At 67.9% G+C, this 228,243-nt stretch carries 197 protein-coding genes and 2 tRNA genes (2 of these 199 running past the window's edge); 90 read left to right on the forward strand and 109 right to left on the reverse strand.

The window, feature by feature from the left end; all coding sequences use genetic code 11:
- The 9 genes from AAN986_RS22880 to ssuD form a co-directional block, all read left to right on the forward strand.
- Positions 1-121, forward strand: partial view of an SfnB family sulfur acquisition oxidoreductase gene (locus AAN986_RS22880; RefSeq protein WP_047217975.1) — the 3' portion only. Its footprint begins 1,172 nt before the window's first position; only the last 121 of its 1,293 coding nucleotides appear in the window; its start codon lies beyond the left edge, outside the window; the stop codon is at positions 119-121.
- Between the two features lie 5 nt (positions 122-126).
- Entirely contained in the window at positions 127-1,404 is a 1,278-nt protein-coding gene (locus tag AAN986_RS22885; RefSeq protein ID WP_349335491.1) for an SfnB family sulfur acquisition oxidoreductase, read from the forward strand.
- Positions 1,405-1,429: 25 nt separating this feature from the next.
- On the forward strand, positions 1,430-2,254 hold the full coding sequence (locus AAN986_RS22890) for a MetQ/NlpA family ABC transporter substrate-binding protein (protein WP_349335492.1): 825 nt from the start codon (positions 1,430-1,432) through the stop codon (positions 2,252-2,254).
- Between the two features lie 25 nt (positions 2,255-2,279).
- Positions 2,280-3,644: an LLM class flavin-dependent oxidoreductase gene (locus AAN986_RS22895; RefSeq protein ID WP_047217977.1), complete on the forward strand. Its 1,365-nt coding sequence runs from the start codon at positions 2,280-2,282 to the stop codon at positions 3,642-3,644.
- Positions 3,645-3,732: 88 nt separating this feature from the next.
- Positions 3,733-5,043: an acyl-CoA dehydrogenase family protein gene (locus tag AAN986_RS22900; protein WP_047217978.1), complete on the forward strand. Its 1,311-nt coding sequence runs from the start codon at positions 3,733-3,735 to the stop codon at positions 5,041-5,043.
- 271 nt (positions 5,044-5,314) lie between these two features.
- Positions 5,315-5,944 (forward strand): FMN reductase, encoded by a 630-nt coding sequence (gene msuE / locus AAN986_RS22905; RefSeq protein ID WP_016453782.1) that lies wholly within the window; start codon positions 5,315-5,317, stop codon positions 5,942-5,944.
- Complete coding sequence (locus AAN986_RS22910) at positions 5,941-7,122, forward strand: acyl-CoA dehydrogenase family protein (protein WP_047217979.1); 1,182 nt, start codon at positions 5,941-5,943, stop codon at positions 7,120-7,122. Before msuE ends, AAN986_RS22910 begins: the two co-directional genes overlap by 4 nt.
- Before the next feature lie 9 nt (positions 7,123-7,131).
- Entirely contained in the window at positions 7,132-8,292 is a 1,161-nt protein-coding gene (locus tag AAN986_RS22915) for a sigma-54 dependent transcriptional regulator (protein ID WP_047217980.1), read from the forward strand.
- A complete protein-coding gene (ssuD, locus tag AAN986_RS22920) occupies positions 8,289-9,443 on the forward strand; it encodes an FMNH2-dependent alkanesulfonate monooxygenase (protein WP_046988041.1) in 1,155 nt (384 codons plus the stop codon). Before AAN986_RS22915 ends, ssuD begins: the two co-directional genes overlap by 4 nt.
- Positions 9,444-9,466: 23 nt before the next feature.
- Here the strand turns inward: ssuD and AAN986_RS22925 are convergent, their stop codons facing one another.
- From AAN986_RS22925 to AAN986_RS22940, 4 genes are all read right to left on the reverse strand, one after another.
- Positions 9,467-10,804: an MmgE/PrpD family protein gene (locus AAN986_RS22925; protein ID WP_349335493.1), complete on the reverse strand. Its 1,338-nt coding sequence runs from the start codon at positions 10,802-10,804 to the stop codon at positions 9,467-9,469.
- Between the two features lie 71 nt (positions 10,805-10,875).
- Positions 10,876-12,978 carry an acetate--CoA ligase family protein gene (locus AAN986_RS22930; RefSeq protein WP_047217983.1) on the reverse strand — a complete coding sequence of 701 codons (2,103 nt, stop codon included), beginning with the start codon at positions 12,976-12,978 and terminating at the stop codon, positions 10,876-10,878.
- 4 nt (positions 12,979-12,982) lie between these two features.
- The gene (locus AAN986_RS22935) at positions 12,983-13,774 is read right to left on the reverse strand and encodes an enoyl-CoA hydratase/isomerase family protein (protein ID WP_043824655.1); all 792 of its coding nucleotides are present in this window, start codon (positions 13,772-13,774) and stop codon (positions 12,983-12,985) included.
- A 33-nt stretch (positions 13,775-13,807) separates the two neighbouring features.
- Positions 13,808-14,785, reverse strand: a complete 978-nt coding sequence (locus AAN986_RS22940) for a tripartite tricarboxylate transporter substrate binding protein (RefSeq protein ID WP_016453777.1) — start codon at positions 14,783-14,785, stop codon at positions 13,808-13,810.
- A 274-nt stretch (positions 14,786-15,059) separates the two neighbouring features.
- Here AAN986_RS22940 and AAN986_RS22945 point away from each other — a divergent pair, with 274 nt between their 5' ends.
- The 3 genes from AAN986_RS22945 (at position 15,060) to AAN986_RS22955 (ending at position 17,872) form a co-directional block, all read left to right on the forward strand.
- Complete coding sequence (locus tag AAN986_RS22945) at positions 15,060-15,848, forward strand: IclR family transcriptional regulator (protein WP_016453776.1); 789 nt, start codon at positions 15,060-15,062, stop codon at positions 15,846-15,848.
- A gap of 115 nt (positions 15,849-15,963) precedes the next feature.
- Complete coding sequence (locus AAN986_RS22950; protein ID WP_189354077.1) at positions 15,964-16,806, forward strand: alpha/beta fold hydrolase; 843 nt, start codon at positions 15,964-15,966, stop codon at positions 16,804-16,806.
- A 73-nt stretch (positions 16,807-16,879) separates the two neighbouring features.
- On the forward strand, positions 16,880-17,872 hold the full coding sequence (locus tag AAN986_RS22955) for a tripartite tricarboxylate transporter substrate binding protein (RefSeq protein ID WP_047217984.1): 993 nt from the start codon (positions 16,880-16,882) through the stop codon (positions 17,870-17,872).
- Positions 17,873-17,901: 29 nt separating this feature from the next.
- Here AAN986_RS22955 and AAN986_RS22960 read toward each other — a convergent pair whose 3' ends face one another.
- On the reverse strand, positions 17,902-18,801 hold the full coding sequence (locus AAN986_RS22960) for a LysR substrate-binding domain-containing protein (protein WP_016450162.1): 900 nt from the start codon (positions 18,799-18,801) through the stop codon (positions 17,902-17,904).
- Between the two features lie 118 nt (positions 18,802-18,919).
- Between AAN986_RS22960 and AAN986_RS22965 the strand changes: the two genes are divergently transcribed.
- On the forward strand, positions 18,920-19,717 hold the full coding sequence (locus tag AAN986_RS22965; protein ID WP_016453773.1) for an SDR family NAD(P)-dependent oxidoreductase: 798 nt from the start codon (positions 18,920-18,922) through the stop codon (positions 19,715-19,717).
- 95 nt (positions 19,718-19,812) lie between these two features.
- Here the strand turns inward: AAN986_RS22965 and AAN986_RS22970 are convergent, their stop codons facing one another.
- Positions 19,813-21,771: a sigma-54-dependent Fis family transcriptional regulator gene (locus AAN986_RS22970; protein ID WP_047217985.1), complete on the reverse strand. Its 1,959-nt coding sequence runs from the start codon at positions 21,769-21,771 to the stop codon at positions 19,813-19,815.
- A 320-nt stretch (positions 21,772-22,091) separates the two neighbouring features.
- On the opposite strand from AAN986_RS22970, the gene AAN986_RS22975 reads away from it, so the two are divergent.
- The 9 genes from AAN986_RS22975 (at position 22,092) to AAN986_RS23015 (ending at position 32,879) form a co-directional block, all read left to right on the forward strand.
- Positions 22,092-23,894 carry an NAD(P)/FAD-dependent oxidoreductase gene (locus tag AAN986_RS22975; RefSeq protein WP_047217986.1) on the forward strand — a complete coding sequence of 601 codons (1,803 nt, stop codon included), beginning with the start codon at positions 22,092-22,094 and terminating at the stop codon, positions 23,892-23,894.
- A 69-nt stretch (positions 23,895-23,963) separates the two neighbouring features.
- Positions 23,964-25,031, forward strand: a complete 1,068-nt coding sequence (locus tag AAN986_RS22980) for a 2,3-butanediol dehydrogenase (RefSeq protein ID WP_047217987.1) — start codon at positions 23,964-23,966, stop codon at positions 25,029-25,031.
- A gap of 264 nt (positions 25,032-25,295) precedes the next feature.
- Entirely contained in the window at positions 25,296-26,240 is a 945-nt protein-coding gene (gene rpoH, locus AAN986_RS22985) for an RNA polymerase sigma factor RpoH (RefSeq protein WP_016450157.1), read from the forward strand.
- 96 nt (positions 26,241-26,336) lie between these two features.
- Entirely contained in the window at positions 26,337-27,329 is a 993-nt protein-coding gene (locus AAN986_RS22990) for a tripartite tricarboxylate transporter substrate binding protein (RefSeq protein ID WP_047219394.1), read from the forward strand.
- A 33-nt stretch (positions 27,330-27,362) separates the two neighbouring features.
- Complete coding sequence (locus tag AAN986_RS22995) at positions 27,363-28,109, forward strand: sterol desaturase family protein (protein WP_016453752.1); 747 nt, start codon at positions 27,363-27,365, stop codon at positions 28,107-28,109.
- The gene (locus AAN986_RS23000; RefSeq protein ID WP_047219393.1) at positions 28,106-29,041 is read left to right on the forward strand and encodes a fatty acid desaturase; all 936 of its coding nucleotides are present in this window, start codon (positions 28,106-28,108) and stop codon (positions 29,039-29,041) included. The genes AAN986_RS22995 and AAN986_RS23000 overlap by 4 nt, the downstream gene beginning before the upstream one ends.
- A gap of 15 nt (positions 29,042-29,056) precedes the next feature.
- Positions 29,057-31,009, forward strand: coding sequence for a StlD/DarB family beta-ketosynthase (locus AAN986_RS23005; protein ID WP_047219392.1), 1,953 nt, complete (start codon positions 29,057-29,059; stop codon positions 31,007-31,009).
- Complete coding sequence (locus AAN986_RS23010; RefSeq protein ID WP_016450152.1) at positions 31,009-31,986, forward strand: hypothetical protein; 978 nt, start codon at positions 31,009-31,011, stop codon at positions 31,984-31,986. Before AAN986_RS23005 ends, AAN986_RS23010 begins: the two co-directional genes overlap by 1 nt.
- 227 nt (positions 31,987-32,213) lie before the next feature.
- A complete protein-coding gene (locus AAN986_RS23015) occupies positions 32,214-32,879 on the forward strand; it encodes a Crp/Fnr family transcriptional regulator (protein ID WP_047219391.1) in 666 nt (221 codons plus the stop codon).
- Between the two features lie 83 nt (positions 32,880-32,962).
- Here AAN986_RS23015 and AAN986_RS23020 read toward each other — a convergent pair whose 3' ends face one another.
- The 5 genes from AAN986_RS23020 to AAN986_RS23040 all read right to left on the reverse strand — a co-directional run bounded on the left by AAN986_RS23020 (position 32,963) and on the right by AAN986_RS23040 (position 38,853).
- Positions 32,963-34,828, reverse strand: a complete 1,866-nt coding sequence (locus AAN986_RS23020) for a GGDEF domain-containing phosphodiesterase (protein ID WP_047219390.1) — start codon at positions 34,826-34,828, stop codon at positions 32,963-32,965.
- Positions 34,825-36,420, reverse strand: a complete 1,596-nt coding sequence (locus AAN986_RS23025; protein WP_047219389.1) for a methyl-accepting chemotaxis protein — start codon at positions 36,418-36,420, stop codon at positions 34,825-34,827. The genes AAN986_RS23020 and AAN986_RS23025 overlap by 4 nt, the downstream gene beginning before the upstream one ends.
- Positions 36,421-36,580: 160 nt before the next feature.
- Complete coding sequence (locus AAN986_RS23030) at positions 36,581-37,195, reverse strand: SCO family protein (protein ID WP_047219388.1); 615 nt, start codon at positions 37,193-37,195, stop codon at positions 36,581-36,583.
- A gap of 208 nt (positions 37,196-37,403) precedes the next feature.
- Complete coding sequence (locus AAN986_RS23035) at positions 37,404-38,093, reverse strand: hypothetical protein (RefSeq protein ID WP_016450147.1); 690 nt, start codon at positions 38,091-38,093, stop codon at positions 37,404-37,406.
- Positions 38,080-38,853 carry an SURF1 family protein gene (locus AAN986_RS23040; protein ID WP_047219387.1) on the reverse strand — a complete coding sequence of 258 codons (774 nt, stop codon included), beginning with the start codon at positions 38,851-38,853 and terminating at the stop codon, positions 38,080-38,082. Before AAN986_RS23040 ends, AAN986_RS23035 begins: the two co-directional genes overlap by 14 nt.
- A 29-nt stretch (positions 38,854-38,882) precedes the next feature.
- On the opposite strand from AAN986_RS23040, the gene AAN986_RS23045 reads away from it, so the two are divergent.
- Positions 38,883-39,125 carry a twin transmembrane helix small protein gene (locus AAN986_RS23045; protein ID WP_016450145.1) on the forward strand — a complete coding sequence of 81 codons (243 nt, stop codon included), beginning with the start codon at positions 38,883-38,885 and terminating at the stop codon, positions 39,123-39,125.
- 70 nt (positions 39,126-39,195) lie between these two features.
- Here the strand turns inward: AAN986_RS23045 and AAN986_RS23050 are convergent, their stop codons facing one another.
- The 7 genes from AAN986_RS23050 to AAN986_RS23080 all read right to left on the reverse strand — a co-directional run bounded on the left by AAN986_RS23050 (position 39,196) and on the right by AAN986_RS23080 (position 45,679).
- Positions 39,196-40,077 carry a cytochrome c oxidase subunit 3 gene (locus tag AAN986_RS23050; RefSeq protein ID WP_016450144.1) on the reverse strand — a complete coding sequence of 294 codons (882 nt, stop codon included), beginning with the start codon at positions 40,075-40,077 and terminating at the stop codon, positions 39,196-39,198.
- Positions 40,078-40,147: 70 nt separating this feature from the next.
- A complete protein-coding gene (locus AAN986_RS23055; protein WP_047219386.1) occupies positions 40,148-40,360 on the reverse strand; it encodes a DUF2970 domain-containing protein in 213 nt (70 codons plus the stop codon).
- Positions 40,357-40,977 (reverse strand): cytochrome c oxidase assembly protein, encoded by a 621-nt coding sequence (locus AAN986_RS23060; protein ID WP_016453742.1) that lies wholly within the window; start codon positions 40,975-40,977, stop codon positions 40,357-40,359. Before AAN986_RS23060 ends, AAN986_RS23055 begins: the two co-directional genes overlap by 4 nt.
- 28 nt (positions 40,978-41,005) lie before the next feature.
- On the reverse strand, positions 41,006-41,113 hold the full coding sequence (locus AAN986_RS23065) for a cytochrome oxidase small assembly protein (RefSeq protein WP_016450141.1): 108 nt from the start codon (positions 41,111-41,113) through the stop codon (positions 41,006-41,008).
- A 105-nt stretch (positions 41,114-41,218) separates the two neighbouring features.
- Positions 41,219-42,889 carry a cytochrome c oxidase subunit I gene (ctaD, locus tag AAN986_RS23070; RefSeq protein ID WP_016450140.1) on the reverse strand — a complete coding sequence of 557 codons (1,671 nt, stop codon included), beginning with the start codon at positions 42,887-42,889 and terminating at the stop codon, positions 41,219-41,221.
- Between the two features lie 35 nt (positions 42,890-42,924).
- Positions 42,925-44,106, reverse strand: coding sequence for a cytochrome c oxidase subunit II (coxB, locus tag AAN986_RS23075; RefSeq protein ID WP_016450139.1), 1,182 nt, complete (start codon positions 44,104-44,106; stop codon positions 42,925-42,927).
- A gap of 670 nt (positions 44,107-44,776) precedes the next feature.
- Positions 44,777-45,679, reverse strand: coding sequence for a hypothetical protein (locus AAN986_RS23080; RefSeq protein ID WP_047219385.1), 903 nt, complete (start codon positions 45,677-45,679; stop codon positions 44,777-44,779).
- Between the two features lie 89 nt (positions 45,680-45,768).
- On the opposite strand from AAN986_RS23080, the gene AAN986_RS23085 reads away from it, so the two are divergent.
- From AAN986_RS23085 to AAN986_RS23095, 3 genes are all read left to right on the forward strand, one after another.
- Positions 45,769-46,503 (forward strand): phosphoribosyltransferase family protein, encoded by a 735-nt coding sequence (locus tag AAN986_RS23085; protein ID WP_013803988.1) that lies wholly within the window; start codon positions 45,769-45,771, stop codon positions 46,501-46,503.
- Between the two features lie 52 nt (positions 46,504-46,555).
- Positions 46,556-47,053: a tRNA (uridine(34)/cytosine(34)/5-carboxymethylaminomethyluridine(34)-2'-O)-methyltransferase TrmL gene (gene trmL / locus AAN986_RS23090; RefSeq protein ID WP_047219384.1), complete on the forward strand. Its 498-nt coding sequence runs from the start codon at positions 46,556-46,558 to the stop codon at positions 47,051-47,053.
- A gap of 183 nt (positions 47,054-47,236) precedes the next feature.
- A complete protein-coding gene (locus AAN986_RS23095) occupies positions 47,237-47,542 on the forward strand; it encodes a DUF4148 domain-containing protein (protein ID WP_016453737.1) in 306 nt (101 codons plus the stop codon).
- Positions 47,543-47,673: 131 nt separating this feature from the next.
- On the opposite strand, the gene AAN986_RS23100 is transcribed toward AAN986_RS23095, so the two are convergent.
- The gene (locus AAN986_RS23100; protein WP_017406698.1) at positions 47,674-48,138 is read right to left on the reverse strand and encodes a MaoC family dehydratase; all 465 of its coding nucleotides are present in this window, start codon (positions 48,136-48,138) and stop codon (positions 47,674-47,676) included.
- Between the two features lie 341 nt (positions 48,139-48,479).
- Positions 48,480-49,109 carry a LysE family transporter gene (locus AAN986_RS23105; protein WP_012203595.1) on the reverse strand — a complete coding sequence of 210 codons (630 nt, stop codon included), beginning with the start codon at positions 49,107-49,109 and terminating at the stop codon, positions 48,480-48,482.
- A 297-nt stretch (positions 49,110-49,406) separates the two neighbouring features.
- On the opposite strand from AAN986_RS23105, the gene kefC reads away from it, so the two are divergent.
- Positions 49,407-51,290, forward strand: coding sequence for a glutathione-regulated potassium-efflux system protein KefC (kefC, locus tag AAN986_RS23110; RefSeq protein WP_047217502.1), 1,884 nt, complete (start codon positions 49,407-49,409; stop codon positions 51,288-51,290).
- A gap of 10 nt (positions 51,291-51,300) precedes the next feature.
- Here the strand turns inward: kefC and AAN986_RS23115 are convergent, their stop codons facing one another.
- On the reverse strand, positions 51,301-52,191 hold the full coding sequence (locus AAN986_RS23115; protein WP_016453734.1) for a LysR family transcriptional regulator: 891 nt from the start codon (positions 52,189-52,191) through the stop codon (positions 51,301-51,303).
- Between the two features lie 106 nt (positions 52,192-52,297).
- On the opposite strand from AAN986_RS23115, the gene AAN986_RS23120 reads away from it, so the two are divergent.
- Together AAN986_RS23120 and AAN986_RS23125 are read left to right on the forward strand one after the other, a co-directional pair.
- Positions 52,298-52,897, forward strand: a complete 600-nt coding sequence (locus AAN986_RS23120; RefSeq protein WP_034347952.1) for a short chain dehydrogenase — start codon at positions 52,298-52,300, stop codon at positions 52,895-52,897.
- A 79-nt stretch (positions 52,898-52,976) separates the two neighbouring features.
- Positions 52,977-53,435 carry a DUF1841 family protein gene (locus tag AAN986_RS23125; protein ID WP_016453732.1) on the forward strand — a complete coding sequence of 153 codons (459 nt, stop codon included), beginning with the start codon at positions 52,977-52,979 and terminating at the stop codon, positions 53,433-53,435.
- A 75-nt stretch (positions 53,436-53,510) separates the two neighbouring features.
- Here AAN986_RS23125 and AAN986_RS23130 read toward each other — a convergent pair whose 3' ends face one another.
- A complete protein-coding gene (locus tag AAN986_RS23130; protein WP_016450129.1) occupies positions 53,511-54,185 on the reverse strand; it encodes a c-type cytochrome in 675 nt (224 codons plus the stop codon).
- A gap of 116 nt (positions 54,186-54,301) precedes the next feature.
- Here AAN986_RS23130 and AAN986_RS23135 point away from each other — a divergent pair, with 116 nt between their 5' ends.
- The 9 genes from AAN986_RS23135 (at position 54,302) to AAN986_RS23175 (ending at position 68,762) form a co-directional block, all read left to right on the forward strand.
- Positions 54,302-55,156, forward strand: coding sequence for a MoxR family ATPase (locus AAN986_RS23135; protein ID WP_016453731.1), 855 nt, complete (start codon positions 54,302-54,304; stop codon positions 55,154-55,156).
- 11 nt (positions 55,157-55,167) lie between these two features.
- Positions 55,168-55,878, forward strand: a complete 711-nt coding sequence (locus AAN986_RS23140; protein ID WP_016450127.1) for a GNAT family protein — start codon at positions 55,168-55,170, stop codon at positions 55,876-55,878.
- A 31-nt stretch (positions 55,879-55,909) separates the two neighbouring features.
- Positions 55,910-57,097, forward strand: a complete 1,188-nt coding sequence (locus tag AAN986_RS23145; protein ID WP_046987465.1) for a VWA domain-containing protein — start codon at positions 55,910-55,912, stop codon at positions 57,095-57,097.
- Between the two features lie 4 nt (positions 57,098-57,101).
- Positions 57,102-59,024, forward strand: coding sequence for a BamA/TamA family outer membrane protein (locus AAN986_RS23150; protein WP_206424516.1), 1,923 nt, complete (start codon positions 57,102-57,104; stop codon positions 59,022-59,024).
- A gap of 2 nt (positions 59,025-59,026) precedes the next feature.
- Positions 59,027-63,346 (forward strand): translocation/assembly module TamB domain-containing protein, encoded by a 4,320-nt coding sequence (locus tag AAN986_RS23155; RefSeq protein WP_047217500.1) that lies wholly within the window; start codon positions 59,027-59,029, stop codon positions 63,344-63,346.
- A 77-nt stretch (positions 63,347-63,423) separates the two neighbouring features.
- Positions 63,424-63,498, forward strand: a tRNA-Arg gene (locus tag AAN986_RS23160).
- 600 nt (positions 63,499-64,098) lie between these two features.
- Positions 64,099-66,168, forward strand: coding sequence for an IPTL-CTERM sorting domain-containing protein (locus AAN986_RS23165; RefSeq protein ID WP_241150324.1), 2,070 nt, complete (start codon positions 64,099-64,101; stop codon positions 66,166-66,168).
- Between the two features lie 329 nt (positions 66,169-66,497).
- The gene (locus AAN986_RS23170; protein ID WP_227468446.1) at positions 66,498-67,994 is read left to right on the forward strand and encodes a tyrosinase family protein; all 1,497 of its coding nucleotides are present in this window, start codon (positions 66,498-66,500) and stop codon (positions 67,992-67,994) included.
- A 9-nt stretch (positions 67,995-68,003) separates the two neighbouring features.
- Positions 68,004-68,762, forward strand: coding sequence for a DUF2182 domain-containing protein (locus AAN986_RS23175; RefSeq protein ID WP_047217499.1), 759 nt, complete (start codon positions 68,004-68,006; stop codon positions 68,760-68,762).
- A gap of 19 nt (positions 68,763-68,781) precedes the next feature.
- Here the strand turns inward: AAN986_RS23175 and AAN986_RS23180 are convergent, their stop codons facing one another.
- The gene (locus tag AAN986_RS23180) at positions 68,782-69,354 is read right to left on the reverse strand and encodes a helix-turn-helix transcriptional regulator (protein WP_225971056.1); all 573 of its coding nucleotides are present in this window, start codon (positions 69,352-69,354) and stop codon (positions 68,782-68,784) included.
- A 106-nt stretch (positions 69,355-69,460) separates the two neighbouring features.
- Here AAN986_RS23180 and AAN986_RS23185 point away from each other — a divergent pair, with 106 nt between their 5' ends.
- Complete coding sequence (locus AAN986_RS23185) at positions 69,461-70,120, forward strand: hypothetical protein (protein WP_047217498.1); 660 nt, start codon at positions 69,461-69,463, stop codon at positions 70,118-70,120.
- Between the two features lie 407 nt (positions 70,121-70,527).
- Here AAN986_RS23185 and AAN986_RS23190 read toward each other — a convergent pair whose 3' ends face one another.
- Complete coding sequence (locus AAN986_RS23190) at positions 70,528-71,166, reverse strand: hypothetical protein (protein WP_016453214.1); 639 nt, start codon at positions 71,164-71,166, stop codon at positions 70,528-70,530.
- 707 nt (positions 71,167-71,873) lie between these two features.
- On the opposite strand from AAN986_RS23190, the gene yfcF reads away from it, so the two are divergent.
- Both yfcF and AAN986_RS23200 read left to right on the forward strand, forming a co-directional pair.
- Complete coding sequence (gene yfcF, locus AAN986_RS23195; protein ID WP_047217497.1) at positions 71,874-72,497, forward strand: glutathione transferase; 624 nt, start codon at positions 71,874-71,876, stop codon at positions 72,495-72,497.
- 23 nt (positions 72,498-72,520) lie between these two features.
- The gene (locus AAN986_RS23200; RefSeq protein WP_026062392.1) at positions 72,521-72,745 is read left to right on the forward strand and encodes a hypothetical protein; all 225 of its coding nucleotides are present in this window, start codon (positions 72,521-72,523) and stop codon (positions 72,743-72,745) included.
- 32 nt (positions 72,746-72,777) lie between these two features.
- On the opposite strand, the gene AAN986_RS23205 is transcribed toward AAN986_RS23200, so the two are convergent.
- Positions 72,778-73,311, reverse strand: a complete 534-nt coding sequence (locus tag AAN986_RS23205; protein ID WP_047217496.1) for a DUF2939 domain-containing protein — start codon at positions 73,309-73,311, stop codon at positions 72,778-72,780.
- A gap of 442 nt (positions 73,312-73,753) precedes the next feature.
- On the opposite strand from AAN986_RS23205, the gene AAN986_RS23210 reads away from it, so the two are divergent.
- Positions 73,754-75,361 (forward strand): methyl-accepting chemotaxis protein, encoded by a 1,608-nt coding sequence (locus AAN986_RS23210; RefSeq protein WP_047217495.1) that lies wholly within the window; start codon positions 73,754-73,756, stop codon positions 75,359-75,361.
- A gap of 103 nt (positions 75,362-75,464) precedes the next feature.
- Here AAN986_RS23210 and AAN986_RS23215 read toward each other — a convergent pair whose 3' ends face one another.
- The 11 genes from AAN986_RS23215 to AAN986_RS23265 all read right to left on the reverse strand — a co-directional run bounded on the left by AAN986_RS23215 (position 75,465) and on the right by AAN986_RS23265 (position 88,925).
- Positions 75,465-76,496 carry a sensor domain-containing diguanylate cyclase gene (locus tag AAN986_RS23215; protein WP_016453209.1) on the reverse strand — a complete coding sequence of 344 codons (1,032 nt, stop codon included), beginning with the start codon at positions 76,494-76,496 and terminating at the stop codon, positions 75,465-75,467.
- Positions 76,497-76,664: 168 nt separating this feature from the next.
- Positions 76,665-78,125, reverse strand: a complete 1,461-nt coding sequence (locus tag AAN986_RS23220; RefSeq protein ID WP_047217494.1) for an ATP-binding protein — start codon at positions 78,123-78,125, stop codon at positions 76,665-76,667.
- A complete protein-coding gene (locus AAN986_RS23225) occupies positions 78,122-78,796 on the reverse strand; it encodes a response regulator transcription factor (RefSeq protein ID WP_017405435.1) in 675 nt (224 codons plus the stop codon). Before AAN986_RS23225 ends, AAN986_RS23220 begins: the two co-directional genes overlap by 4 nt.
- 197 nt (positions 78,797-78,993) lie before the next feature.
- On the reverse strand, positions 78,994-79,398 hold the full coding sequence (locus tag AAN986_RS23230) for a hypothetical protein (protein WP_012203525.1): 405 nt from the start codon (positions 79,396-79,398) through the stop codon (positions 78,994-78,996).
- A 35-nt stretch (positions 79,399-79,433) separates the two neighbouring features.
- Entirely contained in the window at positions 79,434-80,957 is a 1,524-nt protein-coding gene (locus AAN986_RS23235; protein WP_349335494.1) for an ATP-binding cassette domain-containing protein, read from the reverse strand.
- A 287-nt stretch (positions 80,958-81,244) separates the two neighbouring features.
- Positions 81,245-82,798: a Do family serine endopeptidase gene (locus tag AAN986_RS23240; protein ID WP_016447917.1), complete on the reverse strand. Its 1,554-nt coding sequence runs from the start codon at positions 82,796-82,798 to the stop codon at positions 81,245-81,247.
- A 95-nt stretch (positions 82,799-82,893) separates the two neighbouring features.
- A complete protein-coding gene (gene arsC / locus AAN986_RS23245) occupies positions 82,894-83,262 on the reverse strand; it encodes an arsenate reductase (glutaredoxin) (RefSeq protein WP_047217492.1) in 369 nt (122 codons plus the stop codon).
- 31 nt (positions 83,263-83,293) lie between these two features.
- A complete protein-coding gene (locus AAN986_RS23250; protein WP_047217491.1) occupies positions 83,294-84,610 on the reverse strand; it encodes a nucleobase:cation symporter-2 family protein in 1,317 nt (438 codons plus the stop codon).
- Between the two features lie 206 nt (positions 84,611-84,816).
- A complete protein-coding gene (locus AAN986_RS23255; RefSeq protein ID WP_013804017.1) occupies positions 84,817-86,202 on the reverse strand; it encodes an 8-oxoguanine deaminase in 1,386 nt (461 codons plus the stop codon).
- A 112-nt stretch (positions 86,203-86,314) separates the two neighbouring features.
- Positions 86,315-87,223: a LysR family transcriptional regulator gene (locus AAN986_RS23260; RefSeq protein ID WP_016447921.1), complete on the reverse strand. Its 909-nt coding sequence runs from the start codon at positions 87,221-87,223 to the stop codon at positions 86,315-86,317.
- A 55-nt stretch (positions 87,224-87,278) separates the two neighbouring features.
- Positions 87,279-88,925: an iron ABC transporter permease gene (locus tag AAN986_RS23265; protein WP_047217489.1), complete on the reverse strand. Its 1,647-nt coding sequence runs from the start codon at positions 88,923-88,925 to the stop codon at positions 87,279-87,281.
- 212 nt (positions 88,926-89,137) lie between these two features.
- Here AAN986_RS23265 and AAN986_RS23270 point away from each other — a divergent pair, with 212 nt between their 5' ends.
- The 4 genes from AAN986_RS23270 (at position 89,138) to AAN986_RS23285 (ending at position 92,763) form a co-directional block, all read left to right on the forward strand.
- Positions 89,138-90,235 carry an ABC transporter ATP-binding protein gene (locus tag AAN986_RS23270; RefSeq protein WP_034364323.1) on the forward strand — a complete coding sequence of 366 codons (1,098 nt, stop codon included), beginning with the start codon at positions 89,138-89,140 and terminating at the stop codon, positions 90,233-90,235.
- Positions 90,236-90,332: 97 nt separating this feature from the next.
- On the forward strand, positions 90,333-91,712 hold the full coding sequence (locus tag AAN986_RS23275; protein ID WP_047217488.1) for a SpoIIE family protein phosphatase: 1,380 nt from the start codon (positions 90,333-90,335) through the stop codon (positions 91,710-91,712).
- Positions 91,709-92,341 carry a DUF6272 family protein gene (locus AAN986_RS23280; protein WP_016453196.1) on the forward strand — a complete coding sequence of 211 codons (633 nt, stop codon included), beginning with the start codon at positions 91,709-91,711 and terminating at the stop codon, positions 92,339-92,341. Before AAN986_RS23275 ends, AAN986_RS23280 begins: the two co-directional genes overlap by 4 nt.
- Before the next feature lie 35 nt (positions 92,342-92,376).
- Positions 92,377-92,763 (forward strand): DUF1987 domain-containing protein, encoded by a 387-nt coding sequence (locus AAN986_RS23285; protein WP_016447926.1) that lies wholly within the window; start codon positions 92,377-92,379, stop codon positions 92,761-92,763.
- Positions 92,764-92,788: 25 nt separating this feature from the next.
- Here the strand turns inward: AAN986_RS23285 and AAN986_RS23290 are convergent, their stop codons facing one another.
- The 7 genes from AAN986_RS23290 to AAN986_RS23320 form a co-directional block, all read right to left on the reverse strand.
- Positions 92,789-93,265, reverse strand: a complete 477-nt coding sequence (locus AAN986_RS23290; protein ID WP_016447927.1) for a GNAT family N-acetyltransferase — start codon at positions 93,263-93,265, stop codon at positions 92,789-92,791.
- Positions 93,266-93,279: 14 nt separating this feature from the next.
- On the reverse strand, positions 93,280-94,029 hold the full coding sequence (locus AAN986_RS23295; RefSeq protein WP_016453195.1) for a lysophospholipid acyltransferase family protein: 750 nt from the start codon (positions 94,027-94,029) through the stop codon (positions 93,280-93,282).
- A 2-nt stretch (positions 94,030-94,031) separates the two neighbouring features.
- Positions 94,032-95,327, reverse strand: a complete 1,296-nt coding sequence (locus AAN986_RS23300) for a dihydroorotase (protein WP_047217487.1) — start codon at positions 95,325-95,327, stop codon at positions 94,032-94,034.
- Positions 95,328-95,405: 78 nt separating this feature from the next.
- Positions 95,406-96,368: an aspartate carbamoyltransferase catalytic subunit gene (locus tag AAN986_RS23305; protein ID WP_012203510.1), complete on the reverse strand. Its 963-nt coding sequence runs from the start codon at positions 96,366-96,368 to the stop codon at positions 95,406-95,408.
- A 2-nt stretch (positions 96,369-96,370) separates the two neighbouring features.
- Entirely contained in the window at positions 96,371-96,889 is a 519-nt protein-coding gene (gene pyrR, locus AAN986_RS23310) for a bifunctional pyr operon transcriptional regulator/uracil phosphoribosyltransferase PyrR (RefSeq protein ID WP_013804027.1), read from the reverse strand.
- Positions 96,886-97,344 carry a Holliday junction resolvase RuvX gene (gene ruvX / locus AAN986_RS23315; RefSeq protein ID WP_016447930.1) on the reverse strand — a complete coding sequence of 153 codons (459 nt, stop codon included), beginning with the start codon at positions 97,342-97,344 and terminating at the stop codon, positions 96,886-96,888. The genes pyrR and ruvX overlap by 4 nt, the downstream gene beginning before the upstream one ends.
- The gene (locus AAN986_RS23320; protein WP_012203507.1) at positions 97,341-97,940 is read right to left on the reverse strand and encodes a YqgE/AlgH family protein; all 600 of its coding nucleotides are present in this window, start codon (positions 97,938-97,940) and stop codon (positions 97,341-97,343) included. Before AAN986_RS23320 ends, ruvX begins: the two co-directional genes overlap by 4 nt.
- Before the next feature lie 24 nt (positions 97,941-97,964).
- On the opposite strand from AAN986_RS23320, the gene AAN986_RS23325 reads away from it, so the two are divergent.
- Positions 97,965-99,446 (forward strand): deoxyribodipyrimidine photo-lyase, encoded by a 1,482-nt coding sequence (locus AAN986_RS23325; RefSeq protein ID WP_047217486.1) that lies wholly within the window; start codon positions 97,965-97,967, stop codon positions 99,444-99,446.
- Between the two features lie 89 nt (positions 99,447-99,535).
- Here the strand turns inward: AAN986_RS23325 and AAN986_RS23330 are convergent, their stop codons facing one another.
- Genes AAN986_RS23330 through AAN986_RS23355 form a run of 6 tightly spaced genes read right to left on the reverse strand, consistent with a single transcriptional unit; the run spans position 99,536 to position 109,708 of the window.
- Complete coding sequence (locus AAN986_RS23330) at positions 99,536-105,880, reverse strand: Hpt domain-containing protein (RefSeq protein WP_047217485.1); 6,345 nt, start codon at positions 105,878-105,880, stop codon at positions 99,536-99,538.
- 50 nt (positions 105,881-105,930) lie between these two features.
- Positions 105,931-108,183, reverse strand: a complete 2,253-nt coding sequence (locus AAN986_RS23335) for a methyl-accepting chemotaxis protein (protein ID WP_016447934.1) — start codon at positions 108,181-108,183, stop codon at positions 105,931-105,933.
- Between the two features lie 18 nt (positions 108,184-108,201).
- Positions 108,202-108,729, reverse strand: a complete 528-nt coding sequence (locus AAN986_RS23340; RefSeq protein WP_016447935.1) for a chemotaxis protein CheW — start codon at positions 108,727-108,729, stop codon at positions 108,202-108,204.
- A 15-nt stretch (positions 108,730-108,744) separates the two neighbouring features.
- Positions 108,745-109,110, reverse strand: coding sequence for a response regulator (locus tag AAN986_RS23345; RefSeq protein WP_016447936.1), 366 nt, complete (start codon positions 109,108-109,110; stop codon positions 108,745-108,747).
- Complete coding sequence (locus tag AAN986_RS23350; protein WP_016447937.1) at positions 109,110-109,508, reverse strand: response regulator; 399 nt, start codon at positions 109,506-109,508, stop codon at positions 109,110-109,112. Before AAN986_RS23350 ends, AAN986_RS23345 begins: the two co-directional genes overlap by 1 nt.
- Before the next feature lie 47 nt (positions 109,509-109,555).
- Positions 109,556-109,708 carry a rubredoxin gene (locus tag AAN986_RS23355; RefSeq protein WP_017406135.1) on the reverse strand — a complete coding sequence of 51 codons (153 nt, stop codon included), beginning with the start codon at positions 109,706-109,708 and terminating at the stop codon, positions 109,556-109,558.
- A gap of 115 nt (positions 109,709-109,823) precedes the next feature.
- Here AAN986_RS23355 and AAN986_RS23360 point away from each other — a divergent pair, with 115 nt between their 5' ends.
- Together AAN986_RS23360 and hemL are read left to right on the forward strand one after the other, a co-directional pair.
- Positions 109,824-110,783: a bifunctional hydroxymethylpyrimidine kinase/phosphomethylpyrimidine kinase gene (locus AAN986_RS23360; protein ID WP_016453190.1), complete on the forward strand. Its 960-nt coding sequence runs from the start codon at positions 109,824-109,826 to the stop codon at positions 110,781-110,783.
- Between the two features lie 92 nt (positions 110,784-110,875).
- Complete coding sequence (gene hemL / locus AAN986_RS23365) at positions 110,876-112,174, forward strand: glutamate-1-semialdehyde 2,1-aminomutase (RefSeq protein ID WP_016453189.1); 1,299 nt, start codon at positions 110,876-110,878, stop codon at positions 112,172-112,174.
- 50 nt (positions 112,175-112,224) lie between these two features.
- Here the strand turns inward: hemL and AAN986_RS23370 are convergent, their stop codons facing one another.
- The 6 genes from AAN986_RS23370 to AAN986_RS23395 all read right to left on the reverse strand — a co-directional run bounded on the left by AAN986_RS23370 (position 112,225) and on the right by AAN986_RS23395 (position 116,977).
- A complete protein-coding gene (locus AAN986_RS23370; RefSeq protein WP_046987385.1) occupies positions 112,225-112,824 on the reverse strand; it encodes a DNA-3-methyladenine glycosylase I in 600 nt (199 codons plus the stop codon).
- 2 nt (positions 112,825-112,826) lie between these two features.
- Complete coding sequence (locus AAN986_RS23375) at positions 112,827-113,303, reverse strand: c-type cytochrome (protein WP_047217484.1); 477 nt, start codon at positions 113,301-113,303, stop codon at positions 112,827-112,829.
- Positions 113,303-114,901 carry a bifunctional phosphoribosylaminoimidazolecarboxamide formyltransferase/IMP cyclohydrolase gene (purH, locus tag AAN986_RS23380; RefSeq protein ID WP_017406138.1) on the reverse strand — a complete coding sequence of 533 codons (1,599 nt, stop codon included), beginning with the start codon at positions 114,899-114,901 and terminating at the stop codon, positions 113,303-113,305. Before purH ends, AAN986_RS23375 begins: the two co-directional genes overlap by 1 nt.
- 44 nt (positions 114,902-114,945) lie before the next feature.
- Positions 114,946-115,179 (reverse strand): Fis family transcriptional regulator, encoded by a 234-nt coding sequence (locus tag AAN986_RS23385; RefSeq protein ID WP_016447943.1) that lies wholly within the window; start codon positions 115,177-115,179, stop codon positions 114,946-114,948.
- A complete protein-coding gene (gene dusB / locus AAN986_RS23390) occupies positions 115,176-116,246 on the reverse strand; it encodes a tRNA dihydrouridine synthase DusB (protein ID WP_017406139.1) in 1,071 nt (356 codons plus the stop codon). The genes AAN986_RS23385 and dusB overlap by 4 nt, the downstream gene beginning before the upstream one ends.
- Before the next feature lie 143 nt (positions 116,247-116,389).
- Positions 116,390-116,977, reverse strand: a complete 588-nt coding sequence (locus AAN986_RS23395; RefSeq protein WP_047217483.1) for a hypothetical protein — start codon at positions 116,975-116,977, stop codon at positions 116,390-116,392.
- Positions 116,978-117,084: 107 nt separating this feature from the next.
- Between AAN986_RS23395 and AAN986_RS23400 the strand changes: the two genes are divergently transcribed.
- On the forward strand, positions 117,085-117,606 hold the full coding sequence (locus tag AAN986_RS23400; protein WP_047217482.1) for a YqaA family protein: 522 nt from the start codon (positions 117,085-117,087) through the stop codon (positions 117,604-117,606).
- A gap of 38 nt (positions 117,607-117,644) precedes the next feature.
- On the opposite strand, the gene AAN986_RS23405 is transcribed toward AAN986_RS23400, so the two are convergent.
- Positions 117,645-118,568, reverse strand: coding sequence for a LysR family transcriptional regulator (locus tag AAN986_RS23405; RefSeq protein ID WP_016447947.1), 924 nt, complete (start codon positions 118,566-118,568; stop codon positions 117,645-117,647).
- Between the two features lie 102 nt (positions 118,569-118,670).
- Between AAN986_RS23405 and AAN986_RS23410 the strand changes: the two genes are divergently transcribed.
- The 5 genes from AAN986_RS23410 to AAN986_RS23430 all read left to right on the forward strand — a co-directional run bounded on the left by AAN986_RS23410 (position 118,671) and on the right by AAN986_RS23430 (position 124,196).
- Positions 118,671-119,375 (forward strand): pirin family protein, encoded by a 705-nt coding sequence (locus AAN986_RS23410; RefSeq protein ID WP_016447948.1) that lies wholly within the window; start codon positions 118,671-118,673, stop codon positions 119,373-119,375.
- 108 nt (positions 119,376-119,483) lie between these two features.
- Positions 119,484-120,182 (forward strand): hydrolase, encoded by a 699-nt coding sequence (locus tag AAN986_RS23415; protein WP_016447949.1) that lies wholly within the window; start codon positions 119,484-119,486, stop codon positions 120,180-120,182.
- 39 nt (positions 120,183-120,221) lie between these two features.
- A complete protein-coding gene (locus tag AAN986_RS23420) occupies positions 120,222-120,488 on the forward strand; it encodes a XapX domain-containing protein (protein WP_016447950.1) in 267 nt (88 codons plus the stop codon).
- A gap of 124 nt (positions 120,489-120,612) precedes the next feature.
- The gene (locus AAN986_RS23425) at positions 120,613-122,511 is read left to right on the forward strand and encodes an amidohydrolase (RefSeq protein ID WP_047217481.1); all 1,899 of its coding nucleotides are present in this window, start codon (positions 120,613-120,615) and stop codon (positions 122,509-122,511) included.
- A gap of 11 nt (positions 122,512-122,522) precedes the next feature.
- Positions 122,523-124,196 (forward strand): MFS transporter, encoded by a 1,674-nt coding sequence (locus tag AAN986_RS23430; RefSeq protein WP_047217480.1) that lies wholly within the window; start codon positions 122,523-122,525, stop codon positions 124,194-124,196.
- Positions 124,197-124,246: 50 nt separating this feature from the next.
- Here the strand turns inward: AAN986_RS23430 and AAN986_RS23435 are convergent, their stop codons facing one another.
- The 9 genes from AAN986_RS23435 to mdlC all read right to left on the reverse strand — a co-directional run bounded on the left by AAN986_RS23435 (position 124,247) and on the right by mdlC (position 136,805).
- Entirely contained in the window at positions 124,247-124,885 is a 639-nt protein-coding gene (locus AAN986_RS23435) for a response regulator (RefSeq protein WP_046241015.1), read from the reverse strand.
- The gene (locus AAN986_RS23440) at positions 124,878-125,978 is read right to left on the reverse strand and encodes an ATP-binding protein (RefSeq protein WP_047217479.1); all 1,101 of its coding nucleotides are present in this window, start codon (positions 125,976-125,978) and stop codon (positions 124,878-124,880) included. The genes AAN986_RS23435 and AAN986_RS23440 overlap by 8 nt, the downstream gene beginning before the upstream one ends.
- Positions 125,979-126,040: 62 nt before the next feature.
- Positions 126,041-127,360, reverse strand: coding sequence for a TolC family protein (locus AAN986_RS23445; protein ID WP_047217478.1), 1,320 nt, complete (start codon positions 127,358-127,360; stop codon positions 126,041-126,043).
- Between the two features lie 11 nt (positions 127,361-127,371).
- Positions 127,372-130,545, reverse strand: a complete 3,174-nt coding sequence (locus AAN986_RS23450) for a CusA/CzcA family heavy metal efflux RND transporter (RefSeq protein WP_047217477.1) — start codon at positions 130,543-130,545, stop codon at positions 127,372-127,374.
- Entirely contained in the window at positions 130,542-131,741 is a 1,200-nt protein-coding gene (locus AAN986_RS23455) for an efflux RND transporter periplasmic adaptor subunit (protein WP_047217476.1), read from the reverse strand. Before AAN986_RS23455 ends, AAN986_RS23450 begins: the two co-directional genes overlap by 4 nt.
- Positions 131,742-132,185: 444 nt before the next feature.
- On the reverse strand, positions 132,186-133,184 hold the full coding sequence (locus tag AAN986_RS23460) for a tripartite tricarboxylate transporter substrate binding protein (protein WP_016447958.1): 999 nt from the start codon (positions 133,182-133,184) through the stop codon (positions 132,186-132,188).
- A gap of 68 nt (positions 133,185-133,252) precedes the next feature.
- Positions 133,253-134,227, reverse strand: a complete 975-nt coding sequence (locus AAN986_RS23465) for a tripartite tricarboxylate transporter substrate binding protein (protein ID WP_047217475.1) — start codon at positions 134,225-134,227, stop codon at positions 133,253-133,255.
- A 42-nt stretch (positions 134,228-134,269) separates the two neighbouring features.
- Positions 134,270-135,208 carry a 2-dehydropantoate 2-reductase gene (locus AAN986_RS23470; RefSeq protein ID WP_047217474.1) on the reverse strand — a complete coding sequence of 313 codons (939 nt, stop codon included), beginning with the start codon at positions 135,206-135,208 and terminating at the stop codon, positions 134,270-134,272.
- A gap of 28 nt (positions 135,209-135,236) precedes the next feature.
- Positions 135,237-136,805: a benzoylformate decarboxylase gene (gene mdlC, locus AAN986_RS23475; protein ID WP_206424517.1), complete on the reverse strand. Its 1,569-nt coding sequence runs from the start codon at positions 136,803-136,805 to the stop codon at positions 135,237-135,239.
- Positions 136,806-137,013: 208 nt separating this feature from the next.
- On the opposite strand from mdlC, the gene AAN986_RS23480 reads away from it, so the two are divergent.
- Together AAN986_RS23480 and AAN986_RS23485 are read left to right on the forward strand one after the other, a co-directional pair.
- Positions 137,014-137,943 (forward strand): LysR family transcriptional regulator, encoded by a 930-nt coding sequence (locus tag AAN986_RS23480; protein WP_013804055.1) that lies wholly within the window; start codon positions 137,014-137,016, stop codon positions 137,941-137,943.
- A 179-nt stretch (positions 137,944-138,122) separates the two neighbouring features.
- Entirely contained in the window at positions 138,123-138,905 is a 783-nt protein-coding gene (locus AAN986_RS23485) for a 3-hydroxybutyrate dehydrogenase (protein WP_016453173.1), read from the forward strand.
- 48 nt (positions 138,906-138,953) lie between these two features.
- Here AAN986_RS23485 and AAN986_RS23490 read toward each other — a convergent pair whose 3' ends face one another.
- From AAN986_RS23490 to AAN986_RS23525, 8 genes are all read right to left on the reverse strand, one after another.
- A complete protein-coding gene (locus tag AAN986_RS23490) occupies positions 138,954-139,958 on the reverse strand; it encodes a tripartite tricarboxylate transporter substrate-binding protein (protein ID WP_047217473.1) in 1,005 nt (334 codons plus the stop codon).
- 194 nt (positions 139,959-140,152) lie between these two features.
- Positions 140,153-141,034 carry a carboxylating nicotinate-nucleotide diphosphorylase gene (nadC, locus tag AAN986_RS23495; protein ID WP_016447964.1) on the reverse strand — a complete coding sequence of 294 codons (882 nt, stop codon included), beginning with the start codon at positions 141,032-141,034 and terminating at the stop codon, positions 140,153-140,155.
- A gap of 124 nt (positions 141,035-141,158) precedes the next feature.
- Entirely contained in the window at positions 141,159-142,109 is a 951-nt protein-coding gene (locus AAN986_RS23500; protein WP_013804059.1) for a membrane protein, read from the reverse strand.
- Positions 142,110-142,307: 198 nt separating this feature from the next.
- A complete protein-coding gene (locus AAN986_RS23505; RefSeq protein WP_047217472.1) occupies positions 142,308-143,456 on the reverse strand; it encodes a PDDEXK nuclease domain-containing protein in 1,149 nt (382 codons plus the stop codon).
- A 431-nt stretch (positions 143,457-143,887) separates the two neighbouring features.
- A complete protein-coding gene (locus tag AAN986_RS23510; protein ID WP_156179769.1) occupies positions 143,888-144,775 on the reverse strand; it encodes an SMI1/KNR4 family protein in 888 nt (295 codons plus the stop codon).
- Entirely contained in the window at positions 144,772-145,314 is a 543-nt protein-coding gene (locus AAN986_RS23515; RefSeq protein ID WP_047217471.1) for a CbrC family protein, read from the reverse strand. Before AAN986_RS23515 ends, AAN986_RS23510 begins: the two co-directional genes overlap by 4 nt.
- Positions 145,315-145,472: 158 nt before the next feature.
- Complete coding sequence (ychF, locus tag AAN986_RS23520; RefSeq protein WP_047217470.1) at positions 145,473-146,567, reverse strand: redox-regulated ATPase YchF; 1,095 nt, start codon at positions 146,565-146,567, stop codon at positions 145,473-145,475.
- A 69-nt stretch (positions 146,568-146,636) separates the two neighbouring features.
- Positions 146,637-147,503 (reverse strand): MOSC N-terminal beta barrel domain-containing protein, encoded by an 867-nt coding sequence (locus AAN986_RS23525; RefSeq protein WP_034399449.1) that lies wholly within the window; start codon positions 147,501-147,503, stop codon positions 146,637-146,639.
- 175 nt (positions 147,504-147,678) lie between these two features.
- Here AAN986_RS23525 and AAN986_RS23530 point away from each other — a divergent pair, with 175 nt between their 5' ends.
- The 5 genes from AAN986_RS23530 (at position 147,679) to AAN986_RS23550 (ending at position 152,809) form a co-directional block, all read left to right on the forward strand.
- Positions 147,679-148,824 carry an FAD-dependent monooxygenase gene (locus AAN986_RS23530; RefSeq protein ID WP_026062153.1) on the forward strand — a complete coding sequence of 382 codons (1,146 nt, stop codon included), beginning with the start codon at positions 147,679-147,681 and terminating at the stop codon, positions 148,822-148,824.
- Positions 148,825-148,967: 143 nt separating this feature from the next.
- Positions 148,968-149,684 carry a DsbC family protein gene (locus tag AAN986_RS23535; RefSeq protein WP_016447970.1) on the forward strand — a complete coding sequence of 239 codons (717 nt, stop codon included), beginning with the start codon at positions 148,968-148,970 and terminating at the stop codon, positions 149,682-149,684.
- A gap of 121 nt (positions 149,685-149,805) precedes the next feature.
- Positions 149,806-151,728 carry a M61 family metallopeptidase gene (locus AAN986_RS23540; protein ID WP_047217469.1) on the forward strand — a complete coding sequence of 641 codons (1,923 nt, stop codon included), beginning with the start codon at positions 149,806-149,808 and terminating at the stop codon, positions 151,726-151,728.
- Positions 151,729-151,823: 95 nt separating this feature from the next.
- A complete protein-coding gene (locus AAN986_RS23545) occupies positions 151,824-152,603 on the forward strand; it encodes an enoyl-CoA hydratase (protein ID WP_016447972.1) in 780 nt (259 codons plus the stop codon).
- Positions 152,604-152,732: 129 nt separating this feature from the next.
- Positions 152,733-152,809, forward strand: a tRNA-Met gene (locus tag AAN986_RS23550).
- A 106-nt stretch (positions 152,810-152,915) separates the two neighbouring features.
- On the opposite strand, the gene AAN986_RS23555 is transcribed toward AAN986_RS23550, so the two are convergent.
- From AAN986_RS23555 to AAN986_RS23575, 5 genes are all read right to left on the reverse strand, one after another.
- The gene (locus AAN986_RS23555; protein ID WP_047217468.1) at positions 152,916-154,118 is read right to left on the reverse strand and encodes a DUF1513 domain-containing protein; all 1,203 of its coding nucleotides are present in this window, start codon (positions 154,116-154,118) and stop codon (positions 152,916-152,918) included.
- On the reverse strand, positions 154,102-155,196 hold the full coding sequence (locus AAN986_RS23560; RefSeq protein WP_047217467.1) for an imelysin family protein: 1,095 nt from the start codon (positions 155,194-155,196) through the stop codon (positions 154,102-154,104). Before AAN986_RS23560 ends, AAN986_RS23555 begins: the two co-directional genes overlap by 17 nt.
- Positions 155,196-156,707 carry a di-heme oxidoredictase family protein gene (locus tag AAN986_RS23565; RefSeq protein WP_047217466.1) on the reverse strand — a complete coding sequence of 504 codons (1,512 nt, stop codon included), beginning with the start codon at positions 156,705-156,707 and terminating at the stop codon, positions 155,196-155,198. The genes AAN986_RS23560 and AAN986_RS23565 overlap by 1 nt, the downstream gene beginning before the upstream one ends.
- A gap of 105 nt (positions 156,708-156,812) precedes the next feature.
- Positions 156,813-158,009: an imelysin family protein gene (locus tag AAN986_RS23570; RefSeq protein WP_016447976.1), complete on the reverse strand. Its 1,197-nt coding sequence runs from the start codon at positions 158,007-158,009 to the stop codon at positions 156,813-156,815.
- 247 nt (positions 158,010-158,256) lie between these two features.
- Positions 158,257-160,425: a TonB-dependent siderophore receptor gene (locus tag AAN986_RS23575; protein WP_349335495.1), complete on the reverse strand. Its 2,169-nt coding sequence runs from the start codon at positions 160,423-160,425 to the stop codon at positions 158,257-158,259.
- A 709-nt stretch (positions 160,426-161,134) separates the two neighbouring features.
- Here AAN986_RS23575 and AAN986_RS23580 point away from each other — a divergent pair.
- On the forward strand, positions 161,135-162,319 hold the full coding sequence (locus AAN986_RS23580; protein WP_174538908.1) for an MFS transporter: 1,185 nt from the start codon (positions 161,135-161,137) through the stop codon (positions 162,317-162,319).
- A 94-nt stretch (positions 162,320-162,413) separates the two neighbouring features.
- Here the strand turns inward: AAN986_RS23580 and AAN986_RS23585 are convergent, their stop codons facing one another.
- From AAN986_RS23585 to AAN986_RS23595, 3 genes are all read right to left on the reverse strand, one after another.
- On the reverse strand, positions 162,414-162,824 hold the full coding sequence (locus AAN986_RS23585) for a hypothetical protein (RefSeq protein ID WP_047217464.1): 411 nt from the start codon (positions 162,822-162,824) through the stop codon (positions 162,414-162,416).
- Positions 162,825-162,917: 93 nt separating this feature from the next.
- Positions 162,918-163,196 (reverse strand): hypothetical protein, encoded by a 279-nt coding sequence (locus AAN986_RS23590; protein ID WP_016447980.1) that lies wholly within the window; start codon positions 163,194-163,196, stop codon positions 162,918-162,920.
- 216 nt (positions 163,197-163,412) lie between these two features.
- Positions 163,413-164,240 (reverse strand): TOBE domain-containing protein, encoded by an 828-nt coding sequence (locus AAN986_RS23595; protein ID WP_016447981.1) that lies wholly within the window; start codon positions 164,238-164,240, stop codon positions 163,413-163,415.
- Between the two features lie 103 nt (positions 164,241-164,343).
- On the opposite strand from AAN986_RS23595, the gene modA reads away from it, so the two are divergent.
- The 9 genes from modA to AAN986_RS23640 all read left to right on the forward strand — a co-directional run bounded on the left by modA (position 164,344) and on the right by AAN986_RS23640 (position 174,320).
- Positions 164,344-165,105 carry a molybdate ABC transporter substrate-binding protein gene (modA, locus tag AAN986_RS23600; protein ID WP_046237955.1) on the forward strand — a complete coding sequence of 254 codons (762 nt, stop codon included), beginning with the start codon at positions 164,344-164,346 and terminating at the stop codon, positions 165,103-165,105.
- A 90-nt stretch (positions 165,106-165,195) separates the two neighbouring features.
- Positions 165,196-165,876, forward strand: a complete 681-nt coding sequence (modB, locus tag AAN986_RS23605) for a molybdate ABC transporter permease subunit (RefSeq protein ID WP_016453156.1) — start codon at positions 165,196-165,198, stop codon at positions 165,874-165,876.
- Positions 165,873-167,003 carry a molybdenum ABC transporter ATP-binding protein gene (modC, locus tag AAN986_RS23610; protein ID WP_047217463.1) on the forward strand — a complete coding sequence of 377 codons (1,131 nt, stop codon included), beginning with the start codon at positions 165,873-165,875 and terminating at the stop codon, positions 167,001-167,003. Before modB ends, modC begins: the two co-directional genes overlap by 4 nt.
- Before the next feature lie 52 nt (positions 167,004-167,055).
- Entirely contained in the window at positions 167,056-167,976 is a 921-nt protein-coding gene (fdhD, locus tag AAN986_RS23615) for a formate dehydrogenase accessory sulfurtransferase FdhD (protein WP_047217462.1), read from the forward strand.
- 73 nt (positions 167,977-168,049) lie between these two features.
- Positions 168,050-168,451, forward strand: coding sequence for a hypothetical protein (locus tag AAN986_RS23620; RefSeq protein ID WP_016447986.1), 402 nt, complete (start codon positions 168,050-168,052; stop codon positions 168,449-168,451).
- A gap of 156 nt (positions 168,452-168,607) precedes the next feature.
- The gene (miaB, locus tag AAN986_RS23625; protein WP_016447987.1) at positions 168,608-169,936 is read left to right on the forward strand and encodes a tRNA (N6-isopentenyl adenosine(37)-C2)-methylthiotransferase MiaB; all 1,329 of its coding nucleotides are present in this window, start codon (positions 168,608-168,610) and stop codon (positions 169,934-169,936) included.
- A gap of 210 nt (positions 169,937-170,146) precedes the next feature.
- Positions 170,147-172,435, forward strand: coding sequence for a hypothetical protein (locus tag AAN986_RS23630; RefSeq protein WP_349335496.1), 2,289 nt, complete (start codon positions 170,147-170,149; stop codon positions 172,433-172,435).
- Complete coding sequence (locus AAN986_RS23635) at positions 172,432-173,649, forward strand: hypothetical protein (RefSeq protein ID WP_016447989.1); 1,218 nt, start codon at positions 172,432-172,434, stop codon at positions 173,647-173,649. Before AAN986_RS23630 ends, AAN986_RS23635 begins: the two co-directional genes overlap by 4 nt.
- The gene (locus tag AAN986_RS23640) at positions 173,646-174,320 is read left to right on the forward strand and encodes a DUF1266 domain-containing protein (protein ID WP_047217459.1); all 675 of its coding nucleotides are present in this window, start codon (positions 173,646-173,648) and stop codon (positions 174,318-174,320) included. The genes AAN986_RS23635 and AAN986_RS23640 overlap by 4 nt, the downstream gene beginning before the upstream one ends.
- 22 nt (positions 174,321-174,342) lie before the next feature.
- On the opposite strand, the gene AAN986_RS23645 is transcribed toward AAN986_RS23640, so the two are convergent.
- From AAN986_RS23645 to ffh, 3 genes are all read right to left on the reverse strand, one after another.
- Positions 174,343-174,738 (reverse strand): helix-turn-helix domain-containing protein, encoded by a 396-nt coding sequence (locus AAN986_RS23645; RefSeq protein WP_016447991.1) that lies wholly within the window; start codon positions 174,736-174,738, stop codon positions 174,343-174,345.
- A gap of 86 nt (positions 174,739-174,824) precedes the next feature.
- On the reverse strand, positions 174,825-175,379 hold the full coding sequence (locus AAN986_RS23650; RefSeq protein WP_016447992.1) for a C40 family peptidase: 555 nt from the start codon (positions 175,377-175,379) through the stop codon (positions 174,825-174,827).
- A 93-nt stretch (positions 175,380-175,472) separates the two neighbouring features.
- Positions 175,473-176,867 carry a signal recognition particle protein gene (ffh, locus tag AAN986_RS23655; RefSeq protein ID WP_016447993.1) on the reverse strand — a complete coding sequence of 465 codons (1,395 nt, stop codon included), beginning with the start codon at positions 176,865-176,867 and terminating at the stop codon, positions 175,473-175,475.
- Positions 176,868-177,134: 267 nt separating this feature from the next.
- On the opposite strand from ffh, the gene AAN986_RS23660 reads away from it, so the two are divergent.
- The 10 genes from AAN986_RS23660 to AAN986_RS23705 all read left to right on the forward strand — a co-directional run bounded on the left by AAN986_RS23660 (position 177,135) and on the right by AAN986_RS23705 (position 192,903).
- Positions 177,135-181,034, forward strand: a complete 3,900-nt coding sequence (locus AAN986_RS23660) for a response regulator (protein ID WP_047217458.1) — start codon at positions 177,135-177,137, stop codon at positions 181,032-181,034.
- Positions 181,027-181,953, forward strand: a complete 927-nt coding sequence (locus AAN986_RS23665; protein ID WP_016447995.1) for a diguanylate cyclase — start codon at positions 181,027-181,029, stop codon at positions 181,951-181,953. Before AAN986_RS23660 ends, AAN986_RS23665 begins: the two co-directional genes overlap by 8 nt.
- A gap of 86 nt (positions 181,954-182,039) precedes the next feature.
- Positions 182,040-182,855: a cytochrome c biogenesis protein CcsA gene (gene ccsA, locus AAN986_RS23670; protein WP_017407444.1), complete on the forward strand. Its 816-nt coding sequence runs from the start codon at positions 182,040-182,042 to the stop codon at positions 182,853-182,855.
- Positions 182,852-183,112 (forward strand): PP0621 family protein, encoded by a 261-nt coding sequence (locus AAN986_RS23675; protein ID WP_016453148.1) that lies wholly within the window; start codon positions 182,852-182,854, stop codon positions 183,110-183,112. Before ccsA ends, AAN986_RS23675 begins: the two co-directional genes overlap by 4 nt.
- Before the next feature lie 2 nt (positions 183,113-183,114).
- The gene (locus tag AAN986_RS23680; protein ID WP_047217457.1) at positions 183,115-184,878 is read left to right on the forward strand and encodes an ATP-binding protein; all 1,764 of its coding nucleotides are present in this window, start codon (positions 183,115-183,117) and stop codon (positions 184,876-184,878) included.
- Positions 184,878-186,392, forward strand: coding sequence for a sigma-54 dependent transcriptional regulator (locus tag AAN986_RS23685; RefSeq protein WP_047217456.1), 1,515 nt, complete (start codon positions 184,878-184,880; stop codon positions 186,390-186,392). Before AAN986_RS23680 ends, AAN986_RS23685 begins: the two co-directional genes overlap by 1 nt.
- Positions 186,379-187,020: a 1,6-anhydro-N-acetylmuramyl-L-alanine amidase AmpD gene (gene ampD, locus AAN986_RS23690; protein ID WP_016448000.1), complete on the forward strand. Its 642-nt coding sequence runs from the start codon at positions 186,379-186,381 to the stop codon at positions 187,018-187,020. Before AAN986_RS23685 ends, ampD begins: the two co-directional genes overlap by 14 nt.
- 529 nt (positions 187,021-187,549) lie before the next feature.
- Positions 187,550-190,468, forward strand: coding sequence for a ribonucleoside-diphosphate reductase subunit alpha (locus AAN986_RS23695; protein ID WP_047217455.1), 2,919 nt, complete (start codon positions 187,550-187,552; stop codon positions 190,466-190,468).
- Between the two features lie 206 nt (positions 190,469-190,674).
- Positions 190,675-191,769, forward strand: a complete 1,095-nt coding sequence (locus AAN986_RS23700; RefSeq protein WP_016448002.1) for a ribonucleotide-diphosphate reductase subunit beta — start codon at positions 190,675-190,677, stop codon at positions 191,767-191,769.
- 177 nt (positions 191,770-191,946) lie between these two features.
- A complete protein-coding gene (locus tag AAN986_RS23705; RefSeq protein WP_349335497.1) occupies positions 191,947-192,903 on the forward strand; it encodes a hypothetical protein in 957 nt (318 codons plus the stop codon).
- Between the two features lie 97 nt (positions 192,904-193,000).
- Here the strand turns inward: AAN986_RS23705 and AAN986_RS23710 are convergent, their stop codons facing one another.
- The 7 genes from AAN986_RS23710 to AAN986_RS23740 all read right to left on the reverse strand — a co-directional run bounded on the left by AAN986_RS23710 (position 193,001) and on the right by AAN986_RS23740 (position 199,592).
- Positions 193,001-193,903, reverse strand: coding sequence for a carbohydrate kinase family protein (locus AAN986_RS23710; protein ID WP_017404630.1), 903 nt, complete (start codon positions 193,901-193,903; stop codon positions 193,001-193,003).
- 34 nt (positions 193,904-193,937) lie between these two features.
- Positions 193,938-195,278, reverse strand: coding sequence for a zinc-ribbon and DUF3426 domain-containing protein (locus tag AAN986_RS23715; protein ID WP_047217453.1), 1,341 nt, complete (start codon positions 195,276-195,278; stop codon positions 193,938-193,940).
- A gap of 75 nt (positions 195,279-195,353) precedes the next feature.
- Positions 195,354-196,244 carry a 50S ribosomal protein L11 methyltransferase gene (prmA, locus tag AAN986_RS23720; protein WP_047217452.1) on the reverse strand — a complete coding sequence of 297 codons (891 nt, stop codon included), beginning with the start codon at positions 196,242-196,244 and terminating at the stop codon, positions 195,354-195,356.
- 85 nt (positions 196,245-196,329) lie between these two features.
- Positions 196,330-197,694 carry an acetyl-CoA carboxylase biotin carboxylase subunit gene (gene accC / locus AAN986_RS23725; RefSeq protein WP_016448007.1) on the reverse strand — a complete coding sequence of 455 codons (1,365 nt, stop codon included), beginning with the start codon at positions 197,692-197,694 and terminating at the stop codon, positions 196,330-196,332.
- A gap of 132 nt (positions 197,695-197,826) precedes the next feature.
- Positions 197,827-198,291 (reverse strand): acetyl-CoA carboxylase biotin carboxyl carrier protein, encoded by a 465-nt coding sequence (accB, locus tag AAN986_RS23730; protein WP_016448008.1) that lies wholly within the window; start codon positions 198,289-198,291, stop codon positions 197,827-197,829.
- Positions 198,292-198,436: 145 nt separating this feature from the next.
- A complete protein-coding gene (locus AAN986_RS23735; protein ID WP_016448009.1) occupies positions 198,437-198,937 on the reverse strand; it encodes a TlpA disulfide reductase family protein in 501 nt (166 codons plus the stop codon).
- Positions 198,938-198,983: 46 nt separating this feature from the next.
- Entirely contained in the window at positions 198,984-199,592 is a 609-nt protein-coding gene (locus AAN986_RS23740) for a hypothetical protein (protein WP_016448010.1), read from the reverse strand.
- A 244-nt stretch (positions 199,593-199,836) separates the two neighbouring features.
- Between AAN986_RS23740 and mpl the strand changes: the two genes are divergently transcribed.
- On the forward strand, positions 199,837-201,276 hold the full coding sequence (gene mpl, locus AAN986_RS23745; RefSeq protein WP_349335498.1) for a UDP-N-acetylmuramate:L-alanyl-gamma-D-glutamyl-meso-diaminopimelate ligase: 1,440 nt from the start codon (positions 199,837-199,839) through the stop codon (positions 201,274-201,276).
- An 83-nt stretch (positions 201,277-201,359) separates the two neighbouring features.
- Here the strand turns inward: mpl and AAN986_RS23750 are convergent, their stop codons facing one another.
- Positions 201,360-201,677, reverse strand: a complete 318-nt coding sequence (locus AAN986_RS23750) for a hypothetical protein (RefSeq protein ID WP_016448012.1) — start codon at positions 201,675-201,677, stop codon at positions 201,360-201,362.
- Between the two features lie 247 nt (positions 201,678-201,924).
- Here AAN986_RS23750 and AAN986_RS23755 point away from each other — a divergent pair, with 247 nt between their 5' ends.
- Positions 201,925-202,293, forward strand: a complete 369-nt coding sequence (locus tag AAN986_RS23755) for a YqcC family protein (protein ID WP_047217450.1) — start codon at positions 201,925-201,927, stop codon at positions 202,291-202,293.
- A gap of 57 nt (positions 202,294-202,350) precedes the next feature.
- Here the strand turns inward: AAN986_RS23755 and AAN986_RS23760 are convergent, their stop codons facing one another.
- The 4 genes from AAN986_RS23760 to rodA all read right to left on the reverse strand — a co-directional run bounded on the left by AAN986_RS23760 (position 202,351) and on the right by rodA (position 207,650).
- Positions 202,351-203,508, reverse strand: coding sequence for a 3-deoxy-7-phosphoheptulonate synthase (locus AAN986_RS23760; protein ID WP_016453139.1), 1,158 nt, complete (start codon positions 203,506-203,508; stop codon positions 202,351-202,353).
- Positions 203,509-203,949: 441 nt separating this feature from the next.
- Positions 203,950-204,570, reverse strand: a complete 621-nt coding sequence (locus AAN986_RS23765) for a hypothetical protein (protein WP_047217449.1) — start codon at positions 204,568-204,570, stop codon at positions 203,950-203,952.
- A 97-nt stretch (positions 204,571-204,667) separates the two neighbouring features.
- Positions 204,668-206,128, reverse strand: a complete 1,461-nt coding sequence (tldD, locus tag AAN986_RS23770) for a metalloprotease TldD (RefSeq protein ID WP_017404622.1) — start codon at positions 206,126-206,128, stop codon at positions 204,668-204,670.
- 352 nt (positions 206,129-206,480) lie between these two features.
- The gene (gene rodA / locus AAN986_RS23775) at positions 206,481-207,650 is read right to left on the reverse strand and encodes a rod shape-determining protein RodA (RefSeq protein ID WP_016448017.1); all 1,170 of its coding nucleotides are present in this window, start codon (positions 207,648-207,650) and stop codon (positions 206,481-206,483) included.
- A 212-nt stretch (positions 207,651-207,862) separates the two neighbouring features.
- Here rodA and AAN986_RS23780 point away from each other — a divergent pair, with 212 nt between their 5' ends.
- The 6 genes from AAN986_RS23780 to ruvC are packed head-to-tail and all read left to right on the forward strand — an operon-like array spanning position 207,863 to position 213,673.
- The gene (locus AAN986_RS23780) at positions 207,863-208,447 is read left to right on the forward strand and encodes a YqiA/YcfP family alpha/beta fold hydrolase (RefSeq protein WP_047217448.1); all 585 of its coding nucleotides are present in this window, start codon (positions 207,863-207,865) and stop codon (positions 208,445-208,447) included.
- A gap of 55 nt (positions 208,448-208,502) precedes the next feature.
- Positions 208,503-210,569, forward strand: coding sequence for an RNB domain-containing ribonuclease (locus tag AAN986_RS23785; RefSeq protein WP_047217447.1), 2,067 nt, complete (start codon positions 208,503-208,505; stop codon positions 210,567-210,569).
- Positions 210,570-210,617: 48 nt separating this feature from the next.
- On the forward strand, positions 210,618-211,481 hold the full coding sequence (locus AAN986_RS23790) for a TonB family protein (protein WP_016448020.1): 864 nt from the start codon (positions 210,618-210,620) through the stop codon (positions 211,479-211,481).
- Between the two features lie 41 nt (positions 211,482-211,522).
- On the forward strand, positions 211,523-212,383 hold the full coding sequence (gene aroE / locus AAN986_RS23795; RefSeq protein ID WP_047217446.1) for a shikimate dehydrogenase: 861 nt from the start codon (positions 211,523-211,525) through the stop codon (positions 212,381-212,383).
- A gap of 7 nt (positions 212,384-212,390) precedes the next feature.
- Entirely contained in the window at positions 212,391-213,107 is a 717-nt protein-coding gene (gene mtgA / locus AAN986_RS23800) for a monofunctional biosynthetic peptidoglycan transglycosylase (protein ID WP_016448022.1), read from the forward strand.
- Positions 213,108-213,124: 17 nt separating this feature from the next.
- On the forward strand, positions 213,125-213,673 hold the full coding sequence (gene ruvC, locus AAN986_RS23805) for a crossover junction endodeoxyribonuclease RuvC (protein ID WP_016448023.1): 549 nt from the start codon (positions 213,125-213,127) through the stop codon (positions 213,671-213,673).
- Here the strand turns inward: ruvC and AAN986_RS23810 are convergent.
- The 13 genes from AAN986_RS23810 to murF form a co-directional block, all read right to left on the reverse strand.
- On the reverse strand, positions 213,670-214,536 hold the full coding sequence (locus AAN986_RS23810) for an alpha/beta fold hydrolase (RefSeq protein ID WP_047217445.1): 867 nt from the start codon (positions 214,534-214,536) through the stop codon (positions 213,670-213,672). The genes ruvC and AAN986_RS23810 overlap by 4 nt on opposite strands.
- Before the next feature lie 49 nt (positions 214,537-214,585).
- On the reverse strand, positions 214,586-214,762 hold the full coding sequence (locus AAN986_RS23815) for a hypothetical protein (RefSeq protein ID WP_016448025.1): 177 nt from the start codon (positions 214,760-214,762) through the stop codon (positions 214,586-214,588).
- A 13-nt stretch (positions 214,763-214,775) separates the two neighbouring features.
- On the reverse strand, positions 214,776-215,699 hold the full coding sequence (gene lpxC, locus AAN986_RS23820) for a UDP-3-O-acyl-N-acetylglucosamine deacetylase (protein ID WP_016448026.1): 924 nt from the start codon (positions 215,697-215,699) through the stop codon (positions 214,776-214,778).
- Positions 215,700-215,792: 93 nt separating this feature from the next.
- Positions 215,793-217,031, reverse strand: coding sequence for a cell division protein FtsZ (ftsZ, locus tag AAN986_RS23825; protein ID WP_016448027.1), 1,239 nt, complete (start codon positions 217,029-217,031; stop codon positions 215,793-215,795).
- A 119-nt stretch (positions 217,032-217,150) separates the two neighbouring features.
- Complete coding sequence (gene ftsA / locus AAN986_RS23830; RefSeq protein WP_012203404.1) at positions 217,151-218,380, reverse strand: cell division protein FtsA; 1,230 nt, start codon at positions 218,378-218,380, stop codon at positions 217,151-217,153.
- Between the two features lie 84 nt (positions 218,381-218,464).
- Positions 218,465-219,265, reverse strand: coding sequence for a cell division protein FtsQ/DivIB (locus AAN986_RS23835; protein ID WP_016448028.1), 801 nt, complete (start codon positions 219,263-219,265; stop codon positions 218,465-218,467).
- Positions 219,262-220,239, reverse strand: coding sequence for a D-alanine--D-alanine ligase (locus AAN986_RS23840; protein WP_017404614.1), 978 nt, complete (start codon positions 220,237-220,239; stop codon positions 219,262-219,264). Before AAN986_RS23840 ends, AAN986_RS23835 begins: the two co-directional genes overlap by 4 nt.
- Complete coding sequence (murC, locus tag AAN986_RS23845; protein WP_016453132.1) at positions 220,236-221,669, reverse strand: UDP-N-acetylmuramate--L-alanine ligase; 1,434 nt, start codon at positions 221,667-221,669, stop codon at positions 220,236-220,238. The genes AAN986_RS23840 and murC overlap by 4 nt, the downstream gene beginning before the upstream one ends.
- Positions 221,666-222,757, reverse strand: coding sequence for an undecaprenyldiphospho-muramoylpentapeptide beta-N-acetylglucosaminyltransferase (gene murG / locus AAN986_RS23850; RefSeq protein WP_047217444.1), 1,092 nt, complete (start codon positions 222,755-222,757; stop codon positions 221,666-221,668). Before murG ends, murC begins: the two co-directional genes overlap by 4 nt.
- Complete coding sequence (ftsW, locus tag AAN986_RS23855) at positions 222,754-224,028, reverse strand: putative lipid II flippase FtsW (RefSeq protein WP_016448032.1); 1,275 nt, start codon at positions 224,026-224,028, stop codon at positions 222,754-222,756. The genes murG and ftsW overlap by 4 nt, the downstream gene beginning before the upstream one ends.
- Complete coding sequence (murD, locus tag AAN986_RS23860) at positions 224,025-225,986, reverse strand: UDP-N-acetylmuramoyl-L-alanine--D-glutamate ligase (RefSeq protein WP_047217443.1); 1,962 nt, start codon at positions 225,984-225,986, stop codon at positions 224,025-224,027. Before murD ends, ftsW begins: the two co-directional genes overlap by 4 nt.
- 4 nt (positions 225,987-225,990) lie before the next feature.
- Positions 225,991-227,169, reverse strand: a complete 1,179-nt coding sequence (gene mraY, locus AAN986_RS23865) for a phospho-N-acetylmuramoyl-pentapeptide-transferase (RefSeq protein ID WP_016448034.1) — start codon at positions 227,167-227,169, stop codon at positions 225,991-225,993.
- A protein-coding gene (gene murF, locus AAN986_RS23870; protein WP_047217442.1) for a UDP-N-acetylmuramoyl-tripeptide--D-alanyl-D-alanine ligase crosses the window boundary here: on the reverse strand, positions 227,160-228,243 show its 3' portion. The gene runs 332 nt beyond the window's last position; the window shows 1,084 of its 1,416 coding nt (coding positions 333-1,416); its start codon lies off the right edge, out of view; the stop codon is at positions 227,160-227,162. The genes mraY and murF overlap by 10 nt, the downstream gene beginning before the upstream one ends.

The following is a 228,243-nucleotide window of genomic DNA, read 5'->3' on the forward strand; positions in this document are numbered from 1 at the left end:
GGACCGCCACTGGCGCAACGCCCGCGTGCACACGCTGCACGACCCCGTGCGCTGGAAATACCACCTGCTGGGCAACTACCTGCTCAACGGCGCCCTGCCGCGCCGCCACCAGTGGAACTGACCGCCATGACACAGACATCGACCCAAGAGCTGCAGGCCCTGGCCTCCACGCCGGGCAGCCAGCCCGCTCCCGCAGCGCCTCCGGCCCGGCCCGCCCACATCATCGGCAGCGAGGCCGAGGCGCTGGAAGCGGCCCGCAGTTTTGCCGCCCTCATCGCCCCCGGCGCGCTGGCGCGCGACCGCGACCGCCTGCTGCCCTGGCAGGAGGTGGAGCAGTTCAGCCAGAGCGGCCTGTGGGGCATCACCATTCCCCGGGAGTACGGCGGCGCAGGCGTGTCCACGGCCACGCTGACGCGGGCCATTGCCCTGATTGCGGCGGCCGATGGCAACTTCGGCCACATTCCGCAGAACCACTACTACTCGCTGGAAGTGCTGCGCGTGGGCGGATCACCCGCGCAAAAGGCCTTCTTCTATGACCGTGTGCTGCGCGGCGAGCGCCTGGGCAATGCGCTGGCCGAGATCGGCCACCGCGACTTCCAGCGCCGCACCCGGCTGCTGCGCGACAGCGGCGGCTGGTTCGTGCAGGGGCGCAAGTTCTATTGCACGGGCGCCCTGTTCGCGCACTGGATTCCCACCCTGGTCAGCGCGCAGGAAGAGGCGCCGGGGCACGGCGAGCGCATGTATCTGGTCTTCATCCCGCGCGATGCGGCCGGCGTCACCGTCACCGACGACTGGGATGGCTTCGGCCAGCGCGTGACGGGCAGCGGCTCGGTGCAGTTCGACCGCGTGCGCGTGGAGCCCGAATGGGTGGTGCCCTTCACCAGTTCCTTCGAGCGGCCCACCACCATCGGCCCCTTTGCCCAGATCATCCATGCCGCCCTGGACGCGGGCATTGGCCACGGCGCGCTGCAGGCCGCCCTGCCCTTCATCCGCGAGCATGCGCGGCCCTGGGTGGACGCGGGCGTGGCCAGCGCCACGCAGGACCCGCTGCTGCTGCAGCAACTGGGCAATGTCCACGTGCGCCTGCGCGCCGCCGATGCCCTGGTGGCCCGCGCGGCTCTGGCCGTGGACGCCGCCCAGCGTGCGCCCACGGACGACAGCGTGGCCGCCGCCTCGGTGGCCGTGGCCCAGGCCAAGGCGCTGAGCACCAGCGCCAGCCTGCTGGCCGGCAGCAAGCTGTTCGAGCTGGCGGGCACTGCCTCCACCCTGGCGGGCCAGGGCCTGGACCGCTTCTGGCGCAACGCGCGCACCCACACCCTGCACGACCCCGTGCGCTGGAAATACCACGCCGTGGGCAACTACGTGCTCAACGACATACGCCCGCCGCGCCATGGCGCGCTCTGACCTTTATCAACGACACAGGAATGCAATGATGACAACGACCTCCCCCACACTCTGGCCCCGGCTGGCCGCCTTCCTGGGCGCTGCCCTGCTCGCGGGCAGCGCCCTGGCCGCGCCCCTGAAGATCGGCGTGGTGCCGGGCATCTTCGCGGACTCGGTGGAAGCCGCCGCCAAGGAGGCCAAGAAGCAGGGCCTGGACGTGCAGGTGGTGGAATTCACCGACTGGGCCACGCCCAACGTGGCGCTGGACGCGGGTGATATCGACCTCAACTACTACCAGAACAGCAACTACCTGGCTAATGCAGCGCGCAGCAAGGGCTTCAAGTTCACCAGCGTGCAGGCGGGCATCCTGTCCTATCTGGGCCTGTACTCCACGCGCCACAAATCCCTGGCCGACCTGCCCACGGGCGCCAAGGTGGCCCTTGCCAGCGACCCCGTCAACGTGGGCCGCGGCCTGCGCCTGCTGCAGCACGCGGGCCTGATCACGCTGCGCCCCGACACCGGGCTGCTGGGCACCCAGGCGGACATCGTCTCCAACCCCAGGAAGCTGCAGTTCGTGGAGATCGAGGGCCCGCAGCTGGCCCGCACCACGCCCGACGTGGACCTGGCCCAGGGCTTTCCGTATTTCATCATCGCCTCCAAGGCCTTCGATGCCAGCAAGGGCCTGGCCTACACCAGCTACGAGGACGACTCCTGGGCCATCCAGTTCGTGGCCCGCAGCGACCGCGCGGCCGACCCGCGCATCGCCCGCTTCCTGGACATCTACAAAAACTCCGACGTGGTGCGCAAGACCATCCACGCCTTCTACCTGAACGACCAGAAGCTCTACCGCCTGGCCTGGTTGAAGAACTGACGCAACGGACTGCAGGACCCGCCCCATGACGCAAGCCAAGCGCCACATCCACGTCAACGCCTTCAACATGAACTGCGTGGGCCACATACACCACGGGCTGTGGACCCATCCGCGCGACCGCTCCACCGAGTACGGCACGCTGGCCTACTGGACCCACATCGCCAGGGTGCTGGAGGAAGGCCTGTTCGACGGCATCTTCATCGCCGACGTGGTCGGCTACTACGACGTCTACCAGGGCGGCGTGGACCTGACCCTGCGCGAAGGCATACAGTTGCCCGTCAACAACCCCTGGCTGCTGGTCTCGGCCATGGCGGCGGTGACGCGGCACATCGGTTTCGGCCTCACGGCCACCGTGGGCGCGCACCAGCCCTATACCTTCGCGCGCGACGTGACCACGCTGGACCAGCTGACCAATGGCCGCATCGGCTGGAACATCGTCACCGGCTATGTGGACAGCGGCGCGCGCGGACTGGGCCAGAACGGCCTGGCCGAGCACGACAGCCGCTACGACCGCGCCGACGACTTCCTGGAGCTTTCCTACAAGCTCTGGGAAGGCAGCTGGGAAGAGGGTGCCGTGATCGCCGACAAGGCGCGGCGCATCCACGCCCTGCCCTGCAAGGTGCACCCGGTGGTGCACGAGGGGCCGTTCTACCGTGCCAACGCCATCCACATGAGCGCGCCCTCGCCCCAGCGCACGCCCGTGCTGTTCCAGGCCGGCACCTCGCCGCGCGGGCTGCGCTTTGCAGGCCGGCATGCCGAGGGCATCTTCATCGGCGCGCGCACGCCCGAGGCCGCGCGCGAGGCCTCGCGCCAGCTGCGCCAGGCCGCCGTGGACGCTGGCCGGCGCCCCGAGGACATCAAGATCTACGCCGGCGTGGCCGTGGTGCCCGGCCGTACCGAGGCCGAGGCGCGCGAGAAATACGCCGACTACCTGGCCCACGCCAGCGCGGAAAGCGGGCTGGCCCACTTTGCCGCCAGCACCGGCGTGGACTTTGCGCAGTACGGGCTGGACGACCCCATCTCCTTCGGCAACACCAATGCCATCCAGTCGGCGGCCCAGGCCGCGCAGAAGCAGGGCTGGACCACGCGGCGCAAGCTGCTGGAGCAGTTCACGCTGGGCAGCCGCTACGCCACCATCGTGGGCGACCCGTCCCAGGTGGCCGACGAGCTGGAGCGCTGGATCGACGTGGGCGAGATCGACGGCTTCAACCTGACGCGCATCGTCGCGCCCGAGACCTGGGAAGACTTCGCCCGCCTGGTCGTGCCCGAGCTGCAGAACCGGGGCCGCTACCGCACCAGCTACGGCGACGACGCCACGCTGCGCCAGCGCCTGTTCGGCCAGGGCGACCGCCTGCCCGCCAGCCACGCCGCCGCGCGCTGGCGGCGTTGAAGTCCTTAGCCACCCTCCCCCACCGGCCCGTGGCCCGGCCCTGCCTTGCAGGCAGGCCGGGTTGGCGGGCCTTTGAATTTGCAAAGCCATGACCACCACCCTCCCCTGCGCCACCGAGCCTGCGGCCTACGCGGCGCCCGGCCCAACCACAGACGGCCCGGCCGATCCCGACGCGCCCTCGCTGCCATCCCTGCAGGCACGCTTTCGCCCTGTGTTCGACCGCATCGCCCAGGGTGCGGCCGAGCGCGAACGCACGCGCAGCCTGGCCCATGAACCCATCGCCTGGCTGCGTGACAGCGGCTTCACCGCGCTGCGCGTGCCGCGCCGCCTTGGCGGGGCCGGCGCCAGCGTGGAGCAGCTGTTTGCGCTGTGGACCGAGCTGGCCGAGGCCGACTCCAACGTCGCCCAGATCCTGCGCCCGCACTTCGGCTTTCTGGACCGCGTGCTCATCGACCGCGATGCCGCCACCCAGGCCCGCTGGCTGCCGCTGGCCGCGCGCGGCGCCGTGTTCGGCAATGCCACCACCGAGGTCGGCGCAGGCACCCTGGGCACGCTGCAGACCACCCTGGTGCCCGATGCGCAGCCCGGCTGGTGGCGGCTGGACGGGCGCAAGTTCTACAGCACGGGCACGCTGTATGCCGACTGGGTGACCGTGGTGGCGCGCGCGGTGGAGCCGGGCAAGGAAGACCAGACCGTGCACGCCGTCGTGCCCACCTCGGAGTCCGGCGTGCAGCGCTTCGATGACTGGCGCGGCTTTGGCCAGCGCCTGACCGGCTCGGGCACCACCGTGCTCAGCCAGGTGCGCGTGCCCGACGACGCCGTGATCCGCTTCCCGCGCGCCCAGCCCACGCCCCTGGTGGCCTATTTCCAGCTGGCCCACCTGGCCACCCTGGCCGGCATTGCCCGGGCCTTGCAGCGCGATGCCATCGCCTATGTGCAGGCGCGCCGCCGCGTGTTCAGCCACGGCAGCGCCACCCTGCCCAAGGACGATCCGCTGGTGCAGCACATCGTCGGCCAGCTGGCCGGCACGGCCTACATCGCGGGACTGGCCGTGGCCGACGTGGCCGCCGAGCTGGGCCGCATCGCGCGCGAGCGCGAGGCCGGGCGCCAGGTGCCGCTGCAGCAGCTGCATGCCCTGGAGCTGCGCACAGCCCAGGCCCAGGTGGCCGTGGTCGATACCGTGCTGCAGGCGGCCGCGCGGCTGTTCGAGGTGGGCGGCTCCAGCGCCCTGTCCGAAGACCTGGCACTGGACCGCCACTGGCGCAATGCGCGCACCCTGGCCTCGCACAACCCCGTGCTGTACAAGGCCCGCTCGGCGGGCGACATCCTGCTCAACGGCGCCGACCCCATCTATTACTGGCACGTGGGCGTGGCGGGAGTGGCGGGCGTGGCGGGCTGAAGGCCCTTGCGCGGCCGCGCTGCGCAGGGACGGGCGCAGCGGCCGTGCGCATATCGCCAGAACGCATTAGCACATGCCATGCGCCACAAAATTCCTTTCAGAAACAAGCACTTGCCAAGGCACCCAAACCGATAAGCAAATGCGTTAAGTTTCTTTCGCCATACCGGCGTTCGGCCCTGTAATGAAGGCATCCATCCCACCTCATCCGGGCTGGCAGTCTTCGCAAACCGCATGCCGCGCTGCCTCCTGGAACCCACGCCAAGGAGTTTCCATGAGCCGATCGCTGAAGACTGTCATCGTCAATGGCAGCCTGAGCCGCCCCTCCCGCACCCGTGTCCTGCTGGACGCCCTGCATGCCCGCCTGGGCCAGGAGCTGCCGCTGCAGGCACAGGTCATCGACCTGCTGGACCTGCAGCCCCACCTGGGCGCGGCCCTGTCCAAGAACGACCTGCCGCCGGCCACGCTGCAGGCCATCGAAGCCATCGAGCAGGCCGACTTCCTCATCGTCGGCGCCCCGGTCTTCCGCGCCAGCCTGCCGGGCCTGCTCAAGCACCTGTTCGACCTCATCGACCTGGACGCGCTGCAGGGCACGCCCGTGCTGCTGGCCGCCACCGGCGGCAGCCCGCGCCACGCCCTCATCCTGGACCACCAGCTGCGCCCGCTGTTCGGCTTTTTCTCGGCCCTCACCCTGCCCATTGGCGTGTACTCCACGCCCGAGGACATCCAGGACGGCCAGGTCCACAGCGAATCGCTGCGCCAGCGCATCGAGCTGACCGTGCAGCTGTCGGCCCCGGTGCTGCGCGGTGCGCTGCAGCAGCTGGTGCAGGCCCAAATCCAGGCCGAGGCACAGCCGCCTGTTCCCGAAGCCGCCGACCTGGCCCTGGCCGGGCAGCCCGCGTGAGCCAGGCACAGGCCGTCCCTGCGGACCCGATAGCCACTGCGCAGGATCTGGCGCAGCGCCTCGCCGCCACGGCGGCCCTGCGCGATGCCGCAGGCGGCACGCCCAAGGCCGAGCGCGATGCGCTGCGCGCCAGCGGCCTGCTGGCACTGAGCATTCCGCACGAGCTGGGCGGCCTGGGCGCGGACTGGGTGCAGACGCTGGAGACGGTGCGCATCCTCGCCACGGCAGACGGCTCGCTGGCCCATGTCTACGGCTTCCAGCACCTGCACCTGGCCACCGTGCAACTGTTCGGCCAGCCCGCCCAGTGGCGGCCCTGGCTGCTGCAGACGGCACGCCACCGCTGGTTCTGGGGCAATACGCTGAACCCTCTGGACCGTCGCACCACGGCCACGCGCCAGCCCGGCCACTGGGAGTTTTCGGGCAAGAAGAGCTTCACCTCGGGCGCGCTGGACTCGCAGATGCTGGTGGCCTCGGCCATCGATGCCGACAGCGGCCAGCTGCTGATCGGCGTGGTGCCCACGGAGCGCACGGGCATCACCTTGCTGCGCGACTGGGACAACATGGGGCAGCGCCAGACCGACAGCGGCTCGGCCCTGTTCGAGCGCGTGCGCGTGGAGGCGGCAGAGCTGCTGCTCGACCCCGGCCCGCTGTCCACGCCGCATGCCGCGCTGCGCCCGCTGCTGGCCCAGCTCATCCTGGCCCATCTGTTCCTGGGCATTGCCCAGGGTGCGCTGGAGCAGGCGCGCGGCTACACGCTGAACGAGGCGCGGCCCTGGTTCAAGTCCCCTGCCGATGCGGCCGGCGCAGACCCCCACATCCAGGCGCTGTATGGCGAGCTATGGGCCGCGCTGGAAGGCGCGCGCCTGCTGACCCTGCAGGCCGCGCAGCGCTTTGACGCCGCCTGGCGCCGGGGCCCGGCGCTGACCGCCCACGAGCGCGGCGAAGTCGCCGTGGCCGTGACGGCCGCCAAGATTGCCACCACGCGCTCGGGGCTGGACCTGTCCAGCCGCATCTTCGAGGCCACGGGCGCGCGCGCCACGCACGCGGCGCTGCGCTTTGACCGCTTCTGGCGCAACCTGCGCACGCAGACGCTGCACGACCCGCTGCACTACAAGCTGCAGGAGCTGGGCGACTGGGTGCTCAACGGAACCCATCCGCAGCCCAGCTTCTATTCGTGACGCCGCGCCATGAACACCCGTCTGCCCACCTGGCCGCCCGGCAAGTCCTCGGCAACACCTGCGCCCGTACCTGCGCCCGCGCCCGCAGCCTCTGCCGCGCACGATGACGGCGCCGCGCCCGCGCCGTGGATACTGCAAGACCCGGCCTCGCAGGCCCTGCTCAAGACCATGGGACAGGTGGCCGCCAGCGAGGCCGGAGTCCTCATCCTGGGCGACAGCGGCGCCGACAAGGAAATGGTGGCCCGCCACATCCACCGCCTGAGCCCGCGCCGCCACGGCCCCTTTGTCGCCGTCAACTGCGGCGCGCTGTCCGAGGCCCTGATCAACGCCGAGCTCTTCGGCCACGAAAGCGGTGCGCTGACGGGTGCCTTCGGCAACCTGCCCGGCCGCTTCGAGGACGCCCACGGCGGCACCCTGCTGCTGGACGAGATCGACGACCTGCCCCTGCACATCCAGAGCAAGCTGGTGCGCGTGCTGCAGGACAAGGCGGTCACCCGCATCGGCGCCAGCCAGCGCACGCCAGCCGATGTGCGTGTGCTCGCGGCCAGCAGCGTGCCGCTGCATACCAAGGTGGCAGCGCGGCGCTTTCGCGAAGACCTGTACTACCTGCTCGATGTCGTCACCCTCACCGTGCTGCCGCTGCGCCAGCGCCCGGCCGACATCCTGCCGCTGGCGCGCCACTTCATCGCGAGCTACTGCCAGCGCATGCGCTACGCGCCCATGGCACTGAGCCAGGACGCGCAGCGCAAGCTGCTGGAGCACGACTGGCCCGGCAACAGCCGCGAGCTGGAGAACGTCATCCACCGCAGCCTGCTGCTGACCCAGGGCATGCACATCGGCGCGGGCGACCTGCACATCGCCAGCAGCCAGGGCGAGCCCGATCCCGTCCCCACACGCGAGGCCGAACACGGCGCCCAGGCCGCCGCCGCCGAACTGGCCCTGGGCGAAGCGCTGGACAGCCTGTGCGACGTGCATGCCGAAGGCCTGGAGCAGCACGTGCTGGGCGCTCTGCTGCTCAAGGCCTGGCAGCGCAACCGCGGCAACCAGGTGCAGACCGCGCGCCAGCTGGGCATCAGCCGCAGCGTGGTGCGCGCGCGGCTGCAGCGCCTGGGCCAGGTGCCGGGCGAGGCCGCGCCACCGTCTTTTCCATCGTCCCCGGAGATCCCATGAGCCAAGACCCCCACGCATCGCCAGACATCTTCTGGTTCCTGCCCACCTCGGGCGACACGCGCTACCTCGGCACCTCCGACTTCGGCCGCGCCCCCACCAACGCCTACATGCGCCAGATCGCCGTCACGGCCGAGGAGCTGGGCTACGACGGCCTGCTGATCCCCACCGGCAGCTCCTGCCTGGACCCCTGGGTGGTCGCCTCCAGCCTGGTGCCCGTCACGCAGCGCATCAAGCTGCTGGTGGCCCTGCGCACCTCGCTGGGCGCGCCCGTCTCCAGCGCGCGCCAGGCCGCCACGCTGGACCAGGCCCTGGGCGGGCGCCTGCTGCTCAACGTGGTGCCCGGGGGCGATGCCACCGAGCTGGAGGCCGACGGCATCTTCCTGGCCCACGACGAACGCTATGCCTACGCCGATGAATTCCTGACCATCTGGCGCCGCCTGCTCGCCGGCGAGGCTGTGGACTTCGACGGCAAATACTTCAAGGTCAAGCAGGGCCGCAACTTCTTTCCCCCGGTGCAAAAGCCGCATCCGCCGCTGTACTTCGGCGGCTCCTCGGACGCCGCCCACGACCTGGCCTCGCGCCAGGTGGACGCCTACCTCACCTGGGGCGAGCCCCCCGCCGCCGTGGCCGAAAAGTTCGCCGACATCCGCCGCCGCGCCGCGCAGCAGGGCCGCCAGGTCCGCCTGGGCGTGCGGCTGCACGTCATCGTGCGCGAGACCAACGAGGAGGCCTGGGCCGATGCCGAGCGCCTGATCAGCAAGCTCACCGACGAGGACATCGCCCGCGCCCAGGCCGGCTATGCGCGCATGGACTCCGTGGGCCAGTCGCGCATGGCCGCGCTGCACGGCGGGCGGCGCGACCGGCTGGAGGTGGCGCCCAACCTCTGGGCCGGCGTGGGCCTGGTGCGCGGCGGCGCGGGCACGGCCCTGGTCGGCGACGCGGCCACCGTGGCCGAGCGCCTGCGCGAGTACGCCGCGCTGGGTGCGGACAGCTTCGTGCTCTCGGGCTACCCGCACCTGGAGGAGTCCATCCGCTTTGCCGAGCTGGTCTTCCCCCTGCTCGGCAAGCGGGCCGTCACCACCAGCGACCAGGCCCAGACCGGCGGCGCCTTCGACATCCGCAGCATCCAGCGCCGGCAGTCTGCATCGTGAGCCGCCCCCGGGCTTGCGCCTTGTCAGACCGCAAGACCCCGCAGGCAGCTCGCCCGCTCAAGCCCCCAGATGTTTGACAGCAGCTGCCGGGCACGTCCCGCGCCGGCGACGGGAGCGGCAAGCTCCATGAACTTGTCCTCCAGCTCCCCATCCGACAACGGCAGTTCGGGATCGCCCTTGCGATCGGGCTGCAACCAGACATGGCGGCGTCCATCCCTGGCAACGATTTCCAGGCGCGCCGATCTCTTTCCCGGGAAGGCCCTATCGATTTGCGGGTCCACCGAGACCTGGACGCGCTCGAGCATCGCGCGCACGGCGGGATCGGCCAGGCGCTCGGGGGTGTAAGCGGACATTCGCACGCTGCCATGGACCAAGGCCGTCGCCACCACGAACCGGAGACTGAAGCGCGCTTCGTTTTCGGTCACGGGATCGGTGTAGCAGGCGATATCCAGGGCCGGGCCATAGGTGGCCACGGCCACGCTGCAGATGTCGTCCGCCCGCAGGGCATGCTGGCTGCGCAGAGCCAGCGCGGCGTCGATGGCCGCAAAGGTATGGCCGCAGCCGACATGGTTCTTGAAGGTGAGCCGGGTGATGTGGAAGTCCCTGCCCAGCGTGTCCCCGATGCCTGACCAGTCCGGTCCGTCGCTGACAGCGCGGCCCAGGCCCGACTCCCCCTCCAGCACATCCAGCGATCCCGTCACCCCCCTGTGCGCGAGTTGCGCAGCCAGCAGGCCGGCCTCCGCTGCGCGCCCGGCATGCAGGGGCTTGGACATCGAATCCATGCGGAATGCCTGCTGCAGACCCGCAGAGAAGGTGGCCGCCGTGGCCAGTGCATGGGCGAATGGCCCTGCATCCAGCCGCAGCGCATACCCTGCGGCCGCCGCTGCCCCGAAGACGCCCACGGTGCCGGTGTTGTGCCAGAAGCGGTAGTGGGCCCGGCCCAGGGTCACGCCGATGCGGGTGGAGACCTCATAGCCCAGCACCACGGCACGCAGGAATTCCAGGCCACTGGCCCCTGCCTGCTGGCTTGCCGCCAGCGCCGCCGCAATGGTTGCGGCCCCGGGGTGGTACATGGCATCGCGGAAGCTGTCGTCCACCTCGGCGGCATGGGCCGCCGAACCGTTGAACAGTGCCGCCGCCCGCGCCGTGGCCATGCGGCCGTTTCCAAGCCGGCAGGACCCGCGGTCCAGGTCCTCGGCAAGCACCTGCTCCAACTGTGCAAGAGGGGCCGCGCCAAGCCCCGGGAACAAAGCGGCATACCAGTCGATCACGGCACGCTTGGCATGGTGGATGACGGTTTCGGGAAGCTCGGTACGGTGGTATTGAGCGGCAAACTGCCCGAACACTTCGGTCGCATGCATGCGTGGTCTCCTTGGATTGGCCCTCAATGAGGCCGTCTTTTTTTGGAAGAAATGTGCAGTACCTGGCGCTCTCAGGCCAGAACCAGCACACCATCCGCAGCGCACACGCCCTGGCCCTGCGGCAGCACGAACACCGGGTTGATCTCCGCCTCGATCACGCGGTCGCCCAGTTGGGCGGCCATCGCAGAGAACGCGACGATGGCATCGGCCAGGGCATCGACATCCGCCTTGGGGCGGCCGCGAAAGCCGTCCAGCAGCGGCCAGGTCTTGAGCTCCCTGGCCATGTCCAGCGCTTCTGAGCGGCTCAGCACACCCAGTTGTGTCCCATCGTCGGGCAGCAGGCGCAGCGTGGTGTCCTGGAACAATTCGGCCGCAACGCCCCCCATGCCCAGCATCACGGCGGTGCCCAGCGCATCCTTGTGCAGGCCCAGGATCAGCTCGGTGCCACCGGCCACCATCTGCTGCACCAGGAACCGGTCCGGGCGCACGCCCGCCCTGGCCTGCACGTCGGCCACCATCGCACCCAACCGGGCACCTATGGTCTGCGTCGTCAGGCCGACGGCGACACCGCCCACATCGCTCTTGTGCGTGATCCGGGACGAAAGGATCTTGAGCACCACCCGGCCGCCCAGTTCTCGCGCGGCGGCTTCGGCCTCTTCGGCGGTATGCACCACGCGCTCGGCCGCGCATGGCACGCCGAAACGGCGGAAAACGGCCTTGGCCTGCGCTTCATCGAGGCAGCCGACGGGCAGGTCCAGTTCCTGCAGGGTGTGCTTGCCGACGACCAGCTCGGAAGGCGCACCCTGGAAGCCGTTGACTCGCAGCATGCCCGCCAGCGCGGCCGTGCAGCTTTCCGCCGCAGCGAAGGCCGGCACGCCGCGTTGCGTGAGCAGCGCGCCGATTTCCGGCGCATGCGGGCTGACGTAGGCCAGCACCGGCTTGTCGGAGTGGGGCAGGCAGTCCTGGATGGCGCCGGCCAGCAGCTCGGGCATGGCCAGGCTGGAGGAGCCGACGATGATGACCAGCGCGTCGTAGCTGGGGCTTGCCAGCAGGGCATTGATGGCGCCGCGCAGCAGGTCGGGACGCAGGCCCGCCAGGGTCACGTCGATGGGGTTGCGGTCCAGCACGGCCTCGCTGCCGGTCTGCAGCGCGCGCAGTGCATCGGCCGTCGCCTCGTCCGGCGCAGGCGTGTCGAATCCGGCCACGCCCAGATCGTCCGACACCAGGGTGCCCGCACCGCCGGTGGAAGTCAGGATGGCGATGCGCCTGCCGCGCAGCCTGCGGCCCGTGGCCAGCGCAGCGGGCACGTCCAGCAGGTCGGCAAAACTTTGCGCACGGATCACGCCGACCTGCCGGAACAGCGCGTCGTACATGCGATCCGCACCGGCCATGGCGCCCGTGTGCGATACGGCGGCCTTGGCGCCGGCCTCGGAGCGGCCGATCTTGAAGGCCACCACGGGCTTGCCGGCACGCGCGGCCTTCAGGCAGGCTGCACGGAACCTGGCGGGATGGCGCACCGTCTCCACATACAGCGCGATCACCTTGGTGGCCGGGTCATCGGCCAGGTGATCGATGAAGTCGGCCAGTTCCAGATCCACTTCGTTGCTGGTGGAGATGAGCTTGGACAGGCCGATGCCACGCGCGGCGGCACGCGACAGCAGCGAGCCCAGGATGCCGCCGCTTTGCGAGACGACGCCGATGCCTCCGACGGGGAACTCGTCCATCTCCAGCGCGCCCGAGGGCGACAGCACGATCCGGTCGGTCAGGTTGACCAGGCCGATGGTGTTGGGCCCCAGCAGGCGCATGCCGCCGGCCGCCTCGATCAGCTGCCGCTGGCGGTGCGCCCCGTCCTCGCCCGTTTCCGTATAGCCGCTGGCCAGCACGATGGCTGCCGCGCAGCCCAGCGCCGACAGTTCCCTGACGGCCTGGTGCGCACGCTCGGCGCCCAGCAGCACCACGGCCACATCGGGCACTTCAGGCAACGAGGCCACATCGGGATAGCAAGGCAAATCGCCGATGCGCTCCACGCGCGGATTGACGGGAAGAATGCGGCCGGCAAACCCGTGCTTTTGCAGGTAGGCCACCGGGCGGCCCGTGGTCTTTTTCAGGTCGGCGGAGGCGCCTATGACGGCGACACTGCGCGGCGACAGCAGCTTGGCAATGGCTTCGCTCATGGCATCACTCCTTGCCGGCCGTCTTGGCCAGGAAGGCCTCCACCGATGCGCGGTGTTCACTGCTGGTGTAGCAGATGCCCTGGGCCTGGCTTCCCTGTGCGAAGACATCGTGCGAAGACAGCTCGAAGCTCTGGTTCAGGATGGTCTTGGTCAAGGCCAGCGCGGTGGAAGAAGCCGAGGACAGCTCGCGCGCCCAGGCCTGGGCGTCTGCCACCAAGGTCTCGGCGCTGGCCTGGCGGTCCACGATGCCCAGCGCCAGGGCTTCCGGCAGCTTGACCTGGCGGCCCGTGAAGATCAGCTCCTTGGCCTTGGCCAGGCCCACGCGGCGCGGCAGGAAGTACATGCCGCCGCCGTCGGGGATGATGCCGCGCAGCACATAGCTCCAGGCGAAGCTGGCCCACTCGCTGGCGATGACGAAATCACAGGCCAGCGCCGTGTCCGCGCCCAGGCCCGACGCTGCGCCGTTGACGGCGGCGATCACGGGCTTGGGCATGGTGTGCAACAGGGCCTGGACGTGGTGCACGCGCTGCTGGCGCTGCCAGCCGTTGAAGCCCACCTCGCCCGCAGGCGCATTCATGCGCCTTTGCATTCCGGCAATGTCCCCGCCGGCGCAAAAGCCCTTGCCCGCGCCTGTCAGCACCAGGGCCTTGATGGCCTTGTCTGCCGCCACGCGCTCCAGGGCATCGATGAACTCGGTGCGCATGTCGTCACTCATGGCGTTGCGCTTGTCAGGGCGGTTCAGGGTCACGGTCGCCACCGCATCGGCGACATTCAGTTGGATCAGTTCGTAGTTCATGGCGTGCTCTCAAGGCGATCGCGGGCAATGCGATCAATCGGGATGGATGTTGTTTTGCCTGACGATCTGGGCCCAGCGCTTTTCCTCGGCCTGCACATAGGTGTCCAGTTCCGCCGCCGGCCCGGCATTGACCACCAGGCCTTCGTGTTCCAGCTTGCGAACAAAGTCCGGCGAACGGGCCGCCTTGCGGGCCGCAGTGTTCAGGCGCTCGATCACGGCAGCGGGCGTGGCGGCCGGCACGTACAGGCCGTACCAGCTCTCGACGCGGTAGCCCGGGACGGTGACGGCGATGGGCGGCGCATCCTTGAAGGCCGCAGACGGCTCGGCCGTGGTCACACCCAGCACGCGCAGCTTGCCGTTGTCGATGAAGGTGGAGACCGCCGCCGCGGTGGCAAACATCATGTCCACCTGCCCGCCCATCAGATCGGTGAGTGCCGGGCCTGCGCCACGGTAGGGCACATGGGTGATCCTGACCTTGGCCAGGTTGGCAAACAGCTCACCCGCCAGATGCGCCGACGTTCCTGCGCCCTGCGAGGCATAGGTCAGCTTGTCGGGACTGGCCTTGGCGGCGGCCATCACGTCCGCCACCGTCTTGTACGGGCTGGCGGCGGGCACCACCAGCACGTTGGGGCCGCGGCCGATCAGGATCACCGGCGCGAAGGCCTTGTTGCTCCCGTACGGCAGCTTGGCCTGCAGCGCCGGATTGACGGCGTGCGCGAAGGAAGCCACGACCACGGAGTAGCCGTCCGGCGCGCTCTTGGCAACGTTGTCGGTGCCGATGATCGTGCCGGCACCGGGCTTGTTGTCCACGATGACGGGCTGGCCCAGGTCCTTGGCCATCTCGGCCCCCAGCGTGCGTGCGATCAGGTCGGTTCCGCCACCGGGCGCGAAGGGCACGACGAGGCGCACGGGCTTTTCGGGGAAGGCTGCAAAGACTGCGTTGCAGGCAGTCGCGAGCACGGCAATGAGCGCAATGGCCCTGGCGCAACGGCGGGCGGCGAAACGAAGCATGGTGTGTCTCCTGGTTCTATGGGCAGAGGTCCGTTCCATGCGCAAGCGTTGCGATGACGCTGGCGACGGATTGGTGAAAGCTTAGGGAAACGCACCGCAGTTGTGATCCCCCATGTTCCAACCAGTGAAACCGCACAGCGAGCGCGCCAGGACTTGCGTTTTCATCTGCCATCCTTTCGGTGGAATACTCCACGCCATCAGGCGCCCGCGCCTGTGCAGCAAGAACCAGGCTTTCAACCGAGGATGAACCGGTCCTCCCACAGGCGGCAGCAACATGACCCACAGGCGATCCCCCATACTCCATGACAAGCCCGGTCAGTCCCCGAGCAACCGCTCCTTGGAAAGAGGCATCGAAATACTCCGTGCGTTCAGGCCCGGGTCGGAACTGCTGGGCAACGGCGACCTGGTGGAACGCACCGGACTGTCCAAGGCCACCGTGAGCCGGCTGACGCAGACCCTGGTGGGCTGCGGCATGCTGCAGGCCGATCACCAAAGCCGCGCCTTTCGCCTGGCTCCCGCTGTCCTGAGCCTGGCGCACGCCATGCGTACCGGATCGACGGTGCTGTCGATGGCGGCCCCCCTGATGCGCACCCTCGCCGAGACACGCAGGATCAACGTGGGCCTGGCCTGTCCCGACAGGGACGAGATGGTCTATCTGGAATCGATCCGCTACAACCGCCGGATTGTGCTCAGGCATGTGGTGTCGGGTCAGCGTGTGCCCATGGAGCTGACGTCGCTGGGCCGTGCCTACCTTGCCGTGGCGCCGCCTGCCAGGCGCAAGGCACTGTTCGACAGCTTCAGGCTCAAGAGAGGCGCCCAATGGCGCGACCTGGAAAAACAGATCCAGGCGGCCATCAGGTCCGTGAAAAGCCAAGGCTTCTGCGCTGCATCGTGGCAGCCGGAAGTGGTTGCACTGGCCACGCCGCTGGTGACACCCGATGCCATCTATGTCCTGAACTGCAGCGTGTCCACGACGGAGCCTGTGCCAGCCATCGTGCAGGAGCTGCACCCGGCGTTGCTGCAGCTGGGCCGCCAGATTCAGAGCCTGCTGGAGAAACGGTGAGGTTTGCCCGCCGTTCCACGCACCTGCGGGCGGCCCGCTTTGCATAGGGAAAAAACATAGCTGATATAGGCTGCATTGCCTTATCGCAATGGCGCCCGCAACCCAGACTGGCGGCATGACAAACACCCATCTGGAGACAACCGGCGTCACTCGCCGGCTCGTGCGCTACCGCCCACAGGCTGCGAAGGACGAGATTCAAATCGAGTATGCGGACCAGGGCGCAGGGCCGGTCGTCTGCATGCTGCCATCGCTGGCCCGTTCCGGCCGGGACTACGACGTCGTTGCCCGCCATCTGCAGGCGCAAGGGCTGCGGGTACTGCGCCCCGAGCCTCGGGGCATAGGCCAAAGCCGTGGCCCCATGCAGGGGCTGACGCTGCATGACTTCGCAGCCGACGTCGCGGCCGTCATCGACCACGAAGCCACCGGCCCTGTCGTGGTCGTGGGTCATGCCTGGGGCAGCCAGCCGGCGCGCATGCTGGCGGCCGACAGGCCGGACCTGGTGCGCGGCGTCGTCATGGCCGCCGCCTCGGCAGGCAAGCTGCCGCCGGGATCGGACGAAATGCCGTATGGCCGCCTGCGGGACGCAATCGACGGCGCGGGCGATGCACGGCTGTCCAGGGAGCAGCGCCTGGACTGCCTGCGCCGCGCCTTCTTTGCCCCGGGACATGACCCCAGCGCCTGGCTGGACGGGTGGAACGCCCAGGCCCATGAAGCGCAAGGCCATGCACGGCGCGTCACGCCCGTCGATGACTACTTCAGCGCAGGAACGACCGTTCCCATACTGGACCTTCGGGCCGAGCATGACGCGGTCGTGATCCCCCATGTGATGAAGTCCTGCCTGGGCGAGCGGGTGACGGAACAGGTGATTGCCGACGCGGGCCACGCCCTGGCGCCCGAGCAGCCCCTTGCCATGGCAGACGCCATTGCGGCATTCACGCGCCGCGTGTACGCCGCCTAGGCCAGCCCTTGCCCGCAAGACACCCGGCCCCTTCGGGGATGCGCCGGACAGAAACAGTGCTCAGGAGACAACGATGACCATCCACACGCCCGCAGCCGCCATCAGGAAAGCCTGGAAGATCGCCATGACCTGTGCTGCCTGGGCCACCTGCACCCTGGTGTGCGCGCAAGACTATCCGGGCAAGCCGATCCGCATGGTGATTCCGTACACGCCGGGTGGCTCGATCGACACCGTGGGCCGCCTGGTGGCCGACCAACTGCAAAGGCAGCTGGGCCAGGCCATCGTGATCGAGAACGTTCCGGGGGCTTCCGGCCTGTTGGGAACCCTGCAGGTCAAGAAGGCCAAGCCTGACGGATACACGCTCATCTTCAATGCCTCCAGCCATGCCTACCTGCCGCTGGTCAGTTCCAAGAAAACCTATGACGCCGAGCGTGACTTCACGCCCGTGGGGCAAATCGGGTACGTGCCGCTGATCGTGGCGGTCACCAACGAGTTGCCCGTCAGGACCGTGGCAGAGTTCGTGCAACTGGCCAGGGCCCATCCAGGCAAGTACACCTGGGCGACTTCCGGCCTGGGTACCACCAGCCACCTGAGCGAAGAGATGCTGAACCGGGCCCTTGGCCTGCAGATGGACATCGTCGCCTACAAGGGCGCCGTTCCCCAATTGACGGACGTGATCGGCGGCCATGTCTCCGCGGCCATCTCGCCCATGCCGGGTGTCATGCCCTTCGTGCAGGCCGGCCGTCTGCGGCCCCTTGCCGTCACCAGCAAGACCCGCGTCCCGTCGCTGCCCGATGTGCCGACGCTGGCGGAGGGCACCATTGCCGGGTTCGAGCTCCTGTCCTGGTACGGAATCTGGGGCCCGGCCGGCCTGCCCGCAGACATCACCCACAGGTTGAACACCGAAATTTCAAAGGCCGTGGAGGCGCCGTCGCTGAAATCCAGGTTCGCCGAACTGTCCTTTGTCCCCGCGAAGTCCAGTCCTGCGCAGTTCCGGAAATTGATCGCTGACGACCTGAACAAGATCGGCAAGGCCGTCAGGGAAGCGGGCATCCGCATCGACTGACCTGCCGCTTCCGATCCGGGAGGCATGCCCTACACGGCGCGGGCGCCCTTGCGAAAGTCAAGCTCGCGCAGCAACTTGGCGGTTTCCGCGATCAGCCGGTTCGCGGGACGCGCCCTGGGCATGGCCAGCACGAGCTGGTTGCGTATGGCCGGCGGGCCGATGGGCGCAGACTGTATGCCAGTGCGGGCACCGGCCAGATTCAACGCACTGTCCGGAAGAATGGAGCAAGCCAGTCCCTCCTCCACCACGGACAGCGCCGTGTGCACGGCCCCCACCTCGGCCACCACGTTCAGCCGGATCTTGCGCGGCAGCAGGACGGCGTCCACGAGGCTGCGTATCGGGTTATGGGTGCCCGGCAGCACCAGCGGAAAGTCCGCCAGGGCCGAAAGGCCGATGCGCGACGGCAACCGGTAGCCCTTGGGAGCCACCAGCAGCATGGACTCGCGCATCAGGGGTTCGTAGGACAGCAGGGGCGTCGGAGCAGGGTCGAACATCAGACCCAGGTCGATGCGGCCCGCAATCATTCCCTCACGCAAGGACAGGCTCAGCCCCTCCACCACCGAAAGCAGTGCATGCGGCAGCCGGCGCCGGAACTCCCGTATCAGCGGCACGGCCAGGCTTGCCGCCACCCGGTGGGGCAGGCCCACGACCACGCTGCCGACGGGCTCGGCATGCATTTCCTTGAGATCGGACAGCGCCTGGCTGGCCGAGTTGAGCATCGTGCGTGCATGCGACAGCAGTGTCTCCCCGGCCGCGGTTGCTGCCACGCCGCGCCCTGTCCTGTCCAGCAGCCGCTGCCCCAGCTCCTCTTCCAGCAGTGCGATCTGGCGGCTCACGCTCGGCTGCGCCAAATTCAGCGCCACGGCCGCGCGGCTGATGCTGCCGTGCTCCACCACGGCGACGAAGTACTCCAGTTGGCGCAGATCCATAGGTATTCAACATAGCTGGTATAGGCGCCATCCAGTTTAACTTTGCCGGCATCGATCGCAAACTGGCCTGCATCGCCGCTTGCCACAGCGGCTCCACCGTGTCACATGAGGAAAGCCAATGAGCAGGTTCAAGTCCAAGATAGCCATCGTTACGGGGGCCGGATGCGTGGCAGCAGGCTGGGGCAACGGCAGGGCCATGGCCGTGCGCCTGGCGGAGGAAGGCGCGAAGGTGCTGGCGGTGGACCGTGACCAGGCGCGGCTTGACGAAACGCTGTCCCTGGCCGGCGAGGCGGCAGCGTCCATCACGACCTGCATCTGCGATGTCACCGACTCGTCCAGCGTCAAGGCCATGGTCCAGGCCTGCCTGCAGGCCTGGGGCGTCCCGGACATCCTGATCAACAACGTGGGCGGCTCCGCAGCCGGCGGCCCCATTCAGCTGAGCGAGCAGGACTGGGACAGCCAGATCGACATCAACCTCAAGAGCGTCTTTCTGACCTGCAAGCATGTGCTCCCGCACATGGTCGAACGCGGCAGCGGCGCCATCGTCAACGTGGCGTCCACCTCGGGCCTGCGCTGGACCGGCAGCGCGCAGGTCGCCTATGCGGCCAGCAAGGCCGGCGTGATCCACCTGTCCCGCGTGGTGGCCGTGCAGCATGCGCCTGACGGCATTCGCGTGAACACGGTGGTGCCGGGCCAGCTGCACACCCCCATGGTGGAAGCGCGGCTGGCCAGGCAGCGCACAGGCGGCGATGTGGAGACGCTGCTGGCCTCGCGGGTCAGGCGCATCCCGCTGGGCTTCATGGGCGATGGCCGCGATACCGCCAGTGCCGCCCTGTACCTGGCCAGCGACGAGGCCCGCTTCGTGACGGGAACCGAGCTTGTCGTGGACGGCGGCATGACCGCCCGCTGCGACTGAAATTGCACTGCGACTGACATGGCGCTGCGACCGACGGGCCGATCGCCGCGGCCAGCCGCCATGGACATCGCATGGGCCCTGGGGCGAAGGCCGTGCTATGTCCCGCGCCAATGGGCATGCCGCACGCCCAGCTGCAGCTGCTGGATTCGCCGGTGGATGGTGGAGCGGCTGACGCCGAGCTGGCGCGCCGCCTCGGAGACATTGCCCTGGCATTGCGCAAGCAGCTGTTCCAGCGCCTGTGCGGCGGGCTCGCCGGCATTGCCAGCCAAGGCGGTGCGCGCTGGTGCGCGGTGCAGCACATCGTGCAGGTGGTCAGGCAGGTGGTCGGGCTCGATGGTGCCGTCGCCATCGTGGCCGCACAGGGCTGCGGCGTAGCGCAGCGCGTTGTGCAGCTCGCGCAGGTTGCCGGGCCAGGCGTGCGCGGCCAGCACGGCGCGGGCTGCGTCGCCCAGGTGCAGGTGGCTGCCCAGGGTGGCCAGCATCTGGTCGGCAATGGTCTGCAGGTCGCTGCGCTGGCGCAGCGCAGGCAGGCGAAGCTCGGCCGCGTTGAGGCGGTACAGCAGGTCTTCCCGGAAGCTGCCACGCCGCACCAGCTCGGCCAGCGGTTGGTGCGAGGCCGAGATGAAGCGCACCGCCACCGCCCGTGGCGCGCGCGCCCCCAAGGGAGTGATTTCGGATTCGGACAGCACCCGCAGCAGCTTGGCCTGCAGGGCCAGGGGCATATCGCCGATCTCGTCAAGGAACAGCGTGCCCTCGTGTGCCGCAGCAATCAGCCCTTCGCGGCCCTTGCTGGCGCCGCCGGTCCAGGTGCCGGGCAGGTAGCCGAACAGCTCGCTCTCCAACAGTGCCTCGGGAATGGCTGCGCAGTTGATGGCAATGAAGGCGCCGCTGCGGCCGCTGGATGCATGCAGCCCGCGGGCCAGGTATTCCTTGCCCGCGCCGGTCTCTCCCTGCACCAGCACGGGCAGCTCTTGCGGTGCGAGCCGCGCGGCCTTGCGCAGCAGCGTCTGCAGTGCGGCATCACCCGTGTCCAGCGCCTGCAGCGCAGCAGGCAGCGGGGGCTGCGCCGGCCTTGCCTGCGCTTGCAGGCGGCGTGTCCGGCGCTGCGGCTCCATGGCATGGGCGAAGAGGATGCTGCCGTCGCGGGCGCGGATGATGCGCTCCTGCGCCGGGCGATTGCGGCGCAGCTCGGACAGGTGGCGCAGGTCCACGTCGAAGAAGCGCTCCAGCGGCTGGCCGATGAGGCTCTTGCGCTGGCGCCAGTCCAGTTGCGCGGCCGCTGCCAACAGCCGCGCGCCCGCGTGGGTCATGGCGCGGATGCGGCCACGTGCATCGACGCTGATGGAGGCGTCGGGATCGACGTCGAGGAAATCGGGCGACTGGGCCAGGCGCACCACCCAGTCCTGGCCGGACTGCGCCATCAGGTTGGCCTGCTCCACGCGCCGCGCCGCGGCCATGACGAGGTTGAGCGCCAGGTTCTGGCTGGCCCGCTCGGCAGGTGAGCGCAGCAGCGACAGGTCCAGCACCGCCGCGAGTTCGCCGCGCATGTCGTAGATGGGCGCGGCCGTGCAGGACAGGCCGGTGTGGGTGAAGTCGAAATGGTCGCTCTGGTGCACCGTCAGCGCCTCGCCCGTCTCAAGGCAGGCACCCACGGCCGAGGTGCCCGAGTGGTCCTCGCGCCATTGCGCGCCCAGATACAGGCCCGCGCGGCGCAGGTCGCCCTTGTCGGCCTCATGCCCCAGAAAGTCCACGGCCACGCCATGCCGGTCCGCCAGCAGCAGCACGTAGTCCAGTCCCTTGAGCTGCTGGTACAGCCGCTCCAGCGCATGGCGGGCGATGTGGATCAGCGGCTCGGACTCCTCGCGGTGCGCGCGCAGCTGGCCTTCGGTGACGATGTGGGCTTCGTTGGTATGCGCCGGGTCGAGCCGGTGGGAGTCGATGCAGCGGCGCCAGCTGCGCAGCACGGCGCGGTCGCGCTCCTGCCCGCGGTGGGAGTAGCCCAGGCCGAAGGCTTCGATTTCCTGGATGTGCGAGGCGTAGGACTGCAGGGGCATGGCGTGGAGTCGATGCGGGCTTTGAACGTGCCGCAGACGATTCTGTGCCCTGTGCGGCGCAGCGCCAATCAAGACTTACCCACTGCCCCTGCTGCGCTGCAGCACGCCTGGTGCGACAGGTGTCGCAGGGCTGCCCCACCTGTCGCGGGCGGCAACGCCGGGCAGCGGGGTGCAAGGCGCAGGGTTTGTACCGGAGGCGCGCAGGCAACCCCTTGATTTGCCTGGCGCATCCTGCCGCCGGGCCTGTCTGGCATGGTGATTGCGTAAGAGGGCCTGCCCGAAGAAAAACCAGCGGGCATGACCGCATCAAGGAGACAACCATGACCGATACGACGCCCAACGCCCGCGCCAAGGCGCTGCTAGACCAACTCAACCATGCCCTGGGAGACCGCGACTTCGCGGCCGCCAGCCGCCTGTTCGCCGATGAATGCTACTGGCGCGACCTGGTGCTGCTGACCTGGAACATCAAGACCATGGAAGGGCGCAGCCAGATCGCCGACATGCTGGCTGCGCAGCTGGACGCCGCGGCGCCCGTGCGCTTTTCGCTGGACGAGCGCGAGGCGGTGGAGGAGGCCGATGGCGTGGTGTCCGCCTGGATCGTGATCGATACGCGCCATGCGCGCGGGGGCGGCCATGTCCGCATCAGGGACGGGCTCATCTGGACGCTGCTGACGGCCGCCCAGGAGCTCAAGGGCCATGAGGAACCCATGGGCACGCGCCGCCCCATGGGGGCCGAGCACGGCATCCGGCGTGGCCGCCAGACCTGGCTGGAGCGCCGCCAGCAGGAGGCCCAGGAACTGGGCCGTGACAAGCAGCCTTTCGTGCTCGTCATCGGCGGCGGCCAGGGCGGCATTGCGCTGGGCGCGCGGCTGCGCCAGCTGGGGGTATCGCACATCGTCATCGACCGCCAGGCGCGCCCTGGCGACCAGTGGCGCAACCGCTATAAATCGCTGTGCCTGCACGACCCGGTCTGGTACGACCACCTGCCGTACATGCCGTTCCCGGACAACTGGCCCGTGTTCGCGCCCAAGGACAAGATCGGCGACTGGCTGGAGATGTACACCAAGGTGATGGAGGTCAACTACTGGCCCTCCACCGATTGCCTGAACGCCCGCTTCGATGAGGACAGGCAGGAATGGGAAGTGACCGTGGAGCGCAACGGCGAGACGCAGGTGCTGCGCCCCAGGCATGTGGTGTTCGCCACCGGCATGTCGGGCAAGGCGAATGTGCCCAAGATCAAGGGCCAGGACGTCTTCAAGGGCGAGCAGCAGCACTCGTCCCAGCACCATGGCCCGGATGCCTATGCGGGCAAGAAGGTGGTGGTGATCGGCGCCAACAATTCAGCGCACGACATCTGCGCGGCCCTGTGGGAGCACGGCGCCGATGTGACCATGGTGCAGCGCTCGTCCACGCACATCGTGCGCTCCGATTCGCTGATGGACATCGGCCTGGGCGACCTGTATTCGGAGCGCGCCGTGGCCAGCGGCGTGACGACCAGGAAGGCGGACCTGATCTTCGCCTCGCTGCCCTACCGCATCATGGCCGACTTCCAGGTGCCGGTGTACAACCGCATCCGCGAGCGCGACGCGGACTTCTACCGCAAGCTAGAGGCGACCGGCTTCATGCTGGACTTCGGTGATGACGACTCCGGCCTTTTCATGAAGTACCTGCGCCGCGCCTCGGGCTACTACATCGACGTGGGGGCCTGCGATCTGGTGATCGACGGCAGCATCAAGCTGCAGGCGGGCAAGCAGATCAGCCACCTGTCGGAAAACGCGGTGGTGCTGGCCGATGGCACCGAGCTGCCGGCCGACCTGGTGGTCTACGCGACCGGCTATGGCTCCATGAACGGCTGGGTGGCCGACCTGATCAGCCAGGAGGTGGCGGACAAGGTGGGCAAGGTCTGGGGCCTGGGCTCGGACACCACCAAGGACCCGGGACCGTGGGAGGGCGAGCAGCGCAACATGTGGAAGCCCACGCAGCAAGAGGCGCTGTGGTTCCACGGCGGCAACCTGCACCAGTCGCGCCACTATTCGCTGTACCTGGCGCTGCAGCTCAAGGCGCGGCAGGAAGGCCTGCCAGTGCGTGTCTATGACCTGCAGCAAGTTCATCACCTGCGGTAAGGCCGAATAATCGCCATGGGGCGGCTGTGCCGCCCGCCAACCCAGCCTTGCAAAACAGAAAGTTCAATCATGAAAGCAGCACGTTTCTACGACCGGGGCGACATCCGCATCGAAGACATCCCCGAACCCGTGGTGGAGCCCGGCACCGTGGGCATCGAGGTGGCCTGGTGCGGCATCTGCGGCACGGATTTGCATGAGTTCATGGAAGGGCCGATCTTCATTCCGCCCTGCGGCCATCCGCACCCCATCTCGGGCGAGTCCGCACCCATCACCATGGGGCACGAGTTCTCCGGCGTGGTGTACGCCGTGGGCGCGGGCGTCGACGATATCAAGGTCGGTCAGCACGTCGTGGTGGAGCCCTACATCGTGGCCGACGACGTGCCCACGGGGCCGGGCGACCACTACCACCTGTCCAAGGACATGAATTTCATCGGCCTGGGCGGGCGCGGCGGCGGGCTGTCCGAGCGGATTGCGGTCAAGCGCCGCTGGGTGCACCCGATCTCCAATGCCATTCCACTGGATCAGGCCGCGCTGATCGAGCCGCTGTCCGTGGGCCACCATGCCTATACCCGCAGCGGAGCGAAGGCGGGTGATGTGGCGCTGGTCGGCGGCGCAGGCCCCATCGGCCTGCTGCTGTCCGCCATCCTGAAGGCCAAGGGCCTGACGGTGGTCATCACCGAACTGAGCGCCAAGCGCAAGCAGAAGGCGCGTGAATCGGGCGTGGCCGATCACATCCTGGACCCCTCCGAAGTGGACGTGGTGGCCGAGGTGATGAAGCTCACCGGTGGCAAGGGCGTGGATGTGTCGTTCGAGTGCTCCAGCGTGAACAAGGTGCTGGACACGCTGGTGGCCGCGACGAAGGCCACGGGCGTGGTGGTGATCGTATCCATCTGGAGCCATCCGGCCACCATCAACGTGCACAGCGTGGTCATGAAGGAGCTGGACGTGCGCGGCACCATCGCCTACTGCAACGACCACCAGGAAACCATCAAGCTGGTCGAGGAGGGCAAGATCAACCTCGAGCCCTTCATCACCCAGCGCATCCAGCTCGATGACCTGGTGGCCCAGGGCTTTGACACGCTGATCCACAACAACGAGTCGGCGGTGAAGATCATCGTGCAGCCACGGTTCAAATAGCCGCTGGGCACCGCGACTGCACGAACCTGCATCTTTCGTGCCGGTCGCCGGCGGAGCCGGGCGCAAAGGGGTCAAAACCCGGCGGGGGCCGACACATGCCTCCCGCCGGCAAGCAGGGTTTCCAAAAATCGCTCAGACTAGCCAGAAGCGACTTTTGCAGTGCCGAAGATTTCTGCAACCGACTGAAAAACCCGCGGAACTTCGGCTTTAGCACTCAATCCTAACGAGTGCTAATATGAAGGAATGGAAGAAAGGAACTCTGCAATGACAAACGCCTCCGGCTCCATTGCGACCACCTTGGCGCCCGCTAACCCCTGGGCCCTGGTGCCGCCTCTGGGCAATCTGGATGCCTACATTTCCGCGGTCAACCGCCTGCCCATGCTCACCCTCGAGGAAGAGCAGGACTACGCCCGCAAGCTCAAGGAACACAGTGACCTGGACGCCGCAGGGCGTCTGGTGATGTCCCACCTGCGCCTGGTGGTGTCCATCTCGCGCCAGTACCTGGGCTACGGCCTGCCCCACGGCGACCTGATCCAGGAAGGCAATGTCGGCCTGATGAAGGCCGTCAAGCGCTTCGATCCCGATCAGAACGTGCGCCTGGTGAGCTACGCCATGCACTGGATCAAGGCCGAGATCCACGAGTACATCCTCAAGAACTGGCGCATGGTCAAGGTCGCCACGACCAAGGCCCAGCGCAAGCTGTTCTTCAACCTGCGCTCCATGAAGCAGGGCCTGAAGTCCGACGCCGCCATGGCCGAGGACGGCGCCATGCTGCGCGACACGCTGACCTCCGGCGAGATCGACGCCATGGCCGAGAAGCTCAACGTCAAGCGCGAAGAAGTCATGGAGATGGAAACGCGCCTGGCCGGTGGCGACGTGCTGCTGGACCCCTCGCCCAGCGATGATGGCGAGCAGGCCTTCGGTCCCATCGCCTATCTGGCCGACGGCGCACATGAGCCCACGGCCATGATCGAGTCGCGCCAGCGTGACCATCTGGCCACCGACGGCATTGCCATGGCGCTGGATTCGCTGGACGACCGCAGCCGCCGCATCGTCGAGGAGCGCTGGCTCAAGGTCAACGATGACGGCTCGGGCGGCATGACGCTGCATGAGCTGGCCGCCGTGTATGGCGTGAGCGCCGAGCGCATTCGCCAGATCGAGGTGGCTGCCATGAAGAAGATGAAGAAGGCCCTGGCCGAGTTCGCCTGATGGCCTGACGGCCTGGGCTGACAGGCTGCTTCAAGACAAACCCGGATAATCTCCGGGTTTTTTATTGCCCGCAGCCTTTGCGGCCCCCACGCACCCATGCCCGCCAGCGCCATCTCGCCACTACGCCGCCTCTTCGCCAATGCCTTGGCCACCGCCCTGGCTTCGGCCCTGCTGCCTTGCGCCGCCGTGGCGGGCGACCAGTGGCCCAGCAGGCCCCTGCATCTGATCGTGGGCTTTCCCGCGGGCTCCTCGCCCGACCTCACGGCGCGCGCCCTGGCCGAGCCGCTGGAAAAGCGCCTGGGCCAGCCCGTCATCGTCGAGAACAAGGTGGGCGCAGGCGGCAACATTGCAGGCGAGCAGGTGGCCCGTGCGCGCGATGGCCATACCTTCAGCGTGATGATCAACGGCAACCTGACGATTGCCCGCCTGCTCAACCCCGCCGTGCGCTACGACCCCGTCAAGGACCTGCAGCCCGTCAGCCTGATCGGCGTGGCGCCCCTGGTGCTGGTGGCGCCGGCCGGCGCGCCCGAGGGTCGGGCCTTCCTGGAGGCCGCTGCCCAGGCCGGCAGCCGCTGGAGCTACGGCTCGCCCGGCGTGGGCACCGTGGGCCACCTGGGCATGGAGCTGCTCAAGAGCCGCTCCGCGCTCAGGCCCGAGCACATTCCCTATCCCGGCTACCCGCAGGTGTTCAACGCCATCCAGGGCGGCGACCTGCAGCTGTCCATGCTGCCGCCCGCGCTGGCCATGGCCCAGGTCCAGGCCGGCAAGCTGCGCGGCGTGGCCGTGACCTCGGCCGCGCGCAGCCCGCTGGCGCCGGGCCTGCCCAGCCTCAAGGAGCTGGGCGTGGGCGATTTCGACCTGGAGATCTGGAACGCCGTGGCCGCGCCCAAGGCCATGCCCGCCGCCCATGTGCACAAGCTGGCCGAGGCCGTGAGCGAGATCGTGCGCTCGCCCGAGATGCGCGCGCGCCTGGCCGCCCAGGGCTGGCAGGCCGTGGGCAGCTCGCCCGAAGGCCTGGCCCTGCGCATGCGCCAGGACGTGGCGACGCTGGGCCGCATCATCCGCGAACAGGGCATACGCGCACAATGATGCGCCCAGTGACGTGCCCTCTTTGACACCCCCATGACCGCAGCCCAAGCCTTCACCGAACTCAATGCCTGGCAGGTCATGGCCTGGGGCCTGGCCTTCTTTGGCGTGCTCTACCTGGCCGGCGGCTGGGGCATGTCGGCGCTCACGCGCTGGCTGCAGCGGCGCGGCGTGGGCCGCGTGCTGGACACGCGCCCGCTCAAGCCCGACCAGTTGCAGCGCGAATGGCGCCAGTCGCTGCATTCGGTGCTGATCTTCGGCATCGGCATGATCGTGCCCTGGGGCCTTCTGCAATTGGGGTGGGCGCGGCTGGAGCCCGATGCAGGCCCCTGGCGCATTGCCATCGAAGTCGTGGTGCTGCTGATCTGGAACGATGTGCATTTCTGGATCAACCACCGCCTGCTGCACACGCGGCTGCTGGGGCGCTTTCATGGCGACCACCACCGCTCCATCGTCACCACGCCGTGGTCCACCTACAGCTTCCATCCCATCGAGGCGCTGATGCTGGGCAACGTCATCCTGCTGCCCATGGTGGTGCACGACTTCAGTTTCTGGTCGCTGGCCTCGGTGCCGGTGCTCAGCCTGCTGCTGAACGTCATAGGCCACTCCAACTATGACTTCTTTCCCGGGGTGTCCGACACGCATGCGCTGGCCGCCAGCCGGCGCCACCATCTGCACCATGCCCGGCCCAACGGCAACTATGGCTTTGCGCTGGCCTTCATGGACCGGCTGATGCGCACGCGCGTGGCCCTGCCCGCCACGGCCCGGCCCAGGACGGAATGAGCCGACCGCCTGCTCGCCACGTCCAGCCCCGGCTGCCCCGGCTGCGCCACTGGCGCGACCTGCAGTCGCTGGCCTATCTGGTGGCGCTGCCGCTGATCGTGTGGTGGCAGTGGCAGCACGGCTGGAACCTGTGGCTCTACGGGATCGAGCTGTTCCTCACGCTGGGCGTGGGCGTCATCCACCACAACCACACGCATTTGCGCATGTGGCGCGGGCGCTGGGCCAACCGCTTCACCGACTACTGGCTGACCCTGCTGCAAGGCCACCCGACCTTCGTGTTCTGGCCCGCCCATGTGGCCAACCACCACCGCTTCCGCCACGGCCCGCGCGACATGGCACGCACCTACCGCTTCGGCGGCGACCACAACCATCTGCTGGGCTACCTGCTCCACCCGCTGCAGGCCGGCTGGGTGCTGTACCCGCTGTTCCTGCGCTGGCTGGGCCAGCTGCGGCGGCATTGGCCCGGCGCCTTTCGCTACTGCATGGGCCAGTACCTGCTGTGGCTGGGCAGCTGGGCACTGCTGCTGTCGCTGGATTGGCAAAAGGCCTTGCTGCTGGTGATCGTTCCCCAGCTGCATGGCCTGCACTGGCTGCTGGCCACCAACTACCTGCAGCACGCCCATGCCGATGGCCGGCCACTGACGCGCGGCCAGCGGCTGGACAGCGCCACGCCACTGAACTACGCGCGCAATTTCGAGGGCTGGGTCAATCCGCTGCTGTTCAACATCGGCCTGCACACGGCCCACCACGAGCGGCCCCAGGCCCACTGGTCCGAGCTCACGCGCCTGCACAGCGAGCACTACCGCCAGCGCGTGGCCCCTGCGCTCAACGAAGGCGGACTGCTACCCTACATGGCCCGCGTCTTCGTGCTGGGCACGATCTGGCCGCCGGCCCGCACGCGTGCGCACATGCCTCCCGGAACATACGACTGATACGTCCCAGAACCCATGCCCGTCGCCTATTCCAACGTCTATCTGCATGCCGCAGGCATGTTCCTGCCCGGTGAACCCGTGGACAACGCAGGCATGGATGCCTACGTGGCGCCGCTCAACCGCCTGTCCGAGCGCCTCAAGCGCCGCATCCTGGCCGAGAACGGCATTGTCCAGCGCCACTACGCCATCGACGCCGAAGGCCGCACCGTGCACAGCAACACGGCCATGGCCGCCCAGGCCATCCAGGACTGCCTGGCGCAGGCCGGGCGCGCGCTGGGCGATGTGGGCTTCCTGGCCAGCGGTTCCTCGGGCGGCGATGCGCTCATGCCCGGCTTTGCCAGCATGATCCAGGGCGAGATGGCCGCGCCGCCCATGGAGACCCTGTCCGTGCACGGCGTCTGCGCCGCCAGCGTGGGCGCGCTGCAGGCAGCGGCCCAGGCCGTGGACCGCGCGCCCGACTCGCTGGCCCTGGCCGTGGCCAGCGAAATGCCCTCGCGCCTGTTCAAGCGCTCGCGCTTCGCGGCCCAGGGATACAACACGGACTTCGACGCCCACTTCCTGCGCTGGATGCTGTCCGATGGCGCGGGCGCCGTGCTGCTGGGCGGCCCGCAGGCCCTGCCCGACGCGCCCGGCCTGCGCCTGAAGCTGCGCTGGACGCACCTGCGCAGCTTTGCGGGCGACTACCCGGTCTGCATGCAGCTGGGCCTGACGCCCGACCGCGCCACCAGCCACCTGGATTTTGCCGCCTGGGGCGATGCCGAGGCCGCAGGCGCGCTGTCGCTGCGCCAGGACATCCGTCTGCTGCCGCACCTGTTCGATGTCTGCATCCACGAATACGCCCACCTGGCGCACACGGGCTGGGTGCCCGGGCGCGGCATAGACCACTTCCTGTGCCACTACTCGTCGGAGCGCTTCATCCCCGTGGTGGACGAGCTGCTGGGAAAGGCCCAGCTCGGCATCCCGCGCGAACGCTGGTGGAGCAACCTGGCCTGGCGCGGCAACACGGGCGCGGCTTCCATCTTCGTGATGATGTCCGAGTTCCTGCGCACGGAATCGGCACGCCTGAAGCACGGCGACACCGTGCTGTGCTTCATTCCCGAATCGGGCCGCTTCACGGCCGGCTACATGCTGCTGGAAGTGGAGGATGCGGCCCAGGCGCCCACCGCCACCCCGGCCACGGCCGCAGCACGCAGTGCGACCGCCGAAGCTTCCGCTGCCCCGGACCTGCTGCCCGATGTCTCCACCATCGCCCCGCCCCACGACCCGAACCAGGCCCCGGCCACGCTCGCGCCGCTGCTGACCGAACTGGCCAGCCTCTGGCAGGACTACCGCTCGCGCGTGTGGCGCACGCCGCTGCTGCAGCGCATACGCACAGGCAGGCTGCAGACCGCCGACTACGTGCGCTGGATGAGCCACTGGGTTCCCCAGGTGCGCGAGGGCAGCCTGTGGATGCGCGAGGGCGCGGCCTCGCTCACCGGCGAGCACGCGGCGCTGGCTGCGCTGATCGACGTGCATGCGGGCGAGGAGCAGAACGACTTCCGCATCCTGCACGAGGACTACCTGAAGGCTGGCGGCACCGAGACCGACCTCACCCGCCTGCGCCGCAACCCCGGCGGCGAGGCGCTCAACGCCTATCTGCACGGCCTGGCCGCCACGCCCAATCCCGTGGGCCTGCTGGGCGCCATCTACATCATCGAAGGCACGGGCCAGCGCATCGTGCCCAGCCTGCTGCCGCTGCTGCGCGCCAGCCTGCCGCTGCCGCCCGATGCCTTCCGCTTCCTGGAATACCACGGCGCCAACGACGAACACCACCTGGAACGCTGGCTCATGGCCGTGCAGATGGTGATGGCGCTGGACGGCACAGACGGCAGCGGGGGTACGGCGGCGCAGGCCATCGTGCGCACCGCGCGCCACACGGCGGCGCTGTACCTGATGCAGTTCGAGCATGTCCTGACCGAGGAGAACTGATGCCACCGCCAGACTTCATCGACCAGCCCCACGACGAGCGCGACCCCAGCCCCTGGCGTGCCCTGTACCTGGACCAGAGCACGCCGCTGCCCGACGACGTCAAGGCCGCCTGGCTGCGCGACTGCAGCAGCGGCTCGCGCCAGTACCTGCTGCCCTTCCTGCGGCCGCTGGCGCGCACCAGCATCGTCCTCATCCAGATCCTCAAGGTGCTGCTGCCGCGCAACTGGGCCCACTCCAGGCTGCTGCACCGGCTGCTCGCCTTCAGCATGAACCGCTTCGTCTCGCCCGAGGCCAACTGGCTCATCCTGCGCCATTTCCACCTGGGCTCGCAGATCCTGGCCTTTGTCGCGGCCAATGCGCCCACGCCCGTGTCCACCACACCGCTGGAGCCGGACAGCATCGACGACATCAAGGACGACCTGTTCCTCAGGCACGACCTGAACCTGTTCAACTTCGTCATCCGCCTGAACAACGCGCTGCGCGCCGCAGGCCAGGAACTGCAGCCCGTGGCCGAGCCCGACTTCTCCATGCTGCGCAACCCGCCCCTGCGCCTGGAGGACATGCCGCGCGGGCGCCTGAACCTGCTGGACCTGCAAAGCGCCATCGAGGTCTACACGCCCGTCTACCAGCTGCTGCTGACCGACAACGACTTCTGGCGCGCCAGCAACTCGCTGCAGCTGGACGAGACCGTGGCCATCTATGCGGCCAAGATCCTCGCCTCGCCCGAGCACCTGGTCATGCTCAACAACAAGCACCCGCTGGTGCCCCTGTCCACCCTGCGCGCCGGCCACCGCCTGGTGCTGCACGGCCTGTCCACCGAAATGCTGCACTGCCTGCTGATGAAGGTCGCCAGCGGCGACATCCCCCTGCCCGCACGCGAGCTGGCACGCATGCGCGAAGCCGCCCGCGCCCACGGCAGCGAAACGGCCAGCGGTGCCGACCATGCCAGCAGCGCCAGCAGCACGGCAGCCGTCTGACCCAGGTCAAGGAACAGCGGCGGATTGACGCCATCTGGCGCGAAAACGGTTACATCACGTTGCATTCAGCCGCAGGGCCCGCTAGCCTGCACGGCTTCGCCCTGGCCGCACGCCCGGGTCCCTGCCAGCGCCAGGGCGCCTCCTGCCCTGGCTTGCGGCGCCTTCGAACCGTCCGTGCCATGCCATCGTCGTCCTTTGCGCCTTCAGCCGTACGCTGCAGCGAATGCATGCGTTCGTCCCATTGCCTGCTGGGCCAGTTACCCGAGCCCGCATTCCAGCAATGGCTGCCGCACATCCGCGAACGCGGCTTGGCCAAGGGCCAGAAGCTCCAGGCGCAAGGCTGCGTTGCCCATGAATTCCAGGTGATCAAGCTCGGTTTCGTCCTGGCCATCCGCCGTGGCTGCGACGGCGTGCAGCGGCCCGTGGCGCTGTTCGGCAACGGCCACGCGCTGGGCAGCCCGGGCTGGCTGCAGCAGCCCTCGGCCATGCACTTCGAGGCCCTGGGCCCGGGGCGCATCTGCTGCGTGGACATCGCCACCATCACGCGCCGCGGCCTGGTCGATGCCGCCTTCGTGCGCGCGCTGGCCACCAGCTACACCTGCAACAACGCCCTGCTGGCGGAATGGGCCCACATCGTCCGCATCCCCGGCGTGCTGCGCCAGCTGGCCGCCACCCTGATGCAACTGGCCGCGCTGCAGTCAAGCCTGCTCGTGCGCCTGCCCAGCCAGGGCGCACTGGCCGCCCTGCTGGCCACCACGCGCGAAACCATTGCGCGCAGCCTTGTGCGCCTGGTGCAACTGGGCGCGCTGGAGCGGCCGGATCGATGGCATTGCGTGCTGCAGCCTGCGGTGTTGTCGAGGATCAGTGGGGGTGGGGTGAGGGAGGTGGGGTGAGGGAGGTGAGGTGAAGGAGGTGGGGTGCGAGAGGCGTGGCGGTTGATCGGGCGGACCGGTAGGCTTGCCGACCTGTTGCAACATCAAGCGCCAGGTTTGGCAGAACCGCCGTCCCTGCTCACCATCGCTCCCTTCCCATCGCAACAGTCCGCAGTTTGATGCTCAAGCGCCTCTTCCTCCTGCTGCGCCAGCAAGGTCGCCACGGGCTTGTGAATCAGCGCGGGAATCTGCTCCGCCGGCATGGCGCGGGCGAAGAGCCAGCCCTGGTAGGCGTCGCAGTCCAGGATGCGCAGCAGGCGCAGCTGCTCGGCCGTTTCCACGCCTTCGGCCACCACCTGCAGGCCCAGGGTGCGGGCCAGCGCGATCACGGCCTTGACGATCTTGGCGTCGGCCGGGCTGTCGAGCATGGGGCCGATGAAGGTGCGGTCTATCTTCACGCGCGAGACGGGCAGATCGCGCAGGTGGGCCAGCGAGGAGTAGCCGGTGCCGAAATCGTCCAGCACCACGCAGACGCCTGCGGCAAGCAGGCTGCCCAGCAATTCGCGCGCCTGCTGCGGGTCGGTCATGGCGGCGGACTCGGTGACTTCCAGCTCCAGCAGGTGCGGCGGCACGCCATGCCGGGCCAGGCTGCCCATGAGGCGCTGCTGCAGGTCGGCCTGGCGCAGTTGCTGGGCCGAGAGGTTGACCGCCACGCGCAGCGGCATGCCTGCGCGCAGCCAGTCGCCGGCCTGGCGGCAGGCCGCATCGATCACCCATTCGCCCAGCGCGAGGATCAGGCCCGTGGACTCGGCCACGGGCACGAAGCGCTCCGGCGAGACCCAGCCCATCTGCTCGTCGTTCCAGCGCAGCAGGGCCTCCACGCCCTGGACCTGGCCGCCCAGCACCTGCACCTGGGGCTGGAAATGCAGGCTCAGCAGACCCCGGTCCAGGGCGCGCTTGAGGCGTTCGTGCAGCAGCACTTTCTCGGCCATGGCCTCGCCCATGGCGCTGGCATAGCAGGCGTAGGAGGCACGGCCGCGCTGCTTGGCGTCGTACATGGCCATGTCGGCATAGCGCATGAGGGTGGCCGCATCGCCCGCGTCCTGCGGGTAGAAGGCCACGCCCACGCTGGCGCCGAAGTTCAGCGCGTAGTGGCCGATGGCGCAGGGCCGGCACAGCTCGCCCAGCAGCGCGTCGACGCGCCGGCGCAGGTCCGGCCCGTTGCAGGGATGCAGCACGGCGGTGAATTCGTCACCGCCCATGCGCGCCAGCGTGGCCGAAGTGCCCAGCGCGGCCTGCAGGCGGCGCGCCACTTCCTTGAGCACCTGGTCGCCCACGTCGTGGCCATAGCCGTCGTTGATGGCCTTGAAGTTGTCGAGGTCGAGCAGCAGCAGCGCAAAGGACGCGGGCCCGGTGCCCGAGCCCGAGCCCGAACCCACTTGCGCCTGCGCCTGCGAGATCGCCTGCTCCAGCTGCAACCCGAACTGCCAGCGGTTGAGCAGGCCGGTGAGCGTGTCGTGCGTGGCGTGGTAGTGCATGCAGGCCTCCATCTGGCGCAGCTGCGACAGGTCGCGCACAAAGGCCACGGCCACGCCCCCGCCGTGCGGGGAATGGCCCAGGGCGATGTCCACGGACAGGCGCTTGCCGTCCTTGCGCAGCAGCCACAGGTCCCGCCCCTGCCCCATGGGCCGGCGCGCGGGCTGGGCGAAGTAGGACTGCAGCTGCGGCCCATGGGCCGCATGCGCCTCGGGCGGCAGCAGCATCTGCAGCGGACGGCCCAGCAGCTCGGAGGCGCCATAGCCGCTCATGGCCTGCATGGCGGGATTGGCCAGCAGGATGTGGCCCTTGCGATCCACGAGCACGATGCCGTCGGGCGCGGCCTCCATGGCCACGCGCTTGAGCTCCTCATCCAGCGCCTCGCACGGCCCGATCAGATGGCCGGCTTGCGCGCTCCAGGCCGACGCCATCATGCGGACGGCCCCTTGCCGTGGAAGACCGATGCCGCAGCCTCCAGCGCCTGAGCCTGCGCGGCCAGCTGCTGCGCGTGCGCGATGGTGTCGCGCGCCAGCGTGGCGTTGTGCTGGGTCATCTGTTCGAGCTGCTGCACGGCGGCCTGTACCTGTTGCACGCCACCGGCCTGGGCCTGGCTGGCGGCCTGCATGCCTTCGGCCAGCAGCAGCTGCTCGCGCATGTCGGCCTGCACGGCGAGCATGGCCTCGCCCATTTCGCGCGCCATGGCGCAGCTTTGCGCCACCTGCTGCTGCGATGCCTCGATCAATGCCTTGATCTGGCGCGCAGCGTGGGCGCTGCGCTGGGACAGGCCGCGCACCTCGTCGGCCACCACGGCAAAGCCCTTGCCGTGCTCGCCGGCGCGCGCGGCCTCCACGGCGGCGTTGAGCGCCAGCAGATTGGTCTGAAAGGCAATGCCGTCGATGAGCGAGCTGATCTCCCCGACCTGATCGCTGGTCCGGGCCACGCCGCGCATGCCCTGGTCCAGTTGCGCGACCATGCGGCTGCTCTGCCCGGCCATGTCCACGCCATGCCGCGCGCGGCGGGCGGCCTCGCCGGCCTGGGCGCTGCTGCGCTCTATGGCGCAGGCCAAGGCCTGCATGGCCTGGGCCGATTGCTCCAGGCTGGCGGCGGCAGCCTCGGTGCGGTCGCTCAGTTCGGTGCTGCCCTGCTGCACGGCCAGCGCGCAGCGGCGCACCTGGTCGCTCTTGCCCTGGATGTCGTCCACCAGGGAGACCAGGTTGAGTCCGGTCTGCCGCACGGCGCCGCCGATGGCGCCGATCTCGTCCGTGCGCTGCGTGAACAGTTCCCCCGTCTGCTGCCCGCTGGCCACGGCCTGGGCCTGTCCGCGCAGGGCAGCCAGGGGCATGAGCAGCCTGCTGCGCAGCCACTGCCCGGCCGCCACGCAAGCCAGGCTCCAGAACAGCCAGGCGGGCCAGATCTCGGCCAGCGTCAGGGACAGGGGCAAAGCCGAGGCCCAGGCCTGCAGCGACGGCAACCACAGCCCGGCCGATCCCAGCAGCCACAGTCCCGCCACCATGGCCTGCGCCCGCCAGGCCAGCGGCCTGAAGCGCCACCAGCGCTGCAGCGCGCCCGCGGCGCCACGCCCCACTGGGAAGCCCCGGTGCAGGCCCAGCGAGCGCACGCCGGCATTGATCTGTTCATAGAGCGCCGCATGCTGCTGCACCTCGCACGGCTGCGGCCGGGTGCGCACGGACAGGTAGCCGACCACGGTGCCCGCATGGCGTATGGGACTGGCGTTGGCGCGCACCCAGTAGTGGTCGCCGTTCTTGCGCCGGTTCTTGACCAGGGCGCTCCAGGGCAGTCCTCGCTGGATGGTGGTCCACATGTCGGCGAAGGCGGCGGCCGGCATGTCCGGATGGCGCACGATGCTGTGGGCCTTGCCGTAGAGCTCGGCGGCCTCGAAGCCGCTGACGCGGATGAAGGCATCGTTGGCATAGACGATGCGCCCCTTCAGGTCGGTGACGGAAAGAAGCGTCTCTCCTTCGTTCAAAGGGTACTCACGCTGGGTGACGTACACGTTTCGCCGCATGGATCAGGTCTCTTGGAGATGGGCGGGGCGTCGGCATGACGCTCCAGGCGGGGCCCACTCTAAGCAGTCCTGCGGCGATGCACATCAGGGATGGTGTGCCGCATCGCGCCTAAACGCAGCCAATGTGACGGCGGTCACACTGGCTGCGGCGCGCGCAGGATCAGGAACGCTTTTCCTGCAGCAGGGCCTTGACGTCGGCGCCCAGCACCTGCGGGCCGCCGCCGTATCGCTCATACACGCGCAGGCGGCCGGCCGTGTCGTAGACATAGCTGCCGGCCGAATGGTCCAGCGTGTAGGTGCCTTCGGTCTTGCCGGGCACCTTCTTGTAGAAGAGCTTGAAATCCTTGGCCACGGCCGCCGTCTCCTCGGGCGTGCCGTGCAGGCCGACGAAGCCGGGGTCGAAGTTGCCCAGGTAGGCCTTGAGCACCTCGGGCGTGTCGCGCTCGGGGTCCAGGGTGACGAAGACGCCCTGCAGCCTGTCGCCATCGGCGCCCAGCTGCTGCTTGACCTCGACCAGCTCCTGCAGGGTGGTGGGGCAGACGTCGGGGCATTGCGTGTAGCCGAAGAAGACCACGACGACCTTGCCCGCAAAGTCCTTGATGCTGCGCTGCTTGCCGTTCACATCGCGCAGGGGAATGTCCTTGGCGTATTCGGCGCCCGTGACATCGACGCCCTGGAAACTGGTCTTGGCCTCGCGCGAGCATCCGCTCAGCGCCAGGGCGCCCCATGCCATGGCGGTCACGCCCAGAAAGCGCAGCGCTGTCCGTTTGTTCATGCTTCCTCAACAAGGTAGTTGCCGCAGGCTGCGTGGCCGCAAAGCCTGCGCGCCGCCCGGGCTGGAAAGGGAAAAGGCGAAAGCGTCTGCTGAAGGCGCTTTCGCACAGCCGCAAACCATAACCCATAACCGCAAGACCCCGGCGCTGCGGGGCCTGCCTGCCTCCATGAGACGGCCTGGCTGCCGGCTCGGTTCCTTGGCGCAGGCCTCAGTCGCCGTCGCCGGGGCGTCCCGCCGTGTCCCACGAGGCCGATGCTCGCAGCAGCCGGTCCAGGTCGCGCTTGGCCTTGCCGGCGTCGGCCATGCCCAGCCCGGCGGGCATGCGCATCATCCAGTGGCCCTGCGGGTCCACCACGTACAGGTGGTCCTGCAGCGCATGGCCGGGCGCGGGCTGCAGCCAGCCGCGCAGCACGGCCTCGGGCACGCGCAGCACCGTGGCCTGGGCCAGCGCGGGGCGCAGGTGCGCGGGCACGGGTGCGTCGTCGGAGATGAGCCAGACCCGGTCCAGCCGGTCCTTTTCGCGGCCCAGGGTTTCGCGCAGCTGGCGCTGCAGATAGAGATGGCTTTCGCAGGCGCTGCCGCAAGCCCCGCCCGCCACGCTCAGCAGCAGCCATTGGCCCTTGAGCGACTGCAGCGGTACAGGGGCGCCGTCCAGCGTGGTGGCCGTGGCCGGTGGCAAGGCTGGCTGGTCCGCGATCAGCTCGCCAAAGCTGCGCTGCTGGCCAGGCCGCAGCACGTAGTAGGTGAAATAGGAGGCCACCACGGGCGCGGCGCAGACCGCGAACACGGCCAGCATCTTCCAGCGGCCGCTGCGCGTGCGTTGCGCGCCGGCAAGGCTCGGCTGCAAGGGTGGCAGGCCATGGACAGTCATCTCCAGGGGAGTCTCAGGAGCGGGCATGGCGCGGGCGGACAAAGCGTCGGACGATTTGGAACCAGACATACAAAAGCGTGATCAGGGCCGCAAGTCCAAACCATTGGAACGCATAGCCATGGTGTTTCTCGACACCGGCCGTCACAACAGGCCAGTCGCGCCGCAGGCCTTCGCTGGCTTCGCCGGTCTGCAGCAGGCTCCATTCGCGCAGCGGCAGCCCGGAGGCCACGGCCCATTCGGCAATGTCCACATTCTGTCGGATGCGCGACTTTTGCCCATCAGGGTCTGCCCCTGCACGGCCGAATTCGTAGAGCCGGGACGGCGCGGCCTCCATGCGCCCCTGGACGGTCACCAGCCCTTCGGGCGTCTGCACCTCGGGCAGGGCCGTGCGGTCCAGGAAGTTGCGCGGCACCCAGCCGCGCTGCACGGCGATCACCACGTCCTCATGCGGCGCAGCCAGCCGCAGCGGCGTGAGCACGAAGAAGCCCGGCTGGCCCTGCATCTGGCGGTTGTCCAGGTACAGCGTCTGCCCCGCAATCCAGTGGCCCTGCAATTGCACGGGACGGTGCAGCCAGGGCGCGGCCTCGGGGTTCGGCACCGCATCGGGCTGCACGGCTGCCAGCTGGGCGTTGCTCCACGGCGGCAGGCCCTGCTGGCGCTGCACGGCGTCGAACAGTTCCTGCTTGTAGGCCGCGCGCTGCAGCTGCCAGCGGCCCAGGGACAGCGTGACGGCCACGCCGATCAGCGCGGCCAAGGTGATCAGTACAAACCGCCAGCGCTCTGGCATTCTGGAAACACGCACCGGATAATCCACCCATGAAATTCGTGATCGTTCTCGCCCTGCTGGCCATTGTCGCCAGTCTGGGCAGCGCCCTGTTCTTCATGATGCGCCGCAATCCCGAAGACCAGCAGGGAGCGGGCGACGACAGGCGCCGCAGCCGCGCCATGTTCCGTGCACTGGCGCTGCGCGTGGGCCTGTCCATCGCGCTGTTCCTGTGCGTGCTGCTGGCGGCCAAGCTGGGCTACATCCATCCCACCGGCTGGACCGCCGGGCAATAGACAAGCCCCCTGCCCCCACAAACAAAAAGAAGCGCCCTGGCGCTTCTTTTTGCATGGGGCCGGATACAGACTACATCCAGTAGACCAGCACGTAGAGGAACAGCCACACCACGTCCACGAAGTGCCAGTACCATGCCGCGCCCTCGAAGCCGAAATGCCGCTCGGCCGTGAAGTGCCCGGCATGCAGGCGCATGGTGATGAAGAACAGCATCAGCATGCCCACGAAGACGTGGAAGCCGTGGAATCCCGTGAGCAGGAAGAAGGTCGAGCCGAACACGCCCGAGGACAGCTTGAGGTTCAGATCCGTGTACAGGTGGTAGTACTCGTAGCCCTGCACGCACAGGAAGACGAAGCCCAGGATCACCGTCATCCACATGAAGGCGATGGTGCGGGCGCGGTGGCCGGCCTGCAGCGCATGGTGGGCAATGGTCAGCGTCACGCCCGAAGTCAGCAGCAGCGCCGTGTTGATGGTGGGCAGCCAGAACGGGCCCACGGTCTGGAAGGGCTCGACACTGTTGGCCGGCGAGGCCGTGGCACCCGCTGCCATGCTGGGCCAGACGGCCTTGAAGTCGGGCCACAGCAAGGCGTTGTCCAGGCTGCCCAGCGCGGGCACCGAGTGCGAGCGCGCCCACCACAGGGCGGTGAAGAAGGCGCCGAAGAACATCACCTCGGAGAAGATGAACCAGCTCATGCTCCAGCGGAAGGACAGGTCGATCTTGCGACCGTACTTGCCGGACTCGCTTTCATGCGCGGCCTCCCGGAACCAGAAAAAGAGCACGGCCAGCCACCAGACCAGGCCCAGGCCCAGGCTGTACATGCCCCATTCATGGCCGTTGATCCAGTTGCCCGCGCCCAGGATCACGAAGAACAGCCCCGCCGCCGCCATGACGGGATGGCTGGACTCTGCCGGCACGTAGTAGTAAGGCGTTTTGCCGTGGGTGGTTGCACTCATTGCTCAGCTCCTGACATTCTTGGTTCTGTGTTTCCCGTCTATCACTCTCTGTCCCCGATGGCCGCGCCGCTCAGACCACGAGCCTGACCAGCGCGATCAATCCCAGCACCAGCAGGAAGATGGCCGCCAGCCCCACTGCAATCACATGCAGCGGCGTGATGCGCTCCCCGTCCTGCTGGTACTCGCTAGCCCTGCGCACGCCGAACAGGGACCACGCCACGGCGCGCACCGTGCGCCACACGCTGGGCGGGCGGCGCTTGTCCCCGGGTTGCGGCGCATTCATGAGGCCGGCTCCTGCTTCGGCCCTGCGGCCACCGGCGCATCGCCCGTGGGCGCGGCCGGCGTCCTGCCGCCCACCTCGAAGAAGGTATAGGACAGCGTGATCGTGGTCACGTCCTTGGAGATGCGCGGATCGATCACGAAGGCCACCGGCCACTCGCGCTTTTCCCCTGGCTCCAGCGTGTACTGCGAAAAGCAGAAGCACTCGAGCTTGTTGAAATGCGCAGCCGCCTGGCGTGGCGCATAGCTCGGTATCGCCTGGGCCGCCATGCGGCGGTTCTGCACATTCTGGAATTCGTACATGACCGTGGCCAGCTCGCCCGGATGGACCTGCATGGAGCGCTGCGCCGGCTTGAAGTCCCAGGGCCCGCGCGCATTGGCGTCGAACTCCACGGTGATGGTGCGGCTCTTGTCCACCTGCGAGTTGGCCGGCAGCTTCACATCGCGCCCGGCCGTGCCGTTGCCCGGCACCTGCCGCTCGGACAGCGACAGGATGTTGATGCCCGTGAGCTCGCAGATGTGCTTGTAGATGGGGATCAGCACGTAGCCGAAGGCAAACATGCCCAGCGCCACCACGGCCAGCTTGCCCACCATCTTCGCGTTTTCACTGCGCACGCTCACGGATTGCCCTCCTGTTGCCTTCAAGCGCTCAATGGAGCACGGTGATCTTGATCACGAAGCCGGCCAGAAAGACCAGCGCCACCGATACCAGGATCAGCGCCAGCCGCACATTGGCTTTTCGTTGCTGTGCATCCATTTTTCTGATCTCCATGACTACTGGCAATCTCTGAGACTGTCGCGCCCCACCCCAGGGGCACCAAGGAAGGGGGAAGGCGCGAAGCGACCCAGGCGGTGGTTCATTTCAGCCTATGACGCGGGTCGCCGTCGCATCCAGCTTGGGCGGCGTCTCGAAGGTATGGAACGGCGCCGGCGAGGGCACTTCCCACTCCAGGCCTTCGGCAGCCTCCCAGGGCTTTTGCGGCGCCTTCTCGCCCTTGCCGCGCATGGCGGGCACGACGACGAAGAGGAAGAAATACACCTGCATCAGGCCAAAGCCCAGCGCGCCCAGCGAGGCCACCATGTTGAAGTCGGCGAACTGCATGGGGTAGTCGGCATAGCGGCGCGGCATGCCCGCCAGGCCCAGGAAGTGCATGGGGAAGAAGGTGATGTTGAAGAAGATCAGCGAGCCCCAGAAGTGGATCTGGCCGCGCGTCTCCGAATACATCACGCCCGTCCACTTGGGCGCCCAGTAGTAGTAGGCCGCGAACATGGAGAACAGCGATCCGGCCACCAGCACGTAGTGGAAGTGGGCCACCACGTAGTAGGTGTCCTGCAGCTGGATGTCGATGGGCGCCATCGACAGGATCAGGCCCGTGAAGCCGCCCATGGTGAACACGAAGATGAAGCCCACCGAGAACAGCATGGGCGTCTCGAAGGTCATGGAGCCACGCCACATGGTGGCCACCCAGTTGAAGATCTTCACGGCCGTGGGCACCGAGATCAGCATGGTGGCGTACATGAAGAACAGCTGGCCCGTGACGGGCATGCCGGTCGTGAACATGTGGTGCGCCCACACGATGAAGGACAGGATGGCGATGGACGAGGTCGCATACACCATGGACGCATAGCCGAACAGCTTCTTGCGGCTGAAGGCCGGCACGATCTGGCTGATGATGCCGAAGGCCGGCAGGATCATGATGTAGACCTCGGGGTGGCCGAAGAACCAGAAGATGTGCTGGTACATCACCGGATCGCCGCCGCCTGCGGGGTTGAAGAAGCTGGTGCCGAAATGGCGGTCCGTCAGCGTCATGGTGATGGCGCCGGCCAGCACGGGCATGACGGCGATCAGCAGGTAGGCCGTGATCAGCCAGGTCCAGGCGAACATGGGCATCTTCATCAGCGTCATGCCGGGCGCGCGCATGTTGAGCACGGTGACGATGATGTTGATGGCGCCCATGATGGAGCTTGCGCCCATGATGTGCATGGCCAGGATGGAGGTGTCCATGGACGGCCCCATCTGCAGCGTCAGCGGCGCATACAGCGTCCAGCCTGCGGCGGGTGCGCCGCCGGGCATGAAGAACGAGCCCACCAGCATCAGGCCGGCCGGGATCAGCAGCCAGAAGCTGAAGTTGTTCATGCGCGCGAAGGCCATGTCGGAGGCGCCGATCTGCAGCGGCAGCATCCAGTTCGCAAAGCCCACGAAGGCCGGCATGATGGCGCCGAACACCATGATCAGGCCGTGCATGGTGGTCAGCTGGTTGAACAGCTCGGGGTTGACGATCTGCAGCCCGGGCTGGAACAGCTCGGCGCGGATCAGCAGCGCCAGCACCCCGCCCACCATCAGCATGGTGAACGAGAACAGCAGGTACAGCGTGCCGATGTCCTTGTGGTTGGTGGCGAACATCCAGCGCCGCCAGCCCGTGGGCGTGGCGTGGTGGTGATGGTCGTCATGCCCGTGTCCATGCTCGTGCTCATGCGCATGTTCGTGGCCCTCGCCCGCAGGGCTGTGGATGGGGGGAAGTACGGCGCTCATGCTGTTATCTCCAATCGCTCATCTGTCTTGCGTGCTCACTGCGCAGGGAACTTGCCGGTGCGGGCGGCCACGAACTCGGCCGGCTGCACCAGCTGGCCGGTCTTGTTGGACCAGTGGTTCTTGGCAAAGGTGACCACGGCGGCCAGCTCGGTATCGCTCAGCTGCTTCCAGGCGGGCATGGCGCCGTTGGCACGGCCTTCCAGCACCACATGCATCATCTCGGCCGTGGGACCCAGGACCACGGGGCTGCCGTCCAGCGCCTTGATGGGACCGGCGCCCTTGCCGTTGGCCTGGTGGCAGGCCGCGCAGTTGGCCGCATAGACCTTCTCGCCGCGTGCAATCAGGTCTTGCAGGGACCAGACCTTGCTGGGGTCGTCCTTCTTGGCGGCGGCGATCTTCTTTTGCTCGTCCACCCAGGCCTTGTAGCCGTCATTGGACAGCACCTTCACGTGGATGGGCATGTAGGCATGCTCCTTGCCGCACAGCTCGGCGCACTGGCCGTAGTAGTCGCCGGTCTTCTCGGCGCGGAACCAGGTGTCGCGCACGAAGCCCGGAATCGCATCCTGCTTGATGCCGAAGGACGGCACCATGAAGGAGTGGATCACGTCGTTGGCCGTGGTGATGATGCGCACCTTGCGGTCCACGGGCACGACCAGCGGGTTGTCCACCTTGAGCAGATAGTCGTTGGGTGCCTTGGACACATCGCCGCTGTCGGACAGCACGCGGTGGCTGCTGTCCAGCGTGGAGATGAAGCTCAGGCCCTCGCCTTCGCCGTTGATGTAGTCGTAGCCCCATTTCCACTGGTAGCCCGTGGCCTTGATCGTGACATCGGCGTTGGTGGTGTCCTTCTGCGCCACCAGCACCTTGGTGGCCGGCAGCGCCATGAGCACGACGATGATGAAGGGCACGACGGTCCAGACCACCTCGACCGTGGCCGATTCGTGGAAGTTCGCGGCCTTGGCGCCGCGCGATTTGCGGTGCTTCCAGATCGAATAGAACATCACGGCGAACACGCCGATGAAGATCACCGTGCAGATGATCAGCATCATCCAGTGCAGGTAATGCTGCTCGTGCGCGATGCGCGTGACCGCCGGATGAAGGTTGAGCTGATTGACGGCCGGGCCGCCTGGCAGATCTGTCGCCGCATGTGCAAGGGAGCCTGCCCCTGCCACACTCATCAAGCCCCAGAGAACCAGCCTGGTGGAAATGCTTTTCATAGTTTTCACTTACATCTAAGCCTCGGGTTATCCACTCGCTCCGCTGCGCCGGCGTGGGGGCCGCGCAGCCAGACCGTTCAACGCCTGCCCAAAGGGCAACTCCCGGCCTCAACTGTCCGAGCATGCATGAAAGCGCCGCAGATGTGCCTGCGCGCAATCACCAATAGCGTGCCAGCCGGCATCAACGGCAGCTCGGACGTGGGACCAGGATGGGGGCGGGCCGCCATCCCCGCCTGCGCCTGCAGGCGCATGAACTCGGGGGACAGCAGCAAAGTGGATGGGAGGATGCGCGCGCGCCGGCCCTTCAGGGCATGTGTGCCGTGTGTGCCGTGCGGGCCGGGAGCGGATGGAAGAAGGCAGCGCATGCGGCCCAGCAGTGCGGGCAGCAGGGAACACAGGGACAGAAAGACCAGTGCCCGCTCCCAGAGGAGCAGGCACTGCTGCAGCCGGTGATGATCAAACTTGCGGGCGGGCCACTCTTGAATGCGCCGGCCCGTTCTCGTTCCCGTGGCAAAGCGAAACACCAAATCGTCTCCCCTTTCGGCCTGCGGACCGCTGGTCTTTTCCCGGCCCGGGAAAGCGAGCCCAGGGAAAAGCTGTTGTCTCTGTCAGCTCGGGAAAAGTGTAGACGTTTTTGTTTTCGATCAATGACCGGAAAGCGACATTCAGGCTATCGCAAACCCGTGTTGCGCGGCTGGCGCAGCATGCTGCGCATGTCCTCCAGCGACACGGCGCTGCTGGACTCCAGGCGCACGCGCGGCTGCGGCTTGTAGGCATGGCCGTAGACGATCTCGAAGGTCAGCGCCAGCTGTCCGTCGGGGCCGGCCAGCCGTTCGCGCAAGGCGTCGTGCAGGCGCTGCTGCCAGCGGCGGCCGCGCAGCGCGGCAAAGCGTTGTGGATGGAAGTTGCGGCCCAGCTCGCGCAGCTCCTGCAGCAGCCGCTCGGGCGTGGCAAAGGTCAGCGTGATGTGCTCCATGTCCATCACCGGCTCGCTGAAGCCTGCGTGCACCAGCATGTCGCCCCAGTCATGCATGTCGGTGAAGGCCTGGCCGGCGGGTGGCCAGCCGAGCTGGGCGTAGAGGGCATGCAGTTCGCGCAGCGTATCGGGCCCCAGGCAGGAGAACATCACATAGCCGTCCACGGACAGCGCCTGGTGCCAGCGCGTGATCAGCGCCTGCGGGTCGGCCTGCTGGTGCAGGGCCATGTTGGCCCACAGCATGTCCACGCCGGCGGGCTCGGGCTCGCCGAAGCGCGTGGCGCCCCCGGTCCAGCGCGCGGGCTGCCACCAGCGCGCGCCCAGCTGCTCGCGGGCTGCGGCCTCATGCAGCGGCGAGGCTTCATAGACCAGGCATTCGGACTGCGCATAGCGCTGGCGCAGCAGCGCATGGGCCTGCAGGCCGCCGCGCACGGGCTGCCAGTGGCACCAGCGCTGGGGCGGCTTGACGATCCAGTCCAGCCGCTCCTGCATGCGGCGCGCCACCTCCTCATGCAGCCACGGCGAGGCCGCAGGCGCGGCCTGCTGCCAGCGCAATGCGGCGGCCGGATCGATGGTGGGGGGCAATTCGTGGGACATGGCTGGGCGGGGAATCCGGGCTCCTCGAAAGACAGGCGCCCGGCCCCGGAGCAAAGGGGTGGCGGACGCGGCGCGAGTATATTGACTCCATGCCCAACCTGCCTGCGTCATGGCTTTCGCACTGGCATGCCGGCCTGCCCAGCCAGTGCGCCGTCTGCCGCCGCTGGCCGGCGCAGCGCCTGTGCCAGGACTGCCGCTTGCGCTGGGCCAGGCCGCTGCCGCGCTGCGGGCTTTGTGCCATGCCGCTGCCAGCGGGGCACGGCGCCAGCGGCGGCCAGCAGGTCTGCGGCGCCTGCCTGGTCAAGCCTCCGCCACTGACGCACTGCCTTGCCGCGCTGGACTACGCCTATCCCTGGCACACGGTGATCGGCGACTTCAAATTCCGGGGAGACACCGGCCTGGCACGCAGCCTGGCCGCCCTGCTGCTGGAGCAGCACGGTGCCCGCGAGCAGCTGGAGCAATGCGATCTGCTGCTGCCCATGCCCCTGTCTGCCCAGCGCCTGCGCGAACGCGGCTTTCACCAGGCCCTGGTGCTGGCCCGTGCGCTGTCCGGCCCATCCACCCGCGGCAAGCTGCGGCACCAGGCCGTGCAGCGCGCCCACACGGCACAGGCCCAGCATGACCTGCCGCGCGCCCTGCGCCTGCGCCAGCTGCGCGGGGTCTTTGCGGTGCCGCCTGCGCAACTGCCCCATGTGCGCGGCCGCAAGGTCCTGCTGATCGACGATGTGATGACCACGGGCGCCAGCCTGCATGCGCTGGCCACCTGCCTGCGCCGCGCAGGCGCGGCCGAGGTCAGCGCCCTGGTGCTGGCGCGCACGCCCTGATCGTGGGGGTTCGGGGCCCGGGGGCATAGGCCGCCGCGAGACAATACGGGCCATGTTCCATATCGTTCTCGTCGCGCCGGAGATCCCGCCCAATACCGGCAATGTGATCCGTCTGGCCGCCAACACCGGCTGCAGCCTGCACCTGATCGAGCCGCTGGGCTTTTCCATGGAAGACCGCCTGATGCGCCGTGCCGGCCTCGACTACCACGAGTACGCGCCCGTGCGCCGCCATGCCGACTGGCAGGCCTTCCTGCAGGACTGCCAGCCGGACCGCCAGCGCATGTTCGCCATGACCACGCACAGCAGCAGTCCCGCCCACGCGATCGGTTTTCAGCCTGGCGACTGGCTGGTGTTCGGCTCCGAAAGCAAGGGCCTGCCCCCCGAGGTGCGCGAGCAGTTCCCGCCGCAGCAGCGCCTGCGCCTGCCCATGCTGCCGCAGCAGCGCAGCCTGAACCTGTCCAACGCTGTGGCCGTGACGGTGTTTGAAGCCTGGCGCCAGCAGCAGTTTGCCGGCGCCGCACTGGCCGAGGGCGCGACGGGCGCGGCCTGAGCGACCGGCCTGGGTCGGCGGAAAGTTCCCCGCCGATTGTTTCAACCGCTGAAAAAGCGCATTGCCAATCCAAGGGTTTATCCCGATTCCACACCGTCCTACATTTGAGTCATGGGCTCTACGTTACCAAGCGATTTCCGCAAGGAACGCCCTGTCCCAGAAACAAAACAAAGGACTTGAATCATGAAGAACACCCGCCGTTTTGCCGTCCTGGCCGCCCTCACCGTTTCCGCCTTCGCCGCCCAGGCCGCCGGCTTCGACTACGCCGACAACAGCAGCTACCCGCCCGAAGTGAAGACCCAGAGCACGCTGACACGTGCCCAGGTCATGGCCGACCTGAAGGCCGCCCAGGCCAATGGCACCATGCCCTCCGTCGCCGAAGGCTACCTGCCCATCCAGAACACCGCCACCGCTGGCGTGAGCCGCGAGGAAGTGCGCCGCGAGGCCGCCGCTGCCGAGCGTTCGGGCCAGCTGAACTTCGGCGCCTGAGCCCCAGACCCCGCAACCGCTGCCACCATGCAGCCAGCCCGCAGGTGCCGCCTGCGGGCTTTTTTCATCGCCGGGCCGCCCCAAGATGAAAAGCTCCCTCTTGGGAGGGCAGCGTGGGGGTCAGTTTTCATTCAGGCCTTGGCGCCGTAGTTGCGGGCCACGGACTCGGCCACGCAGGCGGGCTTGTCCGCGCCTTCGCGCTCCACGGTCACCAGCCAGGTCATCTGCAGGCCGCCGGGCTCGATGGGCTCGGCGGCCTGCAGCGTCAGGCGCGCGCGCAGGCGGCTGCCCACGGGCACGGGCGAGGTGAAGCGCACGCGGTTGAGGCCGTAGTTCACGCCCATTTGCGCGCCTTCGATGTGAAAGCAGCTCTGGAAAAACTGGGGAATCAGCGACAGCGTCAGAAAGCCATGCGCGATCGGCGCGCCGAAGGGGCCCTTGGACGCGCGCTCGGGGTCCACATGGATCCATTGCTGGTCGCCCGTGGCATCGGCGAACAGCTGCACCTGCTGCTGGGTGATGGTGATCCAGTCGCTGACGGCGACTTCCTGCCCCACGCAGGCACGCACTTCGGAATAGGAATGGAAGGTTTTCATGCCCCAAATGGTAGGGGCCGGTGCCGCGCGCTCCATGTCGGGCGCGCGACAGCTAGGGTCTGTTGACGTTAATTTGTGGATCGCGTTGCGCGGTTGCGGGGTTGTATGCAAGGCGCTCATGCGCAGCAAGGCCCATGCCTTGCGAGTGTGAGCAACGCGGCAGACGGCCCCGCAACCGCGCAACCCGAAGGGAAGCAGCCTGCCAGCGCGCCACTCGGCGTTGCACTCCTTGTGCGTGTAGGCACACGCACGGCGTCGCGCGCCTTGATTGGCACGCTGGCAGGCTGCTTCGCGACCGCAAATTAACGTCAACAGACCCTTGGGTTAGCCCAGGGAGGGGCTCAGCGCGAGGCGCGCTGCACGAAGAACAGCCCCGTGCCCACGGCCATCAGCAGCGCGCCGAAGACCCGGTTCTGGCTCCGCACCGCACGCGCGCTGCGCATGAAGCCGCGCAGCGCGCTGGCGCTGGCCGCATAGCCGTGCATGACCATGGTGTCCACGGCCAGCATGGTGGCGGCCAGGATCAACAGTTGCAGCCACAGCGGGCGGCTGGTGGTCATGAACTGGGGCAGCACAGCCACCATGAAGATGATGCCCTTGGGGTTGGTGGCATTGGTCAGAAAGCCCGTGAGCACGCGGCGCCGCACGCTGAGCTCGGGCATGGATTCCTGGGTGGCCAGGGGTGCGGCACCCGAGCGCCATTGGCTGATGCCCAGGTAGATCAGGTAGCACGCGCCGACGATCTTCACGGCGTTGAACGCCCATTCGGAGGCCAGCAGCAGCGAGCCCACGCCCGCGCCGGCGATCAGCAAGATGGTCAGCAGCCCCAGCTGCAGCCCGAAGATGGTGGCGCTGCTCTTGCGCACGCCATACGACAGGCCATGGCTCATGGACAGCACGGCCCCCGAGCCCGGGGAGACCGCAATGATCCAGCAGGCCACAAAGTAGGCGATCCAAGTGTGCCAATCCATGCCAAACACCTTAAAAATACGGAGCAGGCCGGCATCTTAAAACCGTGCAGCCGATCTGGCGCACTGCCGCGGCAAAGCCGGATGGGGCGGTGAAGCATTCGGTGGCATTTTTCATCGCCGGGCCGCCCCAAGATGAAAACGGCCCCCTCGGGGGGCGCCCGGCCAGGGGCAGCGGACCTTGCGCAGCAAAGGGAGCGTGGGGGGCATTTTCAACCCTGTCAGAAAGCTGACCCGGCTGTGAGAGTGACACAATCAATCACCCCAGGGTAAACACCAACTCCAAGATCCCGAGCTTCCATGGAACACAGCGCCCCCATCTGGCTGACCTACGGCTTTCTCTATCTCACCGCCGCCGTGCTGGCCGTGCCCATAGCGCGTGCCCTGGGCCTGGGCGCCATCATTGGCTACCTGGGTGCCGGCATTGCCATGGGCCCCTGGGGACTGTCGCTTGTCAGCAATGTGGATGACATTCTTCACTTTGCCGAGTTCGGCGTGGTGCTGATGCTCTTCGTGATCGGGCTGGAGCTGCAGCCCAGCCGCCTGTGGGAGCTGCGCCGGCCCATCCTGGGATGGGGGCTGGCGCAGATGCTGGCCTGCACGGGCGTGCTGTTCCTGGCGGCCTGGGCCTTCGGCTTTTCCTGGCGCGTGAGCCTGATCGCGGGCATGGGCCTGGCCCTGTCGTCCACGGCCATCTGCCTGCAGGTCATGGCCGAGCGCAACCTCATGCGCACGCCCAGCGGCCAGGCCGGCTTTTCCATCCTGCTGTTCCAGGACGTGGCCGCCATTCCCATCCTGGCGCTGATCCCCATCCTGGGCGCGGTCAAGGCCGCCAATGCCACGCACACAGACAGCCACCTGTGGCTGCAGGTGCTCAAGACCGTGGGCACCATCGCCGCCGTGGTGGTGGGTGGCCGCCTGCTGCTGCGCCCCCTGCTGCGCTGGATCGCCCGCAGCCGCACGCCCGAGATCTTCACGGCCACCTCGCTGCTGCTGGTGGTGGGCATTGCCATGCTGATGGTGCAGGTGGGCCTGTCCATGGCGCTGGGAGCCTTCCTGGCCGGCGTGCTGCTGGCAGACAGCGAGTACCGCAGCGAGCTGGAGACCAACATCGAGCCCTTCAAGGGCCTGCTGCTGGGCCTGTTCTTCATGGCCGTGGGCATGAGCATCGATTTCGGCGTGCTGCTGCGCGCGCCCTGGGCCATGGCGGCCATGGTGCTGGGCTTTCTGGCGCTCAAGGGCGCCGTGCTCTACACCCTGGCCCGCGTGCTGAAGCTGCCCTGGCGCGAGCGCCCGGTGTTCACCCTGCTGCTGGCCCAGGGCGGCGAGTTCGCCTTCGTGGTGTTCCAGACGGCGGCGCAGTACAAGGTGTTCCACCACAGCATCTCGTCCATGCTGGTGGCCGCCGTGGCCCTGTCCATGCTGATCGGCCCGCTGGTGCTGGTGCTGATGGACAAGCTGCTGCTCAAGCGCTTTGCCGACATGAAGGATTGCCAGGTCGACGGCGCGGGCCAGGCTGCCAGGGCCCATGAAATCTCGGAGCCGCAGGACGCGCAGATCATCATTGCGGGCTTTGGCCGCTACGGCCAGATCGTGGCGCGCGTGCTGCTGACCCAGGGCGTGCCGGCCACCATCCTCGACCACAGCGTGGAGATGCTGGAAGTGGCACACACCTTCGGCTACCGCGTGTTCTTCGGCGATGCCACCCGCATGGACCTGCTGCGCATTGCCGGCGCGGACAAGGCGCGGGTGCTGGTCATTGCCGTGGACTCTTCCGAGCAATCGCTGAAGATCGCCGCCCGCGTGCGCAAGCGCTTTCCGCACCTGGAGATCGTGGCCCGCGCGCGCGACATGGCCCACTGGTACCAGTTGCGCGACCTGGGCGTGCACCATGTCGAGCGCGAAGTCTTCGAGTCCAGCCTCGTCTCGGCGCGCACCGTGCTGGAGCTCGCTGGCCACAGCCCTGCCGAGGCCCGGCGCACCACCGCGCGCTTTCGGGAGCACAACCTGCAGCTGATCGAGCGCATGTACCCCCACCACAAGGACCAGGCCCAGCTCATCGCCGTGGCCAAGCAGGGCCGCCAGCAGCTGGTCGAGCAGATGGCCAAGGAGCGGCAGGAGGCCCAGGCGCAGCAGGAGAAGGACCAGGCGCCGCAGGAAACCCCGCCCCCGCCCGCCCCCTGAAAACCGGGCCTCAGGACGCGCCCAGCGCCTGCACCATGTGGTCCACGAACTGCGCCAGCTTGGGCAGCTGGCGGCGGTCCGGCAGATAGACCAGGTGCACCGGGCGCGGCAGTGGCACGCAGTCCTGCAGCACGGGCACCAGCCGGCCAGCGGCCATGTCGGCGGCCAGCAGCACCTCGGGCTGCAGGATCAGGCCCAGGCCGCGCAGCGCCGCATGGCGCAGCCCGTCGCCGCTGTTGCAGCGCAGGCGGGCATCGTCGGGCCACTGCACCGGCGCCGAGCCGTCGCCGCGCAGAATCCATTCCGATCGGCGCTGCCAGACCGCGTAGCTCAGGCAGTCATGGCGCGCCAGATCGCCCACGCCACGCGGATGACCGCGCCGCCGCAGGTACGAAGGCGCCGCCGCGATCACCATGCGATAGGGCTGCAGCGGCCGCGCCACCAGGCCTTCGCCGCCCACGGGGCCGATGCGCACGGCCACGTCGATGTTCTCGCCCACCAGGTCGACCATGCTGTCGCTCAATTGCAGATCCACGCGCACCAGCGGATGGGCCAGCTGGTAGTCGGCCACCAGCGGCGCGATCACATGGTTGCCCAGCGTGGTCGGCGCGCTGATGCGCAGCAGGCCCTGGGGCGCGCTGCGGCTGCGCTCCACGGCCGACTCGGCCCAGCGCAACTGCTCGAAGACCTGGCGGCTGTCCTCGTAGAAGCTGCGCCCCACCTCGGTCAGGCTGTGGCGCCGCGTGGTGCGCTGCAGCAGGCGCGCGCCCAGATGGGCTTCCAGTTGCTGCACATGCTTGCCCACCATCACGGCCGAGATGTCCAGGCGCCGCGCGGCCTGGGCAAAGCTGCCGTCCTCGACCACGGCCATGAAGACCTCCATATTGCGCAGCTTGTCCATGGATTGCCAACCAATGCTTAGGAGTACAAAAAGATCCAGCTACTTTATGCCATCCATGATTTGCAAAACACTGGAGGCCTGTTCACCCCCTCAGAAAGAAAACCGCATGAAGATCCTTCTCATCGGTGCCTCCGGCACCATCGGCCGCGCCGTACACGCCCTGCTGGCCCCGCGCCATGACATCGTCACCGTGGGCCGCAACAGCGGCGATCTGCGCGCCGACTTCACGCAGCCCGAGACGCTGCAGAAAATGTTCGAAGCCGCCGGTCAGGTGGACGCCATCGTCAGCACGGCCGGAAAGCTGCACTTCGGCCCGCTGTCCGAGATGACGGCCGAGCAGTTCAACTCCGGCCTGCAGGACAAGCTGCTGGGCCAGGTGCGGCTCGCCCTGCTGGGCCAGCGCTGGCTGCGCGACGGCGGCTCCATCACGCTGACCAGCGGCGTCGCCGCCACCGAGCCCATCCGCCACGGCGCCAATGCATCGACAGTGAATGCCGCCCTCCACGGCTTCGTCACCGGCGCCGCGGTCGAACTGCAGCGCGGCCTGCGCATCAACGCCGTGAGCCCCACCCTGCTGACCGAATCGGCCGATGCCTATGGCTCGGTCTTCCCCGGCTTCGAGACCGTGCCCGCCGCGCGCGTGGCCCTGGCCTACCAGCGCAGCGTGGAAGGCGCCCAGACCGGCAGGGTCTTCGAAGTGCTCTGATCCATGTCTTGCGGCGGGCCCTCGGCAAAGTCCTTGCGTGCCCCGCCCAAAAAGGCTGCGTGCTACGCTGCGCGCCACCATGTTCAACCCCACCCAAGCCGATGTGCGGCGCTTTTTCTGCGGCGTGCGCACCAAGATGCTGAGCGGCGCGCCGATGGAGGCCATAGAGACGCTGGCCAGCCTCTGGATCGCCGAGCATCCCGAGTATTTCGATGACCTTGCCGACGTGGACGCCGCCCTGCTGCGCGACTACGACGCCACGCCCGGCGTGACCAATCCGTTTTTGCATCTGTCCATGCATCTGTCCATCAGCGAGCAGTGCAGCATCGACCAGCCGCGCGGCATACGCCAGGCCGTGGAGCTGCTCAGCCGCCGCCTGGACTCGCTGCACGACGCCCACCACGCCACCATGGAATGCCTGGGGCAGATGCTCTGGGAAAGCCAGCGTTCGGGCCGCCCGCCCGATGGCGAGGCCTACATTGCCGCCGTGCAGCGCCGCGCCACCAGCGACGGTGCCAAGGCCACGGGCGGCGCATAGCGCCTCTGTGCATCACCCTCAAGACAAAGCCCGCGATTGCGGGCTTTTGCTATGGGGTATGGGGCTGCGCGCGATTCACTGCGATTTGTGGCCCAGGCGGAAATGGGGCTGCGGCAGGGTCTGCAGCTCGCCATCGAGGCTGCCGATGTAGTTGGCCAGCGCCTTGAGTTCGCTGTTGGTGAACTGCTTGGCAATGCCGGCCATCACGCCGTTGCTGCGGCCGATATGGGGGTTGCCTTCGGTCTTGTAGGACTTGAGGGCGGAGTACAGATAGTCCGCATACTGGCCGGCCACCTTGGGGTAGCTGGGATCGATGGGTTTGGAAAAGCCCTGGCCGTGGCAGGATACGCAGGCGCCCTTTTGCAGCAGCGCGGCGACCTGGGTGCTGGGCTCGCGGACCTTGGCGTCGGCGGCCTTGGCCACGCCATGCTCGGCGTAGTAGGCCGCCACGTCGGCCATGTCCTGCTCGGTCAGCGGATCGGCAATGCCGCGCATGGTGGGATGCTTGCGTTCGCCCTTCTGGTAGGCCTGCAGCGCGGCCACGATGTAGGGTGCGCCCTGGCCGGAAATCTTGGGGACCTTGTACACCTCGGGGAAGCTGGCCTGGTAGCCCTGGATGCCATGGCAGCCAATGCACATGGCGATCTTCCCCTCCCCTGCCTTTGCGTCACCTTTGCTTTGCTGGGCCTGTGCCACAGAGGTCACAGATGCGACAGCCAGCGCCAATACCGTGGTCAAAGTTTTTATCATTTTGCGCGCACAATCCTTCAAGAGTTCTGACGGATGCCTACTGCTGAGCGGGTAGCGCGAACGATTATGGCAGTCACCGTCAAGCGTCCCCATCAATACTTACGCTGATACCGCCCATGAAATTTCAAGGTTCCGAGAACTACGTCGCCACCCAAGATTTGATGCTCGCGGTGAATGCCGCAGCCACCTTGCAGCGCCCGCTGCTGGTCAAGGGAGAGCCCGGCACGGGCAAGACCATGCTGGCCGAGGAAGTGGCCGCCGCGCTGGACATGCCGCTGCTGCAGTGGCACATCAAGTCCACCACCAAGGCCCAGCAGGGCCTGTATGAATACGACGCCGTCAGCCGCCTGCGCGACTCGCAACTGTCCGACATCGACGGCGGCGAGCGCGTCAAGGACATCCACAACTACATCGTCAAGGGCGTGCTGTGGCAGGCCTTCACGGCAGACCGGCCCGTGGCCCTGCTGATCGACGAGATCGACAAGGCCGACATCGAATTCCCGAACGACCTGCTGCGCGAAATCGACCGCATGGAGTTCTACTGCTACGAGACGCGCGAGATGATCCGCGCCAAGCACCGGCCGCTGGTGTTCATCACCTCCAACAACGAAAAGGAGCTGCCCGACGCCTTCCTGCGCCGCTGCTTCTTCCACTACATCAAGTTCCCCGACGCCGACACCATGCGCCAGATTGTGGCCGTGCACTTCCCCAAGCTGCAGGGCGAGCTGCTGGCCGCCGCGATGAAGGTGTTCTACGACGTGCGCAACCTGCCCGGCCTCAAGAAGAAGCCCTCCACCAGCGAGCTGATCGACTGGCTCAAGCTGCTGGTGGCCGAGGACATTCCCGTGGAATCGCTGCAGACCGCCGAGGGCAAGGTCGCCGTGCCGCCGCTGGTGGGCGCCCTGCTCAAGAACGAGCAGGATGTGAGCCTGTTCGAGAAGCTGGTCTTCATGAACCAGCGCAACCGCTGAGGCCTGCGCCCATGCCCCATCCCGAACACACCAACGACACGGGCGTGCCGGCCCTCACCGGCCAGGTGACGACCATTCCCGTGGCCGGCGCGGTGGCGCACCAGGGCTTTGTGCGACCCGTGGTCATGCGCTTCAACGGCGTGCGGCTGGAGCCCCTGGCCCTCGCCCATGAAGCCGGGCTGCGCGAGGCCGTGCAGGACGGCCAGCTGTGGCGCATCCGCGTGACCTCCGCGCCCGAGCCCGACGACGTGCGCGCCTATATCGAGGCCGCGCTGGAGCAGCGCAGCCAGGGCAAGCGCTTCGCGTTTGCCGTGCTCGACGACGACAGCGGCCGCGTGCTGGGCACCAGCAGCTACCACGACATCCTGCCCGAGGTGCGCCGCGTGGAGATCGGCTACACCTGGTACGCGCGCAGCGTGCAGCGCACCCATGTCAACACCTCGGCCAAGCTCATGCTCATGGGCCATGCCTTCGACACGCTGGCCTGCCATGTGGTGGGCTGGCGCACGGACTGCTTCAACTTCGCCAGCCAGCGCGCCATCGAGCGCCTGGGTGCCAGGAAGGACGGCGTGATCCGCGGCCACGCGCTGCGCCGTGACGGCACCATCCGCGACACCGTGATGTACAGCCTGCGCAGCGGCGAATGGCCCGAGTCGCGCGCCCAGTTGCTGGACCAGTTGCAGCGCCATTCGGACGGCAGCACCGCCGTGGCGCGCACATGAGGGCGCGTACGCAAGGCCCCCGGGAGATGCCATGCTGATCGACTTCTTCTACACCATGCGCGCGGCCAAGCTGCCCGTCTCGGTCAAGGAGTTCCTGACCCTGCTGGAGGCGCTGCAGGCCGGCGTGGTCGGCCCCAGGAGCGAGGACGCCTGGAGCCTGGACGACTTCTACCACCTGGGCCGCACCGTGCTGGTCAAGGACGAGAAGCACTACGACAAGTACGACCGCGCCTTCGCCGCCTACTTCAAGGGCGTGGAGATGGTGGCCGACCTCACGCGCGAAATTCCCCAGGACTGGCTGAAGAAGCTGCTGGAGCGCGAGCTCTCGCCCGAGGAAAAGGCCGCCATCGAGGCCATGGGCTGGGACGAGCTGATGGAGACGCTCAAGAAGCGGCTCGAAGAGCAAAAGGAGCGGCACGAAGGCGGCAACAAGTGGATAGGCACGGGCGGCACCAGCCCCTTCGGCCACGGCGGCTACAACCCGGCCGGCGTGCGCATCGGAGGGCCGGGCCGCAACAAGAGCGCCGTCAAGGTCTGGGAGCAGCGCGCCTACCGCGACTACGACGACACGCAGGAGCTGGGCACGCGCAATATCAAGGTCGCGCTGCGCCGGCTGCGCAAGTTCGCCCGCGAAGGCGGCGAGCTGGAGCTGGACCTGCCCGACACCATCCGCAGCACGGCCGCCAACGCGGGCTACCTGGACATCAAGATGATCCCGGAGCGCCACAACAACGTGAAGGTGCTGCTGCTCATGGACGTGGGCGGCACCATGGACGAGCACGTGCAGCGCGTGGAGGAGCTGTTCTCCGCCGTCAAGAGCGAGTTCAAGCACCTGGAGTTCTACTACTTCCACAACTGCGTCTACGACTTCATGTGGAAGAACAACCGCCGCCGCTTCGCCGAGAAGTTTCCGACCTGGGACATCATCCGCAAGTACAACAAGGACTACAAGCTGATCTTCGTGGGCGACGCCACCATGAGCCCCTACGAGATCCTGCAGCCCGGCGGCAGCGTGGAGTACATGAACGAGGAGCCCGGCGCCGAATGGCTGCAGCGCCTGACGCATGCCTTCCCGCGCTTTGCCTGGATCAACCCCGAGCCGCCCGGCGTCTGGCAGTACCGCCAGAGCATCAGCATCATCCAGCAGCTCACGGGCAACCGCATGTACCCTTTGACACTCAAAGGTCTGGAAGACGCCATGCGCCTGCTGTCAAAATAGGCCGATGCCCAAGCTCCCCCCCGCGACAGCGCCGGCCCGAGGGCCGGCGTTTTTGTTTCTGTTGAGTGCAGCCCTGATGCTCGGCGGCTGCAGCCTCCTGCCGTCCAAGAATGATGACAAGGACACGGACCCGTCGCTGATTGCAGCGACCGGCGACCCGGCCTTCTCGCTCGTCGTCGATGCGCCCAAGGAAGTGCGCGAGCTGCTGGAAAAGCACCTCGAACTGCGCCGCTACCGCTACCAGAGCGACCTGCAGCGGCGCGAGCTGACGCGGCTGCTGGGCGCCACCGACGCCAACGTGCGCGACCTGATCGGCACGCTGGGCTACTTCAGCCCCACGGTCACGGTGGAGATCAAGGAAACGCCCGAATCCGACGAGGCCCCGCTGGAGGTCACCGTCAAGGTGGACCCGGGCGAGCCCGCCACCATTGCGCGCAGCCAGGTGCGCTTTGCGGGCGTCAATGCCGACGATCCCGAAGGCGCCTCGCAGCGCGCCACCATCGAAGAGGACTGGCCGCTGCAGCCCGGCCAGCGCTTCAGCCAGTCCAGCTGGAGCCAGGCCAAGAGCCAGGGCCTGCGCACGCTGCAGTCGCGCCGCTACCCGCTGGCGCGCATCGACTCCAGCCTGGCCGACATCGACGCCGACACGCATGAGGCCGACGTCAGCGTGGCCTATGCACCCGGCCCGGCCTACACCTTCGGCCCGCTGCGCATCGAAGGCGCCCAGCGCTACGACCCCGTGGGGACGGCCCGCATCGCACGCCTGCCCGAGGGCGAGGAATACGACCAGACCGCCCTGGTCGACGCCCAGCTGCGCCTGGCCAGCAGCGGCTACTACGACTCCGTCTTCCTCACGCTGGCCAACGTGCCCCAGCAGGGAGACAGCGCCGCCGAGGACGAGGAAGCCATCAAGCGCAAGGGCGCCCAGGTCACCACGCCCGTCATCGCCCAGGTGCGCGAGGCCCAGATGCAGAAGTGGGTCTTCGGCGTGGGCATGAGCACCGACACCGGCCCGCGCCTGAGCGTGGACCACATCCACAACCGCCTGCCCTGGCTGGGCTGGCGCGCCGTCACGCGCATGCGCTTCGACCGCAAGAACCCGCTGATCTCCACGCAGTGGACCGCCCTGCCCGATGAAACCCTGTGGCGCTGGTTCACCACGGCCAAGGCCGAGCGCGCGCCCTCGGGCGACTTCGATGTCAACAGCCTGCAGCTGCGCGCCGGCCGCACCAAGTCCGAAGACCACATCGACCGCAACTACTACCTGCAGTACGACTACGCCAAGACCCAGGGCGAGGGCGCGCCCCCGTCCAGCTCGTCGGTCACGGCCAACTACGGCTGGACGGGCCGCTACTTCGACAGCACGCTGGCGCCCTCCTCGGGCTTCGGCTTCGCCTGGGAAGTCGGCGCGGGCACCACGCTCACGCCCCAGCGCACGCCGTTCGGCCGTGTCTCGGGCCGCTGGCTCAGCCTGATTCCCATCGGCGAGGTCGATCCCGAGACCAAGCGCCGCAGCCGCCTGGCGCTGCGCGCCTCCGGCGGTGCCTTGCTGGCCCGCAAGGATGCCGACCTGCCCGTCACCCAGCTGTTCATCACCGGCGGCGACAACACCGTGCGCGGCTACGGGTACCAGAGCATCGGTGCGCGCACCGACAGCGGCAAGGTCATCGGCGGGCGCTACATGGCCGTGGGCAGCATCGAGTGGCAGCGGCCCATCGTCATCAAGGGCAACACACAGGACTGGGAGCACGCCGTCTTCCTGGACGCCGGCACCGTGGGCGATGCGCCCGACTCCATGTACATGCGCGTGGGCGTGGGCACCGGCCTGCGCTGGCGCAGCCCCGTGGGCCCCGTGCAGGCCGACATCGCCTGGGGCGCCCAGGAAAAGCAGCTGCGCCTGCACCTGCGCCTGGGCTTCAACTTCTGACCATGGTGGATTCCCGCTTGAATACCCCTGCCTCCTCCGCCGCGCCAGACCAAAGCCCCCAGGCGTCCCCTCCGTCGCCTGCGCCCCGCCGCCGCTGGCTGCGCTACCTGCTCTGGTTCTTCCTGGTCCTGGTCCTGCTGCTGGCCGCCCTGCTGGGTTCCGCCTGGTGGTGGAGCGGCCGTGCCGATTCGCTGGCCTACACCCTGCAGCGCGTGGCCGGCTGGCTGCCCGCAGGCCAGAGCCTGCAGGCCAAGGAAGTCACCGGCACCGTGCGCCAGGGCGGGCGCATCGGCTGGCTGCAATGGCAAAGCCCCACCATGAAGGTGGAGCTGCGCGACGCCACCATCGGCTGGCAATTGCGTCCCCTGCTGTCGCGCACCGTGCGCCTGGGCGAAGTGCGCATCGCCGAGCTGAACATTGCCAGCACGCCCGACCCCGAGGACAAGAAACCCGTCGAGCCGCTGCAGCAGCTCGTGCTGCCCGTGAAGATCGACGTGCCCTTCCATGTGGAGCGCATCGTCTGGCAAGGCCCGCCCCAGGCCGAGGTACTGGGCCTGCAAGGCCACTACGCCTACGACGGCAGCGAGCACCAGCTGGACGTGCGCGACCTGCAATGGGCCGATGGCAGCTACCAGGCCAGGCTGCGCCTGCAGGCCCGCGCGCCCATGGCCATCCAGGCCGAGCTGCAGGGCGACCTGCAGGCGCCTGCCCTGGCTTCGGACGACGAGGCCTCCGCAGCCAAGGCCCCCAAACCTGCACCGCTGGCCGTGCAGGCCAAGGCACAGATCGACGGCACCCTGGCCACCGCCGCTGCGCAACTGGGCATCAAGCTCCAGGTTGATGCCAAGCCCGGGACGGTGTCCGAGGAAACGCCTGCCCCTGCCGCCGTACAGAAATCCGCCAAGGCCGATGGCAAGAACGGCAAGGCCAGGGAGCGCAAGGAAGCCGCCCCCGTGTCCGAACCCATGCACGCGGACATCGAGGCCAGCATCCGGCCCTGGCAGCCCCAGCCGCTGCAGACCGCGCGCGCCCAGCTCAGCCAGATCGACATCGCCGCCTTCTGGCCCCAGGGACCGCGCACCCGCATCAGCGGCGAATTGCAGGCCGGGCCGGATGGCAAGGCAGCTGATACAGCCCAGGCACCCGCCACGGAACAGGCATCGGACCAGGCACCAGGCTCGGCCATCGCCACCACCGCCTGGCAGCTGACGACACGCCTGAACAACGCCATACCCGGCCCCTGGGACCGCCAGCGCCTGCCGCTGGACCAGATCGAGGCCGCAGTGCGCTATGACGGCCAGCAGTGGCTGCTGGAGCAGGCGCAGATCGCCATAGGCTCGGGCGGCATCGACGCCCAGGGCCGCTTCGAGCCCGCCACCAAGGTCTTCGAAGGCCAGGCCAAGGTCCAGCGCCTGGACCCCGCCGCGCTCTACAGCCTCCTGGAAGCCGCACCGCTGCAGGGCGAGCTGCGCGCCAGCACCACGGCAGAGCAGCAGGTGGACTTCAGCGTGGACATCCAGGCCGCAGCAGCGCCCGCAGGCGCCAAGCGCCAGCCCCTGCGCATAGAAAAACTCGCCACCAAAGGCCGCTGGGCCCAGCCCGTGCTGTCGCTGGAGAACCTGCAGCTTGATGCGCTGCAGGCCTCGGTGCGCAGCCGCAGCCTGCAGTTCGACACCGAACAGCAAAAGCTGCAGACCGTGCTGAAGGCCCAGCTGCCCGGCGCCGAACTCTCGCTGGACGGCCACATCAGCCCCGCCGCAGGCCAGGGCAGCAGCCAGCTCAAGCTGTCGTCACTCACCGCCCTCACACAGTGGCTGCGCAAGCTGCCCGGCATGAAGGACCCGCTGGCCGGCGCCCTGATCGAAGGCCAGGCCCAGCTGGACGCCAGCTGGCGCGGCGGATGGGGCGCACTGCAAAAGCGCATGAAGGCCGCCGTGGGCGACCCCCTGCCCGCCAGCGGCCTGCAACTGCAGGCCGACCTGCAGGCCGCCAAGCTGCGCTACCTGCCCGCCAACACGCCGCCCGAGCAGGCGCTGGAGCTGCCCGAGCTGCGCCTGGCCCTCAAGGGCTCGCCCGAGCAGGCCAGCCTCACCCTGGCCGGCCAGGCGAAGCGCGGCACGCAGACCGCGCAGATCGACACGGCCCTGCAGGCAGGCCTTGCCACGGCGCGCGGTGCCGCGCCCCTGGACTGGCAGGCCAGCATCGACAAGCTGCAGGCCCGGCTGAGTCCGGGCCAGGACCTGCCCGGCCCATGGCAGCTGCAACTGGCAGGCAACCAGCCCGTACGGATCGCCCAGCGCACCACGGGCCGCACCGTGCTGTCCACCGCCTTCACGGCATCGGCCGGCAGCCTGCAGGTCACGCCGCCCACCCTGCCCCAGCGCCGCACCAATGCCCAAGCGCCCCAGCCCGTGCTGCTGGCCTGGGACGACACCCGCGCCAGCCAGGGCAGCGACGGCCGCTGGGCCCTGCGCAGCACAGGCCGCGCCCAGGCATTGCCGCTGGCCTGGGTCGATGCCCTGTCCATGGCCGAGGAGCCCCCGCTGGCCGCCATGGGCCTGAGCGGCGACCTGAGCTTCAACGCCCGCTGGGACATCGACACGACGGGCCCCGCGCTCAAGGCCGAACTGCTGGTCGAGCGTGCAGCCGGCGACCTGCGCCTGGCCGTGGAAGACGGCTCGGGCACCACCGTCATCCACACCACGGGGCCGCGCTCCAGCAAGCCCGGCGAAGTGCGCACCCGTACCGTGCGCGGCGTCGGCATGCGCGCCCACATCAAGCAGGCCCGCCTGAGCGTGCGTGCCCAGGGCGACGACGTGCAAGCCAAGCTCGACTGGGACAGCGAACGCGCCGGCACCCTGACCGCGCAGCTGGGCACGCGCCTGGCCCAGCAGGACGGCACCTGGACCTGGCCCGAGAAGGCCCCTCTGTCCGGCCAGATAGACGCCCGCATGCCCGACATCGGCATCTGGGCGCTGTTCGCCCCGCCCGGCTGGCGCGTCACCGGCTCGCTGCAGGCCAAGGCCGATATCAGCGGCGACCGCCAGAACCCGCAGTGGCAGGGCAATCTCTCGGCCGACGGCCTGAGCATCCTGTCCGCGCTGGACGGCATCGACCTGCAAAACGGCGTGCTGCGCGCGCGCCTGCAAGGCAACCGCCTGGACCTGACCGAGCTGCGCATGCAGGGCGGGCGCGGCAGCAATGCGCGCATCCTGGGCTACAGCGGCAACCTCACCACGGCACCGCGCGAAGGCGGCGAACTCACGGGCTCGGGCTTCGTGCGCTGGGACCCGCCCAACGCCGATGGCAGCAACTCCGGCCTGAGCATGGACCTGCGCGCCCAGGCCACCAGGCTGCAGGTGCTGGTGCGCGCGGACCGCCAGGTCAGCGTCTCGGGCGGCCTGCAGGCCAGGCTGGAGCAAGGCCAGTTCACGCTGCGCGGCGACCTCACCACCGACCGCGCCACCATCATCCTGCCCGAGGAATCCGCGCCCTCGCTGGACTCCGACGTGGTCGTGCACTCGGCCGCCTCGCGCAAGGCCGAGCAGGAAGCCGCGCGCAAGCAGCAGCAGGCCGACCGCAAGGCCCAGGCCCGTGCCGAAACCATCAAGCTGCCCGACATCCTCGTCAAGCTCGACCTGGGCCGCGACTTCGCGCTGCAGGGCTACGGCATCACCACACGCCTGGAAGGCGCGCTGGAAGTGCAGGGCCCCACCGTGGCGGGCGGCCCGCCGCGCATTACCGGCGAGATCCGCACCGTGCAGGGCCGCTACCGCGCCTGGGGCCAGTCGCTGGACGTGGAGACCGGCCTCATCCGCTTCAACGGCCCCTACGCCAACCCCTCGCTGGACATCCTGGCGCTGCGCCCGAACATCGCCGTGCGCGCAGGCGTGCAGGTGCAGGGCACGGCCAACGCCCCGCGCGTGCGCCTGTACTCCGACCCCGAAATGCCCGATGCCGAAAAGCTCTCCTGGGTGGTCATGGGCCGCGACCCCGCCACGGGCGGCGCCGAAAGCGCCCTGCTCCAGCAGGCCGCGCTGTCCCTGCTCAGCGGCGGGCGCAACAACAGCGGCAAGATCGCCAGCAACCTGGGCCTGGACGAGATCGGCTTCAAGGGCCCGGGCGGCGAGGGCTCCACCGGCGCGGCCCTCACCCTGGGCAAGCGCCTGTCCAGCGACCTCTATGTCACCTACGAGCAAAGCCTCTCGGGCGCCATGGGCACGCTGTACATCTTCTACGACCTCTCGCGCCGCCTCACCCTGCGCGGCCAGACCGGGGAAACCAGCGCGCTGGACCTGATCTACACCGTGCGCAAGGACTGACGCCCCACCCCTGCGCAGCCGCCCTGCCGGCGCTGCGCGGGGCGGGCCTGCCATGGGTTTACAATCGCCGTTTGCTCCTCTCCGTAGTTCAATGGATAGAACGGGCGCCTCCTAAGCGCCAGATACAGGTTCGATTCCTGTCGGAGGGACCATCAGATGGTTTTTGCATTAATCATTTGCGCGCACTGTAAATGGTCTGGTGACATACCGGGGACATGAACAGTGCAGAAACGACAAGAGCCCCTCGACACCGGATAGGGTGTTGAGGGGCTTTTTTGCATCGCACACCGTCATAGATCGCGATTCGCCCCGCTCCCGTTCGGGGCGATCGTCCAGAGCCAGTCCTATGTACGGAACCGATAGCACAGGCTGACGAGCTGCTGCAGCCTCGGCGCACCCATCAAGCACGCGGACTGAGTCGCTTGCGGTTTGGCATGAATTGGATGGAGCCTTTGCCCGACTACCGCAGCATGGAGACTCAATGGCCGCAGGACCCTGCACCTGCAGCAAAAACACAACAACTGGGGGGGACTCTCTCCTACCCCAGCACCCCCTGATGACGCGCCTGGTAACGCGATCTGCTCAGACTTGCTCAGATTCAGAATGTTTCTTTTTGTTCTAATTTGTAGCAAAAATCTCACTATGAGACCAAGGCCCAAACCTCCGGTCTAAGCAATTCTTCTTTCCAGCCTCCCCAATCCTCAAGGCGTGCATTGCAAGCTTTCAGGGGTTTTCCTCAAAGGTGTCCACACATGATTAAGCGCCGTTCTTCGCAGCACGTCCTCGCCGCCGCTTCGCTCTCACTCATTGCCTGTGCCGTAAGCGCCGCCGATTACGCCTACATTCCCAATTCAGGCAGCAGAACAATTTCGGTCATCAATACCGCGACTGGCGAACTTTCCACCACATTAAGTCCAGCAAGCATGGACGCAACGTTAAATAATAACATCTACACTCTTGCATTGCGACCAGGCGCCAACAATGAGTCGTGGTTCGGGCAATATCTATCAAACAACAAACTAGGCGTCATTGACACGACAAACAACACACTGAAGACAGTAATCAATGGTACTGGAGGCTCTGTAGCCATAACTTTTTCTTTAAATGGCGCAATAGCTTATGTCAGTGACTACTCCGGTCAAAAGCTGCATGTCATTGACGCCACCACAAAACAGATAACGAACAGCCTGAGCACCGGATGCCAGACCATCGCCTCTGCACTAAGCGCTGATGGCGCATCGCTTTACGTACGGTGCGATTCTGGGGTAATCCAAAAACTGGACACAGCAACTAACACGTTGTCCACGTTCCCAAATACCACCACTAATGGTTATGGGTTAGCTTATGACCCCACAGGCAGCGGAAAGCTTTACGCTTCCAACAATTCAGCCCCAATTGTTTATCTGCTTAACTTATCGGATAATTCGGTTACTCAGATACCAATAACTGGACTTCAAGGTGCCGCTAGTAAAGTCGCAGTACGCAAAAATGGCAGCAAGCTGTATGTCGGAGGAGGAAATAATGTACTCCACATTGTTGACACTGCTAACACCTCAACGCAAACCTCGATCACACTGAACGGTCCAGCATCTACCATTACAGGGCTTGGTATCTCGGCAAACGATGCGGCGTTGTATGCCATTACATCGAATGGCACAGTCCATGTCATTGATGTCGCCACCGATACGGAAACCAAGACGATATCTGCCGCAGCCGGCGCCTCTTCTTTCTGGATCTGGGGTGACTTCCTCGGCAACGTCGTCGCCAGTGCCACGCCGGGTGGACCCTCGGTGGCATCGATTGCCCCGCAGGGCACACCATCAGCCAGCGCCACAAGCATCAATTTCGCAGTGACCTTCAGCGAAGCGGTCAACGGAGTGGATGGCACCGATTTCGCGCTGACCACTACAGGCACCGCCACCGGCACGATGGGCACGCCATCCAGTGCCGACAACGGCATCACATGGACTGTACCCGTCACTGCCATCAGCGGCACGGGCAGCCTGCGCCTGGACCTCAACAGCAGCGGCACCGGCATCGAGAGCACCGCAGCAGCCAAGCCCATTGCAGGGGGCTTCGCGACAGGAACCGTGCACAACGTTGATGTACAGGTGCCAGTCGCTGGCGCTTGTGGCACGGCGGCGGGCCAAGCCACGGCATTGGCCCCTGCAGCGGGCCTGTGCAGCGCGGGCACGGCTACGGCGATCTCCAGCGCCAGTGGCAAATACACCTGGCAGTGCCAGGGCTTGAACGGCGGCAGCGCCAACAGCTGCGAAGCCCCCTGGTCCACCGCTGGAGGTAGCAAGGCAATGGTCGCACTGCAGACAGCCAACGGTTGGCAGGTGAGCAACGCCAGCTTCAGCACCACGCCACCCGCGACCGCTCCGCAAGGCGTGACTTTCCCCTCTGGACTGCTCTCGCTGAATCTCAGCAGCGGCAACCTGGGCAGCGATGCAACCGTCACCCTGAACTTCAGCACACCGGTGCCTGCAGGCGCGGTATACATGAAGTACGGCCCCAGCCCTGATGGTTTCAACTGCCAAGGCGCAGCATGTGCTCAACCACACTGGTACCAACTGCCTGCCAACCGTGCTGTGCTGGCATCGGACCGGCTGAGCGCCACGTTGACGCTGACCGACGGCGGGCTCGGCGACAACGACGGCATAGCCAACCAATCCATCCAGGATCCGGGAGGCTTTGCACTGCTGGCAGCACCCGCCAGCACTGCGGCGATTCCCACCCTGTCTGAATGGGGCATCATCGCGCTGTCGTCCCTTCTGGCCATGTTCGGCATCGCAAGAATGCGCCGCCGCCAGGGCTGAAAACAAAAGCCACCTTCGGGTGGCTTTTTTCATTTCACCGGCCGCGAAACGAGCAACCGGGCTTACCGCTCTCTGCCGTCCCTCAATGCATTTCCTTGATAGCTCCATGGCAAGAACCCAGAACCCGGCTCCAACACAAAAAATCGTCACCGTCAGCTGACTCAATGCCTACCATGGGTCAATACTGGAAATCCTCAATTCAATCCCATTGAGATGATCGCAATGTGAATGCGATCTCAATATCAATTGAAATGCCCTACCCGACACAATAAAAAAACAATTCCTTGCAAAATAAAATCCGCCTTCATACACTCCAGTCTCCAACTTTCATGGAGGAGAACGCAATGACTGGAATTCGTCGTGATGTCAATCAAGGTGGAACTGTCTGGAATGAAACGCTGATCTGGTATTCCAAGGCCGTGGGGCACCTTTACTCTCTTCCCATTACGGACAGGACCAGCTGGAGATATCTTGCCGCCATTCATGGCATCAACAAGAGCGGCTGGATCAGTGCCGGCGTGCTTTCGGCCAAGGACCCCTTGCCACCCACCTCCGAAACCGAGGAGATGTGGGACCAATGCCAGCATGGCACCTGGTACTTTCTTCCCTGGCATCGCGGCTATCTCGCCGCATTCGAAGCCATTGTGGCGAAGACCGTCAAGGAGCTTGGCGGTCCTGCGGACTGGGCGCTTCCCTATTGGAACTACCTGAATTCCAGCAATCAGGCCGCACGCAACATACCCCAGGCTTTCCTGGAAGAGAAATTGCCGGATGGTTCTCCCAATTTCCTGGCCAAGGCCAGGCGCAATGGGTCAAAGCGCCTGGGACCAACGCCTGACATTCCCCGTGATATCACGCTGGGTTGCCAGGACTACCACCGCTTCACCAGCGCACCCGGCACCTTGGAATACGGCGGTGGCATCACCGCCTTTTCCCATGACGGCAGCGACACTGGCGCCATTGAATCCAATCCGCACAATCTGGTTCACATCATGGTCGGCGGACTGCAGGAGCCCTATGGATTCATGTCAGACCCCGACTATGCCGCCCTGGACCCGATTTTCTGGGTGCACCATTGCAATGTGGACCGGCTTTGGGCAGCCTGGCTGACCCAGCCCGGCAACATCCAGGACAACAGCGCCGCCTGGAGCAACGGCCCTGCCGGCCGCGGCTTCGTCATGCCGGACACCGAAGGAAAGCTGGCCTCCTATGATCCGGGTGAAACCCTGCCGGGCGGTGCGCTGGCCCCTGACTATGACAATCTGACCAGCGGCACGGGCGCCACCACGCTCACGGCCAGCACGGCAGGCCTCACACCGCAGGAGATCGACATGCCCGCAGAATTCTCGACGGTCCCGCCGCCCGCGCCGCGTGTACTGGGCTCCAATGCGGAGCGGGTCATCGTGGGCCGCACGCCGCGGCTGACCACCGTATCGATCGCGGACCCCGGTGCCGCAAAGGTCGAGTTGCTACAGGCAGGCGCCGCGCTGCCGCGGCCACAGCGCTACTTTCTTCACCTGGAAGGCATTCGCGGCAATGCGCCCAGCGGCGTGCTGACGGTCTCCATCGGCTCGCCCGGGGCGGCGGCACGGCATGCAGACACCGTCGCCCTGTTCGGATTGGCCAAGGCCTCGGCCAGCGACGGACCGCATGGAGGCAACGGACTGGGCGCCACCATCGACATCACCGATGCCACGCAGGCCATCCTGGACGCAGGCGGCAGTCTGGACCAGTTGAACGTGGCCATCGAACAGCCCGAAGCCGACCCCGGGCGCGAAATCACCGTGGACCGCGTGAGCGTGGTCGCACAGGACGCCACCCGCTAAGGCCCGCGTATGGACGCGCTGCTGAGAGACCTGCGGACCGCTCCCGCGCCAGCACTGATGGCCGTGTCGGGGGCAGGCTTCATCAGCCTGGCCATCAGCCCGCCCGCCACGCCCGGCCTGTCGCTGTGCGGCTCGCTGTCCTCGGTCACGCTGGCCGACCTGTCGCCGCTGGTGCTGGACGGGCACACGCTCGGCATCCTCGGTGTGGGATGGCTGGCCATGGTCCTGGCCATGATGCCGCTGCTGGCACTGCGGCAGGTGCGCCACGCCATGCGATCGAGCGTGGCCCGCCGGCGCCTGCTGGCGGCGGGCCTGCTGCTTGCGGGCTATGCGCTGGTGTGGGTGGCGGCCGGGCTGGTCATGGTGCCGCTTGCCGCCCTCTTGCACGCAGCAGCGCATCCCGCGCTCATTCTTGCCTGCATTGCCGTGGCGGTCCTGTGGAGTTCATCGCCCGCAGGAACACGCGCCCACAATGCCTGCCACAGGCTGTACCCCGTGGCCGCCAGCGGCCCCACGGCCAACCGGGACAGCCTGCAGCACGGACTGCGAACCGGCGTGGCATGCGCCACGGCATGCTGGCCGTGGATGCTGGCGCCCTTCGCCTTTCCCGCGGCCTGGCACCTGCCGGCCATGGCTGTTGCTGCCGTTTTGCTTTTTGTCGAGCGCACAGGCCCATCGCTGCGGCCCGCCTGGCGCCTGCCCTATGTCCTGCGGCGCCTTCTGCACGGCAAGCCGCGCACGTCGCTGGGCCGGGCGACAAGACACTGAACCCTGTGGAGGGTGAACCTCACCCCCGCCCGGCCAGCTCCGCCACCCCTCGCACCAGCGCACGCCCAGCGTCCGTCGCCTTGCCGTAATGCGCCAGCAGTGCCTGCACATCGGCGTCGGGCGCATGGGAGCGCAGGGACAGCAGCACGTAGCCGATATCGACGCCGGCAAGGTGCAATTGCTGCAGCGCCGTGGCGTCGGGGACGAGTGCGCCGGACTCGAATTGCTGCAGGACCTGTTTGGCTTGGCCGGCCTTGCGGGCGAGTTCGGCTTCGCTGAGGTTCAGGCGCTGGCGTTCCTGTTGCAGGCGGGCGGCAAGGGTGGGTTCGGGGCGCTCATGCTGGATGGCGTTCGGGTCAAACGAGCGGAGGCCGGTCAGCACAAAGGAAATGTCCAGGCCATGCGCAGAAATCCGTGCAAGAAACTCGGCGCTGACGGTTGCCACGTCACGCTCCCAGTCCTGATAAGTGCGCATTTTGGTGCCGCCCAGCTTGGCCATGTCCGCTTGAGACAGGCCGAGACGCTCGCGCTCCTGACGAAGGCGTTCACCAAAAATTACACGGATTTCTGCATTCATCTTGTTGACGACCACGGATTTCCGTGCAATAGTCGATGTACCTTGTAGACCTTGACTTCAAATACTACCTGACCCCTCAGGCGGCTCCTTTGCGCGCCTGTACGTTGCACGAAGGAGGTCCATGAAGCACTCCGCCGCCAAACCGTCGCGCAAGAAGCTCGCCAAGGCGGACCGCGCGCTGTTCCTGCAGGCCGCTGAAGCACTCACGCAGGCCGCGATGACCGACGAGAAGCACCGGCACAGCGGGGAGTCCGACCGCCTGCTGCGCATCGCCAGCGATGTGGCACGCCACGCGGCGCAGCCCGGCTCGACGTGCGATCTGCAGAACACGGCGTTTGACGTGGCCGCCTGCATCAATTCGGCGCGGCTGGTGCCCGGCGATGCGGAGTCAGGCCCACGCACCCGCCTGCTGGCAGTAGCGGCCCAGGCGCTGGCTCAGATATCAGAGACGCCGGTGGACGGGATCGTGTTTCCGCGCACCACGCTGTACGAATTGCAAGCGAGGCTGGACACCGGTGCAACGCCATCGCAGTGGCGCGAACTGGCCCGCGAGGCCAACTACGAGGTCCAGCAGTTGGCGCAGGTGCTGATGCAAATGGGCGACTACCAGAACACGGAGAGCCATATCGTGGCGCACGGCATGGCGGCACGCATCTCGCAGTTGTCGGAGATCGTTTACGTGGCGGCCGCCCTGCATGGCGAGCACCGTGATGAATGGGGTTCACAGACCTTTCGTGACGTGCGCGATGTCTTTGAAGGCGGCATGGGCCGCCCGGGGTGAACCGGGTGCGGATCAGCCCTGAACGACCACGTTCTCCAGCCGCAGCACGGCCTCGCGCACTTCGCCCAGCCGCGTGTCCTGCGCCTGCGAGGCCTGCCACGCCACACCGACCCACAAAGGCCTCGCCACGCGCAAGCCGCGTCTGCACATCGGCGTCGGGCGTGGCGGAGCGCAGAGACAACAGCACCTAGCCAATATCGACTCCAGCAAGGTGCAGTTGCTGCAACGCCGTGGCGTCAGGGACAAGGTCGCCGGACTCGGACTGCTTCAGGGTCCGTTGGTCCTGGCCGGCTTTGTGGGCCATTCGGTGAAGTTCAAGCGCTGGAACTCTTGGTACAGGCGGGCGGCTAGGGTTGGTTCGGGGCGCTCGTGCTGGACGGTAAATGAGTTCCTTATGCTATCTTTGCTTAATATTGAGGTGGATAACAGCAGCAATCATGCGCAATATCATTTTGCCAAACTGGATAGCTATCGGGATCCCTGAGACAGCACATAATTGCGCCACAACAGGTTCCATTAAGAGATTGGCAACGAATATCGCAGCAGCCATACGTTCCTGATGCACTCTGAGATTTCAGGACAATAGGACTTTCCAAGCTCAAATCGCAGGTTTTTCTAGGCATATTTTTCAAGTATCCCTCTTCGTCCTGGATGTCAGCTATGGTTACCTCCACCTGCATCTCGTCAGATGCTTCGTCAAGTCTGAAAAAGGCAGGAACTGATTTTTCCACAACTGCAAAAATATCGCGCTTGGACAACCAAGTTTCACCACCCTCTACACCAGAGTATAAAGTCGCAGATAAGCTATATTTCTTCAAATTATTCACTTGAATATTTTTTATCACATATTCTATAGCAACAATCATTCCTTCTTGACTGGATGTGAGCTTTATTGAATCACCCAAACCCACGACGGCACTCCTTTTAACCACCTCACCCTTGAAATGAGTGGATATTTTTACCTGCACGACCTCTTCATTCGCCAGGACGGTATCAGGAAAAATCGCACTCAATATTACAAAGAAAAAAACAAGTAAACTTTTCATAATTCTCCCCCAGAAAGATTAAGAACCATAGAAATATCGCCTATTGATTTAATACAGGCGAGTTGCTCAACTTGCGCCAAGCAGCCTTCGAGAGGGAACATGGTCCAATCAATTGAATCCTAAAACTCCAGCTTGGGAAAAGCTGAGAACTGGATAATCAAAAGCACCAAAAACCCAACTCCAAAGGTGGGCGGCATTGTTCTGGCGTGACCATCCGCCAAGAGCGGACCGGCGCAGCTGGAGTCAGCGTACGGCTACTGATTTTTAGGGGCTGGCCCAATGCTATAGGGAAATTCTATAGATGCAATAAATGCGTGCAAACAGGCTATCGATAGTTTAAGAATTTTCTTAGGAATCCTCTGCAAAAATCGACTTTTTCTGTGACAGCCAACTTCAGGCATGAACTATCTATCGTTGCAATCGCAACGACTTACAGGCGACTGGCTGTCTGGACAGTGTTGTGATGAATGGTGCGTAGCAGATCGTTTTTGATCTGTGCAGAGGACCCTTAACCTTCTGACCGATGCTGCCGATCCATGTACAGTGCCCACCGGTTGGCAAAGTTCATGGCGTGGGCCAGTCGGCGAGGCTGACTTGGACAATCGGAGTCACAAGGTGAGGCAGACTGCCTACTCGGGCCATAGGCCCCGAGTGCTCAGCTACCATCAGTGCCCCAATCACCGATGCAGTCCCCCTGAAAGGCCCTCATGCTGCTGTACGCCGATTCGCAATTCGCCTCTCCCTATGCCCTGTCCGTGTTCGTGTCGCTGAAGGTCAAGGGGATTGACTTCGAGCTGCGCACGCTGGACCTTTCGGCGGGACAGAACACCGGGGCGGACTATGTGGCGGCATCGCTCACGGCACGGGTGCCCACGCTGGTGGACGGCGATTTCAGCCTGTCGGAGTCTTCGGCGATTTGCGAGTACCTGCAGGACCGCTTTGGCGGCGCACCGCTCTACCCCCAGGATGCGCAGGCGCGCGCCCGTGTGCGCCAGGTCCAGGCCTGGCTGCGCAGCGATCTAATGGCCTTGCGCTCGGAGCGCAGCACCGAGGTGGTGTTCTACCGCCCCACGCCCACGCCGCTGTCGGATGCGGGCCAGGCGGCGGCGCGCAAGCTGTTTTCGGTGGCCGGAGCCTTCATCCGCTCGGAGGGCGACCACATCGCCGGCCCATGGTCGATTGCCGATGTGGACCTTGCGCTGATGCTCAACCGCTTGGTGCTCAACGGCGACGCCGTGCCTGCGCTGCTGGCCGCCTATGCGCGCCGGCAGTGGCAGCACCCCGCCATCCAGCAGTGGCTGGCCCTGCCGCGCCCGCCGCTGGCAGGCTGAGCCCCCCGGGATATTGGCAGGCCATGGACAGTCTTCTCTACATGGGCGTGCGGATCACGCCAGCATCACTGCCCAGCGATGTCACGCCCGGCGCCTGGCTGCCCCGCGCCACGCTGCTGGAGGTGGCCAGCGGCAAGGCCCTGGGAGCGGTCACCGAAGACCAGGGCTGCGACACGCGGCAGGAGGCCGATGCCCGTGCGCTGCGGCTGGGCAAGCGCCATGTGATGAAGGTGCTGCATCAAGGCTGAGGCGCCAGGGTGCTGGCACCTGCCCGCGCCCCTCAATCCATCTTCACGGCCACCAGCTTCCACCCCATCAGGCCTTCGCGCCTGAAGATAAAGCCGCCCGGCTCGCCGCGCGGGTGCACGAAGACCTTGGACCAGCCCTGGTACTCCACGGAGTAGTCCTTGCGCGGCGGCCCGCCCTGGGTGTCCACGCCCACGCCTGCGGCGGCCACGTCCGTAGGTTTGCCGGGCTTGCCTTTTTCCAGCATGAGCATGACGCCGTCGGGCGAGACCAGCGCCTCGGTGAACTGGCTGACCAGGCCCTGGGCCAGTTGCTGGCCAAAGCCGGCCAGGGGGTTGGAGGCGCTGTCGCCCGAGCCGCCCATCTGGGATTGCAGCCTGGCCATCATCTGGCCCTTGATGCTTTCGCGCAGCGCAGGGAAGTCCACGTAGCCGGACAGGGCCTGGGCGTCGCGGCGCTCCACGGCCTTGCCGATCTGGTGCAGGGCGATATAGGGCGATGCATAGAGCAGTCCGGCCGCAGCCACGCAGAGGGCGGCCAGCGCACCGGCCAGTGTTTTGGGTTTCATGGATCTCTTTCGTGAAAGCGTGCCAGCGGCCACGCGCAAACGCGGATTCTAGGCGGGCCCGTCCGGCGCGCGGCGCCGGCCAGGGACGGTCAAGAGAACAGGCCGTCTCTTCCTGCCGCAGCAATGGGCAGAGAACCCCTATCAGGCCAGGGCGAATACCTGAAAAGCTGGTATTGCCTGCTCCATCCGATTCATACTATAGTTTGTAACAAATAGTTTACAAACCAATACAACATGGATCGCCATTGGCCACGCAGGCCATCGGCAAGCCAGCATCGCCGTTTCCGGATGCCTGTGAGCCTTTGTGCAGACCGGGCATTTACCGTGAATGAAATCTCATTTTCACGACCGAGTTCTTTTTGCGAGAGATGTGAGCCATCACGGGGCGGCCTGACAACGCGAGTACCCACCAACCATCCGCAATGCATGCAAAGGACGCAGTATGAATAATTTCAAGTTATCGACTCGCCTGACCGCCTTGATTGGTTTTCTCTCACTGCTCATGATCGTGATCGGCGCTTTCGGGCTTTATGGAATCAGCGAGTCCAACCGCCGATTCAAGGTGGTCTATGAAGAGCGCCTGGTCGCACTGGGCGATCTGCTGGAAGTGCAGCGCCTGCTGCTGCGCAACCGCAATGCGGTCTCGGGCGCCATTGCCGTGCACCTGCCCGAATACACGCAGCAAAAGCAGCAGGAGATACAGACCAACATCAACGACGTGAACAAGGCCTGGGCCTCGTTCCGCCAGACCCGGATGACAGAGGAAGAGGCGCAGCTGGCCGACCGCTTCGAGGCCGTGCGCGCGCTGTTCCTGCAGGGCTTTCTGAAGCCGGCCCAGCAGGCGCTGCTGTCCGGTGACCTGGAGCTGGCCCGGCAGCTGCTGATCGACAAGGACGAGGCGCTGTACGCGCCGCTGCGTGATGTGATCGTGCAGTTGACCGGGCTGCAGACCCGCGTCGCCAAGGAGGAGTACGACGCCGCGCAGTCGCTCTACCAGGTGATCTTTGCCGTGGCCGTGGGCTCCATCATCGCGGGCGTGCTGCTCGGGGTGCTGCTGGGCTGGTCCATCATCCGCAACATGGCGCGGTCTCTGCGCCTGGCCATTCACACAGCCGATGCCGTGGCGGCGGGGGACTTGACGCGGCACATCGATGTGCGCGGCAAGGACGAGGTGTCCATGCTGCTGCGCGCGCTGCAGACCATGCAGGAGGGGCTGCGCGGCGTGGTGCGCCAGGTGCACCAGGGATCGGTCAGCGTGGCAGCGGCCAGCGGGCAGATCGCGCAGGCCAACCAGGACCTGTCCTCGCGCACCGAAAGCCAGGCCAGCGCGCTGCAGCAGACGGCAGCCTCCATGGAGCAGCTCAGCTCCACCGTGCGCCAGAACGCCGACAACGCACAGATGGCCAACCAGCTGGCCCTGGGCGCCTCCACCGTGGCCGAGCAGGGCGGCGAAGTCGTGCGGCAGGTGGTCGATACCATGCGCGGCATCAGCGAATCGAGCCGGCAGATCGCCGACATCATCAACGTGATCGATGGCATTGCCTTCCAGACCAACATCCTGGCGCTGAACGCGGCCGTGGAAGCGGCACGCGCCGGCGAACAGGGCCGGGGCTTTGCCGTGGTGGCCACCGAGGTGCGCGGCCTGGCCAGCCGCAGCGCCGAGGCCGCCAAGCAGATCAAGCAGCTCATCACCGACAGCACCAGCCGCGTGCACAACGGCAGCGCGCTGGCCGACCAGGCCGGCACGACCATGGCCGAGGTGGTGGACGCCATACGCCGCGTGACGGACCTGATGGGCGAGATCAGCGCCGCCAGTTCCGAGCAAAGCTCGGGCGTGGCCCAGATCGGCCAGGCGGTCACGCAGATGGACCAGGCCACCCAGCAGAACTCGGCACTGGTGGAGGAGATGGCCGCCGCGGCCTCCAGCCTGCGCGGCCAGGCCGGCGACCTGGTGCGCACGGTGGGCGCCTTCAAGCTGGAGGCGGCAAGCGGCCATCAGCATGCCGCCGTGGAGCTGCAGCGCAGGCAGCCCATGCTGGCAGCAGGCTGAGACGGAAAGAAACAAGAGCGAAGAGCGCGCGCGAGAAGCCGCCAGACAGGCCAGAGCAAGGCAGCAACAGGCCCTGGCCGCCGGACCAGTGCCTGCGGCCAGCTCAATGCAGCGCGGTGCCCCTGGCGCCGCGGCTGCGCGCCATCTTGACGCGGTACATGGCCGCATCGGCCTTTTGCAGCGCGTCGTCGGCGTCAATGGAGTCCGGCCGCAGGCAGACCACGCCCACGCTGGCGCCGCCGTAGTCCAGCGTCTTGCCATCGGGCAGCTCGACCTTCATGACCGAGGCCTCCGACAGGCGCTGCTGCAGGTCGCGCGATACGGCGTCGGCCTCGCTGCCGAACAGCGGGCCCACGCCGATGAAGACGAACTCGTCACCGCCGAAGCGCGCCAGCATGTCGGCGCTGCGCAGATGGGAGGACAGGCGCTCTCCCATGGCGCGCAGCAGTGCGTCGCCGGCCTCGTGGCCGTGCTCGTCGTTCACGTTCTTGAAGCGGTCCAGGTCGATGAAGCCCACCACCACGCATTCCTGGCTGCGTGCGCAGCGCGCAATCAGCCGGCCCAGCTCGTCGGTGAGGCAGCGCCGGTTGGGCAGGCCGGTCAGCGGGTCCAGCAAGGCCAGTGCCGCCAGCTCCTGGTTGGCCTTGCTCAAGCTGGTGATGAGCTGCTCGCGCTCCACGCGCTCGGCGATGAGGTTGGCGAACAGGCGCAGCAGGCCCTGGGCCTCGGTGCTCAACGCCTGGGAGGTCTTGCTGGCCGCGCACAGCGTGCCGTAGAGCTGGCCGTCGGAAAAGCGTACCGGGGCGCTGGCGTAGGTGCGAATGCCCAGTTCACGCGCGGCCTCGGAGTCGCCCCAGCAGGCACCGACATCGGGCGTGTACATGCGGCCTTCGTCCAGGGCGCGCTTGCACAGCGTGTCGCCCCAGGGGACGACCAGGCCTTCGGGAATCTGCATCTCGCTCGCGTTGCGCGCGTACAGCACGCGCTGCTGGCCCTGTTCTTCGTTGATGGTGGTGAGATAGGTGGACTCCAGATGCGTACTCTCTTCGAGCATTTGCAGCAGGGGCCGCGTCAACTCTTCCAGAGAATGCGCCTGGGTCACGGACTGGGACAGGCGCTGGACAAGGGACTCCATGAAATACCTCTCGAAATGACGACGGAAGCAGACTGCCCGCGCGCCTGATGAGGGAATGGGAAGGCAGGCGGGCCGGCACCAATTTGGGGATTGTGACCCGGCCAGACGCAGGCGGGAAGCATCCCGGCCGCGCTGCAGGCCGATAAGCCTGCGCGCCACGCGCCGCTGTCAGCAGGCCGACACAGGCGGCCATATCACCTGCACGCGCAGGCCGCCCAGCGTGGGCGAGCGGTCGAGCAGCAGGCGTGCTCCATGCCGCTGGGCAATGGTCTGCACGATGGCCAGGCCCAGTCCGCTGCCCTGCGCCTGCTGGCCCGCAGAAGCCGCTGAAGCCGCAGAGGGCCCACGCACAAAGCGCCGCAGCACCAGTTCGCGCTCGCTTTCGGCAATGCCAGGGCCCGAGTCCTCGACCACCAGCGCGCGGCCCTGGGCATCGCTGCGCCAGCCCACATCGACGCGGCCGCCTTGCGGCACGTACTTGATGGCGTTGTCCAGCAGGTTGCGCACCAGCATCTGCAAGGCCTGTGCGTCGCCCGCCACGGCAAAGGACTGCCGCAGATGCGGGGACTCGCTCAGGCCCATGTCCAGGCCGTGCTGCTGGGCCGCCACGGCCTGGTCCGCCAGGGCCTGCTCCACCACCTCGCGCAGGTCCACGTCGGCAGGTGCAGCCGTGGCAGCGCCGTGCTGCCCCTGCATGCCTTGCAGGCCTGGGGCCGTGCCTTGTACCGTGCCTTGGGCTTCCTGCCGCGCCAATGTCAACAATTGTTCGACGAGCCGTGTGGCCCGGTCTATGCCGGCCGAAAGACGCTGCACGGCCTCGTCATGCGCGGCCGCATCGGGCGCGCGCTGCAAGGCCACCAGTTGCAGCTTGAGCGCGGCCAGCGGAGAGCGCAGCTCGTGCGCGGCGTCGGCCACGAAGTGCTGCTGCGCCTCGAAGGCCTGGCCCACGCGCTGCAGCAGCGCGTTGAGCTCGGCCACCAGGGGCCGCACCTCGTCGGGCAGGCCCTCGGCCGGCACGGGGGCCAGGTCCTGCGGGCGGCGCGCGGCCAGCTCGCGGCGCACGCGCTGCACGGGCGCCAGCGAACTGCGCACCACCCACCACACGGCCAGCGCCAGCATGGGCGCCAGCAAGGCGATGGGCAGCAGGCTTTGCCAGGCGGCATCGCGCGCCAGCGTGCGGCGCACGCGCATGTCCTGCGCCACCTGGATCACCTGCGAGCGCGTCTGCAGCGAGAACACGCGGTAGACGGTGCCGCGCGCGGGCACATCGGCAAAGCCCAGCACGGCCATCTGCGGCAATGCCGCACCCAGCGCGGACTCGAAAATGCGCAGGCCCTCGTTGGTCCAGACCTGGACGATGAATTCGTGGTTCTCATCCTCGGGCGGCGTACCCTGGGGCCTGCCGCGCGCATCCACCGGCAGGCCGGCGCGCAGCGCAAAGGCGGTCTGCTGCATCTGGTAGTCGAACAGGGTGTCGGTCTGCAGCAGCGCGTTGCGGTAGGCCAGCAGGCCCTGCAGCAGCGCGGTGAGCACGATGGCCGCCCCCAGGAACAGGAGCAGCCGCGTGCCCAGTGCGCCGGGCAGGCGGCCGCGCAGCCGGGCGATGACAGAGTAAGCCGGCGCCGTCATGGCTTGGGCACCATGTAGCCCACGCCGCGCACATTGAGGATCAGCCCCGCGCCCAGCTTCTTGCGCAGGCCGTGGATGTAGACCTCGATGGCGTTGCTGCTGACCTCGTCGCCCCAGCCGTAGAGCTTGTCCTCGATCTGCTGGCGCGACAGCGTGCTGCCCGGGCGCGCCAGCAGCGTCTCCAGCACCGCCCATTCGCGGCCGGAGAGCACCACGTCGCGCCCCTCGACACTGGCCTCGCGCGTGGCGGGATTGAGCCGCACGCCTTCGCGCTCGTACAGCGGATCCATTGCGCCCGACGCCCGGCGCGCCAGCGCACGCAGCCGCGCGAGCAGCTCGTCCAGGTCATAGGGTTTGACCACGTAGTCGTCGGCCCCCGCATCCAGCCCGGCAATGCGGTCGCGCACGGCATCGCGCGCCGTGGCCACCAGCACCGGCGTGCGGTCGCGGCGCCCGCGCAGGCGGCGCAGCACCTGCAAACCGTCCTGCCCCGGCAGGCCCAGGTCCAGCAGCACCATGTCATAGCCATGGCCGCCACCCGGGCCGGGGCACAGGGCCGCATCGGCCTGCAGGCCGTCACGGACCCAGTCCACCGCATGGCCCTCGCCGCGCAGCAGGGTCTGCACGGCCTCGCCGATCATGGCGTCATCTTCGACAAGCAGTAAGCGCATGGCAGAAGAATAGCTCCCTGGACGGCTGGCTCAGTTCTGAGGCACATGCCGCCCGAAACTGGCGCGCTCAAACGTCAGGGGCAGCGAGCAAGGGCCTAAGCCGGCCGCGCCGCCCCGCCGCGAGGCTGTCGTCCCCCTCCTTCGCGAAGCGATTAGAGAGGGGGAAGGCGCGCAGCGACTCAGGGGGTGAGCGGCGGTCACACCGCCGCTTCAATCTTCGGCATGGCCATGCGGGCCTTGGTCAGCGCCATGCCCAGGTTGGCCGTGCGCCGGCAGACGAAGACGGCCACGTAGTCGGGCATGAGCTTGCCGCGCAGGAAGACGTGGATGAGGTTGTCGCTGTTGACGATGAGTTCCTGGAAGTAGTGGTGGCCGTCGTCCTTGAGGCCGCGCGACTTCTTGAACAGGCTCTCGATCATCGAGACGTTGGGGCCGTTGAACAGGTCGGCCGTGGCAGCGGCCACGAGATCGATGACTTCGCGCGGATGCGAGTCCACCGTGCGGATGGCCAGCAGCATGCCGGAGGCGGCATCCACATAGCCGATGGCCAGACATTCGGGCACCGAACCGGCCACCTCGCTCAAAACGTTATCCAGGCTCATTGCAGCTTTCCTTTTTTGTGAATGGATGTGATCGGTCAGCCCATCTTCAGCAGCAGTGCCACTTCGTACGCATACAGCAGGTCCTCCTGGGCCTGGGACTGCACGTACTGGGCATCGATGAGGCGCACGCGGCGCAGCGCCTCGTCGGCGGTGAGGCCCTCGCGCACCAGCCATGCGGCCAGCACCGTGCCCGTGCGGCCCAGGCCGGCCAGGCAGTGCACGGCCAGCACCTCGCCCGCGCGCAGCATGGCCGACATGCGCGCCAGCAGCATCTGGATCTGGGCCACCGACGGTGATTCGTGGTCCCGCACCGGCAGGTGCAGGTTGCGCAGGCCATGGCGCTGCAGCGGCTCCTGCGGCAGGTCGTTTTCGGTCAGCGTGATCAGCACGGTGACGCCGCAGCCGCGCAGGGCCTTCAGGTCGAAGTCCATGGACTGCACCACGCCCGGTTGCGGCGCGCCCGCCAGCCGGCCCGGCACCAGCCAGGCAAAGCCGCTGGGGCCACGGCTGGCCGGCACGGCCTGCGGGTCGGCCACCAGCGGCTGCCAGTCCACCAGCACGGAGGGATTGACGGCGCGCGGCCGGGCTGCGGCAGCGGGTGCAGGTGCGGGCGCGGGTGCTGGTACCGGCGCAGGGACGGGTACGGGCTCAGGTGCAGGCATGGGCTCGGATGCAGGCTCGGCGGCCACTGCGTCCGACAGGAATTCGGAGATCGCGGCCACGGCCGCTGCAGGCAGCGGAGGAGGCAGGGGCACGCCCTCCTCCAGGTCTTCGGCCCGCGCATCGGGCGAGGCCACGGCACAGCTGCCGGTGCGCAGGAACTGCTGGCCCGCCAGCGACAGCGGCGCACGCTGGAAGGCTTCCATGGATTGCGCCTCGGCAATGCGGCCGCCGGCCAGCAGCAGCATGTCCTGCGCCACGGCCTGTGCGTGCTGCTGGTGGTGCGTGCTCATCAGCACGGCCGTGCGCTGGGCCACCTGGCGCAGCAGCTCCAGCAGCACGAAGGCCTCGTAGCCCTCAAGCTCTGCCGTGGGCTCGTCCACCATCAGCAGGGCCGGCTCGGCCAGCGCCTCGCGCAGGATGGCCACGGCACGCTGCTGCACGGGGGACAGCTGCAGCGCCGGCTGGTCGAACATCAGCGCAAGCTCGGGAAAGCCGAAGGCCTGCACCTGCGCGCGGCACCAGTCGCGCAGCGCATGCGGCACCAGCTTGAGGCGGGGCCGGGCCAGCTCGACGATGGCGTCGAAGGTGCTGGCCATCATCAGCCGGGCCTGCTGCTGCACCAGGCGCGGCGCCTGCATGGCGCCGGTCCATTCCTGGCCCGCGTAGCGCACGCTGCCCCAGCGGCGAAAGCGCGGATTGGCGGCATTGAGATCGGCCAGCGTGCGCAGCAGCGTGGACTTGCCCGAGCCGCTGGGGCCCAGCAGGGCCGTGATGCCGTGGGTGGGCAGCGTGAAGTCCACCTCAGCCAGGATGACGCGCGCGCCGAACGATGCGCCCAAACCCGCCGCCTGCAAGCTGTAGTCCTGCTTCAAAGCATGCCCTTCCTGTTTTGCCATGGGCCCTTGCGGGCGCTTCTTCCTGAAACCAGAACGGTGCACGCCCGCCTGGATGGGCCGGCAGTCTAAGCGTATTCGCTCTATCTCAAATCGTCACAATTTGAAACACCGCTAACGCAAAAGGACGCGAATTCACAGAATACAACCATCACATTGCCGCACGAATGCAGGAATAGCCAGCCACTGGCCGGTTGAATTCCCCATGCAATAAGCCCCGGCACATTCGTGCCGGGGCTGTGCGATCAATTCAGTGTGCAGGTGCTTTTCAGTCCCTTACCTCCTTTCGCTTACCCGAGACGTACGGGAACAAATATCCTGTTGCCATCGCGCCAAATCAGCACGGCCACGGTCTTGCCGGCCTTGGCCATGGCGGCGCGCACGGCCTCGATATCACCGGCAGGCGAGCCGTTGATGGACAGCAGCACATCGCCCTGCGTGATGCCGGCCTCGGCCGCCGGGCCTGCGGCGTCGGCAACGACCAGGCCGTCCTTCACGCCGATCTGCTGCTTTTCCTCGGGCTGCAGCGGGCGCAGGGCCAGGCCCAGCTTGCCCTTGCCGGCGTCGGGCTTGTCCTTGGCCACCTTGGCGGCCTTGTCGCTGGCATCGCCCAGCACGGCGCTGAGCGTGCGGGCCTCGCCGTTGCGCCATATCTCCAGCGTGACCTTCTGGCCCGGCAGCGCCTGGCCCACAAAGGCCGGCAGATCACCCGAGCCCACGATGGGCTGGCCATCGATCTTGCGCACCACGTCGCCGGGCTCCAGTCCCGCCTTGGCGGCAGGGCCGTTCTTATCCACGCTGGACACCAGGGCGCCTTCGGGACGGTCGAGCTTGAAGGAATCGGCAAAGGCCTGGTTCACCTCCTGCACGGCCACGCCCAGCCGCGCATGCTGCACCTTGCCCGTGGCCACGATCTGCTGCTGCACGCGCGTGGCCACCTCGATGGGAATGGCGAAGGACACGCCCTGGTAGCCGCCCGAACGCGAGTAGATCTGGCTGTTGATGCCCACCACCTCGCCGCGCGCATTGAACAGCGGGCCGCCCGAGTTGCCGGGGTTGATGGCCACGTCCGTCTGCAGGAAAGGCACGAAGCTGTCGTCCGGCAGGGTGCGGCCCTTGGCGCTGACCACACCGGCCGTCACGCTGCTCTCGAAGCCGAAGGGCGAGCCGATGGCCAGCACCCAGTCGCCCACGCGCAGATCGGCCGTCTTGCCCAGCGACACCGTGGGCAGGTTCTTCGCCTCGATGCGCAGCACGGCCACGTCGGTCTTGGGATCGGCGCCCAGCACCTTGGCGCTGAACTCGCGCCGGTCGGTCAGCTTGACGGTCACTTCCTTGGCGCCGCGCACCACGTGGGCGTTGGTCAGGATCAGGCCGTCGCTGGAGACGATGAAGCCCGAGCCTTCGCCGCGCGTGGGCACGTCGCGCTGGGGCTGGCCCTGGCCCATGCCCGGCATGCCGGGCACGCCGAAGCGGCGGAAGAATTCAAAGAACGGATCGTTGGGGTCCATGCCCGGCACGCCCTGCTGCCCCTGGCGCGCTGCGGCCTCGTCGCCGTCCTCGCCCATGGCACGCGAGCTGCCGACCACGCTGATGTTGACCACGGCCGCGCCATTGCGCGCCGTGATGTCGGCAAAGTTGGGCGCCGCCACGGCGCCGGCGGGAGAAGCAGGAGAAGCGGCAGAAGCAGGCTGTGCTGCAGGCGCAAACAGCGACGTGGCGGCACGCGCATCGCCATGCACCACACCAACCAGACCGGCGCCCGTGGCGCCCAGGGCGCCGATGGCACCTGCGGCCACCAGGGCCAGCACCAGACGGCGGGGAGTCGACAGAATCTTGTTCATGGCAGACCTTTCCTCAAAAGCAGCGTTCCTTGCTGCGTTGGGGAGAAGTCTGAAGGGGCAGACTTAGGCGAGGCTTAGAGGCCTCGCCGTGCATCTCAGATCAGCGCCAGCACCTTCTCCGGCGGGCGGCACAGCGCCGCGCCCTTGGGCGTGACGACGATGGGGCGGTTGAGCAGCACCGGGTGCTCGGCCACGGCGGCGATCAACTGCGCATCGCTGGCCAATGCATCGCCCAGGCCCAGCTCGGCGAAGACGGCTTCCTTGCTGCGCAGCAGCTCGCGCACGGGCATGCCCAGCTGCCGGACCAGGGCCTGCAGTTGCTCAGCGTCCAGGGGCTGGGCGATGTAGTCGACGATGGTCGGCTCTATGCCGTTGTCGCGCAGCAGGGCCAGCGCGCCGCGCGAGTTGCTGCAGCGGTTGTTGTGGTAGATGGTGATGTCGGTGCGGGGGGCGGTGGTGTTCATGGGCCGCAGTGTAGGCCCATGAAAATGCGTCTCAGGCCACGGCTTCCTCGGGATGGGCATCGACCTCGCGGCCGGGCAGCAGCAGGTTCAGCCCCACCGCGACCAGGGCGCCGACGGTAATGCCCGAACCGAAGACTTCGCGCACGAAGGCAGGCATGCGGGCCAGCAGGTCCGGGCGCACCGTGACCGCCAGGCCGCAGCCCAGCGAGACCGCGATGATCAGGCTGGCGCGCCGCGAGTGCTCGGCGCCGCTGAGCATGCGGATGCCGGCAGAAATGATCATGGCAAACATCATCAGCCCCGCGCCGCCGAGCACGGGCTGCGGAATCGTCACCACCAGTGCGCCCAGCACAGGAAAGAGTCCGGCCAGCAGCAGCATGACGCCCGTCAGCATGACCACATGGCGGCTGGCCACGCCGGTCAGCGAGACCACGCCCACGTTCTGGGCGAAGGTGGACAGCGGAGGGCTGGACATCACGGCCGCGAAGGCCGAGCCCACGCCGTCGCACAGCATGCCGCTGGACAGGCGCTTGCCGTCGATGCGCGTCTGCGTGGCCGCGCCCAGGGCCATGAAGGTGCCCGTGGTCTCGACGATGGTCACCAGAAAAGCGATGGACATGGCGACGATGCCGGCCACCGGGAACGTCATGCCGAAGCTCAGCGGCTGCGGGATGGCGAAGACCGCAGCCTCGCTCACCTGGGTGAAGTCGATCAGGCCCAGCGCCAGGCACAGCACATAGCCGCAGGCGATGCCCAGCACCACGGCCGAGGCAGAGACGATGCCCCTGCCCCACTGCACGAAGCCGATCACCAGCACCAGCACGAAGCCGGCGATGGCCAGGTGGCCGATCGCGCCGTAGTCGCTGCGGCCCACGCCGCCCGCAGCCCAGTCCACGGCGACGGGGGTCAGCGACAGGCCGATCATGGTCACGACCACGCTGGTCACGGTGTGCGGGAAGAAGCGGCGGATCACGGGCATGAAGTAGCTGCCCACGATCATCACCAGCGACCCTACCAGCGAGGAGCCCAGGATGCCGGCCACACCATGCTCCAGCCCCACGCTGATGCCCGCGCCCACGAAGGCGAAGCTGGTGCCCATGACGCAGGGCAGCCGTATGCCCACGGGCCCCACCCCTCTGCACTGGACGATGGTGACCACGCCCGAGCCCAGCAGCGCTGCATTCACCAGCGCCACGATCTGGTCGGCCGGCAGCTTGAGCGCCCCGCCGAAGACCAGGGGCACGGCGATGATGCCGCCCAGCGCCGCCAGCAGGTGCTGCAGCGACAGAAGGACCGTGGTGATGAGCATTGGCGGTCGGTCTTCCACCTTGTAAAGCAGTTGTTCCATTGTCTTGTCTCCTTGTGTCCTGGCCGTTGGCCTCTTCAGAGGCGCTTGTATGTATGTCGGGGCAGTGGTGCCGGAAAAGGGTGGGGGTCCTGAAAGTGCTGTCCGGGTCTTCGAGCCTCCTGGAGATGCTTCGGGGAAATGGCGCAGCGCGGCAGGTCGGCACCCGCGATGGCCTGGGTGCCGGCCTGCCGCGCTGCAGGGTGATGTCAGTGGCCCGCTGCGCGCTCGAACAGCGTGCGGGCCAGCTCGCGGTGGCGTGTCAGCACGCGCGGCAGGTCGGCCGTGAGCAGGTGGCCGTCACGCACCACGACGCGCCCGTTGATGACGCTGGTGGACACGTCGGTGGGCGTGCAGAACACCAGCGCGGCCACGGGGTCATGGCCTGCGCCCGCGTAACCCACGCCCGACATGTCGAAGGCCACGAAGTCGGCCGACATGCCCGGCGCCAGCGCGCCGATGTCGTCGCGCCCCAGCACGCGCGCGCCGCCCAGCGTGGCGATCTCCAGCGCCTCGCGCGCGCCCATGGCGGCAGGGCCGTGGCCCACGCGCTGCAGCAGCAGGGCCTGGCGCGCCTCGCCCAGCATGTGGGCGCCGTCGTTGGAGGCGCTGCCGTCCACGCCCAGGCCCACGGGCACGCCCGCATCGCGCATGGTGCGCACGGGTGCGATGCCCGAGGCCAGGCGCATGTTGGAGCACGGGCAATGCGCCACGCCCGTGCCCGTGCGCGCGAACAGCGCAATGCCCTCGGCATCGAGCTTGACGCAGTGGGCATGCCAGACATCGGGGCCGACCCAGCCCAGGCTTTCGGCGTACTGCGCGGGGGTGAGGCCGAATTTCTCGCGAGAGAAGGCGACGTCGTTGTCGTTCTCGGCCAGGTGGGTGTGCAGCGACACACCATGCGCACGCGCCAGCACGGCGGACTCGCGCATCAGCTCGCGCGTCACCGAAAACGGCGAGCACGGCGCCAGCACCACGCGCAGCATGGAGTGGCGTGCGCTGTCGTGGTACTGCTGGATCAGGCGCAGGCTGTCGCGCAGGATGGCTTCCTCTTCCTCCACCACCGCGTCGGGCGGCAGGCCGCCCTTGCTGCGGCCCAGGCTCATGGAGCCGCGCGCCGCATGAAAGCGCATGCCCATCTGCTGCGCCGCGGCGATGGAGTCATCCAGCCGAGCGCCATTCGGATACAGGTACAGGTGGTCGCTGGTGGTGGTGCAGCCCGACAGCATCAGCTCGGCCATGGCGGTCTGGGTGGAGACGTGGATCATCTCCGGCGTGAGGTGCGACCACAGCATGTACAGGTTGGTGAGCCACGAGAACAGCTCCGCATCCTGCGCGGCCGGCACGGCGCGCGTGAGGCTCTGGTACATGTGGTGGTGCGTGTTGACCAGGCCCGGCATGACCACGCGGCCGCGCATGTCCAGCACCTGGGCCGTGCCGTCGTCCACCATGCGGCGGTACTGCGGCGGCAGATCGGCCGTGGCACCCACCCATTGCACGGCCGGGCCGTCGGCCACCAGGGCGCCGTCGCGGATCTCGCGGCGCTGCGCATCCATGGTGACGAGTACATCGGCGTTCAGTGCGATCAAGGTCATGGCGTTCTCTTCTTCGAAATGGAAAAGCCGCCAGTCTAGGAAGGACAAGCCATTGCCGATAGCGCTGAATTCCGCCCGATGTGTCCACAAAAAGTGGACAAGCGCCTAAGACTCACCGCCCCCCGGCAAACAGCCTGGCCAGCGCCTGGCCGATGGACTGGGCCATCAGCTCGCCCGCCGCGCTCAACTGCCCCCTGGCCCGGCCGGTCAGCACCAGCGTCTGCCGCCGCAGATGCGCATCGCGCAAAGGCACGAAGACCAGGGCATTGCGGCTGCGCTCCTCCATCACGTCCAGCGGATTGAGCAGGGCGATGCCCTCGCCCAGCATGACCAGGCGCTGGATCAGCGCCATGGAGGTGGACTCGGCCACGGGCGTGACCTCGATGGCGTTGCGCGCAAAGGCTTCGTCCAGCAGGCTGCGGATGGACAGCGGCGGCGCGGGCAGGATGAGCGGATGGCCTATGCACTCGCTGAGCAGCACGGACGATTGGCGCGCCAGCGCATGCCGGGGCGGCACGATGGCGCCGATCTGCCATTCGCTGATGGCCAGCGCGCGCAGCGCGGGGCGTTCGGACAGGTCGTAGGCCAGGCCCAGGTCGGCGTCGCCGCCTTCCACGGCGGCCGCGATGTCGCTCAGGGGCAGGTCGATGATGCGCACCACGATGCCCGGGTGGCGCTGGCGGAATTCATGCACCAGCGAGGGCAGCAGCGAGCCGGCCAGCCCCGTGGTCGCGGCCACGGTGATCTCGCCGCTGCGCGCGCCCTGCAGTTCGGCAATGCGCTCGCGCAGCGCCGCATGCTCGCGCAGCGTGGCGCGCACATGGGCCAGCACCATCTCGCCCGTCGGGGTAAGGCGCAGGCGCTTGTGGATGCGCTCGAACAGGGGCGTGCCCAGCTCGGCCTCCAGGTCGAGGATCTGGCGGTTGACGGCCGTGGGGGCCACGTGCAGATGTTCGGCCGCCTTGCGGATGGAACCGCGGCGGACCACTTCGTCGAGATAGCGCAGGACTCTGGCGTGCATGGCGCGAGCGTAGCGGGGTTTGCCGGGCCGCGCTTTGCAGCGCCCGGCGGCAGGCTCAGCGGGCCGTGCCCGGGCGCTCGGCGCGCAGCGTGCGGCTGAGCATGATCACGGGGATCAGGCCCACCAGCACCAGGGCCAGCGACGGCAGGGCGGCCTCGCCCAGGCGTTCGTCGCGCGCGAGCTGGTAGGCCACGACGGCCAGGGTGTCGCTGTTGAAGGGGCGCAGCACCATGGTGGCGGGCAGCTCCTTCATCACATCGACGAAGACCAGCAGCGCCGCCGCTGCCGTGGAGCGCCTGAGCAACGGCCAGTGCACGCGCGACAGCATGCCCCAGGCGCCCGTGCCCAGCATGCGGGCCGAGTCGTCCAGGCTGGGCGCGATGCGCGCATAGCCGCTTTGCATGGACTGCAGGGCCACGGCGCAAAAGCGCACCAGGTAGGCCCAGACAATGCCCACGGCGGTGGCCGTGACCAGGCCGGCAAAACCCCATTCGGGCCGCACCTGCTGCACCCAGCCCACGGGCAGCAGCAGGCCGACGACGACCACGGCGCCCGGCACCGCATAGCCCAGGCTGGCCAGTTGCACCACGCCGCGCGTGACGGCCGACTCCTTGTGGCGGCGCACGGCAAACGCCAGGGCCACGGCGATGATGACGGCCAGCACCGAGGTGATGGCGCCCAGGCGCACGCTGTTGAGCGCCCAGTCGAGGAAGCGGTCCCAGGGCAGCACCGACCAGTCGGCCGCCAGCGGGCGCAGCATGAAGAACACGGGCGCCACAAAGCCCATGAGCACGGGCAGCAGGCACACCAGCCAGGCCAGCGCGCAGCGCCAGCCGCGCAGGCGCAGCGGCTGCGCCTCGGCCGAGCCGGCACGGCCCGCGCCGCCGGTGACGAAGCGCATGCGCCGCTGCGCGCGCAGCTCCAGCTGCAGCAGCAGCACCACCAGCACCAGCAGGAAGGTGGCCAGCTGCGCGGCGGCAATGCGGTTGTCCATGGACAGCCAGGCCTTGTAGATGCCCGTGGTGAAGGTCTGTATGCCGAAATAGCTGACCACGCCGAAGTCGGCCAGCGTCTCCATCACCACCAGGGCCACGCCAGCGGCCACGGCCGGGCGCGCCAGCGGCAGCGCCACCGACCAGATGCGCCGCGACAGCGGCGCGCCCATCAGGCGCGCGGCCTCCATCAGGTGCGCGGCGCGTTCGCCCAGCGCGGTGCGCGCCAGCAGGTAGACATACGGGTAGAGCGAGAAGATGAAGACCCAGACCGCGCCGCCGAGGCTGCGCACCTCGGGCAGGAGCCGGCCTTCCAGGCCATAGGTGTCGCGCAGCCAGGTCTGCAGCGGGCCGCTGAACTGCAGGAAGTCGGTATAGGCATAGGCAGTGACATAGGCCGGCATGGCCAGCGGCAGCAGCAGCAGCCATTCCAGCTGACGCCGGCCCCGGAAGTCGAACAGCGTCACGGCCGCCGCCGTGCCCGTGCCCACGATGGCCGCGCCCAGCGCCACCAGCAGGCCCAGCCAGACCGTGGTCCACAGATAGCCGGGCAGCACGGTGGCCGCCATCTCGCGCAGGATGGAGCCGGCCAGGGCATCGCCCTGCCCCAGAGGCAGCCAGGAGCCGAGCACGGCCAGCACGGGCAGCATCAGCACCAGGGCCAGCAGGAGCAGGGGAAGGGAGCGGAGTACGGACGACAGACGGCGCAAAGCGGAGGTCTCGGCTAGAGGATGAGGGGGAGGATCTGGCTGCCGGGCTATGGAACGGGCCGGGATCCGCGGCAGCCACCGGCCTGTGGGCCGAGGTGCCGCCGAGACCGGACGTGCCTGCGGGCTGCTGGAGTCGGCGGGCTCCGGGCATGCCCCTGGCCCGCCAATGCAAATGCGAATTCTATTCATTTGCGCGGTTCTACAATCGCCGCATGTTTTTGACCGTCTCCCAACTCGAGGTGCGCTACCCGGGCCGCGACAGGCCTGCCGTGCAGGGCGTCACGCTGAATCTGGCCGCTGGCGACATCGGCGTGCTCATCGGCCCCTCGGGCTGCGGCAAGACCACGCTGCTGCGTGCCGTGGCGGGCCTGGAGCCCGTGAGCGGCGGCGAGATCCGCATCGACGGCCAGCTCGTGGGCAGCGCGGATTTCTCGCTCCCTCCCGAGCAGCGGCGCATCGGCATGGTGTTCCAAGACTATGCGCTGTTCCCCCATCTGAACGTGGGCCGCAACGTGGCCTTCGGCATCCACCATCTGCCCAAGGCGCGCCAGGCCGAGCGCGTGGCCGAGGTGCTGGAGCTGGTGGGCCTGGCCGGCAGTGCAGGAAGGTTTCCGCACGAGCTGTCAGGCGGCCAGCAGCAGCGCGTGGCGCTGGCCCGCGCGCTGGCGCCCAGCCCGCAGCTGATGCTGCTGGACGAGCCGTTTTCCAACCTCGACGTGGACCTGCGCGAGCGCCTGGCGCATGAGGTGCGCGGCATCCTCAAGGCCGCAGGCGCCACGGCCCTGTTCGTCACGCACGACCAGCTGGAGGCGTTTGCCATCGGCGACATGATCGGCGTGGTCCACCAGGGGCAGCTGCAGCAGTGGGACGACGCCTATTCGCTGTACCACCGGCCGGCCACGCGCTTCGTGGCGGACTTCATCGGCCACGGCGTCTTCGTGCCGGCCACGCTGGCGCCCAGCGGTGCCGGCGGCGTGGTGGCGCGCACGGCGCTGGGCGATCTGGTCGATCCGGCCACCTGCCCGCTGCCTGCGCAGTTCCCGGGCGGCGAATGCGATGTGCTGCTGCGCGCCGACGATGTGGTGCACGACGATGCCTCGCCCGTGCAGGCGCGCATCCTGCGCAAGGCGTTTCGCGGCTCGGAGTTCCTCTACACGCTGGAGCTGGCCAGCGGCCACAGCGTGCTGGCCCATGTGCCCAGCCACCACGACCATGCGGTGGGCGAGTGGGTGGGCATACGGCTGGACATGAATCACGTGGTCGCCTTCCCGCGCGAGAGACAGGGCACTGCGCAGACCGCAGCGGCCTGAGCAGGCGGCCGCCGCCGCGCCGTCCAGGCCTTTGTCATCCGACGGTCATGGGTGAAACCCAGAATCTGTCACATCTTGTGACAATTCAAGGCCACCCATGTTTGCTCTGGACCCCTCCTCCACGCAGCACGCTGCATCTGCTCCGACACCGGTTCCGGCGCTTGCCCCTGCGCCCGCCGCGCCACGCCTGCTGGCCCGCGCAGGCCAGCTCAGCCAGCCCACGGCGCCGATTCCCCCCGACACCAGCAACGAGGACGTGCACCGGCTGTTCAGCGAGCAGCCCCTGCTCGAAACCCTGGCCGTGGTGGCCGACGACCGGCCGCTGGGCCTGATCAACCGCCAGCGCTTCATGGAGCAGTACGCGCGGCCCTTTGCGCGCGACGTGTTCGGCCGCCGCAGCTGCCTGGTATTCACCGACACCGCGCCCATGGTGGTGGCGGCCGGCCTGCCCATCGACCAGCTGGTGCAGCAGGCGCTGGCCAGCGGCAGCCGCGTGCTCAAGGACGGCTTCATCACCGTCGAGGAAGGCCGCTATGCAGGCATAGGCACTGGCCACGCGCTGATGGCCGCCATGTCCGACATCGAGGCCGACAAGACGCGCCAGCTCATGGCCAGCATCGACTACGCCAGCCTGATCCAGCGCTCGCACCTGGTCGAATCCGACCGCGTGCTCGCCAGCCAGCTGGAAGACCACGGCCTGCTGTGGGAGCCGCGCGACGTGGTGGGCGGCGATGCGTATTTCTTCCGTGCCACACCGCAGGGCCTGCTGGGCTGCATGTTCGACTGCACGGGCCACGGCGTGCCGGGCGCCTTCATGACGCTGATTGCCCTGTCCTTCCTCGAACAGGCCGTGGCGCCTGCAGGTATCGGCACTGGAACCGGCACCGGCACCGGCACCGCCATCGACCCCGGCGCCCTGCTGGGCCAGATGAACCGCTACATCAAGCGCGTGCTGCAGCAGCGCACCCGCGACGCCCAGCCGGCCTGGGGCGCACCAGCGGCCCCCGCCGACGGCCTGCCGGCGGAGAAGACCTCCAGCGATGGCCTGGACGCCGCGCTGTTCCTGCAGTCGCCCTGCGGCACGCAACTGCGCTTTGCCTCGGCCCGGCTGGACCTGCTGGTGGCGCCGCCCGGCGTGCAGGAGGCGGCCCAGGTGCAGATCCATGCCGGCGACAAGCTGGGCATAGGCTATGCGACCACACCCGACGACGCGGCCTGGAGCACGCAGGAGCTGGAGGTCGCGTCCGGCTCGCTGCTGATGGTGGCCACCGATGGCGTCATCGACCAATTGGGCGGCCCGCGCCAGATCGCCCACGGCAGAAAGCGCCTGGCGCGCTTCCTGCACGAGCAGCAGGACCGCCCCGCCGCCCAGGCCTGCGCCGAATTCCGGCAGGCCTTTGCCCAGTGGCAGGGCACGCAGCGCCGTCGCGACGATGTCTCGCTGCTGGTGTGGCGCAACCAGGCCCTGCAGTCATGAGCCCGGCCGAATTCGCTCAGCTGCGCGCCCAGGCCGAGCACAACGGCCTGCTGCTGTACTACGCGGGCACCTTCAACCCCCACGTGATCCAGGCGGCGGCCGACACGCTCAAGAGCCGCCTGGCCAGCGAGGACGGATCGAGCAGCGCCAAGCGCAAGCTGTTTTCCACCTTCATCGAGATGGCGCAGAACGTGCTGCACTACGCAGCGCCCCTGCCTGCGGCCGACACAGGCCCCCGCCAGGCGCTCAGTGCGCCCGTGCCACAGGGCGCCATCGGCGTGGGCCGCATCGATGCGCTGGCCTGTGCCCAGGAGGCGGGCGCCGAGCCGGCGCCAGCCCGCTTCTGGATCGCCTGCAGCAATGCCGTGCGCAGCGAGCATGTGCCGCGCCTGGCCGCCAAGCTGGATGCCGTGCGCGCCATGAGCCACCCCGAGATCAAGGCCGCCTACAAGGCCCAGCTGCACAACACGGACCACGGCACCAGCGACGACATCAGCCGGGGCGCGGGCCTGGGCTGGCTGACCATTGCGCGCGATGCCTCGGCGCCGCTGCAGTACCACATCGCCACGGGAGAGGACGCCGCCGAGACCGCGCCCCATGCCGTATTCCACGTCAAGGCGCTGATCTGAACGCCGGGCGTCCTTCAACGAACCGACCTGCCGCCATGCAAGCATTGAAATCCGAACGCACCTCCGTCACGCCCGAAGTGGTCTTCTCGCCGGCCGAGCAGCTTCTGCGCATCGAAGGCGAGTGCTATCCCGAAAACCCCCTGCCCTTCTTCAACCCCATCCTGTCCATGCTGGGCCGGTATTTCGAGGCGAGCCAGCCTCCTCGCTTCGTGGCCGAGATGAAGCTGCAGTACATCAACAGCGCCTCCACCATGGGCCTGCGCTCGCTGTTCGCGCTGCTGGACCAGGCCGGGCAAAAGGGCACGGACATCCGCGTGGTCTGGGCCTTTGACGAGGAAGACGACGCCATCGAGGAACTGGGCGCCGACCTGGTGGAGGACTTCGCCAACCTGGTGCTGGAGCGACAGCCCTACAGCAACTGAGGGCAGGCCTGCTCCGCCCTGGCCTTCAGGCCAGCGGCTTGCCCATGAGCACCGTGGTCAGGCCGCAGTCCCATTCCTCGTCGGGATAGGTGTCCAGCGTGGCATATCCCTGCGCCGTGTAAAAGCCCAGGGCCTGGGTGTTGAAGCTGTCGGTCTCCAGCCGCACCTGGGCGTGGCCGTCGGCGCGCATGGCCTGCTCCGCGTGGGCCAGCAGCGCACGGCCCACGCCGCGCCCCTGCCAGGCCGGCAGCACATGCAGGGCGCCGATGAAGTCATCCACGCGGTCCACGAAGCCGGCCACCACGCCATCGCACTCGGCCACCCAGAACAGGTGGCCGCGCGACTGCACGTACTGCGCGGTGCGGCCCGAGGCGCGGAACCGCGCATCCTTGTCCGCCGTCAGCTGGGGCTTCCAGGTGCTGTCGTAGGTGGCCCAGAGCACGGCGTTCAGGGCGGGAAGGTCATCAGGCCGCGAGGGTCGAAGCGAGAAGGTGTCTGTCATGTCGCTGGCAAGGTTCAGGCCTGGCGCAGCCGGTCCACCTCGGCATGCAGGTCCTGGGCCCAGACGCGGCGGTCGCGGCCATCGGCCGTCTGCGGCTGGCCATAGTGGACGGCGGCGACCAGGTCGTCGGCGCACAGCGTGCGCCAGATGGAGCCCAGCAGGGTTTCATCGCCCTCGTAGCTGGGCGCGTGGCTGATCTGCCCGGTGGCGCCGTCGATGAAGCGCAGGCCCACGGGCAGCACGGGCGCACCGATCTGCACGGCCGCCTGCAGCAAATTGGCATGGAAGGGCAGCAGCTTGCGGCCGTCGCCCGTCGTACCTTCGGGGAAGATGGCCAGGATCTCGCGGCGCTGCAGGGATTCCTCCATGCTCTGCACCATGCGCCGCGCATCGCGGCGCGAGGTGCGCTCGATGTACAGCGTGCCCGCCGCCGTGGCCAGCGTGCCGATCAGCGGCCAGCCCTTGACGTCGGACTTGGAGATGAAGCGGCAATGCCGCGCCGCATGCAGCACGGGAATGTCGAGCCAGGAAATATGGTTGCTGACCATGAGCACGGGGCCCTGGCTCGGCGGCTCGCCCTGGATCTCCAGGCGTACGCCCGCATGGGCCAGCAACTGCAGGGCCCAGGCCTGCACATGGGCGTGCTGGCGCTCCTCGGGCAGCTGCGGAAAGCGCAGGGCCACGATCCACAGCCCCTTGCACACATGGCCGAACAGGCGCGCTGCGCGCAGCGTGGCGCGCCCTCCCCTGCGCAGACGGCTCATGTTCAGCGGCGTTCGAATGCCACGCGGCCATCGACCAGGGTGCAGCGCACACGGGCCGGCAGTTCGTAGCCGCCGAAGGGCGTGCTCTTGCCCTGGCTGGCCAGCTCCTGGGGCTTGACCGTCCAGGCCGCCTGCGGATCGACGATGCACAGGTCGGCCACGCCGCCCTCGGCCAGCCGGCCCAGCTGCCCCTGCAGCTCGCCCAGAGACGAGCCCAGCACCTGCACGGGCGATGCCGTGATGGCGGCCAGGGCACGGTTCAAAGGCACGCCACCGTCCTGCGACCACTTGACGGCCAGCGACAGCAGCAGCTCCACGCCCGTGGCGCCGGGCTCGGCCTCGGCAAAGGGCAGGACCTTGGCATCCTCATCGACGGGCGTGTGGTCGGAGACCAGGGCGTCGATGGTGCCGTCGGCCAGCGCGGCAGACAGCGCATCGCGGTCGCGCTGCTGGCGCAGCGGCGGCGTGACGCGGGCGCTGCTGTCGAAGTAGCCGATATCGGTATCGGTCAGGTGCAGCGAGTTGATGGACACGTCGGCCGTGACCTGCAGGCCTTCGGCCTTGGCACGGCGCACCAGTTCCACGCCTGCGGCGCTGGACAGGCGGCACAGGTGCACGCGCGCCTGGGTGCCGCGCATCAGCTCGAAGATGGTGTGCAGGGCAATCGTCTCGGCCGCCACGGGCACGCCGGACAGGCCCATGCGCGTGGCCAGCGGGCCGCTGGCGGCCACGCCCTTGCCCAGGTACAGCTCCTGCGGGCGCAGCCACACGGTGTAGCCGTAGGTGGCCGCATACGCCAGGGCACGCTGCAGGGTCTGGGTGCTGGTCATGGGCACCTCGGCCTGGCCGAAGCCGATGCAGCCGGACTCGGTCAGCTCGGCCATTTCGGTCAGCACCTCGCCCTTGAGGCCCAGCGTCAGCGCGCCCAGCGGGAACAGGCGCGACTGGTGCAGCTTCTCGGCGCGGAACTTGAGCATCTCCACCAGGCCCTGCTCGTCGAGCACGGGATCGGTATCAGGCGGGCAGACCAGGCTGGTCACGCCACCGGCCACCGAGGCGGCCATCTCGGACTGCAGCATGCCTTCGTGCTCGTGGCCGGGCTCGCGCAGGCGCACGGCCAGATCGACCAGGCCCGGCAGCACCCAGCAGCCGGCGGCATCGATCTCGCGTTCTGCGGCAAATCCCTCGGGCGCCTTGCCGATGGCCAGCACCTTGCCGCCGTCGATGGCCACGTCGGCCTGCTGGTCCAGGCCCCGTGCCGGGTCCATCACTCGGCCGTTGCGGATGAGTATCTTCATGGTTTGCTACCCCGTAGACCGCAGGCGGCGCATGGGCTGCGGCCTGCGGCGATCAAAAACATATGCGTGTGTGGAGGCTCAAGCCTCGTTGCCGGCGACGATGGACATGACGGCCATGCGGACCGCGATGCCGAAGGACACCTGCGACAGGATCACGGCCTGCGGGCCATCGACCACTTCGGAGTCGATCTCCACGCCGCGGTTGATGGGGCCCGGGTGCATGACGATGGCGTCCGGCTTGGCCAGGCGCAGCTTCTCGGCCGTGAGGCCGAAGCTCTTGAAGTATTCCTGGCTGGACGGCAGCAGGGCGCCGCTCATGCGCTCGTTCTGCAGGCGCAGCATGATGATCACGTCGCAGTCCCGGATGCCCTCTTCCAGCGTGTGGAAGACGCGCACGCCCATCTGCGCCAGGTCCGGCGGCACCAGCGTGCGCGGGCCGACGACGCGCACTTCGGCCGCGCCCAGCGTGGTCAGCGCATGAATGTCGGAACGGGCCACCCGCGAGTGCAGCACATCGCCCACGATGGCCACGCGCAGGTTGGCGAAGTCCTTCTTGTAGTGGCGGATGGTGTACATGTCCAGCAGCCCCTGCGTGGGGTGGGCGTGGCGGCCGTCGCCGGCATTGACCACGTGGACATGGGGCGCCACATGCTGGGCGATGAGGTAGGGCGCGCCCGACTCGCTGTGGCGCACGACGAAGATGTCGGCGGCCATGGCCGAGAGGTTGGCGATGGTGTCCAGCAGCGACTCGCCCTTGCTGGCCGAGCTGCGCGCGATGTCCAGGTTGAACACGTCGGCCGACAGGCGCTTGGCCGCGATCTCGAACGTGGTGCGCGTGCGCGTGCTGTTCTCGAAGAACAGGTTGAACACGCTCTTGCCGCGCAGCAGCGGCACCTTCTTGACCTCGCGGTCATTGACGCTGACGAAGTTGGCCGCCGTGTCCAGGATGTGGGTCAGGATGTCCTTGGACAGTCCTTCGGTGGACAGCAGGTGGATCAGTTCGCCGTTCTTGTTGAGCTGGGGATTGCGCTTGTACAGCACGGTCAGGCCTCTTGGATGCGGAATTGGAAGACGCCGGCGTCATCGCGCGCCAGCGACAGCAGGCGGTCGGCCGGCAGCGCGATGCGCGCGGCGGCGAAGTCGGCCTGGAAGGGCAGCTCGCGCCCGCCCCGGTCCACCAGCACCGCCAGGCGCACGCAGGCCGGGCGGCCGTAGTCATAGAGTTCGTTGAGCACGGCGCGCACGGTGCGGCCGGTGTAGAGCACGTCGTCCAGCACCAGGATGTCGGCGCCGTTGACGTCAAAGTCGATCTGCGTCTGGGCGCTGGTGGCCATGCCGCGCTGCGCGAAGTCGTCGCGGTGCAGGGCCGAGGACAGCACGCTGGGGTTGCCGGGCAGGTTCAGGTCCTTGTGCAGCCGCTCCACCAGCCAGGCGCCGCCCGAGGTGATGCCGGCCAGGCGGGTTTCAGGCCCCATGAGGCTGCGCACGCCGCGCAGCAGTTCGCGGTACAGGGCCTCGGCGTCCAGCACCAGGCTGCCGGCTCCCGCAATGGATTCACTCATGGAAGACTCCTCAAAAACTGTTCAAGAATGATGCAGGCCGAGGCCGCATCGGCATCCCTTGCGCCACCGGCCAGGGCCTCGGTGGTGCTGTAGCGCTCGTCCACCTCGTAGACAGGCAGGCCGAAGCGGCTCTTGAGCTGGCGGCCGAACTTCTTCGCCCGCGCCGTGTTCTCGTGCGCGTTGCCGTCGGGGTGGTAGGGCACGCCGATGACCAGCGCATCGGGCTGCCACTCCTTGATGCGCTCGCCGGCCTGGGCCAGGCGGGCCTCGCCGGCCTCGGCGCGGATGGTGGGCAGCGGGTTGGCCGAGCGCAGCAGGCGCGTGCCCACGGCGCAGCCCGTGCGCTTGGCCCCGAAATCGAAGGCCACGAAACTCTGGAAATGGGAGGGAACGGTGGGCGGCACGGCCGTGCCGGCTGCCGCTGCTGCCTGGGACTCGGGAGCGGGCAGGCTCATGCGCGCCCCGCTTCGGGCGAGATCATCCAGCGCTGCAGGCCCAGCAGGCCCAGGGCGCGGTCATAGCGGTCGTCGACCGGGGTATCGAAGATGACGTTGGCGTCGGCGCCCACCGTGAGCCAGGCGTTTTCGGCCAGCTCCGACTCCAGCTGGCCCTCGCCCCAGGAGGCATAGCCCAGGGTGACCAGCAGGCGCTTGGGGCCTGCGCCATCGGACAGGGCTTCGAGCACGTCCTTGGAGGTGGTCATCTCCAGGCCGCCGGGAATGGTCATGGTCGAGGCGTAGGCGGACTCGTCGTCGGGCGCGCCTTCGATCACCATGGGATCGTGCAGCACGAAGCCGCGATCGGTCTGTACGGGCCCGCCGTTGAAGACGCGGTTGCCGCGAAGGTCCTCGCGGCCCAGGGCCAGATCCACCTTTTCCAGCAGGCCTTCCAGCGTAAGCTGCGAGGGCTTGTTGATAATCAGACCGAGCGCACCGCGCTCGCTGTGTTCGCACAGGTAGATCACACTGCGCGAGAACGCTTCGTCTTCCAGGCCAGGCATGGCAATCAGGAAGTGGTGCGTCAGATTGATAGGCGCAGTTTCAGCAGACATAACGACGGATTTTACCGGCGATCCATGCCACCTTCTTACCCTGTGGGCTTGGTCTGGCTGCGGCGCGACCTGCGCCTGTCCGACCATGCCGCCCTCTACCATGCGCTGCGCCAGTGCCGGCAGGTGCATTGCGTGTTCATCTTCGACGACGACATCCTCGCCCCCCTGCCCCGTGCCGACCGGCGCGTGGAGTTCATCTGCCAGAGCCTGACGGGCCTGGACGAGGCGCTGCGCGAGGCCTCGGGCCGCGCCGACACCGGCCTCATCGTGCGCCGCGGCCGGCCCGCTGAGCAGATCCCGGCCCTGGCCCGGCAGCTCGGCGCCCAGGCCGTGTTCTGCAACTGGGACGACGAGCCCGACGCACTGGCCCGCGACGCCCGCGTGCGCCAGGCCCTGGCCGCCGAGGGCGTGGCCCTGCACAGCTTCAAGGACCACATGGTCTTTGCGCGCGACGAGGTGCTGACCCAGGCCGGCGCGCCGTTCTCGGTGTTCACCCCGTACAAGAACGCCTGGCTGCGCCAGGTCACGCCCTTCTTCCTGTCCGCCTATCCCAGCGAGCGCGACCTGCCCGAGCGCCTGGCGCCACGCCCCGAAGGCGAGCGCCGCCCCGTGCCCACCGCAGCCGACCTGGGCTTTGAGGCCGGCACGCTGGACGGCCTGCGCCTGCCCACGGGTTGCGCCGGCGCCGAGGAACTGCTGGCCGACTTCCTGCCGCGCCTGCCGCGCTACAGGCAGGCGCGCGACTTTCCCGCCGTCAAGGGCCCCAGCTACCTAAGCGTGCACCTGCGCTTCGGCACGATCTCCATCCGCCGCCTGGCAAGGCTGGCCTGGGAGCAGACGCAGAGCCAGCCCCATGATGCCGAGGGCGCCGCCACCTGGCTGTCCGAGCTGGTCTGGCGCGACTTCTATTTCCAGATCCTGGCCCACCATCCGCACGTGGTGCACGCCAGCTTCAAGCCCGCCTACGACGCCATCGTGTGGGACACCGGCCCCGAGGCCGACGCGCTGTACGCCGCCTGGTGCGAGGGCCGCACCGGCTATCCGCTGGTCGATGCCGCCATGCGCCAGCTCAACACCACGGGCTACATGCACAACCGGCTGCGCATGGTGGCGGCCAGCTTCCTGGTCAAGGATCTGGGCATAGACTGGCGCCGGGGCGAGGCCTGGTTTGCGCGCCAGCTCAACGACTTCGACCTGGCGGCCAACAACGGCGGCTGGCAGTGGGCGGCCTCCACGGGCTGCGACGCCCAGCCCTGGTTCCGCATCTTCAACCCCATCACACAAAGCCAGAAGTTCGATGCCGACGCGCGCTTCATCGAGCGCTACGTGCCCGAGCTGGCCCGCCTGCCCGCCGCGCTGCGCCACGCGCCCTGGCAGGCCCGGCCGCTGGAGCTGGCCGAGGCCGGCGTGGTGCTGGGCACGGACTATCCCCATCCCGTGGTGGACCACGCAGCCGCGCGCGAGCGCACGCTGGCCCGCTACGGCGTGGTCAAGCAGGCCGACTGAAGGAAGCCGGTGCAAAGACACCGGAGCCAAGAAAAAAGGAGCAGCGCTGGCTGCTCCTTTTTTGCGGGACGAGGGCTGGCCGCCGAGGCTCAGGCCTCTTCGCCCAGCACCTGCGTCTCCGTCTGCAGTGACAGCGGCGCAGGCTGGGTGCTGTTCCCTTGCAGGGAATAGTGCTGGATCAGGCCCAGCAGTTCCTCGTCCGAGTAGGGCTTGCCCAGGTAGTGGTTGGCGCCCAGCTGGCGCGCCATCTCGCGGTGCTTCTGGGCGATGCGCGAGGTGATCATGACCACGGGCAGGTCGCGCAGGGCCTCGTCGGCGCGGATGTTGCGCAGCAGGTCGAAGCCGTCCATGCGCGGCATCTCGATGTCGGACAGCACCAGGGTGGGGCGCTCCTCGGCCAGGCGCTCCATGGCCTGCAGGCCGTCGGCCGCCAGGGCCACGCGGTAGCCTTCGCGCTGCAGCAGGCGCTGGGTGACGCGGCGCACGGTGATGGAGTCGTCCACCACCAGCACCAGCGGCACCGAGACCGGTCCCGCGCTGGCCGGCACGGCTTCGCCCTCGCCCTGGCCGGCGGCACGCTCGGCCTCTTCGGTCCGGGCGCGCACCTCGTCGCCATAGACGTTGGCCAGCGCCACAGGGTTGTAGATCTGGACAACGGCGCCCGAGGCCAGCACCGACATGCCGGTCAGGCCGGGCAGGCGGGCCAGTTGGGGGCCGAGGTTCTTGATCACCACTTCCTGGTTGCCCAGCACTTCGTCCACGTGCAGCGCAATGCGCTGCGACGCGCTGCGCAGGATGACCACGGGCCGGGTGCGGCCCACGGTTTCCTCGCTGCGCAGGGAGGACTGCCACAGCGCGCCCGCCCAGTAGAAGGGCAAGGTCTCGCCGCCATCTTCAAAGCCGTGGCTGGCATAGGCCTGCTGCAGCAGATCCAAGGGCGCACGGCGCACGATTTCCACCAGGCTGGCCGGCACGCCGACCAGCAGCCGGCCCGCGCGCAGCATGACCACCTGGGTGACGGCCGTGGTCAGCGGCAGCACGAGGCGGAAGGCACTGCCCCGGCCCGCTTCGCTGTGGGTCTCGATGCGGCCGCCCAGCGCGTTGACCTCGGAGCGCACCACGTCCATGCCGATGCCCCGGCCGGCCACGCCGGTCACCTCGGTGGCGGTGGTGAAGCCGGGCTCGAAGATCAGGCGGCCGGCGTCCTGCTCCGTCAGCGTCTGGTCCTCGGGCCACAGGCCCTGGGCCACGGCCTTGTCGCGGATGCGCTGCAGGTTCAGGCCGGCGCCATCGTCCTCCACCGAAAGCGCCACGTCGTTGCGCTCCTGGCTCAGGATGATTTCAATGGTGCCCATGGCGGGCTTGCCTGCGGCGGCACGCTGCTCGGGCGACTCGATGCCGTGGGCCACGCAGTTGCGCAGCAAGTGCTCGAAGGCCGGCATCATGCGGTCCAGCATGCCCCGGTCCATTTCAATGGTGCCGCCCAGGATGTTCAGCCGCACCTGCTTGCCCATCTCCTTGGAGGTCTGGCGGACCACGGCGTACAGGCGCTCGGCCAGGGAGTCGAACTCCACCATGCGCGTGCGCAGCAGGTCGCGCTGCAACTCGCGGGCCTGGCGGCCCTGGGCGACCAGGTCGTCCTCGGCGCCGGCCATGTCGCGCTGCAGGTTGCGCTGCACGGTGGCCACGTCGTTGACCGACTCGGCCATCATGCGGGTGAGTTCCTGCACGCGCGTGAAGCGGTCGAACTCCAGCGGGTCGAAGCCGGCCGCCGAGTCCTTGGACAGGGCCAGGCGCGACTGCATCTGGCTCTCGGCCTGGACCTCGATGTCGCGCAGCTGCATGCGCAGGCGCTCCAGGTTGCCGGCCAGCTCGTCCAGCGAGCCACGGGCCTGGGCCAGGCGCGCATCGACACGCGAGCGCGCAATCAGCACCTCGCCGGCCTGGCTGATCAGGCGGTCCAGCAACTGGGCGCGCACGCGCACCGTCTGGTGGGCGCCCGCACGCAGCGGCGCGGTGACAGGAGCCGGCTGTGCGTCGGCCGGCGCCGGGGATACGCCAGCGCCCGAGGCGTCGGAGGCCGTGGCGTCAGAAGACACCGCAGAGGCGGCAGGCTCGGCCTGGTCCGGCCCATCGGCCAGGCCCAGCGGCCCATCCTGCACCTGTTCGCCCGCAACGCGCAGCACGTCGAAGCCGGCCTGCAATGCGTCGAAGTTGCCCAGCAAGGGCTCGATCTGCTCGGCCGTGGGAGATTCGCTGTCGACCCGCTCGACGGCGGATTCCAGCCGGTGGGCCATTTCGCCCAGGCGCATGGCGCCAGCCAGCCGGGCACTGCCCTTGAGGGTGTGCAGGGCGCGCAGCGTTTCGTGGCGCGCCTCGTCCAGGGAAGGCCGGCCATGCCAGCGACGCAGCGCAGCGCCCAGGCGGGGCAGCAGCTCGATGGCCTCTTCCTCGAAGATGGGGAACAGGTCGGGGTCCACCTCGTCCAGGGCGTCTATGTCGTCGTCCAGGTCGTTGCCCACGGCCACCGCATGGGCGATGGCCTCATCGATGCGGCGCTGCAGCTCGGCTTCCTGGCGTGCGTCGTTGACCAGGGGGCGCATGGAATAGGCCAGCGGCGCCACGTCCTGTGCCTGGGCCTGCGCATGGGCGCCGGCGTCGAGCACGGCATCCGTGCCAGGCTGCGGCAACGGCTCCGGCAGCAGCGCATCGAGCCGGCTGTCCGGAGCGTCCGCGACTTCGATATCCAGCGCCAGCAGTGCCTGCAGTGCTTCTTCCACGCCCGGCTGGGGTGTCTTGAGGAAGCCGGCCGCGAACTGGTGCAGCAGGCGCTGCACCTCGTCGGAAGCCGCAATGCAGGCGGCGACCTGCTCAGGCGTGCCGCAGCGCTGCGGCTGCAGATGGGCCAGCGCATGCTCCAGCAGGCGCGCCAGGTCCGACAAGGCCTTGAAGCCCACGGTGGCCGAGCTGCCGGCCAGCGAATGCGCGAAGGCGATGGCGTCATCGGGCACGGGCTCGCCGGGCTCGGTCGCCCATTGCTGCAGCGACAGGTCCAGGCGGCGCGACCATTCGTCGGCCTCGTTGAGATAGACGTTGTACAGCGGCGCGCTGATGCGCAGGCCGTCCACGACCTTGAAGCCATCGGCATCGACGCCGGACGGCTCCTGTGCGCCGGACTCCTCAGCCACCGCAGGCGCCTCATCGGCCACGGATTCGGTATGCAGCTCCTGCGGGGTTTCCGCCTCGGAAGCTTCTACGGCTTCGATGGCCTCGGCAGGTGCGGCTGCCGGAGTCAGGTCCAGATCCAGCCCCTCGAAAGGCGCCAGCGGCACGGCGGCGTGCGGAGCCTGCTCTTCGGCTTCAACTTCGGCTTCGGCTTCGGCTACAGCTTCTGCGCCTGCTTCTGCTTGCAGCTCGGGCAGCGCGGGCTGGTCGCCCGAGACAACGGCCAGGGCTTCCTGCTCGCTGTCGCGCATGGCCGCCTCGAAGGCGGCGAAGTCCAGCTCCTCCACCGCGTCGGTGGCCAGCGCGGCGGGTGCCTCGGCGGTCTCCGGCTGCGTTGAACCCTGCGACTGTTCGGGCACGGCCGCCGCAGGCTGGGGGTCCAGGTCCAGCAGACCGAAGTCCAGCGCAATGTCCAGGTCACCGGCGGGCCCGGCGGTCTCGGCGGGCCCGGCGGTCTCGGCGGTCTCGGCGGGCACGGCCGGCTCGGGGGCTTCCCGCTGCTCGGCCTGCAGCTGCTGCTCCACTGCGGCGAAGGGCTCCACCGGCGCCTCGACCGCGGCAGGCTCGGCCTGCGTGCGGCGGTCGGCACGCGGCACCAGGGCCACGTCGGCGCGCACGCCTTCCAGGCGCATGGCATCGGCTGCAGCGCGGAAGGGCGTGGCCAGCCAGGCATCGGCCTGCTGGCGCTCGATGGCCGAAGCCCAGGCGCCAAAGGCGCGCAGCGCGTCGCTGGCCAGCTCCTGCATGGGCTGGGGCATGGGCTTTTGCTCGGCCAGCCAGGCATTGAGCATTTGCTCCATGGCCCAGCCGGCTTCGCCGAATTCATCCAGGCCGACCATGCGCGAGCTGCCCTTGAGCGTATGGAAGGCGCGGCGCAGTGTGGTCTGCTCGCTGAGGTTGCCGGGCTCATCGGCCAGGGTGCGCAGCGCCTGCAGGCCGTTGTCCACGACCTCGCGGGCCTCTTCCAGGAAGATGCTCAGGATTTCGTCGTCAGAATCATCTTCCGAGACGGTCAGACCGGCCAGCGGGGGAACGGGTTCAGGCAAGGGTTCGGGCTGAGCCGTGGCGGCAGCGGCAGCAGGGCCGGGCACCGGTTCGGCCGCTTCAGCCACGTCAGCTGCTTGAGCCGCTTCGGCGGGTATCTCGAGCGCCTTGGCGAATTGCGCCAGTTCGGCATCGTCGGCCAGCGCTTGCTGCCCGGCGGCAGTCGCCTGCGGCAGGGGTTCGGGCACAAGATCCACGGAGGGTGGCGGCGGCGCCGGCACCGACGGTGCTGCCGCAGCGGGTTCGGCAGGCAGGTCGTGTGCAGTCTCGGCGGGCTGGATCTGGGGCACGGGCAGCGGCTGGGCCACGGCAACGGCTTCGCGCTGCGGCGGCACGGCGGCGGTGTCCAGGGCCGGCAGCTGCTCGGGCGCCTTGCCCGCGTCGTCGGCGCGGTGGCCACGGCGGCCCATCAGGATGCGCAGGCCGCCTTCGGCCTCGTCATAGACAAAGAGCTTGCGCGCCATGCTGCGCTGGTAGCTCAGCATGTCGATCAGGAAACCCATGGCGCCCAGGCTGTTGCCCAGCTTGTCGAAGACCTGGGCACGTTCTGACTCGGCGATCTCGCCCAATACCAGCCGCTCCACGGTTTCGCGCATGCGCTGCATGGCCTGGGTGGCCTGGTCCAGGCCCAGCACGGACAGCACGCCGCGCATCTGCGCCATCTGGCCAGACACCGGCGCCAGCACGGTGGCATCGGCGGGGTTGCGGAAATACTGGTCCAGGTGCCGCTCGGCCTCGGCCAGCGTGGCACGCAATTCGCCCACGACCGAGCCCATGGTCTGGTGGTCGCTGGCCTGGCGGTACAGCTCCTCCATCCACGGCTCCAGCGGCCGGGCGGGCGCGCCCTGCAGGGATTCCTCCAGGCGCTGGACCAGGTTGGCGGATTGCTCGGCCAGTTCCTCGTCGCCCATGTCCATGGTGGCAAAGGCCGCCTGCAGATAGAGCACGGAGGTGGCCACTTCCATGGCCAGTTCCGCCGGCGGCGGCTCGCCGATGCGGGCCACGGTTTCGGCCACCTTGATCAGCATGCGCGCCAGGCCATGGCTGGCCGGGTGCAGCTTGACCAGGGATTCGGCCACCTGGGCGAACTGGTCCACCACGATCTTGGTGCGCGCACGGTCGCCGCCTGCCAGGGCGGACCAGGTCTCCGCCGCCGTGGTGATGCGCTTGCGCGCCTGCACCAGCACGGCCGGGTCGTAGCGGCCAAAGCGGGTCTGCTGGTAGTCCACCTGCGGCTGGGCCTGCATGCCGTAGGCCTGGCGCACGGCCTGCAGGGCAGCGCCGGCCTGCTCGGCCGGGCGCGCCTGGGCGCAGAAGAACAGCAGGTCCTGCAGCAGGCGCGCAGGCGGCGTGCGGTCGCCCTTGGCCATGGCCGCGTACTGTAGCAGCACGCGCGAGGCCATGCGTTTCACATAGAGGTCGACAACGATCAGGCCGCGCGACTGCGCGTCGAAGAAGCCAGCGGCCACCTTCCAGAAGCTGCGTGCGGTGACATCCTCGGTCTGGGCCACGGCAAAGCGCAGGCACAGGTCACGCATCTGGGCGGCGGCCTCGCGGTCATCGCTCTTGACCATGCGCAGGACCACGCCGTCGAGCAGGGCACGGGCATCGGGCCCGTAGGCCAGCGGCTCGGCCTGGCGCGCCCACTCGGGCTCGCGCGCGCGGCGCTCGGCAGGCCACAGATCGGCCGGATGCACCTTGTCGTTGCCGGCCAGCGCCTGGGTGTCGCGGTATTGGGGAAACAGGGCCACGGCCGAGACGGTCTTGCCGGCCAGCACGGTTTCCAGGTATTCGATCAGGGCAAAGCTGGCGCGCTCCAGCGTGGCGGCGGCCTGGTCGGTGCACAGCTCGGGGCGCTGCACGAAGCGCTGCACGGCGCTTTCCATGCCGCGCAGCACCAGGGCCGGAGAGCCCAGGCCCACCATTTCGAGGGCGCCGCAGGCCTGGTGCAGCTGCTGGCGGGCGATGCGCAGGGCCGAGGTGTCAAGCTCCTCAAGGTCCGAGGCGCGCGCCGCATCGGCATCGCGCACGAAACGCGCCACGGCCTTGCTCGCGCCTTCCAGCGACTTGCGCAGCTCATCGAGCACCCAGGCCAGCGGGCCCAGGTCCTGTTCGGTGTGCGCGGCCTGCGCCGCGCCCGTTTGCGATTCGTCAACCACTGACATGGACAGTTCCCCAAGCCCCTAGGGCCTGTGCATAGCTATGTTGGACCGGGTCAGGCAATCTTGAAACGCGCCACCGACTGGCGCAGTTCCTCGGCCATGTGCGAGAGTTCGCGCACCTGCTGCGCCGTGGTGCGCGTGCCTTCGCCCGTCTGCTCCGTCACCGCGAAAATGTGCTGGATGTTCTCGGCCACGTCGTTGGCCAGGACGGCCTCGCGCGAGGTGGACGAGGAGATCAGCTCGATCAGCTCGGCCAGGTGGCGCGACACGGTATCGATCTCGGTCAGCGCGGTACCTGCGGAGTCGGACAGTCGCGCCCCCTCGACCACACCCTGGGTGGAACGCTCCATGGCGGCCACGGCATCCTGGGTGTCGGTCTGAATCGCCTTCACCAGCGCCGCGATCTGGCGCGTCGCATCTGCCGAGCGCTCAGCCAGGCGCTGCACTTCTTCGGCCACCACCGAGAAGCCGCGACCGGCTTCACCGGCCGATGCGGCCTGGATGGCGGCGTTCAGCGCCAGCACGTTGGTCTGCTCGGTAATGTCGGAAATCAGCTCGGTGATTTCACCGATCTCCTGCGAGGATTCGCCCAGCCGCTTGATGCGCTTGGAGGTTTCCTGGATCTGGTCGCGGATGGAGTTCATGCCGCCGATGGCGTTCTGCACGGCCTTCAGGCCCAGGTCCGCAGCTTCCAGCGACTGGCGCGCCACCTGGGCAGATTCCTGCGCCTGGGTCGAGACCTCGTTGATGCGGCCTGCCATGTCCAGCACGGAGCGGCCGGTTTCGCGGATCTCGCGCAGCTGTTCGGTCGACGCGGCCAGCAGCTCGGTGGAGTTGGCATCCACCTCGGCCGTGGTCTGTGCCACGCGCGTTGCCGTGTTCTGCACGCTGCCCACCAGGGCGCGCAGCTCTTCCACCGTGTAGTTCACCGAGTCGGCAATGGCGCCGGTGATGTCCTCGGTCACGGTGGCTTCCTGCGTCAGATCGCCTTCGGCCACCGATTGCAGTTCGTTCATCAGACGCAAAATCGCGGCCTGGTTGGCATCGTTGATGCGCTTGGCTTCATGCTCCTGCACGCGGGACTCTTCCTGGCGGCGTTCGGCCGCTTCCTGGCGCAGACGGCTGTCGAGCAGCTGCACGCGGGACAGGCCCACGCCGCACAGCAGCACCAGCACCGTGGCCAGCGCCAGCAGGCCCATGGGCAGCGAGCCGATGCCGGCGCCGCTTTGCAGCTTGTTCTGCAGGTCTTCCAGATGGCGGCGCAGCGGTTCGCTGTCGGCGTTGATGGCGGTCTGGGCTTCGCGGGCGGACACCAGGCCCTGCAGGTTGCCCAAAATGGCGCTGGCCTCGCTGCGGGTCTCTTCGTAGAGCTTGATCAGCGCCTCGATCTGCTCGCGGGTCTGGGCGTCGCGCGTGGGGGGCAGGCGCAGCTCGCTGCTGCCGCTCAGCAGGCTTTCGGAGATTTCCTTGAACGAGTTCAAGTCCTTGCCCAGCAGGAACACGGCCTCGGGGCTCACGCCTTCGGCGGTCTGGAATTCGTTGGCCGACTTGCCGATACGCTGGGTCAGCATCACGAGCTGGCCGGCAGCGGAGATTTCCGCCGGGCTGGCGCCCTGCTGCAGCTTCAGCGAGGAGATGGTTTCGGCGATCTCCAGCAGGTCCGAGGACTGCCGGTTGATGGTGCGCAGCGCGTCGCCGACCTGGGTCAGGATCTGCTTTTGGTCCATCACCACCTTGGCGCTTTGCTCGGCGCGCTCCATCAGCGGCGTGATCTGGGCCAGTTCGTCGGCATAGGCGCCGCCCAGCGGGCGCACGCCCATGGAGTCGTCGCCCGAGGCAATGGCGCGCACGTTGCGCGCCAGCACGCCGGAGCTGTCCTGCACGTCCACAAAGGAGGATGCCGCGCCCGTCAGCGCCTGCGAGACCGACTTGGCCAGACGCTGCGACTGCATCAGCGCCTGGCCGGTGGCGGCCAGCTGCTGCGCCGAGCCGTCGGCCTGGCGCAGGGCCCAGGCCGCCGCCAGCACCAGGGCCAGCACCGACACACCCAGCAAGGTGGACAGCGTGCGCTGGTGGCGCGCGGCAGGCGCGCGGCCCAGCAGCGGCAGGGCCACCATGTCGTGGTCAACGGCTGCGCCGCCGTCGCGGCCCGGCATGGCGTCGGGGGCGCCCTGCACGGTCAGTGACGCATCGAGTGCGTACATATCCTGGGAGACGGTGTCTCCGAGCATGCTGTTGTCCGCACCGGAGCCGGCGTCGGCCGGCTTGCGTTGGAAGCGATTTGCAAGACGTTGCAAGAATGACATGGGACGACCTTCAGAAACTCAGGCGCGAATGCTCAGAAACTCGGAGGTTTGGGACAGGCGCTGCAGTTGCAGCTCCTGCCAGCGGTGGCCCGCTTCATCGATATGCACGGGGCCGAAAAAGGCGGGAGAGTGCTCGGGCGCAGGCTCGGTGCGCACGAATGCGTCGGCGCTGCGCAGGCCCTGCAGGCGGTCCACGAGCAGGGCCGCATTCACTTCCAGCGCGGCATTGAACGCCAGCAGGCTGGACTCGGCCAGCGCCGGTTCGCTGCGTGTCACGCCGTGGCCCAGCAGGCTGGCCAGGTCGATCACGCCGGCCAGGGTGCCGCGCAGGTTGGCAATGCCCAGGAACCAGGGCTTTGTATAGGGCACAGGCTGCACGCCGGCCCAGGGAAAGATCTCGCCGGACTGGCCCAGCGGCATCAGGTAGTTGCGCCCGCCGGCCTGGACGGCCAGCCAGGCCGCCACCTTGACGCCTTCGCTGCGTGCGGCCTGAAGGCGGCCAGCCAGACGGGACTGCAGATCGCGCAGTGCTTCACGGTTCGCCATGGGCAGCGCACCAGATCAGTTCAGCGCCGCGATCTTGGCCTGCAGCTCATCGGCATCCACAGGCTTGGTGATGTAGTCCCGCGCACCCTGGCGCATGCCCCAGACCCGGTCGGTCTCCTGGTTCTTGCTGGTGCACATGATGATGGGCAGGTCGGCGTACAGCGGGTCGCGCGTGATGGCACGCGTCAGTTGAAAGCCGTTCTGGCCGGGCATGACCACGTCCATCAGGATCAGGTCGGGACGGTCTTCGGCCAGGCTGCGCATGGCCTCTTCGCCATTCTCGGCCGTGCGTACCTGCAGGCCCTGCTTTTGCAGCATGTCGGACAGAAACATCAGTTCGGTCTTGGAGTCGTCCACGACCAGGACTTTGCGGATGGGCATCAAAGTGCTCCTATGGTTTGCTTGCCGAACTGCTCCACGGCCTGCAGCAGCTGGTCTTTGGTGAAGGGTTTCGTGAGGTAGTCCTGGCAGCCCACCATGCGCCCGCGCGCCTTGTCGAATACGCCGTCCTTGGACGAGAGCATGACCACAGGCGTGTCAGCAAAGCGCGCGTTGCGCTTGATGATGGCGCAGGTCTGGTAGCCGTCCAGCTTGGGCATGAGGATGTCGCAGAAGATCAGCTGGGGCTGGTAGTCGTTGACCTTGGACAGTGCGTCGAAGCCGTCGTCGGCCAGGAGCACTTCGTGCCCGCCCTGCTTGAGGAAGATTTCTGCGCTGCGGCGGATGGTATTGCTGTCATCCACCACGAGTACGCGCAAGGGTGCGCCCGATGTCGTCACTGAGAAACCTCCCGGAAATGTATGAGTCGGCGCGGGTGGTCCCGCGCTCAGATTTCGACCATCTCAAAGTCTTCTTTACGTGCTCCGCACTCGGGACAGGTCCAGTTCATGGGCACGTCTTCCCAACGCGTCTGGGGTGCGATGCCATGCTCGGGGCAGCCTTGCGCCTCGTCATAGATCCACCCGCAGATCAAGCACATCCAAGTTTTGGGGTCGGTCACAGCTTAAAGGGCCTTCACATAGAATGCAACGATTGTATCTAGTCACAACCACCCGCCACGGCCTTCGCTGGCGGGGCGCACACTGGGCTGAGCCATGGCATTGAACCCCTCCAACTCCCCCAGTCCCGACACCGAGCCGATGGACGAAACCGCGCCCGTCTGCGTGCTGGTCTTCAACGCCAGCGACCCCAGCGGGGCGGGCGGCCTGTCGGCCGATATCGCCACCATCGCCTCGGTCGGCGGCCATCCGCTGCCCGTGGTCACGGGTGCCTACGCACGCGATTCGGCCAAGATCTTCGAGCATTTTCCCTTTGACGACGAGGCCGTGGCCGAGCAGGCGCGCGCCGTGCTGGAGGACATTCCCGTGTCCGCCATCAAGGTCGGTTTCGTGGGCAGCCCGGGCAACCTGGCAGCGATTGCCGAGATCGCCTCCGACTACCCCGACATCCCCATCGTCTGTTACATGCCCGACCTGTCGTGGTGGGAGGAAGACCCGCTCGACCAGTACATGGACGCCCTCAAGGAACTTGTTCTTCCGCAAACGTCTGTGTTGGTTGGAAGCCACAGTACGCTGTCGCGCTGGCTGCTGCCCGACTGGACCAACAGCCGCAGCCCCACGGCGCGCGACATCGCCATGGCGGCCGAGGCCCTGGAAGTGCCCTACGTGCTGGTCACCGGCATTCCCCTGCCCGACCAGTTCGTGGACAACGTGCTGGCCACGGCGCAGTCGGTGCTGGGCAACAGCAAGTACGAGATGTTCGACGCCACCTTCACCGGCTCGGGCGACACCCTGTCGGCCGCGCTGACGGCCCTGGTGGCCAGCGGCAACGACCTGGGGCTGGCCACGCAGGAGGCGCTGGAGTACCTGGACCGCAGCCTGGACAGCGGCTTTCGCCCCGGCATGGGCCACTACATCCCGGACCGCATGTTCTGGGCCCAGCCCGAGCCCGAGGATGAAGATGCCGAGGCCGCCGCCGAGCCCCTCGCCGAACTGGACCCCGACACCCAGGCCATCGAAGGCTTCGTGATGCCCCCTCATGACACCAAGCATTGAGGCAGGCCACCGCCTGAGCGGCTGCGCGGCCGGCACAGGCCCTTGGCTTGGCACCTCTGGCTTGTACCCCGCACATGGCAGACTCCTGCACTATGACCACTGACCTGAATATTCCCCTGTTCGAACGCGCCAAGGCCGTGATCCCCGGCGGCGTGAATTCGCCCGTGCGCGCCTTCAACGCCGTGGGCGGCACGCCGCGCTTCGTGCGCCGTGCGCAGGGCGCGCATTTCTGGGACGAGAACGCCCAGCAGTTCACCGACTACATCGGCTCCTGGGGTCCGATGATCCTGGGCCACGGCCACCCCGAGGTGATGGCCGCCGTGCAGGCCGCCGCGCTGGAAGGCTTCTCCTTCGGCGCCCCCACGGAGCGCGAGGTCGTGCTGGCCGAGAAGATCCTCTCGCTCATGCCCTCCATGGACATGGTGCGCATGGTCAGCTCGGGCACCGAGGCCGGCATGAGCGCGCTGCGCCTGGCGCGCGGCTTCACGGGCCGCAACAAGATCATCAAGTTCAACGGCTGCTACCACGGCCATGCCGACGCCCTGCTGGTCAAGGCCGGCTCGGGCCTGGCGACCTTTGGCGCCTCCTCCTCGGCCGGCGTGCCGCAGGACGTGGTCAAGGACACCGTGGTGCTGGAATACAACGACGTGGGCCAGCTCGAGGAGGCCTTCGCCCAGTTCGGCGACCAGATCGCCTGCGTGATCATGGAGCCCATTGCCGGCAACATGAACTTCGTGCGCGCCAGCGTGCCCTTCACGCGCCGCATCCGCGAACTCACGCGCGAGCATGGCGCGCTGATGGTCTACGACGAGGTGATGACCGGCTTTCGCGTGGCCCTGGGCAGCGCCCAGAGCCTGTACGCCCAGCAGATCGAAGGCTTTGCGCCCGACATCACCGTGCTGGGCAAGGTCATCGGCGGCGGCATGCCCATGGCGGCCTTCGGCGCGCGCCGCGAGATCATGGAAAAGCTCTCGCCCCTGGGCCCGGTCTACCAGGCAGGCACCCTGTCGGGCAACCCCATTGCCACGGCCTGCGGACTCAAGACGCTGGAGCTGATCAGCGAGCCGGGCTTCCACGACGCCCTGCACGCGAAGACCGGCCGCCTGATGGCCGGCTTCAAGGCCGAGGCCGACGCCGCCGGCGTGCCCTTCAGCGTGGACCACCAGGGCGGCCTGTTCGGCTTCTACCTGCTGCCCGAGCTGCCCAGCACCTGGACCGAGGTCATGAAGACCGATGGCGCACGCTTCAACCGCTTCTTCCACGGCATGCTGGAGCGCGGCCACTACTTTGCGCCCGCCCTGTACGAGGCCGGCTTCGTGAGCGCCGCGCACACGGACGAGGACATCGACAAGACCATCGAAGCCGCGCGCGAAGTGTTCAAGACGCTCTGACGCTGGCCCGTACCTGCCGATCGAGCCCGCCCTCGCGGGCTCTTTTCACGTCAGGGCCGAAGAAAAGCCTGGCGCGCCTGTTCGACCTCATCGCGCACGGCACAGCCTTGCGCATGGTCGTTGACCAGGCCCATGGCCTGCATGAACGAGTAAACAGTCGTAGGCCCCACGAACTTCCAACCGAGCTTCTTCAGCTCCTTGGACAGCGCCCGAGACTCGGCCGTCTCCGACACAGGCCCCGAAGCCTGCACAGGCTCCGGCACATGGCACCAGAAGAAGGCCGACAGCGAGCCTTGCGCCTCCACCATCTCCAGCGCCCGCTGCGCGTTGTTGATCACGGCCTCGATCTTGCCGCGATGCCGCACGATGCCCGCATCGCCCAGCAGCCGCAGCACGTCGTCTTCGGTGAAGCGCGCGACCTGGTGGAAGTCGAAGCCGGCAAAGGCCGCGCGGAAGTTCTCGCGCTTGTTGAGGATGGTCAGCCAGCTCAGGCCGGACTGGAAGCCTTCGAGGCTGAGCTTCTCGAACAGGCGCCGGTCGTCGGTGACGGGAAAGCCCCATTCACGGTCGTGGTAGGCCAGGTAGCTGTCCGTGGCCGCGCACCAGTGGCAGCGCGGCCGGCCGTCGGGGGCGGTGAACAGGCGGGACATGGTCAGGATTTCCCGGGTTCGGGAGAAGGGAGGGACAGCAGCCAGGCCGCCATCTGCAGGGATTGCGCCGCATCGATGTGCGGGTGGCGCGGCATGATGGCGCGGCCCCATTCGCCGGCCCCGCCCTCGCGGATCTTGCGCGCCAGGTAGTCGGCGGCATCTTCGCGGCCCCGGTAGCGGCCGGCGATCTGCTGGAAGGACGGGCCCACGTAGTGGCGCACCAGGCCGTGGCAGCGCAGGCAGTCATTGCCTTCCACCAGGGCCTTGCCGGCGGCCAGCTGCGCGTCGGCTGTCACGGCAGCTGCGGCCGCCGCCGTGGTGGCCCCGACAGCCGGCCCGCGCATGATGCGCCAGCCGATGTTGAAGACACCCAGCGCCACCAGCAGCATGAAGACCACGAGCGCCCAGCCCAGCCAGCGGGGCCGCTGGGGGGCGTCGTCGCCCTCGTCGTCTGCGCCAGGAGGCAGTTGGCCGGCCATCAGTGGCGGAAGTGGCGCACGCCGGTGAAGACCATGGCCACGCCGCGCTCGTTGGCGGCGTCAATGACTTCCTGGTCGCGCATGGAGCCGCCGGGCTGGGCCACGCAGGTGGCGCCTGCGTCAACGACCACGTCCAGGCCGTCGCGGAAGGGGAAGAAGGCATCGCTGGCCACGACCGTGCCCTGCAGGCTCAGCTTGGCGGCCTCGGCCTTGATGGAGGCGATGCGCGCCGAGTCCAGGCGGCTCATCTGGCCTGCGCCCACGCCCATGGTCATGCCGTTCTTGCAGAACACGATGGCATTGCTCTTGACGTACTTGGCGACCTTCCAGGCGAACAGCAGGTCCTGCAGTTCTTCGGGCGTAGGCTGCTTGACGGTGACGACCTTGAGGTCGGCCAGGGCCAGCTCATGGTTGTCGGCGGTCTGCAGCAGCAGGCCCGAGCCGACGCGCTTGGCGTCCACGGCGTTGCGGCCCTGGTCCCAGGCGCGCTCGCCGCCGGCCGGCAGGGCGATCTTCATGAGGCGCACATTGACCTTGGGCTTGAAGATTTCCAGCGCCTCGGCCGTGAAGTCGGGGGCCATCAGCACCTCGACGAATTGCTTGACCACGGCCTCGGCCGCCGCCTTGTCCACCGTGCGGTTGAAGGCGATGATGCCGCCGAAGGCGCTGGTGGGGTCGGTCTGGAAGGCCTTGGCATAGGCTTCGTGCGCGTCCTTGCCCACGGCCACGCCGCAGGGGTTGGCGTGCTTGACGATCACGCAGGCGGGCTGCTCGAAGCTCTTGACGCATTCCCAGGCGGCATCGGCGTCGGCGATGTTGTTGTACGACAGCTCCTTGCCCTGCAGCTGCTCGCCCGTGACCAGAGAGCCGGGTGCCGGATACAGGTCGCGGTACAGGGCGGCCTGCTGGTGGCTGTTTTCGCCGTAGCGCAGGTCCTGCACCTTGGTGAAGTGGCCGTTGCTCTGGCCGGGGAAGGCGCTGCGCTCTGGCACGTAGGCTTCGGAGAGCTTGTCGTCCTCGAACTTCACGCTGGACAGGTAGTCGCTGATGGCGCCGTCGTACTGGGCGATGCGGTTGAAGGCGGCCACGGACAGCGCAAAGCGCAGCTTGTCGGAGAGCTTTCCGTTGGCCTTGAGTTCACCCAGCACGGCCTCGTACTGGCCGGCATCGGTGATCACGCCCACGTCGGCCCAGTTCTTGGCGGCAGAGCGCACCATGGCAGGGCCGCCGATGTCGATGTTCTCGATGGCGTCGGCCAGCGTGCAGCCGGCCTTGGCCACGGTGGCCTCGAAGGGGTAGAGGTTCACCACCAGCAGGTCGATGGTGTCGATGCCGTGCTCCTTGAGGGCCGCCATGTGGGCGGGCAGCTCGCGGCGCGCCAGCAGGCCGCCGTGGACCTTGGGGTGCAGGGTCTTGACGCGGCCGTCCAGCATCTCGGGGAACTGGGTGACTTCGGCGACCTCGGTCACGGGCAGGCCGGCCTCGGCCAGCAGCTTGGCGGTGCCGCCGGTGGACAGCAGCTTGATGCCCAGGGCGTGCAGGCCTTGGGCGAATTCGACAATACCGGTCTTGTCAGAGACGGAGAGCAGGGCGTTCATGGGCGTCGGTGCAGGGAGTTTGAAAAAAGGGGAATTCGTGCCACTCAGAGCATGTCGTGCTCAAGCAGCTTCTTGCGCAGCGTGTTGCGGTTCAGGCCCAGCCAGTCGGCGGCGCGGGACTGGTTGTTGTCGGCCTGGCTCATCACCACTTCCAGCAGCGGCTTTTCGACCAGGTGGATCAGCATGTCGTACATGCCATTGGGCTTTTCGCCGTCGAGATCGCGGAAGTACCCCTCCAGGCTTTCACGCACGCATTGTTCGATGTTCTGGTTGCTCATACTGTCATTCCTGCGGGCTCTGCGAATTCGGCGCTTGTGGCGCCGGCATCGATGGCGGCTGGTATCCGGTCCATCTGCGCGCCCAGGGCGTCCAGATAGTCGGCCACGGCCTGCCATTGCACCGCGCAGTCCTCGATGGTGTTGATGTGTTGTCTGAATGCCTCGCCGCCCGGCAGGCTGCGCAGGTACCAGGCGATGTGCTTGCGCGCACTGCGCACGCCGGTGCCTTCGCCGTACAGGCTGTAGTGGTCCTGCAGATGCTCCAGCAGCAGCCGGCGCAGCTCAGCCACCAGGGGCGGGGCCATGTGCTCGCCCGTGGCCAGGAAGTGCGCGATCTCGCGGAAGATCCACGGCCGGCCCTGGGCGGCGCGGCCGATCATCACGGCATCGGCGCCCGTGTAGGCGAGCACGTCGCGCGCCTTCTCGGGGCCGGTGATGTCGCCATTGGCCACCACGGGCACGCGCACCGCCGCCTTGACGGCAGCGATGGTGTCGTACTCGGCAAAGCCCTTGTAACCCTGCTCGCGCGTGCGACCGTGCACGGTGAGCATCTGTATGCCCACCTCCTCGAAGCGGCGGGCCAGCACCACGGCGTTCCTGTGCGCGTCGCACCAGCCGGTGCGCATCTTCAGCGTGACGGGCACGCCGTGCGGGGCGCAGGCCTCTACCACAGCCTGGGCAATCTCCACGGCCAGGGCCTCGTTCTGCATCAGGGCCGAGCCGGCCCATTTGTTGCAGACCTTCTTGGCCGGGCAGCCCATGTTGATGTCGATGATCTGGGCGCCACGGTCCAGGTTGTAGCGCGCGGCCTCGGCCATCATCTCGGCGTCCGTGCCCGCGATCTGCACCGCGATGGGCCCGGGCTCGCCCTCATGGTTGGCGCGGCGCGAGGTCTTGAGGCTGTTCCACAGGTCCTTGCGCGAAGTCACCATCTCGCTGACCGCATAGCCCGCGCCCAGGGCCTTGCACAGCTGGCGGAACGGCCGATCCGTCACCCCCGCCATGGGGGCGACGAACAGGCGGTTGGCCAGGGCATGGGGGCCTATGGACAGGGGAAGGGAGGACATCGGGAAAGCCGGAGAAAACGCGCGCGCCGATCACAAAACGGGCGGCAACAAAGGACCAAGATTGTACCTGCCCAAATTTTCAGCAGGGCTAAAACCGGGCCGTCAAGGCGGCCAAGCGGCGAAAACAAGACAGCGCAGCGGTTTCATGGTGTGGGAACGAAGGTGCGCACCTGGCCCGGAACGGCCTGCAGCCCGTAGGCACCGAGCCGGCCCTGCCACCAGCGGCGGTTGAATTGCACGTCAGGAGAGACCTGGTCGTCGGGCATGGGGCGCAGGCCGACCTTCTGCAGCCCGGCTTTCTGCAGCCCAGCCTCAAGCCCCAGGTCCAACGCCTCGCCGTCGGCCAGCGGGCCGCGCACCACGGCCATGGCCTTGCGCCCGTCGGTCACCCAGGCGTCCAGCACCAGGGCCGGGCGGGTCTCGGGAGCGGCCAGGCTCACGCAGCCTTGCAGACGCGGCTCCAGGCCCAGCGGCTCCAGCTCGCGCTGCAGCTGCTCCAGCCTGTCGGCCACGGCCGGGTCCGGCAGGGTGCAGCCCTTGGCCTGCAGCGCCTTGCCCCAGGCCGAGGTCGGTGCGGCCTCCTGGGTCGGCGGCGCCTGGGCAGCGGCCTGTGCCACCACGGTGGTGTGCTTGCCTGGCGATGGCTGCAACGCGGCGCAGCCGGCCAGGCCGGCTGCTGCCATTCCCAATGCCGCCCATCCCGCCCATCCTGCAATCCGCCCTGTCTGCATGACGCCCCCTGTTCTTTGTGGTTCCGGACCAGGCCCCACGATAGCTTCAGGCCGACAAGGCGTCAGCCAGCGCAGACCTACACTTGGCAGCACCTATGGAAGTCTGGATGCATCAATTGCTGGGCTGGCTGGCGCTGCCGCAGTACGGCCTCAGCACCGTGTTCATCGTGGCCCTGATCTCGGCCACGCTGCTGCCGCTGGGCTCGGAGCCTGCGGTGGTCGGCCTGCTCCAGCTCAATCCCGACCTGTTCTGGCAGACGGTTTTCGTGGCCACGGCCGGCAATACGCTGGGCGGGGCCATCAGCTGGTGGATGGGCCTGGGCGCGCACAAGGCCTGGCGCGCGGCACGCGAGCGGCGGCTGGCCGGGCTGCCGCCTGAACGGGCCAAGCCGCCGCGCAATCTGTCACGCCACGAGCGCCGCGCCCGCGTCTGGCTGCGCCGCCTAGGCGCCAAGGCCTGCCTGCTGAGCTGGCTGCCCGTGGTGGGCGATCCGCTGTGCGCCGTGGCCGGCTGGCTGCGCCTGCCGTTCTGGCCCTGCGTGTTCTACATGGCCATCGGCAAGTTCCTGCGCTATGTGGTGATGACGGTGGTGCTCCTGCAGCTGCTGCCGGCCTCCTGGGCCAGCTGAGGCCGAAGCCCCCCACCGAAGCCCTCCCCTTTTGCGATCTACGCCTGCGGCTCGCGCGCCCAGGGCGCCAGCGCGAAGTGCGCGGCCAGGAAATCGATCAGCGCCTGCACGCGCGCCGGCCGGGCGCGCCCCGGCGGCGTGACGATGTGCAGGGCGATGGAGGGCACCTGCCAGTCGTCCATGCAGGTCTGCAGCGCACCCGATTGCAAATCTTCCCAGGCCAGGAATTCGGGCTGCAGGGCCAGGCCCAGCCCGGCGCGCAGGGCCGGCGCCAGGCCCTCGGCATTGTTCACGCGCATGGCCGTGGGCACGACCTGGGCGAACTCGCCGCGGCGCGCATGCACGAAGCGCCAGGCCTCGCCCAGGCGGCTGTGCACATAGCGCAGCGCCCGGTGCTGCGCCAGCTCGCGCGGATGGGTGGGGCGGCCGTGGCGCTCGAAGTATTCGGGTGATCCCACCAGCAGCAGGCGCACCGTGCACAGGCGCCGCGCCAGCAGGCTGGAGTCGGGCAGCGAGGAGATGCGCAGCGCGATGTCGAAGCCCTGGGCCACGACGTCGATCAGCTCGTCGCTGAAGTGCAGGTCCAGCGTGACCTCGGGATGCTCGGCCATGAAGGCGGGCACGGCCGGCGCCAGGTGCGAGATGCCGAACGACATGGGCGCCGCAATGCGGATGGGGCCGCGCAGGCTCTTGGACTGCTCGCTGATCTCGGCCTCCACGGCCTCGCCCTCGGCCAGGATGCGCGCGGCCCGCTCCAGAGAGGCCTGGCCGCCGGCCGTCAGCGACATGCGCCGCGAGGTGCGGTGCAACAGGCTGGTCTTGAGCCGCGTCTCCAGCCGCGTGATGGCCTTGGAGATGGTGGGCTGGGAGACGCCCAGCTCGGCGGCGGCCTTGGCGAAGGAGCCCGTCTCGGCCACCTTGGCGAAGACGGCCCAGGCTTCGAGGTCAGGAAGTCTTGGCATGAAATTTTTGGAATAGATGTCTTTGCATATTTTCTATTCTCTTCTTGATCGGCAAAACATAAAGTTCATCCATCGCAACACACAACGCAGCAGGAGAACACCATGATCGAACGCCGTCCCTTCCAAGCCCTTGGCGGTGCCAACCACGGCTGGCTCGATGCCAAGCACCACTTTTCCTTCGCCGGCTACCACGATCCGGCCCGCATGGGCTGGGGCGCGCTGCGGGTGTGGAACGACGACACCATCGCCGCCGGCACGGGTTTCCCGCCCCATGCCCACGCCAACATGGAAATCATCACCTATGTCCGTGAAGGCGCCATCACCCACCAGGACAGCCTGGGCAACAAGGGCCGCACCGAAGCCGGCGATGTGCAGGTAATGAGCGCGGGCACCGGCATCCGCCACTCGGAATACAACCAGGAAAAGGGCACGACGCGGATCTTCCAGATCTGGATCATGCCCGACGAGCGCGGCCAGCAGCCCCCGTCCTGGGGTGCCAAGCCCTTCCCCAAGGGCGAGCGCTCGGGCAGCTTCGTGGCCCTGGCCAGCGGCCTGCCCGGTGACGAGGACGCCCTGCCCATCCGCACCGCCGCCCGGGTGCTGGGCGCCACGCTCAAGGCCGGCGAGAGCACGGAGTACCGCATCGGCCGCGACCGCCTGGGCTACCTGGTGCCGGCCAGCGGCTCGGTACAGATCGACGGCGTGACGCTGCAGGAGCGCGACGGCGCCGCCATCAGCGACGTCGAGACCCTGCGCGTCACGGCCCTGACCGACGCCGAGCTGGTGCTCGTCGACACGGCGCGCTGAAGCGCCCTTGCCGCCCCGGCTCCGGCCGGGGCCCACCTGCCCCAACTGTCTTTCCGAATTTCCGCTGTCCCTTCCTTCACCCAACCCACTGCCTCACAGGAGATCACCATGACCGACCGCAAGTACCTCGAAGTCCTGACCCCCGCCAACAGCCAGATCATCTTCATCGACCAGCAGCCCCAGATGGCCTTCGGCGTGCAGTCCATCGACCGCCAGGTGCTCAAGAACAATGTGGTGGGCCTGGCCAAGGCGGCCAAGGCCTTCGACATTCCCGCCACCATCACCACGGTGGAGACGGGCAGCTTCTCCGGCCACACCTATCCCGAACTGCTGGCCGTGTTCCCCGAGCACAGGCTGCTGGAGCGCAGCTCCATGAATTCCTGGGACGACCAGAACGTGCGGGATGCGCTGGCCGCCAACGCCGCCCAGGGCCGCAAGAAGATCGTGGTCTCCGGCCTGTGGACCGAGGTGTGCAACACCACCTTCGCCCTGTCGGCCCTGCATGACACGGACTACGAGATCTACATGGTGGCCGACGCCTCGGGCGGCACGTCGCTGGACGCCCACAACTACGCCATGGACCGCATGGTGCAGGCCGGCGTGGTGCCCGTGACCTGGCAGCAGGTGCTGCTGGAATGGCAGCGCGACTGGGCCCGCCGCGAGACCTATGACGCGGTGATGGACATCGTGCGCGAGCATTCCGGCGCCTACGGCATGGGCGTGGACTATGCCTACACCATGGTGCACAAGGCCGCCGAGCGCGTGCAGCATGGCGAGACCGTGGGCCCGAACCCCGCCAAGGCCTGAGCACCAGCGCCGCCGCCGGCCCGCCAAAGGAGTCTCGCCATGAAGCTCTATGCACTTTCCCTTGGGGCCGGCCTGCTGGTCGGCGTGGTCTACAGCCTGCTGCAGGTGCGCTCGCCCGCACCGCCGCTGGTAGCCCTGGTCGGCCTGCTGGGCATCCTGGCCGGCGAGCAGATCGTGCCCGTGGGCCGGCACCTGCTGCAGGGCATGGACCTGCGCAGCGCCTGCAGCAAGACGCAGGCCACCGAGCATGTGCTGGGCGAGTTGCCCGGTCGCAAGAGCACCGATGCCGATCGGCAGCACGGCTGACCTCTCCCCAAACCTTCAAGAAAACTGCACCATGACCACGCGCAGAAAAGTCCTGGGCTCCGCAGCCACCCTTGCCATGGGTGGACTGCTGGGTTGCACCACCAACGCTCGCCAAGGAGCCTCCATGTCCGATTCCACGCCCGAAGTCGTCTTCCACAACGGCCGCTTCACCACCCTGAACAAGGCCCAGCCCACGGCCACCGCCGTGGCCGTGAAGGACGGCCGGTTCATCGCCGTGGGCACGGACGCCGAGGTGCTGGCCCTGGCCGGCAGCGGCACGCGCCGCATCGATCTGCAGCGCCGCAGCGTGCTGCCCGGCCTGTTCGACAACCATACGCACGTGATCCGCGGCGGCCTGAATTTCAACCTGGAGCTGCGCTGGGACGGCGTGCGCTCGCTGGCCGATGCGCTGGACATGCTCAAGCGCCAGGTGGCCAACACGCCCGCGCCGCAGTGGGTGCGCGTGGTCGGCGGTTTCACCGAACACCAGTTCGTGGAAAAGCGCCTGCCCACCATCGAGGAGATCAACGCCATCGCGCCCGACACGCCGGTGTTCCTGCTGCACCTGTATGACCGCGCCCTGCTCAACGCGGCCGCCCTGCGCGCCGTGGGCTACACCCGCGACACGCCCGAGCCCGCCGGCGGCGAGATCACGCGCGATGCAAACGGCAACCCCACGGGCCTGCTGCTGGCCAAGCCCAACGCCACCATCCTCTATGCCACGCTGGCCAAGGGTCCCAAGCTGCCGCTGGACTACCAGGTCAACTCCACGCGCCACTTCATGCGCGAACTCAACCGCCTGGGCGTGACCGGCGTCATCGATGCGGGCGGCGGCTTCCAGAACTACCCCGACGACTACGAGGTGATCCAGAAGCTCAGCGAGGCCAACCAGATCACCGTGCGCCTGGCCTACAACCTGTTCACGCAAAAGCCCAAGGAGGAGAAGGCCGACTTCCTGAAGTGGACGCAGAGCGTGAAATACAAGCAGGGCAACGACTATTTCCGCCACAACGGCGCGGGCGAGATGCTGGTGTACTCGGCCGCCGACTTCGAGGACTTCCGCCAGCCGCGCCCCGACATGCCGCCCAGCATGGAGGGCGACCTGGAGGAAGTGGTGCGCGTGCTGGTGCAGAACCAATGGCCGTGGCGCCTGCACGCCACCTACGACGAGACCATCTCACGCGCGCTCGATGTCTTCGAGAAGGTGCACCGCGACACGCCCATCGACGGCCTGAACTGGTTCTTCGACCATGCCGAGACCATTTCGGACAAGTCCATCGACCGCATTGCGGCGCTGGGCGGCGGCGTGGCCGTGCAGCACCGCATGGCCTACCAGGGCGAGTATTTCACCGAACGCTACGGCGCACGCGCCACCGAGGCCACGCCGCCCGTCAAGAAGATCCTGGAGCGCGGCGTGAAGACCTCGGCCGGCACGGACGCCACGCGCGTGGCCTCCTACAACCCCTGGGTGTCTCTGTCGTGGATGGTGACGGGCAAGACCGTGGGCGGCCTGCAGATGTACCCCCAGCGCAACCTGCTGGACCGCGAGACCGCGCTGCGCATGTGGACCGAGAACGTGGCCTGGTTCTCCAACGAGGAAGGCCTGCGCGGCCGCATCCAGGTGGGCCAGCTGGCCGACATGATCGTGCCCAGCAAGGACTACTTCGCCGTGCCCGAGGACGAGATCTCCTTTCTCACCTCCGAGCTCACCGTGGTGGGCGGCCGCGTGGTCTATGGCGCAGGCCCCTTCCAGCAGCATGACGACAACCCGCTGCCGCCGGCCATGCCCGACTGGTCGCCCGTGCGGCGCTTCGGCGGCTACGGCGCCTGGGGCGAGCCCGAGGGCGCGGGCAGGAACTCGCTCAACCCCGCGCGCTACCGCAGCCTGGCGGCGGCCTGCGGCTGCGGCACCAGCTGCGGCATGCACGGCCACCGCCATGCCGACGCCTGGGCATCGAACGTGCCGACCTCGGACCCCCGAAGCTTCTTCGGCGCGCTGGGCTGCTCCTGCTGGATGGCCTGAGGAGCAAGGCCATGTCCATCGATTCCAAGCCGTCTGCCCCAGCTGTTGCCGGCAGTTCCTCCGGCAGCTTCGCGCCGCTGCGACAGCCCGTGTTCGCCGTGCTGTGGGCGGCAACGGTGCTGGGCAACATCGGCAGCTTCATGCGCGATGTGGCCAGCTCCTGGATGGTGACCGAGCTGTCGGCCAGCCCGGCCGCCGTGGCCCTGATCCAGACGGCGGCCACGCTGCCCATCTTCCTGCTGGCGATTCCGGCCGGCGTGCTGTCGGACATCCTGGACCGCCGACGCTTCCTGATCGGCATCCAGATCCTGCTGGCCGCCGTCAGCGCCAGCCTGCTGCTGCTGGCACGCACCAACACGCTGACCGTGGAGTACCTGGTGGCGCTGACCTTCGTGGGCGGCATAGGCGCGGCGCTGATGGGGCCGACCTGGCAGTCCATCGTGCCCGAGCTGGTGCCGCGCAGCGACCTCAAGAACGCGGTGGCGCTGAACTCGCTGGGCATCAACATCGCACGCGCCCTGGGCCCTGCGGCCGGCGGCCTGCTGCTGGCCAGCTTCGGCGCGGCGGCGGCCTACGGTGCGGACGTGGTCAGCTACGTGTTCGTGATCGCCGCGCTGGTCTGGTGGAAGCGCCCCAAGGCCGAGGCATCGGCCCTGAACGAGCAGTTCTTCGGCGCCTTTCGCGCTGGCCTGCGCTATGCCCGCTCCAGCCGCGAGCTGCATGTGGTGCTGCTGCGCGCCGCCGTGTTCTTCCTGTTCGCCAGCTCGGTCTGGGCCCTGCTGCCGCTGGTGGCGCGGCGCATGCTGGGCGGCTCGGCAGGCTTTTACGGCGTGATGCTGGGCGCCGTGGGCGCAGGCGCCATCCTGGGCGCGCTGGTGCTGCCGCGCCTGCGCAAAAGGCTGGATGCCGATGGCCTGGTGCTGCTGTCCTCCGTGCTCAGCGCCGCCGTGATGGCCGCGCTGTCCACCGCGCCGCCGCAATGGGCCGCGGTGCTGCTGATGCTGGTGCTGGGCCTGGGCTGGATCATTGCGCTGACCACGCTCAACGGCGTGGCCCAGGCGGTGCTGCCCAACTGGGTGCGCGGCCGCGGGCTGGCCATCTACCTGATGGTGTTCAACGGCGCCATGGCGGGCGGCAGCCTGGTCTGGGGACTGTTTGCACAGGGTGTTGGCATTCCCACGGCGCTGCTGATCGGCGCGGCGGGCCTGGTGGCCATCTCGCTGGTGTTCCACCGCATCAAGCTGCCCACGGGCGAGGCGGACCTGCAGGCCTCCAACCACTGGCCCGAGCCGCTGCTGGCCGAACCGGTGGCCCATGACCGTGGCCCGGTGATGATCCAGGTGGAGTACCAGGTGCGCCGCCAGGACCTGCCGGCCTTCATCGAGGCCATGCAGCATGTGGCACGCGAACGCCGCCGCGATGGCGCCTATGCCTGGGGCATCGCCGAGCACACGGGCGAGCCGGGCCGGGTGATCGAGTGGTTCCTGGTGGAGTCCTGGGCCGAGCATCTGCGCCAGCACCAGCGCGTGTCCAGGGCCGATGCCGATCTGCAGGCCCAGGCGCTGCGCTTTCATATCGGCCCCGAGCGGCCCGTGGTCCACCACTTCCTGGCGCTGGATGCCGCCAGTGCTGCCAGTGCCGCCAGCGGGCCTGCGCAGGCACCGGCGCACGGCCACGCCCACTGAAGCGTTGCGGCAGGCCTGCCCCTGGCCTGCGCCCGGCCTGCCAGGACACCTCAGCGGATATCCAGCCGCTCCAGCGCACGCACCAGGTCGGCCAGCGTGCGCACCTGCATCTTGCGCATGGCCTGGCTGCGGCGCACCTTGACCGTGATTTCGCTCACGCCCAGGTCTGCCGCGATCTGCTTGTTCAGCAGGCCGCGCACCACGCCCACGACCACTTCCTGCTCGCCGGGCGACAGCGACTGCCAGCAGGCGCGCAGCGCCTGTTCGCCGGCCTCCAGCGCGCGGCGCTGGCGGTCCAGGGCAATGCCCTGCTGGATGGCGTCGAGCAGGTCCTGGTCGCGGAAGGGCTTGGTCAGGAACTCGATGGCGCCGGTCTTCATGGCCTCCACGCTCATGGGAATGTCGCCATGGCCGGTGATGAAGATGGTGGGCAGCTTCAGGCCCATCTCCAGCATCTGGCGCCGGAAATCCATGCCGCTTTGGCCCGGCATGCGGATGTCCAGCACCAGGCAGGCCGGTCCCTGCGGCGGCTGCCGCTGCCAGTGGTCCAGAAACTCGCGCGTGGCGCCGAAGGCGCGCACGCACAGGCCCACCGAGGCCAGCAGGTCCTCGATGGCTGCGCGCACCGAGGGGTCGTCATCGACGATGTAGACCAGTGCCTCGGCTTCGGCGGTGGAGGGTTCAGCCATGGCGCAATCCCGTGGAAGGCCTGGCGCCCGTGGCCGGGGCGCAGGCGATGGTGACGTGAAAAGCCGTGCCCCCGCGCCCGTCCTCGCGGTCCGTGGCCCAGATGCGGCCGCCGTTGGCCTCGGCCATGTGGCGGCAGATGTTCAGGCCCAGGCCCATGCCATCGGGCTTGGTGGTCCAGAAGGCATCGAACAGGTGGGTGCGGGCCAGCGGCGACAGGCCTTCGCCCGCATCGGCCACGGTCAGCACCAGCTGCTGGCCCAGGGCCTGCGTGGCGATGGCGATGCGCCGCTGCGCGGCCGGTGTGTGCTGCATGGCGTCCATGGCATTGAGCAGCAGGTTGGCCAGCACCTGCTGGATCTGCACGCGGTCGGCCCAGGCCGGCTGCAGCGCGGTCGCCAGCTGCAGGTCCAGGGCCACGCCGCGCCGGTCCAGCTCTGCGACGGACAGGCGGGCCATTTCGCGCACGGCCTCGTTGAGGTCGAAGGACTGCCGGCTGGGTGCGTCTCCGCGTGCCATGCTGCGGATGCGGGCGATGACATCGCTGGCGCGCTGCGCATCGCCCAGGATGCGCTCCAGCGCCTGGCCGGCCTTGGCGAGGTTGGGCGGCTCCTGGGCCAGCCAGCGCTGGCAGGCGTTGCCGCTGGTGACGATGGCCGCCAGCGGCTGGTTGACCTCATGGGCGATGGAGGCCGTCAACTGCCCCAGGCTGGTGGTCTGGGTGATGCGCAGCAGCTGGGTGCGCGCCGCATGGGCCGCGTTCTGGGCCGCCACCATCTTCAGGCCCAGATAGGCCGTGATGGCAATGGCCAGGATGCTGATCACCATGTTGATCAGTCCGGTGCGATAGGCGCCGGCAGGCGTGAGCGCAAAGCTGGCCAGGGTCAGCACGATGCACAGCGCCGTGAGGCCGATGACCACGCGCGGGCTGAACCAGCGCACCGCCACCAGGATGATGGCGGTATGGAACACGGCGGCCGCCACGGCGTAGTCGGTCAGCGTGTCCAGCGCGAAGATCGCGGCCATGGCGACGCCCATGGCCGCCAGGATCAGGGCCCGGGGCCAATGGGGAAAGCGGCGCAGAGCGGTGGTCATGGCGTGCAGGGCTGCGATGAGGGCGTGTCGATTGTGTCGCAAGATGCCCTGCCCTCCCGCGCTCAAAGCGCGGGCCGGCGGCCCACGCTCAGTTGGAGCTCCACCGTGGCCTTGGCCAGCTCGGTCTCTGCCTCCAGCGATCCCAGGTAGGCCTCGTCGGCCGAGCGCTGGGCGGACAGCAGCTCCAGCAGCGAAGCCTCGCCATGCCGGTAGGACAGGCGCATGCCTTCGAGCACGCGCTGCGCATCGCGCAGCACGCCGTCGCGGTAGCGCTGCACGTTCTCGCGCGCGGCGCTCAGGCGAAAGCGGGCGGAGCGCACATCGGCCTCGGCCCGGTTCTGGGCCTGCTGCAGGGCCAGCATGGCCTGGGTGACGGCCGCCTCGGCCTGCACCAGGTCGCCCCGGTCCAGGCGCGACAGCGGCAGCGGCACGCTGACCGAGACCGACAGCGTGCGCGAGCGCCCGCCGCCATCGAAGGGATTGCCCTGGGCGTCCGTGCCACCGGCCGTGGCGGGCACGGCGGCCATGCCCACGGCCAGCGTGGGATTGACCCAGCGGTTGGCCCGGGCCAGGCCCGCGTTGTCGCGCGCATGCTCCAGCGCCGCCTGGGCGATGCGCACCTCGGCGCGCGACTGCAGGGCCTGGGCGACCAGGGCGTCGGCATCCTCCAGTCCCGAGTCTTCGGCCAATTCCATGAAGCCGCATTGCAGCGTGTCGCTGGCAAAGACTTCGGACAGGCGGCGCCCCAGCGGGACGGACAGCGCCAGCCGTGCGGTCTGCGCCTCGGCGCGCGCCTGCACCACCTCGGCCTGGAAGCGGTCGCGCTCCACGCGCGACTGCAGCCATTCCACGCCGCCGATGTCGCCGGCCTTGCGCCTCAGCTCGTTGGCCTGCACCACATCGCCCAGCGCCTTCAGCGTCTGCTGCTTGCGCTCCAGCGCCAGCGAGTCGCGGCAGGCCTGGGTGTAGTCCTGGGCGGCATCGGAGAACAGCTGGCTGCGCACGCCTTCAAGGCCGGCCTCGGACAGGCGCACCTGGCTGCGTGCGGACTGAATGCGCGCGGCGCGCTTGCCGCCCGTCTCCAGCTCCATGCTGATCTCGTAGTTGCGCGTGGTGGGCCGGGGCTGGCCGGTGCGCACCTGCTCGCGCGAGGCGCCCAGCGTGAGGCTGGGGTCGGGGCGTATGCCGGCGATGCCGATGCCGGCACGCGCGGATTCCACGCCCTGCTCCTCCGAGCGCAGCAGGGGGCTGTGCTGCTCCACGGCGTTGAGGTAGTCGGAAAAGCGCAGGCCAGCGGACGGCGCCGTCTGCGCCTGGGCTGCGGCGCCAAGGCACAGCAGCAGGGCCAGGGCCTGCCTGGGGAAGAAAGGGGTCGTTTGCATGGCGACTCGCATCAATGGGGTTGGCTCGTTGCGGTGCGATGCCCGCCCTCGTCCTCGGCGGCATCCGGATCGCCGCTCTCACCGCGTTCAGCGTCGCGGCGCTGGCGGCGCTCGGCCGCGCGGGCGGCACGGGCCTCGATCACGTAGTAGAGGTTGGGCAGCAGCAGCAGGGTCAGCAAGGTGGCGCTGAACAGGCCGCAGACCACGACCGTGGCCAGGGGCCGCTGCACGTCGCTGCCCAGGCCCGTCGCCAGCATGGCCGGCGTGAGGCCGAAGGCGGCGACGGTGGCCGTCATCAGCACGGGGCGCATGCGGCTGGAGGCGCCTTCGAGCACGGCTTCGCGCAGGCCCAGGCCGTCCTCGCGGCGCAGGCGGTTGATCTGCGAGACCATGAGCACGCCCGAGAGCACGGCCACGCCGAACAGCGCGATGAAGCCCACGGCGCTGGAGACGTTGAGCGTCATGCCGCGCAGGTGCAGGCCCGCAAAGCCGCCGATCATGGCCAGCGGCACCACGCCCAGCACCAGCAGCGGCTGGCGCAGGTTGCCGAACTCGCCGAACAGCAGCACCAGCATGATGCCCAGCGTCAGCGGCAGGATCATGAGCAGCCGCGCCTCGGCACGCTGCAGGTTCTCGAACTGGCCGCCCCACTCGATGTGCAGCTTCTGGCGGTCGTAGTCCAGGTGCTGGTCGATGGCGGTGTGCGCATCCTTGAGGAAGCCCGCCAGGTCGCGGCCGCGCACATTGAGCTTGACGAGGATGTGGCGCTCCCCGCCCTCGCGCACGATGACGCTCTGGCCCACGGTGGTGGTGATGCGCGCCACGTCGGCCAGCGGCACCTGGGCGCCATTGGCGGCCGACAGGCGCAGCGCGCCGATGGCCTCGGGGCTGCTGCGCGTGTCGGGCGTGAAGCGCACGGCCATGTCGTAGCTGCGCTCGCCCACGTAGAGCTGGCCGATGGAGGCCCCGCCCACGCCGGTGGAGATGAGCTGCGCCACCTCGGAGGCATTGATGCCGTAGCGCGCGGCAGCGGCGCGGTCCAGCGCAATGCGCAGGTTGGGCAGCGGCGGCTCCACGTCCACGGCCACATCGGCCGCGCCGGGCACTTTCTCCAGCACGGCCACCAGGGCATCGGCGACGCGCCGGTCCTCGGCCAGGTCCTGGCCGAAGACCTTCACCGTGAGGTCGCTGTGCGCGCCGGACAGCTTGTCCTGCACGCCGTCGATCATGGGCTGCATGAAGCCCACGGAGTAGCCGGGCAGCTGGTCGAAGCGCGCGGCCATCTTCGCGATCAGCTGCTGCTTGGTCAGGCCCGACTTCCATTCGCCATAGGGATGCAGGCCCACGCTGGCCTCGATGTGCGAGGGCGTCCAGTAGTCGGTGCCGTCATCGTTGCGCCCGGTCTGGGTGACGATGTAGGAGACCTCGGGGAACTCCAGCGCAGCGCTGCGCAGCGCGTCGGCCATGTCGCGCGCCTTGTCCAGCGTGATGCCGGGCGGCATCTGCACCTGCAGCCAGATGGAGCCTTCGTCCAGGTACGGCAGGAAGTCGCGGCCCATGGTGCCGGCCAGCACGCCCAGCGCCAGCAGCGAGGCCGCCACGGCCCCCGCCAGCCAGCGCACGCGGCCCACGGCCGCGCCCAGGAAGCGGTCATAGCCCACGCCCAGCCGGTGCAGCACGGGGTTGTGGAAGATCCTGCGCGGCCTGCGGAAGGCCAGCCAGGCCAGGGCCGGCGTGAGCAGCAGGGCCACGGCCAGCGCCCCCACCAGGGCCGCGCCCACGGCGCTGGCCATGGGCGAGAACAGCTTGTACTCGATGCGCTCGAAGGCGAACAGCGGCAGGTAGGCGGCCGCGATCACGCACATGCCGAAGAAGATGGGCCGCGCCACCTGCAGCGTGGCCGTGATGGCGTCCCTGGGCGTGAGCGGCCGGTTCTGGTCGGCCTCGCGGCGCCGCAGGATGTTCTCGACCACGACCACGGCGCCGTCCACCAGGATGCCGAAGTCGATGGCGCCCAGCGACAGCAGGTTGGCCGGAATCTTCGCGTGGTGCATGAAGATGAAGGCCAGCAGCAGCGCCATGGGAATGGTCAGCGCCACGATCAGCGCCGCGCGCGGGCTGCCCAGAAAGACCAGCAGCACCAGGGTGACGACGATCAGGCCTTCGGCCAGGGTCTTGCCCACGGTGTGGGTGGTGCGCTCGATCAGCGTGGTGCGGTCCAGGTAGGGCACGACCTTCACGTCGGGCGGCAGCAGCTTGCCGTTGAGCTCCTCCACGGCGGCATGGATGCCCTCCAGCGCCTGCGAGGGGTTGGAGCCCTTGAGCAGCAGCACGATGCCCTGCAGGGTGTCGGAGTTGCCGTCCTTGCCCAGGATGCCACGCCGCTCCACGTTGCCGTAGGTCAGCCGCCCCAGGTCCTTGACCAGCACGGGCGTGCCGCTGTCCGTGGTCTTGACGACCACGTTGCCCATGTCGTCCAGCGAGCCCAGCAGGCCCACGCCGCGCACCACATAGGAGACATCGCCCCGGTCGATGACGCTGCCGCCGCCGCTGGCGTTGTTGGCATTGATGGCCTCGATCACCTGGGACAGCGCCAGCCCGTACTGCAGCAGCCGCGCCGGGTCCAGCTCCAGCATGAACTGCGTGGTCAGGCCGCCGAAGTTGGTCACGTCCACCACGGACTGGGCCTTCTTCAGGCGCGGGATCACCACCCACTGCTGCAGCTCGGACAGCTCGCGCAGGCTGCGCACCGGGCTTTCCAGCGTGTAGCGGTAGACCTCGCCCGTGGGCGAGCTGTAGGGGTCCAGCCCGGCGCGGGCACCATAGGGCAGCGTGACCTCGTCGATGCGCTCCTTCAGGCGCTGGCGCGCCCAGTAGCCGTCCACGCCGTCCTCGAAGACCACGGTAATCAGGGACAGCGCGAACAGGCTGCGCGAGCGCAGCACGTGCATGCCGGGCGTGGCCAGCAGGGCGCGCTCCAGCGGGATGGTGATCTGCTGCTCGATCTCCTCGGCCGCAAGGCCTGGCACCTGGGTGACGATCTGCGAGGTCACGTCGGCAATGTCGGGATAGGCCTCCAGCGGCAGCTGCTTCCAGCTGAACACGCCATACAGGGCCGCGAAGCAAAAGACCAGCCAGACCACGCCGCGGCGCGAAAAGCCGATGTTGACGATGCGCTCGATCATTGCAGCAGCACTCCCCCGTTGACCACCACGCGCTCGCCGGCCGCCAGGCCCGAGAGGATCTCGGCCTGGCCGTCCTGCTGCGCGCCGACCTGCACGTCACGCGGCTCGAAGCGCCAGCCGCCCTTGTCCACGAAGACGCGCGTGCTGACCTGGCCCTGCAGCAGGGCCGCGGCCGGCACCATCACGGCCTGGCGCGCCGGGGCGTCGAAGCCCACGCGCGCAAACATGCCGGGGCGCAGCCGCCCTTCGGGGTTGTCCACGGCCACGCGCACCTTGACGCTGCGCGTGGCGGTGTCCACCAGCTCGCCCACGTACTGCACGCGGCCCTGCAGCTGCAGGTCGGGATAGGCGGCCAGCGCGATGTGGGCCTGCTGGCCCACGTCCACATGGGCCAGGTCGCGCTCGCTGACGCTGGCGCTGAGCCAGACCTTGCGCAGGTCGGCCACGGTCATGACGGAGGCATTCACATCGTTCCAGTAGCCGCCCTGCGAGCCTGCCATCTCGACCACGCGCCCGCTGATGGGCGACTTGACCACGTAGCTGCCGCGCGAGCCTTCCTGCACGGCCGCACCCAGCTGGGACAGGTGGTCGGAGGCGGCGCGCGCATCAGCACCTGCTGCGGCCAGCGCCTGCTGCGCGGCCTCGTAGTCCTTGCGCGCGGCGATCTCGGCATCGAACAGCAGCTTCTGGCGGTCGAACTCCTGGTGCGCGTGCAGCAGCGCGGCCTGGGCCTTGGCGTGCTCGGCACGCACGCTGGAGATCTCGGAGGAGTCCATGGTGATCAGCGCATCGCCGGCCTTCACCGCATCGCCCAGCTGGTGGTGCAGGCGCACCAAGCGGCCCGCCACGGGCGGCGTGATGCGGACCAGCTTTTCAGGCTCGGCCTCGATGGTGGCGGGGGCCGACAGGCGGGTCTGCAGCGGCTGCAGGGCGATCTCGGCCACCTGCAAGCGCTCGCGCAGCGGCGAGCCTTCGGGCACCACGATGAGGTTGCCTTCGCGGCGCACGGGAGCCGGCTGCGGGGCGGCGGTGGCGGGGGTTGCTACTGCAGCCTGGGTTTCGGCCGGGCCGTTGCAGGCGGCCATGGCCACGCTGATCAGCAGCCCACCCACAGGCCATGCAGCCGCCAGCAAGGGATGGCGCTGGTGCAGGCCATGGGGTCGGCCTGGTCGTTCGGAAGCGAGAAAGCGGGTCATCCTGAGGTCTCCGGGTGCCATGGACCCGCGCAGACCTCTCGCCCCTTCAGGCGATCACAGGCCTCCGCCCAGGTCCGGGCAGATTAAGAAATGGAAGAAGGGAAAGACGGAAAGGGGCGGCGCGGCAGCGCCTGGCAGGATCGGGATCGGAATCAGGATCGGGGTCCATGGGGTACTCCTTTGCGTGTGGGTGGCGCAGTCCCCGCGCAGGCCGGGAGCCCTGTTTGCTGCAGTGCAATATGTGCCCGGAATTATCAAAGGCGAAAGTGCCTGCGGCCAGCCTTTGTTGGGAAGGCTGGCCTGTTCATTGGTGGATGCGGGATATACCTTCGTATAGAAGATGGCCGGCACAAGGCCCCCCTCGGCCCGGCCCAGCCCGGCCCGGAAAGCAAAAAGCCGCCAGCGCGGAGCGGGCGGCTTGCGGGCGATGGCCTGCGGGAAAGCTCAGTCCACTTTCAGGCCGATGGCTTTCACCAGTTCGCCAAAGCGCTCGCGCTCGGTGGCGTGGTGGTCGATGAAGGCCTTGCGGCTCAGCGGTGCGGGCGTGGCGCCCAGGGTGAGGATGACGTCGTTGACGTTCTTTTGCTCCAGCGCCTTGGCCACGGCAGTGCGAACGGCCTCGATCACCGATTCGGGCGTGCCCGTGGGCGCGTAGAGGCCGAACAGCGTGTCCGCATCAAAGCCCGGCAGGCCGCTTTCGGCCAGCGTGGGCACGTTGGGGTACTGCGGCGAGCGGTGCGGGCTGCCGATGGCCAGCAGGCGCAGCTTGCCGGCCTCGACCTGCTTGAGGCCCGGACCCGGGTCGAACCAGAACTGCAGCTGCCCGCTGAGCACGTCGCTGAGCGCCGGGCCCGCGCCCTTGTAGGGGGCGTGCACGGCATCGACACCGGCCATGCGCTTGAACATCTCGCCGGCCAGGTGCGGCGAGCTGCCCTGGCCCGGCGAGCCGTAGGACAGCTTGCCGGGGTTGGCCTTCAGGTGCTTGATGAACTCGGCCACGTTGGTGGCGGGCACGGCGGGATTGGTCTCCAGGAACACATGCACGCGCGCCACGGCAGCCACGGGCGTCAAGTCCTTTTCGGGATTGAAGGCCAGCTTGCTGTAGATCATCGGGTTGATGGTGATGGCCCCGCCCGAGCTGAGCAGCAGCGTGTAGCCATCCTTGGGCGCGCGCACGGTCTCGCTGATGCCGATGTTGCCGCCCGCACCGGGCTTGTTGTCCACCACCACCGACTGGCCCAGCACCTGGGACATGGTGGGCGTGATGGCGCGCGCCAGCACATCGGCCGCGCCGCCGGGCGCGAAGTTCACCACCAGGCGCACCGGGCGCTCGGGCCATTTGTCGCCGGCCTTCTGCGCCAGCGCAGGGACCGAGGCCGTCGCGCCCAGCAGGGCCAGCAGGCCCAGGCGGCGCCAGCGGCTGAAGGGGGTTGTCTTGTGCATGAACTGTGTCTCCTTGGGTTGTGAATTCTTGAAAGCGTGATGGGAGCCCGGCGGCGGCGGGGCTGCAATCAGTCCAGCCGTATGCCCGCCGACTCGATGACCTGGCCCCAGCGCCGGCTTTCGCTGCGCCAGTAGTCACGCATCTGCGCAGGCGTGCCGGGCAGCGGCTCCAGTGACAGCGCCTCGAAACGCGCCAGCACGGCAGGCGAGCGCAGCGCCTGCTGCAGCGCCACGGACCAGGCCTGTACGGTGGCGTCGTCCGTGCCTGCGGGTGCGACCAGGCCCTGCCAGGCATGGGCCTCGAAGTCCTTCACACCCTGCTCGGCCAGCGTGGGCACGCCCGGGTGGCTCTTGAGCCGCTCGGCGCTGGCCACGCCGATGACGCGCAGCTTGCCGGCCGCAATGTGCTGGGCCGCCGCCGCGCTGTCGGCCAGCATGAAGGGGATCTGGCCGCCGATCACGTCGATCAGGGCCGGCCCCGCGCCGCGATAGGGCACATGGGACATCTTCAGGCCCAGGCGCTGCGACAGCAGTTCGGTGGCCAGGTGGTGGGGCGTGCCCAACCCCGGGCTGCCGTAGCTGACGGGGCCTGGCTGGGCCTTCACCCACTGCGTGAACTCCTGCAGGTTGTGCACCGGCAGCTGGTTGCCGACCACGAGGAACAGCGGAAAGCGCGCCAGCAGGCCGATGGGCACGAAGTCCTTCTCGGCGTTGTAGGCCAGCTTGCGAAACAGGTGGGGGTTGGCCGCCAGCGTGGCGAAGTCGGCCGTGAAGACCAGGCTGCCCAGCTCGCGCGTGCGCGCCGCGTATTCGGCGGCGATATTGGTGCCGGCCCCGGGCTTGTTCATGACGACCACGGTGCGGCCCAGGGCCTTGCCAAAGGACTCGCCCACGGTGCGCGCCACGGCGTCCGAGCCGCCGCCTGCGGCAAAGCCCACCACCCATTCGACGGGCTTGCCGGTCTGTGCGTGTGCCGTGCCCATGCCCAGCAGGGGCGGGGCGCCTATGGCCAGTGCGGCCTTGAGTGCTTGTCTGCGCAGCATCTTGTCTCCTTGTTGTAGTGGCTCGTTTTGCCTTGAGCGCGTTCAGCGCGGTGCGACGGCGCCCGCGTTCCCGGACAGGCTGACCAGTGCGTGCAGCGTGCGCGTCACGGGCACGGCAATGCCCAGGCGGTCGGCCACCTGCAGCACGGCGCCATGGATGGCGCCCGTCTCGGTGGCACGGCCGGCCAGCAGGTCCTGCAGCATCGAGGGCTGGTGGCCCCGGTGGTGGTCCAGCGCATCGCGCACGGCCGCGCCCACGCGCTCGGCGCTGGCAGCGACGCCATGGGCATGGGCGACGGACAACACCTCGTCCAGCACGCGCTGCAGCAGGGCCTCGCCCTGCGGATTGGCCAGTCCGTCCACGGTCTGGCGCGTCACGGCGCACACGCCGTTGAAGGCGGCATTGAAGGCCAGCTTTTCCCAGATGGCTTCCTGCACCTGCGGGTCGATGCGGCAATGCATGCCTGCGCGGTTGAGGTCGTCCGCCAGCAGGTCGAAGACCGCGCTGCGCTGGCCGTCGCAAGGCATGAAGCGGATACCGCCCTGCCCCATGGAACTGACCTCGCCCGGCGACACCACGCGCGCAGGCCAGGTGGTCACGCCCACGGCGATGCGTTCGAGCGGCACCATTTCACGCAACACATCGGCATGGCCTATGCCGTTTTGCAGGCTCAGGAAATGCGTGTCCGGCCCGATGAGATGGGCAATGCCCTGCAGCGCGGCCCGCGTATGGGCCGACTTGGTGAAGACCAGCCACAGCGCGGGCCCGGCCGTGAGCTGCTCGGCCCGCGCCGCACGCACGCGGGCCTGCAGCAGCCCCTCATCGGTGTGGCAGCGCGCGCCTTCGCGGTTCAGGGCCTGCAGCAGCTCGTCGTTCACGTCGACCAGGGTCACGTCCAGGCCGATGCGGGCCAGCCGCGCCCCGAACAGGGTGCCCATGGCGCCTGCACCGAGGATGCCTATGCTTCTTGTGTTTTCCATTGCCGTGTCTCCTGCAGGGGGCTTCGCCTCAGGCGACTTCGACCTCGACCACGATGGGCTTGGGATGGGCCAGCGCGCGGGCCAGCACATCTGCCAGCTCGGCCGCGTTCTCCACATGCACGCCGTCGCAGCCCTGGCCCCGCGCCAGCGCCACGAAGTCGATGTCGGGCAGTTCCGTGCCCTCGACCTTCTCGCCCTCGCGGTAGCCGAAGACATGGGCGAAGTCCTGCAGCGCCGCATAGCGGCGGTTCTTGAGGATCACGAAGCTGATGGGCAGGCGCAGCTGGGCTGCGCTCCAGAGGGCCTGGATGGCATACATGGCCGAGCCGTCGCCGATGACGGCGACCACCTTGGCCTCGGGCTGCGCCAGCGCCACGCCCACGGCGGCCGGCATGCTGTGGCCCAGGCCGCCGCTGCACATGGTGTAGAAGGTGCCCGAATGGAAGATGGGCAGGTAGGTCTGGATGGTGGAGCGCGAGCTGGGCGCCTCTTCCACCACGATGCTGTGGCGGTCTCGCACCTGGGCCAGCGTGTGCATGGCAAAGGCCACCGACATGCGCTCGCCTGCGGCGGGCGCGGCCGGCACGGGCGCTGCGGGCCGGGGTGCGGGCGCCTGGCGCGGTGCGGGTGCGGGGCGCTGCAGCAGCTCCTCCACGCCCATGCGCACATTGCCCACGGCAGCCGTGCCCACGGGGGCCCAGGCGGCAATGGCCGGGTCTTCGATCAGCTGGTAGAGCGCCGTGCCTTCGGGGATGTGCGGGCCCTCGCCTTCCACGTGGTAGGTGAAGGCGGCCGCGCCCACGGCGAAGACCACGTCATGGCCGGACAGCAGTTGCACGATGCGCTCGCGCATGGCGGGCAGGAAGCCGGCGAACAGCGGATGGTCCTCGGGGAAGCTGCAGCGCCCGCTCATGGGGGCCACGAAGACGCGGGCCTGGTGGCGCTCGGCCAGCGCGACCACGGCATCCCAGCCCTGGGCCCGGTCCACGGCCGCGCCTACGACCAGGGCCGGGGCACGCGCGGCGTCCAGCGCCTGGCCGATGAGGTCCAGCGTGCGCGGATCGGGCCGCGTCTCGAAGCCCACATGGCGCAGCGTGACGGGCTCGGCCGGCTTGTCCCAGTCATCGGCGGGAATGGAGACCAGCACGGGGCCGCGCGGCTCCTGCATGGCGATGTAGTAGGCGCGCGCCAGCGCCTGGGGCACGTCTTCGGCGCGCGCGGGCTCGCAGCTCCACTTCACATAGGGCTTGGGCAGCTCGGCGGCCTGGCTGGAGTGCAGGAAGGGATCGAACTGCAGCAGCGAGCGCGCCTGCTGGCCCGCCGTGATCACCAGGGGCGTGCGGTTCTTGAAGGCCGTGAAGATGTTGGCCATGGCATGACCCACGCCCGCGGCCGAGTGCAGGTTCACGAAGCTGGCATTGCGCGTGGCCTGGGCGTGGCCGTCGGCCATGCCCACGACGACGGTTTCCTGCAGGCCCAGCACATAGGAGAAGTCTTCGGGGTAGTCGCGGAACAGCGGCAGCTCGGTCGAGCCCGGGTTGCCGAAGATGCGCGTCATGCCCAGCTCGCGCAGCATGGCGATCACGGCATGGCGCACGGTGTAGGTCGCGGTGCAGGTCGCGGTGGAAGAGGATGCCTCGGCGGGCTGGCTGCGCGGTGTGGTGGGTGCTTGCAAGATGGGGTCTCCTGGGGAATGGGCCGGCCGCCCGGTGCGTGCCGCGCAGTGGCCATGGAAGTCGGTGCCCATGGTGCAGGCGCTTATGATTTCCAGCAATTGAATAAACTATCTAAGAGATATTCACCAAATGGATATCAAGAACCTGGACCTCAACCTGCTGCGCGTCTTCGACGCCGTGTACCGCCACTGCAGCGTCAGCCGCGCGGCCGAGGAGCTGGGCATGTCTCAGCCCGCCGCCAGCCAGGCCGTGACGCGGCTGCGCCTGCTGCTGGGCAATCCGCTGTTCGAGCGCGCGCACGCAGGCGTGCGCCCCACGCCGCGTGCCGAGCGCCTGGCGCTGGCCGTGCGCCAGGCGCTGGAGGTGCTGGAAGTCGCCATGTCCGAGGCCCAGAGCTTCGAGCCGCTGCAGGCGCGCCAGCGCTTTCGCATCCACCTGAGCGACATCGGCGAGGCGCGCTTTCTGCCGCCGCTGATGCAGGCGCTGCACCAGCGCGCCCCGCATGTGCAGCTGGAGACCCTGCCCATGCCGCTGGACGGCATTGCCGATGCGCTGGACCGGGGCACGCTGGACATCGCCATCGGCTTTCTGCCGGGTGGCACGCGGACCCGGCAGACCGTGCTGCTGTCCGACCACTACGGCGTGCTGCTGCGCAGCGGCCACCCCGCGCTGGCGCACGTGCCCGAAGGCGCGCCACTGGCGCTGGCCACGCTGCGCCAGCTGGATTTCGCGGCCGTGCGCTCGCATTCGGAGACGCTGCGCATCCTGCAGGCGCTGCGGCTCGATGAGCGCATCCGCCTGTCGGCCGCGCATTTCATGGCCGTGCCCTCCATCGTGGGCAAGACCGACCTGGCGGTGATCATGCCGGCCGAGATCGCGGCCGGCTTTGTCGAGCGCGGCGGCTATGCGGTGCGCGATGCCGACCTGCCCGATCACCGCTTCGACGTGTCGCTGCACTGGAGCTGGCGCTTCGAGCAGGAACCGGCCAAGCGCTGGCTGCGCGAACTGGTCTGCGAGCTGTTCCAGCAGCCCCGGCACCGCGAGGCCGCCGCGCCCTGAAGGGCCGGCCGTCACGGGCATGACTTGCGGGCTGCCAACACTGGGCAGCCGGGCCTGCCGACTCAGTTTCGTCTAAGAAACCGGCGCCAGACTGGTCCCTGCGCCGACAAGGGCACGCGGCCGGCCCCGCCGAAGATGGGCACCGGCCTGTTTCATCCACTCTCCAGGAAAGACTCACCATGCAACTCAAGGACAAGGTCGCCTTCATCACCGGCTCGGCCAGCGGCATCGGCAAGGAGATCGCCACGCTGTTCGCCAGCGAAGGCGCGCGCATCGTCATTGCCGACCTCAACAAGGAGGCAGCCGACGCCACGGCGGCCGAGCTGCGCGCCACGGGAGCCCAGGCCATGGGCGTGGCCGTGGACGTGACCGACGAGGCCCAGGTCAACGCCTCGGTCGAGGAGGCCGCCCGGGCCTTCGGCGGCATCGACATCCTGGTCAGCAATGCCGGGATACAGATCGTGCATCCGGTGGAGGAATTCAGCTTTGCCGACTGGAAGAAGATGCTGGCCATCCACCTGGACGGCGCCTTCCTCACCACGCGCGCCTGCCTCAGGCACATGTATGCGCAGGGCCGGGGCGGCAGCGTGATCTACATGGGATCGGTGCACTCCAAGGAAGCCTCGCTGCTCAAGGCGCCCTATGTCACGGCCAAGCACGGCCTGATCGGGCTGGCCAAGACCGTGGCCAAGGAAGGCGCCAAGCATGGCGTGCGCGCCAATGTGATCTGCCCGGGCTTCGTGCGCACGCCGCTGGTGGACAAGCAGATTCCCGAGCAGGCCCGCACGCTGGGCATCAGCGAGGACGAGGTCATCAAGAACGTGATGCTCAAGGAAACCGTGGACGGCGAGTTCACCACCACCGAGGACGTGGCCCGCGTGGCCCTGCTGTTCGCGGGCTTCCCCAGCAATGCGCTGACCGGCCAGTCGCTGGTGGTCAGCCACGGCTGGTTCATGCAGTAAGTCGCCAATCGGCCCTTCTCTGGCTCTTCTCTGGCCCTTCTCTGGCCCTCAATCGGCCTTCAGGCCCAGCGCCCGGGTCACGGCCGCATAGCGGTCGATGTCGGCCGCGATCAGCGCCTGGAATTGGCCCGGTGTCTGCCGCGCCAGGGTGTAGCCCTGGTCGCGCAAGCCAGCGCTGACGGCGGGATCGGCCAGCGCTTGCTCCAGCGTGTCATGCAATGCCTGCACCGTGGCCCGGGGCGTGGCGGCAGGTGCCAGCAGGCCATGCCACTGCTCCACCGCAAAGCCCGGCAGGCCGCGCTCGGCCACCGTGGGAACGCCGGCCAGCTGCGGCAGTCGCTGCGGCGCCGTGATGGCCAGGGCGCGCACGCGGCCTGCAGCGATCATGGCCGCAGCACTGCTGGCCGTGACCATGCCCGCCGCCACCTGGCCTGCCGCCACGGCCGTGATGGCCGGGCCGCAGCCCTTGTAGGGCACATGCTGGACAAATCGCTTCGCGTCGCGGGCCAGCATCTCGCCGGCCAGGTGCTGGGGCGTGCCGTTGCCGCAGGAGGCGAACAGCAGCGGCCGGTCCTGGCGCGCCTGGGCCAGCGCATCCTCCAGCGTCTGCAGCGCGCTGTCCGCAGGCACGACCAGCACCGAGGCGATGGAGCCGGCGTTGAACACCGCCGTGAAGTCCTTGCGCGGGTCGAAGTCCAGGCGTTCGTAGACACCGGGGTTGATGGCGAACGAGCTGTTGGCCATCAGCAAGGTGCTGCCGTCCGCTGCGGCCTGGGCCACGGCATGGGCGCCGATGTTGCCGCTGGCGCCCGGCCGGTTCTCCACCACCACGGGCTGGCCCAGGCGCTGCTGCAGCTGCTCGCCCAGGCGCCGCGCCAGCAGGTCCGTGCCGCCGCCCGGCGGAAACGTCACGACGATGGTGATGGGCCGCTCCAGGCGCGTTCCGGCCTTGCCCGGCGCTGCCAGCCACAGCCCCGATGCGCCCGCCAGCAGCGCGCAGGCCGCCAGCGTCCAGAGTCCCCGTCGCTTCAAGGTACACCCTTCAAAAAACATGGCACCTGCTCCACTGGGCTAGGTGCAAAAAACCGGCGTAGCCCAACTCAGGGACACCGAGCAAGGGCCTAAGCCGGCCGCGCCGCCCCGCAGCCAGGGTGTCGCCGGTTGCCCGGACGCCCCCCTCCCGCGCAGCGAGAGAGGGCGCCGTGCACACGGGGGAAGCCGCGCAGCGGCTCAGGGGGTGCCTCATTTCAGGTGTCAAGGCCGATGTCGAGAACTCGGGCGCTGTGCGTGATCCAGCCCACGGCGATCTGGTCCACGCCGGTCTCGGCCACGGCGCGCGCCGTCTCGGGCGTGATGCGGCCCGAGGCTTCGGTCACCGCGCGCCCGCGCGCCATAGAGACGGCCGTGCGCAGCGTGTCCAGGTCCATGTTGTCCAGCAGCACCACTTCCACGCCCAGGGACAGCGCCACCTCCAGCTGCTCCAGCGTGTCCACCTCCAGCTGGATCTGCACCATGTGGCCCACGCCCGCGCGCGCCCGGGCCAGGGCTTCGGCCACGCCGCCGGCCAGCGCGATGTGGTTGTCCTTGATCAGCACGGCATCGTCCAGGCCGAAGCGGTGGTTGCTGCCGCCGCCCACGCGCACGGCGTACTTCTGCAGCGCACGCAGGCCCGGCATGGTCTTGCGCGTGCAGGTCACGCGTGCGCCCGTGTCGGCGATGGCCCGCGCGATCGATGCCGTGGCCGTGGCCACGCCGCTCAGGTGGCACAGGTAGTTGAGCGCCACGCGCTCGGCGGTGAGGATGGCGCGCGCGCTGCCGTGGATGCGCGCGATCTCCTGGCCGGGCGCCAGTTCGCTGCCATCGCGCAGCACCGGCTCGAAACGCGACTGCGCATCCAGCGCACGGAACGCCAGCCGCGCCATGTCCAGCCCGGCCAGCACGCCCTCCTGGCGCGCCACCAGGCGCAGTTCGGCCTGTGCGTCGGCAGGGACGATGGCATCCGTGGTCAGGTCGCCCGCGCGGCCCAGGTCCTCCAGCAGGGCCGAGCGCACCAGCGGCTCCAGCATCAGGTCGGGCAGCGGCGGCACAGGCAGGCGGGCACTGAGGGCATTGGCAATATTAATGCTCATTTTGAGTATATGTAGGTCAAAAAAATGTGGCGCGCGGCCTTGCGGGCTTGAGCGAGGAACTTATGCTAGATACGAGCATAAGTGCTGTCAAGCCATTGTCACAATCGGGCAAGTGCCGTGCGGCTCAGGGAGAACCGTCGATGCCCTTGGCCAGGGGCAGCTTGCTGCCGGAGATGGCGCGCTCCAGCAGCACATCGCTGCGAAAGCGGAACAGCTTGGCCGGCCGGCCCGCCGAGCCCACCGTGAGCTGGCCGGTCTCCTCGACCAGATCCTGCTGCTCGATCAGGCGGCGGAAGTTCTGCTTGTGCAGCCCGCGCCCGGCCAGGGCCTCCACCGTCTGCTGCAGCTGCAGCAGCGTGAACTCGGGTGGCATCAGCTCGAACACCACGGGCCGGTACTTGATCTTGGCGCGCAGCCGCGCCATGCCCGTGGCCAGGATGCGGCGGTGGTCGTGGTGCATGGCCTCGCCGGGCAGCATGGCGGCCGCGCCATGGACGCGGTGGGCCGCCTCCTGCACCAGTCCGGCCTCGTACAGCAGCTCGTAGCGCTGCAGCACCATGTCCTCGTTCCAGGGCCCGCCGTCCAGGCCGAAGGCAATGTCCGCGCGCTGGCGCCGCAGCGCACGCTGGGCGCCGCGCGCCTCGGCCATCCAGGCATGCAGGCGCGGAGCGATGTGCGAGCGTAGCAGGGCCGGCTCGCCGCCGCGCCAGTCTTCCCAGGGAAAGTAGCGGTACCAGTCCTGCCAGACGGCCTGCCCCGCGCTGCGGTCGGCAGACTCGCGCGTCAGCCCCAGGTAGCTGACCGAGATCACGCGCGCCCCGCTGGCATCGGTGCGATCGCCATCGGCAAAGGTGTAGAGCTGCTCCATGTAGCCCAGCGGGTGATGGGTCTGCTCCTCCACCCAGGCGCGCAGGCCGGCCTGCAGCGAACGGTGCCCCACCTCGAACGGCCCCGCCGGCAGCAACTGCCCGTCCGCCGTGGTCAGCACGCGCGGTGTGCCCTGGGTCACCGCCGCCAGCACGGCAACGAGTTCGGCATGGATGGGAGAGGCTGCGGGACTGGTGGGGTGGGGCACGAAGGTGAGGGAGGTCGGTTGGCGGGATGGGTGATTATGGTGGGTTGCAGGGGCGGCTTCGAGCCCGGCACAGCAGACCGCCACGGGCCATCGGACGGTCAAATTCAACCTGTTGAGCGCTGGCGTGTTTTTCTATCGCATGACTACCCGCGGCGTTCGAGCTGTCGCAGGTACTTTTCCAGCAGCCCGGCGGTGTGCTCATTCATGCCCGCCTCCCAGCTCGCGCTCGATCTGTTCGATGCTGGGCAGGCTGCTTTGCAGGGTTTCCGGCAAGGCACGGGTGAGCTCGAAACCGGAAACGCCGATGGGCTTGTCCACGCCGCGCAGCGCATACTCGGCCAGCACGTGATTGGGTTTCTGGCACAGGATCAAACCGATGGTGGGTTGGTCGGTTGCGTGTCGCAACCTGTCGTCTACAACGTTGCAGTAGAAGTTCATCTTGCCCGCGTATTCAGGCTTGAAATCGCCCCGCTTGAGGTCGATGACCACGTAGCAACGCAGCTTGAGATGGTAGAACAGCAGGTCTATGTAGAAATCGTCTCCGGCAAGGTCCAGGTGGTATTGGCGCCCCACAAAGGCGAAGCCCTGGCCCAGCTCCAGGAGAAATTTTTCCAGATGGGTGATCAGACCGGTTTCCAACTCACGCTCATGGAAACCTGATTCCAACGTCAGGAAGTCGAACAGGTAAGGGTCCTTGAGCGTTTGCTGTACCAGGTCGGAATCCGGCGGAGGCAGGCGCAAGGCGAAGTTGCTGGCAGCTCTGCCTTGTCGCAGGTGCGCGGCTGTTTCGATCTGCATCAGCAGGACACTGCGGCTCCATCCGTTTTCGATGGCTGCGCACATGTACCAATGGCGTGCGCCCGGCTCCTTGACCTTGGCGATCAGCTCGGCGTGGTGGCCCCACGGCAGGGACAGCAGAACATCAGCAGCAAACACCTGTGCGCCATCTGCCGCCACCCCCGGCGCCAGGCGGCTTTGTGCCACAGCCTGTGGCACTTTTTCGCCGGGGGCAAGTTGTGCCACGGCCTGTGGCACTTTCTCTGTGCTCCCGGCTGTGGCAGCCAGAGAGGGATACTCGCGATAAAAAGCCAGCATGCGCTTGATGTTGCGCTCGGAAAAACCTTTTTCCTCCGGCAGTTCGTTGTGCAGATCCCTGGCCAGCCGAGGGATGACTGCGGCACCCCAGCCTTCCCGCTTCTGGCGCTGGTCGATCAGTGCCCCGATATCCCAATACAGGCGGATCAATTCGGCATTGACCGCCAGCATGGCCCGCGTCTGGGCATGGCGGACACGCTGCTTGATATCGGCCAGCAGCGCCGGATAGTCGGCGGGCAGGTGGGTGCTCATACTGCGCCCCCGCTGGTGGCCCTGAGTGCGGCCGGAGAGAATTCTTCGCGCACCTCGGTCCGGGCGTCACATCCAGCCTTTTCCATAGCCTGCGTGATGAGCTTGGTACAGATATCGCGTTCGCCAAGCGCCTGCTTATCCATAGGACGTGATTCCTTTCTTGCTGGCGTTACCTTGCTCGGGCCTGTCTTTTCACCCTGTCGGGTGACGACGGGTCATCTTACGGCGCTCGCTCCGAAACAGCCTGGGCCTCTGCCAAGCAATCCAGCACGATCGGAAGCTCAATGTCCAGGCCCCCCCCGGAGCATCTGCCTTGCATTCCCGAAGAAGAGTTCGGCACGGATGGGAGGGGCTGCGGAACTGGAGGGTGAAGGCGGTCGGTTGGCGGGATGGATGGCTATGGTGGGTTGAAGGCGCCGGCCTGCCCCCGGTCAGGCGTGCGCGTTCACACGGCCGCCGAGGTGCTGGTCCACCATGGCCTTGGCCTGTCCCAGGCTGCAGCCATGCTCACTCTGGCAGGCTATGATGGCCGCCATCTTCTGCAGGGGATCGGCGGCAAGGGTGCGCCAGTCGATCTTTGCGGGCTCTGGCACCAGGCCGGGCTGCGTGCTGCCCTCGTCCGATGAACACACTTCCCAGCGCGCCACGACGGGAAAGGAAAGGTCCACGGCGGGCAGCCGGTCCAGTTCGGCCGCCAGTTCATCTTGTGAAATCAATGAAGCCACCTGGCGAACACGCGCCCGGGGCCCGTCGCGCCAAGGCCTGATCTCCAAGGGACGCCGGCAGAAATCCTGCAGATAGTCGCCCAACTCCTGCGTCATGAAGCGCGCGGTCTGTGCGACATCGGCCCGCAACAATTGCAAAGCCTCCGGCTCCGACAATTCATCCAGCTGATCGCTCAGGTCCGCAAAGGCCTGCAGAAATCCCGCACCGACAAAGTCATCGAAGCAGGCATGGGCAACGCTGCTGGCCTCGTCATCGTGCAACACCAGCGCCACGCCCACGCCATGCGTGTCCAGCGGCGTCAGGCACCAGGCATCGCCGGCGCCCGACTGGGCGAATGGCAAAAAGCGCCTGCCGTTCTGCGCGGAAGGATTGAGCCAGCCCTCGATGATTTCCCGGCTGGCTTCGGCGTCTATCCATTCGAAGTCCTGCCAACTCATGAACAAGGGCGGGTCCTGCAGGCAGCGCTGGCGCCAGGTATCAGCCCAATCCGGGCCGTAGTGGATCTTTCCCGATGCCAGAAATTCCTTCAACAGTGGCGGCAAGGCAATGCCGGTCTGGGTGGAGAGCGTTTCGTAGTCGATCATCGGGTTCATCCCACATCCATATGCAGCCTATGCTCGCCGCAACGCACGCACCGGAAAAGGCAGCCTGAAATCATGCCGTCCTTGGACATCCGCTCCAGCATCCACTGGGCATCCTTTTTGTAGATGCCTTCGATGTCGGGCAGGACTTCAGCGAGGAAAGGCTCGACGGCCTGCCTGTCGGCGTGACCCAGGAAGACACAGGGCTCGTTGCAGTGCGTGAGCCACACGGGCTGCTGCCAGGCCCTGTAGCCGGGCGTGCGCAGCGCTACTTCCAGCAGCAGCTCCCTGGCGATGGCGGGCTCCGGGTCTGCCGGATCAGGCGACACGCCTTCGATATCGGTGTATCCCACAAGTTCGCCGTCGTATGTCTCGCAAGCCTGCCCGCTGGCAATGCACCAGGGACACAGGTAGTCGGGGCTTTGCTGGCTGTAGAACGGGCCTTCGTACTTGAGGCTGCGGTTTTGTCCGCAGCAGGAACACACACCCTCTTCCTGCTCGAAGACGGCTTCGTAGGCGCCGGGATGGAATCTGAAATGCGGGCGGTCCATTTCAAGGTCTCTCTTTCCCCAATGGAAAGGCGCCATTGTCCATGGCGGCTCAGCGCGTGGAAATGAAACGTTCCTGGCAAGGAAAAAACCGCGCAAAGCGCGGTTTTTCCGAGAAGCGCGGGAGCTGCTTTAGCAGCCCCGCTGCAGCATGTGCCGCCTCAGACGTTGAACAGGAAGTTCATCACGTCGCCATCCTTGACGACATATTCCTTGCCTTCGGCGCGCATCTTGCCCGCGTCCTTGGCGCCTTGCTCGCCCTTGAAGGCGATGAAGTCGTCGAAGGAGATGGTCTGGGCGCGGATGAAGCCGCGCTCGAAGTCGCCGTGGATGACGCCTGCGGCCTGGGGGGCGGTGTCGCCGACCTTGATGGTCCAGGCGCGCACTTCCTTGACGCCGGCCGTGAAGTAGGTCTGCAGGCCCAGCAGGCCGAAGCCGGCGCGGATCAGGCGGTTCAGGCCCGGTTCTTCCAGGCCCAGTTCCTGCAGGAACATGTCGCGGTCCTCGTCGCTCATCTCGGCCATTTCAGCCTCGATCTTGGCGCAGATGGCCACGACGGGAGCGCCCTGCGCCTCGGCATAGGCCTTGAGGCTGTCGAGCAGCGGGTTGTTCTCGAAGCCGTCTTCGCTGACGTTGCCCACGAACATGGCGGGCTTGGCGGTGATCAGGCAGAACTGCTTGAGCAGGGGCGCGTCTTCCTTGGAGACGGGAACCGTGCGTGCGGGCTTGCCCTGGTCCAGCGCAGCCTGGATGGGGGTCAGCAGCGCCACCAGCTTGGCCGCTTCCTTGTCGTTGCCCGACTTGGCGGCCTTGCTGTAGCGGTTCAGCGCCTTCTCGACGGTGGCCAGGTCGGCCAGGCACAGCTCGGTCTGGATGACCTCGATGTCGGCGATGGGGTCCACCTTGTTGGCCACGTGGATGACGTTCGGGTCTTCGAAGCAGCGCACCACGTTGACGATGGCGTCGGTTTCGCGGATGTGGGCCAGGAACTGGTTGCCCAGGCCTTCACCCTTGGAGGCGCCGGCCACCAGGCCGGCGATGTCCACGAATTCGACGATGGCCGGGACGATGCGCTCGGGCGTGATGATGTCGGCCAGCTTCTGCAGGCGCGGATCGGGCACTTCCACCACGCCGGTGTTCGGCTCGATGGTGCAGAAGGGATAGTTCTCGGCGGCGATGCCGGCCTTCGTCAGCGCGTTGAAGAGAGTGGACTTGCCCACATTGGGCAGGCCCACGATGCCGCATTTGAGGCTCATGGCAGGGCTTTCTACAGGGATTCTGGGGACAAACCCCGCATTTTAGTCAACCGGGCATTTCCTGTCGTTTCAGGCGAACTGCCAGTCGCCGGCCACGGACTGGCCAACAGCCAGTTCAGCCCCGTCGTGCAGGCCTTCCAGCACGGCATTCATGCCGAAGGTGATGGCACCATCGACACGGTCGTCCTGGCGGTAGGTACGGATGGCATCACCCACGGCGGTGCCCTGCACGGCCGTGACGGGGTCGATGTCGGGAATGGGGCAGCGTGTGCAGGGCTTGGCCATGCGCAGCCGCAGGCCCCGGGCATCGAGCACGTCGAACCCGTCGACCCGGTCCTCGTCGTGGGCCTCGAGGCCCTCGATCACGATGTTCGGTCGGAAGCGGCGGGCATCGACGGCGGGCTGGCCGGCGGCCTGCAGGCGCTGGTTGAGTTCATCCACGGCCGCCTGGCTCAGCACCAGCAGCGGGTAGCCGTCCGCAAAGTGCACGGGCGCGGCCTCGCCGCCTGTCCAGCGCTCGCTGGTGCGGCGCGGCGCGGCCGGGTCGAAACGCACCAGGGCGCAATCCGCGCCCAGGGCCTGGGTCAGCCAGCGCGCTGCCTCCGGCCCCATGTCCCAGGCCTGGACCCCATCCGACCAGACGCGCGCCTGGCGCACCGGACCCGTGGCCTGCAGCGGGATGCGCAAGGGCGGGAGCTGGGGGAAATGCAGGACCAGGTGGCCGGCCTCCAGCTCGGGGCGTATCCAGGCCATGCGCGGATGGTCGCGCTGGGTCAGGAATTCGCCGTTGGCATCGACCACCATCCAATGGCGGTCCCAGGCCAGGCCCGTGGCGCCGACGCCGCTGCTTTGCAGCGCGATGCCCGCGCAGGATTTGACGGGATATACCCACAACTGGGCAATGCGGCCCTGCACGTCTCTTTCTTGGTCAAACATCGGATAGCTCTTTTTGGGGAAATCTGGAGTGTGTATGCCATCCATGGCGCGAATGGCGCCATGCGATGGGCGGCAATATGCCAGATGGCGACGCAGGCTGCGGCACATCACGCCAAAGCCGGAGTTTGCGCCAGTTGGAATCCCCGGCATGGCCCGGACTCCTACAATGCCGGCCATGGCGCAAACCTTTGATGTATGTATACGCGGGGCCGGCATCGCAGGCCGGACCCTGGCTCTCCTGCTGGCCCGGGAACGGCTGCGCGTGGCCCTGGTGGTGGCCGCTCCCACCGGCAACGCGCCCGATGTGCGCGCCTACGCGCTCAATGCCAGCGCACGCGGCCTGCTGGACAGCCTGCGCTGCTGGCCGGACGACGAGCACGCCACGCCCGTGACGCAGATGGAAGTCTTTGGCGACCTGGACGGCCACGTGCTGTTCGACGCTGCCCGCCAGGACGTCGACGCCCTGACCTGGATCGTCGATGTACCCGCGCTGGAGCAGCGCCTGGCCGAGGCCGTGCGCTACCAGCCCATGGTCGAGGTGGTGCACCAGCCCGTGGCCGCGCCGCTGACGGCCATCTGCGAAGGCCGTGCCAGCCGCACGCGCAGCGAGTTCGGCGTGGACTTCGCCGTCACGCCCTATGCACAGCACGCCATCGCCACCCGGCTGCACTGCGAGCTGCCGCACGGCCAGGTGGCGCGCCAGTGGTTCACGCCCGAAGGCATCCTGGCCCTGCTTCCGCTGGAAGGCCCCCAAGGTCACAGCGTGGCCGTGGTCTGGTCCATCGCCCGCGAGCTGGCCGATGGCTGGCTGGCCGCCGACACGCAGGATTTCACGGCGCGGCTGGAAGCCATCAGCCAGGGCGCGCTGGGCCGGCTGGAGCTGAGCGCGCCGCGCATGGCCTGGCCGCTGCAGCAGGCCGTGGCCGACCACTGGTGCGGCTCCATGCCTGACGGCGATGCACGCTCGGCCCGCAGCTGGGTGCTGGTGGGCGACGCGGCCCACAACGTGCACCCGCTGGCAGGCCAGGGCCTGAACCTGGGCCTGGGCGATGTGCAGGCCCTGGCCCGCGTGCTGCAGGAGCGCGGCTACTGGCGCAGCACGGGCGATCTGCGCCTGTTGCGCCGATACGAACGCGAGCGCAAGGCCGCGCTGGCGCCCATGGGCCTGGCCATGGACGGGCTGCAGCAGCTGTTCAGCCGACCGGAGGTGCCGGTGCAGATGCTGCGCAACTGGGGCATGAAGGGCTTCGAGCGCTTCGGCCCGCTCAAGGACTGGATGGCGCGCCAGGCCATGGGCCTGGACCCGCGCAGCGGCGCCTGAGCCCGGCATGCAGGAATGCTTGCCGTTGAACCCTTTGCCGATTTGCGACTCGTACCCGTGCTCCGTGGCGCACTGCGCTGCGCACTCCCCCTCAACCACGGCGCGGCCGGCCTGAACGCGGCCCCGCCCACCTCCGCATTGCCATGAAACTCTTCGCCTGCCTGCTGACGGCTGCCAGCCTGACCTGGAGCCTCGGTGTTCACGCCCAGGACGCCAACCTGCGCAAGACGCTGACCGAGCGCATTCCCCAGCTCGAAAAGATCGACGAAATCCGCCCCACACCCATGTCCGGCCTGTTCGAGGTGCGCATCGGCACGGATCTGTTCTACACGGACGCCAAGGGCAACTACCTGATCCAGGGCGAGCTGATCGACACCAAGGCACGCCGCAACCTCACCGAAGACCGCATGAACCAGCTGACGGCGGTGGACTTCAAGCAGTTGCCGCTCAAGGACGCCGTGACCATCGTCCACGGCAAGGGCGAACGCAAGATGGCCGTGTTCGAGGACCCCAACTGCGGCTACTGCAAGCGCTTCGAACGCGACCTGCAGAACGTGGACAACGTCACCATCTACCTGTTCCTGTACCCCATCCTGAGCCCCGATTCGGCCGAGAAATCGCGCAACATCTGGTGCGCCAAGGACCAGGCCGGTGCATGGGCCGACCACATGCTGCGCGACAAGGTACCGGCCGCTGCCCAATGCGACACCTCGGCCGTGCAGCGCAACCTGGCCTTCGGCCGCAAGTACAAGATCACGGGAACGCCCACCGTCATCTTCACCAACAACACCCGAGTGCCTGGCGCCATCAGCGCCCAGGAAGTCGAGAAGAACCTGGCCGCAGCCGCAGCCGCGCGCTGATCGCCGCCTCGCGGGCCCTATGCCGGGCCCGCCCCTCTGATTCCCCTTGGCCGGAGCTTCCCGGCTCCAGCCCGCCGCAGCGGGCCCGGGCAGCCTCCAGGCCACACCTGCAGGAGCCCGAATGACCTCTCCCCTCGCCGCCACCGCCGCTGCCACTGCCGCAGCGGACATCCACTACCGCGTGCAGGCCCTTGATGTGGACGCGCACCTGTTCAGCGTGCAGCTGCACATCGCCCGCCCGGCCGCCGGCCAGACCCTGTCGCTGCCGGTCTGGATTCCCGGCAGCTATCTGGTGCGGGAGTTCTCCAAGAACCTCCAGGACCTGTCTGCCGAGCAGGACGGCCGTCCCGTCGCGCTGGCCCAGCAGGGCAAGAACCTCTGGCAGGCCGACTGCGCAGCCGGCGTGCCGCTGGTGCTCCACTACCAGTTCTGCGCCTACGACAGCTCGGTGCGCACGGCCTGGCTGGACCGCCGCCGCGGCTTCTTCAACGGCACCAGCCTGTGCCTGCGCGTGCACGGCCAGGAAGACACGCCGCATACGCTGCAGCTGCTTGCATCGGACGCCACGGCATCGTGGCAGGTGGCCACCGGCCTGGACGCCGTGGACGCCGATGCGCGCGGCTGGGGCCTGTACCGCGCTGCCCACTACGACGAACTGGTGGACTGCCCCGTGGAGATGGGCAGCTTCTGGCGTGGCGACTTCGTGGCCGCGGGCGTGCCCCACAGCTTCGTCGTTGCGGGCGCCGCGCCCAGCTTCGACGGCGCGCGCCTGGTTGCCGATGCACGCAGGATCTGCGAGACCGTGCTGGCCTTCTGGCACGGTACGGGCGAGCAGGCCACGCCCGCGCCCATGCAGCGCTATGTGTTCATGCTCAACGTGGTCGATGACGGCTATGGGGGCCTGGAGCACCGCAACTCCACGGCCCTGATCTGCGGCCGGCGCGACCTGCCGCGCGTGGGCGAGCGCAAGGCCGCCGAGGGCTACACCACCTTGCTGGGCCTGATCAGCCACGAGTACTTCCACACCTGGAACGTCAAGCGCCTGCGCCCCGCAGAATTCGCGCGCTACGACTACGGGCAGGAGAACTACACCGAGCTGCTGTGGTTCTTCGAAGGCTTCACCAGCTACTACGACGACCTGCTGCTGCGCCGCGCCGGCCTGATCGACAACGCCCAGTACCTCAAGCTGGTCACGCGCACCATCAACCAGGTGCTGCAGACACCGGGCCGCCGCCTGCAGTCCGTGGCCCAGGCCAGCTATGACGCCTGGGTCAAGTACTACCGCCAGGACGAGAACACGCCCAACCAGACCGTCAGCTACTACACCAAGGGCTGCCTGGTCGCGCTGGCCCTGGACCTGCAACTGCGCCGCGAAGGCCGCAGCACGCTGGACGACGTGATGCGCGCGCTGTGGCAGCGCTGCCAGGGCGGCCCCATGCGCGAGGCCGATGTGCTGGCCGTGCTGCAGGAGCTGGGCGGGCGCAGCTTCGCCCCCGAGATCACGCAATGGGTGCACGGCACCGACGACCTGCCGCTGGCCGAGCTGCTGGCCGCCCAGGGCGTGCAGGCCAAGGCCGAACCGGCGCAGACTGCCCAGCGGCTGGGCCTGCGCGTACAGGAAAGCCAGGGCATCACCGTCAAGACCGTGCTGCGCGGCAGCCTGGCCGAGCGCGCAGGCTTCATGGCCGGCGACGAATGGCTGGCCATCGAGCTGCCCACCGGGGCCGAGGATGCACAGCCCGCACGCTGGCGCATCACCCGCCTGGACGATGTGGCGCTGTACGCAGGCACGGCGCTGGAGATCGTGGCCTGGGTGGCCCGCGACCGCCAGATCCTGGCCTTCACCCTGCCCTGGGGCTCGGCCCTGCTGAGCGAGGCCGCCATGGTCGAGAAAACGGACAACGGCGATGCAAAAGCTGCCATCTCCAGCGCTCCACAGCTCCCGTCTCCCAGCAACCTCGCCCTGGAAATCACCGACGAAGAGGCCGTGGGACGCTGGCTGGGCAGCCGCGCCGACAGCCCGCAGGCTCCCGGCACGCCGTGAAACGCGGTGCAGGCGCGCACATGCACACACGCGCACCCGCGCCCCTGGCCGGTTATTCTTGAGCATCACGACGACAACCCCAGCAGGAGACTCCCTTGGCCTACGAAATGATTGAAGTTCGCGTCGAAGCCGACAAGGTCGGCATCATCACGCTCAACCGCCCCAAGCAGCTCAACGCGCTCAACGACCAGCTCATGAACGAGCTGGGCCAGGCCCTGCAGGCCTTTGATGCCGATGAGGCCATCGGCTGCATGATCATCACCGGCAGCGAGAAAGCCTTTGCGGCCGGCGCCGATATCGGCGCCATGGCCAAGTACAGCTTTGCCGACGCCTACAAGGGCGACTACATCACGCGCAACTGGGAGACCATCCGCAGCATCCGCAAGCCCGTGATCGCCGCCGTCAGCGGCTTTGCCCTGGGCGGCGGCTGCGAGCTGGCCATGATGTGCGACTTCATCATCGCCGCCGACAACGCGAAGTTCGGCCAGCCGGAAATCAAGCTGGGCGTCATCCCCGGCGCCGGCGGCACGCAGCGCCTGCCGCGCGCCGTGGGCAAGTCCAAGGCCATGGACATGGCCCTCACGGCCCGCATGATGGACGCCACCGAGGCCGAGCGCGCCGGTCTGGTCAGCCGCGTCGTGCCCTTCGACAAGCTCATGGACGAAGCCCTGGGCGCCGCCATCATCATCAGCGGCTTCTCGCAGATCGCCGTCATGGCGGCCAAGGAATCGGTGAACCGCGCCTTCGAGGGCTCGCTGGCTGACGGCGTCATGTTCGAGCGCCGCCTGTTCCACGCGCTGTTCGCCACGCAGGACCAGAAGGAAGGCATGGACGCCTTCGTCAACAAGCGCCCCGCAAACTTCAAACATCTCTGAACCTGCTGAAAGACACGCTACAATGCGCGTCTTCCGGCAAGGCACTGCAGGCCTCTCGCAAAGAAATTTCGAGAAATTTGCACAACTTCCCGGATCGACCAAAAATTCTGCATATAATTTAGGTCTTACGGCGCTTTAGCTCAGTCGGTTAGAGCGATGGAATCATAATCCACAGGTCCGCGGTTCGAGTCCGTGAAGCGCCACCAAACAAAGAAAAGGGTCTACGTGCAAGCGTAGACCCTTTTTTCTTGCCCGACGAACAGAGCGCGGGCACGCCGGGAGCGCACCCTGCTCGGCGCCCTCCCCCGGCTGCTAGCTGCGGCTCTTCAGCGCAATCCAGTGATTGTCCAACGCCATTCCAGGCACCGCCACCGTGCGCAGCACCTGGCCGCGCTGGCGCAATTGGGCCTGGCGTGCACCGCCCATCCAAAGCGCGGGCTCGGCAGGCAGGGGCCGGCCCTTGGCATCCAGCGAGACACTTGCATTGGCCACGCAGTACACGCCCGGCATGGCGTCGCCGCGCAGCCAGCGTCCGCTGGCCTGGCCGCTGTCGGGCACCTGCCACCAGGTAACGGTGTTCACGCGCGGGCAGCTGACGGCAAAGAGCTGGCCGTCGCAACCGATATCGCCGCCATAGCCGGCCAGGGGCTCGCGCCCTTCGGGCAGGGGCACGGCATGCAAACGGTGGCCATCGAACAGGGCCAGCACGGGCGCGGCGGCGCGCGCTTCGGTGTCGCGGTGCTCGGCCTGCAGCGCAATGCCCAGCCAGCGGCGCGCGGGCGCGTGGGCGACCTGCGGGCCCCAGGCCAGGTGGCGCAGGCTCAGGCGGCTGTCGTCCAGCTTCCACAGGCCGGCACGGGCGCCGCCTTCGGCCGGCAGCAGCCGTGCGATGGACGAATCCATGTGGTCCAGCTGCAGCTTGCGCCGGCCGGTCTCGGACTGCGTGGGAATGCCGCCGTTGGCGACCATCAGCGTGCCGTCGGCGTCCAGCAGCAGCTGGTGCGGGTCCATGCCGCCCGTGCGCCATTCGGCGATCTTCTCCAAGGTGATGGCATCGCGCACGCCGATCAGTCCCTGGGCATCTTCCAGGTCGGTCTCAGTGGTGTAGAGATGGCGGCCATCGGCGCTTTCGATGACATGGCCGTTGAAGAAGCGGTCGGGCTCTATCCACTGCCATTGCGCATCCTCGGCGGCCTGTCCCGGCTTCAGACGCACCAGCCAGTCGCCGGGGCGGCGGCTGGCGAAGACCACGGAGCCGTCGCGCAGCGCGGCCATGCCGTGGGCGCGCGTGGGCACATCCAGGGCCTGCAGCACCTGCAGCGGCCTGTCCACCTGCGCACTGGCCTGCACGATGCCGACACGCATCTGCTCGCCCTGCATCCAGGCCGCAGCCAGCGACCGTGCCGGTCCAGACGGCCTGGCCGCATGGGAGGTTGCCAGCGGCATGGCAGCCAGCAGACCCAGGCCCTGCAGCCAGCGGCGGCGATTCAGCGCCTGCTCAATCCCCGTCGGCATCCGAGAACCCGATGTTGACTTCCAGCGCAGGCGCCACCTCGCCTTCCATGAGGCGCTTGAGGCGCGAAAGCGGCTTGGTGGCGGCATCGACGGCCTTGGCGGTCGGCTCGGTCAGGGCGCGCATGCCGGCATCGGCCTCGTTGACGGCCTTGAGCCAGCGGTCGGCCAGCGGGTTGAGGCCACGGCCGCGCAGGTAGGACTCGATGGGCACGATGTCCACGCCGGGCCGGGGCACCTTGCGGTCCACGCTCACGGCCAGCGTGCGCAGGCCCTGCCAGTGCGCGCGCCAGACCTCGACGGTGCTGCCGCTGGCCAGGTGCTCCCAGGCGGGGGGCTTGCTGCCTGCACTGCCCGCACTGCGCAAGGGCTTTTCCATGTCCGCCCAGCGCAGGCGCTCCAGGCCGCCGACCCACTGGTTGATGAACTCGGCCATGGCTTCGGTGGTGGCATCGCCGTCCTCGGACCAGTCCTGGGCGGCAAGCTTGGCAAAGCCATTGCGGAGGATGCCCATCTCGGCGCCGATTTCCTCGGCCACCAGGGTGGCATAGGCGCAGGCCGGCGTCTGCGGCTCCACGGGCTGGGTCCACAGCAGGTTCTCGAGCGCCGGGTATCCCTTGGCGGGTGCGCCGATGCGCTCCATGGCAGCCAGATCGGCGGGGGCCGACTGTATGGCCTTCTTGAGTAGGGCCGGGCGCATGGGGCGGAAGTCCACCAGACGCGCCGAGCGGCGCTCCACCAGCGGCCCCAGGGCCACGGCCGAGAGGCTGCTCCACTGCCGCGACGATTGCACATAGGCCTGGCGCGCCGTCTGCAGCGTGGCAGCGGCCGATCCCGCAGGTGCCGCAGGTGCTGCGCAATGCGCGCGCAGCGCCTGGTTCAGTGCCTGGGCGGATGCCTGCGCGGCCTTGGCCTGGGGCGAGAACCATTGGCCGTAAAGCCCCTGCACGGCATGGGCCGTGTTGTAGAAGGGGATGGCCATGTTGGCCTCCACTTCCTGGGCCTGGGCCGGGGTGGTGGCCAGCAGCGCCAGCGCGGCGGCACAAAGGATTTGGCGAGGGGTCATGCGAATGTCTTGCATCAGAGGGACTCCACAAATTTGACCAGGGCTTCACGGTCTTCGGCGCTGAACTGGCGCACCTGTTCGCGCGCGGCTTCGGCCTCGCCGCCGTGCCAGAGGATGGCTTCCAGCACGCCGCGCGCACGGCCGTCGTGCAGCAGGCGCTGGTGGTTGTTGACATCGGGCAGCAGGCCTATGCCCCACAGCGGCGGCGTGCGCCACTGGCGGCCTGAGGCCTTGAAGTCGGGCCGGCCGTCGGCCAGCGCATCGCCCATGTCGTGCAGCAGCAGGTCGGTGTAGGGCGCAATGGTCTGGCCCGACAACCCCTTGCTGCTGAGTGCCGGCGACAGCGCGGGGAACAGCGCCCCGCCCGTCTTGTACGAAGGCCGGTGGCACTGTGCACATTGGGCCTGGTGGAACAGTGCCTCGCCACGGCGCACGGCAGGGTCGCTGGCGTTGCGCCGTGCAGGCGGCGCCAGCGTGGCCTGGTAGAAGATCACGTCGTCCAGCACGCGGTCCTCGATCTCCACGCCTTCGGCGCCGTTGCCGTTGGGCGCGGCCAGGCAGTCCTTTTGCGCGGGCGTGCAGGTCTGGTGCGGGAAACGCTTCGATGTGATGCCGATATCGCCCAGGAAGGCCGAAGCCGTCTGGTGGGCAATGGAGGCCACGTTGGCCTTCCAGCCGAAGCGGCCCAGCATCATGCGTTCGCCGTAGGCATCCCAGACATAGTTGGGCTGGCCCTTGATGGGGCCGCCCAGGGCCGCCTGGGCGGCAGCGTTGGCCAGGATCTCGGACTCCGGGATGTGCTCCAGCAGGCCCAGGCCGATGACCTGCGGCGCAATGCGCGGGCTGGTCATCAGGTTGGCAGCGAGGGGGCCGTAGTTGAGCGCAGCCAGCTCGTAGACCGGCTTTTCCAGCGTGTAGGCCGTGCCGTCGGCAAAGCGGCCATGCACCTGTTCATAGCGGATGCGAAGCTGGCCCTCGCCCTTGACGCCCAGCACGCCCTCGGTGTTGAACTGGTCGCCATAGACCGGGTCCGGCACCGGGCTGCCGTGCGGGCCTTCGCCCGGAATGGACAGCCGCATGAGCAGGCCCGCGAACGGCTGGGGCTTGAGCGGGTTGTGGAAGTCGGGCGGCTGGGCGCGGCCGTCCTGCACATGGCAGCCGCCGCAGGAGCGCGCCAGGAAGTGCGGGCCCAGGCCATCGCGCGCCGTGGTGGAGGCCGGCGCCTGCACCCAGTTGCGCTTGAAGAAGGAGTTGCCGATGACGAAGCGCGTGCGCTCGGCATCGTCCAGGTTGGCGGCAGGCAGCGAGAAGGCGTTGCGGCCCGTGGCGTGGACCGTGGTCTGGCCGCCCGGGGGCAGGGGCTCGCCGGGTGCCGCGAACAAAAGAACTGGATCGGGAGCTGGATCGGGAGCAGGCTGCGGTGCTGGCGCGCGCGCTGGAGCGGCAGCCACCGTGTCCTGCTGTTGGGCCGAGCAGCCCATCAGGACCAGGGAGGCAGCGACCAGCAGCGAGGGGGAGAGATTCATGGGTGGGGACGTCCCTGGAAAAGCCAGGGCCGCCGAACCCTTTCGGGGGCGGCGGCCTTGGCGCATGGGCGAGAGAGGGGTTGGACGCTTGGGGTGAATGCTCTTTTAGTTGGCCTTGGGGTCCACCAGGTTGAGCTGGGTGATGCCGACGGCATTGGCCGCCTCCACCAGGTCCTTGCTCTGCTGGACCAGGCTGTCGATGGTGGCCTGGATCTTGGCGCGCGAGGCCGAGTCGCGCGCGCCCTGGATGGCCTGGTCGAACGGCGCGGGAATGGCCTGGGCCGCCTGCACCGACTGCGTGATCTGGCGCGTGGTCCTGTCGGCCAGCGCGCTGTCCTTGGAGGCCACCCAGTCCCTGATGCCCGGGCCTTGCAGCTCGCTGCCGTCCAGGCGCTTGTAGCTGCCCTGCCAGACGTTGAGGATGCCCTGGGCATTGGTCACGGCATCGCGGTGCGTGTTGTCCGAGAAGCAGGAGTGCTCGTCTTCCTGGTCGCGGCTGGCCAGCGCCACTTCCAGGCGCTCGCCGGCCAGCTCGCCGCGCGACAGCGAACCCAGGCCCACGAAGATGCGGCGCAGCGCGTCGTCGGGCTTTTTCTCGAACTGGGCGCGGAAATTCTTGGCCGAGCCGGGCTTCCACTGGTCGGCCACCGACTGCAGATCCTCGATCAGCAACTCGGTCACCACCTTCAGGTACTCACGGCGGCGGTCGGCATTGGATTTCTTGCCATCGACGAAGTCGGTGTAGGGACGCGCGCCCGGTCCCTTGTCATTCAGGTCCTGGCCCCAGAGCATGAACTCGATGGCGTGCCAGCCGGTGGAAACGTTCTCCTCGCCGTCATGCTCGTTGAGTTCGGCCAGGCGCTTCTTGGTGATGGCTTCCTTGCGGTTGTTGATGATGCCGGCGTTGGGGTTGCCTTCCACATAGTCCACATAGGACTCGTCCATGGGCCAGGCGTTGATCTGGCCTTCGGGTCCTTCATCGTTGTCGATGGGACCGGCGTAGAAGCGGAAGGCCTCGGTCTGGCCGTAGTACTCGCGTGCATCCAGCCAGGCCTTGCGCGCATTGTTCAGGCCCTGTTCGCTGGGTGATGCGAGAAAGGCCCCGATGGCTTTCTGCATGGTCTTGGCGGAGCTGATGGAATCCGAGTAATTGGCGTGCACCAGGGTGCCGTAATGCTTGACCACCTCTGCAACGGAGAGGTTCTTCTTCACGGGCTGTTGAACGGTGCCGGCGGCTGCGGCCTGGCTCATCGGGGCGGCCGCGCCCAAAGCGAGGGCGGCTGCAATCAGGATGGGATGCATGGCAGAAAGGATCGGAGGTTGGAGAACTCGGAATGCCAAACTGTAATGAGAATTGTTTTTATTGGCAAAACCTGCGAGATATCGCCGCACTGCACCGCAAGGTCATAGACGGACCCGGGCGGCCAACGGGCAGTGAACGGACGGCAATGGGAGCGCTTGCGGCGCACGGGCCGCAGCGGGCGCCAGCCTAGCACGGCGCCCTTGGCGCCAGGGCCAAAGACCCCGCGCTGGCGCCAAGGGCCGGGCCTCAGAACTTGTAGTTCAGGCTGACATTCACCGAGCGCGGCTCGCCCCAGGTGTAGGTGCTGTAGTAGCTGAAGATGGTGTAGTACTTCTTGTCCAGCAGGTTGCGCACGTTGACGGTGGCCGACAGCTGTTTGCTGAACTCGTAGCGCGCCATCATGTCCAGCAGCCAGTAGCCCTTGACGGTGTGAACGGCCGTGCCGCCCGATGGCGTGGAGATGTCGCCCCAGGTCTTGTCCTGCCAGCGCGCGCCACCGCCCACCGTCAGGCCGGAAAGCGGGCCGTCCAGCCTGTAGCTGGTGTGCAGGCTGAACTGGTTGGAGGGCGTGAGCGTGGCCACGCGCTTGCCTTGGTCGCGCGAAATGGCATGCGAGAAACCGGCCTGCAGTTGCCAGGCGGGCGTGATCTGGCCGGATATCTCCGCCTCGAAGCCGCGCGTCCTGACGCCATCGGCGGCCCGGTAGGCCGTGGCGCCGCCGGGCGTCACGCCGCCGGTCTCGATACCGAAGTTGTCTTGCTGAAGCTGGAACAGCGCCGCCGATGCATTGAGGCGGCCGTCCATGAAGGCCGCCTTGACGCCGACCTCGGCGTTGTTGCCGCGCAGCGGGTCCAGCGCCTTGCCGCTCTCGTTTTGCTTGGACTGCGGGCTGAAGATGCTGGTGTAGCTGGCGTAGACCGAATAGTTGCCATTGAGGTCGTAGATCGCGCCCACATAGGGCACGAAAACGCCGGTCTCGCGCTGACCCTGCACCTGGTTGCGATAGTTGGACCAGCGCCCGCCCGTGATCAGCTTGAGGTCGGCCGCCAGGTTCCAGCGCGCCGCCGTGTACAAGCCCTGCTCCTTGGTCACTTCGCTGTTCACGTAGTCGGGTGAGGCGCCCCACACCGGCAGGCGCGAATCGCCATTCCAGTGGTAGTAGTCATTGACCGTGGACACATAGTCGGCGGGCAGCTGCCAGTAGCCATCGTTCTTCCAGTGGCGCCTCGCTACGCTGGCGCCCAGCACCAGTTCGTGCTCGCGCCCGCCCAGCGAGAAGGGCCCGCTGGCGTAGGCATCGAGCGCATTGCTGGTGGTGCGGCCTATGTACTGGCCGCGCCACAGCGACACGCCGGAGCCGTCGGCCGGGTTGGGGAAGCCCGCAGCCGCCGCGCCCAGGTTGGCGTTGTAGCCGTTGATCTGGTGGTTGAACTGCGCCTTGGCCACCCAGCCGTTGCTGAAGCTGTGCTCCAGCGTGGCAAAGGCCGTGCGCGTGTACTGGTCCCAACGGCTCCAGCGCGTGCCGTTGTTGTGCGAGCGAGGCATGTCATTGAATTGGCCATCGGCATTGAGCAGCGGAATGCCGCCCCAGGTGGAGTTGACCGGACGGTTGTTCTGCGCATCGCCGCCCAGCGTCAGCAAAGTGCGTGGCGTCAGGTCCATTTCCACAATGCCGTACAGCGTCGCGGTCTTGCGCGAATAGCGGTCCATGAACGAGTCCTTGTCCTGGTAGGCGGCCACGCCACGCGCGCGCACGCTGCCGCTTGCATTGAGTGAGCCGCCCACATCCACCTCGGTGCGGTAGTTGCTCCAGCTGCCCGCAGAGATGGACGCATGCCCGCGGAAATCGCGCGTGGGCTTCTTGCGGATCAGGTTGATGGTCGCGCCCGGAGTGCCGCTGCCCGTGAGCAGGCCGGTTGCGCCCTTGAGCACCTCGACGCGGTCATAGATCGCCATGTCGCTGAGGGTGTTGCCGGCCGAGTACGCGGAGTCGCGCATCATCGGAATGCCGTCGTACTGGAAGTTCTGGATGGCGAAGCCGCGGGCGTAGTACTCGGTGCGCTCGCTGTCATAGGTGACGATGCTGATGCCGGGCGTGTGCTCCATCACCTGGTCGATGGAGGTGAGGTTGAAGTCATCCATCTTCTGGCGTGTGACCACGCTGATGGACTGCGGCGTCTCGCGCGGCGTCAGCACCATGCGCGTGGCTGTGGCAATGGTGCCCGGCGTATAGGAGCCCGAGCCTTCGGTCACCTCGCCCAACTGGTTGGAGATCACGTTGACCGTGGGCAGCGTGGCCGGGTTCTGCGTGTCCGGCAATGCCTGAGCCTGAGCGGACAGGGCGCCGATGGCAAGGGAGATGGCCAGCGCAAGAGGCGCAGGGCGATGGCCGGGTCGAAGGCGATGCAGTGGCATGAAATGCTCCGGGAGAACAGCAATACGGCAATAAAAAAACTTCCTCGCCATGCCCTCCGATGGGTCGAAGGGCATGAAGAGAAAGCGAATGCGATTTGTTCTCATTATCGTTTCTTCAATTGTCTGGGCCATCGGCAGCACAGGGGCTGCTGCATCCGCGCAACACCCGAATCCGTCCCGCGCCCGCCGGGCAGTACCAGCCGCCCATGTCGTAGAAGCTGTCTGGCAAGACTGCCCTACTTGCCTTGTCCGGCCACTTCCCTTACCATTGCGCCCGCCCGCATGGGAGCGCCCTTTTCACCGGGCCTGCCCGCAGCCTCCAAGCCCTGATCGCCCAGCCGATTCAGGGCTTTCGCTTTTTGCAGAAGCGGTCTTTTGGCGCTGCACCTTGCGCTCTGTCTTTGCGCGCAGCCCCTGCCATGCTCCGGCATGCCGGCCGCCCAGCTTGTTTTCCCACCAGGACTCCCGTGCCCATCGCCTTCCCAGGATGCAGCACACGCGCAGCGTGCCCGCACGCCGGCTCAGCCGGCGGCGCAGGCGTTTTGCGCGGTGCCGCACCCCAGCGAGAGCGCGCGCCGTCCTGGCTTTCAAGGATCTTCACGTGACCACCACTTCCTCCGGGGCGCTCGCAGCCAATGCTGCCGGCGCCAGCACAGACACGCATGCCGGCGCCCATGCCACCCAGGTCAATGGCTACAGCTGGAAGGCCCTGGCCGGCTCGGCCGTCGGCTATGCCATGGACGGCTTCGACCTGCTGATCCTGGGCTTCATGCTGTCGGCCATCTCGGCCGACCTGCACCTCACGCCGGGCCAGGCCGGCTCGCTGGTGACCTGGACGCTGATCGGTGCCGTGTTCGGCGGCATCTTCTTCGGCCTGCTCAGCGACCGCTACGGGCGCATCCGCGTGCTGACCTGGACCATCATGCTGTTCGCAGTCTTCACGGGCCTGTGCGCCTTCGCGCAGGGCTACTGGGACCTGCTGGCCTACCGCACGATTGCGGGCATCGGCCTGGGCGGCGAGTTCGGCATCGGCATGGCACTGGCTGCCGAGGCTTGGCCTGCCCGCCACCGCGCGCGCGTCTCGTCCTACGTGGCCCTGGGCTGGCAGATGGGCGTGCTGGGCGCGGCGCTGCTGACGCCGCTGCTGCTGCCCCTCATAGGCTGGCGCGGCATGTTCCTGGTGGGCGTGATCCCGGCCGTGGTGGCCTGGGTGATCCGCAACAAGCTGCACGAGCCCGAGGTCTTCGTGAAGCGCCAGCAGTCCGCCACGCCGTCGGCCCGCGTGCCGGTGCTGCAAAGCCTGAAGCTGCTGGTGAAGGACCGCGCCACGGCCAAGGTCAGCCTGGGTGTGATCGTGCTGACCTCGGTCCAGAACTTCGGCTACTACGGCATCATGATCTGGATGCCCAGCTTCCTGTCCAAGCAACTGGGCTTCAGCCTGACCAAGTCCTCGATATGGACTGCCGTGACCGTGGTGGGAATGATGGTCGGCATCTGGGTCTTCGGCCAGCTGGCCGACCGCATCGGCCGCAAGCCCAGCTTCCTGATCTTCCAGCTGGGCTCGGTCATCATGGTCGTGCTCTATTCACAGCTGTCCGACCCTGCGGCCATGCTCTGGGCGGGGGCCCTCATGGGCCTGTTCGTCAATGGAATGATGGGCGGCTACGGCGCCGTGATGAGCGAGGCCTATCCCACCGAGGCGCGCGCCACCGCGCAGAACGTGCTGTTCAACATCGGCCGCGCCGTGGGCGGACTGGGCCCGGTGGTGATCGGTGCGCTGGCCATGAGCTATTCGTTCCAGGTGGCGATCGCCCTGCTGGCGGCCATCTATGTGCTGGACATGCTGGCCACGGCCTTTCTGATCCCCGAACTCAAGGGTCGCGAGCTGTCCTGAGCGGCTCAGATCCTCCGGCTCGGAACGATGCCCCACAATGCAAAGAGCTGCCGATGGCAGCTCTTTTTTTGTCTGGCAACCGGCGTGCCCAGGCTCAGCCGCCTTCGCTGCACTCCAGGTTTTCGATGCGGTCTGCCGCCTCTCGGATGTCTTCCTGGAACATCTGGTCTCCCAGCATCACGGAGACCTGGCCCTCAAAGCCGCGCAGCTTGACCAGCGCTGCCTCGTAGCCGCCGCTGCCCATGCGCTTGAGCCCGCACAGCGCATAGAGCTTGGCCACGGGAGATCGGCGCGGATCGTCGATCACCGACAGCAGGACGGCATTGGCCTCGGGCCGCCTGAGCATGGCCTCCAGATGCCGCTCCGCTGGCGAAATCTCGCCGGCAAGGCCGACCAGTCCCAGGTTGAACTGCGAGGCATCCAGCGGCGCCGGGTCCAGCGGACGGGCCAGGGCCGGGGCAGACAGGAACAGGCAGATCAGGGCGGCGGACAGGGTGGTCTTCATGGCAGGGGCAAGGCCGTGTGAGGCCTGGGAGGCAGTCGCAAAGGCTCTTCGACGCAAAGCATTGCGGCAGGTTCCCCTTCGGCGCCATCGCGATCATCGACCGCCAAACAGCCAGCCTGCGACCAGCGTGCCGCCATAGAACAGGAGCAGGGTGACCGGCACCAGGTGCCAGCCCCAGACTCTGAACCACCAGTGATTGAACAGGGTCACCACGGCGCCGATGACGATGCAGATGGCCAGCGCACCCAGTCGCTGCTCCAGACTGTCCGCCACGTCCTGGGACGCGAAGAAGATGAACGCCGCGACGGACGAACACAGCAAGGCGGTGTAGAACGCCACTTTCTCTTGCCTGCGCAATTTCAGGATGCTCATGGGGGCTAGGGAGGTATCGATGGATCGGTCGCCGGGAAAGCCTGCGCCACCGGAGCGCGCAGGTTGCGCTGCGGCACAATTTTTCGTATCCCACCCGGGATGCGCCATAAGACCCGTCCGAATCTGCAGCCACTGCAGCGCACGCGCAACGCGCTGCGGCCTTCTCGACGCCCAATCGGCCCAGTCAGCTCAATCGACCCTGTCAGGTCAGTCGTGTCAGTCGGCCACGGCCAGCACCACGGCGGACTCCGGCACCGACAGCCAGACCTTGCGTCCTGTGCGCAGCGTCCAGGGCTCGCCTTGCGCCTGCTGCGCCGCATACCCCACGCCGCTGCCGCCCCAGGGCAGCCTGGCCACCACTTCGCGCGGTCCGTCCCCCTCGGCACGGGCCAGGCGTTGCACCTTGGCAGGCCAGGCATTGGCCAGGCCCTGCGCACCGGCCAGCGGCGCCACTGGCAGCACCTGGACGGCAGTGGCCTTGCACAGCGCCATCACGGGCAGGCCAGGGGCCAGGCCCAGCAACTGGGCGCTTTCGGCGGTGATGCGTGCGGCAATGCCTGGCGCATCGCCACCGCCATCGGGCAGCATCCAGACGCGGACCTGGGCACCCTGCGCCTGCAGGGCCCCGACCCGGCAAGGCCACAGATTGCGCATGCTGGTGCGCAGGCCCAGCCCCAGTCCGGGAGCCGCCGAGGAAACGCCGGCCGGCCCGCCAAAGCGCTGCAGCACCTGTGCACGGGCCTGCTCCAGCGCATCGGCCATGGCCAGCAGGGACTGCCCGGCTGCGGTGATGCGCGCGCCGCCGCCGCCGGCGCCGCCGACCGAGCGCTCCACCAGGGCACAGCCCGCGAGATTGGTCAGCACATCCAGCGCCTGCCATGCCGCCTTGTAGCTGACGCCGGCCTCGCGCGCCGCCTGTGAAATCGAATGCCCTGCTGCGATATGGCGCAGGATGGCGAGGCGGCGGTCAGCCAGGTCATGGCCCAGCGCGGGCGCCAGATCGGAGGGTGAAGCAGGAGCGTCGGCAGTCATGCGCGACATCATGCCCGCCAAGCGTTATTTCCCACGAAGCAAAACGCCTGCACCCTGCATGCGCATTTTCAGGTCGCTACACTGCGCTATTCACCAACGGAATAGCGAGAGACCCATGAACGTGAACCAGCCCCTGCGTGCCACCGCCTTTGCCGCCCTTGCCCTGTTGGGCGGTGTCGCTGCGCAGGCTGCCGAAGTGTCGGTGGCCGTTGCCGCCAACTTCACGGCGCCCATGCAGAAGATCGCCGCCGAGTTCGAGAAGGACACCGGGCACAAGGCCCTGCTGTCCTTCGGCGCCACGGGCAAGTTCTACGCGCAGATCGTCAACGGCGCGCCCTTCCAGATCCTGCTGGCCGCCGACGACACCACGCCTGGAAAGATCGCCAAGGAAGGCCGTGGCCTGCCCGACTCGCGCTTCACCTACGCCATCGGCCAGCTCGTGCTGTGGAGCCCCAAGCCCGGCTATGTGGACGACAAGGGCGAGGTCCTCAAGACCGGCGACTACAGGCACATCGCCGTGGCCAACCCCAAGCTCGCGCCCTACGGCACGGCCGCCATGGAAGTGCTGGACAAGCTGGGCATCACGGCCCAGGTGCAGCCGCGCATCGTCATGGGCGAGAACATCGCCCAGACCTACCAGTTCGCGGCCACGGGCAATGCCCAGCTGGGCTTCGTGGCCCTGTCGCAGGTGATGGAAAACGGCAAGCTGCGCGAAGGCTCGGCCTGGCAGGTGCCCGCCGCCATGCACGAATCCATCCGCCAGGACGCCATCGTGCTCAACAGCGGCAAGGACAACGAAGCCGCCACCGAGCTGATGAAGTACCTGCGTGCTGATAAAGCGCGTGCCATCATTCGCTCCTACGGCTACGGGCTCTAGGCTCCCCCTGAGGCGCTGACGCGCCTTCCCCTCTCTCGCTGCGCGGTAGGGGGACGACGCCAGCGCTGCGAACCACTGAATTCTTCCAGCATGATTCTTACCGCCGACGACTACGCCGCCATACGTCTGACGCTGAAACTTGCCAGCGTGACCACGGTGCTGCTGCTGGCGCTGTGCACGCCGCTGGCCTGGTGGCTGGCCCATACGCGCTCGCGCTGGCGCGGCCCGATTGGCGCCGTGGTGGCGCTGCCCCTGGTGCTGCCACCCACGGTGATCGGCTTCTACCTGCTGGTGACCATGGGGCCCAATGGCCCCGTGGGCCAGTTGACGCAGGCGCTGGGGCTGGGCACCCTGCCCTTCACCTTTGCAGGCCTGGTCATCGGGTCCCTGGTCTATTCCCTGCCGTTCACGGTGCAGCCGCTGCAGCGCGCCTTCGAATCCCTGGGCACGCGGCCCATGGAGGCTGCGGCCAGCCTGGGCGCGGGGCCGCTGGACCGCTTCTTCACCGTGGCGCTGCCGTTGGCGCGCCCGGGCTTCATCACCGCAGCCGTGCTGACCTTCGCGCACACCGTGGGCGAGTTCGGCGTGGTGCTGATGCTGGGCGGCAATATCCCCGGCGTGACGCGCGTGGTCTCGGTGCAGATCTACGACCATGTGGAGGCCATGGAGTACGCCCACGCCCACTGGCTGGCCGGCGGCATGGTGGTGTTCTCCTTCCTGGTGCTGCTGGCCCTGCACCTGTTGCAGCCGCGCGAGGAGCGCCGCGCATGATGACTGACTTCTCTCCCGTTGCTTCGGCCGGCGCCCCGCCCGCCGCGAGCCCTTCGCAAATCCTTGCTGCGCTGGCGCTGGAGCGTGCCGACTTCCGCCTCGATGTGCAGCTGCAGCTGCCCGGGCGCGGCGTCACGGCCCTGTTCGGCCCTTCGGGCTGTGGCAAGACCACCTGCTTGCGCGCGCTGGCGGGGCTGGAGCGCGCACGGGGCCGTGTCGTCGTCAATGGCGAGGTCTGGCAGGACGATGCGGCCAGCCAGTGGCTGCCCACGCACCGCCGCGCACTGGGCTATGTGTTCCAGGAAGCCAGCCTGTTCCCGCACCTGAGCGTGCAGCGCAACATCGACTACGGCATGCGGCGCACGCCCGCCGAGCGGCGCAAGGTGTCCCAGGAGCAGGCCGTGTCCCTGCTGGGCATAGGCCATTTGATGGACCGCATGCCCTCCACCCTGTCGGGCGGCGAGCGCCAGCGCGTGGCCATTGCGCGCGCCCTGGCCACCAGCCCCCGCGTGCTGCTCATGGACGAACCGCTGGCCGCGCTGGACGCCCAGCGCAAGGCCGAGGTCCTGCCCTACCTGGACCAACTGCGCCGTGAACTCGACATTCCCGTGGTCTATGTCAGCCACTCCATTGACGAGGTAGCGCGCCTGGCCCAGCACCTGGTGCTGCTCAAGGCAGGCGGCATCGTCGCGGCCGGCGCCACCAGCGAACTGCTGGCACGGCTGGACCTGCCGGTGAGCATGGGCGACACGGCAGCGGCCATGCTCAGTGCGCAGATCCGGCAGCACGATCCGGATGCCCACCTGAGCACGCTGTCCTTCGACGGCGGGCGCCTTCGCCTTGTCATGGCCCGCCCGCGCCCCATCGGCGAGAGCGTGCAGCTGCGCGTGCAGGCGCGCGATGTGAGCCTGAGCCTGCAGCACCCGCAAGACAGCAGCATCCTCAACATCCTGGCGGCCACCGTGCAGGATCTGCGCGAGGACGGCCCGGGCCAGGTCATGGTCTCGCTGCAGCTGGGCCCATCCCGCCTGCTGGCGCGCATCACCCTGCATTCCGCCCGGCAGCTGGGCATTGCGCCGGGCATGCATGTCTTCGCCCAGATCAAGGGCATGGCATTGCTGGACTGAAGCTGCGCGGCGGCACCGATATCATGCGCAGGCCGCCTGCGCGGCCCACGCCATGAACGCCACCACCGAACACGCTCCCGCACCCGCCCCGGACTCGGGACCGGCAGATGCTGCCTGCGCCATCGCGCCCGCCATTGCCGCACTGCGCACGCATGCGGTGGTGCGCCACCGGATCGCCGATGGCGGCGCCGTCAGCATCCAGGCCGAGCCGCAGGTGCTGGCCAGCGAAGTCCCCATCGCCCTGGTGTTCAATGGCATCTCGCATGCCGTGATGATGGGTACGCCCTCGGACCTGGAAGACTTTGCGCTGGGCTTTGCGCTTACCGAAGGCATTCTGGACAACGCTGCCGACTGCTACGGCATCGAGGTGCGCACCGTGGCTGCACAGGCTGCAGGCCTTCCGTCCGGCATGGACGGCATCGAGGTGCAGCTGGACGTGGCCTCGCGCTGCTTCGCGCGCCTCAAGGACCGGCGCCGCAGCATGAGCGGGCGCACAGGCTGCGGCGTCTGCGGCGTGGACAGCTTCGCGGCGCTGGACCTGTCCTTCGACCCCCTGCCCGCGCACGACTGGATCGCCCGTGTCGATGCCACCACGGTGTGCGCTGCCATCGATGCCCTGCCGCCGCTGCAGCGGCTCAACGCCGAAGCCGGCGCCGTGCATGCCGCAGGCTGGGCAGGGCTGGACGGGCAACTGACGGATGTGCTCGAGGACGTGGGCCGCCACAACGCGCTGGACAAGCTGGTCGGCCGCCTCTCGCGCACCGGCCGCCTGGGCGAGGCCGGTTTTGTCGTGCTCTCCAGCCGGGGCAGCCATGAGCTGGTGCGCAAATGCGCCAGGGTCGGCATCGCCGCCCTGGCCACCATCTCCGCCCCCACGGCCATGGGCGTGCAGATGGCCGAGCTGACCGGCCTGCGCTTCTGGGGCCTGTGCCGGCCGCCCAAGGCCGTGCTGTATGCGCCGGGCCGCGCCTGACCCAATGCCCGAGTGCCGCGCCCGCGCAGCGGCAAGTTCGTAGAATCGCGGGTTCAGCCCCTGGATGTACACCATGAACCGCTGCAAGCCCCATTTCTCTGCCGTCCGCCGCCTGTGCGCCGGCGCCCTGCTCGCCGGCCTGGCCTGCGCCAGCCTGGGCGCGGCCGCGCAGGGCCTGCCCTCCAACGAGACACGCAATTTCCCGCCGCAGGCCCAGTTCGGCGAGCTGGTCGTGACCGCGCAGTTTCCCGTGGTCGAAATCGACGGCAAGACCATTCGCACCAGCCCGGGCTTTCGCCTGTTCAGCCCCGAGCGCACGCTGGTGCAGGCCATCAACTACCAGGGCAGCAAGCTCGTGGTGGGCTATGTGATCGAGCCGCAGACGCAGTGGCTGCACCAGGCCTGGATCCTGACCAAGGCCGAGGCCGACAAGCACTACAAGCCCAAGTCGATGCTGCACCGCTTCTTCAACTGAGGCCGGCGCACACCGCACGCACACGATGGATGCGGCCCGCAGCTTGCGGGGCGCAGCGGCTCGGGCCAGGGAGCACAGCGCCCGCCCTGGCCCGGCCATCTTCTTTTTTTGCGGACCGCCGCTTGCAGTGCGGCGGCTGCCTGACGGAACCCCACCATGTCCAAGAAAGTCTTTATCAAAACCTTCGGCTGCCAGATGAACGAGTACGACTCGGACAAGATGGCCGATGTGCTGGGCGCAGCCCAGGGCTACGAGTCCACCGACGACCCGGAGCAGGCCGACCTGATCCTGTTCAACACCTGCTCGGTGCGCGAGAAGGCGCAGGAGAAGGTGTTCAGCGACCTGGGCCGCTACAAGCACCTGAAGGAACGCGGCGTGCTCATCGGCGTGGGCGGCTGCGTGGCCAGCCAGGAGGGCGAGGAAATCATCAAGCGCGCGCCCTATGTGGACGTGGTCTTCGGCCCGCAGACCCTGCACCGCCTGCCCGAGCTGCTCAATGCACGCGCCGCCAGGCACAAGCCCCAGGTCGATATCAGCTTTCCCGAGATCGAGAAATTCGACCACCTGCCACCGGCGCGCGTGGAAGGCTCCTCGGCCTTTGTCTCCATCATGGAAGGCTGCTCCAAGTACTGCAGCTACTGCGTCGTGCCCTATACGCGCGGCGAGGAAGTCAGCCGCCCGTTCGAGGACGTGCTGGTCGAGGTCGCGGGCCTGGCCGACCAGGGCGTGAAGGAGGTCACGCTGCTGGGCCAGAACGTGAACGCCTACCTGGGCAAGATGGGTGACACGGCCGAGATCGCCGACTTTGCCCTGCTGCTGGAGTACGTGTCCGAGATCCCCGGCATCGAGCGCATCCGCTACACCACCAGCCATCCCAACGAATTCACGCCGCGCCTGATCGAGGCCTACGCTCGGCTGCCCAAGCTGGTCAGCCACCTGCACCTGCCCGTGCAGCACGGCAGCGACAAGATACTCATGGCCATGAAGCGCGGCTACACGGCCATGGAATACAAGAGCACCATCCGCAAGCTGCGTGCCATCCGGCCCGAGATGGCCATGAGCAGCGACTTCATCGTGGGCTTCCCCGGCGAGACCGAGGAAGACTTCCAGAAGATGATGAAGCTCATCCACGACGTGCGCTTCGACAACAGCTTCAGCTTCATCTTCAGCCCCCGCCCCGGCACGCCGGCCGCCAACCTGCACGACGACACGCCGCACGAGGTCAAGCTGCGCCGCCTGCAGGAGCTGCAGGCCGTGATCAACAACAACATCAAGGACATCAGCGACGAGCGCGTGGGCACGGTGCAGCGCCTGCTGGTGGAAGGACTGTCCAAGCGCGATGGCAGCGAACTCATGGGCCGCACCGAGTGCAACCGCGTGGTGAACTTCCCGGGCAACGAACGCCTGATCGGCCAGATGATCGATGTGAAGATCACCGAGGCACGCACCTTCACGCTGCGCGGCGAGGTCGTGGTGCGCCACTGATCCCAACCCGATCCCTGCGGCCCCGGTGGCCCAGCGACCTCTTGCGTAACGAAAGCCCGGCAATGCCGGGCTTTTTGCGTGTAACAGGACGTGAAAACATCCCGGCCACACTGGCCTGGCGCGGGCCGGCCCGCTAGCATCGCGGGTTGCCGCCCTGAGGTCTGTCGGCCTGCATGGCTTTTCCAGCTTCGCTTGCTTGCTATCGATTCCATGAACACCTCCCAGCCCGCCAACGCCCAGGCCATCCTTGAGGGCGAAGCCCTGCATGCCTTCATGGACCAGGCGCACGACCTGCTGCAACAGGAAGATGAAACCAGCCCCATCGCCCCGGCCGAACGCCAGGCGGCCGTCATGGAGCTGCTCTCGCAGCAGCGCTTCGCGCCGGCCACGGTGAGCGAACTGGAGCGTCTGCACGATCTCTGGCTCGACCTGGAACGGCCCGAGACCGCCAACGCCCTGCTGCGCGAGCACCGCGATGCCACGCTGCAGCACCTGCAGGGTGACAACCACCTGCTGGCCACGGCCAGCCTGGCGCTCAGCGACATCCAGAGCCGGCTGCGCTTTGACCGCGAAGGCGGCGTGGCCCTGCTCGCGCATGCCGCCGATCTCATGGGCCGGCTGCCGCACACCGGCGAGCCCTATCGCTACTGGAATGGCTGGCACTACCTGGCCCGCGAGGCCCAGGCCTGGGAACTGGCCGAGCAAGGCGTGGACCTGCAGCGCAACCACGAGCGCAGCGACCCCGACGGCGAGGCATCCCCCGCGCGCCGCGACGCGCGTGCCAGCCTGCGCAAGGCCGAGCTGGCCCGCCTGCGCGGCGATGTGCCGGCCACCGTGCGCCATGTGCAGGCCTCCACGGCGCAGTTGGCCCTGGCAGACGCCGACCAGAACGTGGACTTCGACGACTGGCTGCACCTTGCGCGCGAAGTGCTGCCGCTGGCCCCGCAAAGCGTTCCGGCCGTGCTGATGGCGGCGCAGCAGCACCTGGCCCGCACGGAAAGCCCCGCCGCATCGCAGGCGGTGCGCGCGCACCGCAAGGTCCATGAGGCACGGCTGCAGGCCATGGCCTGCCATGCCATGGGCCAGCCAGAGGCCGCGCTGCAGCTGGCCGAGCTGGGCCGCTTCGGCCTGGTGGACGACTCCGACGACGCCTTCAGCGGCCTGGTGCTGCAATGGCTGCAAGAGGCGGGCCGCCTGGCCGATGCGGCGGACCTGGCGCTGGAGAGCGTGCTGCACAGCCGCCCCGGATCGGCCCGCCAGGGCTATGAGCTGGCACTGCGCATGGTGGACAGCGACACCGCCCACGCCCCCGCCTGGGCGCTGATCCTGGCCTGGGCCGGCCTGGACTCCGACATGCAGGAGATCCTGGAAGACAGCCCGGCTGCTGCGCGCAGCGCCGACGACTACCTGGCCCTGGCGCGTGCCCAGGCGCCCGGCCATCCGCTGCTGGACATGATCGACGGCTGGCGCCTGGCCAGGAACCACCAATGGGAACAGGCCCTGCCGCTGCTCGAGCGCGGCGTGGGCGAGCAGCCCCGGCACGCCAACTCCGAACTGCTGCCCATGCTCTGGGCCGCGCGCTTTGCCGCGCTGCCGGCCGCGCAGGCGCTGCAGCGGCCCTTTCCCCAGGGCTTCGGCGCCCACTGGTGCTATGCGGCGGGCGTGACGCTGGATGACGAGGACGACCTGGCCGCCATCATGGGCGAAGGCCGGCAGGTGCCGGGCGACGAGGTGCGCGAGCCGCTGGTGCAGCGTTACTACGAAGAGGGCCTGGCCCGCTTCGAAGCCTTCTGGGCCACCGGCCAGGGCCGGTACAAGGATGCGCACCTGCACGTCTACTCCATGCTCTGCAACAACCTTGCCATCAAGTACCGCTCGCAGCAGCGCTATGAAGAGGCTGCAGCCCTGCACCACAAGGGACTGTCCAGCAGCCCCTTCGCCGAGCACCATGACGGCCTGCTGTGGTGTGCCATCCGCCGTGACGACCGACCCGGCATCGTCACGGCGGCAGAGCAGCTGTGGCACTTCACCCAGGACTACGGCTACAGCCGCCACTGCCCCACCGACTACTTCCCCAGCGTGGCGCTGGCGCTCTACCAGCTCGGCCGCGCGGGCGAGATCGGCATCTGGCTGGAACGCCTGGACCAGTGGTTCGAGGAACTGGACGCAGACGAGCAGCGCGAACAGCGGCGCGACTACCTGGCCTCGCTGATGTCCCTGCTCGACTTCTTCTCCGAAAGCCATGGCGACGTGGTGCGCCCCCGCCTGGAGGCCCTGCTGCCCGAAGTGCGCGCCCTGGGCGAGTGCTACACGCTGCGCCGCCTGGCCTGCGCCATGGAAAGCTGCGGCCCCATCGATCAGGCCGTGGCCCTGCACCGCGAGGCCATCGCCAAGCTCACCCCCGATGACAGCGAGGCCGAGCACAAGATGGCCAGGGACGGCCTCCAGCGCTGCCTCAAGCTGCACTCGGACAGCAAGCCCTGGTGGAAGCTGTGGTGAACCCGGGAGCCGCCACGGCAGCCAGCGCCTACCGCCCGCGCGACGTGGTCAATGCGCCGGACATCAAGCAGCGCATACGTGAGCGCAGCGCGGCGCGCGGCGACAGTCAGGAGATCGCGGCCTGGCTGGCCAACCACTTCTACCGCCACGTGATCGGCAACCTCGACGCCGATCCGCCGGCCGTTCAGCCCATCTCCACGCAGGCCGAGCTGCTGCGCCTGCACAGGCGCACCGAGCCTGCCGCCTGGGCGCTGGAGCGCCTGCGCGCGCATGCGGCCCGCCAGCCACCGCCACATGAAAGCCCTGCGGCCGGCGCCAGCGCACCGCTGTGGTGGGTGGAGCCTGACAGCGCCCCGCTGCTGGCGCTGGAAAGCCGGCTGCTGGAGTTCCTGTCCACCCGGCGCGGCACGGCGCTTGAGGGCAAGCTGCAGCGCATCAACTGCCCGCAGGCCCTGGCGCGCTGGACGCTGGAGCACCTGGCCTTCGCCAGAAAAAGCGAAAGCGGCTGGGCCGAGCACCGGCCCGGCGCCGTGCGTCCGCTGCTGCGCGGCCAGTTGGGCGTGTTCGTGGAATTCGATGCCCAAAGCCCGGACCTGCGCGCCGAAATGGCCTATGAAAGCCAGATGATGCGGCACTGCCTGGGCCAGTTCAGCGCGCGCGGCGCGCTGCGCGGCGGCTACGGCGAGCACTACGCCGAAGCCTGCGAGCAGGGCCGGCTGCGCCTGTTCAGCTACCGCACGGGCACGGCCCAGCCGCGCATCACCGTCAGCGCCCAGGTGCTTGACGGCGGGCGGCTGCGCATCGACCAGATCAAGGGCAAGCAGAACCGCCCGCCGATTGCGCGCTACCTGGCCGACGTGCTGGCCCTGCTCAACCACCTCGATGCCGATGGCGAGGCGCCGGCGGATGCCCTGGCCATGGGCATCGTGCGCCGTCCGGCGCATCTGCTGGCCTCGGGCCACACCGGCGCCTGGTGCGCGGCCAGCGAGCTGCACACCGAAGCCGAGCAATTGTGGCTGCTCCAGGCCCACCCGGCGCTGCTGGAGCAGCTGGATATCCGGTCGCCCCTGATGCAATGGCTGGTCGCGGCACGCCGCGACACCGTGCCCGTGCCCGCCTTCGAGCGCATGCCGCGCAGCGCGGCCCTGCAGCAGTCGCTGGAGCTGGCGCGGCGCCGGGCAGGATCGCCGGGCAGGACAGGAAATCCGCGATGAACGCCTTCACTCTTGTTGTGCTGTCTGCATTGGTCTGGTGGGCAGTGCGCGCCGGCCTGCGCCGCAGGCGTTCGGCGCGCCAGCGCGGCGACTTCAGCAGCTACCGCAGCGGCGATGCGGCGCTGGACTGGGCCCTGGCCCTGGCCCATCCCATGGCCTTTCACGCCATCCAGGGCGGCTTTGCAGACCGGCAGCTCCATGGTGCCGACGACGCCCTGACCACCCAGCTGCGCCCCATGGTGCTGCACCACCTTGGCCTGCGCACCGACCTGGACGATGCCCAGATCGCACGCCAGTTGCCCGACGGCCTGCGCCAGCGCTGGTTCACGCTGGACCTGCAGCGCCTGCAGGCCGGCGACGATCCCCATGCCGCCATGGCCTTTGCCTGCGCGCGCGTGGCCTTCCACGTGCGATGTGCCTGGCTGCTGGGCTGGCTGGACGAGGCCCTGCACCAGCAGATCCTTCACCTGAACGCATGCCGCGCGCGGGATTGCTTTGACAGCTGGCAGGCCTTCGGCCAGGCCTATGCGCGGGGCCGCAGCCAATGGCTGGCCCGTGGCCGGGCCGACGTGCTGGGCCGCAGCGTGACGCCCGAGGAGGTGCAGCAATGGGTGGCCGATCCGCGCCATCCCTGGCATGCCATGCCCTGGCAGCCGCAGGCGGTGCGGTGACGGCTGCCAGGTGGCCCGGCCCTCAGCCTTCGCCGTGCACCTTGGCGAAGGTCAGGATCACCTCCCGCACCACCTGGCGTTGCGGCGCGGGCAGCCTCAGAAAGGCGTCGAAGGTTTCGCGTTCAAGATAGCCCACGCCCGGTTCCTGGCATTCGTGCTGAGGCGGCAGTGACCGCTGGGCAGGGTCGCCAAAGCGCAGCACTTCGGGCTCGATCCTGAGCAGCTCGGCCAGCAGCACCAGCTTGTCCTGCTCGGGCACGGCCTCGCCGTTGAGCCAGCGCGCAACCGCCTGGAACGAAATCGGCCGACCCCAGTAACTGGAATTGAACAGATTCAGCAGCACGCTGGGCCGCGGCTCCAGACCCGCAGCCTCGATGGCCTGGCGCAGGCGCTGTGCGAATTCGAGCTTGTTATCCATTCCGAAACCCTGGATTTCTATGGAGCTCTCATTGGACCATCGATTCAAGAGCCGGCGCCAAGCCCGGCGCCTTGCCTGGCAGGCGCTCAGGCGAAGATGCTGCGCGCTTCGGTGAAGCGCCTGGCGAAATAGGGGTTGTCCATGCGCACGCGCTGCACCGTGCCGCCGCTGGACGGCGCATGCACGAACTGGCCGTTGCCCACAAAGATGCCCATGTGCGAATAGCGCGAGCCCAGGGTGTTGAAGAACACGAAGTCGCCGCGCTGCAAGCTGCGGCTGCCCACGGGATTGCTGAACTGCGCCCACTGGGCCGTGGTGCGCGGCAGGCGGCTTTCGGTAATGCCGCCCACGGCCCACTGGATCAGGCCGCTGCAGTCGAAACCGCCGTCGGGCGAATTGCCGCCGTAGGTATACGGCGTGTTGACCACGAGCATGGTGCGCGCCAGCAGGGCCTCGCGCAACTCGCCATCCAGGTTCAGGGCCTGCGGCGAAGGAGCAGGCCCGGGACCCGCGCCCTTGCGGGGAGCAGACGAGCAGCCGGCCAGCAGCGCAGCCGCCGCCAGCAGGCCCCAGTCACGGCGAGACAGCCGCGATGCAGTCACGCGGGAAGCCGCAAGGGAAGTCGAAACGCCAGCCTTCATGGCGCCGCATGTTCTCACAAAGCCCGGCAGCGGCCAAAGAAAAGCCGCAGGCTGTGCTGCGGCTTGACTGTCCATCGGCGGGGCCCGGCCCGCTCAGAACGGCAGCTTGGGCATGCCGCCGCCACCGCCCATCATTCCCTTCATGGCCTTCATGCCGCCCATGCGCTTCATCATCTTCATGAGGCCGCCGCCCTTCATCTTCTTCATCATCTCCTGCATCTGCTCGAACTCCTTGAGCAGGCGGTTGACTTCCTGGACCTGCACGCCCGCGCCATCGGCAATGCGCTTCTTGCGCGTGGCCTTGATGATCTCGGGCTTCTTGCGCTCCTTGGCAGTCATGGAGCAGATGATGCCTTCCTTGCGGCGGATCTCGCGCTCGGCCTTGTCCATGTCCACCTGGCCGGCCTTGGCGGTGAGCTGTGCCGGCAGCTTGTCCATGAGGTTGGACAGGCCGCCCATCTGCTTCATCTGCTGGATCTGGGCCAGGAAGTCGTTGAGGTCGAAGCCGTCACCGCTCTTGACCTTCTCGGCCAGCTTCTGGGCGGCCTCCATGTCCACGCCCTTGGTGACCTGCTCGACCAGGGCCACGATGTCGCCCATGCCCAGCACGCGCTGCGCGTGGCGGTCGGCGTCGAAGACTTCCAGGCCGTCGATCTTCTCGGACACGCCGGCGAACTTGATGGGCGCGCCCGTGATCTGGCGCACCGACAGCGCCGCGCCGCCGCGCGAGTCACCATCGAGCTTGGTGAGCACGATGCCGGTCAGGGGCAGGGCCTCCTTGAAGGCCTTGGCCGTGTTGATCGCATCCTGGCCCTGCATGGCATCGACGACGAACAGGGTCTCGACCGGCTTGAGCGTGGCGTGCAGATCCTTGATCTCGGCCATCAGCAGCTCGTCGATGGCCAGGCGGCCGGCCGTATCGACCAGCAGCACGTCAAAGAAGTGGCGCTTGGCGTAGTCCAGCGCGGCCACGGCAATGTCGTGGGGCTTCTGGTCTGGCGTGGAGGGGAACCACTCGGCGCCAGCCTGGCCGGTCACGGTCTTGAGCTGCTCGATGGCGGCCGGGCGGTACACGTCGCCCGACACGGTCAGCACCTTTTTCTTGCGCTTTTCAATCAAGTGCTTGGCCAGCTTGGCCGTGGTCGTGGTCTTGCCGGCGCCCTGCAGGCCGGCCATGAGGATGACGGCAGGCGGCTGGGCGTTGAGATTGATGTCGGCCACGCCCTCGCCCATGGTGGCGGCCAGTTCCTTGTTGACGATGGACACCAGCAGCTGGCCGGGCTGCAGGGAGCCCAGCACCTCCTGGCCCAGCGCTTTTTCCTTGACGCGCGCAACGAAGTCGCGCACCACGGGCAGGGCCACGTCGGCCTCGAGCAGGGCCATGCGCACTTCGCGCAGCATGTCCTGTACGTTGGATTCGGTGATGCGGGCCTGGCCGCGCATCTCCTTGACGAGTCGCGAAAGTTTGTCGGTCAGAGCGGAGGCCATAAGCGGGGAGGAACTGGAGTCGTCGGAAAGGAAAAGGTGTGCTGCAGCGAGCCAGCCGGGGCCAGGTTGCCGAATGGGGCCAGGCGGGGCCGGGTCGCGGCACGGACCCTGCAGATCCCGACGATTCTACCCGCTGCCCCTGCAGGGGTAAGTACCGGCCTTCCCTGCCGCGCAGCGGGCACCGGCCGGCAGTAACATCCACACTGTTTCCATAGATTATGGCTATCGCCTTGTGCAGTGCCGGCTTGCTACCGCCTAGGAGTCTTCATGCCCGATACGCCGTATGGCCAGTTCCTGGACCGTGTGCCCGACGGTTTTCTTCTGTTTGACGAGCAGGGCTGCCTGCTCGATGCCAATGCCCATGCCTGCGCCAGCCTGGGCCATCACAAGGCCGCCATGCTGGGGCTGGGCATCATGGACGTGTGGCCCGACGCGGACGGACTGAGGCGCGGTCCCTGGCAGGACATGGCCGTGGACAGCCAGGCCCATCTCTGCGGCCGACTGATCCGCCGCGACGGCACCAGCTTCCCCGCCGAGCTCCATATCTATTGCCAGTCGCTGTCGGGCAGGCGGCTTTTCTTCACCACCTGGCACGAGCTCAGCGAGCGCACCGGCCAGGACGAGCCGATCGGCCAGCCCGATGCGCAGCTGGAGCCGCTCCTGCGAAAAAGCACCGGGCCGTGGCAGGATTCGACGCGCCTGCTGGAAGCCGTGATGCACGAAACGCCCGACCTGGTCTTCGCCAAGGACCGGCAGGGCCGCTACACCTTCGTCAACCCCGCCGCCGCGCGCTTTTCCGGGCGCACGCCCGAAGACATCGTGGGCAAGACCGACCAGGAACTGTTCCCCGACAGCAGCTTCACCCACAGCGACCGCCGGGTGCTGGACAGCGACGCCCCCGTGGTGTCGGAGGATCATTTGCTGGTCAACGGGCAGCGCCGCCTCTTCCAGTCCACCAAAATTCCTTACCGCAATGACGAGGGCCGGACCGTGGGCGTGCTGGGCATTGCGCGCGACATCACCCTCATGCGCCAGACCGAGTCCCAGCTGCAAAAAAGCTACGACGTGCTGCGCCAGGCCGAACAGCTGGCGCGCCTGGGCAGCTGGACATGGGAGCTGGACACCGAACACTTCCAGGCCTCGGAGATGATGTATGTGATGAACGGCCTGGACCCCCAGGGTCCGCCGCTGACGCGCCATGCCCTGCGCGCCATGCTCGGACCGCAGGATCTTGCCCGGCTCACCGCTGCCGTGCAGCTGTGCATCGGCACCGGCCAGTCCTACAGCCTCGATGTCGTGCACCACTGCCCGGACGGACGGAGGTTCGCGGCCCGCCTCATGGGCCGCGCCCTGCGCGACGAGCAAGGCCGCATCGTCGCGCTCAGCGGCACGCTGCAGGACCTGTCCGAACGCGAGGACGCACGCATGCGCCTCGAAGCCCTGGCCGACAACCTGCCCAGCGGCGCCATCTACCGCCTGGAAGGCGGCCTGGCGCAACTGCGGCTCAGCTACATCAGTGCCGGCATAGAGAACCTGATCGGCGTGCCGGCCCACGCCATCATGGCCGACCGTCAGGCCTACCTGAATGCCATCCATCCCGAGGACCTGCCGCACTACCAGCAGATGCTGCAGTGCTCGGTCGATACGCTGCGGGTCTTCGACTGCCGCTTTCGCGTGATCAGGCCCGATGGAGAGATCCGCTGGCTGCGCTGCCGATCGGCCCCCCGGAGCAGCCACGAGGGCATGGTCTGGGACGGCATCATGCTGGACATCACCCGCGAGCGCGAGGCCGAGCAGGCGCTGCAGCAGGCCAAGGAGGCCGCAGAAGCGGCCGAACGGGCCAAGTCGGATTTCCTGGCCATCATGAGCCACGAAATCCGCACCCCCATGAACACCGTCATCGGCATGACGCGCCTGGTACAGCAGACCGCGCTGACATCACGCCAGCGCGGCTACCTGGAGAAGGTGGAGCGCTCGGCCAGCGCCCTGCTGGCCGTGATCAACGACGTCCTCGACTTTTCCAAGATAGAGGCGGGCATGCTGGCGCTGGAGGAAGTGGATTTCGCCCTTGACGATGTGCTGGAGACCGTCTCGGCCTCCACGGCGCTGCGCGCAGAGGAAAAGGGGCTGGAAGTGGTCTATGCGCTGGACCCGCACCTGCCGCCCCGGTTGCGCGGCGACCCGCTGCGCCTGGGCCAGGTGCTGACCAACCTGGTCGGCAATGCCATCAAGTTCACCGAGCATGGCGAGGTGGTGATCTCCCTGCATCTGGAGCCGCCGCTGGCGTGCGCGCCGGTGGAGGCCGGCGCGCACGCCACGGCAGCGCCCCTGCACCACCTGTGCGTGAACGTGCGCGACACCGGCATAGGCCTGGATGCATCGCGGGCCGAACGGCTGTTCCAGCCTTTCACCCAGGCCGACATCCAGACCACGCGCCGCCACGGCGGCACCGGCCTGGGCCTGGCCATCTGCCACAGGCTGGTGCAGCTCATGGGCGGCGAGATCAGCGTCTGCAGCCAGCCCGGCCAGGGCAGCAACTTCCGCTTCACGGCCAAGGTCCGGCCTGCCACGGATGCGCCGCTGGACGGCCACGACAACCTGGGCAGCACCGGCGTTCTCATCGTCGATGACAACGCCAGCGCGCGCGAGGCCCTGGCCGCCATGGTGCGCAAACTGGGCATGCGCTGCGATACGGCGGCGGACGGCATGCAGGCGCTGCACATGCTGCAAGAGGCCGCACGCCAGGAATCCCCCTACGGCCTGGCCCTGCTGGACTGGCGCATGCCCGGCATGGACGGGCTGGACCTGGCACGCCGCATGCGCGAGCAGCAGGACCTGGCCAAGACCCCGGCTGCGCTCATGGTCACGGCCTTCGGGCGCGACGAAGTGCAGCTGCAGGCCGCGCAGTTGGGCCCGCGGGGCCTGCTGATCAAGCCCTTGACCGCATCGGCACTGCGCTCGTGCATCCGGGAGGCACTGCGGGACCCCGAATCGCCCCCGCCGGAAAGCCCGGCGGCCGGCCCCTCGCCACAGCAGCGCTACCCGGGCCTGCCTGGGCGCAGGGTGCTGGTGGTGGATGACAACGTACTCAACCGCGAGGTGGCCACCGAGCTGCTGGAGCAGGCCGGCATATCGGTACAGACTGCGCAGGACGGTCTGCAGGCGCTGCAGCTGCTGGACACCCAGCCTTTCGATGCCGTGCTCATGGACGTGCACATGCCCGGCATGGACGGCCTCAGTGTCACGCGCACCATCCGCACGCGCAGCGCGCTGCGGCATCTTCCGGTGATCGCGCTGACTGCGCAGGCCTATGTCGAGGAGCGCGCCCGGATCGAGGCCGCAGGCATGAATGCCCATCTGACCAAACCCGTTGACGATGTGCTGCTGTACGAGACACTGCAGCGCTGCCTGCGCGCGGGCCCTCCTCCAACGGCAGCGCTTGCGCCGGCAGCGCCCTTGCAGCCGACGCCGTCAAGCCCTGCCCAGGCCTGGGATCCGGCACGGCTGCGGCAACGCCTTGCCGGCCAATCGCCGCGCATGCTCCACGCCATCGAAGGCTTTGCCCAGGACTTTGCCGATGCGCCGCAACGGCTGCGCGATGCCGTGCGCAGCGGCCATTGGGACACCGTGGCATCGCTGGTGCACACCTTCAAGGGCAGTCTGGGCTACCTGGGCGCGGACCTGCTGGAGCAATGGTCGGCCATGGCCGAGACCGGTGCGCAAGCCTGCCTGTCAGGCGACGGCAATGGCGGCAACGCCCGGCCCGGCGGCGATCTGCAATCCCTGGTCCAGGCGCTGGCCGATGGACTGCAGGGCCTGCTGGCGGAAATCGCCCGGCGGTCCGGGCAGACGGCCGTAGTGGCCGTGGCGTCCGCGGCCGCCGTGACCACTGCCGCGCCCCCCCCGCAGCGGCAGCCGATGACCGCGGAAGAAGTCTCGTCCACCCTGGCTCGGCTGCGGCTGCAGATTGCCGACAGCGACTATGCCGCCATGGCCGAACTGGAACGGCTGCGCCCCCTGGTCGACGGGCGCCATGCGTCCGTGCTGCAGCGCATCCAGCGCTGCACCGAGTCCCTGGAAACCGAGGCGGCGCTGCAGGCGCTCGAACAGCTGGCGCGGAGCATGGCCGTGAACCGGACGGTCCTACAGGGAGCTGCAGATGTTTGAAGCCTTGACCGGGCCGGAACTGCCCACGGTCCTCATCGTTGACGACGAACGGCTGAACCGCAGCATGCTGGCCGAGCTGCTGAGCCCCCACTACCGTGTGCTGCTGGCCAAGGACGGCCCGGGTGCGCTGGTGATCGCCCAGCGCGAAGCCCACCGGCTGCAGCTGATCCTGCTGGACCTGGCCATGCCCGGCATGAACGGCTACGAGGTGCTGGGTGCGTTGCGCGCCCAGGAGCGCACCGCCCATATCGCCGTCATCTTCATCACCGGCCAGAGCAATGCCCAGGCCGAGGAATACGGCCTGCGCCTGGGCGCGGCCGACTATGTCTCCAAGCCCATACGTCCCGCCGTGGTCGAGGTGCGCGTGCGCAACCAGATACGCCTGGCCCTGCAGCGCCAGGCCCTGGAGCGCCTGGCCATGGTGGACGGACTGACAGGGCTGGCCAACCGCCGCCACTTCGACGACATGCTGGAGCGCTCCCACCGCCGCAGCCTGCGCACGGGCGAGTCCGTGGGCCTGGCCCTCATTGATATAGACCACTTCAAGCAATACAACGACTGCTATGGCCATGTGCAGGGGGACGAGGCGCTCAAGGCAGTGGCCGCCACGCTGCAGCGCCATGCGCGCCGGCCCTACGACCTGGCAGCGCGCTTTGGCGGCGAGGAATTCGCGCTCATCCTCCCCGGCGAAAGCGACGCCCAGGTCATGGCCGAGAATTTCCGCCAGGAAGTGCTGCGCCTGTCCATCGCCCACGCCGCCTCTCCCACGGCGCCGCTGCTCACCGTCAGTTGCGGCGTACTCACCGTGCGGCAGCCGTCTGCCGCGCCTTTGGAAACCTGGCTGCAGAAGGTGGACGGCCTGCTCTACCAGGCCAAGGCCCTGGGGCGCAATCGCATCGAGGCAGCCATCGAGCCCTGAAGAAAATGCGCTCCGAACCACGGCACGGCGCCCGGATTCTGAGCCTGCACAACCGGCGGCAGGAAAGCCACAGCTATCATAGAAAGATGCTCTCCGTCCCCCTGATTTCCGCCAACGCATCGCCCCTGGGCTGGATGCTGGCGCTTGCCGCAGCCGTGGCCTATGCCGTGCCGGCCGCCGGTGCCCGACGCATCAGCCATGCCGGCGCCCGCGCCGCATTGCGCCTGGCCTGGGTGCTCCACGCCCTGGCCCTGGCCTGGGGCCTGCTCGGGGAACAGCCGCACTTCGGGTTCGCGCCAGCACTGTCCATGACGGCCTGGCTGGTGCTCACCGTCTATGGGGTCGAACAGCAGTTGTTCCCCAAGATGCGCGCGCAATTGGCGCTGTCAGCGCTGGGCACGGCCGCCGTGCTCCTGGCCGCGCTGTTTCCGGGAACGCCCCTGCATGTCAACGCCTCGCCCTGGCTGCCGCTGCACCTGGCGCTGGGCATTGCCTCCTACGGACTGTTCGCCGCCGCCGTGGTCCATGCCTCGCTGATGACACGCGCCGAGCAGCACATGCGGCTGGGCGGTGGCGGGCATGACAGCGGCCTGCCCCTTCTCACGCTGGAGCGCCTGACCTTCCGCTTCGTGTCCGCAGGCTTTGTGCTGCTCACGGCCACGCTGGCCGCAGGCTGGCTGTTCGGCGAACAGCTCTACGGCAAGGCCTGGGTCTGGAACCACAAGTCGGTGTTCTCGCTGCTGTCGTGGCTGACCTTTGCCGTGCTGCTGATCGGCCGTGCGCGCTTTGGCTGGCGTGGCCGCAGCGCCGTGCGCGTGCTCTACGCAGGCGCCGCGCTGCTGCTGCTGGCCTATGCGGGATCACGCTTCGTGATGGAAGTGCTGCTGGAGCGCGCCGCATGAAGTACCTGCTGGTCCTGATCGTCATCGTCATTGCCGTCGGCGTCTGGCGCGGCCAGCGCAGAACCGAGGCCCGTGAGCGGCGCCAGGCGGCTGCGCCGCGCAACCCGGCCAACCCGGCCAACGCGCCGCTGGCGGCTCCACAGGACATGGTCGAATGCGCGCACTGCGGACTGCACCTGCCGCGCAGCGAAGCCATCGAGGCCGCAGGCCGCAGCTATTGCAGCGCCGAGCACCGGGCCCTGGCGCAACGGCGCTGAGCATGCAGGACGCCGCCCGCTCCCCGCCGCCCACCATCGACGAGGCCACGGCGCAGTCGCCGCACGACGCCAACGCCCCCTTCGTCCGGCTGTGGCAGGGATTTCTGACGGGCCGCGTTCTCATCGCCACTGCGCTGCTGCTGCTGCAGTTGGCGCTGCTCAGCGTGCAGCCCGGCGGCAATCCCCTGGTCTGGCTGGTCTGCCTGGGCTACCTGGGGCTGACGCTGCTGGTGCGGCTGACCGCACGCGAGCAGCCGCCCTCTGCCCGCGCCGGAGTGCACTGGCTGCCCGTGATCGGCGTGGACATCGCGGCCATCTGCCTGCTGCAGGTGTTGCAGACAGGCCCGCTCAACTACTCGGCCCTGCTGGCCATCCCCATCCTGATTTCGGCCGTGCTGGGCAATCTGACGCTGGCGCTGGCCACCACGGCCAGCGTCACGCTGCTGACCCTGGGCTGGGTCGCATGGCAGGACCTGGCGGGCCGCATAGAAAGTACCCAGGCCTACTACCAGGCCAGTTTTGCCTGCGCAGGCTATTTCGCCGTGGCCTATCTGACGCACGAGCTGGCGCGCCGCGTGCGGCGCGAGCGGCACCTGGCACAGCACAGCAGCCGCAAGGCCCAGGCCCAGGAGCAGGTCAATGCCCTGGTGATCCGCCACCTGGGCGAAGGCGTGCTGGTGGTTGATCCCCAATTCCGCGTGCAGCAGGCCAACCCGGCCGCGCTGCACCTGCTGGGACTGGCCGACGCGCATGCCCTGCCCTTCGCCCTCAAGGAGCACGCCGGCTGGCAGCGGCTGCAGGATGCCGTGGCCCAGAGCTTTGCCCAGAACCTGCCGATATCGGCCGCCATCCATCTGCAGTCCATCGGCCAGGAAGGCATGACGGGACTGCATCTGCGCACCTGGCTGACCGAGGTCGCCACCCCGTCCGACGCCACCGATGCCGCCGAGCCCGCGCTGCTGCAGCAGCTGTGCGTGGTCTTTCTGCACGACCTGCGCGAATTGGAGGCGCGGCTGCGCACGGAAAAGCTGGCCTCCATGGGCCGCATGTCCGCCGCCGTGGCCCATGAGATCCGCAATCCGCTGGCCGCCATCACCCAGGCCAACGCCCTGCTGGCAGAAGATCTGGCGCAGAACCCGGCCCAGCAGCAGCTGTGCCGCATCGTGGGCCAGAACGCCGAGCGGCTGGCGCGCACCGTCGAGGACGTGCTCAACATCGCGCGGGCCCAGCAGCACATTGGCGAGGCCCACGCCGGCCTGCTGGACCTGGACCAGCATGTGGCCCAGGCCTGCCAGGAGTGGCAGGCCCAGGACCAGCCTGCGCGCAGCATCCAGCTGCTGCTGGACGCGCGCGCAAGGACCGTGGTGTTCGACGGCGAGCACCTGCGCCGCATCCTGGTGAACCTGCTGGACAACGCCCAGCGCTACCGCAGCAACGCCCAGCAGCCGCATACGCTGCAGGTGCTGACCGGCGCGCCGGCCGCAGGCCAGATCTGGCTGCAGGTCTGGAGCGACGGCGCCGCACTGGAGCCCACGGTGCAGCGCCATCTGTTCGAGCCCTTCTTCTCGTCGGAAAGCCGCTCCAGCGGCCTGGGCCTGTACATCTGCCGCGAGCTGTGCCAGCGCTACGATGCAGGCATCAGCTACCAGCGGCTGTCGCGGCCCGCGCCGCACGGCCCTGTCGAGGGCAATGCCTTCAGCATCGTGTTCCGCGCCGGCGCCGCATCGGCTCTGCCGGCCTCCCTGTTTGACCAGATTGTGGTGTGATGCCCTTGAACTCCCTGCCCGCTGCCGCATCGATTCTTGTCGTGGACGACGAGCCGGATCTGCGCACCCTCTATGAACTGACCCTGCTGCGCGAAGGCTACCGCGTGGAAACCGCCGCCAGCGTGGGCGAGGCGCGCGAACAGCTGCAGACCCAGCGCTTCGACGTGGTCATCACCGACATGCGCCTGCCCGACGGCATGGGAATGGAGCTGCTGCAGGACCTGCGCAACCAGCAGCGGCGAGAACGCTGCGTGGTCATGACCGCCTACGGCTCGGCCGAAAATGCCGTCGAAGCCCTGCGCTCGGGCGCCTTCGACTATCTGACCAAGCCCGTGGACCTCAAGCAGTTCCGCCTGGTCGTGGCCTCGGCCGCCCAGGGCGTGGGCGGCGTGTCGCCCCCCGGCGTGATGCCGGCGCGCAGCCCCTCGGCGGCGTCGGCCGCAAGCCCCGTGCTCAGCGGCGGCGGGGCGCTCGACGCCATGGTTGGGGAGTCGCCCGCCATGCAGGCCGTCAAGCAGCGCATTGCCAAGGTGGCGCGCGGCATGGCGCCGGTGCTGGTGCACGGCGAGTCGGGCACGGGCAAGGAACTGGTGGCGCGCGCCCTGCACGCCTGCAGCCAGCGCGCCCACGGCCCCATGGTGGCCGTGAACTGCGGCGCCATCCCCGAAAACCTGCTGGAGGCCGAGTTCTTCGGCGCCCGCAAGGGCTCCTATACCGGAGCCACCCAGGACCGCGACGGCTATTTCCAGGCGGCACGCGGCGGCACCCTGTTCCTCGACGAAATCGGCGACCTGCCGCTGCCCATGCAGGCCAAGCTGCTGCGCGCCATCCAGGAACGCCGCGTGCGCCCCCTGGGCTCGGCGCAGGAGGAAGCAGCCGACGTGCGCATCGTCAGCGCCACCCACCGCGACCTGGCCGCCGACGTGCAGGCAGGACGTTTTCGCCAGGACCTGTACTACCGCCTCAACGTCATCGAAGTACTTCTTCCGCCGCTGCGCGAGCGCCGCGAGGACCTGCCCGCGCTGTGCCGTGCATTGCTGGCACGGCTGTCGCAGGAGTCGGGCCTGCCCATGCCCGAGATCGACGAGCGTTCCCTGGAGCAGATCGCCCGCCTGCCCCTGCCCGGCAATGTGCGTGAACTGGAGAACCTGCTGCACCGCGCCATCACGCTGGGCGAGGAAGGGCCGCTGCGCATAGACCCCGAGATGCAGCTGCCCTGCGGCACTCCGCCGGCTCCACCCGCATCGACGCAGACCCAGGCGCACGACGGCGCCGCACCGCCGCCGGAGCCTGCCGACATGGAGCTGCCCCGCGACCTGCAGGCCTGGCTGGACGAGCGCGAGCGCGGCATCCTGGTGCAGGCGCTGCAGGAAAACGGCTTCAACCGCACGGCCACGGCCGCGCGCCTGGGGCTGAGCCTGCGCCAGATCCGCTACCGCATCGACCGGCTGAACATCGCCCTGCCCGGCGACGCCAGCGCCGAGGCGGACGGAGGCGGCCATGGCGAAGCCTGATCCGCAGGCACCAGCCACCACGACCATGGGCCCTGCCTGGACCTGGCAAGGCGGCTGGCTGCAACAGGCACGCCACCTGCCCTCGCCCAACTTCGGCGAGCGCCCGGCCCAGGCCCTGGTCGATCTGGTCGTCGTGCACTCCATCAGCCTGCCCCCCGGCGAGTACGGCACGGGGGCGGTCCAGCAACTGTTCACCAACCAGCTCGACTGGGACGCCCATCCTTACTACCAGGGCATACGCGGCCTGGAGGTGTCGGCCCATTTCTTCGTCACGCGCCTGGGCGAGGTCTGGCAATTTGTGGACTGTGACGCGCGCGCCTGGCATGCGGGCGCCTCCAGCTGGCGCGGCAAGGATCGCTGCAACGACGACTCCATCGGCATAGAGCTGGAGGGCCTGGAGGGACTGCCGTTCGAGCCGGCGCAATATGCGGCCCTGGAGAACCTGTGCGAAGCCATCGCCGCACGCTACCCCGTCGCCCATCTCGCAGGCCATGAGCACATTGCGCCCGGCCGCAAACGCGATCCCGGCCCCGGCTTCGACTGGCCCCGGCTGCGCGGGCTGCTGTCCCGTCACCAGGCCACGGCGAACTGGCAGCTGCCGCCCCGCGCCGGCCAGCCCTCCACGTAAGCACACACCCTCCTGCCGGACTGCGCCAGGCCTTGCACGCAGGCCGGCTTGTCCACAGGCCCAGGAAAAGTGCGCTGTCAATCCAGAAAGCAACCCATGTGGCGCGCAGGCGCACGCCGGGCCGGCCTGATCTTTTTTTACAAATTCACGCATGTGTCGCAGCCCCACTGTTCATGGGGCTTTCGGCGGTCCGACCGGCGCAGCGGCAAGGCTGTAGCGGCTTGCGACAGGCCATCGCCCGCCAGCCACCGCGCAGCGGTGATCTGCTGCTATGGGCTTGCATGCTGGGCACTGTTTTGGCGCAGCGCAAACAGCGGTTTTCCGGCCGTGAGTACCCCGTGTACATGAGACGGCGATACACTACAGGTAGTGCCTGAGAGCACGCCGGACACCATATCTAGTGTTCACAAGCTGTGCACACCCTGTGAAAACGGTGTGCACATCCGGCCATCGATTCCATCTCCCAGCAAGCCTGCCCCCAGTGCAGGTCCGCGTCCGTTCTATCCACAAACACCCGTTGAGGAAACTCATGCAAGAAGCACTGAATTCTTTGGCTCCCGCTGCGCACGGTGATGCTGCCAATCCTTCCTCCGCCCATCACCTGTCCGTGCAGGACGGCTACCAGATCATCCGCCGCAGCGGCGACGTGGTGCCCTTCACCCCGCAAAAGATCGCCGTCGCGCTGACCAAGGCCTTCCTGGCCGTGCGCGGCGCCCAGGGCGCTGCCTCCGCCAGCGTGCGCGAGACCGTGGACGAGCTCACCCAGGCCGTGGTGCGCGCCCTGCTGCGCTCGCGTCCGGGCGGCGGCACCTTCCATATTGAAGACGTGCAGGACCAGGTCGAGCTGGGCCTGATGCGCGGCGGCCACCACGACGTGGCGCGCGCCTATGTGCTGTACCGCGACCGCCGCAACCAGGAGCGTGCCGAGCAGAAGAAGGCCGCCGAGGCCGCTGCCGCCGCTGCGGCCGCGCCCGCCCCCGTGCTGCATGTGACCGACAATGGCCAGCGCGTTCCGCTGGACCAGGCCCGCCTGCTGGCCCTGATCGAGGCCTCCTGCCGCAACCTCAATGCCGACATCCAGGCCGCGCCCATCGTTGCCGAGACGCTGCGCAACCTGTACGACGGCGTGCCGATCGAAGAAGTCTTCAAGGCCTCCATCCTGGCCGCGCGCACGCTGATCGAAAAGGACCCCGACTACACCTACGTCACCGCCCGCCTGCTGCTGCACACCATCGTGCGCGAGGTCATGGGCCATGACGTGCAGCCTGCCGACATCCAGTCGGCCTACGCCGCCTACTTCCCCGGCTTCATCCAGAAGGGCGTGGACAACGAGCTGCTCAACCCCGAGCTGCTGAACTACGACCTGCCCCGCCTGGCTGCCGCCCTCAAGGCCGAGCGCGACGAGCAGTTCGACTACCTGGGCCTGCAGACCCTGTACGACCGCTACTTCCTGCACGTGCGCAAGACGCGCATCGAGCTGCCCCAGTCCTTCTTCATGCGCGTGGCCATGGGCCTGGCGCTGCAGGAAGAGGACCGCAACGCGCGCGCCATCGAGTTCTACGAACTGCTGTCTTCCTTCGACTTCATGAGCAGCACGCCCACGCTGTTCAACAGCGGCACGCTGCGCTCGCAGCTGTCTTCGTGCTACCTGACCACGGTGCCCGACGATCTGGACGGCATCTATGAGTCGATCAAGGAAAACGCTCTGCTGTCCAAGTTCGCCGGCGGCCTGGGCAACGACTGGACGCGCGTGCGCGCCCTGGGTTCGCGCATCAAGGGCACGAACGGCGAGTCGCAGGGCGTGGTGCCCTTCCTCAAGGTGGTCAACGACACGGCCGTGGCCGTGAACCAGGGCGGCAAGCGCAAGGGCGCCGTCTGCACGTACCTGGAGACCTGGCACCTGGACATCGAGGAATTCCTCGAGCTGCGCAAGAACACGGGCGACGACCGCCGCCGCACGCACGACATGAACACGGCGAACTGGATTCCCGACCTGTTCATGAAGCGCGTCATGGAAAAGGGCCAGTGGACCCTGTTCTCGCCCTCCGATGTCGGCGACCTGCACGACCTCTTCGGCGCAGCCTTCGAGCGCGCCTACACGGCCTACGAAACCAAGGCCGACACCGGCGAGCTCAAGCTGTTCAAGCGCATCCCGGCCGTGGACCTGTGGCGCAAGATGCTGTCCATGCTGTTCGAGACCGGCCACCCCTGGGTCACCTTCAAGGACCCCTGCAACGTGCGCTCGCCCCAGCAGCACGCCGGCGTGGTGCACTCGTCCAACCTGTGCACCGAGATCACGCTGAACACCAGCGACACCGAGACCGCCGTCTGCAACCTGGGCTCGGTCAACCTGGCGCGCCACATCACCAACGGCGCCATCGACCACGGCAAGCTGCGCAAGACCATCACCACGGCCATGCGTATGCTGGACAACGTGATCGACATCAACTACTACGCCGTGCAGAAGGCCAAGGACTCCAACCTGCGCCATCGCCCCGTGGGCCTGGGCCTGATGGGCTTCCAGGATGCGCTCTATGAAATGCGCATCGCCTACGCCAGCGACGCGGCCGTCGAGTTCGCCGACCAGTCGATGGAAGCCATCTGCTACTACGCCTACTGGGCCTCCACCGAACTGGCCAGGGAACGCGGCCAGTACTCCAGCTACAAGGGCTCGCTGTGGGACCAGGGCATCCTGCCGCTGGACACGCTGAACCTGCTGGAGAAGGCCCGCGGCGGCTACGTGGAAGTGGACCGTTCCTCGCGCCTGGACTGGGATGCGCTGCGCGCCAAGATCGGCCAGCACGGCATGCGCAACTCCAACTGCGTGGCCATCGCGCCCACGGCGACCATCTCCAACATCGTCGGCGTCGATGCCTCCATCGAGCCTTCGTTCGGCAACCTGTCGGTCAAGTCCAACCTGTCCGGCGAGTTCACCGTCATCAACCAGTACCTGGTGCGCGACCTGAAGCGCCTGGGCCTGTGGGACGACGTGATGGTCATGGATCTCAAGCATTTCGACGGCTCGCTGCGCCCCATCGACCGCGTGCCCCAGGACGTCAAGAACCTGTACGCCACCGCCTTCGAGGTCGAGCCCACCTGGCTGGTCGAGGCCGCTGCACGCCGCCAGAAGTGGATCGACCAGGCCCAGAGCCTGAACATCTACATGGCCGGCGCCTCGGGCAAGAAGCTGGACGACACCTACAAGCTGGCCTGGCTGCGTGGCCTGAAGACCACCTACTACCTGCGCACCACCAGCGCCACCAACATCGAGAAGTCCACGGTGCAAAGCCGCGTGCTCAACGCAGTGCCCACGGCTGCCGCCCAGCCCGCTGCCGTGAGCACCTCCAGCGCCCTGGAAGCCGCGGCAGCCGCCGCACGCGCCCAGGCCCCGGCGACGGACATCAAGTTCTGCGCCATCGACGATCCCGGCTGCGAAGCCTGCCAGTAAGCCGCGCAGCGCGGGGCCTCGCCACGGCGCAGGCCCCGCGCCCTGCCCGCCAGCCAGCGCCATGCGCAGGATCTTCGCCATGGACCTTGGGCCTGCTCAACATGCCAGGCCACCCATGGTCCTACATTGACCGGAGCAGAAAGAGAGGCCTCTTTCGCACCGAATGAACTGAACATATGCCTCAGGGCATGCCGGAGAAAATTGCAATGCTGACCTTTGACGACGACGCCACCCTCTCGAACACGCCGACCGGCGCAGGAGCTGCCCCCGCCACCGGCACACACCAGCGCGTCAACGCCGCCGACAAGCGAATCATCAACGCCAAGACCGACGTCAACCAGCTGGTGCCCTTCAAGTACAAGTGGGCCTGGGAAAAGTACCTGGCCACCTGCGCCAACCACTGGATGCCGCAGGAAGTGAACATGAACCGCGACATCGCCCTGTGGAAGGACCCCAACGGCCTGACCGAGGACGAGCGCCGCATCGTCAAGCGCAACCTGGGCTTCTTCGTGACGGCCGACTCGCTGGCTGCCAACAACATCGTGCTGGGCACCTACCGCCACATCACCGCACCCGAGTGCCGCCAGTTCCTGCTGCGCCAGGCCTTCGAGGAAGCCATCCACACCCACGCCTACCAGTACATCGTGGAGTCGCTGGGTCTGGATGAAGGCGAGATCTTCAACGCCTATCTCGAGGTTCCCTCCATCCGCGACAAGGACGAATTCCTGATCCCCTTCATCGAGGCGATCATGGACCCCAGCTTCAAGACCGGCACCTTCGAGACCGACCAGACGCTGCTGAAGTCGCTCATCGTTTTCGCCTGCCTGATGGAGGGCCTGTTCTTCTACGTGGGCTTCACGCAGATCCTGGCCCTGGGGCGTCAGAACAAGATGACCGGCGCTGCCGAGCAGTACCAGTACATCCTGCGCGACGAGTCCATGCACTGCAACTTCGGCATCGACCTGATCAACCAGCTCAAGCTCGAAAATCCGCAGCTGTGGACACCCGAATTCAAGGAAGAAATCACGGCGCTTTTCGTCAAGGCCGTCGAGCTGGAATACCGCTACGCAGAGGACACCATGCCGCGCGGCGTGCTGGGCATGAACGCATCGATGTTCAAGGGCTACCTGCGCTACATCGCCAACCGCCGCGCCACGCAGATCGGCCTGGAGGCCCTGTTCCCGAACGAGGAAAACCCGTTCCCCTGGATGAGCGAGATGATCGATTTGAAGAAGGAACGTAACTTCTTTGAGACACGCGTCATCGAGTATCAAACCGGAGGCGCACTTTCCTGGGATTAATCGCTTCTCTGCAGGCACAATGCGAACCATGACGCGCTTCACGCTTTTGCAATACCGATGGTGTTGCGGCGTGGGGCGTCTCCGTGTTCATTGCGATGCGTCACTCCACATCGCATTGAATCGCTTCGGAGCCCCGTACCCCGAAGTGTTTTGTGCAAATCAACGAAGGAGAAGATGATGGCAACTGCGAAGAAGACGGCCTCTACCAAGGCCCCCACCGACAAGAAGACCACCGCCAAAAAGGCGGCCGCCCCCAAGGCTGAAGCCGTGAAGAAAGCCACGGCCACTGCCAAGGCAGCGCCCGCCAAGAAGGCTGCGGCTCCTGCTGCAAAGAAGGCTGCCGCTCCCGCCAAGAAGGCTGCTGCGCCTGCTGCGAAGAAGGCCGCTGCTCCCGCCAAGAAGGCTGCAGCTCCTGCTGCCAAGAAGGCCGCCGCTCCTGCCAAGAAGGCTGCTGCTCCTGCTGCAAAGAAGGCTGCTGCTCCTGCTGCAAAGAAGGCCGCTGCTCCCGCCAAGAAGGCTGCTGCTCCTGCTGCAAAGAAGGCCGCTGCTCCCGCCAAGAAGGCTGCTGCTCCTACTGCCAAGAAGGCCGCAGCTCCCGCCAAGAAGGCTGCTGCGCCTGCCGCCAAGAAGGCCGCCGCTCCCGCCAAGAAGGCTGCTGCTCCTGCTGCAAAGAAGGCCGCAGCTCCCGCCAAGAAGGCTGCTGCTCCTGCTGCCAAGAAGGCCGCTGCTCCCGCCAAGAAGGCTGCTGCGCCTGCTGCCAAGAAGGCCGCTGCTCCCGCCAAGAAGGCTGCTGCTCCTGCTGCAAAGAAGGCTGCCGCGCCTGCCAAGAAGGCTGCTGCTCCTGCCGCCAAGAAGGCCGCAGCTCCCGCCAAGAAGGCTGCAGCTCCTGCGGCCAAGAAGCCCGCCGCTGCACCGGCTGCCAAGCCCGCAGCAGCACCCGCCAAGGCTGCAGCAGCTCCTGCCGCTCCCGCCAAGAAGGCTGCAGCGCCGAAGAAGGCCGCTGCTCCCAAGAAGGCCGCAGCAGCTCCCGCCGCTGCCGCGCCTGCAGCTCCCGCTGCCGCACCCGCGCCCATCGCGCAAACCCGCCTGGCACCCCAAGCCGCATGGCCCTTCCCCACAGGCAGCAAGCCCTGAGACTTCTCCGGTCTCAAAGCAAAAAGCCCGGCTCTTTCGAGTCGGGCTTTTTTCATTGCGACGATGGCGGCTGTACCGCCACCCGGCGATCACCGCATCAGGGCTTGGCGAAGTCCAGCACGTAGTTCTGCGGGCCGCGGCTGGCAATCTTGAGCGCACCCAGGCGGTTGCCCAGTTCTGCACAACGCACCAGATCCCAGCCACGCTCCAGGCCGAACAGCAGGGCGCCACGCCACGCGTCGCCACAGCCCGTGGGGTCGACCACGGCAGCGGGCTGCACAGGCGCCACCGGGGTCCTGGTGCCTTGCACCCAGACCTCGCAGCCTTGCGCGCCCAGCGTCACCACCAGGCCCTGCACCTGCCCTGAAATCTGCTCCAGGCTCCAGCCCGTGCGCTCGCTGAGCATGCGGGCTTCATAGTCGTTCACGGCCACCCAGTCGGCCTGCTCGATGAAGCGGCGCAGATCCTGCCCGTCGAACATGGGCAGGCCCTGGCCCGGATCGAAGACGAAGGGAATGCCTGCAGCCTTGAACTGCTGGGCATGCTCGATCATGGCCTCGCGGCCATCGGGAGCGATGATGCCCACGCGCACCTGCTCCCTGAGTTCGGGCGTGATGCGGTTGCCGTGGGCCTGCATCATGGCGCCCGGGTGGAAGGCCGTGATCTGGTTGTTGTCGCGGTCGGTCATGATCATGCACTGGGCCGTGTGCGTGTCCTGCAACTGGCCGATGTGCGCCGTGTGCACGCCCAGCTCCTGCAGACGCTGCACATAGTCGGCACCGTCACTGCCCACCATGGCCATGGGCCAGGCATCGCCCCCCAGCAGCCTCAGCGCATAGGCGATGTTGCCCGCGCACCCGCCGAAATCGCGGCGCAGCGTGGGCACCAGGAAGGACACATTGAGGATGTGCAACTGGTCAGGCAGGATCTGGTCGGCAAACCTTCCGTCGAAGGTCATGATGTTGTCGAACGCAAGCGATCCGCAGATGAGAGCGGCCATGGTGTGTCTCGGCTTTCTTGAAGAGTCAGGGGAATCAGGGATAAAAAACCAGGGCGCGGTAACCGGCAACGGCGGACTCCAGGCCCTGCACTTCGACCGGGGCGGTCACGCTCCATTCGCCATGGCCCTCGATCTGCGCGGGGGCACCGAACTGGTCAAGCCGGATCACGCGCCGCAGCAGCAGCTTGTCCTGCGCATCGGTGAGCGTGAGTTCGACAGCGGGCATGGCCACGGGGAAGTCGGAACGGTTCTCCAGGCTCAGGCTCCATTGGTACTGGCCGTTGCGCGGCAGCTGCCGAAAACCCGAACTGCCGATCACCACATCGCCGATCTGTCGGCGCGGCTGCAGCTCGCAGCCCGCCATGGCGCACAGGGTCTGCAGCGTGGGCGCCAGCGAAGGATGCTGCACGGCCAGCGCATCGCGCTGGCCCCACATCACCTGGCCTGCCAAAGCGCCCGCGCCCAGCAGGCAGCCCAGCACAAGGGCCACGCGTACGGCAGGCCGGCGCCAGAAGGCCTTGCGCCGCGCCTGACGCACAAAGCCGGGCTCGGCCTCGGGCAGCGCAGGCTGGTCGTCGCTGCCACCCTCGCCATCGCTGTCGGGCCAGCGGGAGAACTCCGGCGAAGGCACGGATACCTGCGCCTGCCGCTCCGATTCACGGACCAGGCCCGTCGGGACGGACAGCGAAGGCGCATCGGCTTTCTGGGACGGCACGGCACCATCCACCTTGTGCGGCGATGGCGCGAAAACAGGCTTGTGTTCAGGCTCGGGCTGGGGTTCAGGCTCGGGTTCGGGCTCCAGGCTGGGCGGGGACGCCACCGCCGGCCCCTGCCGCGCGTCAGGCTGGGGCTGCGCCGCTGGTGCAGCCACGGACGCCGCCAGGATCTCGTCCACCAGCGACGCGCCAGGCAGCTCGCGGCCCGGATCGTCGGCGGCAAAAGCCGAAGGGGTCTGCGCAGGCGGTGCCGGGGACGCGGGCGCGGGCGCCTGCGGAGCCGCAGCTTCGGCAGGCGGCACGGCAGGCGAAGGCTCAACCCTGGCAGCAGGCGCCGTGCTTGCAGCAGTTGCCGTGGCTGCAGCCGGTGCCGGAGCACCCCGCCCCGGCAGCCCCACGGGCGCCGTCGGCAGCCACATGGACTCCCGGAATTCGCGGATGTCATCGTCCTCGAATTCCGGCCCATCGAGCGATGCCCCGCCCGCCACGGGATTGCCGGCGGCATGCGCAGGCGTGGCCGGCAGGGGCTGCAGATCCTCGGATGCATCGAACACTTCATGGCAGACGCCGCAGCGCACCCACCCCTGCGAAATTCGCAGCTGGTCGGCCACCACTTTGAAGCGGGTTCCACAGGCAGGACAGCGGGTGACTTGGCTCATCAGCGATCGATTGTAGGCAGCTGCTCGCGGCCCGCGCCATGAAGGCGGCAGCCGCGCAGGGACTCGTGGCGCAAATCAGGCCGCGCGGCGCGCGGTCATCAGGATCCAGCCATCTTCGCTGTCGGCGACTTCGAGTGCCAGGTACGGCGCGTAGGCCTGCTTGAGTTCGTCGGCCTGGCGCTCCAGGATGCCGGCCAGCACCAGGCTTCCACCCTCCGCCACGCGGGCGCACAGCAGCGGCGCCAGCACCTTGAGCGGCGTGGCCAGGATGTTGGCCAGCACGGTGCTGTATTCACCCGTCACGGCATCGGGCAGGCCGGCCTTCAACTGCACGGCGTTGGCATCGGCGTTGTAGCGCGTGGACTCCACGGCAGCCGGGTCGATGTCCACCGCGTCGATGTCGGTGGCACCGAACTTGGCCGCACCGATGGCCAGGATGCCGGAGCCGCAGCCGTAGTCCAGCGTGCGCCCCAGGCTGCCCTCGGGCTGGCGTGCGATCCAGCGCAGGCACATGCGCGTGGTCGGGTGCGTACCCGTGCCGAAGGCCAGGCCCGGGTCCAGGCGGATGCTCACGCGCGCCTGCGGCGGCAGTTCGTGCCAGGTGGGAACAATCCAGAATTCGGGGGTGATGTCCACGGGGGCGAACTGCGACTGCGTCAGGCGCACCCAGTCCTGCTCGGGCACCTGCTTGACGGCGATGATGCTGCAGCCCTCGAAGAAGTCCTGGGGCAGCAGCAGATCACGTGCCTCTTCGGCCGCTTGCTGCGTGGGGAACAGCGCCACCAGGCGGCTGCGCTGCCAGCCGTCTTTGGGTGGCGGCATGCCGGGCTCGCCGAACAGGGCCTGCTCGGCCTCGGTCTGCGCGTCGGCGTCCTCGACCGATACGCTCAGGGCGTCCAGCGCATCCAGTGCATCGCTGATGGTTTCGACCCGGTCTTCCGGGCACAGCAGGCTCAACTCGAACATGGGCCCATCCTTTTCTAAGCAATCAATGAAAAATGCCGGCCGCCGTCGCCGGGGGCCAGCATGCATGGTCGATCGGGTGACCCGCTCAACGCTTGTTGGCGTTGCGGTGCGCCAGCCACTCTTCCAGGTAGTGGATGTTGGTGCCGCCTTCCATGAACTTGGCGTCCACCATCAGGTCCTGGTGCAGCGGGATGTTGGTCTTGATGCCTTCGACCACGGTCTCCAGCAGCGCAGTGCGCATGCGTGCCAGCGCCTGCTCGCGCGTGTCGCCGTGAACGATGATCTTGCCGATCATGGAGTCGTAGTTCGGCGGCACGAAGTAGTTGTTGTAGACGTGCGAGTCCACGCGCACGCCCGGGCCACCGGGCGCATGCCACATGGTGATGCGGCCTGGCGAAGGCATGAAGTTGTAGGGGTCCTCGGCATTCACGCGGCATTCGATCGCATGGCCCTTGAGCTGGGCATTGATCTGGCGCTGCGTGAAAGGCAGCTTCTCGCCTGCGGCCACCATGATCTGGGTGCGAACGATGTCCACGCCCGTGATCAGTTCCGTCACCGGATGCTCCACCTGCACGCGCGTGTTCATCTCGATGAAGTAGAACTCGCCGTTTTCGTAGAGGAACTCGAAGGTGCCTGCGCCACGGTAGCCCAGCTTCTTGCAGGCTGCAGCGCAGCGCTCGCCGATCTTCTCGACCAGGCGACGGGGAATGCCGGGAGCCGGCGCTTCCTCGATGACCTTCTGGTGGCGGCGCTGCATGGAGCAGTCGCGCTCGCCCAGGTAGACGGCATTGCGATGGTTGTCGGCCAGGATCTGGATTTCCACATGGCGCGGGTTCTGCAGGAACTTCTCCATGTAGACGGCCGGATTGCCGAAGGCCGCGCCGGCCTCGGCCTTGGTCATCTGCACGGCATTGATCAGCGCCGCCTCGGTATGCACCACGCGCATGCCACGGCCACCGCCGCCGCCTGCGGCCTTGATGATCACCGGATAGCCCACGGCCTTGGCGATGCGGCGGATCTGCACCGGATCGTCGGGCAGTTCGCCGTCCGAGCCCGGCACGCAAGGCACGCCCGCCTTGATCATGGCCTGCTTGGCCGAGACCTTGTCACCCATGGTGCGGATGTTGTCGGGCGTGGGGCCGATGAAGGTGAAGCCGCTCTTTTCCACGCGCTCGGCAAAGTCGGCGTTCTCGCTGAGAAAGCCGTAGCCAGGGTGGATCGCCTCGGCGTCGGTCACCTCGGCGGCCGAGATGATGGCCGGCATGTTGAGGTAGCTCAGCGGCGAAGGAGCGGGGCCGATGCACACGGCCTCGTCGGCCAGCTTGACGTACTTTGCGTCACGGTCGGCCTCGGAATACACCATCACCGCCTTGATGCCCAGTTCACGGCAGGCGCGCTGGATGCGCAGGGCGATCTCGCCCCGGTTGGCAACCAAAATTTTCTTAAACATGAAGGTCCTCGCGGCTTGGTGCCTGCGGCGGTACGCAGGCCGAAGCCGTCAGTTGAGCCAATTGCTCTGTCGCGCCGCGGCATGCGTTCGCGCCAGGGCGTCGTGCCGCTTGCGGCATCGCTCGCCTGCAGGTTACTCGATCACGAACAGGGGCTGGCCGTACTCGACGGCCTGGCCGTTTTCACCCAGGATGCGGGTAATGGTGCCGCTCTTGTCGGCCTCGATCTCGTTGAGAATCTTCATCGCTTCGATGATGCAGATGGTCTCGCCTTCCTTGACCTGGTTGCCCACTTCCACGAAAGGCTTGCCGCCAGGGCTGGATGCGCGGTAGAAGGTGCCGACCATGGGCGACTTCACCACGTGTCCCGCGACGGCTGCCTCGGCAGGGGCTGCCACGGGCGCTGCTGCGGGAGCGGCCACAGGTGCTGCCACGGGCGCAGCCATCGGAGCCTGCATGGGCGCAGCCACGTAGTGCTGCACCACGGCGCCTTCGCTCTTGACGATCCGGACCTTGCCCTCTGCTTCGGTGATCTCCAGTTCCGACACGTTCGATTCGGACACCAGATCAATGAGGGTCTTGAGTTTTCGCAAATCCATGGGAGCTCCAGCGGCTAACAACTAAATAGGGCGCGAATTTACTCCAATTTCGCCCTTCTGCGTGCTTTGAGGCATATTTTTCATCAACGTCGCCATGGAATTCGGGGGATTTCCTGAGCCTGCACAGGCTCGGTCGCTGCGGAAATCAGCCTTTTGCGCTCCAGGAAGCCAGATCTTCGGTAGTAAGCTCACCTATTTTACGTTGCCGCACCAGGCCATCCTCGCCGAGCAGCACGGTGAAGGGCAGTCCGCCCTGCAGATTGCCGAGCGAGCGGGTCAGGCCCAGACCGCCTTCCACCGCCAGCGCCACGGGGAAACGCAGGGGTGTGCGGCCCAGAAAGCGCTGCACTGCCTCGGGCTTGTCCACGGCCAGGCCAATGACCTGAATGCCATGCTGGTCTTGGCGTGCCGAGAAGGCATCCAGCATGGGCAGTTCGCGCACGCACGGCGGGCACCAGGTGGCCCAGAAATTGACCAGCACCGGCTTGCCACGCCAGCGCGACAGCGTCATGGCCGAGCCATCCGGCGTGATGAAACGCTGCTGCCACAGCTGCTCTTCGGCGCTGGACTCCATGGCATGGGGCTGAAATCGCCACCAGGCCAATCCGGCGCCACCCAGTCCCGCAGCGGCGGCAACGCCGCCCATCAGCCAGCGGCGGCGGGAAGATGTGTTTTGACCTGCATCCACGGAATCAGCCACGGTCGGCCTCCCCTTCGTCCTGGTTCAACAGCTTGCGCAATGCCTCTGCGCTGCCACGCGGGCTGCGCCCCTGTCCATCGGGCTTGAGCGCGCCGCGCAGATCGTCAAGATCATGGACCAGCAGGTGCACACCCACATCCTCGTTCAGCGGGCGGCAGAAGGCATGGATGCTCAGCGCCTCCACGCTCTGGCCGGTGAATCCCGTCACGGTGCTGGGTTCGTAGTTCACATGCTGGTTGATCAGTGCGATCTCTGCCGATTTGGGGTCGTCGCAGAACAGTTGCAGATAAATATCGGACAGGCGCGTGGCCGTGCCGCGCCAGACGGCGCCGGCCAGGTGGGGACGGAACTCGGCCAGGCGATCCATCCATTGCAGAGCCAGCTCGCGCAGGGCCTGCAGTTCCTGGGGCTGGGTGTCGGCGCAGAACAGGGCGATGTATTCGCGCACAGCCTCTTCCACCAGGTCATTGCCCGGCAGCGCAGTGCGCGAGGGCAGTCCCAGCTGGCGCACAGCGCGGTGCTTGGCAGGCCCCCATTCCAGACCTTCCTCGACCACGAGGCGGGCCGCAGTCTGGGCAATTTCGGCAGTGGCTTGGTCCATGGCTTTACGATCCGCTGTATCCCTACATATATATAAGAGGCCTTCCCTGCGGATGGCCCCGGGCCATTGTGACCCAAGCCGCGGCAACGCCGGCCGCTGACGGGCTTTGCATGTTCCCGCCAGCGCCTTGCACCGGCGATTTCGCAACCTTGTGTTTCCGGGACCCGGTGCCTGCTGGGCCGCAAGCTCCTGTTTTTGCAGGCCAGCCATCCCGGACATGGCGGCAACCGTAGAATGCCCGGCCATGCACATACATATTCTGGGCATCTGCGGCACCTTCATGGGCGGACTGGCCGCGCTGGCGCGCGAGGCTGGGCACCGCGTCACAGGCTGCGACGCCGGCGTCTACCCGCCGATGAGCGATCAGCTGCGTGCACTGGGCATCGAACTGATCGAGGGCTACGGCGCCGACCAGATGACCCTGCAACCCGACATGTATGTCGTAGGCAACGTGGTCAGCCGCGCGCGCCTGCCCGACGGCAGCCCCAAGTTCCCGCTGATGGAGGCAATCCTCGAAAGCGGCGCTCCCTACACCAGCGGGCCGCAATGGCTTTGCGAACATGTGCTGCACCATCCGTCCTGCCCGCGCCATGTGCTGGCCGTGGCCGGCACGCATGGCAAGACGACCACGACGTCGATGCTGGCCTGGATTCTCGAATGCGCAGGCCTGGCCCCGGGCTTTCTGGTCGGCGGCGTGCCGCTGGACTTCGGCGTCTCGGCCCGCCTGGGTGCATCCAGGCGCCCGACGCCAGGCGAGGGCCCGACCGGCGCGGAGCCCGTCTTCGTCATCGAGGCCGATGAATACGACACGGCCTTCTTCGACAAGCGCAGCAAGTTCGTGCACTACCGCCCGCGCACGGCCGTGCTCAACAACCTGGAGTTCGATCACGCCGACATCTTCGAGGATCTCGGTGCCATCGAACGCCAGTTCCACCATCTGGTGCGCACCGTCCCCGCTTCGGGCCGGCTTGTTGTCAACGGCATCGAGGAAAGCATCACCCGCGTGCTGCACCAGGGCTGCTGGAGCGAGGTTTCCAGCTTCGGGGCGGTGGTCAGCGACTTCAGCGCAGAGGGCGATCCGAGCGCCTTCGACGTGCTGCACCGTGGCCGCAAGGTGGCCCGCCTGGAATGGGCGCTGACCGGGGAACACAACCAGCTCAACGCGCTGGCCGCCATTGCGGCAGCCGAGCACGTGGGCGTGACGCCGGCACAGGCCTGCGAGGCGCTGGCGCGCTTTCAGAACGTCAAGCGACGCATGGAGCTGCGCGGCATGGCGGGCGGCATGTCCGTCTACGACGACTTCGCCCACCACCCCACGGCCATACGCACCACGCTGGACGGCCTGCGCCGCAAACTCGGCAGCCAGGCACGCATCCTTGCGGTGTTCGAGCCGCGCAGCAACACCATGAAGCTGGGCACCATGAAGTCGCAACTGCCCTGGTCCCTGGAAAGCGCCGATCTGGTGTTCTGCCACACGGCCGGCCTGGACTGGGACGCCGCCGAGGCGCTGCATCCCCTGGGCGTGGGCCCTGGCCGCAAGGCGCAGGTGGCAGGCGACATGGACACGCTGATCGGACAGATCCTCGCAGCCGCCCGGCCGGGCGACCATGTGGTGTGTATGAGCAACGGCGGCTTCGGCGGCATACACCCCAAGCTGCTGGCCGCCCTGCAGGCCGCAGGCTGAACAAAGCGCAAGCAAGCCCCGCCCCAATGAAAGAAGCCCGGGACATGCCCGGGCTTCTTTCATGTGCCTTCGCCTGTCAGCCGTCAGTAGCTGATGGACATGGCGGGCACGTCGACACGGATCAGCGGCTTGGACAGCACGGCCTGGGCTGCAACGGCATAGCTGTTGCGCCACTGCTCGTCGTCGAACAGCCCGGCACGCGAACGCGCCGCGCGCGCCACCACCACCAGCTTGTCGGCCAGCAGTACCTTGCCGCTGGCACGCAGGGGTTCGCAGTCCATGGAGATGAACTGCTGGTCCAGCCAATGCCGTCCTTCATCGGAACTCATGGGGGTGAGCCCGTTGGTGTCCGTGCGGTACTCTTTTCCGGCATCCAACACCACAATCACTTCGCTGCGCATGGAACTCCTCTCGTCATTACTGGATACAACCCCGTGCCTGCTCGCGCGGACAGGGCCGTTACTCATACCGCGAGCTTAACCGCAAGCGCCTTTTCCACACCCCGGGCAAGCTGACATGGCGCAAGCGCCGCAGCCTGGGGCTGGCACTGCCAGCAGCAGGTGTTTCATGGCGGCACGGCGCCCGCTTCAAGGTGCAAACGTACAATCGCCTGCAGATTGGACCCCGATTCTTCATCAACCGCATCGCATGACGACCGACACCACACACCAGAAACTGCTTGACCAGCTGCAGCAGCTCGAAGATGAGCTGCGCGGCCAGAGCCTCTGGTCGGCCATGGCGCCAAGCCCCGAGGCCATGGCGTCGACCATGCCCTTCATGTATGACACGCTCAAGCTGCAGCAATGGCTGCAGTGGGTTTTCCTGCCCCGGCTGCGTGCCGTGATCGAGGCCGGCGGCCAGCTGCCCTGCCAAAGCCACGTGCATCCGCTGGCCGAGCATGAGTGGAGCCAGCCCGTGGAATTCGACAAGCGCCAGTTGCTGGCCCTGCTGCAGGGCATAGACGACACGCTGAACCAGTGCGGTCTGACTCCGCCGGACGCCACATCGTCCCACTGACCACGGAGCGGCCAGGCACGAAAAACGGGGCGCAGACGCCCCGTTTTCTTTTGCGCCTCAGGCAGCCACCAAGGCTGCTGCCGCCTCGGTCTGCTTGACGCGGCGCTGCAGCACGGCGTCGGACAGCTCGGCCAGCGTGGCCAGGGAATCATCCCAGCCCAGGCAGGCGTCGGTAATGCTCTGGCCGTAGGTCAGGGCAGCCACTTCGTCCTTGCCGGGCGTGAACTTCTGGGCGCCGCCCACGAGATGGCCTTCGATCATCACGCCGAACACGCTGCGCGAGCCGCCGCTGATCTGTCCGGCGATGTCGCGGGCCACGTCCTTCTGGCGCTCATGCTGCTTGGAGCTGTTGGCGTGACTGCAGTCGACCATCAGCGTGGGCGTCAGGCCCGCCTTTTCGAGGTCCTCGCAGGCAGCGGCCACGTTGGCGGCGTCGTAGTTGGGAGTCTTGCCGCCGCGCAGGATGACGTGGCAATCCTGGTTGCCCGCCGTGTTCACGATGGCAACCTGGCCATTCTTGTGCACCGACAGGAAGTGGTGGCCACGGCTGGCCGACTGGATGGCGTCGGTGGCGATGCGGATGTTGCCGTCCGTGCCGTTCTTGAAGCCGATGGGCGCCGAGATGCCCGAGGCCAGTTCACGGTGGACCTGGCTTTCCGTGGTGCGCGCACCGATGGCGCCCCAGCTGATCAGATCGGCGATGTACTGGGGAGAGATCACATCCAGGAACTCGCTGGCGGCCGGCACGCCCAGGCGGTTGATGTCGATCAGCAGTTGCCGCGCAATGCGCAGGCCCTCGTCGATGCGGTAGCTCTGGTCCAGGTAGGGATCGTTGATCAGCCCCTTCCAGCCCACGGTGGTGCGCGGCTTTTCGAAGTACACGCGCATCACGATCTCCAGCGTGTCCTTGTACTGCTCGCGTATGGGCGCCAGGCGGCGCGCGTACTCGATGGCGGCCGCCGGATCGTGGATGGAGCAGGGGCCGACGATGACCAGCAGGCGGTCATCCTCGCCAGCCATGATGTTGTGGATGGTGCGGCGGGTATCGCCGATCAGGGTTTCGACGGCCGTACCGCGGATGGGGAAGAAGCGAATGAGGTGCTCGGGAGGGGGCAACACGGTGATGTCCTTGATACGTGCGTCGTCGGTTTGGCCAGTCTTTTGGGAACCGCCGCGATACCAGGAATCGGCGAGGGAAGCTTGATGAGCAGTCATTGCTTGCTTTCGTGAGGAAAGATGGATCGTGGAAAACGGAGCGAAGAATCGGGAGGGGAAAAACAAAAAACCGCCGGGCTCTGCAGCTTCGGCGGTTCTGAGGGAGGTTTGTTCGGGTGCGCGCGCTTACCTCTCTTCCGCCGGGGAGGAGAACCAAAAGTAAAAGTAGAAGGAGGTACGGGCTTGCATGGGAACTGAATGTAGCACAGTCATTTTTCGCAGTGCAACATGGCCATGGCAGCACGGGGGGCGCACTTCACAGTGCCACAGAGAGAAACCTCAAAATCCTCCACGCACTTAAACTGCTTTTTTAACCGTTCAACGCAAAAATATTTCGTCATCACGGATAAAAACACGATGGCATGCAGTTTTCTTGCATTCACCTTTGAAAACGTGCAAACCCCAGAAAATGACGCTTCCGCGCATCGCGGCAGGCCCGCCTCAACGCCGCAGCAAGGAGTCGCGCAGCCTGCGCAGTGCTCGGCGCAGGGCGCCCCAGGGACGCCAGCGACGCGTCCGGTACCAAGGCTGCATTGCGGCGGCATCGAACCCGCCGGCCACAGCGGCGGATTCCGCAAACATGTCTATCAACAGGCATGCATCTCCCAGCAGGCGCCAGCCCAGACGCTCGCAGCGGCGGAAATGCTCGGGCTCCTGGGCATCGCCCACCAGCACGGACTGCTGCCAGGCGTGCACGACCTCCCTGAACCCCTTGAGCAGGCGCTGGTAGGCGGGAAATTCGTAGAGGGCGTGCCATACCGCCCCCAGCGTGGTGAGGAAGTGCTGGTGGTCCAGCACGGCCAGGTCGAGTTGCTGTATGGCATCTTCCACGGCAGGGCGTGCACTGCCCGCATAGCGCACGCGCACGGCCTCGTCCAGCGCAACGGCCAGCAAGGCCAGTTGCTGGTGCATGGGCTGCAGATCGCCCACGATCAACTCGTTCAGCCAGACGCGGTTCAGCCGCGACTCGCCGGCCCAGGTGCGCCAGTGTTCCGGCAGGCTGCGCAGGGGATGGGCAGAAGTCTGCAGGCCTGGCCGGGAAGGAAAGGAAAGCTGGGTCATGGAATCGGCGCCGGGCGGCGCCCACGGAGCGCGGCGGGCCGCGTCAGGCAGGACAGAGGACCCGCCCCCTGCCATGCAGGGCGCGGGCATGCGACGGTCAGGCCGTGCCGCCCACCGTCAGGCCGTCGATGCGCAGCGTAGGCTGACCCACGCCCACGGGCACGCTCTGGCCTTCCTTGCCGCAGGTGCCCACACCGCTGTCCAGGCGCATGTCGTTGCCGATCATGGTGATGTGCTTGAGCGATTCCGGGCCGCTGCCCACGATGGTCGCGCCCTTGACGGGGTACTGGATCTTGCCGTTCTCGACCCAATAGGCCTCGCTGGCGGAGAACACGAACTTGCCGCTGGTGATGTCGACCTGACCGCCGCCGAAGTTGGTGGCGTACAGGCCCTTCTTGATCGAGGCCACGATTTCCTGCGGATCCTTGTCGCCACCGAGCATGTAGGTGTTGGTCATGCGCGGCATGGGGATGTGGGCATAGCTTTCGCGGCGGCCGTTGCCCGTGGGCTTGACGCCCATCAGGCGGGCGTTCATTGCGTCCTGGATGTAGCCCTTGAGGATGCCGTCCTCGATCAGCACATTGCTCTGGCTGGTGCAGCCCTCGTCATCGACGTTGAGCGAACCGCGGCGATCGGCCAGCGTGCCGTCGTCCAGCACGGTGACGCCCTTGGCCGCCACGCGCTGGCCGATGCGGCCGCTGAAGGCGCTGGCGCCCTTGCGGTTGAAGTCGCCTTCCAGGCCATGGCCCACGGCTTCGTGCAGCAGCACGCCGGGCCAGCCGGGGCCAAGCACCACGGTCATTTCGCCTGCCGGCGCGGGGCGCGACTGCAGGTTGGTGAGGGCCGCGCTCACGGCTTCGTCCACATATTGCGTGATCTGCTCATCGCTGAAATAGGCCAGGCCAAAACGGCCACCGCCGCCGGCAGAGCCCACCTCACGCCGGCCCTTTTGCTCGGCGATCACGGTGACGGAAAGACGCACCAGCGGCCGCACATCGGCAGCCAACGTGCCATCGGCGCGGGCGACCAGCACCACGTCGTACTCGCTGGCCAGGCCGGCCATGACCTGGACGACACGCGGGTCCTTGGCGCGGGCCAGGGTTTCGACCTTGCCCAGCAGCTCGACCTTGGCCGTGCTGTCCAGCGTGGCAATGGGATCCAGCCCCGGATACAGCGAGCGGCTTTGCGCGATCTTGGACGCGTTGGCGCGCACGCGCTTGCTCTGGGCCGCGCCCGAGATGGAGCGCACGGTGCGTGCCGCATCCAGCAGGGAGGCTTCGGAAATATCGTCGGAATAGGCAAAGGCCGTCTTCTCGCCGCTGACCGCCCGCACGCCCACACCCTGGTCGATGCTGAAGCTGCCGGTTTTGACGATGCCCTCTTCCAGGCTCCAGCCTTCGGCGCGGGTGTACTGGAAGTAGAGGTCGGCGTCGTCGACCTGGTGGCTGCGGATCTCGGCCAGTGCGCGCGCGAGATGGGTTTCATCGAGCCCGAAGGGCTCAAGCAGCAACTGGCGCGCTGTGGCCAGGCGTTCAATGGTGGGTTCGCGGGAGATCATTCGCCCATTGTAGAGAGCCGGCCATGCCCTCGCCGTGCAACGGGGGCAGCCAACGGTTCATGGGCCTGCAAAAAAGAACGGAATGCCGCCCCACCAGGCTGAGCGGCATTCCGTAGGCATGCATCCGCGTGGATGGCGAACATGCTGGCCCATGTCCGCGCTTGCTTTGTAGCGCGCCTCGGCGTCCGTGGCAAGTGCACGGTCATCCCGCAGACGTTATGGAAACAGGAGCATGCCAGTCTCATGCAGGCTTGGCTTGCTCGCCAAATCATGGAAAGAAACGGAGCTTTCCGGCAGCAGGCATCCAGACTATTTGACATTTGCAGGCGCCTTGGGCGCCGCAAACTGGTGTTCAGAGCGGGCCGCCGCCCTCGCCCGGCAGTTGCCGCTGCGAACGCGCCACCGACATCAGCACCCCCAGCGCCAGCCCCAGCGTGACCATGGCCGTGCCGCCGTAGCTGATGAAGGGAAGCGGCACGCCGACCACGGGCAGGATGCCGCTGACCATGCCCATGTTCACGAAGGCATAGGTGAAGAAGATCATGGCCACGGCCGCCGCCATGAGCCGCGCGAACAGCGTGTTGGCCTGGATGGCGATGGCCAGCCCGCGCCAGACCAGCAGCAGGAAGGAGACGATGATGAACAGGTTGCCGACCAGGCCGAACTCCTCGGAATAGGCGGCGAAGATGAAGTCGGTCGTGCGCTCGGGGATGAACTCCAGGTGGGTTTGCGTGCCTGCCATGAATCCCTTGCCCCAGACGCCACCGGAGCCGATGGCGATCATGCCCTGGATGATGTGGAACCCCTTGCCCAGGGGGTCGCGCGTGGGGTCCAGCAGGGTGCAGACACGGGTCTGCTGGTATTCATGCAGCACGGGCCAGCGCACGCCGTCGGCGCACAGCTGGGGTTCGTACCAGACGATGAGGGTGATGCCGATCACACCGGCCAGCACGGGCGGAACGATGAGCTTCCAGGGCAGGCCCGCGAAGAAGATCACCGACAGGCCGGCCGCCATCACCAGCAGCGAGGTCCCCAGGTCGGGCTGCTTCATGATCAGCCCGACAGGCACCATGAGCAGCACCATGGCGATCACGAAGTCCGTGCCGCGCAGCTGGCCCTCGCGGCGCTGGAACCACCAGGCCAGCATCAGCGGCGTGGCGATCTTCAGCAGCTCGCTGGGCTGGATCACCACACCCACGTTGACCCAGCGCTGAGCCCCCTTCTTGGTGATGCCGAACAGCGCCACCGCCACCAGCAGCGCCACGCCCAGCATGTACAGCGGCACGGCCACCTTCATGAGCTGCTGCGGGGGAATCTGGGCCACGACAAAGAGGATGGCCGCCGCAATCAGCATGTTGCGCCCGTGGTCGGTGAAGCGCGTGCCGTGGTCGAAGCCCGAGGAGTACATGGCGATCAGCCCCGCCGACGCCAGCATGCCCACGAACAGCAGCAACCAGAAGTCAAAGCCCCGCAGCAGCGGGGCAACACGTTGCCAGAGGGAGGGCTTGTCGAATTCGGTCACGGGGATGGTCGGTCGCGGGCACGGGCCGCCATTATCCCGTGGCGCATGCGGCCCAGCCCGGCGCAGGGTTGCCCACGGAGGCGGTTGTCATCCTGCTGTCGGCCCGGGCCTTCCCTGCTGGGCGCCGCCCGCCACAGCGGCCACAATGGGCCATGAGCCGTCCGGGCCGCATCCGGCGCCCGGCCCCAGCAACGCAAAGGAGAGCGCCCGCCATGACCACCACCCATTTGCTGTATCTGCACGGCTTTCGCTCCTCACCCCAATCCACCAAGGCCCGGCGCATGGCCGAACATGTGGCCACGCGCCATCCCCATGTGCGCTGGTGGAGCCCGCAATTGCCGCCATCCCCGCGCGAGGCGGCCGCCCTGATTGCCGACGGCATAGGCAGCTGGCCGCGAGAGACCATGGCCGTGATCGGCTCCTCGCTGGGCGGCTACTACGCCAGCTGGGTGGCCCAGCTGGCGCGCTGCCGCAGCGTGATGATCAACCCGGCCGTGAACCCGGCGCGCGATCTTGAAAGGTACATTGGCGAGCAGACGTCCTGGCACAACCCCGAGGAACGCTTTTTCTTTCGCCGCGAGTACATGGAAGAGCTGCGCGCGCTGGACACGCGCTCCATGACACCGGCCGCGCCCGAGATGCTGCTGGCGGCCGAGGGCGACGAAGTTCTGGACTGGCGCGAGATGAGCGCGCGCTACCCGCATGCGCTGCAGATCATCCAGGAAGGCGGCGATCACGCGCTGAGCAACTTCGAGGAGTACCTGCCCCAGCTCGACGAGTTCCTGAATCTGGCCTGATGCCGCACACGCCTGCGCGGCAGCTGCCAGCCGCAGCGTGGGAGAATATCGGGCTATGCACGCATTGTTTGAAGAAGCCGGCAAGTTCCTGGCCGGCCGCATCCTCTCCGAAGCCGACACCTCCGCCCAGGTGGAACTGGACTCGGGCAAACGGGTCAAGGTCAAGTCCGCCAACATCCTGCTCAAGTTCGACAAGCCGGCGCCTGCCGAGCTGATCGCCCAGGGCCAGGCAATGGCCGCCGAGATCGATCTGGACCTGGCCTGGGAATTCGCCCCCGAGGAGGAATTCGGCTTCGCCGACCTGGCACGCGACTATTTCTCGGACAATGCCACGCTGGCCCAGCAGGCCGGCGCGCTGTTTCGCATCTACGAGGCGCCGTACTACTTTCGCCGCGCCGGCAAGGGCCGCTTCAAGAAGGCGCCGGCCGAAATCCTGCAGCAGGCGCTGGCCGGCATAGAGAAGAAAAAGCAGATCCAGGCCCAGATCACGGCCTGGGCCGAGCAGTTGGGCGCTGGCGAATGCCCCGGCCCCATCCGCGAACAGCTCTACAAGATCCTGTTCCGCCCCGACAAGAACGCCGCCGAATACAAGGCCGTGGTCGAGGCCAGCCGCGCCACGCGCCTGGCACCGCTGGATCTGCTGCACAGGGCCGGCGCCATTGAATCGGCCTACGAATTCCACTGGAAGCGCTTCCTCTTCGACCACTTCCCCAAGGGCACGCAATTTCCGCCACTGGAGGCGCCCCAGCCGCCGGCAGAGCTGCCGCTGGCCGATGTCCAGGCGTTTTCCATCGACGACTCGGCCACCACCGAGATCGACGACGCGCTGTCGGTGCGCGGCCTGGGCACGGGCACGGTCACCGTGGGCATCCACATCGCGGCCCCCGGCCTGGCCATCGTGCCGGGCACGCCGCTGGACCAGCTCGGCCGCTCGCGCCTGTCCACTGTCTACATGCCCGGCTACAAGATCACCATGCTGCCCAACGAGGTGGTGCAGATCTACACGCTGGACGAAGGCCGCGCCAACCCCGCCGTGTCGCTGTACGTCACCGTGGACGAGACCACGCTGGAAACCACGGCCAGCGAGACGCGCCTGGAACGCGTGCCCGTGCAGGTCAACTTCCGCCATGACAAGCTGGACCACATCGTCACCGAGCAGTGGCTGGCCGACCCGTCCATCGAGGTCGAGGGCACGCCCGAAGTGCTGCAGGGCAAGCGCGCCGAACTGACGTTCCTGCAGCGCTGGGCCAGGCACCTGAAGGCTGGGCGCGAACTGGTGCGGGGCAAGCCCGAGAACTTCAACCGTCCCGACTACAACTTCCGCCTGGTGGGCAACGGCAGCGCCGAGCCCCGCGGCAACGAGCAGGTCGAGATCACCGTGCGCAAGCGCGGCGCACCGCTGGACCTGATCGTGGCAGAGGCCGCCATCGTGGCCAACAGCACCTGGGGCGGCTGGATGGCCGATCTGGGCGTGCCCGGCATCTACCGCAGCCAGGCCAGCCTGGCCCCCGGCATCAAGGTGCGCATGTCCACCAAAGCGCTCCCCCATGCGGGCATCGGCGTCAAGAGCTATGCCTGGGCCACCTCGCCGCTGCGCCGCTATGTGGACCTGGTCAACCAGTGGCAGATCATTGCCTGCGCGCGCCACGGCAAGACCGCCGCACTGGCCGCGCCGTTCAAGCCCAAGGATGCCGAGCTGTTCGGCATCATCAGCAGCTTTGACGGCGCCTACAGCGCCTACAACGGTTACCAGGCAGGCATGGAGCGCTTCTGGACGCTCAAGTACCTGCAGCAGAACGCCATCACCGAGCTGACGGCCACCGTCATCAAGGAAGGCATGGGCGGCGGCCTGCTGGTGCGCGCCGACGACCTGCCGCTGGTCTTCCCCGTGCTGGGCGTCACCGGCCTGCCGCGCGGTGCCCATGTGCGCGTGCGCCTGGGCGAGATCGACGAGATCGCGCTCGATGTCTCGGGCACGCTGATCGAGCGCCTGGACAGCGACGCCGCCGCTGCCGACGATGGAGCGGAGGACGACGAGGAGGCCGTGGCCGGCCCCATCGCCATCGCCGTGGACATGAACGAGACCGACGGCACGCCCGTGGCCGATCCTGCCCAGCCCTGATCTGCCCGCGCCCCTGCCTCGCATCCAAGCCACTGCCTTAGATCTGACGTGAAACTGCCTACCGCCTTCCGTTCCCTGAGTACGCTGCAGTTGGCACTGGGTGTCTCCATTGCCCTGCATGCCGGGTTGCTCTCGTTCCGGTTCATCGATCCGGAACGCTTCGACCGCGTGTTCCAGGACACGCCGCTGGAAGTCATCCTGGTCAATGCCCGCGCCAACGAGCAGCCCGACAAGGCGCAGGCCATCGCCCAGACCTCGCTGGCCGGCGGCGGCGAAGCCGACAAGGGCCGGGCCTCCAGCCCCATGCCCTACTCGGCGCTCACCGCCGTGGGCGACGACTTCGAGGAACGCCAGCGCCAGATTGACTCCATGCAGGAGCAGCAGACCGTCTTGCTGACGCAGTTGCGCAAGCAGGTCGCGGCCCTGCCGCCGCTGGACCCGCGCGAGGCGGCAAAGCAGACCAAGGAGCAGCAGGCCCAGCAGGAAAAGCGCCAGCAACTGGTCAAGCTGCTGGCCGAGATCGAAAAACGCATCAACGAAGAAAACGCCCGCCCCAAGAAGCGCTACATCAGCCCGTCCACGCGCGAGGCCGTCTACGCCATCTACTACGACGGCCTGCGCCGCAAGGTCGAGGACAAGGGCACGGAGAACTTTCCCGAGCAGGCCGGCAAGAAGCTCTATGGCGAGCTGGTCATGATCCTCACCGTCAACCACGACGGCCGCGTGCTGTCCACCGAGATCGTGCAGGGCTCGGGCAACCGCCTGCTGGACACCCGCGCCGAAGCCATCGCGCGTGCGGCCGGCCCCTTCGGCCACTTCGGCCCCGCCATGCGCGCCAAGGCCGACCAGATCGCCGTGGTCTCGCGCTTCAAGTTCACGCGTGAGCAGACGCTGCAGACCACGGTCCAGTAGCCCAGTAGCGCCCCGCCCTCTTCGCACTCCATTTTTTCGAAATGACTTCCGTTGCCGCCACCTCCTCCGACCGCTACTGCGTCATGGGCAACCCCGTCGCGCACAGCCGTTCGCCCTGGATCCATGCCCGCTTTGCCGAACTGTGCGGGCAGGACCTGCGCTACGAGCGCCAGCATGTGGAGCTGGATGGCTTTGCCGAGGCCGTGCGCGCCTTCGTCACGGCAGGCGGACGCGGCTGCAATGTCACCGTACCCTTCAAGCTGGAAGCCGCACAGCTGGCCACCACCTCCAGCGAGCGCGTGCAACTGGCCGGCGCCGCCAACACCCTGGTGCTGGCGGCGGACGGCATCCATGCCGACAACACCGACGGCCTGGGCCTGGTGGCCGACATCGTGCGCAATGCGGGCGTGCCGCTGGCCGGGCGCGACCTGCTGCTGCTGGGCGCGGGTGGCGCCGCAGCCGGCGCACTGGGCTCGCTGCTTGCCGAGCGCCCGCGCCGCATCGCCGTGGTCAACCGCACCTTCGAGCGCGCCCAGGCCCTGGTGCAGCGCCATGCCGCCATTGCCGCGCAACATGGCGTGGAACTGGTGGCGCTGGAGCAGCAGGCCGTGGATGAGGATTTCGACGTGGTCATCAACGCCACCGCCAGCAGCCTGGCCGGTGCCGAGGTGCCCGTGCCGGCCCGCGTGCTGCGCACTGGCAGCCTGGCCTACGACATGATGTACGGCCCCGCGGCCCAGGGCTTCATGCAGTGGGCCGAACAGCACGGCGCCACGGCCCGCGACGGGCTGGGCATGCTGGTGGAGCAGGCGGCCGAATCGTTTGCGCTGTGGCGCGGCGTGCGCCCGCCCTCGGCCCAGGTGCTGAACGAGCTGCGCGCCCATATTGCTCAAGGCGGCTGAGCGCTTCATGAAATCCCTGGCACGCGCCCTGCTGCTGGTGCTGTGCGCCGGCCTGCTGCTGCAGCTGTTCTTCGTGCTGCGCATTGCGCTGATGGTGGTGGTCGATCCCGAGTCCACGGCCTTCCAGCGCTCCGAAGCCTGGCAGATGCTGCGCAGCTCCGAAGGCCTGCACTGGAGCCAGCAATGGCTGCCCTATGACCGCATCGCGCCCACGCTCAAGCGCGCCGTCATTGCCTCCGAAGACGACAGCTTCACCGAACACCACGGGGTGCAATGGGAAGCCATCGAGAAAGCCTGGCAGCGCAACCAGCGCGCCGAAGCCCGGGCCATGAAGGCCGACAACGGCAAGGCGCCCAAGATCTATGGCGGCTCCACCATCACGCAGCAGCTGGCCAAGAACCTGCTGCTGTCGGGCGAACGCAGCCTGCTGCGCAAGGGGCAGGAACTGGTGCTGACCCAGCTGCTGGAACTGATGCTGAGCAAGCAGCGCATCCTGGAGATCTACCTCAACAGCGTGGAATGGGGCCAGGGCGTGTTCGGCGCCGAGGCGGCCGCTCGCCACTACTTTCGCAAGAGCGCCTCCCAGCTCAGCGCCGCCGAGGCCGCGCGCCTGGCCGTGATGCTGCCCCAGCCCAAGCGCTTCGAGAAGCTGCCCAACTCCGGCTATCTGCTGCAGCGCACGCGCACGGTCATGCAGAGAATGCCCAGCGCCGTCGTCCCCTGAACAGCTACATTCACCCCATGCGCATCCTTGGAATCGACCCCGGTCTGCAGACCACGGGATTCGGCGTGATCGACGTCGACGGCCACCGCCTGGCCTATGTGGCCAGCGGCACCATCCGCACCACGGGCATCGCGCTCGGCGACCTGCCGGGCCGGCTCAAGCTGCTGTTCGACGGCATCTCGGAAGTCGCCAGCCGCTACCAGCCCGACACCTCGGCCGTGGAAATCGTCTTCGTCAACGTCAATCCCCAGTCCACCCTGCTGCTGGGCCAGGCACGCGGCGCCGCGCTCACGGCCCTGGTCAATGCCGGCCTGCCGGTGGCCGAGTACACGGCACTGCAGATGAAGAAGGCCATGACCGGCCACGGCCGCGCGGCCAAGAGCCAGATCCAGGAAATGGTGCGCCGCCTGCTGCAACTGCCCGGCCTGCCCGGCACCGATGCCGCCGACGCCCTGGGCCTGGCCATTACCCACGCCCATGCAGGCGCCGCCATGACGAAGATGGCCGAGGTCACGCAGCTGCAGCGCCGCCAGCATGCGGTCTACAAAGGTGGGCGCGTCTACTAGGACACCAGTGCTTGGCCACCCTGCTCGGCCCTGAGCCTGATCCATTGCGCGATCCGGGGGAACACATCGGATTGCGCGTTGCCGGCCATCAGCAACCTGCTGTGGCTGTAGTCTTCGACAAAACCGGTGGCCTTGCCACACAGCACGAACTCCACATCCGTCCCGCCGAAAGCGCTTGCCAGCGCTTCGCACCCCTGCCAGGGTGCAATCAGGCGGTCTCCAGCACCCGCCAGCGCCAGAACGGGAATACGCACCTGGGAGAGTGCCTGCAGGTAGTTCATGCCGTCATGTCCCACAAATCGGCGCTGGAGATTCCACTGACACCACTGGCGCATCAGTTGGCCGCTTTCCGCCTCGGGCCCCACCATGCGGTTGGCTGCCAGCCAGTTCCGGCGGCCTATCCACGCCAGGTAACCCCGGATCCTGGCCCAGGCCAGCGGTGTGGAGGCAGCATGGGTGGCCTGGGCGGCCAGCAGCACGACACCGGCCAGATGGTCCCGGGCCACATCGGGATTGCGAGCGGCCCAGATGGCTGCCGCAATGCCGCCCCCGCTGTGGCCTATCAGGGTCAAAGGCCGGCTCTGCTCCTCGCTGCGGATGGCCTCGATGGCACTGGCGATGTCATGCCTGGCCACGGCTTCCAGATCATGGCCATGCCCGCAGGCCGGGTTCCGTCCATGGCCGCGCCAGTCGAAGAGCCAAGTGCCGAATCCCTGCGCCGCCAGATACGCGCCGAGCCGGTCGCAGGATGCGGTGCCGGAGAAGGTGCCGTGCGTGATGGCCACGACAGGCCCCTGGACGCAGCCGCTGCGCACCAGCACAAGGGTGTGGCCGTCGCCGGCCCGGATCCGAATTTCCTTCATGGCGGCCCGGCAGTCTCCGCAATGGCGGCAGCGCAGCCCATTCAGGACCTCAGACGATGCGTCCAAAGAACAGCACGGCGAAGAAGGTCACGCCGGCAATCACGGTCCACTTGAGGATGATGAAGCCCCAGCGCTTGTAGCGGGGCTGGCCCGTGCCCAGGTAGAACGCAAAGGACACGGCTGATGCCAGCAGCAGCACGGTGGCCAGCCAGCGGAAGATCAGCATGGCGGCGCCCGCCTCACCAGGCCCGCGCGGGCTGGGCGAAGCCCTTGGGCGCCTGGCGCTCGCTGTCGAAGCTGACCATTTCCCAGGCGTCGGGCTGGGCCAGCAGGGCACGCAGCAGCTGGTTGTTCATGCCGTGGCCCGAGCGGAAGGCGCTGTAGGCGGCCAGCAGGGGCCTGCCGATCAGGTACAGGTCGCCGATGGCGTCCAGGATCTTGTGCTTGGCGAACTCGTCGTCGTAGCGCAGGCCGTCGCTGTTGAGCACCTTGTAGTCGTCCATGACGATGGCGTTGTCCATGCCGCCGCCCAGCGCCAGGCCGTGGCTGCGCAGCATTTCCACGTCCTTGGTGAAGCCGAAGGTGCGCGCGCGTGCGATGTCGCGCGTGTAGTTGTCCTCGCCCATGTCGAACTCCACGCACTGGCCGGTGGAGTCCACGGCAGGATGGGCGAAGTCGATCTCGAAGCGCAGCTTGAAGCCGTGGTACGGGTCGAAGCGTGCCCACTTGAGGTTCTGGCCCTCGCCCTCGCGCACCTCGACGGGGCGGATGACGCGGATGAAGCGCTTGGGCGCCTTCTGCAGCTCGATGCCCGCGCTTTGCAGCAGGAATACGAAGGAGGCGGAGGAGCCGTCGAGGATGGGCACTTCCTCGGCGGTGATGTCTATGTAGATGTTGTCGAGCCCGAGGCCGGCGATGGCCGACATCAGGTGCTCCACGGTATGCACCTTGGCGCCGCCCGTGCCGATGGTCGAGGCCATGCGCGTGTCGGTGACGGCTTCGGCCGAGATCGGGATGTCCACGGGCTCCGGCAGGTCCACGCGACGGAACACGATGCCGGTGTCGGGCTGCGCGGGACGCAGCGTCAATTCGACGCGCTGGCCGCTGTGCAGACCCACGCCCACGGCACGGGTGATCGTCTTGATGGTGCGTTGTTGGAGCATCCGGCTATTTTAAAGTGCGGCAGCCGTGCGCAGGGCATGGCCCTGGCACGGCATTCGCTATCACAACCATGCAGCGACCGTATCGGCCGCTGCTCAGTCAGCCTGCTTGCGCAGGAAGGCCGGGATTTCCAGATCGTCCATGCCGCCGGAGGCCAGGGCATCGACGCGGGCAGCGGCCTGCGTGCGGTTGGTGCGCCAGACGCTGGGCACCGACATGTTGTTGGCATAGTCGGCGCCGCCAGCGGCACCGCCGACCAGGCCGCCGGCTGCCGTTGCGGCACCCATGGAGGCCGAGGGCAGCTGGTAGCTCATGTTGTCGGTACCGGTGCGCAGACCGCCCTGCACCACCTGCATGTTCTGGCGGCGTGCGCTGGGGCGCGACAGGCCGGTGGCCACCACGGTGACGCGGATCTCGTCACCCAGGCTGTCGTCGTAGGCAGCGCCGTAGATCACATGCGCATCGGGCGAGGCGTAGGCATTGATGGTGCTCATGGCCAGGCGCGACTCGGACAGCTTAAGGCTGCCCTTGGCGGCCGTGACCAGCACCAGCACGCCCTTGGCGCCCGACAGGTCGATGCCCTCCAGCAGCGGGCAGGCCACGGCCTGCTCGGCAGCGATGCGCGCGCGGTCGGGGCCGGCGGCCTTGGCCGTGCCCATCATGGCCTTGCCGGGTTCGCCCATGACGGTGCGCACGTCTTCGAAGTCGACGTTCACATGGCCGTACTCGTTGATGATTTCGGCAATGCCGCCCACGGCGTTCTTGAGAACGTCGTTGGCATGGGCAAAGGCCTCGTCCTGCGAGATGTCGTCGCCCAGCACGTCCAGCAGCTTCTCGTTGAGCACGACGATCAGCGAATCGACGTTGGCTTCGAGTTCGCTCAGGCCGCTGTCGGCGTTGGCCATGCGTCGGCCGCCTTCCCACTCGAAGGGCTTGGTGACCACGCCCACGGTGAGGATGCCCATTTCCTTGGCCACGCGCGCGATCACGGGCGCAGCGCCCGTGCCCGTGCCGCCGCCCATGCCGGCTGTGATGAACAGCATGTGCGCGCCTTCGATGGCAGTGCGGATGTCGTCCTCGGCCAGCTCGGCGGCTTCGCGGCCCTTGTCGGGCTTGCTGCCCGCACCCAGGCCGCTGCCACCGAGCTGGATGGTGCGGTGGGCGCTGCTGCGCAGCAGCGCCTGCGCGTCGGTGTTGGCGCAGACGAACTCCACGCCCTGCACGTTGCGCGCAATCATGTGCTCGACGGCATTGCCGCCGCCGCCGCCAACGCCGATCACCTTGATCTGCGTACCCTGGTTGAATTCTTCAACTTCAATCATGTCGATGGGCATGTTGGTTCTCCTGTAGCTCTCTGTAAGTGGTCACCACCGTCTGGGGAAAATTCTGTCTTCTGTCCGGTATTCGGAAGCCGGTGGGCGGGCCGGTAATGCGCAGTCGATGAAAGCACATATCAAAAGTTCCCCACGATGAAGTCTTTGAAACGGCCAAAAGCGGTCTTCATCGACCCACTCTTTTGTGCCACCTTGAAACCGCGCAGGCGAGCCAGGCGGGCCTCTTCGAGCAATCCCATCACGGTGGCGGCGCGGGGTTGAGCCACCATGTCAGCCAATGCGCTCGAATACTTGGGGATGCCGCGGCGCACGGGCTTGAGGAAGATGTCCTCGCCCAGTTCCACCATGCCCGGCATGACGGCGCTGCCGCCGGTCAGCACGATGCCCGAGGACAGCACTTCCTCGTAGCCTGAATCGCGCACCACCTGCTGCACCAAAGAAAAGATCTCTTCCACGCGCGGCTCGATCACGCCGGCCAGCGCCTGCTTGCTGATCATGCGCGGGCTGCGGTCGCCCAGGCCCGGCACTTCGACCTGGGCGTCGGGGTCGGCCAGCAGCTGCTTGGCATAGCCGCTTTCGACCTTGATGTCCTCGGCGTCCTTGGTGGGCGTGCGCAGCGCCATGGCGATGTCGCTGGTGATCAGGTCGCCCGCGATGGGAATCACGGCCGTGTGCCGGATGGCGCCGCCCGTGAAGATGGCCACGTCGGTGGCGCCCGCGCCGATATCGACCACGGCCACGCCCAGCTCGCGCTCGTCATCGGTGAGCACGGCCTGGCTCGATGCCAGCGGGTTGAGCAGCAGCTGCTCGACCTCCAGGCCGCAGCGGCGCACGCACTTGATGATGTTCTCGGCCGCGCTCTGCGCGCCCGTGACGATGTGGATCTTGGCCTCCAGGCGGATGCCGCTCATGCCGATGGGCTCGCGCACTTCCTGGCCGTCGATCACGAATTCCTGCGGCTCGACCAGCAGCAGCCGCTGGTCCGAGGAGATGTTGATGGCCTTGGCCGTCTCCATCACCCGCGCCACGTCGGTGGCCGTGACTTCCTTGTCCTTGATGGCCACCATGCCGCTGGAGTTCAGGCCGCGGATGTGGCTGCCGGTGATGCCGGTGCACACGCGCTGGATCTTGCAGTCGGCCATCAGCTCGGCCTCCTTCAGCGCCTGCTGGATGCTCTGCACCGTGGCGTCGATGTTGACCACCACGCCCCGCTTGAGTCCGTTGCTCGGGGCCACGCCGAGGCCTGCGAGCTTGAGTTCGCCGTTGTACAGGACCTCGGCGACCACGACCATGACCTTGGCCGTGCCGATGTCCAGTCCGACGATCACATCTTTGTATTCTCTTGCCATATCAGCATCCGCCCCCGGTTGGTTCTGTCCTGTCGCTGTGTCGCTGCTTGGTGTGCATGTACATAGGTCTGTCCTCCCTCGTCTTCAGCGTCGGGGACGCACTGCAGCCGGCGCCTTGGCCGTGCCGGTGGTCACACCGCGCAGCCTCAGCGCATATCCGTCTTCGTAGCGCAGGTCGGCCGACTCGATGGCGTCGGCCTTGCGCTTGTATTGGGTCGTGATCTGGGGCAGCGTGCGCACGAAGCGCTGCACGCGCTGCAGCACGGCCTCCACGCTGCCGCCACCCAGTTCGATCTGTGCGTCGTTGGCCAGCCTGAGCTGCCAGCTGCCGCGCGCATTGAGCGTCAGCCCGTCGATCTCCACATCCAGCGGCCCCAGCGCCGGCACCAGCAGCCGGTACATCTGCAGCATCTGCGGGGCGCTGTCCTCGGGGCCCTGCAGGCGCGGCAGGCCGTCGCGGTCCAGCTCGCCCAGGTTGGCCTCGAAGACCTCGCCGAAGCTGTTGACCAGGCCGGTGCCCGAATCAGGCCCCCAGAAGGCCTCGGCCACATGCTCGTGCAGGATGACGCGCAGGCTGTTGGGATAGTCGCGGCGCACCTGCGCCTCCCGCACCCAGGGCACCTGCTCGAACGCCGCCTTGGCGGCCTTGAGATCCACGGTGAAGAAGTTGCCCGTGAGCACCGGCGCCACATTGGCGCGCAGCGTCACCGCGTTGTTGTGCACCAGCTCGCCCTCGACCACGATGCGGCCGATATTGAAGGCCGGATGGCGCAGCGCCCACCAGCTCACCGCTGCCAGCCCCAGCGCAGCCACGCCCACGAACAGGACCGTGGCGGTCACGTTCATGAGCTTGACGTCGAAGGGGGCCGGCAGGGAGTAGCTCATGCGTGCTCCTGCTCCGGTTGCGCGTCCAGCGCGGCGCTGGCCAGGATGCCCAGGCACAGGTTTTCGTAGCTCACGCCGATGGCGCGGGCCGACATGGGCACCAGCGAGTGGCCCGTCATGCCCGGCGAGGTGTTGATCTCCAGCAGGAAGGGCTTGCGGTCGCTGGCGCGGATCATGATGTCGGCGCGCGACCAGCCGCGGCAGCCCAGCGTGCGGAAGGCCCGCACGACGATGCGCCGGATCTCGGCCTCTTCCTCGGCAGGCAGGCCGCTGGGGCAGTGGTACTGGGTGTCGTCGGTGAAGTACTTGTTCTGGTAGTCGTAGTTGCCTTCGGGCGCGACGATGCGGATCACGGGCAGGGCGTGGGCGCCCTCGCCGGTTCCGAGCACGGGGCAGGTGGTCTCGTCGCCTTCGATGAACTCTTCGCAGAGCACTTCGGGGTCGTACCGGGAGGCCAGCACATAGGCCTGCTCGCATTCCTCGGCTGTCCAGACCTTGGTCAGGCCGATGGTCGAGCCCTCGCGCGAGGGCTTGACTATCATGGGCGCGCCCAGCGCCTGCAGCGCGGCGCGGGTCTCGTCGGCGCTGGCGACCAGCCGCCAGTCGGGTGTGGGCAGACCCTCGAAGCGCCAGATGCGCTTGGTCATGATCTTGTCCATGGCGATGCTGGAGGCCATCACGCCGGGGCCCGTGTACGGGATGCCCAGCAGCTCCAGCGCGCCCTGCACCGTGCCGTCCTCACCGTAGCGGCCATGCAGCGCGATGAAGCAGCGGTCGAAACCGTCCTTCTTCAACTCGCCCAGGTCCCGCTCGGCGGGGTCGAAGGCATGGGCATCCACGCCCTGCGACAGCAGGGCCTTGAGCACGCCCGTGCCCGACATCAGCGAGACCTCGCGCTCGGCCGAGCGGCCGCCCAACAGCACGGCCACCTTGCCCAGGGCCTTGACATCGATCTGGGTGCCGAAGCTGCTCATTGCGCAGCTCCCTGCTGCGCCTGCAGCTCTTGTTTCTGAAGCATTTCAACCAACTTTCCGGGCACGGCGCCAATCGAGCCGGCCCCCATGCACAACAGCACGTCGCCATCGCGGGCGTGGGCGGCCAGGGCCGCCGGCAGCTCGGCAACGTCTTCCACAAAGACCGGCTCGACCCGGCCGGCCACGCGCAGGGCGCGCGCCAACGAGCGGCCATCGGCCGCCACCACCGGCGCCTCGCCGGCCGCATAGACCTCGGTCAGCAGCACGGCATCGGCCAGGCCGATGACCTTGACGAAATCCTCGAAGCAATCGCGCGTGCGGCTGTAGCGGTGCGGCTGGAAGGCCAGCACCAGGCGGCGGCCCGGGAAGGCGCCGCGCGCAGCAGCCAGCGTGGCCGCCATCTCGACAGGGTGGTGCCCGTAGTCGTCGATGACGGTGAAGATGCCACCGTCCGCTGCAGGGAGTTCGCCATAGCGCTGGAAGCGCCGGCCCACGCCCTTGAAGCTTTCGAAGGCGCGCAGCAGCGCCTCGTCGGCAATCTCCAGCTCCATGGCCACGGCCACGGCCGACAGCGCGTTGAGCACGTTGTGCTCGCCCGGCAGGCTCAGCACCACGTCCAGGTCGGGATAGCTTTGGCCGTTGCTGCGGCGCACCGTGAAATGCATGCGGCCGGCCTCGGCGCGCACGTTGAGGGCGCGCACCTGGGCGTCCTCGGCAAAGCCGTAGGTGGTCACGGGGCGGGCCACCTGGGACAGGATCTCGCGCACGGCCGGGCTGTCCACGCAGACGATGGCGCGGCCGTAGAACGGCATGCGGTGCAGGAAGTCGACGAAGGCGCCCTTGAGCCGGCCGAAGTCATGGCCGTAGGTTTCCATGTGGTCGGCGTCGATGTTGGTGACGACAGCCATCACGGGCAGCAGGTTCAGGAAGGAGGCGTCGGACTCGTCCGCCTCGACCACGATGTAGTCGCCCTGGCCCAGCTTGGCGTTGGCGCCCGCGCTGTTGAGCTTGCCGCCGATGACGAAGGTCGGGTCCAGCCCGGCCTCGGCCAGCACGCTGGTCACAAGGCTGGTGGTCGTGGTCTTGCCGTGGGCTCCTGCGATGGCGATGCCCTGCTTGAAGCGCATCAGCTCGGCCAGCATGAGCGCACGCGGCACGACGGGGATCTTGTGCGTGCGCGCCGCGACCACCTCGGGGTTGTCGGACTGCACGGCGGTGGAGGTGACGACGGCGTCAGCCCCCTCGATGTTCGCGGCCGCATGGCCGACGTGGGTGGCAATGCCCAGGCCTGCGAGCCGGCGCAGCGTGGCACTGTCGGACAGGTCCGAGCCCGAGACGGCGTAACCCAGGTTGTGCAGCACCTCGGCGATGCCGCTCATTCCGGCGCCGCCGATGCCGACGAAATGGATGTGATGAATGGCGTGCTTCATGCGGCCAGTTCCTCACAGGCGGCGACCACCTCGGCGGTGGCTTCGGTCTTTTGCATTTTCTTGGCTTTTCCAGCGCGCTCCAGCAGCGTCGCACGCTGCATATTTTGTAGCATTTCGGCCAGGCTTTGGGCAGTCAGTGCGCTTTGTTGCATCAACCATCCACCACCGGCATCGACCAGGAAACGCGCGTTCGCGGTCTGGTGGTCGTCCACGGCGGCCGGGAAAGGCACATAGATGGCGGCTGCGCCCACGGCCGCGATCTCGGTCACGGTGCTGGCACCGGCGCGGCAGACGATGACATCGGCCTCGGCAAAGGCGCGCGCCGTATCGTCGATGAAGGGCGTCAGCTCGGCCTGCACGCCTGCCGCCGCGTAGTTGCCGCGCAGGGCGTCGATCTGTGCGGCGCCGCTTTGGTGGAGCACGACGGGGCGCACATCGGCCGGAATCAGGGCCAGCGCCTGCGGCACGATCTCGTTGAGCGCCTTGGCGCCCAGGCTGCCGCCCACCACCAGCAGGCGCAGCGGACCGCTGCGGCCCGCAAAGCGCTGCTCGGGCGCGGGCTGCTCGGTGAAGGCCTGGCGCAAGGGGTTGCCGACCCAGCGGCCCTTGGGGAACACGTTGGGGAAGGCGGTGAAGATGCGGTGGGAGACGCTGGCCAGCACCTTGTTGGCCATGCCGGCCACGGAGTTCTGCTCATGCAGCACCAGGGGCTTGCCGGCCAGCACGGCCATCATGCCGCCAGGAAAGCTGATGTAGCCGCCCAGGCCCACGACCACGTCGGGCTTGACGCGGCGCACCACGGCCAGCGCCTGCCAGAAGGCACGCAGCAGGCGCATGGGCAAAAAGGCCAGGGTCATGATGCCCTTGCCGCGCACGCCCGAGAACTCGATGGTCTCCAGCGGGAAGCCCTGGGCCGGCACGATGCGCGACTCCATGGAGCCGGGGGCGCCCAGCCAGCGCACGTTCCAGCCGCGCTCGCGCAGCGCCTGGGCCACGGCCAGGCCCGGGAAGATATGGCCGCCCGTGCCGCCGGCCATGATCAGGGCCGTGCGCTGGCGTTGCGTGCCTTGAGAGGTGGACTGCGTCATGCATGCCCTCCCTTCATCAGCAACTTGTTCTCGTAGTCCACCCTTAACACCACCGCTATCGCTATCAGATTCATGAGGATGGCCGACCCGCCGAAGCTCATCAGGGGCAGCGTCAGTCCCTTGGTCGGCAGCGCGCCCAGGTTCACGCCCATGTTGATGAAGGCCTGGAAGCCCATCCAGATCGCAATGCCCTCGGCCACCAGGCCGGAGAACACCCGGTCCAGCGCAATGGCCTGCCGCCCTATGAGCATGATGCGGCGCGTGAGCCACAGGAAGGTGACGGCGATCAGGAGCACGCCGACCAGGCCGAATTCCTCGCCGATCACGGCCAGCAGAAAGTCGGTGTGCGCCTCGGGCAGCCAGTGCAGCTTCTCGACGCTGCGGCCCAGGCCCACGCCGAAGATCTCGCCGCGCCCGATGGCGATCAACGCATGCGACAGCTGGTAGCCCTTGCCCAGGGCATGCTTTTCATCCCAGGGATTGAGGTAGGCAAAGATGCGCTCGCGCCGCCATTCGGAGGTGGCGATGATGAGCACGAAGGCCAGCACCACCAGGGCCGCGATCAGGAAGAACATGCGCGCGTTCACGCCGCCCAGGAACAGGATGCCCATGGCGATCACCACGATCACCATGAAGGCGCCCATGTCGGGCTCGGCCAGCAGCAGCACCCCGACCAGCACCACGGCCAGCCCCATGGGCAGCACGGCGCGGAAGAAGCGCTCCTTGACCTCCATCTTGCGCACCATGTAGTCGGCCGCATAGATGAGCACGGCGAACTTGGCCAGCTCGGACGGCTGGAAGTTCATGATGCCCAGGGACAGCCAGCGCCGCGCGCCGTTGACCACGGTGCCCACGTGCGGGATCAGCACGGCCACCAGCAGGACCAGGGACACCAGGAAGAGCTTGCGCGCCATGCGCTCCCAGGTGGCCATGGACACCTGGAAGGCCAGCAGCGCGCCGACGAAGGCCATGCCTATGGACATGGCATGGCGCATCAGGAAATGGGTGGGCGCGATCTTGCCGAAGCGCGGATTGTCCGGCATGGCGATCGATGCCGAATACACCATGACCAGGCTCCAGGCCAGCAGGCCTATGACCACCCAGATCAGGGCCTGGTCCAGGCCGAGCACGCTGGCCGGCGTCTGCGTGGGCCGGTGGTACTGGGGACCGCCCAGGCGCACGGGCAGCACGTCGATGGCCTTTTCCTGCGCGCCTCCGAACCAGGAGCGCATGCGGCCCAGGGCCTGGTTCATGGCGTTCATCGCGCTCATGCAGCACCTCCGAGTTCATGCCCGGCATCCAGCGCCAGCGCGCGCACGGCATCGACGAACTGGTGGGCCCGGTCCTCGTAGTTGCGGAACATGTCCAGGCTGGCGCAGGCGGGCGACAGCAGCACGGCGTCGCCTTCATGGGCGCGCGAGGCGGCCAGCTCCACGGCATCGGCCATGGTGGTGGCATCGACCAGGGGCACGCCGCAGTCCTGCAGCGCAGCGCGGATGCGGCCCGCGTCGCGGCCGATCAGCACGGCGGCGCGCACGTGGCGCGACACGGGTGCGGCCAGCGGAGAGAAATCCTGGCCCTTGCCGTCACCGCCCAGGATGACCACGATGCGGTGGTCAGGCCCCAGGCCCGACAGCGCGGCCACGGTGGCGCCCACGTTCGTGCCCTTGCTGTCGTCGTAGTACTCCACGCCGTTGACGCGGCCGATGGGCTGGACGCGGTGCGGCTCGCCCCGGTACTCGCGCAGGCCGTAGAGCAGGGGCGCCAGCGTGCAGCCGCCCGCGCTGGCCAGGGCCAGGGCGGACAGGGCATTGATGGCGTTGTGCCGGCCGCGGATGCGCAGCGCGTCGGCGGGCATCAGGCGCTGGATGTACAGGTCTTCGGCGTTCTTGCCCTTGGCGGTTTCGTCGGCCTCATGGGCGCGCACCAGCCACGTCATGCCGCTGACCACTTCCAGACCGAAGTCGCCGGGGCGGCGCGGCATGTCGCCGCCGAAGGTGATGTGGGCGCGCTGCTGGGGCTTTTGGCGCTTGCCCGGCGGCACCACGGGTGCCGGCAGCATGCGCATGACCTCGGGGTCCTCGCGGTTGAGCACCATGATGCCGCTGCTGCCGAAGATACAGGCCTTGGCATCGGCATAGGCGCGCAGGCTGCCGTGCCAGTCCAGGTGGTCCTGGGTGATATTGAGGACGGCAGCGGCCGTGGGCTCGAACATCTGCACGCCATCGAGCTGGAAGCTGGACAGCTCCAGCACCCAGGCCTGGGGCAGCGTTTCGGCATCGATGGCCTGGGTCAGCGTGTCCAGCAGCGTGGGGCCGATATTGCCCGCCACCGCCACGCGCAGGCCGGCATGCTCCAGCAGTTGCCCGGTCAGCGAGGTGACCGTGGTCTTGCCATTGGTTCCGGTAATGCCCAGCACGGTGGGACGGTAGCCATGGGCTGCGGCCAGGGCCTTGAGCGCCATGGCGAAGAGATCGAGTTCGCCGCCCACGGGCAGGCCCTGGGCCCGGGCCGTGTCGACCACGGGCGCCACGGCGGCCGGGCTCAGGCCGGGCGAGCGGTAGACCAGCCCCAGGCTCTGGCCGTCCACCAGCTGGGCCGTGAAATCTCCGGGCACGAAGCGCGCCTGGGGCAGTTCGGCGGACAGCTGTTCCAGCTGGGGCGGCGCCTGGCGCGTATCGGCCACGATGACTTCGGCGCCGCAGCGCACGCACCAGCGTGCCATGGCCAGGCCCGAGGCGCCCAGACCCAGGATGAGCACGCGCTGGCCCTGCAGGTGCTGGGCCTGCTCGCCGGGCCAGCCGGCAGCCACGGGTGGCAGTACCTGTTCGGCTTCAACCGCCTCTTCGGTGGCGACCGGGGTGACCTCGGCGTCGGAGGAATCCGAGATGCTGGGGTCGGCAAAGATCTGGGCCACGAAGGCAGCGGCATCCCTGGCTGCCGTCAGCGTGGAGATGTCGGGCACAGGCTCGGTCATCGCCGCAGGGGCCGGGGCTGCCTCAAGCCCAAGCGCCTGCGAAGGCTCCGCAGCCAGCGGCTGCTCTGCGCCTTCCAGAGCCGCAGCCGGCGAATCGTCCAGGACCGGATCCGCGACCGGCTCGTCCGCCCGCTCGCCGGCAGACTCCGAGGCAAAGTCGGCCCCCTTGGCCAGTTCGGCATGCAGCGCCGGGACAGCGGGCTCGCCAGCCGGCAGCGCAGGAGGTTCTGTCTTGAAGTCTTCGGTGTTCATGGACTCACCTCAGCTTCAGCGTGGACAGGCCCAGCAGGCACAGCAGCATGGTGATGATCCAGAAGCGGATCACGACCTGGGTTTCCTTCCAGCCGCTCTTCTCGAAATGGTGGTGCAGCGGCGCCATCTTGAGCAGGCGACGGCCTTCGCCATAGCGCTTCTTGGTGAACTTGAACCAGGTGACCTGCAGCATCACCGACAGCGCCTCGACCACGAAGATGCCGCCCATGATGGCCAGCACGATTTCCTGGCGAACGATCACGGCGATGGTGCCCAGCGAAGCGCCCAGCGCCAGCGCGCCCACGTCGCCCATGAAGACCTGGGCCGGATGGGCGTTGAACCACAGAAAGGCCAGACCCGCTCCGGCCATGGCCGCGCAATACACCAGCAGCTCGCCCGAGCCCGGGATGTGCGGGAACAGCAGGTACTTGGCGTAGCCGGCATTGCCGGTGACGTAGGCAAAGATGCCCAGGGCCGAGCCCACCATGATCACGGGCATGATGGCCAGGCCGTCCAGGCCATCGGTCAGGTTCACTGCATTGCTGGCGCCCACGATGACCAGGTAGGTCATGACCACGAAGCCGAGCACGCCCAGCGGGTAGCTGACTTCCTTGAAGAAGGGAACAAGCAGGCCGGCCTTGGGCGGCAGGTCCAGCGAAAAGCCCGACTGCACCCAGGTCACGAACAGCTCGAAGACCTGGGCATTGGTGTTCTCCGAAATGCAGAACACCAGGTAGAGCGCGGCCAGCAGTCCGATGACGGACTGCCAGAAATACTTCTCGCCCGAGCGCATGCCCTCGGGGTCCTTGTTGACCACCTTGCGCCAGTCATCGACCCAGCCGATGGTGCCGAAGCCCAGGGTGACCAGCAGCACGATCCAGACGAAGCGGTTGGACAGGTCGAACCACAGCAGCGTGGACACGGCGATGGACAGCAGGATCAGCGCCCCGCCCATGGTGGGCGTGCCGCTCTTGGCCAGATGGGTTTCCATGCCGTAGCCGCGCACGGGCTGGCCGATCTTGAGCGAGGTCAGCATGCGGATCAGGCGCGGCCCGGCCAGCAGGCCGATGACCAGGGCCGTGAGCGCGGCCATCACGGCGCGCATCGTGAGGTACTGGAAGACGCGCAGAAAGCCGAACTCGGGGGACAGGCCCTGCAGCCATTGGGACAGCATCAGCAGCATGCGGCCTCCTTCTTGCAACCGTCATCCTTGCCGGCCGCCTCGACCGCCTGAACCACCTGCTCCATCTTCATGAACCTCGAACCCTTGACCAGAATGCTACCCACCTCGGGCAGCGCGGCACAGGCTGCCTGTTGCAGCGAGGCCATGTCTTCGAAATGCCGGGCACCTGCACCGAATGCGGTGGCGGCGGATGTGCTTTGCGCGCCCAGCGTGAACAGCCGGGCAATGCCCAGGCTGCGCGCCAGCGCGCCCGCCTCGGCATGGAATTGCGGCCCCTGGTCGCCGACCTCGCCCATGTCGCCCAGCACCAGCAGCTGGGGAGCGGGCAGTTCGCGCAGCACCTCGATGGCCGCGGCCACCGAATCGGGATTGGCGTTGTAGCTGTCGTCGATCACGGTGACTGGGCGGCCTTGCACCGAAACGCTCAGCGCGCGCGAGCGGCCCTGCACGGGCTCGAACACGCTCAGGCCGCGTGCGATGTCGGCCAGCGGCACGCCGGCCGCCTGGGCGCAGGCCGCTGCGGCCAGCGCGTTGCGCACGTTGTGGCGGCCGGCGATGTGCAGGCGCACCGGCGCCTCGCCCTCGGGCGTGGCCAGGGTGAACTGCCAGGCATCGCCCAGCCACAGCGCGTCACGCGCGTGGATATGGGCGCCGTCGCCAGACTCGCCGAACAGCAGGCATTGGCGGGCGCCCGCCAGCTCACGCCACAGCGGCGTGTAGGTGTCGCCTGCGGGGAACACGGCCACGCCGTCGGCGGGCAGGGCCAGCAGCACGCTGCCGTTTTCGCGCGCCACGGCCTCGACCGTGTGCATGAATTCCTGGTGCTCGCGCTGGGCGTTGTTGACCAGGGCCACCGTGGGTTGGCCGATGGCGGCCAGCTCGGCAATCTCGCCGGGATGGTTCATGCCCATCTCCAGCACGGCCACGCGGTGCTGGCCGGTCATGCGCATCAGGCTCAGCGGCAGGCCGATGGAGTTGTTGAAGTTGCCGCGCGTGGCCAGCGCCGCCTCGCCCGCATGGGCACGCAGGATGGAGGCCACCATCTGCGTGACCGTGGTCTTGCCGTTGCTGCCG

It is taken from the genome of Delftia sp. DS1230 (assembly GCF_040112715.1).
Taxonomy (GTDB): domain Bacteria; phylum Pseudomonadota; class Gammaproteobacteria; order Burkholderiales; family Burkholderiaceae_C; genus Comamonas; species Comamonas tsuruhatensis.

Excerpts from the sequence above, each read along its gene's own strand:
- AAN986_RS22885 (WP_349335491.1), top strand. The coding sequence starts at position 127 with ATGACACAGACATCGACCCAAGAGCTGCAGGCCCTGGCCTCCACGCCG.
- AAN986_RS22890 (WP_349335492.1), top strand. The coding sequence starts at position 1,430 with ATGATGACAACGACCTCCCCCACACTCTGGCCCCGGCTGGCCGCCTTC.
- AAN986_RS22895 (WP_047217977.1), top strand. The coding sequence starts at position 2,280 with ATGACGCAAGCCAAGCGCCACATCCACGTCAACGCCTTCAACATGAAC.
- AAN986_RS22900 (WP_047217978.1), top strand. The coding sequence starts at position 3,733 with ATGACCACCACCCTCCCCTGCGCCACCGAGCCTGCGGCCTACGCGGCG.
- msuE (WP_016453782.1), top strand. The coding sequence starts at position 5,315 with ATGAGCCGATCGCTGAAGACTGTCATCGTCAATGGCAGCCTGAGCCGC.
- AAN986_RS22915 (WP_047217980.1), top strand. The coding sequence starts at position 7,132 with ATGAACACCCGTCTGCCCACCTGGCCGCCCGGCAAGTCCTCGGCAACA.
- ssuD (WP_046988041.1), top strand. The coding sequence starts at position 8,289 with ATGAGCCAAGACCCCCACGCATCGCCAGACATCTTCTGGTTCCTGCCC.
- AAN986_RS22925 (WP_349335493.1), bottom strand. The coding sequence starts at position 10,804 with ATGCATGCGACCGAAGTGTTCGGGCAGTTTGCCGCTCAATACCACCGT.
- AAN986_RS22930 (WP_047217983.1), bottom strand. The coding sequence starts at position 12,978 with ATGAGCGAAGCCATTGCCAAGCTGCTGTCGCCGCGCAGTGTCGCCGTC.
- AAN986_RS22935 (WP_043824655.1), bottom strand. The coding sequence starts at position 13,774 with ATGAACTACGAACTGATCCAACTGAATGTCGCCGATGCGGTGGCGACC.
- AAN986_RS22940 (WP_016453777.1), bottom strand. The coding sequence starts at position 14,785 with ATGCTTCGTTTCGCCGCCCGCCGTTGCGCCAGGGCCATTGCGCTCATT.
- AAN986_RS22945 (WP_016453776.1), top strand. The coding sequence starts at position 15,060 with ATGACCCACAGGCGATCCCCCATACTCCATGACAAGCCCGGTCAGTCC.
- AAN986_RS22950 (WP_189354077.1), top strand. The coding sequence starts at position 15,964 with ATGACAAACACCCATCTGGAGACAACCGGCGTCACTCGCCGGCTCGTG.
- AAN986_RS22955 (WP_047217984.1), top strand. The coding sequence starts at position 16,880 with ATGACCATCCACACGCCCGCAGCCGCCATCAGGAAAGCCTGGAAGATC.
- AAN986_RS22960 (WP_016450162.1), bottom strand. The coding sequence starts at position 18,801 with ATGGATCTGCGCCAACTGGAGTACTTCGTCGCCGTGGTGGAGCACGGC.
- AAN986_RS22965 (WP_016453773.1), top strand. The coding sequence starts at position 18,920 with ATGAGCAGGTTCAAGTCCAAGATAGCCATCGTTACGGGGGCCGGATGC.
- AAN986_RS22970 (WP_047217985.1), bottom strand. The coding sequence starts at position 21,771 with ATGCCCCTGCAGTCCTACGCCTCGCACATCCAGGAAATCGAAGCCTTC.
- AAN986_RS22975 (WP_047217986.1), top strand. The coding sequence starts at position 22,092 with ATGACCGATACGACGCCCAACGCCCGCGCCAAGGCGCTGCTAGACCAA.
- AAN986_RS22980 (WP_047217987.1), top strand. The coding sequence starts at position 23,964 with ATGAAAGCAGCACGTTTCTACGACCGGGGCGACATCCGCATCGAAGAC.
- rpoH (WP_016450157.1), top strand. The coding sequence starts at position 25,296 with ATGACAAACGCCTCCGGCTCCATTGCGACCACCTTGGCGCCCGCTAAC.
- AAN986_RS22990 (WP_047219394.1), top strand. The coding sequence starts at position 26,337 with ATGCCCGCCAGCGCCATCTCGCCACTACGCCGCCTCTTCGCCAATGCC.
- AAN986_RS22995 (WP_016453752.1), top strand. The coding sequence starts at position 27,363 with ATGACCGCAGCCCAAGCCTTCACCGAACTCAATGCCTGGCAGGTCATG.
- AAN986_RS23000 (WP_047219393.1), top strand. The coding sequence starts at position 28,106 with ATGAGCCGACCGCCTGCTCGCCACGTCCAGCCCCGGCTGCCCCGGCTG.
- AAN986_RS23005 (WP_047219392.1), top strand. The coding sequence starts at position 29,057 with ATGCCCGTCGCCTATTCCAACGTCTATCTGCATGCCGCAGGCATGTTC.
- AAN986_RS23010 (WP_016450152.1), top strand. The coding sequence starts at position 31,009 with ATGCCACCGCCAGACTTCATCGACCAGCCCCACGACGAGCGCGACCCC.
- AAN986_RS23015 (WP_047219391.1), top strand. The coding sequence starts at position 32,214 with ATGCGTTCGTCCCATTGCCTGCTGGGCCAGTTACCCGAGCCCGCATTC.
- AAN986_RS23020 (WP_047219390.1), bottom strand. The coding sequence starts at position 34,828 with ATGATGGCGTCGGCCTGGAGCGCGCAAGCCGGCCATCTGATCGGGCCG.
- AAN986_RS23025 (WP_047219389.1), bottom strand. The coding sequence starts at position 36,420 with ATGCGGCGAAACGTGTACGTCACCCAGCGTGAGTACCCTTTGAACGAA.
- AAN986_RS23030 (WP_047219388.1), bottom strand. The coding sequence starts at position 37,195 with ATGAACAAACGGACAGCGCTGCGCTTTCTGGGCGTGACCGCCATGGCA.
- AAN986_RS23035 (WP_016450147.1), bottom strand. The coding sequence starts at position 38,093 with ATGCCCGCTCCTGAGACTCCCCTGGAGATGACTGTCCATGGCCTGCCA.
- AAN986_RS23040 (WP_047219387.1), bottom strand. The coding sequence starts at position 38,853 with ATGCCAGAGCGCTGGCGGTTTGTACTGATCACCTTGGCCGCGCTGATC.
- AAN986_RS23045 (WP_016450145.1), top strand. The coding sequence starts at position 38,883 with ATGAAATTCGTGATCGTTCTCGCCCTGCTGGCCATTGTCGCCAGTCTG.
- AAN986_RS23050 (WP_016450144.1), bottom strand. The coding sequence starts at position 40,077 with ATGAGTGCAACCACCCACGGCAAAACGCCTTACTACTACGTGCCGGCA.
- AAN986_RS23055 (WP_047219386.1), bottom strand. The coding sequence starts at position 40,360 with ATGAATGCGCCGCAACCCGGGGACAAGCGCCGCCCGCCCAGCGTGTGG.
- AAN986_RS23065 (WP_016450141.1), bottom strand. The coding sequence starts at position 41,113 with ATGGATGCACAGCAACGAAAAGCCAATGTGCGGCTGGCGCTGATCCTG.
- ctaD (WP_016450140.1), bottom strand. The coding sequence starts at position 42,889 with ATGAGCGCCGTACTTCCCCCCATCCACAGCCCTGCGGGCGAGGGCCAC.
- coxB (WP_016450139.1), bottom strand. The coding sequence starts at position 44,106 with ATGAAAAGCATTTCCACCAGGCTGGTTCTCTGGGGCTTGATGAGTGTG.
- AAN986_RS23080 (WP_047219385.1), bottom strand. The coding sequence starts at position 45,679 with ATGTCCCACGAATTGCCCCCCACCATCGATCCGGCCGCCGCATTGCGC.
- AAN986_RS23085 (WP_013803988.1), top strand. The coding sequence starts at position 45,769 with ATGCCCAACCTGCCTGCGTCATGGCTTTCGCACTGGCATGCCGGCCTG.
- trmL (WP_047219384.1), top strand. The coding sequence starts at position 46,556 with ATGTTCCATATCGTTCTCGTCGCGCCGGAGATCCCGCCCAATACCGGC.
- AAN986_RS23095 (WP_016453737.1), top strand. The coding sequence starts at position 47,237 with ATGAAGAACACCCGCCGTTTTGCCGTCCTGGCCGCCCTCACCGTTTCC.
- AAN986_RS23100 (WP_017406698.1), bottom strand. The coding sequence starts at position 48,138 with ATGAAAACCTTCCATTCCTATTCCGAAGTGCGTGCCTGCGTGGGGCAG.
- AAN986_RS23105 (WP_012203595.1), bottom strand. The coding sequence starts at position 49,109 with ATGGATTGGCACACTTGGATCGCCTACTTTGTGGCCTGCTGGATCATT.
- kefC (WP_047217502.1), top strand. The coding sequence starts at position 49,407 with ATGGAACACAGCGCCCCCATCTGGCTGACCTACGGCTTTCTCTATCTC.
- AAN986_RS23115 (WP_016453734.1), bottom strand. The coding sequence starts at position 52,191 with ATGGACAAGCTGCGCAATATGGAGGTCTTCATGGCCGTGGTCGAGGAC.
- AAN986_RS23120 (WP_034347952.1), top strand. The coding sequence starts at position 52,298 with ATGAAGATCCTTCTCATCGGTGCCTCCGGCACCATCGGCCGCGCCGTA.
- AAN986_RS23125 (WP_016453732.1), top strand. The coding sequence starts at position 52,977 with ATGTTCAACCCCACCCAAGCCGATGTGCGGCGCTTTTTCTGCGGCGTG.
- AAN986_RS23130 (WP_016450129.1), bottom strand. The coding sequence starts at position 54,185 with ATGATAAAAACTTTGACCACGGTATTGGCGCTGGCTGTCGCATCTGTG.
- AAN986_RS23135 (WP_016453731.1), top strand. The coding sequence starts at position 54,302 with ATGAAATTTCAAGGTTCCGAGAACTACGTCGCCACCCAAGATTTGATG.
- AAN986_RS23140 (WP_016450127.1), top strand. The coding sequence starts at position 55,168 with ATGCCCCATCCCGAACACACCAACGACACGGGCGTGCCGGCCCTCACC.
- AAN986_RS23145 (WP_046987465.1), top strand. The coding sequence starts at position 55,910 with ATGCTGATCGACTTCTTCTACACCATGCGCGCGGCCAAGCTGCCCGTC.
- AAN986_RS23150 (WP_206424516.1), top strand. The coding sequence starts at position 57,102 with ATGCCCAAGCTCCCCCCCGCGACAGCGCCGGCCCGAGGGCCGGCGTTT.
- AAN986_RS23155 (WP_047217500.1), top strand. The coding sequence starts at position 59,027 with ATGGTGGATTCCCGCTTGAATACCCCTGCCTCCTCCGCCGCGCCAGAC.
- AAN986_RS23165 (WP_241150324.1), top strand. The coding sequence starts at position 64,099 with ATGATTAAGCGCCGTTCTTCGCAGCACGTCCTCGCCGCCGCTTCGCTC.
- AAN986_RS23170 (WP_227468446.1), top strand. The coding sequence starts at position 66,498 with ATGGAGGAGAACGCAATGACTGGAATTCGTCGTGATGTCAATCAAGGT.
- AAN986_RS23175 (WP_047217499.1), top strand. The coding sequence starts at position 68,004 with ATGGACGCGCTGCTGAGAGACCTGCGGACCGCTCCCGCGCCAGCACTG.
- AAN986_RS23185 (WP_047217498.1), top strand. The coding sequence starts at position 69,461 with ATGAAGCACTCCGCCGCCAAACCGTCGCGCAAGAAGCTCGCCAAGGCG.
- AAN986_RS23190 (WP_016453214.1), bottom strand. The coding sequence starts at position 71,166 with ATGAAAAGTTTACTTGTTTTTTTCTTTGTAATATTGAGTGCGATTTTT.
- yfcF (WP_047217497.1), top strand. The coding sequence starts at position 71,874 with ATGCTGCTGTACGCCGATTCGCAATTCGCCTCTCCCTATGCCCTGTCC.
- AAN986_RS23200 (WP_026062392.1), top strand. The coding sequence starts at position 72,521 with ATGGACAGTCTTCTCTACATGGGCGTGCGGATCACGCCAGCATCACTG.
- AAN986_RS23205 (WP_047217496.1), bottom strand. The coding sequence starts at position 73,311 with ATGAAACCCAAAACACTGGCCGGTGCGCTGGCCGCCCTCTGCGTGGCT.
- AAN986_RS23210 (WP_047217495.1), top strand. The coding sequence starts at position 73,754 with ATGAATAATTTCAAGTTATCGACTCGCCTGACCGCCTTGATTGGTTTT.
- AAN986_RS23215 (WP_016453209.1), bottom strand. The coding sequence starts at position 76,496 with ATGGAGTCCCTTGTCCAGCGCCTGTCCCAGTCCGTGACCCAGGCGCAT.
- AAN986_RS23220 (WP_047217494.1), bottom strand. The coding sequence starts at position 78,125 with ATGACGGCGCCGGCTTACTCTGTCATCGCCCGGCTGCGCGGCCGCCTG.
- AAN986_RS23225 (WP_017405435.1), bottom strand. The coding sequence starts at position 78,796 with ATGCGCTTACTGCTTGTCGAAGATGACGCCATGATCGGCGAGGCCGTG.
- AAN986_RS23230 (WP_012203525.1), bottom strand. The coding sequence starts at position 79,398 with ATGAGCCTGGATAACGTTTTGAGCGAGGTGGCCGGTTCGGTGCCCGAA.
- AAN986_RS23235 (WP_349335494.1), bottom strand. The coding sequence starts at position 80,957 with ATGGCAAAACAGGAAGGGCATGCTTTGAAGCAGGACTACAGCTTGCAG.
- AAN986_RS23240 (WP_016447917.1), bottom strand. The coding sequence starts at position 82,798 with ATGAACAAGATTCTGTCGACTCCCCGCCGTCTGGTGCTGGCCCTGGTG.
- arsC (WP_047217492.1), bottom strand. The coding sequence starts at position 83,262 with ATGAACACCACCGCCCCCCGCACCGACATCACCATCTACCACAACAAC.
- AAN986_RS23250 (WP_047217491.1), bottom strand. The coding sequence starts at position 84,610 with ATGGAACAACTGCTTTACAAGGTGGAAGACCGACCGCCAATGCTCATC.
- AAN986_RS23255 (WP_013804017.1), bottom strand. The coding sequence starts at position 86,202 with ATGACCTTGATCGCACTGAACGCCGATGTACTCGTCACCATGGATGCG.
- AAN986_RS23260 (WP_016447921.1), bottom strand. The coding sequence starts at position 87,223 with ATGCACGCCAGAGTCCTGCGCTATCTCGACGAAGTGGTCCGCCGCGGT.
- AAN986_RS23270 (WP_034364323.1), top strand. The coding sequence starts at position 89,138 with ATGTTTTTGACCGTCTCCCAACTCGAGGTGCGCTACCCGGGCCGCGAC.
- AAN986_RS23275 (WP_047217488.1), top strand. The coding sequence starts at position 90,333 with ATGTTTGCTCTGGACCCCTCCTCCACGCAGCACGCTGCATCTGCTCCG.
- AAN986_RS23280 (WP_016453196.1), top strand. The coding sequence starts at position 91,709 with ATGAGCCCGGCCGAATTCGCTCAGCTGCGCGCCCAGGCCGAGCACAAC.
- AAN986_RS23285 (WP_016447926.1), top strand. The coding sequence starts at position 92,377 with ATGCAAGCATTGAAATCCGAACGCACCTCCGTCACGCCCGAAGTGGTC.
- AAN986_RS23290 (WP_016447927.1), bottom strand. The coding sequence starts at position 93,265 with ATGACAGACACCTTCTCGCTTCGACCCTCGCGGCCTGATGACCTTCCC.
- AAN986_RS23295 (WP_016453195.1), bottom strand. The coding sequence starts at position 94,029 with ATGAGCCGTCTGCGCAGGGGAGGGCGCGCCACGCTGCGCGCAGCGCGC.
- AAN986_RS23300 (WP_047217487.1), bottom strand. The coding sequence starts at position 95,327 with ATGAAGATACTCATCCGCAACGGCCGAGTGATGGACCCGGCACGGGGC.
- pyrR (WP_013804027.1), bottom strand. The coding sequence starts at position 96,889 with ATGAGTGAATCCATTGCGGGAGCCGGCAGCCTGGTGCTGGACGCCGAG.
- ruvX (WP_016447930.1), bottom strand. The coding sequence starts at position 97,344 with ATGAGCCTGCCCGCTCCCGAGTCCCAGGCAGCAGCGGCAGCCGGCACG.
- AAN986_RS23320 (WP_012203507.1), bottom strand. The coding sequence starts at position 97,940 with ATGTCTGCTGAAACTGCGCCTATCAATCTGACGCACCACTTCCTGATT.
- AAN986_RS23325 (WP_047217486.1), top strand. The coding sequence starts at position 97,965 with ATGCCACCTTCTTACCCTGTGGGCTTGGTCTGGCTGCGGCGCGACCTG.
- AAN986_RS23330 (WP_047217485.1), bottom strand. The coding sequence starts at position 105,880 with ATGTCAGTGGTTGACGAATCGCAAACGGGCGCGGCGCAGGCCGCGCAC.
- AAN986_RS23335 (WP_016447934.1), bottom strand. The coding sequence starts at position 108,183 with ATGTCATTCTTGCAACGTCTTGCAAATCGCTTCCAACGCAAGCCGGCC.
- AAN986_RS23340 (WP_016447935.1), bottom strand. The coding sequence starts at position 108,729 with ATGGCGAACCGTGAAGCACTGCGCGATCTGCAGTCCCGTCTGGCTGGC.
- AAN986_RS23345 (WP_016447936.1), bottom strand. The coding sequence starts at position 109,110 with ATGCCCATCCGCAAAGTCCTGGTCGTGGACGACTCCAAGACCGAACTG.
- AAN986_RS23355 (WP_017406135.1), bottom strand. The coding sequence starts at position 109,708 with ATGTGCTTGATCTGCGGGTGGATCTATGACGAGGCGCAAGGCTGCCCC.
- AAN986_RS23360 (WP_016453190.1), top strand. The coding sequence starts at position 109,824 with ATGGCATTGAACCCCTCCAACTCCCCCAGTCCCGACACCGAGCCGATG.
- hemL (WP_016453189.1), top strand. The coding sequence starts at position 110,876 with ATGACCACTGACCTGAATATTCCCCTGTTCGAACGCGCCAAGGCCGTG.
- AAN986_RS23370 (WP_046987385.1), bottom strand. The coding sequence starts at position 112,824 with ATGTCCCGCCTGTTCACCGCCCCCGACGGCCGGCCGCGCTGCCACTGG.
- AAN986_RS23375 (WP_047217484.1), bottom strand. The coding sequence starts at position 113,303 with ATGGCCGGCCAACTGCCTCCTGGCGCAGACGACGAGGGCGACGACGCC.
- purH (WP_017406138.1), bottom strand. The coding sequence starts at position 114,901 with ATGAACGCCCTGCTCTCCGTCTCTGACAAGACCGGTATTGTCGAATTC.
- AAN986_RS23385 (WP_016447943.1), bottom strand. The coding sequence starts at position 115,179 with ATGAGCAACCAGAACATCGAACAATGCGTGCGTGAAAGCCTGGAGGGG.
- dusB (WP_017406139.1), bottom strand. The coding sequence starts at position 116,246 with ATGTCCTCCCTTCCCCTGTCCATAGGCCCCCATGCCCTGGCCAACCGC.
- AAN986_RS23395 (WP_047217483.1), bottom strand. The coding sequence starts at position 116,977 with ATGCAGACAGGGCGGATTGCAGGATGGGCGGGATGGGCGGCATTGGGA.
- AAN986_RS23400 (WP_047217482.1), top strand. The coding sequence starts at position 117,085 with ATGCATCAATTGCTGGGCTGGCTGGCGCTGCCGCAGTACGGCCTCAGC.
- AAN986_RS23405 (WP_016447947.1), bottom strand. The coding sequence starts at position 118,568 with ATGCCAAGACTTCCTGACCTCGAAGCCTGGGCCGTCTTCGCCAAGGTG.
- AAN986_RS23410 (WP_016447948.1), top strand. The coding sequence starts at position 118,671 with ATGATCGAACGCCGTCCCTTCCAAGCCCTTGGCGGTGCCAACCACGGC.
- AAN986_RS23415 (WP_016447949.1), top strand. The coding sequence starts at position 119,484 with ATGACCGACCGCAAGTACCTCGAAGTCCTGACCCCCGCCAACAGCCAG.
- AAN986_RS23420 (WP_016447950.1), top strand. The coding sequence starts at position 120,222 with ATGAAGCTCTATGCACTTTCCCTTGGGGCCGGCCTGCTGGTCGGCGTG.
- AAN986_RS23425 (WP_047217481.1), top strand. The coding sequence starts at position 120,613 with ATGTCCGATTCCACGCCCGAAGTCGTCTTCCACAACGGCCGCTTCACC.
- AAN986_RS23430 (WP_047217480.1), top strand. The coding sequence starts at position 122,523 with ATGTCCATCGATTCCAAGCCGTCTGCCCCAGCTGTTGCCGGCAGTTCC.
- AAN986_RS23435 (WP_046241015.1), bottom strand. The coding sequence starts at position 124,885 with ATGGCTGAACCCTCCACCGCCGAAGCCGAGGCACTGGTCTACATCGTC.
- AAN986_RS23440 (WP_047217479.1), bottom strand. The coding sequence starts at position 125,978 with ATGACCACCGCTCTGCGCCGCTTTCCCCATTGGCCCCGGGCCCTGATC.
- AAN986_RS23445 (WP_047217478.1), bottom strand. The coding sequence starts at position 127,360 with ATGCAAACGACCCCTTTCTTCCCCAGGCAGGCCCTGGCCCTGCTGCTG.
- AAN986_RS23450 (WP_047217477.1), bottom strand. The coding sequence starts at position 130,545 with ATGATCGAGCGCATCGTCAACATCGGCTTTTCGCGCCGCGGCGTGGTC.
- AAN986_RS23455 (WP_047217476.1), bottom strand. The coding sequence starts at position 131,741 with ATGACCCGCTTTCTCGCTTCCGAACGACCAGGCCGACCCCATGGCCTG.
- AAN986_RS23460 (WP_016447958.1), bottom strand. The coding sequence starts at position 133,184 with ATGCACAAGACAACCCCCTTCAGCCGCTGGCGCCGCCTGGGCCTGCTG.
- AAN986_RS23465 (WP_047217475.1), bottom strand. The coding sequence starts at position 134,227 with ATGCTGCGCAGACAAGCACTCAAGGCCGCACTGGCCATAGGCGCCCCG.
- AAN986_RS23470 (WP_047217474.1), bottom strand. The coding sequence starts at position 135,208 with ATGGAAAACACAAGAAGCATAGGCATCCTCGGTGCAGGCGCCATGGGC.
- AAN986_RS23480 (WP_013804055.1), top strand. The coding sequence starts at position 137,014 with ATGGATATCAAGAACCTGGACCTCAACCTGCTGCGCGTCTTCGACGCC.
- AAN986_RS23485 (WP_016453173.1), top strand. The coding sequence starts at position 138,123 with ATGCAACTCAAGGACAAGGTCGCCTTCATCACCGGCTCGGCCAGCGGC.
- AAN986_RS23490 (WP_047217473.1), bottom strand. The coding sequence starts at position 139,958 with ATGTTTTTTGAAGGGTGTACCTTGAAGCGACGGGGACTCTGGACGCTG.
- nadC (WP_016447964.1), bottom strand. The coding sequence starts at position 141,034 with ATGAGCATTAATATTGCCAATGCCCTCAGTGCCCGCCTGCCTGTGCCG.
- AAN986_RS23505 (WP_047217472.1), bottom strand. The coding sequence starts at position 143,456 with ATGAGCACCCACCTGCCCGCCGACTATCCGGCGCTGCTGGCCGATATC.
- AAN986_RS23510 (WP_156179769.1), bottom strand. The coding sequence starts at position 144,775 with ATGAACCCGATGATCGACTACGAAACGCTCTCCACCCAGACCGGCATT.
- AAN986_RS23515 (WP_047217471.1), bottom strand. The coding sequence starts at position 145,314 with ATGGACCGCCCGCATTTCAGATTCCATCCCGGCGCCTACGAAGCCGTC.
- ychF (WP_047217470.1), bottom strand. The coding sequence starts at position 146,567 with ATGAGCCTCAAATGCGGCATCGTGGGCCTGCCCAATGTGGGCAAGTCC.
- AAN986_RS23525 (WP_034399449.1), bottom strand. The coding sequence starts at position 147,503 with ATGTTTGACCAAGAAAGAGACGTGCAGGGCCGCATTGCCCAGTTGTGG.
- AAN986_RS23530 (WP_026062153.1), top strand. The coding sequence starts at position 147,679 with ATGGCGCAAACCTTTGATGTATGTATACGCGGGGCCGGCATCGCAGGC.
- AAN986_RS23535 (WP_016447970.1), top strand. The coding sequence starts at position 148,968 with ATGAAACTCTTCGCCTGCCTGCTGACGGCTGCCAGCCTGACCTGGAGC.
- AAN986_RS23540 (WP_047217469.1), top strand. The coding sequence starts at position 149,806 with ATGACCTCTCCCCTCGCCGCCACCGCCGCTGCCACTGCCGCAGCGGAC.
- AAN986_RS23555 (WP_047217468.1), bottom strand. The coding sequence starts at position 154,118 with ATGCCGACGGGGATTGAGCAGGCGCTGAATCGCCGCCGCTGGCTGCAG.
- AAN986_RS23560 (WP_047217467.1), bottom strand. The coding sequence starts at position 155,196 with ATGCAAGACATTCGCATGACCCCTCGCCAAATCCTTTGTGCCGCCGCG.
- AAN986_RS23565 (WP_047217466.1), bottom strand. The coding sequence starts at position 156,707 with ATGAATCTCTCCCCCTCGCTGCTGGTCGCTGCCTCCCTGGTCCTGATG.
- AAN986_RS23570 (WP_016447976.1), bottom strand. The coding sequence starts at position 158,009 with ATGCATCCCATCCTGATTGCAGCCGCCCTCGCTTTGGGCGCGGCCGCC.
- AAN986_RS23575 (WP_349335495.1), bottom strand. The coding sequence starts at position 160,425 with ATGCCACTGCATCGCCTTCGACCCGGCCATCGCCCTGCGCCTCTTGCG.
- AAN986_RS23585 (WP_047217464.1), bottom strand. The coding sequence starts at position 162,824 with ATGAAGACCACCCTGTCCGCCGCCCTGATCTGCCTGTTCCTGTCTGCC.
- AAN986_RS23590 (WP_016447980.1), bottom strand. The coding sequence starts at position 163,196 with ATGAGCATCCTGAAATTGCGCAGGCAAGAGAAAGTGGCGTTCTACACC.
- AAN986_RS23595 (WP_016447981.1), bottom strand. The coding sequence starts at position 164,240 with ATGATGTCGCGCATGACTGCCGACGCTCCTGCTTCACCCTCCGATCTG.
- modA (WP_046237955.1), top strand. The coding sequence starts at position 164,344 with ATGAACGTGAACCAGCCCCTGCGTGCCACCGCCTTTGCCGCCCTTGCC.
- modB (WP_016453156.1), top strand. The coding sequence starts at position 165,196 with ATGATTCTTACCGCCGACGACTACGCCGCCATACGTCTGACGCTGAAA.
- modC (WP_047217463.1), top strand. The coding sequence starts at position 165,873 with ATGATGACTGACTTCTCTCCCGTTGCTTCGGCCGGCGCCCCGCCCGCC.
- fdhD (WP_047217462.1), top strand. The coding sequence starts at position 167,056 with ATGAACGCCACCACCGAACACGCTCCCGCACCCGCCCCGGACTCGGGA.
- AAN986_RS23620 (WP_016447986.1), top strand. The coding sequence starts at position 168,050 with ATGAACCGCTGCAAGCCCCATTTCTCTGCCGTCCGCCGCCTGTGCGCC.
- miaB (WP_016447987.1), top strand. The coding sequence starts at position 168,608 with ATGTCCAAGAAAGTCTTTATCAAAACCTTCGGCTGCCAGATGAACGAG.
- AAN986_RS23630 (WP_349335496.1), top strand. The coding sequence starts at position 170,147 with ATGAACACCTCCCAGCCCGCCAACGCCCAGGCCATCCTTGAGGGCGAA.
- AAN986_RS23640 (WP_047217459.1), top strand. The coding sequence starts at position 173,646 with ATGAACGCCTTCACTCTTGTTGTGCTGTCTGCATTGGTCTGGTGGGCA.
- AAN986_RS23645 (WP_016447991.1), bottom strand. The coding sequence starts at position 174,738 with ATGGATAACAAGCTCGAATTCGCACAGCGCCTGCGCCAGGCCATCGAG.
- AAN986_RS23650 (WP_016447992.1), bottom strand. The coding sequence starts at position 175,379 with ATGAAGGCTGGCGTTTCGACTTCCCTTGCGGCTTCCCGCGTGACTGCA.
- ffh (WP_016447993.1), bottom strand. The coding sequence starts at position 176,867 with ATGGCCTCCGCTCTGACCGACAAACTTTCGCGACTCGTCAAGGAGATG.
- AAN986_RS23660 (WP_047217458.1), top strand. The coding sequence starts at position 177,135 with ATGCCCGATACGCCGTATGGCCAGTTCCTGGACCGTGTGCCCGACGGT.
- AAN986_RS23665 (WP_016447995.1), top strand. The coding sequence starts at position 181,027 with ATGTTTGAAGCCTTGACCGGGCCGGAACTGCCCACGGTCCTCATCGTT.
- ccsA (WP_017407444.1), top strand. The coding sequence starts at position 182,040 with ATGCTCTCCGTCCCCCTGATTTCCGCCAACGCATCGCCCCTGGGCTGG.
- AAN986_RS23675 (WP_016453148.1), top strand. The coding sequence starts at position 182,852 with ATGAAGTACCTGCTGGTCCTGATCGTCATCGTCATTGCCGTCGGCGTC.
- AAN986_RS23680 (WP_047217457.1), top strand. The coding sequence starts at position 183,115 with ATGCAGGACGCCGCCCGCTCCCCGCCGCCCACCATCGACGAGGCCACG.
- AAN986_RS23685 (WP_047217456.1), top strand. The coding sequence starts at position 184,878 with ATGCCCTTGAACTCCCTGCCCGCTGCCGCATCGATTCTTGTCGTGGAC.
- ampD (WP_016448000.1), top strand. The coding sequence starts at position 186,379 with ATGGCGAAGCCTGATCCGCAGGCACCAGCCACCACGACCATGGGCCCT.
- AAN986_RS23695 (WP_047217455.1), top strand. The coding sequence starts at position 187,550 with ATGCAAGAAGCACTGAATTCTTTGGCTCCCGCTGCGCACGGTGATGCT.
- AAN986_RS23700 (WP_016448002.1), top strand. The coding sequence starts at position 190,675 with ATGCTGACCTTTGACGACGACGCCACCCTCTCGAACACGCCGACCGGC.
- AAN986_RS23705 (WP_349335497.1), top strand. The coding sequence starts at position 191,947 with ATGGCAACTGCGAAGAAGACGGCCTCTACCAAGGCCCCCACCGACAAG.
- AAN986_RS23710 (WP_017404630.1), bottom strand. The coding sequence starts at position 193,903 with ATGGCCGCTCTCATCTGCGGATCGCTTGCGTTCGACAACATCATGACC.
- AAN986_RS23715 (WP_047217453.1), bottom strand. The coding sequence starts at position 195,278 with ATGAGCCAAGTCACCCGCTGTCCTGCCTGTGGAACCCGCTTCAAAGTG.
- prmA (WP_047217452.1), bottom strand. The coding sequence starts at position 196,244 with ATGTTCGAGTTGAGCCTGCTGTGCCCGGAAGACCGGGTCGAAACCATC.
- accC (WP_016448007.1), bottom strand. The coding sequence starts at position 197,694 with ATGTTTAAGAAAATTTTGGTTGCCAACCGGGGCGAGATCGCCCTGCGC.
- accB (WP_016448008.1), bottom strand. The coding sequence starts at position 198,291 with ATGGATTTGCGAAAACTCAAGACCCTCATTGATCTGGTGTCCGAATCG.
- AAN986_RS23735 (WP_016448009.1), bottom strand. The coding sequence starts at position 198,937 with ATGGGCGGCGTTGCCGCCGCTGCGGGACTGGGTGGCGCCGGATTGGCC.
- AAN986_RS23740 (WP_016448010.1), bottom strand. The coding sequence starts at position 199,592 with ATGGACCAAGCCACTGCCGAAATTGCCCAGACTGCGGCCCGCCTCGTG.
- mpl (WP_349335498.1), top strand. The coding sequence starts at position 199,837 with ATGCACATACATATTCTGGGCATCTGCGGCACCTTCATGGGCGGACTG.
- AAN986_RS23750 (WP_016448012.1), bottom strand. The coding sequence starts at position 201,677 with ATGCGCAGCGAAGTGATTGTGGTGTTGGATGCCGGAAAAGAGTACCGC.
- AAN986_RS23755 (WP_047217450.1), top strand. The coding sequence starts at position 201,925 with ATGACGACCGACACCACACACCAGAAACTGCTTGACCAGCTGCAGCAG.
- AAN986_RS23760 (WP_016453139.1), bottom strand. The coding sequence starts at position 203,508 with ATGACTGCTCATCAAGCTTCCCTCGCCGATTCCTGGTATCGCGGCGGT.
- AAN986_RS23765 (WP_047217449.1), bottom strand. The coding sequence starts at position 204,570 with ATGACCCAGCTTTCCTTTCCTTCCCGGCCAGGCCTGCAGACTTCTGCC.
- tldD (WP_017404622.1), bottom strand. The coding sequence starts at position 206,128 with ATGATCTCCCGCGAACCCACCATTGAACGCCTGGCCACAGCGCGCCAG.
- AAN986_RS23780 (WP_047217448.1), top strand. The coding sequence starts at position 207,863 with ATGACCACCACCCATTTGCTGTATCTGCACGGCTTTCGCTCCTCACCC.
- AAN986_RS23785 (WP_047217447.1), top strand. The coding sequence starts at position 208,503 with ATGCACGCATTGTTTGAAGAAGCCGGCAAGTTCCTGGCCGGCCGCATC.
- aroE (WP_047217446.1), top strand. The coding sequence starts at position 211,523 with ATGACTTCCGTTGCCGCCACCTCCTCCGACCGCTACTGCGTCATGGGC.
- mtgA (WP_016448022.1), top strand. The coding sequence starts at position 212,391 with ATGAAATCCCTGGCACGCGCCCTGCTGCTGGTGCTGTGCGCCGGCCTG.
- ruvC (WP_016448023.1), top strand. The coding sequence starts at position 213,125 with ATGCGCATCCTTGGAATCGACCCCGGTCTGCAGACCACGGGATTCGGC.
- AAN986_RS23810 (WP_047217445.1), bottom strand. The coding sequence starts at position 214,536 with ATGAAGGAAATTCGGATCCGGGCCGGCGACGGCCACACCCTTGTGCTG.
- AAN986_RS23815 (WP_016448025.1), bottom strand. The coding sequence starts at position 214,762 with ATGCTGATCTTCCGCTGGCTGGCCACCGTGCTGCTGCTGGCATCAGCC.
- lpxC (WP_016448026.1), bottom strand. The coding sequence starts at position 215,699 with ATGCTCCAACAACGCACCATCAAGACGATCACCCGTGCCGTGGGCGTG.
- ftsZ (WP_016448027.1), bottom strand. The coding sequence starts at position 217,031 with ATGCCCATCGACATGATTGAAGTTGAAGAATTCAACCAGGGTACGCAG.
- ftsA (WP_012203404.1), bottom strand. The coding sequence starts at position 218,380 with ATGGCAAGAGAATACAAAGATGTGATCGTCGGACTGGACATCGGCACG.
- AAN986_RS23835 (WP_016448028.1), bottom strand. The coding sequence starts at position 219,265 with ATGAGCTACTCCCTGCCGGCCCCCTTCGACGTCAAGCTCATGAACGTG.
- AAN986_RS23840 (WP_017404614.1), bottom strand. The coding sequence starts at position 220,239 with ATGAGCAGCTTCGGCACCCAGATCGATGTCAAGGCCCTGGGCAAGGTG.
- murC (WP_016453132.1), bottom strand. The coding sequence starts at position 221,669 with ATGAAGCACGCCATTCATCACATCCATTTCGTCGGCATCGGCGGCGCC.
- murG (WP_047217444.1), bottom strand. The coding sequence starts at position 222,757 with ATGACGCAGTCCACCTCTCAAGGCACGCAACGCCAGCGCACGGCCCTG.
- ftsW (WP_016448032.1), bottom strand. The coding sequence starts at position 224,028 with ATGAGCGCGATGAACGCCATGAACCAGGCCCTGGGCCGCATGCGCTCC.
- murD (WP_047217443.1), bottom strand. The coding sequence starts at position 225,986 with ATGAACACCGAAGACTTCAAGACAGAACCTCCTGCGCTGCCGGCTGGC.
- mraY (WP_016448034.1), bottom strand. The coding sequence starts at position 227,169 with ATGCTGCTGATGCTGTCCCAATGGCTGCAGGGCCTGTCCCCCGAGTTC.